Source organism: Haloplanus sp. GDY1 (genome assembly GCF_023703775.1).
GTDB classification, from domain to species: domain Archaea; phylum Halobacteriota; class Halobacteria; order Halobacteriales; family Haloferacaceae; genus Haloplanus; species Haloplanus halophilus.
The window spans coordinates 1-163815 of sequence record NZ_CP098516.1 but is presented as its reverse complement, the minus strand read 5'-3'; the positions used below and the strand labels follow the sequence as shown (position 1 = coordinate 163815).

Sequence of the window (163815 nt, the reverse complement as noted above, 5' to 3'; positions counted from 1 at the left end):
AAGGATATACCCTCGGAGTCCGTATATATTTGAACCAAGACTACGCCACCCGGTCAGGAGCATCTGTGCGGACAGGTGACGAGGTTGAGATTACCCCTACACACGGGGTGACCTCTGCTACCGTCACGCTGACACTTTTAGGAGGGTGTTCCGTGGAATCCCTCGGATGGTACCGGGGGGAGCCACTCCGTTGCAGATGTCCCGGAAAGTGCCGTAGTCTGGGAACCTCTTGTCGAGGATACCGATTGTTGGTCCACGGGACGGGCTGTTCGTCAAATTCTCTTCGACATATCCATCCTCGGTGGCGAGATGGTTCAGTGGGCCACCGCGAGGACAGCCGTTGAGAGGACATACACCGCGGCCGAGAGTACGCGGTTTTGCGGGGGGAGAGAACGTGAGGGCTCGAATCTCTTTTTGTGGACTCGACGCGTAGAGTATCTGAGCGATACGAGATCGCCACAACCCTCCCAAGCCATCCATCATGCCTTACCTCGCGATGCGTCCGAACAGCGACCGGGTTCTTCCCTTGGACGTAGGAGACGATGACACGGTCCTCTGCCCACTCTGCGAAGAGCCACTCGGCGTTCGCCGGTCGCACTACAATCGGGGGCGATTCGTCTCGAAGCATTTCGTCCACCCGCGAGGCTCAAAGTGTCCGGGCGAGTCGAACCTGCACGCCAAACTCAAGACGATCGCGGCGATGAAACTCCGCGAGATCTTTGAGACAGCGTCAGTGGAACACGAGAAACAGATTCCGGGGACGGATCGGATTGCGGACGTCGTCGCGACGTTCACTGCGGAACTATTCCCGTTCGGGAAGGGTCTCATCGTGGAGATCCAGCACAAGCACGATGACAAGGAGATCGGCCCGATTTCCTGGGAGTACCTGAACGCGGGATATTCGGTATTCTGGGCGTACCAGTCCGATTTCGAGGGCCACGACATGACGTTCGCCGAGCACCGCGTCAAGCGCCCGTGGCCCCACGCGGTTCCTCTCGTGGAGGGAGTCGAGGGCTACCCAGCGAGCGTGCAACGATTGCTAGAGCCTGACCCAATCGAGGAGGTGCGCATGGAGGTATCGTTCCCGGCAGAGTATCTCCGCGCTCACGCGCTTGAAGTCATCCCCCCGCTACGCGGCTACTATGATGAGGGGCAGTCTCCGGCGGGATGGGAACGGATCGACACAGTCTCGTTGCACGGGAAGGGCCGCGAGCGAGCCTGGGTGAACGTCCTGCGGTCGCCGTCGAATCATATCTTCCTCGAGTTCTGGAAGCGAGACGCCAAGCGCGGAAACTCGGAGTACCTAATCACGCATATCGGCAGTGAGTTTCCTGAGCGGTTCGAGGCATTCATGGAAGACGCACGGATGTGGTTCAAATCAGAAGACATCGACCAGCAGGTTGCGCATTGGGTGGGGGGCGCGTCGGTGAGTTTTCGAGGAACGACGCTGTGCGAATCCTGGCTCTCGTTGGTGATGGTCCCATTCGGCCCGGTGAAGTTCGTGGTCGCCCGCCGGGACACGAAGGGGAACACGCGGACGTGGGCGGTGAACTATCGAAGGGGCGATCTCGGCCGGTTGGCGGCGTTACGACACCCGATCCGGCGCTTGTTCGGAGAAGAGCTCACAGACACGGGAACGAAAATGGAGACTGGGAAACCGACGACAGACCGTACTCGGACCGCAAGCAATCCACAATAGATGGTGTGGGAGTAGACTGGCTTTGCCTGCTCGTTGAACCTATGGAGAATTGCGGCGGTCGAGTTCTTTGTTCACATCAGCGAGGATATCCTCAAGACGTGTCTGCAGTTGTTCTACTGAGAGTGGCGGCGGTTCAACGCCGTCGGTTTGGAGTTCATCGGCGAACGCGATAATCCCCTCTGTAAGTTCCCGGCGTGACTCTCGTTGCCGGAGCTGTTCCCGAGCATTTCCGTCGATACTGATAGGTTCGCCACATGCCGGGCACTGCCAGTCGAACATCGTCTCAGTGGAGTCGTAGCGATGAGCGTCGACTGTCTCACCACAGTGAGAACACGTCGTTATGGGCATAGAACGGCTTTCTATAGCAAGCCACAAAAACGAGGCGTCGCCGAGGTCTGTACGTGATATTAGAGTTCGGTCCAGGAGGGCGGTGTGGGGGCCTGTTCGATTCCGGCTGGTTCCTGTTCGTGGACGAGCGCGAGAAGACTTGACGAGGGGATCGGTGGTTCCTTCGATGACCCAACCCCGACTGCGGAAGTGGAGCTGGATGTGGCACCTGACTCCGCTTGGCTGTGTGGCGGCGTCTCCCCACGTTCCTCGGAGATGGCGTCGCGGCGCTCGATTAATCGCCGGATGATGCCTCCCCGGTTACGGTTCGCTCGCTCGTACTCGAGGTACTGTTCGACGATTTCGACCGTCTCCATCATCCCGATTGCTGGCCTGATGACCCGGTAGTTCGATGTGTCGAGGAGTTTCTCAGGAGGGAGTTGTTCGAGAATAGCGGCGTCGTGGCTCATCACGATCACACTCGCGTACGCTCACGGCTGACAGGCGTTGCTGTCTTCGGGGCCGTGAACCGTCCCCATGCAGCGAGGTGAGTACAGACCTCGTCGACGACGTACTCGATGGCCTGCCTTGTCGAAATATCCCTGGGCGGGATCTCGACGATGTTGACGAGTTCGAGGGCGTCATCGACCCGGATGTGCGGATGAACCTGATAGAGGGCTTCGACGACGGCCTTCGTGAGCGTCTCTGGATCAGCTGTGTGGCGGTCTCTATCGTTGAGGCGTTCCATCACGATAGCGCTGAGAAGTTGCACACGCCGGGCGGCGGCGATGCTCGCGTCGACGGGGTCTTCGTTCGGGTTCGGGGTGGTCGGCGTCGGCTGGTGATCGCTCGTCGTTCGGCTGGCGGTTGTGGGTGCGCTAGTAGTTTCTGTATCCATGGAGCAGGTCCCTCCACCGACTCGAGGGCAACAAACGGGCGCGAGAGTCGTTTCCTACGCAACTACTAAACCGAATGCTGCGTAAACTGTTGCGTAGGAAAATGCCCACGGACGCGTCTGAAAGCAACGATGAGGAGTTTCCCAACCCTCCAGACGAGCTGGCGAACTGGGTTGTTGATCCACTCCAGTCGCAGAGCATTCCGAAGCTCGAGCGCGTTATCGAATACGCCGAGGAGTTGATCGCGTACAAGTCGAGGCCCGTTTCGTCAGCGGAGACTAGCAGTACTGAGAGTGATGCGGGGGGAGGTGAGACGGTTGAAACCCTACCACAGAAACAGCAGTCAGCTCAGGATCGCCAGCGCCGACAGAAGGAGATCGAGACGATGTCGAAGTCGGAGCGAATCGCGCTCTCGGATGAGGAATTGCGAAGGTACGGGACGGTTGAGATACGCAAGCTCGATTGCGGGCCCGGCTGCAAGCAGTGTCCCCACGGCCCTTACCGCTACTGCGTCTACCGAAACAGCAAGGGGACAGTCACCTCGAAGTATGCGGGGAAAGCGGGTAGTGAGTGATGGCGTCGTCGGCGTTGTTCTGCCGGGGACTGGGTGATTAGTAGTGGACATCGACGGGCGTGACGAACCATTCCCGGTCGCCCTCGTGGGTGTCTCCGGTTGCGATGTTTTCGAGGAGGGTGCGGTATTCTGAAGGAGCGCGAATGGCCGTTCCGTATTCGTCGTACAGGTAGAACACTGGACCACTGTACCCCCCGACGCCGTGCATCGCATACCGGACATCGCCGGTGTAGGTGTCGATATAGTCGTCTTCGTCGGTCGCGAGACCAAGGGGGTTCCACGGTTCGACGGTGGCCTCGACGCTCGGGCCTTCTAGAATCTCCTCGTCGGTGAGCTGCTCGAAGGCGCTACGGATGACTGCGAGTTTCCGCGAGAGTTCGTTCATCGTCGAGTGCCACGCACCTTCGATGAGGTCGTTTCCGGTGTCGCTGTCGGCCCGGACGGAGCCGACGTCACGGATCTCTTCGGGGAGCGAGTCGCTCCATCGACCGCCGTCGGTCATGAGCGTGCCGTAGTCGAATGTGGGATACAGTGGTGCCTCGTAGCCCTCGAAGAGGCCACGGGCGATTCCTGTTGCGTCCTCAGCGCAGTGGGCCTGCGAGACGACGCGTATGAGCATGTGCATGAGTGGGTAGAGAAGAGGGCGATCAGATCTGGTTCTCCAAATCGGGTGAGAGGAAGAACGCCTCGTTGTCGGGATTCATTCCGAACAGCGCGCCGGGGCCGTTGCCTTCGGGATCCATCGAGGGGTACAGGAGGATGCCCGATTCGAGTTCGATGACGGGTGGTGAATCCCCACGTCGGGCGCTCCAGTCTTCGCGTTCGAGTTCTGAATCGGTCATCCCTCGGATAGCGACGATTCGCTGTCCTTCGATCTGGTCGTCGGTGTTGGGTTCCATTTTGGAATGGCCTCCGCTGCGCGGGGCCGGACAAACGGGTGCGAGTTAGCTGTCGCCGGAGGGTGAATTCAGCAAAAGGGCATGATGTGCTATACGTTCAGACTTCGTCTTATTTCCCGGGCGTACCGGCCGCCGACTCAGGTGATTCCAGCGAACCAGAGAACTGCATAGGTCATGGTCAGAACGGACAGTATGATACCGATGATGCCCAGAATACGTCCCTGTTCTTCACTCATACTGGTCACCAGAACCGGCACATCATCACTCTGCTGATTGGGCAGTAGAATGTTGCTTACACCCTCTGTATTGAACGAATCACTTCGGCGAGCTGTCACCCGTCGTTACCGCAGCCCGTGCAGACCACAAGTAGCGACAGGAGAGGGCACACGCCAACGTCTGTCGCGGATTACGGATGAACGAGGAGGAGGGTGTCAGTCGTAGTAACTGACGCGCTCGACAACATCCGCGAAGGCGACGTTTTCTCGCACGTCAGTGATCTCGATGGTGACGCGTTCACCCTGTTCAGTGTCAGGAACAATGACGACGAAGCCTCGCTCGACACGAGTGATACCGTCGCCTTGGTCGCCAATGTCTCCGATTTCGACGGTGCGCAGCTCACCTTCCTCAACAGGCGGGGTCTGTGGCGTTTGCTCGGGGTGCGATTCTGCCTGAGTCTCGTTGGCGTCGTCGGTCACCGGTGATGGGAGAACGGCCACACGATACGTCTCGCCCGCCTGAAGATTGTCGAGTCGAATCTCTTGCTCAGGTATCTCAACGACATACGAGCCGTCTCGCTCTTCAGCAGAGGCGGAGAACAGACAGCGAAGTTGATCGGAAATCTCCATTAGTGGACTCTCAGACAAGTCACGCGAGGGAATACACTTGATTCTGCTGTTGGCCTACTCCGGCGCGACGACCTCGCCACACGCAGGACACTCGGCCCACGTGCCTTCGGTCCCGTCAGCCTTTTCGTAGTCAATGAGCCGCCACGCAGTAGCGATTCGCTCACCGCAATCCGGACAGCGACCGAGTAGCTGCGTGTCGTCGGGCATGGAAGGGGATGGAAGGAGCGTGTGACAGTGTTCCTTCCAATCGTATGTCTGGCGGCCTCGAATCTAAGGCTTCGGCGAGATTTCGCTCTCTGGGCCAAACCGAGATTCGGGTGAAAATACTCACCACAGGCGAATTCCAATCACGATTATCGCCGGTCGGACAAGGTCAGTCACACTCGCTCCTCGGCGACGCTATTCCACAGCCCCTCGTAGTACTCGACGTAGTCGCGCTCGGTCTGAGAGCGATACGCGAGCGTTCGGCCGTCCTCGTAGGTGACGACGATGGCGTGCTCAATGGGATAGGTTTCGTCATCGTCGAAGTCGACGCGTGTCTCCCATTCGTCCGGGCCAGAGAGAGGGTCGGGTTCGCTGATATCTCCGCCTGTGGCTGCCCATACGGCGTCGTCGGGCTCTCTGACAGCGGTGCCGTGACGCTCACGGAGTGTGGGTCTAATGGGCCACACGCCGGGTGCCTCCCAGTAGGATCGCATCTCACGGAGGCTTCTACGAACGGTACTGCGAATCGAGAGATGGTCGGCGCGCTGCCATCCGTCTCGCGACCAGAATTCGCCGTTGTAGGCCACTTTGTGGGCGCCGTTCCAATCGAGTCCGATGATATCAGCGGGTGGATCGCCGGCGAGCGTTGGCTGGGTGAGCTGCTGGATGACGGCCCACTGCTTCGGTGGACTTGCGCCGAGGAGATGCACACGCTGGCCGCGCCAGTCGGCTACCTCGGAGAAATCGTCCGCAAGGATGTCCGAATACCCCATTGAGTAACCGAGTACGAGCGGCGTCCCTGGGATCTCTGCGTCCCCGATGATGTCGATGGCCCCGCGGCATTTCGGGACGATGATGAGTGTCGCGTCTGGGTAGTCTGCTTTGAGGTCGCGTGCGGCGTCGACGAAGCGATAGGCGGCTTCGGGCGTGGGGGCGTCGCCGATCACACCGATTTCGGGTTCGTACGTTCGGAAGGTTTCGAGATACCGCTCGAGGTCGGGTCTGTGGAAGTCGTTATCGAGCATTCCGAGGGGGACGTCGACGTTGCGGAGGTGGTCGATCTGGAGGCGACAGTCTTCGCGGATGCCGGTGACGAACCCGAGTTCGTGTGCGTCGGTCGCGAAGGGATGACGCGAGAGGAAGGCGACGTACTCAGCGCGGCGTGCGGCCTCGATATCGAGGGCTCGTATCGTCGATTCCGATGTCGCGTGCTGTGGTTGGGCGTGTGCCATGGTTCAGGTAAGAGGTGGTAATCGGCTGGCGGCGCACAGAGTCGCCGCTGACAAACGAGCTGGTCACGCCGAAGACGGCGTCTGCGATGGGCTCACCATGCCCGTTCCGACCGAGTCAGTCCCGAAACCGATGGGCGTGGTGAGGCCATCGAGTGCACTGGTCGCGGTGGGGCTCTCGAGGCGAGACTCGACGGTCGCGTATCCGTGGAGCGATGCCCACTCGACGGCGTCGGCGATGAGCGCGCGGAGAGCATTCACTGGATAGGCAAGCACGTCCGGCTCTATCGCCACAGACGACAGCGTGACGGCCGCCGTGTTATTCCGTGGGTTCTGCTCCACGGAGTAGTCACGGACGGCGAGCACGGTCACCAGAGCGTCCTCGGGCGTCCGGTAGCCGAAGCAGGCGACGAGCGGAGCGTGGGTTGTTTCTCGGGGGACGCCCCCGTCTGGACCCCGTTCTTCGAGGAGCGCCTGTGCGTCCGGGGAGAGGCTGGCTCCTCGGCGGTCTGGACTCTCTTCACGGGTCTGGATGAGGTCGTCCTGCACGATGTTTCGGGGTAATGCACATACAGAACTGCGTGCTGTGCCCCGGTCGGTGAGTTGAGACTGTTCGGCGTCAACGCGACCAGCGGGCCGCCGGGCTTCGAGCGGGTGGTCGGACAGGTGACGGGCGTAGCGGCGCTTCCGGTACGTTCCACCACCGACACGCCCGCTGCGGGAGTGCCACTTGCTTCGGTCTGCGGTAGTGGTGTCGAGGTGGTCGAACCCGGCGGCCTGATACATCGTTCCCTCGTTGTCGTTCTGGACGCCGGCGTACGTGAGGAGTCGGTCGTAGCCTTCGAGCGTCGCCCATCGGCAACATCGTGAGAGGAGCCAGGACCCGGTGTTCGCAGGCCGGTCGGGATGAGCGGCGAAGCGGTACAGTTCGAGGGTGCGCCCATCGGCGTTGTGTCGTCCGCTCGGGCGGCCGAGGACTGCCATCGCGACGTCTCTCTCATCGTAGACTGCGGTGAGCGCGATTCGGAACGGCTTGGTGACGGGGTCGTGCCGATATTGGACGGTTGGGTGTTTCAGAAACCCGTTGACCCGCTCGCGAGCGCCGCGTCCACGTTCGGCGCGAAGCTCGAGGTAGCTGGTCGCGGGTGCTCCACCTGGGGAGACAAGTCGGGGGTCGCAATCGCGATAGGTCTGATGGGCCTCGTAGTCGGCGAGGGAGTCGAAGCCAGTTGCGACGATGACGACCTCACCAGAGTCAACCATCGCATCCATATCGTCCGTGTCGGGCGTGGTGATGGCAGAGGGATGCCCGAGACAGAGTGGGCTACCCGGCGGGATGTACCACTCGAACATCGGTGTGGCGTCGTCGCTGAGGTAGCGACCGACGGCGTCGAGATAGGGAAAGGCAACGATGTCGCCGGGGCGAAGCGGCCGTATTACTCTGGACTGGGGGTGATGGAGATGCACAGTTCTGGGTGTGGTGAGAGGTCTGGGGTGGGAGTCAGGCGCTCGCCCAGCCGAAGAAGAGGTACGTGTTGTCGCCGAGGTGGATGCAGCCGGCGGGCCCCCACTTGCTGTCGATACGTGGATCTTGTTCGCGGATGAGCTGGCTGGCGTAGTCGTCGGGGTCGGCATCACCGACTTCTTCGACCGGAATCTCGGTGAACGACGTCTTCTCGGCTATCGTCCCAGTGTAGCCGGCGCGCCCGTGGTGGTATTGGGCATCCTCGACGGCGTTCTGGAAGGCACTCTTGGCGTCTCGACCACTCGCTCGCGTGAAGAACGTATGCGCCCCCATTAGCGGGCCTCCTCGTCGAGGCTGTCCCCGAGGTAGACGCCAGCGGCGTCGTCGGGCGGCCAGTTGTCCCGGCGTGCTTCGTTGGTGGCCCAGACAGCGAACTCGATATCGGAGACGCGTTCGCTCCCGGCGATGTGGTGTTCGTGGCTTCGGCCAATCGTTTCGAGATCGCGACCGAGGTGGAACCAGGCGTACTCGGTGACGACTCGCTCGGGGTTCAGGAGAACTTCCGGTGGGACAGCGAACGCTTCGTGGTCACAGAAGGCCCACATCTCGTCGCCGGAACGCGTCTCCCGATCTCCTGTTGACTGATAGGTGAGTGTGATTTCGTCGGCGGCTTCGTCAACGCGAATGACGCGGACGATGTGGCCGCCGTCCCTTGTGATGAAGACCATTCCGGGGTGAAGTTGCTCGAAAATCGGCTCCTCGCCGTCGAAGACGTGGGTGGGCCTGCTCATCAGTAGAACTCCACGTTGTGGCTCTCGCACTCCTCACACCAGCAGGCGCGCGTCTCGAGTTGTTGATGCTCTATTCCGTCGAGGTATCCGTTCCCGTCAAATATACGCGTCTCTGTTCCGTCGACTTCGTGGACGAACGCGACGGTCTGGCCACAGTCGAGGCACTCAGGCATCATCGCCCCTCCGTGGTGCCTGTGTGGTGAGCCGGAACGAGGTCGTCGTAGGTGCGGTCTTCACCGCAGTCGACGCAGAAGACACCGTTCTCGCCGATGTCCGACCCCGTGATGGGGCCGTCTTTGCTGGCCTCGACGTCTACGTGCCCGTTCTCGAAGCGATGCACACCGCCGAACTGGACCTGGTGGATTATCCACGAGAACCGATCACCGCCACATTCGGGACAGGCGAGGAACCCACTCCAGGTCTCGGTCTCGGCCTCTCGATCGGTGCGCGGGGTCATTGGGGAACTCCCAGGCGAACGTCGCCGAGGTTGTATTGGTCGACGAGGCCGGCTGCGTCGAGAATGGCGCTGACAAGGTTTACCCCGCAGCGGTAGGCTTCGTGGTCGGTTCGGGCGACGACATCCTGTGTAACTTCGATTGTCCCTGAGTCGAGTTCACACACGTCGCGAGCGGCGACGAACTCGTCGGCAATCTCGCGGTCGGTATTCTGGAGTGTTATCACGACGACGATGTCGTATATGCCGGTGGGGGTGGTCGTCTCGCTGGACGTGTCAGTAGTAGGCATTTCAGTTTGGTTCCTCCACCGTTTCGAGGGACACAAACCGGCTGAAAATAGCGGACGTAGTCTATTAGCGAAATTTGGGCTTAGTCGTCCTCGATCTCTTAGGCACGAAATCCCGTGTTAAGATGTAATAGCCGGCCTCACCGTGTATGCGAACGCCGGGACGATCCAGAGTTCCGCTTCTGTACTTCCGTATTCGGGACGTGTGTACTCCTCGGGATCGTCAGGGACGTTGTATCCGTCGATGAGGGCTACGAACTCGCTGGCCGCCGTGATTGGGGCGCCCTCCGCGTCAAGAAGATAGAACCAGGGTGAGGTCGGTATTTCCTCGACCGGGTCGTCGAGCCAGTCCGTCCGATTCCGTGCCTTGTTGAACAGGCGGAGGCCGTCTTCGCTGGCGACGGGCACAGCATCGGGGAGCGAGCCCCATCCGTTGGTGAACGGTCGGATGGTAGACTCGGAGGTCTCGTGGACGAGGATGAACGTCCGGCCGTCGAATCCAGTTGGGAGGTCGGGCTTGGTCTCGCGATCATCCAGAGCGTAGGTGGCCTTGATGATTGCTTCGTAGCGTGAGCAGGCGGGTACGACGACGAACGCGAGGTCATCGATGGTAGTCTCGTAGCCAACAGCGATGTCGTCGAATTCGGGTACGTAGGCCTCGGGACGCGCGTTGGCTTCCGCGAGCTCGCGTTCGCAGTCCGCACAGTAAATCTCGCTTTCGGGAATCGGACGGTCGCAGTTGTCGCACTCGGTGGTGGTGTGGTGCGAATTCGGGTCGTCTGGGCCGTAGTGTTCGTCTTCGTAGTAGGTGTCGCCGAAGTCCTCGGCGCTGTAGTAGGTGCGGTCGTCGGTAGTCATAGGAGGGTGCCTCGAACCCTCTCTAGTTCACTATCCTACTTAAGTGAGACTCGGGCTCACGCTTCGTCGTCGTTATCTTGTTCGTGCTGTCGGCGCTGCTCGACCTCGAACATGAAGCGGGCGTTGGCTTGGTCGCCGTTGAGCGTTCGCTGATCGAGTGCGGTATCGGCGAACAGCGTCCCCTGGAGGCCCGGTGCTGTCTTGAGGGAATCAGGGTTGGATCGCCCAGAGCGGATTGCCGAGAGCGGCCGGTCGTCGATGAACTCGTCGCTGCCCCCGGTCTCGATTCGCGAGGTTCGCTGGCGAGTGTCGACGTCGACACCGTGATGAAAGAGCGTTGTCTCGAAAGGCTCGTCGTCGAGAGCGAGGAGGCCATGTTCGTCGACCGTCTTGGTCTTGCTCTTAGCGTTCGTCTCGGAGCCGGAGTCAGAGTCGATGACGAAGACTGACTGATGGTGGACGGTGAACAAGCGGTTCGGCGTGCTGGCGTTGGCTGTATCGGTACTCATGGTTGTTGTTAGAAGTGGTTGTCTGGTGGCCGCGTCGTCGAGGCCAAGCAGGAGTGACCCGACGGTAGCCGGGGTAGAACGGAACGGACCGGGGCGGAACGGGTTGCGGTGAGACAGTTCCTCGACGGCTGACCCCGCGATTTTGACGGGGGCACAAACAGAGCATGAATGTGACTTCGAGGACTGGGCGTGCTCGTCTAGACGTGGAAGTGCCAGTTCACGACTGAGCTCCACGGGCCGCCCCAGTCCCCACCGGATTCTTCGATTTTGTAGTCATGGACCCCGCTGAGGAAGGTGACGATGAGGTGGTCAGCGTTCATACCCGGGTCGAGTTCTCCGGTGATAGTGATGTCCCCGTATCGTGCGCCGAGTCGTCCTGCATACTCGGGCGTACAGGTCGTCTCGTCGATGGTGTATGCAAGGGCGATGACGGCTTCGCCGTTGGTCACATCGAGATAGTTGATGCCGTAGTAGCCGCACTCGTGGGTGTAATGCAGCGCGCCGGTGATGCTGAAGGTCCCGTCGGATTCGATGACGGGCTTGTCCAAGTAGTCGATATCTAGGTACGCGAGCAGCGGGCTGTTCTTCCGGTCGGCGTGAGGGGCGTTCGTGACTTTGACATCCTGAAGACCGTGGTTCGCGGCGGTAAGCGGGCCGAGATACGCGCGGTAGTCGAGCTCTTGCCACTGTTCATCGCCACCGCGTCCGCGTTCTGGTTCGACATTGGCGGGGAGGACTCCAGGGCCGACGAGCGAGGTTGGTCCACCGGGCGTTGCCGTCTGCTCGTCACCCTTCTTTGGTGTCTCCTCATGGCCGCGATCGGTGTCGTCATTGATTCCACTCGCACTTGATCCAGAGCCAGACGGGGGGGTCGCTGTTCCGGGCGTGGTCATCGGTTGGTCTGCGGCGACGGGGTCTGCTCCGAGAAGACCGAGACAGCCGGAGAGACTACTCGCTGTGAGGAAACCCGCGCCAGCGAGGACTGTTCGGCGGGTTATCTTCTCCATCGTCCCGGTATCTCCCGTCGTCGGGGTTGGCGTCGCGGCGGTTGCTGTCGGTGCGTCGGTGCTTCTGGTACTGGTGGTGGGGGCAGAGTTGGTCATCGGAGGGTGTTCTCGGATTAGGGTTACACGGTGGTGTTGTGCCGTGGAAGCCGAACGGTGGCTACACTGGCCCGGAGTGTCAATCGATATTCGAGCGATTAGCTCGCCTTTCTCGGTTTTCTCTGAGTTGTCGTTCTTCACACTCAGAGAGTGCTTCTTCGGGGATGCTGAGGTACTTGAGCGCCCACTCTTCGATTTCAGGGAGCGTCATTGGGTGGGGGAGCTCGTGATGCCCGACCGGGCGAGCGAGAAAGGTTCCGTCACCGTCGCGCAGATCCTCGTTTAGGTACCCAAGAAAGTACCGTTCAAGTCCATTCACTCCTGGTCCATCCATGATGGTAATCATATCAAATGAGTCAGAAGGCACGTCAGAATTGAGGCTGAGTGTGGGATATTCAGAGGATATGTTCACGTCGGTAGTAGGGCCAGTTCGGGCTTAAGTTCGCGCAGACCACATTCAATGTGGTAATGTAGTGGCTGTTGTGAGATGTTCTATCGTTGCGTAGGACACATGTTATGGCGGCCGGTCCGCCGGCGACCCACCCCTATTTCGAGTTGTAAGCGGTTAGCGACACCCCTATTTCGTCTTGTAAATACCTCTATTTCGAGCATTTGAGGCACTGTACGTGGATTCAGTCGATTTTGGCGTCGTGTTTGCGGTCGCGGTGTTGGGCATACACTCGGCAGAAGCGTTGTCGGCGATTCCGGAGGCTTGATTGAGCACTCCGGGCTTTGCGAGCACGGTCGAACGCGAAGGGATCGCGATACTGGATGTGAGTTGGGATTGTGACTCGGGCGAGGTCACCGCTGATGGAGACGCCGAGTTCGCGGAGATGTCGCTTGAGAATAGCTTCAGTGGCGTCGATCTGCGACCGGAGTGAACGGAGTACCCGTTCCTGGCCTGTGGTGTCTTCATCGCGAGCATCGTAGTCGATGGCGTCCAAGTCGATGTCTTCCCACCGGGGGATGTCTTGGTTGGGCACAGTCACCGCGTGGAGTTGTCGCTGGTCACAGCCTGTTGGCGGAACCAGATTTGTGGATGGAATATGACCCGAGCAGGCGTGGCGTCTGGGGAGTCTGCGAGGACGCCCATGATCAGGCTCCGGCCTCGGCCGTGCCGGTGTTCGTGTCCCTCGGCGGATTGGGAACGGTCACACCGACGCCCGGTGGATCCGGGTCGTGATCCTGGTTGTGGACGGTGTTATGCCGAGGGTTCACCGAATCTCGTTCCATCTCTTCGTCTTCAGTAGGGCACTCAGAGTCGTACTCGTAGTCTTGGTAGTCGCCGGCGACATAGAGAGCGATTCGACCAGAGATTGTGCCGTCGGCGTGGGCGGTGAACAAGACGTGTTCGGTGTCGTATCCGAATTTGTTGACGGCTAGTTCGTGGAGTTGTTCGGCTTCGTCGCGGACACGCTCGGGCGCGCCCTTTTCGATATCGTAGGTCACGTTTCGAGTCCCTCACCGACTCGGGGGCGACAAACTGACGAGGGAATGTTTATCCTACGCTACAAAGTGAAGTCAGTGGTCAGTTCAGTTGTTGCGTAGGACAGGTCGAATCGCCACACGGTCAAAGCTCCTCGAACGTGAGTTGGCTGGTCGATCCGGACGCTTCGGAGGTCTTGGTGTTGGCCGTTGCTCCCTTCGAGGCCCCGGTGGCTGTCCCTCCCGCCATTTCGGCGAGGGATTCCGCACAGATTTCCAGCGGGCAGTGGCCGTAGTGTCCCTCGGCGACAGCGAGGCGGTCACGGGCGGCGTGTGGATGGACGAAATTCCCGCCGTGTCCCGAGGGACGCTTGCACTTCGTGCCGATGTCGGCTCCACAGGAGGGGCAGTGGACTTCGAGGACGGGGTCTCGAAGCCAGGTCCGGTCGCACGCCTGTCGATTGCAGGAAACGGTCATGAGGCGGTCATGCGAACTCGTCGAAGCCGACCTGAGCGGTGTTCTCGCTGTCGAGGGTGACGTCAAGGGCGGGCTCAACGCTTGCAGCGTGTGCCGTGGCCGGTTCCGTCACGTCATCGCCAGGTAACATACCGAAGTAGCGGGCCAACACGCGGTCACGCTCGTCGGCATCGAGGGCTTTCACCGGGTGATTCCCTTTGACGAGCTGGGCGACGCTGACGAACCAGGCTCGGTGCGCTTCGAGCTTCAGGGCATCGCCGAGAAGAACGTACCCGGTGAGATCATTCAGGACGAAGTTCAGGACGGCCATCTTCGCGCAGATGGGGTCTTTGTCGTACCCCAGGTAGACGGCGGGGGTTTCCGGGGAAATTTTACGCAAGTGGTTGGCGCTATCGACGAGGAGTCGGCCACTCCCACACCCAGTGATATCGCCGATGACGAGTGGGCTCTCGGGAGTGGCCTCGCGGAGGTCGTCGCCATCAGGGAGATTCATCGCGGCCATCGCCCGGCTCACCGCGCCGGGCGTGAAGTACTGGCCGAAGTGGTTGCTCGTCAGCCCATAGTGCTCGTAGACGCCGCCGAGGACATCTTCGTTGGTCTGTTCCATCGCGAGAACAAGCCCTCCGAGGGCGTTCGCATGAAGTGTGGCAAGGTTTCGAACGGTATCCTCGTCACGGCCGTCGTTTGCGTATCGAACGAGTGGCCTCTGGTAGGCGTCTTCATCGCCGATGAAACTGGCGAGGGCGAGGTCGATCCAATCGAAAAAGACCTGATACGGCGAGTCGCCGGTCTGCTGACTAATGTCGTCGAGTGGGTCGGTGACGAGCTCTCGGTGTTCACGCTCGAGCAATGTCGTCATCGGTTGTAGTCCTCCGCTCGCGACTGGTGAGAGACGGCGAATTCAGGGCTGACCAATCGGCGGGATCGGTGCGGGACCTCCAGACCTCGGGAGATGGGAAGGAAAATCGAGTCACGGCCGCCACAGACGACGCTCGCTAGGAGTTCGTGTTTGCACATCACTCGCCACGGCGCGGATTGCTTGTATGGACACGCACACGTCAGCGCGTCGCCCCACGGAATGAACGGATACTGACTGCCGCTTCCGTATTCACCGACCAGGAGTGGGGCGGGGAGTTCGATGCCGTAGTCGGCGAGTCGAACGGGATCATCGGTCTGGATATGGGAGAGCGCGGATTCTCGAAGGACGAACGCGGAATCGAGTTCGCGATCACGGGCGAAGGCGTCGGGGTCGGTGTCTTTGTCGACGAGGACCATGCCGACGAAGGCGTTGTGTTCGAGGAGGTTGTCAGCGTCGGGCTCGGGGACGATGCACTTCTCGATGAGTGAGCCGTACGACGAGTCTTTGAGAACTTGGCTGAGGTTTGGGCCGGGGATGAGTTCGCGATACCATTTTTGCCGGCGCTGGCGTTCTTCTTCGAGTGCCTGTTCTGGGTCGGAGTTTTCGCGGGCGGTTCGGAGTCGTGCGGCGAGGAACGCCGGTGCATCGGCGAGGACGGCGTCATCGTCGACGTGGTGGTAGAATCGCACCTCTTCGTTGATTCGTGCGGCACAGGAGGTCTCGGCGTAGGCGAGGCCGAGCGGCTTCTGCTTGACGCCCTGCCAGGGGTGAGTCGCGGGATTCGCCGGGTCGTACTTCCACGGGTTGTAGTTGCCGAGGAGTTGGTCGCGACGGATTGGCCCACCGCGCATGAAGTCAAGGCGAATCTGGTGTTCGATGGGTTCGACGTTGGCCGGGTCGCGTTCGACGTCGTACTCGTATTCGCGGTCGGTGTGGGCGAGAGCCCCCGGTGGCAGTGAGAGTGTGGGCACGTCGCCGTCGGCTGTGTGGAGTGTTCGAGAGGACATAGTTCGGTGACTGGTGTGGGCGTCGGAGGGACGCCCCGCTACCGTTTCGGGGGCGACAAACTGGCCATGAGTAGTGCTCAGAGACCGGCAAGGAGGCTGGCGAACTGATCGAGGCGGTTGTCAAGTCGCTCGGGCCTGTAGACCGTCTCCTGGCGTTCGTAGTAGGTAGCGAGTTCTGAGGCCGACCCCGAGAGCGTGCCGGGCTCGGTGTCGGTCGCGATGGTGAGCGAGCACACCGGGGCGTAGGCCCGCCGAATGACGTCCTTCACGGCGTCGGCCGAGGTCTGGTCGTCGCCGACGCTGATGATGAGGGGGTCGTCGCGTTGGGCTTCGACCAAGTCATTCGCAAGGCTGATCGCATCAGCGAGTGGCGTCCCACCGCCACAGGTGGTATCGAGGAGCGATGCCTGGACGTGTCGCGTCTCGATGCTGAATGGCTTGACGAGACGCGCGGTCCCGTGGATGAAGTCGATGACGGCGACGCGGATGCCGAGGTTTTCGGCAGCGAGTGCGAATCGAGTGAGGGCCTGGGTTGCGACATCAATCTTCGCCGGTGACCCGCCTCGCATCGACCCCGAGCGGTCAAGAATGAGGACGAGGGCGTACTGTTTCTCGTTGCCCATCGTCCGGCTCTTGCACACGCGGGCGTCGCCGATGGCGAGGCGATGGCCGGCGCGAGTGTCGTAGGCCCCGGCGGAGAGACCACGTCGGGTGCTCTCGCGTCGGTCGAGTCGAAGATACATTTCGAGCGTGTCGGCGACTCGGCCAGCGCCGTCTTCGATGGCGGCCCACTCACGGGGCGGGACGAGGTCGTCAGCGACGGAGTGTATTTCGAGGTCGGTGAGGTTCCCAGGCGAGTATCCTCCCCCTCCACTCCGTCCGCTGTTCTCATCGTTTGGAGCATCTGGTGTTTTCTGGCGGTGTTGTCGGTCGAGGTGCTCGGCTAACGAGTCGAGTTCGTCCTCGAGGGCCCGCTCATCGATTCGCTCGCGGTCGGCTTCCGTATGGGCTGCACGCTCGTCTCCTGTGAGTGCCTCCTCGTATGCCGACTGCTCTTCTTGGCGTGACCGCGAGGAACTCTGTGCATGGGCCGGCCCATCGGGGACTTCCTGACTTTCGTCGCGTGCACTACCCGTAGAACCTGTAGAACCTGTGTTATCCAAATCGTCAGGTTCCTCGTCGACGCCTGAAGAGGCACCGTCTCGGGACTCTTGGGTCCCTTGGTGACCGTCACTCTCACTCGATGGCGCCGATGCTTCACTGGAATCCTCCGTGTAGGTATCCGGTTTCTCGTCGAAGGTTCCGAGCGTGAGCTGACTAACCTGCTCATGAGGGTGCTGACCCTCGGGCGACCTACTCGTAGAATGGCCTCCACAACTCGACCGGGCTCCAGAACCGCTCCCGGTCGGGGGGTTTGCGCCTGCCCCTTCGCGTTCCCGAGCCTGCTCGGTGGCTTGGGCAATCGCCTGTGCACGGCTGGTCGGTATTGGGTCGTCACCGGACTGGCGGCCACCGTCACCGTCACCGCTCTGCCTACCTTCACCACTACTCTCCTCACCGCTCTCGGATGGGGACGCTCCGGCGGGACCCCTCTCGGTGTTGGTGTCGCCCGCTGGGTCGCCGGGGCATGAGTCAGAAGATTCAGCATCGATATCGTCGAGATCGGGATCGGGAGTGACCTGCGGTTGCTCGAAGATGTTCTGGTGTGGGTCGTCGGTCGCCTCACGTGAGAGAGATACCTCGCTCGGATCGAAGTCTTCGGGAAGTGCTGGCTCGACGTTGTCACTGGGCGTGGCTGAGACGTCCCCTGTGTCGTTGTGTGGGTGTTCGTTTCTACTGGAGATGCCGCCGTCCTCGTCGGGGTCAGACGCTGACTCGGGGCGGCCTCTGGCGTCTCCGTCGGGCTCCGACCGTTGACGCTGCTCGTCGTCCTGACGCTCCTGGATTTGGCCCCGTCCTTGTGCTTGCTCGTCGGCTTCAAGGACGGGCTGGATGTGGTCGGTCCAGGTCTGGATGACGCGACGGGCGCGACGAACGGACGCAGTCTTATCATGGGCGTGGGTGGTGTCGTCACGGTCGGCACTCCGAATTGCCAGTGCGTCACGCGCGAGGGTGCACAGTTCCTCGTGGATGGCTCGGAACGCGTCGCGGTCGGCCTCGCTCTTGAAGACAACTCGGTCGTCATCCTCGTCGAGGAGGGCGTCTGTGATGCCGGTCGGATAGATGGCTTCGTCGTACAGACAAGAGGTGACAGCATCCCAGAACGAGTAGCGGATCTCCTGTCCGTCGGGGATATCGTCGGGCGTCTGTGAGTGGAGTCGACGGGTGAGTTCAAGACGAATACCGGCGTTATCGCTGAAGTTCTCGCCGTGGATGGCCTCGCTCTCGATCGCGCCATCCTCGATGATGTTGATGAGGTCGTGGACCTGCGCATGATACTGCGCGTCGATTTCAGAGTCCAGCAACTCACCGATCGCGGTAATCGCCGTCTTGAGGATGTGTAGGAGTTCGTGGAAGGCGAGGCCGAACTGGTGGGCGTGGTCGGCGGTGAGCTGGTCGTTGAGTGGAACCCGCGTGAGGTCGGCCTCGGTTCCCGTGACTAGGACGAGATAGTCGGCATCGATGCCGGCGAGGAATTGTCCGGCCTGGGCGCGTTCGATGTCGGTGGCGTCTGAGGAGACGATAGCTTCGATGTCGGCGGGCAGGACGGCTGCGGTCTGGACGCCGGACGTGATGACTACGTCGACAGTCACACCGGCAGGGAGATGGCCGAGGATGAACTCGCGAAGGCGGTCGGCTCGCTTTGTAGAGACACGGACTCTCGTCGTGGCATGCGGGCTGAGGTCGTCGATGACCTGCTGGTGGTCGTTGTGTCGATGGTCGAGTGGCATGGTGAATTGGAGTTCTGGACGCCCTCACCGTGGAGGGGTGTACAAACCGGTCAAAATAAATTACAACCCGTTGTTCGAAGTCTTACTACGGACGTATCCGTAGGCGCCGTCGGACTGGGGGTTATTGATGAGTGGTGGCTGGCTTAATGTTAGATACTTCTGCAAATATAGAGAACCCACCGTCATATCAAGACGGCTGACTACTGCGTTCCGCACTTATGCCACTGCGTTTTGATGATAGGGTCGGCTGGATTACCCCTCCCCCTGATGTCTACGTATCGGGTCTCAATCTTCTAGAAGTAGCGGTTGATTCCCACAAGAACCGATGGCTAATCTATTTCAATATTCTTTGTGTTGAGACCACCGTGTCTCAGTCACCATCGACGCAGTCGTTATTCGAGTGGCTTGACGATGGATACCTCAAGCAGCTCGTCGTCAAGCTCAACGCACTCCCGTCGGGCGACCAATTTCAGCGTGAGGTCGTCGAAGACCTCGAACAGAAACTCGGGATCGTTGGCACCGAGCGGACGTACGCGGAGATCGAGGATGCACACGGGGGACTCGTTGGCTCCGTTGAGGGTGATGCAAACCGGTTGCCGTGGTGGCTGTCGGAATTCGAATGGACGGTCAATAGCGAGCAAACTTCCGCACTTCACCTCGAGTCCAGCACGCTTGATCAATTCGAAGAGTATCCCCGCGAATCGACCTATATTGAATCGATCGAACTGACCGGTGCCACAACGTTTCGAGATACGCTCGATGCACTTGTGAGCCTTGAGAGTAAGCTCACCGAGATCTTAGATGACGATCCGGCCACCTTCGCGGAGGAATCCAACGCCGACCCGGATGCGTACAGTATGCCGGATCAGTTCTTCGAATTACCAGACGCGAGTGTCGCAACGACAAACGCTGCCGGGGAATGGGTACAGCGAGTGATCAGCCTCTGTCCACCGGCAGAACCAACTCTCACCGCACTCCTACGTGTAAATGTCGGTGTTGAGTGGCGCCACGCGCAAGGGGCTTTAGACGATAATGAACAGCAGCGATTAGTGAAACTCGAGATTGTTACAGATGAGCAGGAGGACGAGCAGGTCCTAGACGAGAAGTGCCGCGATAATCTCGTCAAGCTGCTCAACACTGATGCTCCGTTCGACCTCTCGATCGATGCTCCTCAAGATAAAGACAAGCTCTCTCCGCTTCAGTATCTCTTCTATCAGTCATGGGCGGAAGGTAATGAACGAATTCACGGGGGACAGCGCTGGCTCCAGGCAGTAAAGAAGCAAACGAACCTCGATCAGGGAGAACAATTTCGGTTCGCGAGATATGTGTTCCGTATGCCATTATGGATTGAAAACGATCAACCAGTCTTTACTCATCAGAGTAAATACGGGACAGATTCAGCTGCTCGAAATCAGATTCTCCAATTACTCTCGGAGCACGGGCATACTGCGGAGAATGACTGATAGAGACGATCGTCGTGGAGACGTTCCTGAGGACCAGGGGACGGAGGAAGAATATACTCGTGTCACTAGGTCGAATACAGCAGCCGACAGTGGTGAGGGGGACGAGGAATCAAGTCTATCCGACGAAGGGATGGAACTCGCCATCGAACAGATTGAACTCAACAACTCGAACGACCCAGTGGAATCAGTCAGTCCACGACCGGTTTCCAAAGTTAAGGCGGAGGGAAACATCTCGTCGCCTCGGATATCGCTACAGCGAAGCGGTAGCCCTGTCCTAAGATCTCGGACTCCAAAATCCATTTCTAACCTCGCAGATCCGATGCTTACCCCGCAGACGGTCTCGGTCTCCCAGCAGAAAGAGAGGGCGTCAGAACAACCAGTCTCGACCACGATCAAACAGAACCGACGAACGAACCGGGGACAAACCTTGGGCGGGCAGGAAATTACTGTAACCCGGCTACTCGAACGAGTAGGGCGCGAGTCACGGCCGACCACCCAGCTCACTCCACTAGCAGGGAGTCAACAACTACTGGACGAGCTTGAAGAGTTCGACCCGGTCTTCCAGTGGGGTGGCGGTCTACCGTATAGTAGTGATCGACCTGTTTGTATCGTTCATCGTGCGACAGAAGAGGTGCCGTCGTTTGAATTCCTACAGCGGTCCCTTCGCGATGCGTACTCGGAATCCCGGGGTGGAGAGCCGACTGTCAAGCACGCGGAGTTCGTCGCAAACGAACTAAGAGTTCCCGACGTTCCTGGGTCAATCGTCACTATCGACGTCTCGGGAGATGAGTGGTCTCCGTCGCAAACGAACGGACGGCCTGCGATCGAGCATGCTGGCGTCGACATCGTTCCGGATCTCGTCGACCAAGTTGAGACGCTCTACAGTGGCGGGCTCGGATATCTTCTTATCAACGTCCCGCAACGCTGGGAGGAATCAGTTCGATTCTCCGGATTTACTCATCGTCTCGTCGAATATCTCGCTTCTGCGTCGCTCCCCAAGGCCAGTGAGGAGGTGACGGGCGTTCTCGAGCGACTACGGGCGGCTCCAGTTTCGATCGCGACACCAAGAGTTGAGGAGGAGACGTTCGACGATCGGGTTGCGCGCTATTACGCGTTTAATGGCATTCCAGGATCCTGGGAGACGATCGCACAAGCAGACACCGCCTTCCAACGGCTTCTACGGAGTGGTCGTTGGACGCAGGTCGCACTCACTGAACGGCAGACTGAAGGCGGAGAGAGCGACCAACACTACAATTGGAAGGGTATACTCACCGAAGGAATGGCTCGGGAACTCTGGCAGGTGATGGATCCTGAGACGCCATTTAATACGTTCGTCCGGACGACGCTTCTGGAGGAGAATCCTTTAGAGAGCGAACACGACCTTGGGGAGGGTGGACCAGTTGCGGACATCTATTTCAACGCGACACGATTCGACGCAGAGGACGCGCTCACTGCGTTCTTACTCAGTGAAGACGACGAGTCGATTGAGACAGGGTTACCGGCGGTTATCGAGTTCGAGACCGGATTCTCAGAGGGGGCGTTCCAGTATCGGAAGCTATCTGAATCGCTCGAGAAGTATCACGACCACACGAGTTCGATCGACGCGATCTACATAGTCATCCCACCGCGTATCCTCTATCGTGGACGGGAGCAAGCACTACTCGTGCAGGATCTTGTGAAGGCTGAAGCAACGCAGTTCGATGACTTGACCGTCGAACTTTGTGTCCCCGTTCTGGAGAACGGGCGGTGTATTGGGATTCGGCGGGTGGAGCCATTAATCGACACGTTCTATGACAATGACTGATGAGACGTTCGGCACGTGGTTACTCGCACAACTCACTGATTCCTCGCTCGGGGAGGCTCATCTCTCGTTACAGGACGAACGCGGGTGGCTGGCACCGGACCAGCTAAACCACTCTGACGACGACACATACACCTTCACACGCGACGACGGTGGGAACCCAACCGAGCATTACCATCTCGTAACCAACGACACAGGGGACCTGGAACGCGAGTGTTGGAGACGGTATGAATACACGGAGGCTGGTGAGCATTCAGCCGAGCTCCGGACACAACTCATTCTCGAACTGCCACCCGATGATGACATCTTGGACTGGATGACAGATTCAATCAGCCTTACGGCGGGTGAGTTTAGAGAACTCGTCGCGCACGACGCAGTGCAGTCGGTGGCTGCTGGGAGAGTGGCCGGACTCGACAGACAGAAGCACGACCTCCAAGAGTTCCTCCGGATGTCGAACGCCGAATGGGGACTAGCGGATCGGACCGGCATACTCCTCGAGGGGCCGCCAGGGACGGGGAAGACGGAACTCGTCATCGAGACCTGCCAAGAGGAGTATAACGCGATGCCAGTGACGATTTCCGGGCCAGAGATCCTCAGCAAGTGGGTGGGCGAGTCCGAGCGGCTACTCCGGAAGAAGTTCGACGAAGCCCAAAACACCGACTCGAACGTCCTTTACATAGACGAGATCGACGCGATCGCTCGTAGTCGAAGCGAGGCGTCACAGGAACACAGCGCACAGCTTGTCGCTCAACTCTTGGTCCTGCTCGACGGGGTCGACGCGAAGACTGAGGACGCGCCGAAAGTCATCGCATCGACGAACCTCGCAGAGGTTCTCGATCCCGCACTACTTCGCCCTGGTCGGCTCGGAAACCAACCCATCTCGTTCCCACGTCCGGACGACAAACAGCGTCAAGCGATTATTCACCATTACGTCGAACAGATCCGTCGACGAAATCCCGAGCATCTCCAGACGGATCTCCAAGAGGTAGCCAAGCATCCAACCAGGTCTAGGCTGCTCTCGGAACTCAGTGAGTTGACGGATGGATTCACGGGCGCTGATATCGAGGACGTATTCATTGAAGCCGCTGTCAAAGCACAGACTGGCAGTGACGAGGGCCAGCAACTCACCGCTTCATCGATCAGAGCCCTCATCGATGATCGGGACATTCAACACTCGAACTTCTACACCGACCAAGAACTTCCATTCAGTAAGAGTGCCTGGCGAACCGTTCGCTTCGCGTCTGCGGGGGATGTCGCCGTCATCGACGAGGATGATCCGGTCTCACCAGAATCCATCGCCGATGCGTGGGCGCGTGAGAGAGATGAGCCCTCTCAGTCACGATTCCGTGAAGCCACACTCACGGATCTTCTCGTACAGGACCCGACCGACACGCGGGACAGGATAGTCGAGATATTCCAGCGGAACGCAGATAATGGTCTCTGTCTGTATATTGCTGGACTACCCCGTCTCATGCAGATGAAGGAACACACGTCGCTCGCGAATCTCGCTGTGGAGACAATTCACGAACAGCTCCTCCAATGGAATACGGATAATCTCCTATTGCACGACATGGCCACTGAGCAAGAGTCATCGGGAAGATTAGCGGGAGAGTATCGAGAGTATACCCATCAGTAATCCGCTCCGCAGTATAATTCCTGTTTGGTCTCAGAGGTAGTCGTTGAGTGTCTCATAGGCATCCTCAGGATACTGATTTGGTTCGGCGACCGCCCAGAGTTCGTTCTTCGTCGCTGCCTTCGGAGAGGCACCGTCCTCGATGTGCTCACAGAGGATGGTGAGATTCCGCGTCGAGAGCGTCGGCCAGGACTCGTTCTGTCGAGTCTGGTGGGCGAACTGGACGATCTTCCGAAGCGTCGGGCGATCCACGACGACATCCGTACTGTTCACTTGGCGGTCTAGCGTCTCGACTTCTTCCTCGACATCCTGGATGTAGGGCTGCTCGAAGGCGCGGAACCGACCTCGAGTGGCGGAGTTCATTGGTTCGGAGTCGCGATACTCGCGGGTCGGCGGGTTCATCGTGATGACGAGCCGGGACGAGGGGTGTGGTTCGACGAGTTCGCCGTGGGATTTGACGAGAAGCGTCCCCTCGTTCAGCAGGCGGTGGAGTGCGATCGCCGCCCCAGCCTGCATAACGGGGAACTCGTTGATGACGATGGTATCGCCGTTCAGGAGACCCTGTTTGACGGCGCCGTTGCGGGGCACGATGACATCGCCGTCGGGGACGAGCGGTCCGAAGAGGTCCTCGGGTTCAGTGGCTCGGTCGACGTCGATAGACTGGTAGCCACGGTTCGTCTGGTGGCAGAGGTACTTCAGCAGGTAGTTCTTCCCCGATCCACGCGGGCCGACGACGCGAATGGGCACGAGGCCACGGGCGAGCTTCTTCGCGATGAGCTCGTCGAGCGGGAGCTGGAGGCGTGGGTCGATGGGAACTGCGGGCGGGATGACCTTGCCGTGTTCGTCGACGGGGAGGGCGTCGTAGCTCGCGTCGGGATGGGTCGCGGCCTTCGGCACACCTGGATGGTCGGGATTGTCGAGAATGTGAAGGCCGGTCGGGACGGGATTCCCGGCGTTCCGTCCGATGTTGGAGACGTACATCCCGCGTTCGTCATCGGGCTCCCAGCCCTCTGCGAGATATCGAGGTTCGCCGACGGATTCGGTGACGAGCGAGAGGTCGGTGACGCGAGCTTCCCCGAGGCCGGTGTCGGGGTTACTCCGCTGGCTGTAGTAGGCGGCTGCCCGCTGTGCGAGGCGATAGCCGACGGGAACGTGTCGCTGGGCTTCTTTGAGGAGGTTCTCGGCACGACTCTCGGTGAGTGTCCCCGTGAGTCCAGCGATGTCGGCAGTGCTGGCGTTGGCAAGTATGGTGAAGTCGTCGTAGCCGGCGTCGTGGAGTGCGTCGTTGATCGAGTCGGTGACGACGCTAATGACGCGGAAGTCCGTGCCTTCGTCACGTTGGAGTTCGCCGAAGGCGTCGGTAATAACTGGGGGTTCGGGTCCTTGTGGTGAGACGCCGACGATGGTGGAGCTCCCGCTCTGCGAGCGGTCGAGCGTATAGATGCCTGCGTCCGCGCCGTCATCGATGAGGTCGGCGGCGTCTTGGTCGGAGAGGTCGACGTAGTCGGAGACGCGGAGCGTGACGCGTTCGACGGGAATGTTACCGCCTTCGCGCTGGAGAAGTCGGTTCACAAGATGTGAGAGGACGACCTGGCTGTCAGTGCTACTTGCATCGCTACTCCCTGTGGATGTTGCGGTCATGAGTTCGTGGTGGTGGAGCGGACTCGGTCTGCTCCCTCACCTCCTGAGGGAGCGATAAATGAGTCTCAGAATTTCAGAATTGGATGCTGGAATATTCTCGCCGTTGTTTACGCCAGAGAGGACATCGCCTCAATCTCGTCGCGAGAATCAGCGCTGTATTGGTTCCGGTGCTTTTCGGGCGGTGAGGTGACTCTGACACCCTGAAGGATGGGCGGATATCAGCCCTGGAACTGATATCGGGTTTCGACAGACTCCACGAAGTTGAATGCCTTGACGAGTTGAACTGAATCCTCGTGGCCATGCTGGGAGAGAGCGCGCTCGATCCCACGGAATGCCGGGATGTCGTTCGTGTAGATGGCGATCGATTCTGTCTGCCCGTGTTCGAGGAGTGTTGCTGCTGCACCACCTACTTCTGCATCTGCTTGCTCAATCGTGTGTTCGGGCCGGTCAGTGGCGACGGAGATATACTGGCGAACCATATCCATCGTGGCTGAGACGACCGGGTTGGAGTAGTCGACTTCCTCAAGAACCTGCACCCAGCCGGCGTCGATGGCAGCCTCTACGGGGGGAATTCCGTAGGGATACGAGTCCGGTGTGAGTTCTTCGTATACTCGCGTGGGCAAGAGGAGGACGACATCATGTTCTGTGACAGCGCGCTCGAGGAGGTCGACAGTATCGTGGCGCTCGAACCGGATGAAGAGGTTTGCATCGATGATGTGGCTCTCGACGGACGGGAATAGTTGCGCTGACACGGATATTATTCGTCGAGGCGGTCATCGACGGCAGCGTCAAGCTCGTCAATATCGAGACTCGTCGAGATATCGGGCTCTGCGTCCAGAATGATCTCTTGAAGCTCCTGAAGGATGGTCTCTGCTTCGAGAACGGGAATTTCCTGTTCACGAGCCATGATTCGGGCATTCATTTTGGATTGGGCGTACGCCCGAGCGTACTCGATGGCGGTTGCGAGCCCGCTGACACCATGCCGGTCAATGTAGAGGTTGATGTTCTCGTTCGACTGGCGTTCCGCGAGCGCGACCAAGAGAGTCGGAGTGATTTGGAACGTCTCCCCATCGGCCTGAATCGTCATATCGACTCGACTCGCTCGATATCGATGCGGCTGCGTCTCCGTCACACGCTCCAGCAGCCCGATCTCTACGAGGTGCTTCACGTCATCGTAGACGGTCGTCGTCGAACTCTCGAGACCCTCGGCCAGTTCTTCGACAGTCGGAGCATCGAGGTCGAGGACACGAGTGTAGAGTTGTGCGAGCCGGTTATTCTGAATCACATCGGAGACGGCCAGCATCGTATCGAGGGGGTGTGAGTGCGAGACAGCAGATTCGGCCATGCTTTTCAATATACGCGGAATCTTAAAAACACTATCGGTGGATGAGCCAGGTCATATTCACAGGGGGCTACACCCCATTTCCGAGGCGCTGCTGGAGGCGATCATGAACCCGCTGTGCTTGCTGGTCGCTGAGATCGACCTCGGTATCGACGCTGATGCCAGGGATGTCGACGATGTCCGCAAGAGCATCGGAGAGTGTCTGTTGATTCTCGGGGAGCACGCGCTCGGTGTCGTCGTCCGTCTGCTTGTCGTGTTCCTGCATCGCGAGTTGAATCATCATCGCCGGCTTCCTGAACAGTTCTCCGGCGACCTCGAGGTATGCCTGGTAGGAGTTCGACGCCATCGACCCGTCGTATTCCTCGAGGAGCGCAATCAGCAAGGAGAGTTGGATGTTGAACACAGTTGGACGGGTCGAGGGCATGGCGATTGAAGTTGCGCGATCAGCAGCCCGCTCTGCATATTTAAACGCGACTCCCCAATAGGAGTAGCAGTCTTCGAGCGTGAACGGGAGGTCGTCGAAGTCGTAGGCGATGGCCCGCGTCCGGCGGATAGCAGTATCGACCTCGACCATCCGCGTGTCGATGTCGTCGTAGATGTTCCGCCACCACTCGCTAATCGGGACCCGCCCCTGTTTGCGCTCGTGGACATCGTTCGTCGCCTGCCCGTAGTGACGTCGCGTGTAGCGCTCTCCCATATCGGGAAGAACTGTTCCCGAGTCGGGGAAGAAGAGGATCGGGCGCGCCCAGAGTGTCTGTGTGCCTCGGAAGTCGTAGCCAGTCTGGAAGCCACCGTAGACGACGGTCTCTAGAGTGTCGGTTTCTGAGTCTCTACCGTCGCAATCACTCGCATCTGACTGGTCCTGAGCGGCGCTGGCGACGGTCGTGATGCCGTCTTCGTCGACGGCGTCCTCGAGGTCTGCCTGTTCACCAGAGACGACGTGGCGGAGACTGGGACAGATGACGACCATCTTGAGCAGGCCGCCCCAGTCGCGGTAGGACACCCAGCCGAAGGCGTCGGTCTCGCCGCGTTGCTGGAGCGCGCTGATGATGGGGAGATATGCCTCCTGGGGGTTGATGATGCTGTAGGAGTCGCTGGCGATCTGCCATCGGAACTTGACGTCGTAGCCGAGGGCGTTCAGCGCCTTTCGGCGGTCGTCGACGATGTCCTTGTGGTCTATGATCTGGACGACAGCGGAGGCGTCACTCGCGGCGGCGAGGTCCTCGAGTGAGCGACCTGTGGTGGCTTCGAGTGCGTCGACATCGAGACCATGCACATCGCGGATGGCGGTGGTATCGACGCGGCCGCTCGTCTCGACGAAATCGTTGGTCGCCCAGAGTTCGCCCGGGCTAGCCTTCGGCAGCACGCGAATGGCCTGCTTGAACGAGCGGGGCGTATCGGTGAGACACCGGGTTTCCGGTGGGATTTCGTCGGAATACGTCCCGTCGTCGGTCTCGGTGAGGCCGGCGAATCTGATGTCCGTCTCTTGGGTGAGGAGATCGGCGAGGTCGACGGCTGGAGGATCGGTTAGCGCAGCATCGGCGTCAGCGTCGACGTCGCCGTCGGTTCGGTTTGCGTCCTTGTTCTCGTTCTCGGCCGCTGACTGGGCGAGCGATTCGGCGTCGGATGTGGTGGTGGTGGAGTCGGTGGACATGGGAGTCAGGTTGGGTGGGATGGAGCGATTCCTCGTACGGAAAGAGCGACCGCTGAGGGGGGCACAGCGGGCGCTGTGAGACCGGAGAACGAACGTGCAAGTGCAGATGGTAGTCGACTCATGGGGCAGGATCGAGGAAGACGCGACGACGGCGCGGACAGGAGAGACGCAGTCAGGGAGCTGAGGATGCAGATGCAGAGAGAGGGAGCGGGCGGAGATGAGATGGAACTCGAGAGTGGTGCCTCTGACAGGTTGAGAGAGGGACAGCCTCGGTAGGGAGAACCTGGAGAGATCCGTGTTGGAGGACGAGTTGTGGGACGCCCGTACGGAACCTGCGTCGAGCCGTCGATGACGACACAACGTGGTAGAAGGATTCCGCGCGGACGTTCGTCCCCCACCGCATCCGGGGGGAGACAAACGAGTCCTACGCAACGGCTGGACCGCCCGGCGAGTGGAGTCTATTGCGTAGGAACCAGCAGACCGCTGGCCGCGAATCCCGGGTCGGAGAACACGGAGAACACGGAGGACTTGTTCCACCCGTAGAACGCGTAGAACACGGGTTCTATGAGTTCCGACTGAGGGGTGAGGCGGGAATCAGGCATCCTCTGAGGAGCCGTCAGCTAGGGCGCTCCGGAACGTCTGTTGGGCGCTCTCGCCGCCCGTGGCTTCCGAGAGCGTCATCTCCCGGCCTTCGTGGACGGGGATGTACTCCTCCCCGCCGAAGTACTGAATGAAGCCAGGGCGAGCAGCTCGGAGTTTCTTCGCGGTGGCTTCGCTGATGCCGTTCAGTCGGTGGTGGTGGCGACCGAAGCAGACCCACCCGGCGAGGTCGCCCATTGTGTCGAACTCGTGGACGAGCGTACTGCGGGCGTTCGAGGGAATGCTGAGTCCTGAAAGCCGGTAGAGCCTGCTCGAGGAGACCGAGTCGCTGCTCGGGTCTTCGTCGCCGTTCCAGATGTCGAGGAGGCGTCGAAGGTTGTCTCGGCGATTACCGTGGTGCCAGAGGAGGTCGTCGTATTTTTCGGCGAGGGCGATCTCCTCCGCGTAGGTGATGGTGTCGAAGTCGACATCCTCGAGGTCAGGTACATCCTCTGGTCCGGGCGCGGTATTCTCGGGGTAATCTCGACCGTCGATAGCGCGAAGATAGTCTGGATTGCGGAAGTCGCTTCGCTTGAGCTCCCACGAATCCTCGGTTAGCTCACGTCGGACGAAGTTCTCGGCGAACAGATGGTAGTTCTTGACCGCGTAGTCAACGCTCTTGAACGGCGCGAGCAGGGCGATGGCGAGTTGGCCAGCTTTCTCGTCGGAAGCGTCGCATCCCCAGTCGAAGCCGCCAGGGGCGACGCGGTGGACGAAAAGATGCTTGTCGAGCAGGTTTTCGCCGGAGTAGACGAAGTTGCCTCCGATGGAGCGCTCGCCTCTGTATGGTCCGGTCTTCCACTTCGTTTTCCTGGAGTAATCGGTTTTTGATGGCATTAGGGTATGACGGGACGCTATCCGGTGGCGCCCTCGTGGTCGGTCACTGCACTATCGGTCTCGCTGCGTGCTTCAGGCGTAGGCACGTGGTCGTCCCCGAGGCCAAGGTGGTGTTCACCGACGGGTTTCTCGGGTATATCGGGGTGGAAGACGCGGACGGTGATGGCGTCCTTGGGGGCGGTACGGTCGACAGTGACGATGAAGTCGTCGCCGAAGCGAACGTCGGCGTAGGTATCGCCGTCGCTGAGGGTAGTGAATTTCATACGAATGGCTACAGGATCGTGGTTGGTGTTCGGGGGACGGACAGCGGCCGCAGGCGGGAATAGGCTAGTCGCTCTGGATGCGCGGGGCAAGCATCGCGAGGACGTCGCACTCGCCGTCGCTGAACTCGTACTCGAGCATCATGGGGAAGTCGCCGCCGAAGGTGAGCGTGATCTCCGTGCCCTTGGGAAACTGCTTGGAGATGTCCTTGACGTAGTCGAGGCTGTAGAGTGCTTGCCCCTCGGCGGCCGTGAGTGCGACGAGATCGCTCTCTGCGAGTTCGAGACTGACGTCGTCGGTGTCGCCCTCGGCCTCAATGTAGACGGTCGCCTCGGTCTCATCGCAGCGGAAGCGGATGTGGTCTGAGATCATGTCGGCGGCCTTCACGCCTCGGGAGATCTGTCCTTCCTCAAGCGTGAACGAGATGGGGAGGTCCATCTCGGGGATCTCGGGCTCTTTGCGGATGCTGTCGGGGTCGATGAGCGCCATCGTGAACTCGACACCGTCGATGTGAATGATGAGCTTGAACGTCGTCGTATCGAACGAGAGCTGGACGAGGTCGTCTTTCTTGGCGAGTTTCAGAACTTCCTCGAAGCGTTCGAGGTTGACTCCGAGGACGCCATCGGTCGCGCTGTAGGACTCGAAGGCCCCGGCCGTGAGGCTGACATCGTACATCGCGACATTAGCGGGATCGACCGCGCGGGTGTGAAGACCGTCCGGGCCGACGCGAATCTTCGCTTCGTCAACGATGGCCCGAAGCGTACCGACGAACTCCTTGATTGCACCACCTTTGATAGCGGCTTGGAACTGCTGTGGCGGACTCGTGACGACCGTTTTTTCGTCCTCCTCGGCTTCCGCCTCGTTGTCGTCGTCAGCTTCTTCCGGGGCTTCTTCGTCGGTCACGTCGTCGTGATCGGGGTCGACGGGCTCGGTCTCGGCTTCGACATCGGGGCTGGCCTCGGCTCCGACCTCTGGGTCGACCTCGACCTCAGGTTCAATGTCGATGTCGGCTTCGCCCTCTGGGGTGGTTGCTGGCTGTGCGTCGGCGTTGTCGGATTCGGTGTGGGTACTCATCGGTTTCGAGCGTGTTCGAGGATCTGCTAGTCTGAGTCGATACGTGTCGAAGTGGTCTGATCAGGTTCGGCGGGCGGCTGCTCGTCAAGTCGTTTGAGGAGTTCGCGAGCAAGCACCACAGTCACGGCGTGGATGATGCTCATCTTCACCCCCTCACCGCCTTGGGGGGCCAAAACTGAGCGTGGATATCGCACATCGCATCGTTCGGGTGGTCGAAGCCCGATGCCAGATCCAGGCGTTCGTGAGTCTGTCACGGCGAGCGAGTCGTGCTCGGAATCGGGATATGTCGGCGTGTTCATCATAGTCGAGAGGGGAAGTCGATGGCGTCGGGGTCGGTCGCGAGGTTCCGAGCGGCCCGGTCGAGTTCGACTTCGTCGATGGCGATAGCGATGAGCGCCTCGAGTGCGTCTTCGTAGGCTTGCTGGGCCGCGTTCGGGTCTGAAGCGGCGTTGAGGCGCTGTTGTAAAGCGGTCTGGAAGCGATTCGCTGCACGGTGGTGTGTGAGTGATCCCATTATGACGGTGCTCCACCGACTCGGGGGCGACAAACGAGGTGGCAGTTCGCTCCTACGCAACAGAGTGGAATCGGATACCGGTCCAATTGTTGCGTAGGACAGCGAGTCTGCGCAGTGCGGTTCCGACGCGATGCGCTCACCGGGGGTAATCGGCGAGGGTGGCGTCGGGATCGGGAAGGTCGGACGCATCGTTGAGTGCGAGGAGTTTGCGACGGACATTGCGGATGGTCGTGCTCGTGGTGTAGCCTGCGTCGGCAAGTCGCTGCTGTGTGAGCCGGAGATTCTTCATCTCGCTCTCTTTGTGAGCGTGATACAGACAGGCGGCGGCGACGCCGGCGGGCTGTCGGCCGTTAGCGAGGATGCCGACAGCGGGTGCGGTGACGAGCTGATGGGCTCGGCGTTCGACACGTCGGTGAGCGTCGACGGCGTTCGCGAGTCGGGGGAGGAAGTCCTGCGGGAGCGGGGGTGGCGTTGCGAGGTCGAGTTCGCGATTCAGGAGTTTATACGCATTCTTAATGTCGGTTTCTTCGACGCGGGCGACGGTAGCCAGTTCTTCGAGGAAGCGCGGGAGGCGTTCGAGGCGACAGGCCGCGAAGATGCTGGCAGTCGCGATGGCCTCGATGGAGCGTCCGCGTAGGAGGTTTGCGTCCCAAGCGTCGCGGAAGAGTCTCGCAGCGCGGTCGTGGATGGATGTGGGGAGATCGGTGGCACTCACGAGGCGGGCGATTTCACCGAGGCCGGTGCGAAGCGACTGGAGGTGGGTAGAGCTCGCTTTCGCGCGGTCGTCCCATTTCCGCAGGCGATTGAATCGGCGCTGCGTCTTGGAGGAAAGTTGGTTCCCGTAGCCATCTCTGTAGTAGCCGATCTGGGTCGGGAGTCCCTTGTCGTGGCGGCGGATAGTGGTGGGAGTACCGCCTCGGGCGGGTTGTCGGTCACCATCGTCGGTCGTCACCCACGGGAGCTGTCGGTCGAGGATGTCTCGAGCGACGACAAGACCACACGCCTGGCAGTAGGTTTCGGTATCGTCGACAACGAGGTGTTCGTCAGTAGCGCACTCAGGACAGGGGTGTTCACCGGTCGATTGCCTGGGTTCAGATTTGGATTCTGATTCGGACTCTGGTTCGCAGCCGGAGTCAAGTGACCATTGCCGGGTGAGTTCTTCGGTGCCGGAAGGGCTGGACTCGGAGCTGGTGTCGTTGGTCGCAACGTCGAGAGAGTGGTGGGACATGGAGAAGTACCAGGAGAAGGGGACGGGACGGTGCGGCCCCTCTAACGTGGCGGGGGCGACAAACGAGCGCCATCGATGGTCAGTGCAAACCCGGCCTCACCGACTCGTCCACGGGAGTTCGTGGAGGTCGGTGAACAGGCGGATGGATTCAACGAGGGCCTCACTTGAGGTGTCCTGTGCAACGGCGTGGGCTTTCGCAGCGTCCAGGAGTGTCTCGAACGCGGCCCGTCGTTCGTCGTCGATTACGAAGTCGTCGTAGTCGAGGAAGACGCGCTTGCGGAACTGGAGGTCGTCGTAGCGCCAGTCCGACCAGAGATCGGCCAGTTCGACACCATATTCCTGGCCATTGGATTCGTCGCGAAGGCGGACGAGCCCTCGGTCGACGTCGCAACTGACGATACGCCGAACGACGCCCGTCCCGTCTGTGATGAAAATCTTCGATGTAGGGGCGACGGCTGCGACACCGAGATCGTCGGCCATCGTCTGGAAGTCGAGGTCGGCGGCGTCGGTTCGGTCGGCGTCACTCATCAGTCTCACCGTCTTGCGAAGAGTCTGCGAGATGGAGAGGTGGTTCGCCCATTCGCATGATGGCGGGGCCGTCGCTGGTCATCACGACGTCGTCGGCGGGTGTCGGTTCGTCGTAGTCGTAGTACTCGAGCTCGGATTCGAGGAGGACGCGGTGCGTATCTGAGTCGTGGACGCGGCGTTGGCGCTCGTAGCCGTCGTTGGCGTGTGGGCCACCGAGGGCGAGGATGAACCACCCGGAGTCGGGCGACCCTCGCGTGGCATCGAGCACGCGAAAGACGCGGCCAGTCTCTTCGTCGAGGAAGAAGACCGTCGGTGGGTTGTCGGGGTCGATTTCGTGGGCGTCCGAGAGGGCGTGCAGAACGCACTCCTCGTCGAATTGTTCACGATGATCGGCGAACGTGTCTGGAGTCGTAGTTGGTGTCGATGTCATAGTTTGTGGAGTTGCACGGTTTCGGCTGACGGTCACTCGGGTGGTGCGTGTGGGGATTCGAGGATGTCGTGGACATCCGGGTCGTAGCGATTGTGGAAGGCGTTGAGAACGTCACGCTGCCACTGTTCGTGGCCGGGATCGCCGAGGCGCTTGATGCCGAGGCCGATCGAGAGCGCGAGCCGTTCGAGGTCGATACACTGTATCGAGGAGACATCGCCGCCATCCCCGGCGGGAACGTCGGCGGCGTCGGGGAGGGGCGTCTCGACCCAGGCGTCGAAGCAATTGTCGCTCGAGGACGTGACGACAAGGCCTGCGGTCGCCCCGGCGAACAGTTCGGTGGTGATCCGCCCGAGGTTCTGATACACGCCGGGCGGGATGACGAGGAGGTTGCGTTCGTGGTCGATGGTAGAGTCAGCGCGAACCTGTCGCGGATGACCCCGGACGAGCCACTGTTCGTCGTCGTTGAGCCAGGCCCCGCGAGTGAGGTGCTGGATGGCAGCGTCGAGATGATCGTGGGTGCGGTACGTGAGGTAGCCGGAGAGACGGGCGTAGAAGGTCATGAGAGACAGAGTGCTGTTGGAAGCGGAGCAGAGAGAATCCTGGGTGAACGGACCGCGGCAAGCAAGCCGGTCAACCGAGTGAAACGTGTTCGACCTCGCCATCGAGGTCGACTGAGTATTGGTAGCCGACGAGGGGGAATCGACATTTCTCGTAGCCAGCGGTCTGGACGGTGAACGGCTCGGTGAGGAACGCTGCTAGTTCGCGCAGGAAGTCCTCGGTGTGCTCGTGCTGGTAGTCGTAGACCAGATCCTCGGTTTCGGCGTCGATGAGGGCTTCGCGGGCGTCGTCGCTGAGGTCGTCGAGGTCGCCATTGGCATTGAGGTTTTCACGGGCGGCTTCACGGACGGTCGGACGGTGTGCCGGCCCGAACGAAGCGTACCCGTACAGGTTCAGATACGGTGGCGGGGTGTCGCCGGTGTCGGGGTCGGTGGCTGGTTCGACGACGTCGGCGGTGAGCAAGTCGAACGGGCCGCTCCCCAGAAGCCATTCGTCGAGGAAAGAGCGGAGTTCATCGACGCGAGCGGCGTCGACGGTCGGTGCGTTCGAGGCGGTGCTGACTTGGAGTGTTGCCATATCTAGCTTGATTTCGTCCTTTCACTCCGCACGGTCGGCGTTCGCAACAGCTGCAGCAAGGGCTGCTTCGTCGATGGCGTCCTCGTTCTCCCTGTGGTCCTCCTCCTCGCTTTCGCCTTCGTCGACGCCGGGGCCGGAGTCAGGGACGGGGACTGCGTCCATCCCAACGTCTTCACGGGCGTCGTTGAGCACCGCGTGGTAGGTGTCGAGTGAGAGGGTTTCGCCGTACTGTTCGCGGCTCATCGCGATGTAAGGATTGGAGCCGTCGACGTTGTCGGACTCGAATGCCTCAAGTCGTGTAGCCATCCGTTCGACGGTTTCGCGCACCCACTGATTTCGAGTGGCTTCATCGACGTGGGTGATGGTCTCGGGTCGGAGCGAGACGTTCACATCGCCGTCATCGGTTTCGTACGTGCTGGGCTTCGCGGTGAGCGCGACGTACGCGGGCGGTTCGAGCTGGGAGAGGAACGCGGCGGCCTCGGGCTGGTACTGACCGGCGTAGGCGAAGACCGTCCCCGTGGGGTCGACGATTCGGGCCTGCCAATACTCGCTGTCCTTGCCAACGTCGGTGACCTCGGTGATGGTCCCGACGAAGAAATAGCGGTTCGCGGACTCGCCGCTGGGGAGCAGCGCGAAGTTCGGGGCCCGCTCTTCGTCGCTCTCCGTGAAGACGTGGGTTGCGTCGTTGAGTTCGGCGGCGAAGGCACGCTTTGCGACTTGTCGGCCCTGTCGCTGGGTATTGTCGGTGCTGCTGTCGGCTGTGGATACTGAGTCGCTCATGAGGATGTTGGTGTTGGTACTCTGGTGGCTGGTCGGCGTACAGAACAGGGAGCCGCGTCGTTACGGGAGCGGGTCGGCTTCGTCGACGAGAAGATATTTCCCGATGACGCGGCCGGTGACGCGGTAGTAGCGGCCGACGAGCGCGTCGGTGAGGTCGTTCGCGACGACGGTCGTATCGAGGGCGTCCATCGCGTGCTGTTTCGCCTCCTCGATTGTGGTGTCGGCGAGGGCTTCGGTCGCGTCCTGATCGAAGATGGCGTGCTGGACGCTCACGCCGTCGTCAAAGACGGCCTTGATGCGGAGGTCGAACACGCCCTCAACCGTTCCGTGTTCGGCACACCGGCCATCCTGGAGCACGCGCGTACAGTCCTCATGGGGACAGCGCTTGATGAGACCGGAGCCGCTCTGGATCGCGACCATCGGAGCCTCGATGGTCATCTCCTCGGCGTTGTCACCGACTTCGATATCATCATCGACGCGCTCGATTGTCGACCGAGAGTTGAGATTGATGGAGTAGCGGCCTTCGTATTCGCTGGTGACGACGTTGTCTAAACGATAGACGCCACCGTCTTCGAGTTCGGGGAGGTTGGCTTTCGCCCACTTGGTGAACTTGAGGCGGCCAGTCTCGTCGCCGATGAGTCCGACCTGAGCGATGCTGTCGCTGGTGGGCTCCCACAGGTCGACGACTTTGACCGTAATAGTAACCCACTGACCGTCGGTGTCGATGGCGTCGAGCGCTGCGTCACCGGCGTTCTGTGAGCGGAGCGCGAGGTCGTCGTATTCGATACCGAGGGCGTCGAGGTAGTGGTTGCGAGTGGCGCGAGTGGCCTCTCCGAGCGGCACGTTGTAGGAGTTGACCATCTGGTCGAGCCGGGTGACGATGTCATCGACGGTTGGAAGGTCGCTTTCGACATCGTCAGGGAACTGTTCGATGAGGTCGGTCGCGGCCGTTGCGAGGTCGTCGTTAGAGGCGTCGACCGCCGAATTTGGTGGTGTTGCGTTTGTGGACATGGATGTCTGAGGTGTCTGCTGGGTGGCTTTCCACTGGCGAGATGAGGGTACTCGACGTCGACGGGAGAGACGCGGTATCTCGCTTCTGTCCGCCGATTCCCCTCACCCCCTTGGGGAGCAAAAATTGTGGAGGCTGTGCCGGTCGTGACGGCCTGCGAACCGAAGCTAACCTGGTCAGCGGGCGTCTTCCAGGTTGATGGTCTCGTCGGTGCTGATCCACGCGCCGAGGGCGGCGCGCTCGATGATGGCGAAGGAACCGTCCTGGAGCGTGACGAAGCGCGTCCCGACGGTCGGGCCGGGGCCAGGTGGGTCGGGTCGATAACGGTCGTCGGGATCGACCGCCCGGGAGGGGTCTTCGCCGTCGACGATATCGAGGTCGAACAGCTCGTTGTTGGTGGGAGTAGTTTCGGAGGCGTTGCTATCGGGATTGGAGTTGACGTGGGAACACATGATTGTTTGAGGTAGTCGCGAAATCCAGTCGAGTCGGTCTGTATTGATTAGCTGTCCTCGCGCCAGCGCTGGCCGCAACTGGCACAGGAGAGGAGTCTGGTCGGCGGTTCGTCGATGGAACGGAGTTGGACGAGCCGATAGTGCGCTCGGTCGTGAGCACACTCGGGACACCGACACGTCGTTGTGGGGAGGCTGAGGCTCGACTCTGTCGTCGCTGTCGTCTCAGAAGAGTCGGGAGTGGCAACGCCGGTGAGCGCGTTCACCCTGGCGTCCTCAGCGGTCTCTGCTTTGGCCTCGACAGTCCCCGAATTCGAGTCCGCCTCGTCTCCGGTGTCGAGAGCGGTCCCGAAGTGGTCGAGATTACGCACGAGCGCCCAGAGGCGGCGCTTTCCCTGTGGAACGGGATGTTCTGGTGCGGGTGTGGATTCGGGCCAGGAGGTAGAGATGACGGTGTGGACGGCGGCGTTGATGGCGTCTTGGTCGGCGTCGATGTCGACGAGAATAGAGACGACGTTCGCCTGCTCACGCCACCAGGTCGGGAGGGGGATGTCGCCGTCTTCGTCGAATATCTCGGTGGCTTTGAGCCACTCGTGGGCATCCAACTGGCCGCTCTGTTCATCGTCGAGGCGATCAACCGGCGTGTGGAGGGGGCGAGAGACTTCCTGCACACCGGGCGTGCCGAGATCGGGTATCGAGCAGCCGCCGTGCCTCTGAAATGGTTGCTCAATACCGCGTTCGCGGTTGCGCTCGGCGTATTTCGCCCAGTCGACGGTGGGGATGTCACCTCGTGGCGCTGGTCCGTCGCCACGCTCAATAACGGTGATACGGGTCTCGGAGTCGGCGGCGAGCGTCGCCTGCCCCTGGTATTTCCCGACTTTTCCGGCGACGACACGCACCGTGTCGCCTTCGTGGAGAATGGTTCCCTGACTCGATTTCGTCCACACGGTGAATTTGATGCTCCCAGTGTCGTCTTCGATGAGGCCGACCTGCTGTTGTGTCCCGGATTTGGGTTGCCAGAGGGTCGTGACCGTCCCCTGGATGTCGGCTTCTACGTTGTACTTCGAGGGGATGACCGGCACTGACGAGATGGGTTGCACGACGCCGGCTTCCTGGTAGAGTTCGGCAAGGACGTTCGATTGGGCGGTGAAGAGATCCTGCCCGCGGGCGACCTTGCTTCCGAGGCGGTGTTCGAGGATGGCGTGATTCGGGGGCGTGACGAGGCGGTCGCTGATTCGGGCAGCGGCCTCGCGAACGAGCTGGCTGGTGTCCTCGTCGAGTTGCTCGAAGGGGTCGTAGGAGTGGATGCTTTCGCCGATGACGCGGTCGTTGTAGTCGGCGCGGAGCTCACGGTACTCGCTGAGGAGTTCCTCTCGGCGCCGTGTCTCGCGGTCGATACCGATGACGTGAGTGGCGAGCGCTTTTTCGCGCTGACGCTTGCGCTCTTCGCGAAGTCCGTGGAGTCGTTCCTGGGCTTCCAGCGGGAGTCCAGTAAGATCCTCGTCGGCGAGATCCATCGGGTCAACGTCGCGGGCCTGGGTGGTCCGGAGGCTCGCACCCACCCAATAGGCGTCGAGTTCTTGGCCTCCGGTGCCCTCGATCTCGACGCCGAACTCGTCGTATTCGGGTTGGGTACGGGCGGCCATCATGAGTTCGCCGGTGTTCTCAAGACGGACCCCGAGACAGTCGCTCTCGAGGTGAGGTGATTCGTAGAGCCCGCGGAGTCTGAGTTCGTCGAAGCGGTCGTCTTGCTCGACATCGTTGTTCGAGAGGCGGTGCTGTCCGTCGTTGTAATAGGTCATCTGCAGATCACTCCTGAGGAACCCGAGAAGCGACTGGCTCACTGCCATCTCCTCTCGAACCCCCTCAACTCCCTTTGGGAACCAATACTGATGCTAAGGTAGCGGAATTCGGACTGCTTCGGCAGAGTCCGATTTTCAGCAAACCAGACCGGCTAGTCGCTGCAGAGACTCTCGATCTGAGCGGATTTACGTGGAGCCAGAAATGATCGAGAGTTCGCGACGGAATTTGGCCGATTGGGTAACACAGTGACCCATCTCGTGGTCACTCCGACGTGGTGGACTCATGCATGAGGGAACTCTCTTCTCCTCCGACAGAATCCCTTTCCGCCATTTCTGAGTGCCGGATACTGCTACCGACCTCGGCTTAGGGGATGTTTTCGATACATTCGGCGAGTTCGTCCCCGGTGGTCCACCGATAGAGTCGCCCGTGTTCGTCGAGCATCTCGAAAATCGCCGTCTGCATCCCACTGTACGGGTTGTCGAGGTCAACGCCCGTATCGACATCTTCGGGCCCAATACCGTCGTACTCTCGCTTGCACACATGCGTTTTTGAGAAGTACTTCTCAAGGGCAGTGAAGTAGCCCTGTTCGACGAGGAAGCCGCCTTGTGCGTGTTCAGCGACGCCAACGATGTAGTCGGTATAATCCGCGAGCAGGCGGAACTTGAGATATGTGTTGACCCATTCACTGCGGATATCGACCATCAGAAACGCGTAGGCATCGTGCCGTCGATTAAGTCGGTCTTTGACGAGTTGGAGCCGTCGGATCTCTGGCTGGCCGTAACTTCCGAGAACGAAATACGCCCGATCGGCCGAGAAGATCGGGGAGAGTTCGGCGACACTCTGTTTCAGCGCCTCGTACTCCTCAGGAGTGAGCGACGTTTCGTGGAGGTACGCTTCAGCACGTTCGGCGATATCTTCGACAGTAGCCGCCCCCTCACTCATGTGATTCGCTTCTCGTCTAACGGTATCAATGCGTCGACTGAGACGGTTAGCGTATCGCTTTTGACCGATTCGTATTCAGGCGAAATGCTTTAGCCTGGCCGTCACGAAGATGGGGATAATGAGTACCCCCGACGAGACCACAAGCGATCTCGACACCGTTCGCGAGCGGCTCAGCGTCGTCACCCAAGAGACGCGGTTTTCGCTCGTCCAGGATATCCTCGGGCATCCGTCGGGACTGCCGACGCTGAAGGAACTGGACTACGTTAATCCGAGCCGGAGCCAAACAACGATCCGCCAGCATCTCCAACGCCTCGTAGGGGCAGGAATCGTGGAGAAAGTCGAACTCCCCGACGACCGCCGGCAGAACGATCTGCCATACACGTTCTACGGGGTCAGCGAAGAAGGGCATCGATTCCTCAAGGATCACAAGCTCCTTCGCGCCGAGGAGACACTCCGAGAGATCTACGACCGTGTCGAGAAAACCGCCGAGATCGAGCGCTACGAGTCCGCCCCGCGTCCTGAGCGATAAATAATTCGTCGATTGTTCAGCCTGGTGGTGGATACTGCCCACAGACGGTATGGTTATATTCCAGAGAAGAGTAGTTAGAGACGAGCCTTGAACGGCTCAACATAACAAGCTCGGAAAGGCGCACTCGCCTTTCCGCTCAACTTTCGATGAGCGATAGCGCTGTTCTGTGAGTGAGTTCACGTCCCTGACTGCTTCCTTCCAACGTGACCGTTCGGGGAGATCCTCCGCGCCGCGCTGCGGACCGTCCAATGTACGCGGGATTGTGGGGGTATTCAACGAAAAACCGCAGTACAGCGCCGGGGGCCACGATACAGTTATGCGCGCTGTTCGCGTCTCTGAGAGTGGAAAGCGCGGCGCTTTTCGAGCTTGTTATGAGTGGATACACCGACAGGTCCGACCTCATTGAGGACGGATTACAGAACGGCAGTACCGAAATCGAACACGAAACCGAAGATGAGCACCCCACCCACACGATCCGCCTGTTCTCACAGGCGGCTGAACACGGATTCCCGGCGACGGTTCGCCTCTCCAATGCGGAGATCCGCCGTCTCGACGACGGAGTGGAATCCCCGACGATTCGTCGGTGGCTCAACCTCAATGCAGACGCAGTCGCGAGGTCACACTCGCTGTCAGCGAACGCATCTGAGCGTGGGCTCCGTGGCACTGTGGGGTCGCAACGTGTGCGCGAACTCGAATCGGAATCTGATTCCGAACTCGAAGTCGAACTCGAATCCGAGGGCGTCTACGGCTGGTATGATAGCCAACCGATTGTCGCGTCTCGGAGTGATGAGTGGAGGGCTGAGATGAACGCTCGCGGACGACCCGCTGATGCGCTCTCTGAGTCCGATGTTCTCGCACGTGGGCAGTACATCTACATGGGCCACGACCGCCTGACCGACCCGACTGGCGATCAGTTGACGGGCACGGCGTCTGGCTTCGATGAGTACGACCCCGTGAGTTCGACGGACGTTCCCGTGCGCCTTGGACGACAACTCGTCCCTGAAGACCAGCTGGATGCACACACTCGCCGGCTGCGTGCGCTGAAGATCATCCCCGAGGATGAACAGACGCCACGCGAGGCCGAGGGTGTCAGAACGGATGATCTGGAAGTGACGCTTCCCTCTGGGGAGTTAGTCGCGCTCCGGACGCTCGTTGCGAATCCAGCCGAGTACTCTCGGTCGTCGATTCCTGGTATCGAGCGCCGACTGGCGTTGGATGCAGAGCTCAAGAACGTCTCTGCTGGAATCGATGCTGCTGGCCACCTGACCGGGCTGGCCGCGACGTTGGATGCACACACGGATTGGCTCGCTCGCTACCGGAGCGCGTGTGTTCGTGTGGCTCCTGAGCGTCGTGAACAGACCGTCTCCCAGCAGATCTACGACCTCGCCGAGCCCCTTCGGGAGCTCGAAGCTGAGGACCCCGAACTTCGTGATGAGGTCTTGACTGAAGCACGCAGAGTGCTGAGTGCCGAGACCGTCCACGAGATTCGCCGCCGACCCGTCGCGATTGCGTCCGATCTTGCACAGCGTGTGCTGACCGGCCAAGATGTGACATCGGCATTCCTCAAGCTACTCCAGGATGAAGAGACGAACCCGAGGAACGTCCTGCGAATCAACGCGATTCTACGAGCGAACCTCAGATCCTCGAAAGGCTACCTCACCACGCAAGGTGTGGTGAAGAAGGTCTACTACGCTGACGTCCCCGGATTGAAATTCGGGATGATCGTCAAAGATGGTGACCGCCGCGAGGATGAAGTTCGTGTCTCTGTTTGGGAATCAAGCGAGGAGGAGATCACTGCATCAACGGCTGACCCGGATGACGCCGATGGTGAAGTAATCATCTCGAAGAAGATTCTTGCCGAGCCGAACGAAGGTGACGTGGTCCGCCTAGTTGACTTCAAGTTACCGTACAAGAGGTCCAACCAGACGTACCAGGGTCAACCGAAGCTCGACTCGCGCTGGGAATCCGAAATCCAGATTCTCGAGCGTGCGCCGATCACCGCATCGACTCGCTCGACGCCTGCCACGCCCCAGCGTGTTGGTCAGTCGTCGCGCTCGTCTGATGCTGGTGAGGCTGTTCCCCGGAGTCACGCTGCGAAGTTCTCTGGTGACGTCTCGACAACCTGGCCCGCGCCAGCGCTGCTCGAGACGCTCATCAACGAGGAACTCGCCCGTGTCTCTGAACGCGTTCATGCAATCGCCGAACGGCAGCAGCTCGCACAGCAAGAGAACCGGATGAAGCGAAACCGCCGATTCCTCCGGGAACACCCCGAGGCACTCACGTTCTTCAAGGCAAACGCCCTGATGAGATTCGTGAACGGCGACTCGCCCCGTAATCCATCGTCGTGTTGGGTCTGTGGCGTGCGAAACGATGACATGAACTACGATCCTGTCGTAGCGTCTCGCTTCCACGCACTCTGCTTGGCACGCGCTGGTGTCGAGAGTTGTAAAGAGTACACCGAACAGCGCCTTACTGAGTACACCGAGTCACTCGACGCAGGTGCTGCATGAGTACGAGTCCGAGAATGAGTATGAATTGGAGTCACGCTCAGATTCGGCAGACCTCGATAACGATCCCCCCGTTCCGTGGTCGAATCCAGAACTGTAACGAACCCTAGCAACCCCCGAGTTCACTCCGATCGAACTCAGAACTCCAAACAAAATTTCCTTTCAAGACCGGAACCAGACGACGAGCGTGGCGAGCGAATGCGCTGGCGCGGCCCCGAATCGACCGAGAACAGTACTCACTACTCCAAGCCTCTACCTGTGCCCTGGGCGAAATCGTACGACCCGAACCGGGGTCGATGTAGCCGATGTAGCACCACATTCAATGTAGTCCGTGAATGCTCATACCCGCTCGGCGCATACGAATTGACAACAACTCCCTCCACGGCGGGGCTTATCGGGACACGACTCGCCTGAAGCCATCCTCGAGTCGACGAGTGCCTCGTTGTATGCGGGTATGAGACAGACACAGAGAATAAGATGACCTCGATACACCCCTCAACAGCGGCGGCGAGTGCGCGGAGACTGGCGATAAATCTGTGGCGGTCAGCATTAGCGGTGGGTCGATGACGGCGTGGGGAAACGGGGATGGCGGCACGTGGTTTGAGGTACAGATTTCGGTTCCGTGGGTGGTCGCGGGCACGACGGGCGTGCAGGATGTAATCAACATCGCAGTCTCGGAGGTCGGCAAGCGCGTGAATCAATCGTCGGCACGGAACTCCGAGATCGTCGTACAGGATGTGGCGTGTCCGTCCTGCGGGTATGCGTATGAAGCCGCGCTCTCGACGACGGACTTCGCGCTGGTGGTACTGACGGTCATCGCGGAGTTTCCAGCGGAATCAGCCGAAGAGAGTTCGCGCGTTGCAAAGCTCGAGCTGGGCGTACGGATGAAAGACATCCCATTGACCGTGCTAGGAGCACGGCGCGCGACTTCGGAGAGAGACGCGGAGACGGAGACAGACGCAAACCAAGAATCTGAGCCAGAATCCAGGGATACGTCCAAGGAAGCATCCTCGAATTTCGAGGGGGCTGCGGTGGCGGCAGAGAGCGAGGGAGCGGTTGCGACGGCGAGGCGTCGGAGAAATGCACACCCAGTTGGGTCCAGGGACTTGGCGGACACACAGACCGCTCCAGAATCCCCACCGAGCGGGCGGGGCGTGCGACACGTCGACTGACCGTCCGGACGGGGTTCTGCAGTCGAGAGTCCAGTTCCTACGCAACAGAATGGACTTGGAGCTGGCTTAATTCGTTGCGTAGGAATCTGGTTTGACTCCGTCGAGAAAACCGCTGAGCGGCGAAGCGCTAGGGCGGTGTGTCAGAGAATAGCCTCAACGAATTCTACGGAGGTTCACTACACGATACGTATAGATGTTGCAGTATCGTGAACAGTGGAGCCCGATGCGGTTTCTATTCCCCCAAAGGTCTGATAAGGAGGAGTTCCATCAGAGAGATATGACAAACAGGGCGGGACACGACCGTCCGGATTCGACGGCCGTCGGCAGTGGGATATCTCTCGATGTCATTCCGTTGCACTCGACGAACCTGTTGACGGTGCTGGACGCGGACGGCATCATCCAGTACGAGAGCCCCTCGATCGAATGCATCTACGGGTACGCTCAGGACGATCTGGTCGGCGAGCAGGTCGCGGGGTACTTCCATCCCGAGGACCGCCAGCGCGTCGTCTCGACGTTCGAAACAGTGGTCACCAGCGAGGATCATACCGTCGAGGCCGTCGAGTACCGCCACCGACAGGCCGACGGGTCGTACTGTTGGGTCGAATCCGTCGCCTCGACGAATCCCACCCCCGAGGGGTACTACGTCGTCAACACCCGGGATATCTCCGACCGGAAAAAACGCGATCAGGACCTCCAGCAGAAGACTGAACGGCTCGACCGGTTTGCCAGCATTCTCGCTCACGACCTCCGTAATCCGCTGAGCGTCGCCCAAGGCCACCTCGAGCTGGCCCGCGAACGCCACGACGACGACAACCATCTGCAGGCGGTGGCGCAAGCGCAAGACCGGATCGAAGCGTTGACCACGGATCTGCTCACGCTTGCCCGCGAGGGCGATCAGGCACTCAACCAGACGCCGGTCGAACTCGCGGCGATCATCCGGGAGTGTTGGGAATCCATCGACTCGGCACGTGAGACACTGGTGGTGGAGACAGATCTGACGATCCGGGCCGACCAGAGCCACCTCCAGCAACTGCTCGTGAACCTCCTACGGAATGCCGTCGAACACGGCGGCGGCAATGTCACAATTACGATCGGTGACCTGCCTGAAGAGGCGGGGTTCTACGTCGAAGACGATGGGACTGGCCTTCCCGCTGGAGCGGCCGAGCAAGTGTTCGAGTTCGGTTACAGTTCGACCGCGGATGGTACAGGCTATGGCCTCGCCATCGTCGAGTCGGTCGCGGACGCCCACGGGTGGACTGTTCAGGTAGCTGACGCGGAAGCAGGCGGGGCCCGATTCGAAATCGAGAGTGTCGATACAGTCAACCCGTGAGTCGGGGCCCGCAATAGACCGGCTCCCCCCGTCAGAATCGAATCCGAGCTCGTGGTAGATTCGTACAGCAATTTAACGCCGGTTTTCCACTCTCAAACGTTGAAAGCCACCCACGAGAAGTATTCTATGGCGCTCTCAACAGGGAGAGGCAACCGCACCGCTTGAGACCGAGGCGAACCGCCGTCGCACCGGGGCGCTCGGTGGGTCTTCGGTGCACAGGAGCCGCGTGCGTTCACCAGGATGGCCGGGTGATCGCGTGGAAGATGCGGCGGCTCGTCGAGAGGACGACGTAGGCAGTTGAAAGCGCGAAGCCACCGATGCAAACGAGCCAGAGGCCGGTCGTGGTGAACAGTGGGTCGACAGCGAGGAACAGCATCCCGACGTAAGCGGTGACCCACATCAAGAAGACGGCGATGGTTAGGAGCGGTACGTTGACAGGAGTGGCGTATCGGACGGGCATGGTGCAGTGGTCGTGAGTGAGTTGAGGCTGGTCAGTTCGGGCCGGTCGGCGGCGCACGGCCGCGCCGCGGACAAAGCGAGACAAAGCGAATGCCGTCGTCGGGGCTGGCCGCGCTGCTCGACTCCCTCACCTCCCTTTGGGGACCAATACTCGCCGTCGGTGGCGACCCGTCCATCCGGGAGTGTGAGGAGCCACTCGGTAACCGGCCGAGCGAAGCGAGGCCGGGGCGGAGGCGGAACCGGAAGCAAAAGAAGAAGTAGTGGGCCTCGACTCCCGAGGAGTACAAGTTGGCGGGGACGGGTGAGCGAACGCCAAAAGATGCCCTTGAGACGAATGGGCAGCTCGCCCCTTACTGGGCGGGAGCCGGTTCGGGCGCGATGTCCTTGATGGCCGCGTCGACGACCGCTTCGATGTCGGAGACATCCGACTGGTAGACCGACTGGACAGCGTCGGTCGCCTCGGAGTCGCCGCTGGCGAGCGCACCGAGGCGCTTCTGGGTCGCGTCGATGGTTTCGGCCACCCACGAGTCGCGGGCGTCGCGATCGACGACTGTGATGGACTCGGGTTGGATGGACACCTGCACGCCGTACTCCGTCTCGTAGTGGTGGATCTTCCCGACCACCGCGACGTACGACGGCGTCTCGGCCGACCGGAGCACGTCCAGCGCCTCAGCCTGATACTGCCCGGCGTAGAGGTTCACGGCCGCACCAGCAGCCATCACGCGCCCCTTCCAGAACTCGGCGTCACTTCCGACATCTGCCGTCTCGATGAGCGTCCCGACGACGAACACGCGATTGGCGGCTTCGCCACTCGGCAGGAGCGTGAACTTCGGCGCGCGGTCATCGCCCTCGTCCTCGGGACGGGTGAACGAGTGGGTCGCCTGGGTGAGTTCCTCCGCGAACAGGCGCTTGGCAGGCTGGCGCTGCGTGACCGCCGGGGCGATAGCCGGGTCACTGAGGCCAGGATTGTCCGCCGAGTAGCCCGTCTCGACCGCTTCATCCACGAGGAAGTACTCGCCGACGACCGGGCCGCGGACGTCGAAGGTCTTCCCGATGAGAGAGGCACGGAGTTCCGCACCGACGACGCTTGCGTCGAGAGCGTCTGCTGCCTGTTCCTTCGCCGCCTCGAGCGAGATGCCGCTGACGGCTTCGGTCATCTCGGCGTTGAACAGCGCCCGGACAGCGCGCTCACCGTCGTCGAGGATGGCCTTGAGTCGAAGGTCGAACACGCCGTCAACCTCGCCGTGCTCGGAGCACCGGCCGTTCTGGACGACGCGCGTGCAGTCCTCGTGTGGGCAGCGCTTGATCAGGCCACTGCCGTCTTCGAGCGCAACGAGCGTGCCCGTCGCACGCATCTTCCCGTCGGTGGGCTCGACGACGTCTTCGGCGTCGGACTCGGTGACCTCGCTGGCCTTGTTGAGCGAGATGGAGTACTTGCCCTCGTACTCGTTCGTGATCGCCGAGGCGATGTCGTAGGTGACGCCCGCTTCGAGCGTGGGCAGGCTCTCGGTGTTCTTCTGCCAGACGACGAACTTCATCTGCGCCGTCTCATCACCGATGAGGCCGACCTGTCGCATGGAGTCGTGCCTGGGCTCCCAGAGGTCGACGACCTGTGCGCGGACGTCCACCCATTCCTCGGGGCCGAGGTCCGCGATGTCGCCGAGCATGACGCGCTCGAAGGCGTGCGATCCGCTCGCGTTCCCACCGAAGCCGGCGAGAGCCGAGATGTCATCGGACAGATCGCCATCATCGAGGCCGTACTCCGCTGCGAGGTTGCGAACCGTCGTCGTGGTCGCCTCCTCGAGGGGGACGCTGAACTCCTGCATGGCCACGATTCGCTCCTGGACGGTCGACGCGGGCACATCTACGCCCATGCCGCCGAACTTGCCGCTGATATCTGCCGCACGCTGCTCCACGCTGAGGTTGGAGTTTGCACTCATAGTAGTCTCTCTGGGGGGATTCTCACGAGTCAGGACAGAACGAGGACGCGCCTCGCCCCACCCGCTCTCCCTCACCCCCCTTTGGGGGCCAATACTTTCGGGAGACGCGAGCAGGACAACCGCCGTCGCCGTCAGCGGAGTGCCAACGGATCGGCATCGCTCGCACCGATTCGCTCGTGAGGTCGGATATCGAGAGGACGGACATCGTCGTGCCCTCTCTCACTTCCCCTACCCCCCTTTGGGGGCCAATACCCACGTCGGAAGGGAGGAAAGTGGAAACCGCGGATGGTCGAAGGGCTCGCTCTCGGACGTCGTCAGAACGAGTAATCGTCGCGAACGATGGCGTCCGCACAAGATTCACAGAGGATGTCGAACGGCGGCCACCCCGTGAGGCCGTCGGCGTCCTCTAGAAGCGCAGTCGGAACCAGGCCGCTCGTCCCGCACCCACCGTCGCACGACGCGAGGGAATGGCTGACCGCGGCGAAGGTTTCGCCGTGCGGGTCGTAATCGGACTTGCGGAACTCGGGTTCCTCGCCCGTCTTGAACGTCGCGCTGACGGGGGCGCGCTCGGCCGTGCGATCGGTGTCGATGCTCCGCTCGTCGGATTGGATATTGTTCATCTCAAATCCCTCACCCCCTTTGGGGTCCAATTCTCGCCCAGCATCGGGGAGGGGCACACCGTCGGCGGTGCGGGGAAGGAGCGAACACGGAGACGCGTCGCGACTGACCCGACAGCAGGGCGGTTAGCTGAAGAAGCGAGAGAACATCCCACGCTGTTTCCGGCGTTGACGTTCATCGGCCTGGATTTGCTCGTTCGCTTCTTCGTATTCGCGGAGGACGGCGTCCAGGCCGGTGAGCGTCTCTTTGGCCGTCGCGACGTCTTCGCGACGAACCATCGGGCGGAGAATCTGTTTGAGCCGCTTCACGGGGTCGTCGGGGAGGTCGGCATCCGCCTTCGAGAGGAGGCCCGCCTGCTTGAGCTGGCGGCGGTAGCGTTCGCGCTCGCCCATCAGCTCGTCCATCGCCTTGAGATAGGTCTCGGCAGTGAACTTGTAGCGGTCGCGGTCCTCCTCGACGGCCGTGGAATCGCGGAGCCGCTCTTCGAGACGGCTCTGATGACGAGCGAGAACACGGTTGTCCTCGCGAGCGACCTTCATCGCCTGCGCAGTGGGCGTACGGCCCTCGATGGGGCCGACAGTCCAATCGGTGGGGTGCTTCTCGGAATCGTCGAGATGGGGGCTGGTCCGCGACCACTTCCCACCAGCCCTTGTGACGGACTCAGCCATCATCCGCCGGGTACTCTCATCGAGGTCGGGATCGGTGTCCGTCCCGTCGGCGGCGGCGGGCTCAACGCCCTCGGGAAGCACGTCCCCACTAGGAGCGTCGACTTGGCGGTTCGCGACTGCGTCGGCAGCGGCCCCCGGGTCGTCGACGCCGATGTCGCCACGGTCTTTCGCGTTCTCGTTCGCGCCTGCGTTCCCGTCCCCGTTCGCGTACTGGTGGTCGCCGTCGATGTCAAGAAGGACATCGGGGGAACTCTCGGCGGTGGTCGCAGCGTCGTCCGTGTGCAGCGGGCTTGGGGCGCTCGGAGCGGCCTCGACCGATGAGGACGCGTCATCGTTCGCGGAAGATGCTCCGGTCGCACCAGCGGCGTCCTGGGGGCGCTGAGGGGATGCTGACGATGTCACGTCGCTCGCGGGCGCGTCCGGGGCACTGGGGGAGTGGCCGGTAGTCGTGGACGGTGACGTTGGCCCATCGGCCTTCGAGAACGCCACTCCCTCTTCGCTCGGGAGTTCGTAGTAGTCGTCCACACGAAGGAGTGCACGGGCGAGGGCAACGGCGCCGTACGTCGCGCCACTCGAGTAGTGCGGGTCATCCCACTTGGAGCGCATCAACCCGGAGTTGCGAAAGAGCGCATCCATCCGGTCGGGGTCCTTCCCAGTCCAGAAGGCGAGGTTGTGAACGAGCGCCATATCCGCCTCTGACTGGCTGGGATAGTCGGCGTCGTGAGAGCCCCACATCGAGGAGTCGCCCTTGTAGAGTCGCCGTTTGCGGTCGCCGCCGCGCGAGTCATACATCCGGGTCAGAATCTCGCTATCTGATAGTTCGACACCGGGGCCCGCGAGGTCGTCAAATATACTGGGGCACACGGGTGGGAGGTACTTCGTCTGAACCCGCTCAAGGGCTTCCCGAATGGCCGGGTCGCGAATGTTCCTGAAGGCATCACCATAGCGTTCGACGAGGACGCTCTCACTCTGCCGGCCGGCGGCTTCGGTGGGACGCCGACCACCTCGATTATCTCCGCGGTCTGAGGTATCGGTCGCGGCGGTCTCTGCGAGACTCAACTGCCCATCAGAGGTCGTCTCACCACGGATGTACTTCCGGTGGACGGCGTCTAAATCGTCCTGACAGGTCCGAATCTCGGTGGGTGTCCCGTTGAGGTGCGCGCCGGTTACGGTGAAGTAACGGTCGGTGTCATACATCTCGACCCGACCTCGGCGGTTGCCGCCGGCGGTGAGTTCTCCCCCGACGAGGATATGTACACCCGTACCGGAGGGGGAAATCTCGGTGTATGAGTCGAGTCGGTCGATGATATCGAGGGCCCAATCTTCGAGATCCCCCGTATCAGGATCACGACACTTATCGAGGTCAACGCCAGTGATGGAAACGGTGTCGGTGAAGATGAAGCCGAGGCCATCGCCGGTTACCCGGGAGTCGTTGAAGGCGTCCCAGGCGGTGTCGAAGTCGCGCCGGTGTTTGGGGTTGGTAACGTCACAGTTGATGTCACCGCTGGTTCGATATGGTTTCGTCGGGATTTTGGTAGCTTTCCCGTCGCGCGCTCCTTCGCGCCAGAGAATCCAATTCTCGATGGAGCGGATATTGTCGGGGATTGCGTCGGCTGTTACGTCGATTTTCGTCATGAGTTCATCGTGATGTCTGGATGGGTCGTCGCCACTCGACAGCGGGCGAAAGAAACGCGAGTGCTCGATCTCGACCCGGATTCAGGGGAAACCGGTACCCTGCGCGCGATATGCGCAACGGTGGAGACCCCCTCCCACCCAATACTATGATATGTAGCATCGAAGGGGGCGAATGGAGCCACCAAATTGCTCGTTAAGGCCTCTAAAGCGTTCTGCGCACGTGCGCAAAGTTGTAACGGTCGAAGTACCACCCGGAACCCGGATTCTGGGGATAGAAGCCGTTTACCCGCCGTGCGCGGCGTGCGCAGAATTTGCGCGGAGTTGCGCACCCCCGAAGTGGCCTCGAGATGGCGGGTTCCGAATAGAGAACCTACAGAGTCTTTTAGCACCTCTAAGCAGTTTTGCGGCTTTGCGCTAAGTTGTAACGGGAGGGTTGCCTTATTGAACCTTGATTCTGCAGGGAGGAGCGCCGTACTGCCTGCGCACGGCGTGCGCACACTTTGCGCGCATCCCCAATAATGGCTACTGGAGGTCATCGAGGAGATTTGCAACACCAACGAATTGCCAGTCGCTGTCGTCGCCCCAGGTCGCACGGGTAATGTCGTCGTAGGAGCGACTGTTTCGTTCGGCGGGCACTTCGTCGATCAGTCCCGCGTTGTGCAGGGCACGTGTGATATTCTTTGCTTCTGAGAGATTCGGGACGACCCAGATTTTCTTCTCAACGTCGAAGCGGTCGAAGTCCTCGTAGTGCTTAACGATGTGTTCGTGACGGACGTTCCAGATTGCCTCCCCGACCACAGCTGGCTTCTCGTCTGTGAACGCGACGACATCGGGCTTCACGTCGGTTCCGAATATCGGCGTATATCTCTTGACGAAATAGTGATTATTCTCGTCGGTTGCGAGTGTACGAGCGAGAGCCTCAACCATCACCTTGTGGTAGGTCTTCTCGTTCACGTCACCCTGGTCTTCACCGTAGGCGACACGCGCGCCACATGCACGCTGGCCGTCTTCGGTGACGGTGTAGTAGACGCGGAGATTCTCGGTCACCTTCTCGAGGCAGCCGAGGTGAATGAGGCGCTCAACGTCTACATCAGGAAAATGACTATTTATCCGCTCCATCGTCTCGAGGATATCGAACTTGGGGTGACGGCCGTTGACCGTCGTCACGATGGCCGCGAGGAACTGTCGCTCCTGAACTGTCAGATTCTCTCCTTTGTCAGAACCGACGCCCCCGGCCCGGTCATCTCCCCGATCGGCACCCTCGGCGTTCGGGGTGCTGGCGGTGGCAGACCCTGCTCCATCGGCGAGGGTCGATTCTCCCCCCTCACCAACGTGTGCACCGGCGGTATCATCTCCGCCCATGACGGTTGGGTCGGTCCCACTGTAGAGGAAGTTGTTGACCCGATCTTCCAGATTGGTTACCGAATCCGGGCCGCCACTTTCAACCGTAGTTTCCGCCTCTGCGTCGCCATTACCCGCGGTGTCGGATCGCCGTGAACTAAAGTCGTCCGTGAGGTCGTCTTCAGGCGGGGTGAACCGACTCGAATTGCCGGTCTGAGTATCCCCATTCGAGCGGGTTGACGCCCTCGAGCTCGTCCCGACTTGAGTTGCCGTATTCCTCCTGTTCTCCCACACATCAGCTCCATCTTCGGTCTCGGTCACGGAGGCGGTACCCATGCCCGGATCAGCGGAGCCAGCATCGCCGCCCTTCTTGATGGACACTGAGAGCTGTTCGGCGGACGCGTCCGTGTTGCTTCCCGGCTGGAGACAGTAGTCGTCCCTCGTTTGGCGTGTCTTCTTCGCGTCGATCTGGCTGAAGGTGTCGCCATACGGTGAGACTGAATCGGCGCTCACGGGCTCGTCTGAGTCGCTGTGCCCGGCGGGAATGCCGACGGGAAGGAGCGTGACGAGTTCGGGGATGTCGGTCATGAAGCCCGTGTCGGGGAGTTGGGCGACCCATTCCCCACGCGGGAGCGACGTGATTCGGTCGACGAGTTCCTCGTCTTCGATACCCTCGTGGAACAGCGTCATAACGAGTTCGTCGTCGACGGCGAGTTTCCCGATGAGTTTCGTATTGATGTTCCGCAGAATCTCCTTGTAGGAGGAGACGTCGAGCGCGTCGGCTTTCACCTGCTCGGCGAAGTGCACGATTACCTCAAGTGCAAGGCCGAACTCACGGCCGTCGGGAATCATGTCCTCGCGGACCAGCTCAGATTGTAGAAGGGGTGCGGCCTCGTCGATGATGAGGTTGATTACGTAGCCCTCGCTGACAGAGGGCGTCCTCCCGAGGCGGTGCCGGAGACGAGCGCCGGACCAGATGTAATCGAGTAACATGAACGTGAACAGGTTGCTCGAGGCGGGGCGGAGGTCGCCGGTGTCGATGAGGACGACGCGCTTGCTCGCGAGGATATCCTGTATATCGAACATCGGTGACTGGTGGGCGTAGTGGCCGTTCTCCTCGTCCCAGTCGGGAACGAAGTTAAGAATCCGCCAGATGAAGGACCGCTCGGCGAGTTTGGTGATCCGATTCATCACCGCATCGATGGAGGTCATGAACCGCTGACGGTCGGCGTCGACGTGGCGCTGGAGAGTCCGGTGGAGGGTATCGTCGCTCACGTCCGGGAGTTTTCCCTGAGCCTTGGTCTGCTCGTCCATACTCCCGAGTTTCTGCATATCCATCGCAGCCGTGAGGAGGTCGCTGATTGGCCAGGCGTCCTTGCCGTAGACGGGATCGAACTGTGCCTTGATGAGGCTGTTGAGAATTTCTTGGGCGACGAACGCCTGGTCAGCCATCTCCCGGCCAAGGACGTACACGAGCAGTTCGTTGTAGCGGTCGATTTTCTCCTGCACAGCGACCGTCCGACTGACGCCGGCAGCAAGCTGCGGTCGAATATCGAAGTAGGGGAACGCGAGGACCTCGTCGTTTGGTCCCGGGACTGGGATGTGGACGACGTCGTCGAGGTTTCCGAATTTCTTGAAGTGGGCTCGCTTGTATTCCTCGGCCATCGAGCCACCCTTCTTATCGAAGACGAAGATGGGGCCGTCAAAGAACTCGTAGGCACTGAGGGCATCGTTAATCATCGCCGTCGTCTTCCCGCCCCCCGTCGTGGCCGCACGCATCACGTGATGGGTGAGCTGTTCGGCGCTCAGGCTGATCGGGATGTCGGGGCGGTTGTCGACGGCAGTCTCAGCGTAACCGATGTGCATCCCGTGATTGTACTGCGAGAGGAGATCCTCATCGGTCGCGGTGAGCGGCGACCGAGCGTCGGGTGACCCGCCGGATGAACCCCGACTCGCACGGGGTAGTGCGTCCGTGTGCGGCACGACGACGAAGTTCGCGAGTTCATCAGGAGAGACGCACAGGATGGGGTCGCCTTTGCTGAAGCGTCCCGAGAGCCCGCTTGAGGATGCAAGTCGGGCGTGACAGAGCGCGGCGAACTCGGTATCGCTGATTCCCAGAAGCTCGCCTTCGATTCCATAGTACGGGCCTGAGAGCGAGGTGAATGCGTTCGAGATGCTCTGGATGGTCTGTTCGTTGCACGCGGCTCGGAGCGTGAGGTCGAACGTCGTCGTGGGCTGTTTGTGGTCGATCTGCGCCATCCGCGATCCGGTGATTTTGTTGGTGTCGCCAGCGGTCACAGTCCCCCCGACCTGTTCGGAGATATCTCCCCGGTGGATGTTCCGGCGTTCCTGTTCTGAAGTGCCGAACATCTGGCGGGCGAACTCATTCTTGAACGCGCTGAACGTCCCGTGGTTGCCCATTTTGAGGTTTCGCTTGTGGACTTCGGCTTCGCCCGTCCAGTCTGGCCGGGGCTTGAACACGGCCTGGAACATGAACGGGTCGTCGGAGTGCACAGCCTGTTCGAGGAGAACGCTGAGGGGCGACCGATACTGGTCGTCGTTGTCCGTCGCGATGTCGCTGAACGGCCGCAGGAGCGTCATCCAGTCGTTCTTCTTCGAGGAGATCCCTTTCCAGCGAACCAGCGAGGGGCGCTTTTCTTCGGAGACTTCCTCGGGACGGAGCGGGACGCCTTTCTTGATGAGTTGCTGTTCGGCTTCTTCAGGGGAGGGACCGTCGCCACGGCCGATATCGTGGTCCTCGAACACGGTGGGGTCCTCGAACCCGCTGAGGCGTTCGAGGTCGCCAATATCTTCGAGGGTGGCGATGCGTCGGCCGCCAACCTGTGCGTTGCCGTTGTCGCTGGCGAACGCAGCCACAGGGTTGAACGGGACGATCTCGAACTCGAAGGACTCGGGGTACATCGCGGCGACGTTGGCAGCGAGCGTCTTGAACGCGGTCGCGTCATAGGGCGTCACCGAGAGGTAGAAGTCGAAGCGTTTGGTAGCTCGCGGCTTGTGGACGACGAACTCGAAGGTTTTCTTTGTATCTTTGAGGCCGAGGCGACCGGCGAGGTTGAACCGCCCGGTGTCGGTGACGCCGGCCCGATACAGGCCGAAGAGCCCAGCGATGATGTTACCGGGCGTGACCTGCTCGCGGGCAGGCGAGATATGGATGTACGGCCGGGCTTCGATGGGATCCCCGAGTTTCTTTCCGGGGCCCGTGGTGGCGTTGTCGTAGGGGTCGAGTCGGTCCTCGCGCTCGCTGTCTCCAGCGCCGTTGCTGACCGAAGACTTTGCCAGCTCAGTCGGCCCGTCCGATTTCTCGACCGGGACGTCGCTGCGGTCGCCGTCGTCTGTTCCCGTCTCGGTCACCGGCCCCGTGTCGGCTCCGGTCGACGGCTTGGCCATGTTGAGCTCCCAGGCGTCGCGGGGGTTGACGCCTTTCTTGTCGAAGATACTCCCAGCGGGGGTGTCCCGGCCGGGGGGCTTCGTGGTGTTGCGCTCGTTTTCAGCCTGGTCGGTTGGCTTACTCATTGCGGGTCGGCCTCCTCGCAGGTGGGGGTAGATGCACTCCCCACCAATATTCGTGCAACGGACGGTCTATTTCCATCCGGGAGAGCGGTCCGGTATATTTCGAGTCTGGAAGTTTCGGTACTCATGTGGGTGTTCCTGTTATCACGTTCATCTGTGGCTGCCGCTATCGACCTGGGAAAGAATTCGCCCGAGAAGGGCTCGCTGGGAACGTCGAGCACGGGCGGCTGGTGATAGGTGGTTCCGCGTGGTCGCTCTCGGACAAATTACGGGTTAGGGAGCCGCGATCCACTCAAGGAGCGCCACGAAGATGGTCACCCCGAAGTAGAAGACGGTCATGCTGGCTCCGCCAATCATGAGCCACATCCCGTTCTCTGCACGGTCACTGTTCTTGCGTGCGGTGAACCACACGACTGCGCCCAGTGCGAGGCCGACGAGACCCGCGTACTTGAGGACGAGGAGAACGGTGTCGTACAGGTTGGTCATAATGCCTTCCAGTCCACTAGTCCCGTCAGCAGCGGTCTGAGCCGCGACAGGGTTCACGAATACAGTCAGAACAACGAGACCCACGATGAGGCCCGTGCTGTGCTTCTTCAGGAGGTTCTTTACTCGGAGGGTGTTCATGTGATTCCCGGTTTCCGGGTACGCCACGTTTGGAGATAAAGTCGAGTAGTTTACATCTAATGTAGCGGATGTAAGGCGACCGTTTTGAGTACGGATGATTGTGATTTCGGGGTTTTTGTACGATAGATATATATCTGTATATCGCTTGACCGATGGTGAAGAAGAACACCCTCCTAGTGCCCTTCTTCGACTAGGTGATAGAAATGTCTACAACCAACTCGAACGGTTCCTCCAGTCTCGACAGCGAGTGCGACGGGCCCTCGACTAAGATCAACGTCTGTCTCCGTCGAGAGACCCACGCGCGGCTCACGGCGTACAAGAATTTCAACCCCTTCGTCGACAAGACGTTCGACGAGGCGGTGACCGAGCTGCTCGACACCATTGAATTCCCAGAACCCGACGAGTTCGAGAGTGTGTATATCCCCTCGATTACACTCTCGAAAAGCGACGACGAATAAACCGAACAGAACCATTCTTCTGCGATTTCGAAGGGAACTGGATTCCCGGCGGGTCAATTAATTAGAACCTTGCGGAGGTGTGTTCTCGACCACCGTGGCAGCAGCGACGGTAGAGCCACCGCCACGGTATCGCGGCGGTCCCCACCGGATGTCGACGGTAGCGCCGACCTCAATACCATTCTCCATCGTCCATCCGTAGGGAACTTCGAGGACGTACTTCCCGACACCTCGGTATTCTGTGAGGGGTGCTTCTTCGAGTTCGGCGTGGTGAATCGCTGTGACTCGCCCCTCAGCGTCGATGAAGATGATGTCAATCGGGAACGCCATCTCCCGCATCACGTAGGCGCGTTCTTTCTCCTGGTCGTGGAGGAAGAACATCCCCTCTCCTGCCTCTAGTGAATCGGTTTCGGAGAGTCCCGTATAGTGTTCGCGCCAGGTTGCGGCGACGGGGCCTTCGACGGATTCGAGGCGGGCCCCGTTCTCGTCGGAGATAGTCGCTCGAGCGTAATCAGGCGAGGTGAAATCGGAGTACATCGTGTAGCTGACCCAGCCGATCATCGGAGCAAAGACGATGATGAGGACGGCGAGTACGCGCCGGTCGGTGATGCGGTCGTAAATTCGCCTGGCGATAGTGTCCTCGGGGAGAAGCGGGAGATCGGTGGGGTCGGTATCTTCGGGTTTCGGGTCGGTGGTGGAGGTCATGGTTTGAGTGTGGCAGTGTGCGTCGTGTGTCAGGGCAGGTGTGCTCAGTGTGGGTCACAGAAGTATCCAAGCGAGCGTACTGAACACGTTGCCGCCGATGCTCGCTCCGACGAGGGTGAGTCCGATAACGATGCCCCGCCGACCTCGTGCGTCGGCGAGTGAGCCTCGACTACCGAATGCCCACCACGTCACCCCGATGATGAAGATAGCGAGGCCGAGGGCTTCAAGGACGAGACTGAGGGCGGTCCCGAGTTGCGAGAGCGAGGTGGCGTGTGAGCCCGTGATTGCACCGTAGGGCCAGCCGGCGGGGAGAAATTGCGTTCCCAGGATGAACACGAGCACGTCGTAGATGACGTCGAGGGCGATGATGGCAACGTATCCAACCGCGCCACCGACGGCCATCCCTCGGTACCGGGCCATCGAGCGGGCGTCGTTCGAGGCGGAAAACCACCCGATGATGCCGATCACGAGCGCGATGAGCGTGCCATAGCGGCCGATTATCTCTGCGAGTTGGTAGACGCGGAGGATGGGCTCGACGAACGCGCCGACGTTACTCATGCCTTCTTCCCCCCACCGCGCTTGGTCGTCCGGCGGCGCATCCGCACGTACCAGAACGCGAAGATGCCCAGCGCGAGCCACTCGACGAAGATGAGCGTGTTGTTGATCGCCCCGGAGATGTACTCGCCGACCGTGCCGACGGCTGCGAACGCTATCTCTCCCGGCGGGAGGAGATAGAGGATACTGTCTCCCTTGTAGTAGGGATTGTCCGGGCCGGTGTCCCACACGTCACCGTCGTATCGGGCCCGAAGCGACACGCCGTTCCACGTGACAGGGGCACGGCCCTCAGAATCGGTGGTGACGGTCCACTCCGTCCCGTCTCCTTGGATGACGGTGATGACCTTTCCGGCGAGGAAGTTGTCGGTCGTATCGGTCAGGATGAGCGTGCCCTCGTGACCCTCGCCCGTCGGTGACCGATCGATCTCCATCAGTCGAAGGACGGCGGGAGAGTACGGTTTCGTAGAAACCTCAGGCTGGTCGATTTTCGCACCGAAGGGGTTGTTGGCGGTCGCGGACGCTGTCTCACCAGTATCGAGGTCATTCGAGTTAACGGAGACGACGTACTGGGTATAGAGTTCGGTCGGGCCGTCGTTATCGGGAGCGTTGACGCCGGCAGGGAGCGGTGCGCCGCCTGGCCGGGCCGCGACCTGCATATCGACGGGCCTGAGATAGCCCCAACGTTGGTGTTCAGCCCCGTTCTGGGGGAGCGGGAAGCCCATCGTGACGTTGGCGACGCTCGTCTGGTAGTGATAGATGGCCGGCCAGCGGTCATCCTGTGTGTGAGTCACAGCGTGCGTTTGCGACCCGCTCGTAGTCCGGACGACGACTTCGTCGTTCCGTGAGACGCCGTAGAATCGCCACGGTGAGTCAAAATTGACGACCTTCCCGTCAATGTCGACCTGGATTTGTCTCCACGGGTCGTGGGGGAGATCCTGATCGCCGTCCCACGTGACGAGCAGGCGGTCATCCCCTTCACCGTCGATGTGAACGACGGAGATGTTGAGGTTAGGCGAATCGTAGTCGGTAATCGTCACAGGGACGCTGTACTGCGTCGTGTGCGTGTAGGTATCTGTACTGGATCGCGACAATTCGCTGCACTGTGAGCTCGTGATACCCCATCGAGTCTCGATTTCACTGGTAACTTCGAGGGTGGCAGTGAGTGTGTATTCGCCTCGGGGGTATTCGAGAGGCCTGCTGGACGGGTCTTCGATAGCTATCCAAGTGATGTCGCCGAATTTCGCCCACTCAGAGTCGCCGCTGAATCCGGGACGGTCAAGCCGAACAGAGGTCACTTCGGCACTAGAGTTGATGAGATCGTACTCAGCCCACTTTGTCCGGTCGTAGTAGTGCCAGTGGGTACTTGTGTGCGTGTGGGTGGAGTTGTCGTGAGTGTGCGTTCGCCGGTGGATGTGCTTCTTCCGACACTGGTCTTGGTAGCTGTAGTCCGGCGGGGTGACGGCTCGGTGGTCGAATGGGACGTAGGCTCCTCGCGTCGGAACCCCACCCACGACGTAACTATCGCGATACCAGACCCCGCCGAAGACGTGGTTGATGCCGACCCACGAATCTTGAACGGTGTCGAAATTTGACTGCCCCCATTTCCGGGACATACTCGCCCCATCGCTGGTCGGGTAGAGTTCTCGGCCGTTCATCATCGGGATGGCGACTCGGTCGGAGTCCTGGGCGTACTGTGTATACTGGCGGGCAGCGTGGAGGTTTCGGGCGATCGTGTTCGAGTAGTAGGCCTCGTGGACTAGCGCTTCCTCGGGGTTTGCAACGTAGTGTTCTCCTGCGTCGGGGTTCCACCTGACATCAGCATTGTAGACGGGTTGCCACTCGCCGTATTGACTGGTGACGCGGACGAACCATTCCCCATCGGTGCTCGGGGGGCCGTCGTAGGTGTTGTTGCCATGGACTCGGAGGAACTCCGTTTCCTGGTATGAAAGGAGATCAGCATAGGGAGTCCACTTGTCTTGATAGGGGACGGCTTGGAAATCGCTGATGTCCCTGATATAAACATCTTGCGTGGCGGCATATCGAAGTGTCTGTGAGGGCGATTGCGATTTGGCCTGGAGTTCGACCGGGCCGTAAGGGTAGTCGTTCTCGAAGTATCCGTTATACGAGATATCGCCGGGGTCAGCGTCGTCATCGTTGTTCGCGAGAATACGGTAGGTATCGTCGTAGTGCTTCTCGATGCCGGGGTCGGGGGCGGGGATTGCGGTGATGGGTCCTAGCCCAGCGGCAGCGACGACACTGACGGACGCGAGTAGCAGTGATGCCACGAGTGCCAGCGTAATGCACGCGTGGACGCGGTGTGGGAACTGTTCGGTGCATCCGTTCTAGTTTAGTGGCGAGCAAAGCTGAACTCACCCGATTCAACCTGGCTGCGTAGCCGTTTCCTGTGTGGATTTGGATTTCGTGACGCCCACAGCAACAGCTCGTCCAAATCCGGTAGTTCGTAACCCAACTCAACCATGAGATATAGCTGAATCAGATGAGCGTGCCGCTCCACGGCTAGCGAACAGCGACGCCGAGGGAGCCGCGACGCCGACTCGTCGGCGTCTGCGGCGGCTTCGGCCTCACGCTGTCTGGCCTCAACTGACCGCAACTCGTCCACAATTACACGGCTCATCATCAGCGAAATTGCTGCCATAATAACCAGCGCCTCGATAATGTAGGCGTCGGTCGTGTTGATCTCGTCCAAACCGAACCGCGATTTTAACTCCTTGAACAGCAACTCGACTTCCCAGCGCGCCCGATAGAGCTGCGCGATATCGGGCGCGCTATAGCCCTCCTTGCCGAGATTCGTCAGATACAGATGGTACTCGTCGGTCTCCTCGTTGCGCAGACCGATCAGCCGAAACGTCCGGGTCGCGCTTGCGCCCGACCCTCGTTTGCGATCAAACGAGAGCGTGATTCGGATATCAATCTCCTGTCGCTGCAGGTCGTCAAGGACGGCCTGCAGCGACTCCCCTTCCAGCGGGATACTGTTACCCCGCCACGTCCGTAGTTCTTCGACAATCTCGAAGTTCGCGTTGTCCTTGACGCGGGAGACGAACCATCCGCCGTTCTGGTCGATTCGGTCGAACAGCCAGAAGTCGTAGAAGCCTAGATCAAGGAGTATGAGGGCGTCAGCTACCCACTCTCCGGTGGGTAGCTGACTCCGTTCATGCGTTGTTCCGTCGGTTGTGCGGAGCCGTGTTGGGAGACCTGTCGAGAGTGACTCGATGAGGTGGAGCTTCAGTTCAGCTTGGTCCTCGCCAGTTGCTGCGTAGACATCAGCGGCGTCCTGGTACAGTGAAACGATAGTCGCGTCGGCAATCAGGACGTCTCGAAAGCGTTCGAGACGTCCGTTCAAGTCGGTTCGTCCAGTATCGAGATTCTCGATAGCGTCATCGAGAATCTCTCGAAGGAGTGCAACGAAGCCCGGTTCGAACCAGTTGTGGAACGCTGCGTAGGAGAGTTCGTCGCAGTCAGCCATCTCGACGTAGCGTTCGAGAAATGCTTGTAGAGAGCGGTCTGAGCCGGCAGCGAAGCCAAACGAGAGTGTGTAGAATAGTGCAACGATGTCGAACTTGCGCTGACGTTCAACGAGATTCGTTGCGCGAGCGCGCTCGCGCAACTCATCGGAGGGAAACGCTCTTTGAATCCGGTCAACTACGACTGAATCCGGTGGGCTGTAGGTCATACTTTCCACCGGGTTTCTCAACCGGGTAGTTGCGACGATATCAGATCAACAGACGGCGGTCGGTTGTCGCGTTAAACTAGAACGGATGCTGTTCGGTGTTAGGTTCAAGTCCGAATCCGAGTCTGGTCCTCCGTCCGTGTCGGGAGAGACCGAGGCTTCGCTCTCGCCCTGAGAGCTGGGCTCGGAGAGCGCGACCGGCGGACGCGACACGCCCTCCCAGCGTGGTGTCGTCCTGACCCGTTTCCGTCGGGACGCTATCTGTCTCTTTCCGGGGGGAGTCAGCCTGAGAGGACATAATCAATCAGGCCGATGAAGACCGGGAAGGCGAAGCCGATGATCGAGATGACGACCCCGGTGGTCGCCATCGCGAATCCTCGTCGCCGGTTGTTCACGGAGGGGCTAACGAAGTACGCAATGATGCCGATAATCATCGTGATGAGCCCGCTCCATTTGAGGAGGGAGCCGACCCAGCCGGGGAGCTTAATCGCGTCTTTCAAATCTGCGATGAGCGTGCTCAGATCTGAGCCCGACTGGAGTGGAACGAACGAGGCGTGCAGAGTATCCAGGGCCGAGAGGAGGAGCGCGTCGAAGGCGGTACTGGTGATTGAGGGAGATCCAGTGAGGATGAGCCATCGGCTGGCAACCTCGAAGACCTCGGGTTGTAAGACTAACATGGGAGGGTGTTCTCTCCACGCACCGTCTGGTGTGACGACGTTGGTGTGTGGTGCAGGACGGAAAGCCGTCAACGGCTAAATACTCTCTTCGACCACATCGAATGTAGCGTCACATCCGCCACATTTCTACATCAAATGTAGCCGTGAAAACTCCTTAAGGGCGGACGGCTTACGGGTGTCGATGGAAAATCCCGGTTATCACCAGTCGGTCGCTTGCGAACCGAGCGACGACTGGCTCTCTCGAGATGGGTGGGAGACTGCTGGGCGTGTCGAGACGTCCAGCGCGGCCCGCAACGCTCGGGGGAGTGCCACCCGGGACTCTGTCCACAATTCAATCAATGAGAACACCCTCCTATGCCTGAAATCCAAGTTGATTGGCACTCTCAACAGGAGGCCGACCGCCTTCGCAATCTCCGTGACCGACACGGGATGGTGTGGCGCGGTGTCCTGCTAGAGGGGGCCAAGCACGCAGAAAGTATAGACTTGCTCAAGGCGCTCACAGAGCTCCACCCAGCACTCGCTACGACGCTTCCCAGCCCCACGGGGGCGGAACGTGGGGGGCTAAGTCGGCCAGAAATCACCGAGCAGTTGCGCGAGGAAATCCGCGAGCGACAGCGCATCCGAGCGACGACCGAGATCCCCATCTCTGCGTTCGGCGGCGATGGTGACGGTGACAGCGACGACGATACGGATGCTGTTACGCAGCGCCACCGTGCGGACAACAGTGACCACACGGCCGCGCCTGAACGTGGTTCGGGACAGCCGCCACAATTCGATGCCGACCGTGCGCGGGCCTATGAACGATGGGACGTGCGGGAAGCCCGTGCTATCGAAGAGGGTGAACTTCTCCATCCCCACTCAGCACACGAGGACGTTCGCGATGTCCTCCGCCACGAAAGGTGCGAGAGCGACCACCCGGACGAGGACGACCTCGACGAGTGGAGGGTCTACGACGACTACCACTTCGAGTACGGGGGCGAGTACTGATGCCCGGGAGTACGCGCATCAGGATTACCTCCCAAGAGGAGTACGAATGGCTCGATTCCGTCCGTGAGAACTACGGCCTCACGTGGCGTGGGATGTTGCTGAAAGCCGAGCAGCGCCTACTCGCCGCCGAACGCCACTGGCCGGAAGAGTTCCGGACGCCGGAACACCTACGCGCTGGGAACCGCGTCGACGCTGACGGTGACGCAGAACTGGCTGGAGACGCTGCGTCGGAAACTGACGAGGCGGTTGGATGAGCAAGGATGTTCCTATGGCGTCGCATCTGCTTTCCTCGAAGGTATTTGGGGTCTCGGCCCGGAAGCTGGCCGAGTCCGTAGGTCCGCCGCTCATCGTCCCGATCATCCTCTACGCGATCGGGCTTCCGCTCTTAGTCACGGCGCCGTTCGTCATCATCGGGGCCTTCGTCGGCCTCGTAGTTTATAAGCGAACACCGGAGGGCCAACGCCCAATTCGATATGCGGCAGCGATGGCCCGGCACTTCCGAGGGCGGACGGAGTACCTCTGGAAACCGCCGGAAGCTGGCGAGCATGATATCGCGTATCGTGAGCCGTTCGAGGGCTGGATTACGGGGCGCCCCAACGCGGGCGAGAGTGGCGAATCGGATACTGTGGACAGAGAATCGACTGCGGATACGGTTGCAGACGCGGATCCCGGCCCCGCTTCGGATTGGCCGGTTTCGACGATAATCTCCGGAGACACACACAATGACTGATTACGAAGGCGCCGGTTCGACGCTGGATCTCATGGACTTCAAGAACGTCCGCGATGGCGGCGTCGTGGAAACGCCTACGACCTACGCGATGCTCATGCGGGTTCAGCCCCGTGAGTGGCTCATCCTCTCCGAGGAACGCCGAGATAGCCTTTACCTGTCGTTCATGACGTTCCTACGCGGGCTACAGTTCCCGACGCAAATCCTCTCGATGACGACGGCGTACGATCCCGAGCCCTACCTGGAGCGATTCGAGAATCTCAACCGACCACTCATCGGGGCGGGTGAGGGAGATGCCGATGCAGACAGCGGATTGGACGAGTCGCCCCTGATGGATTACGGCCGGCAGTACCACGCTGAGTGGCTCCGGAACGTCGTCGATGTGGCGGAGATTCGTGACCGCGAGTTCTTCGTCGCGGTGTCGGTCGCGAAAGACGAAGAGGCCGACGACGGAGTAATGGCTCAACTTCGGGCGTTCCTCCCCGGTGGGAACAGTATCGAGACGGACAGCGAAACAGAAGCCGCGTGCATCGAGGAAGTGAACGCCCGCGCACAGCGCGTGGCCTCGAAACTCCCGCAGACGCAGGTCAAAACGGAGATTCTCGACACGCGAGCGGCTGTTCTCGAGGTTCTCTATGAAGTGTACCACGGGGAGAAGCCGCCCATCTCGTTCACGCAGGGGACCTACACGCTTGCTGACGATCACGCCCAGGATGTCGCTGACGCCGCCTTTGACGTCACTGCGGCGGCAAAGGCTGAGGCGAATGAGGATGGCGACTTCGAGTTCGACCGAATCTCCGATGAGTACCCCGAAATCGAGATTGAGTCGGATGCCGACCCGCTCTCGCCTGTCGGTGATGGGGGGTACGCCCACCCCGACTTCGTTGAGCGAGTGTCGAACTCGCGTGTCTTGCGGTGGTATGCACGGAACATCGGGCCAGTGGGTCACGGTCCCCGCCCGGTCGTCCCGCAAGCAATCTACGCGGGTGTCTTCGTTGGCCTACTGAGTTTCCTGCTCGGCGCGGGTGCCCTAGGCGCGTTTGTGTGGTCGATGGATGCCGCCGCCCGTGGCTCGGATATCTATTGGCTGGCGCGGACGGCATCGTTCACGACCGGCGCGGTGAGCCTTCCTGTCTTCCTGTTGAGCCTCGTCGTACTCTTCCCTTCGGGGCGGAAGACAAAGGCACTCTCACTGGTCGGTCTCGGCGTTGTGGGCTACGCGATGAGTTTGTTCCTCGAAGCGTACCCCTATGAGTGGGACTCGAACGCCGCTGTGACGACGCTCACGGTTGAGTTGTACGCGGCCGGATTGGCCGCGTTGCTCCTCTGTGTCGTACTTGCAGTGCGATCCCGACAGAAGGTGGACCTCTCGAACCTCGTCACGACGCCCATCGCCGACGGCGGCGAAATGGATGTTGACACCCTCACCGACGGCGGCCTTGCAGCAGTACGCACAGAAGACGCTCCTGTCGTCGACATCGATACCGATGCCGATGTCGAGTCGGACGCAGAGTCTCGATCGGAATCGGACGTCGACGCGACCGAGGCAGAGTGTGAGGAGAGCGCGGAAATGACTGATGACGCGGTTGCTGACGACTCGCTCACGGCGGCAGACTCGGACATGGCGGATGAGCGAAACGAGGCAGACCGATGAACCCCCTACACAGACTCCTCGGCCGGAACGACGTTGAAGAAGAATCGACTGAACGCATCCCGATCGACGATCTGTCGGGCGACGAAACGCAACTCGCGCTTGAGTATCTGGACCTACTCGACCGGGATGCAACCCGGAAGAACATCGAGTGGGCGGCCTACCAACTACAGGCCGAAGAGCTCCCACTGGTCTCGGCTATCGAGTCGCTCGACGAACGCGAGAAACTCGATAAGAAGCTCGTCGCGCCTCGCGCGATGGAGCGCCACCCCGAGTTCCAGATTCGCGACGAGAAAGTGGTTCAGATAATGACCGTGACGGGGTTCCCTCGGAAGGTCAATCTCGGATGGCTCGTGCCGCTGACGATTGCGGACGTCGACCTCCGGCTGTCGTTCCATATCGCGCCGCGAAACGCTGCGAAGACTCGCCAACAACTCCAGCGGCGCTACACGCAGACAACGACTGCACTGGCGCTCAAGAACCGGAAAGGACGAACGGACACCCACCAGGACGAACTCGAGCGCGAGGACCTCCTGCGCATCCTTCAGGACGTGGTCCGGGGGACGACGAAGGTGTACGATATCGCCATCTATCTGGAGTTGATCGCGGATTCCCACGAGGAACTCGAGGAGATGCGCGAGCGCGTCGACACCATCCTCGCCGAACAGGACGTCGAGACGACGGTCCTTCGCCACCAGCAAATCGAGGGGAACGGGACGATTGTCCCACTCGCGACGGACACGATCAAGAACGTCCACCCGATACAGTTGGAGGCACTAGCGACGTTGTTCAATCTCGTCGAGCCACCGATCTACGACGAGGACGGCATCATGATGGGATTCGACGACACGAGTCGTCCGGTCATCATCGACCGCTATGCACACTCCGGGTTCGGGATGGTCATCTCGGGGAAGACCGGGTCCGGGAAGTCCTACGCCCGGAAGCTCGAGATTTACCGGCGCTTGTTGGCCGACCCGACGGTACAGTGTGTGTTGTTCGACCCGGCGGGGGACGACTACCCGTTCTTTGCGGAGAAACTGAGTGGCGAAGTCATCCGCTTCGGTGGCGCTCAGAAGGTCAATCCAATGGATATCGAACCGCCATCAGGTGACCTCGGGGCGGCTGAGGACACCTATCCCCTCACGGTGCGCTCGGTGGTCGAGATGCTGAACACCCACTACGAAGATCGTGGTGGCCTCCCCGCTGCGGAAGAGGGGATGCTGATTCAGGCGGTCCACTACGCGTACCTCTCGAAGGGGATTATTCTCGGAGAGTACGATACGTACGCGAACGAATCACCGATCATCGACGATCTCATCCGGGGCGTTCAGGTCATCACCCACGGTGGCTACCAGGCGGCGCTCAAAGATGGCCTCGTCGACGAGGTGGAGTTCGATCACTTCTGCGAGATGGGCGTCCTTTCGGAGGACGGCGAGCCCATCACCGACGTGGGGATTTCCGTTCCGATGGCAGTGTTCACGCCCTCGGAGAAGCACCAGGAGGTCGCGAAGTCACTCGAACCGAAGTTTGAGTCGTTCAAGCCGGGGGGTATCAACCACAATCTGAACGGGACGACGAACCTCGAGTTGAACTCGCGACTGGTCGTGATGGACATGAGTTCCTTCGCCGACACAGGCGAGATGCCGCTTATCCTCCACGCGATGTTGCAGTGGGCGTATCTCGAGGCAAAGCGGTCGCCGAACCGTTTCGACGTGACGTTCGACGAGGCCCACTACCTCTTGGGCCGGGAGTCGACGCGCGATCTCATCAACCTCTTCATCCGCCACGCGAGGCACTACGACGCCGGGCTGACGCTGATGAGTCAGACGGCCCACGAGTTCCTGCGGACGGAGGAGCGCCGCGAGATTTACGAGAACTGTGACATCAAGATGCTGTTCTATGCACAGTCAGTCTCGGACGCGACGAAGGAGTACTTCGACCTCTCGCCGGCTGAAGTGAAGTACTTGCAGTCGGCCCCGCGTGGGCAAGAATCCGGGTACTCCGGGTGTCTGTTGTCAACGACGAAACACGGTCGTCGCCGGCTCGAGGTTCACTCTGGGGAGTTCGAGCACTTCATGATCGACAACAATCTCGACCCGTGGACGTACATCGAGGAGCGCGAGGGAACCCATCGGCCTGACGATGCCGAGTCTGAGCTGAACCTGACGGATATGCCGGACATCACGAATCGCGAGTTGGACATGGAGCTCTCCAGTGAGTTCGGTCAAGACCGGAGTACCCCGGAGCCATCGTCGGGCCTCCCCGACGGCTCCGTGACGGACGTTCCGGCGTCTGGTGAGCGCTGATGCCCTCCTCGTTCCTGTTGGCGGTCGTTCCGCAGGTCGCACTGCTGCCGCTGCAATTGGGAAGTGACCTTCCTGATTCGATCGCGGAGGCGTTCTGGGGATGGCTCGTTGACACGCTCATCTCCGTGGCGACTGAATTGTCGACGGCGCTCACGGACGAACTCCTCAAGGGCCTGCTGAAGGTTCCGAACCCCTATGATTCGACGGCAGCGGACGGAGCCTGGACCGGGATGTTCGAGATTTCGCTGGTCTTGCTCCCGATAATGATCGCGCTGGCGCTCATCGCGTGGCCGTTTAGTGAGGACCGCGAATCCGGGTTGATGGACCTCGTCGTGCGGACGGTGATGGTTCTGTTGTTCATCGGGATTTCCCAGCCTGCCTGGGGCTTCGGGATAGACGCGACGAACGCTGTCACGATGGCGATTCTGGACCTCGACCCTGACCCAGGGATGGCGAACTACGGGTACGGGAGCGGTCTCGTCGGCGCACCCACGACGTTCAGCGTCTGGGCACTGAAGTTTATCGTCTCGGTAATCGCCGCGATTCTGTCAGTCCTCGCACTGCTGCTGGCGATGTTCTTCCTGCTACTTCGTTGGTTCATGATTTGGATGGCCTACATCGGGACGCCGTTCTTTGCGGTCGTCTGGTTCGTAGGTCGGGGCCCCTTCAAGTCGGTCGGGAGCGTCGGCGCGACGTTCATGCGGATGGGCGTCTTCGCGCTGCTAGGCGGGCCCATCATCGCGATCATCGTCTTGGCCTTCCAGGTCATCGAACACGGTGGTATCCTCCAAGCAACGGGCGGGAGTTCCAATAGCGCAGGGGGAATCGTCCAGAATGTCGCTGGCGAGACTGGGCTCATATTCGCTGAGCTCGCGTTGATGTTGCTCTTCCCGGTCGTGCTCATCGTAGCTGTCTGGAAACTCATCTCGTGGGCGGGCCAGCCCATCGGGGTTGGCGAGGCTGCGGCCGTCGCGACGATGGCTGTGACTGCTGCTGTCGGCGGCGCTGTCGCTGGCGCGGCCGGTGGTGCAGCTGCTGGCGGGTCTGGGAGTGCTGCCGGTGGGTCCGGCGGCGCGGCTGCTGGCGGTGCATCGGGCGGTTCGAGCGCGTCAGCTTCGGGAGCGGGCGCCAGCGCAGGGAGTGCTGGAAGTGCGAACGTCGGGGCTGGCGGGTCTGGCCTCTCGAGTCGTATGACGGCCCGTGCGAAAGGCGCTGTCAACACCGTGAAGCAGGGCGCACATAAGAAGGCGGCGGCCCACCTCGATCACGTCGGGACATCGGAGAAGCTGGACTCGGCGCAGTCTGCGCTGTCTGGGTTCCAAACCGACCACGAAGCGGCATCGTCGCGAGCGAAATTCATCCAAAACGCGATGGCGAACGACGAGATGGATATGGCCGAGGCCAAGGAACATGGCTTCCTCAAGAGCGAGCCGTACGAGAATCAGACGCCGATATTCAAGACAGACCCCGATACGCTCGACCGGAACATGGAGTATATGGGTAGGGATGGAACGGCTCGGAGGGTCAACCTCACCCAAGAGTACCGGCAGGCGAAGGCCGACAAACGCAACGCCAGTGAGCGTATCGCGACCGCTGAGGCCGATGTTGCGAAGAACTCCACACTGAAGCGCCGTGTGGACATTGGCAAGAAGGGTACCAACGTCGGCAAAAAAGGTGTGAACGCCGGCGCAAGAGTAGGCAAGAACGCTAGTGTGTTCACGGCGAGGGCCGGTGCAGCAGCGATGGTCGGCGGAGTAGGTGGCAATTCCTACCTCGCGTACTCAATGGGTCGCCGGGCCGGGCAGCCGATGATCGGCTCGAATGGCTCGAAGGAGAACCTGAATCACCGAGTTTCAGATTTCGGGAAGGCATCGGGCGGCCAGCCTAAGCCGTCCAACCCTGACGACGGAAACGACGGAGGGCTGTAATAATCTGAGTCTTCGGTCGGGTTCTGGGGCGATTGTGCTCCGTACACTGGGGAGCGAGTATAAATACGAACAACGGGCTAAGGGTGGTGAGATATCCACACGCGGCTCGTGACCGTGGTTTCACTGCCCGTGGTCTCCACAGACGCTCGCCCGTCCCCCGACCAAACAAAGGACATCATAGAAACTAACCCATGTCAATCAACATCCTCAATCCCACCGGCGTAGACGTCGCGACCATTCTCGGCGTGCTACTCGTCGTCGACCTCGCATACGCAGTATTCCGCTCCTGGGACCAGTTTCCGACCTACGGCAGGAAGGGCAGGGTCATCGAAGCGGTTCTACTCACGACGCCCATCACCTGGTGGTTCTTTGCTCATGCTTCCCGGACTGGCGATTCACTTGGAAACTATCAGGGGGCGCTCCTATTGGCCTTCATCGCGATATCACTCGTTTTTATTCTATGGAGGATCACCGGCAGAGCGCTCTATCCTCCGATTGCGGCAGGGTGGTTGTTTACGATTCCAGGGCTGCTTATTATCCATATTGTCGGAGGGTCCATCGGAGCGGTTGCCCCGGTGCTGGACGCCAGCATGAGCGATTACCTCGACGCCACCATATGGGAGTTAGCGATGGCGGGCGGAGCGTACATAGCGCTCAGTTTCATCGACAACCAACCCGAGAAAGATCAGTTCGACCTCTTGAATCCTCAGTGGGACGACTCGCTCCCTACGAAATCGGCGTCGGGGGCCGTCTCGACTAGTCGTAGTTCTAACACACCCCCCGCCGGGCAGAACACGTATGGCCACGGGGCTACCGGAGTGCACAACTCGGAATCGAAGAACCACAGGTCACGGCCGTGGCTTTCTGACTTGACGTATGACTGGCGACATTCGGAGACATCGTTCGATGATATCGGCGGATACTACGACCTCAAATACGCCCTCCGCGAGGACGTACTCAAGCCACTGCGAGCGGCACAGACGGGGGGTGACCCTTTCTCACGGTTCGGTGTCGAACCGGAGCGAGGCATCCTCCTGTATGGCCCGCCGGGGACGGGAAAGACGATGTTCGCGAGAGCGCTCGCCGGGGAACTGGACATTCCATTCGTCGAGCTGTCGCCGGCGGACGTGACGAGCATGTGGATCAACGAAAGTAGCGACCAGGTCAAGACACTGTTCAGCGAGGCCGACCAGATCGGGCAGTGTGTCGTCTTCCTCGATGAGGCTGAACATCTCTTCGGCGCTCGCGAGCACACGGCGAAGAGCGCCCATGCCGAGGATCGAAAGGTCACGAGCGAGTTCCTCGCGCAATTCACTCGGGATGACCGCGAAGCGATTGTGGTGTCGGCGACGAATCGGCCGGGCGATATCGACCGGGCGATTCTCCGACCGGGTCGCCTAACGGCGCACTTCGAGGTCGGGCTCCCCGACGAGGAGGCTCGCCACGCGATTCTCAAGACCCATCTCGACGGCATTCCCGCGTCGGTCTCGGGCGATGAGTTCGCGGCGCTTGCCCGCCACACCGACGGATTGACCGGCGCAGATCTCGCAAACCTCGTGGGACAGGCTCGGCGAAGTGCGGCACATCGAAATGCGCGAACAGTTACCCGCGAGGACTTCCCCTCGGAGGACGCCCTCGAGGAGCTGTCGGCGGAGTTGGCGGCGGAGAATGAGACTGACCAACTCCCGGAAACCGACGCCGATTCGGATGTTGATACTGTGGACCCGACGAAAGCGAAAGCGGGCATCCGAGCGGACGACGCGACCGGACAGGGAACCGAAGGCCCAACTCGCGGTTACCAGTAGGGAAGATACCCTCCCCCGTGATCCGGTGGCCCCGGAACGGCCGACGAAGGTTTTCTGCGTGGCGCAGCAGCGCGAGTTGAGTTAGGGCACCGTTCCTACGCAACAATTGAACCGGTTGGTGACTTCACTCTGTTGCGTAGGAATCGCTGACTCGCTATCTCCGACCCGCCGCCTTCGCCCACCAGCTCCGAATTCTCTATCCTCGTATCTCCCACGGCAACCACTGTGCAACTGTCGGTCGCAACACGATACAACGGAACGGTCGCTATCAACCTGGGTCGCTCACTGCGATGTCCCCGATCCCGTCGCTGAGGACACAATATTACACTTCGATGGAGGGGCGTTTTCCACACGTTCGAGAGGGCGTTCGGAGGAGAGGAATTCGCTGCCACAGATACGCGGGATTGCGGGGGATGGCGACGGAAATCGACCGAATACGGTCGATTCCGCTGGCCGAATTTATAGCGAGATAGAGCGTATATTCGGGCGGACATGAACACCCTCCGAGAAGATGCCCAACTCCTTCACGAGCAGGTGGCCCCCCATCTGCCCGACGACCGTGAAAGTGACTACGGCATCGACGCCCTTGAGACGCTTTTCGACTCCTACGTGAACACGTATCGAGTGCCGAGAACCGCGGCCTTCGACAGCGTCCGGAACCACGTCCTCAAAGAAGCCCAAGTAGATGCGGAAGCGTTCTGGGCCTCACTCCGGAGCGGCGACCAGGGAACGACCGATGACCCCCTCCCCCTCGCCGAATGTACCACTGACGGTGCGTGGGTGACTGTGCGAGCGAAAATTGTCGAACACTGGGACCCTCGCGAAGACTCGATCCATCAAGTCGGCCTCATCGGTGACGAATCTGGCCGGCTAAAGTTCGTTGCGTGGGCGAAGTCGAACCCACCCATCCTCAAGGAAGGCACGACGTACACGTTCAAAGACGTCGTCGTCGACGAATACGACGGGAACTACTCGCTGAAGATCAACTCGCGTAGCGAAATCATCGAACACGCCGCAGACAGTCCGGAGGCAGTCGGTTCGGTCGGAACGATGACGACCGTCTATGATGGCGTCTTCGTCGCGATGCAGAGTCAATCCGGGCTCATCAAGCGGTGCACAGACCCGGAATGTACGCGCGTGATCCAGCAGGGAGAGTGCAGCGAACACGGTCCGAACGGGGGTGAGTTCGACCTCCGAATAAAGGGCGTCCTCGACGACGGGGAATCCGTCCAAGAGTGTCTGTTTACCGCCGGGTTGACAGAAGTCGTGACTGGTATCGACCTAGAGGAAGCCAAACAAATAGCGTCGGATGCGCTTGACATCAGCGTGGTCGAACGCCGACTGACTGAGCTGCTCATCGGGCGTCGCTACACGGTCGAGGGGCCGATCCTCGGTCGGTATCTTCTGGTCGATGACGTTTCAGAGTCCCCGAATCGAACGTTCGCTCAAGGGTATCACGACGTGGTCGATGACTTACTTTCTGAGTACGGCTACGATGGGCCGGGCCTGACGGCCGAGAACATCGAGGACCTCCCCGAGACGTACGACGCGCCTGTAGCTGCGGGAGGGAACTGAGAACCATGGCAGCAGCAGACCCTACGCCCCAGCAGACGGATGTACCGACTCGCGAAGTCGCCAAGCGTGTCTTCGCCGCAGAGCTGAACACGGCGACCTACACGTTCAAAACCTCGCAAGATGAGCGAGCGCCGGTTTACGTCGCGCTCCCGACAGGCGAGCGAGCCAACCGGATCTGCATCGCCGGGGCGGTCACGGATATCGAAGACGTCGGTGAGACCGCAGAGTACCTCCGGGCTCGCGTCGTCGATCCGACGGGCACATTCTGGGTGTACGCCGGTGAGTATCAGACGGATGCACGCACCCAACTCAAGAAGATACAGCCGCCGGAGTTCGTCACGATTGTCGGCAAGCCGCGGACCTACAAGACGGACAACGGCTCGGTGAACGTCTCGGTCGTTCCCGAGAACATCGGTGTCATCGACCTCAAGACGCGGAACGCGTGGGTGTACGAAACAGCGGAACGGACACTCGAGCGGGTTCATACTGCACGAGAGACTTCTCCGAAGGTCGCGGCGCTGGCTCGCGAGCAGTACGGCCACGATGGGTCGTCATTCGCGCACGTCGCGGCGTTCGCACTACAGGACCTGCTCGCTGCGAGCGGCCACGAAATGGAGAGTGGTGCCAGCCTCAACGAGGACGCGTTCCACGAGCGCCTGGAGCAAATCGAGTCCGAAACCCCATTGGCGTCCTCGAATGACGACATCGTCGATTCTACGGGCGCTGAAAGCGAATCTCAGCCGGCGGGGGATCTGGGGAAGCAACGCGCCCCTTCTGCGGGTGACGCCGATTTCGACTAGCCATGTTTGGAGGTCGATCTGGAATCAGCGGTCGATATGATGATCCGCGAGCGCACGACGGGAAGTATCCGCCGGACTGGGATGCTCGCAGAAAGGCAGTCTACCAGCGCGATAACTACACGTGCCAGCAGTGTGGGCGGCGGAGTGGCCCCCACGCAGGGGATGGCGGTGTCCCTCTGCACGCACATCACCGCCAGACGCTCCGGGATGGTGGCTGGCACCACCTTGGGAACTTGGTGACAGTCTGCCAGTACTGCCATGACGGAATTCACGGTTATCCCACAGGTAGGGACTACGGCGTTGGTGGGTTCAACGGGCTCCGGGTCTTTCGAGCGGTCGGCCGCGCGGTAATGCGGGCTCTTCGCTGGGTGATGCGATGACGACGTCTCTCGCGACGAAAAGCGAGGTGAGTGATGTAGCCCCGAGCAGTATGCGTATGCTCGCGGGAGTTGTTGTCGTCAAGAATCTGTTGAGGTTCTAGACGCTTTGCGTTTCACTAGGGAGGGGGGCCGTTTTCGGACCGGGTTCGGCCATGACGATATCGTCGTGGGGAGCTGATCGGACGACGAAGGTACAGTCGACGACGGGATCGAGCTCGTCGATAAAGCCGGGTTCGGTCCGGTAGTAAGCGAACGCGAGTTCTGCAATCTGTTGGACTTCAGCACGCAACACGTGCGAGTCGATTCCTGGGAGGAGTCGGTCCTCGTCGAGCGGCGAGAGCGCGAAGTCGAGATCAACGTCGATATCGATGTCGGCGTATCCATAGTCGGGTTCAACTTCGCGTCCGTGATCGCGGTGATCGTCGTCGACGCCGAAGGAGGTGGGCGACGTCGGGCTCGGGTGTCCGGTGGCAGGGCCCTCGAGCTCGGGCATCGAGATTCCAATGGCGTCTGTGAGCATTGTCATCGCGTAGGGACCGCTGAAGAACAGGAGATCATCGAGGCGGGTGCGCCCGGTGACGTGGTCGACATCGAGAACCTCGAACCGTTCGGCTTGTGGCACGAGCTGGTCGAGGAGGAAGTGGCCGTTGTTGGCAGCGGAAATCACGAGTTGGAACTCATCAAGGGCGCGGGCGACGACTGGCACGTACTCGGTCGGATAACCGAGGTCGGTGACGGCGTGGTAGATGTTCATTGCGGTGACGGGAGAGAATAGTGGCATGGTTGAGGAAGCGTCCGGAGCGGTGTCGAACGGGCCGCCGGTCGATGGGTCAGACATGAGCAAGCCGTTTAGCCGCGTATTGGTATTTAAAGCCGAGCTCGAACATCCCACAAGACGTGGATGACACCCCCACCCCTTTTTCGAGTTGTAACAGAACGAGGATGGGGGTGGGGGTGAGAGCCGAAGAAGGCTCGAACAGCCTGAATAGCGGGATTCCAGAGGAATCAATGGTCCTAAAGCCGGTATTTGGCATAGTACCACAATATGAGAATCTTTATGTAGTACGGTAGCGCACCACACCCGTAGTAGACAATATCTACGAACGATACGTAGGTTCCCCTACGTATCCGTGAGTAGTAGGGTCGCCGTGGATCAGCACGGGGAATGTGGTGAGAATCGTGGTTTAAACTCCTCTCCGGCCAGGTTCACGGCGATGCGTCTCTTGCGGCACCTCTGTTGTCCCTCCCGTCGTTTCGCGTTACAACTCGAAAAAGGGGTGGGGGTGTGGGATTCTCTCCTCGAGGACGTCATTTGATCTCATTCGAGTACGCCGTGTGAGATGTCTGGGGGGCAGGCTCTCGACATCTGTGTGGAACTTTCCATATACTCTTTGCATCTGATACGAATGTGAAAGGGGAACATCCCGAACCTGTGTTAGAGGCTCCCAAGCCGTTACAACACGAAATAGGGGTGTCTCGTTGATTTCCATTTGAATTCTGATAAGATGTTACAACTCGAAATAGGGGAGTGGCACCGCGTCGACAATGGTTCGAGACTTTGAATGGAGAGATTGCCGACTGAGTTACTCCACCGGGCGAATACTCGACGTTACAAATCGAAATAGGTTGCCTTCACTTATTTATACTAGGCCTACACAGGATTGTGGTATGGGTGATGGACAGTCGGATACAGATAATCGGACGGAACAGTCTGGTTCTATAGAGGATGTTCCAAACGGTCCTGAGGGCCGCAATTCTGACGAGTCTGACACCAGTCAAACCACGCTCGATAATTCTGGCAGTGGGATTTCGATTATGGACGAACTCCAATCCGAATCTGTCGAGACTGTCTTCGAGAACAAGGATTTGGTTCGCCCGGATACTATAATCGACGAAGATCGGATCGTTGGTCGCGATGAGCAGTTGAAGACCGTCATCACAAATCTGAAACCTGCTCTCCAGGACCACGGCATTCCGGATATGTTGCTGACTGGACCGTCTGGAACCGGGAAATCCCTGATAATTCATGCAGTCTGTAAGAAGATCGTCGAACTGAGCGAGGCTCAGGGAATGCGGTTCGGTGTGTTTTCGATTAACTGCGAGGGTCCAGGTACGACTAGTCGTGCCGTCTATCGTCTCATTCAAGAAGCGACGCTAAACATCGATGCAGAACCTGGGGTCCCCGAGAGCGGTGTCTCGACAGACCAGAAACTCGAGCGGTTGTGGGAAATAATGCGTGAGCACTACGATGGGGTGATCTTTGTCTTAGATGAGGTGGATATGCTTGATGGCCCTTACTCAGAACCGGAATACAATTCGCTTCTCTACCAACTCTCACGGGCCCGTGATCTCGGCCGCTTTGACGGACCCGTCTCCGTCACCGCGATAACCAACTACGTCGATTTCATGTCCGACCTCAATAGTCGAGCGAACAGCTCGTTCAATCCGGACGAGATTTTCTTCGAGGATTACGACGCAACGCAGCTTCGACATATTCTCCGAAACCGCGAAGATGCGTTCAAACAAGAAGCCCTCGCGGATGATGTTGTTCCTCTGGTGGCAGCGTTCGGCTCTCAAACGCACGGTGATGCACGGAAGGCCATCGATTTGCTTCGATGGTCCGGAGAGTTAGCTGATAAGCAAGGTGATGAACGTGTTGTCGAAACCCACGTTCGAACTGCCCAGGAGCGATACGACTCAGACAGAAAGCTACGGCACATCGGTGGGCTTTCGACTCAAAAAAAGCTCTGCATCTTCGCAGTTGCTGCAACGGACTATTATTCAAATGCAGGTGTCGACTGGATTCCGGCTGGTCCTTCCTATTCTCTCTACCAGTACATCTGCGACTCCCTCGACGCCGACTCCTATGGTCGAGAGACCTTCGTCAATCACGTCACTGAACAGGCGACCTACGGCATCCTCGAGTTCGACCGACGTGGTCGAGGCAGGGGGAAAGGAATCCACATGCACTTCGATCTCGCTGAGGACCCCGAGGCGATCATGGAACGAATATTGGAGGATGACCGATTTACTGAGCTGGAGCGTGAAGAAGAAATGATGCGATCAATCGCCAAAGCGCAGATGAGCTCGTTCCTGAACTAGATTCTCGGCTGTGGAGACCGACGCAACCCACCACCATTTACAACTCGAAACAGGGGTGTCTCCCGACGGGGGGCTTCGATATTCATGCGGATTTCCGCGTTACAACTCGAAATAGGGGTGTCGTTCGTCGTATTCGCTGCTCCCGGGGGTTCCGACTTCGCTTACAACGCGAAATAGGGGGGTGGCTTTTTGACGGAACTCGCGAGCGTAGTGCAACTGCGATTCCTTTGACCCCTTCATTTCGAGTCGACATTTTGAGATGGTTGACCCCCTTAGTGATGCCGTGTTCTTCGAATCTTCGACGTAGACACTGTTCGTCGAAGTAGTTCCCTCCGTGGTAGATAATCGGCTCAGAGCCATGATCCTCAAGGTACTCAGACAGCTCCTGAAGAAGTGCTGACTCGTCGTCCGGATCGAAGAATTGTCGGTACGCATCGTTCTGGTAGCTGTAGGTGCCGACCAGCCAAATCCGGTCCTGCTGAAGGTCTGTTTCTATGTCTAAGAGGAGAGGGTTCGTATCGTGAAGGATGTCGAAGGTAGACTCGTTTAGAATCACGACCTCATCGTTTTCGAAAGCCTGTCGATGAGCAATCCACCGGTCCACGTGCCATGACGAGGCTCCAGGGAGGGCTTCGAGCTCAGCACGCCGTTTTTCGGTAATCTCGTCTGGGGTTGTAATCCCTAACTCACTGAACTGTTCCACTCGGTTCCTCCCGACCTGGACGAGATCAGTCAGTCGGCTTCCTAGCAAATTCCGAGTGTCGTAGAACTCGTACTCGATAGACTCATTCGAGGCGTCGATGGAGATGAGTGCGTATCTTCCTGGGTCGTCTAATCCGTCGTGAGACGCAATATTGATCACCGTGCCATATTCGAGGAGTTCAGCTCTGCCTCCGAATTGATGGCAATGACCGCAGACGGTGACTGGTGGCTGGATGTCGTCTAAGAAGCTCCTGACTGCTTTCGATCCGATATGTTGTTGCCCGAATCGCTTACCGATATCGAGGATGCCGAAGGGAGGGGTGTGAGTGACCAGAATAGGGGTTCCGTCTTCACAAGCGGTGCGTTGTTCGGAAAGATGTCGTTGAACCTCGTCTTCGGTATAGGTGATGAGACCAGGACCCTGGGTCGAGCCTTCCTGACCGATGAACACGAGGTCCTCGTGAGTGTATGGTGTTCTGTGGAGGTCGGTGGTAAACTCCGCATCGAATTGAGGGCCGGTTGGCGGGGGGAGGTCGTCGTTTCCTCGGACATAGAGTGATTGTTGGTGCTTCGTGAGACGAGCCAGTTCTGCAAGATGATCCGTGTCACTATCGGCGTTTTTGAAACGTGAGAGGTCGTCGCCGGCATACAGTAGTAGATCTGGAGTTATTTCTACAGTTTCGAGAATAGTGTAGAGATCGTCAATAGGTTGGGAACGCCAGTCAGATACGGCGAGTATGTGGGTCATTTTGTATGAGCGTAGTTAGTGTAGCCTCTTCTATCGTTTGTTTAGGTGTACCGTCTGCCATTAGGAGATTCTCCACCCTCATTTGGCCCACTATTCACCCGTCGGGCACGCAATCGCTGCGACGTCGAGCTTCAATTGTTTTCCAGAATCCGGCTCGACGATCGCTGCCGTGGTTAACCAACAACCTAGGCCCATCGGGACAATATGTTGGTTAAGAAGTGGACACCGGTGAGATTCTTGTGCGACCACGTTGAAGATGCCTCCCTCCGAACTCTCAGATATGTGTGGCCGAAACTCCCTCTTCATCGACCAGGCCGATCTCGAGGCTCGCTTCGACGCCGAGGTCGTCACGGACGGCGGGTACACACCCCGGTACAACATCGCGCCGGGTGATGACCTCCACATCGTCACGAACGAGGCTCCAGACGAGATCGACGCCTACCACTGGGGGCTGATTCCGTTCTGGGCGGACGAGCCTGAGAAGGGCATCATCAACGCTCGCTCCGAGACTGCCGACGAGAAACGCGTCTTCGAGCGGGCATGGGAATCGCGCCCCTGTCTCGTCCCCTCGTCGGGGTTCTACGAATGGAAAGCACCAAACGGCGGGGCGAAACAACCCTACCGAATCTATCGCGAGGACGACCCCGCGTTCGCGATGGCCGGCCTCTGGGACGTCTGGGAGGGCGACGACGAGACGATCCCGTGCGTCACGATTCTCACGACAGAGCCGAACGACCTAATGAACTCCATCCACGACCGGATGCCGGTCGTCCTTCCACAGGACGTTGAGTCCGACTGGCTCGCTGCAGACCCGGACACCCGCAAGGAATTGTGCCAGCCGTATCCGAAGGACGATCTAGACGCTTACGAGATCTCGACGCGGGTCAACAATCCCGGCAACGACGATTCCCAGGTCATCGAGCCGCTGGACCACGAGCAATCGGGCCTCGGCGAGTTCAGTTCGGGGTAGGTGGCGGCGTCACGGTCATTGCACCGGAGACGCCGCTGCCGAATCGACGAGCGAGTACTCTCGATCCCGACTCGTCACCTCCGCTTCGAGGAGGTTGTACTGGGCCATCGTCGAGAGATGCGTTCAGACGGTACGCTTCGTTCGAGGGTTATCGACCTCCTGTGTAGCGGTCGTGAATCTTACTGAGTCCGAGCGGCCCATGGTCGCGAACGATATCGTAGTCAACCCGTTGGTGAGGGCTGAGCGAATTGAGGATCTTCTGGATGGAAATGGGTGGTTGATTTCCTACTGCTCTTCCGAGGCGTTGTCTGAGCCGTCTGAAAGTGGTTGGTCCTGTAACCGACCAGCGGGATAGTATCGACCCTCGTCTTTGCTATAGAGGTAGGTCTGGATCGGTCTGAGTGTGTTTGATTTTCGCCCGAAAAGAAAGGCGAGCCCTATCGGGCCAGCTATGAAGAGATGAATGGTCGATGTTTTTGGCAGTTCTTTGACCGCGTCTCGTACATTGGTCCGGAAAACATCTGCAGCATGGGTTGCCTGTGCCGGGGACAGTTCCACATCAGGCCCATCTTCCGGTGTCAATCTGAGAACGCCGTTGAAATCCGGAAGGTCGTTATGCATCTGGTCTATCTCCGGTTGTACATCGGCAGCGATGTTGACAAGCACCGCAAGCTCCGATCCGTGATTCGGTTGTCTTTGGAGATCTCCTTCTAGCCCGCTTTCCTCTTCGTCGATATCGAGTGTCCATTCTGTCATTCCGGCAGGGCCGGTGGGTTGCATCCACGTTGCTTGGATTCGACGTGTGGTTGGGAGACAGTAACCGGCCGCGAAAGCAGCGGGAAGATGCGTTCGGCCACGGAAGCGGAGGGGGCGGCCCGATGCGTTTTGAATTAGACAGTCCGTTACCCTGGTTAACGCCGGGAGTAGACGCTGGTTCCATACTTCTTGGGATGGTGGACCCTGTTCGAAAGATCTTGACCAGTCGATTGCAATCGCTGGATCGATGTTGTGAGCCGGCGATTCGTAGGTGTCAAGTGAACATTCGAGAGGATCACCGTCCGGCAAATACCCATCTATCCGCTCGATCCGCTCTGATAAGACGGCCTGGACGATATCTGTAGCTTTGTCAGATGTGGTCGCCTCCAGGGGAAGCATTTTCCAGGCAGAAAAGTCGTGGAGTATCGGTGCCTCGTTGAGTATCGATTTGGCTTCTCCAACGCTAATATCGGGACATGGCACAACGACCACGAAAAATTCGTCATCACTGTCCCATCGCTTGTTGAATCCCGGCAACTCGTCGTTGAGAATGATGTCGGAGTCGGCTACGCCCTCACTGACGAGCGCAATCCCACTGGCTGTTTCCGGGTTCTCCAGTTGGTCGATAATCTCATCTCTGAGTGGCTCCGGCTTCAAATCGAAGACGTCCCGCCAAATCGGCACCCCGTGTCGCTCCAGTTCCGTTTGCAGGAAGTTGGCGACGTCCGTCTGTTCGTGTTTATAGCTGAGAAATACACGGCCAGTTGGATCAGTCATGTATCGTCACCGACGTTGAGAGTTGTAGCCGCATCGGCATTGTCAATCCGTTCTAACTGCTCGTATTCCTTACTATCGTGGAATAGATAGGCGTTAATCGTGAACTGACCTTCTTCGTCCTGACCAACGATGAAGAGGAGCGGATGGGGGCAGTCGTAGCCGTCATCGTTGGCGATTTCATTCATCGCAGTCCGATCGTCCCGACTGATATCGGGTGAAGCTCCAGGATGGTAGTGCCATTCACCGAGATAGTCGATGCCGATGCTCTCCCTGGCGTCTTTGAGCCATTCCTCGACTTTGTCGGTTCCGCGGAGGAATCGAGTTGGTTGTTGAATGGAGTCCCGCGGTGGGTCTCGGGCATTAACCACCAGTGCTGGTCCATCGAGACGGTCGGTTCCAGCCAGAATACCGCCCGTTTCACAGGGATGTTCTTTTCGGCAGCGCTCATACATCGCTTCAAGACACGTGGCCGGAATCTGTACGGTGATTGGTGATTCCGGTGCTCGCCATATTGTTCCGTCCTGGAAGGGAGGTGTGGCCTGTGAAATGGTCGGCAGTTCGTCGCCGCTACTTGTCTCGAGTACGGTGAAGTGATTCTCGCGCAGGCTCAATGCCGTCGCCTGATCCAGAAGCCGTGTCACTGTCCCTGCCCACGTCATCACCCGGTCCGTTTGGATAACTGATGCTGGGTGCCAGCAGCCCACTCGTTCGGGGATGGCATCCTCATCTTCGTCCCATTCGATCTGTTCTTGTAACCGCCATGGATCGAACGCTTCGTTATAATCGCTGTACGGGAAGGTATGTGAGTAAGCTGTGAAGCAGAACAACCTGTTCGCTCGCCGACCCATCGCAACGGAGCAAAACACGACCGGGTGATTCCATCTATTCGCATCCAGAGCGCGACGAACTCCCCGTGACGCGGTACAGTCAATTACTGCCTCCGCTTCTCTAATTGGCTCCGGCAACTCACCGCTCGGCGGAAAGGCACTGTCGACATCAAGTACCTGGGCGTACGGTGCAATTGATTCGAGCCGGTCCGCGATTGCTGTCGCCTTGTTTCGTCCCACATCATCGATTGTTAGTGTGTGGCGAGCCACGTTGCCGATCTCATATGTGTCGTTGTCGACGATGGTAAGCTGCTGACAGCCAGCTCGAACGATGTTCTCGGCAACCATACTGCCGAGCGCTCCCGCTCCGATGACCACGATGTTGCGATCCAGGAACCACTCTGTCATATGCCCGCGTCTGGTGAGCTGCTCATGCGACCAGTTGTCCGAGTCCAGCCACCGAATCTGTTCCTCTCCGGCTTCCCGCCGTTCGGCTATCTCAGGCCCTTTTCCAGTATCTCGAAATCCGCCGGAGAGGTCATTCGGATCTTTGAACTCCTGTATCTCGATTGGTTGCCAATAGATGATCTCGGGGTCGCCATCGACCGTTGCTGGGATAGGGAATCCAATTAGAAGGACCTTGACCGGCTCATCGTCCAAGACGGGCTTGATATTCGCCCGTAGTTCGTACGGGTCAGTCTCGGTACCATCGAAAAATACGTCTAACTGTTCCCACGTCTCCGGGGCTTCCCACGGGGTTTCAATCGGTACCTCTTCTAACAATGCCCACGCCCCGGAAATAGAGCCAACAGGGTTCGAATCGACGTATCCGCCCCATTGTGGCCGATAGACGACTTCATCGTCGCTATCTTTGAACGTACCAGTCGCGTATGTTTCTTCAGTAGTTGGCAATGGGCGGAGATTGACCGTCCCCCATTGTCCATACGTTGTCCTCCAGTCTGAGAACGACTCCTGCGTCTCATTGAATGCGATAGTCGTAGCCGAAGCCGAGTTCGTATCGAAGGCCGGGATTTCAAACGGTTCGTCTGGTTTCCGGAGTTCCCCTTTCGCAGCATTCCTTAACCACCGCAATGCTCGGTCCATATGCCAACAGAGTCGATCAGGGCTTGTGCTGGGTTCGCCGGTGGCCCCCGTTTGACTGAGGGTGTGCCCATAGCGGGCAACACAGATATCGCCTCGTCGCCACGGGGTATCGTCGCTCCCGGCCACGTTCAGCTTCTGGTGTGGGAATGTGGCGGTAATGGTATTTTCTTCTTGATCCGCAGGGTAGATCCCAATTGAACCGGCGGGGTACGTATCCCGTAGATGGAGATACCATTCCGTCTCGCGTGGAACGTGCGGATGGGATTCTAAGTCGTCTGGAGAAAGCCTGATCTTGACAATCCACCGTCCGTTGCTATCGTGTCGATATGGGTCTTTGAGGACGGTGACCCCATCCTGTTCGGCAATGGCTGCGACGGCTTCTGTAATTTCGTAGGGGGGCATTTATCTCATCAGCTGTCCGACTCGGCGAACTGGTGATCCGATGGATCCTCTACCTTTGAGGACGACCCTACTGACATGGCTTTCTCCCCTCCCTCGTCAGAATCGTCGTCACTTCCGAACGGAGGGAATTGCTCACCGAAGAGCTGGTACCAGTACTCCCTCGATGTTTCTTTGTCCTCCTCATCCAGTGCTGTCCGCGCGAGTTCTGCGGCACCCTCTGCCTCATCGTAGAACTCCGCGAAATCTTTCCCGTCGATCTGTTTGAGGACGTCATTTTCGGAGGTTATCGGGAGACCGTGAGCAGGCAGGGTAGGGGTTTCCTCAGCCATTGCCTCGGTTTTGAACTGCCGTGTGAGTTCTTCGAGCGTCCTTGTCACGCCCTCGGCGACGCTGTTGATATCGTCAGGACAGCACTGGCCAACGATGTGCTCGAGGGGATAGCTTGTCGGTCCTTCGACCTCGGGTGTCTTCGTTCGCCGCCACCATTTGATGGCCTTGACGACGTTCACGTAGTGACCATCCGTGATATCGTTCTTATTTACAGTGAAGGCGATAGTCGCGAGCGGATGGGTATTCTCCCACTCGTTCTCATCTCGATGTGGGATCTTGAGCGGTTCGTCCTTCCACTCGTCGTCACCATCTGCTGAGATATTGAGGGCCTTAGCCACCGTTGAAAGGTCGTCCGGAGTCAGGGCTGTCCCCACGTCCAGTGAACCCAGTGATTTGATGGCTTCACGTGTTGACTCGCTGGGTGCCGCTGTCAGGACGAGATCGATTTCCACCTTATCTTCCTCGATTTTGTAGGAGTGGGCATTCGGTTCCCACTGCCCCTCATAGTGTTCCTTCAGGAACGGTTCGCATTTCTCCAGCGCTACGTCGGTATCAAGGTCACTACTGAGATCAGAGACAAAGACGACGTCAACGTCAGATTTCTCGTCTTCCTGAGGTCTCAGTGCCGTCCACCGACGGTAGCTCCCCTGTAGAAAGTCTGCAACGTAGAACTCGTCGATGTCCTCGTCAGTCTGCAAGTGATCGCGGAGGGTTTGGTGGCCCTCCTTGTAGGCATCATTGTGCTCGTCCTGCGGGCGGATCTCTGACAGGAAGGTTTCGAACAGTGTGGGAAGCGTGGTCATAGTGTATCGATGTTCTGGAACATTTTAAGTGGTTGTTGCAACAGGCGGTGACTCAATGATCGCGTATTCTCGATCCCGGCTCGCGCCCTTGGCCTTGAGGAGATTGTACTGGGCCATCTTCGAAAGGTAGGACCGGACCGTCCGTTTCGTTCGTGGGTCATCGACTTCTCCGGTGTAGTGCTCGTGGATTTCGCTCGGCCCGACTGGGCCGTGCTCGCGAACGATGTCGTAGACGACCCGCTGGTGGGGAGTGAGTGAATCGAGACTCTTCTGCTTAATCTGAGCACGGGCATCCTCGGCGGCGTTCAGGAGGATGTCGTCGGTGATGCGCTCGTGATTCTCGCGATCGGCCTTGCCAGCGGCCGTTCGGAGGATGCCGATTGCGAGGCGGGCGTCGCCGGCGGCTGCGTCGGCGATCCGGTAGAGCTGGTCGTCGGTGATGACGTTCTCGTCGAGCCCCCACTTCGCCCGAGCACGCAGGATGTCGTACAGCTGCTTGTCGTGGTACTGCTTCATCCGCACGTGTTCGCTGGAGCGCAGCCGACTCACGAGGCGGTCGTCGACGCGGCTGAACAGCTCCTCTTCCTTGTTTGCGATGCAGATGATCGCGAACTGCGGGAGGCTGTGGAGATCGTAGATGACGCTGGGATCTTCCAGCTGGTCGACCTCGTCGAGGATGACGACGGTTCGTGGGCCGTCGTGCTGTTGGAGGCGGTCGACGAGTTCGTCGTGCGGCGTCGACTGCCGATGGATGTCAATCGTCGCGCCGATATCGTCGAGAATCTGGTACAGGGTACGGAACCGAGTGTAGTTGCGCCAACAATTGACGTAGGTGGCCTCGACGTCGAGAACCTCTTCTCGCAGCCGTTCAGTAACGAATTGTGAGATGCATGTCTTTCCGGTTCCGCTGGGGCCGGTGACGATGGCGGTGTCGGCAGGCTCACCGTTCGTGATCGGCTCGAGGACACTAGAGAGATGGTTGACTTCGGCGTCGCGATGCTCAACTTCTCGAGGGACGAACCCGGCGCGGAGAACGCGAGCATCGCGGATCATAGTTGCTTGATCGAAGGGTTCTCTGGCTAATACTAAAAACGTGACCGGGTTGCTTCCGGAAATACTCCATTTAGCCCTCTTGGCGATAACTGAATCCTGGCGCGGTAACGCGATTTCTGTTCGCGAAAATCGAAGGTTTCCGGAATTTCCGGAATCAGGTCACGGGCGGGAACTCGTTACACCGGGATTTTGCCAGTCGTCGGCTTCGTGTTCACTCCAGGCGATGAGATATACTCCGTTATCGGCGCGGCTTTGACAGTCCAGCTCATCCATCAAGTTATTCCAGCGTTCTTCGATCGTATTGCCGGACTGCTCGAGGAGTGACTTATCGAGTTCGTCGATCAGCTGCTCTTGGAGTCTCTGGTGTCGCTCGCTTCCGTACTCACCAAAGACAGCCTCATATCCTTCTCCTCGGAGTAGTCGAACGAGTGTCGTGATACGGAGGGCCCGGTCATCGCTTATGTCAAACTCCTCTTCTAACCGCATACACATCCTGCCAGCCCAATCAGATGCGCCCATAGTTTCCTTCTTGTTGTCAGCATAATAGATGTTCGTGCGCTCAGACTAGAAGCAGTCAGGACATTCCCATACAAATTCTCGACTCTTGCGTCGGTCGCTTTTTGGCATTTGAAAAGACTCACAGATTCCGCAGGTCTTGAATTCGGACTCGGGAATCAGTTCTATGAGATCCTCGTTCCAGATTCGGATTTCAGCCTTCTTGATGCTGTTTCGCTCGTTCTCTATCGTGGAACTGTTCCTGTTGAATTCCCACTCTCGGTTTTCGTTACGGCGCCATTCAGCCAATATGCGGAGAAGCTCGTCTTGTTCCTCTACGCCATCAAGATCTTCCTGGCAGTCCTCCACGACTTCTCGCCGAATTTTCGGTTCCACCTTGTCCCAGACCGCGGGTGTACTTCCATCTCCTTCGTGCCGCTTTTCCTCTCGTTTTTGCTTCTCTTCCAGCTCCTCGATTCTGGCATCAAGAGACTCTCGTATCGGGTCAAGATCGGGGACACTCATACGAAGATACCACGACTGGAACGTCAAATATCCCGGTGCTGTACCGCTTCTTCCCCGATTTAAACAGTGTTGAGGACCGCATGATTCCATCGCGTTCAGCTGTTCAAAATCAGCGGTCCATCCCGGATTGATATTATGCCCTGGGAATCAGGTGTCGTTTGACTTCTCTGGAACAATGATTGCAGAGTGTTGCTGGCATCGGGAGCGTATCTGGGGAGAATTGTCGAGTGTCGCCTGAACGGGCTTCATGACCACAGACGGTCGCCCCAGTTTCATTCCGTACGAGGTGGTACTTTGCCTTCCCAGATTGGCGGAGAGAAAATGCAGACTCATTTTCTGTGGGATAATCGTCGTCTACAATATCTTCGACCGTTGCCGAGGTAATCCAGTATCTGCTGAGATCCATCCACCAGGTGTTCGAGCATCGAATTTGCTGGCGGAAGACCTGCCGGTAATCCACCGTGAACCGTTGCGAATCCTGCTGAATGAGGTCATCGGTATGGAATTCGAGCGTCCGTGGGGAGCGCTCTCCCCTATTTGATTCAGGCTCCAACTCGATGGTCCACTCCGTTTTGACGTACGCTCCACCGGTGTATTCGACAGTGTCTGCGCTTACAGACTTGGTACGGTCACGAAGCCAACGAACGGTCGGTGGACGGAGCTTCTCGGTGAGCTGCTCTGAGAAGATGTCGTGTAGCAGTTCATCCGTGGCGAGTGCGTCTTGAAGGGCAGTTTCGAGCTCTTGAGGTGCCGTCTGGTTCGTATAGTTCTCTGCCTGTGCGATGAGTGTCTCTCGAGCTTCGGCAATCCCATCGACGGTCAACCAGAATCCGTACGGTTCGTGACCATCAGTGAGTACTTCACCATCAGTGAGCCGAACCAGCATCGGCCGGATATGGTCAGGTGCCGGAAACAGATGTAACTGGTATTGGTCGGTGACCGGGACTACTGGATAGGGGAACGCTTCCCTAGAGGGTGGTTCCCCCTCTTTACGGGGGACAGAGAAGTCCCCGAGATCTGCTAATGGGACGTGCCTCGGCATACAATCCGGAATACGACCCCAGTACGTTCCGTATCGGTGGTCGCGAGGACCGCGATTAATCTGCATTGTGAGTAGACCGATTTGCCCCAGTCACTTAGTATTCAGGGGGTGGTGGGGGGAGGTGCCATAGAAGAACTAACATACCCGAATTGGGAACTTAGACTAAGTAAAGGTTATAATATTCCCGTTAGGTGATGTGACTATCCAGATGACTCAGAAGACAATTGGACAGAACACCGGTCAATCGGGTCGGGTGAATTTGTCGGGACCTGAACTCGATAAGTTCAGTGCGGAGGTTGGAGACGCCATCAAGGTTGATGTCGCCGAGTCGAAGGGGATCGCCAAAGCGATTATCGAGAACAGTTCAGAGGATGAGTTCGTGATCGTGTCCAAACCAGACGCTGAATCATCATCGACGGAGAAAACCGATGAGTAGCGGGTACCCCTCTCTGTTCGAGAGTTGTCAGCCCAGGGACGATGTCTTGGACGGCTCACTTCAGGAAGAACAGTTCGCTGCGAAACTTTCGACCGTCGTCCACAACCCTGAGAAGGCAGCACCAGTATATCGGGACCCCGACTCATTCTATGATATGACCTACCCCACGGAGGGGCTCCGTACGTTGCTCTCCAATCTCACGGGGCGTTTCTTGGCGACGACAGAGTACGACCCAGGATCATATACTTCGAGTATTCTCTGTCTCGACACGAGATTTGGTGGTGGGAAAACGCACGACCTCATTGCCTCTTACCATCTTGCTGAGAATCCTTCCAATATTGACAATCTCTCGAACTACCTGCTGGACGGTGATGAGGAACTTGCGACTGACTATCAGAATGCGGTAGCTGAGGGCCTCGATATAGCGACGGGAGTGTTCATCGGAACGAAGGCTGATAGCAAGGATGCCCGCCATTCCGACGATGATCCGAATGCTCCGAACACTCGGACGATGTGGGGGGAGCTCGCGTACCAACTCTACGGCCTCGAGGGCTACGAGTATCTCAAGGACTACGATCAAGACCAGGCCGCACCTGGTGAGGGGACGCTCTCGAAACTTTTCGCTCAGTACGACCAGCCGGCTCTCATTCTGATTGACGAAATCGCCGACTACATGAACAAAGCCGCGGGCACGCCTGTCGGCGACAAGACGCTAGCCGATCAGACGCTTTCGTTCGTGATGGCGCTCCTCGAAGCGGCTGCCGAATCGGAGCACGTTACAGTCGTATACTCCATCGCGGATACGGCGTTTGGCGACCAGGCGGACCGGGTTCGTGATGGCGTCCGTGACCATATTGAGGAGGTCAACGAAATCGGCCGTCGGCAGCACAAGACGGTCACCCCGACTGACGAAAATGAGATTGGACAGGTGCTCCAACATCGCCTGTTTAGTCAGGTCCCGGATGAAACTGCACGGGAAGCCGCTGAATCGTACTTCCAGTTCTATGACCAGGGGGGGCGACAGTATCCGCAGGAAGCTACTGACGCCAGCTACGTGGATGTGCTTGCCCGCGAGTACCCGTTCCACCCCTCGCTGATAAATGCGTTAACAGATAAGATCGATACAATTCCGCGGTTCCAGCGGACTCGCGACGCCCTGCGCCTGCTTGCCCGAGCTGTCTATTACCTGTGGAACCACCAGCCCGACAGCTACGATCGTCATTGGATCCGAATCTATGACCTTACGGTGGCTGATGATGATCCCGGTGGAGGTATTCAGACGATCCTTCGCGAGCGGCTCTTCGACTTCGTGGACCTCGGTCCGGCGGTGACTGCCGACATCTACGACGACGATGGTACGGCACACGCGCAGCTTGAGGATCGGAAGTGGACCGAAAATGGCCTGCCTCCGCTTGGAACGCATCTGACGACAACGGTACTCTGGCACAGCTTGGCGTACGGTGAACAGGCCGCTGGCCTCACTCACGCTGATCTCAACCTCGCAATTGGCCATCCAGATCTGAACTTCGATGATTACGATGCTGCCCTTTCGGCACTCCGAGGGGACGATATGGATGTCGCCTGCTACTATCTCTACGAGGAGGAGCGAATTCGGTTCAAACAGGAACCGAATCTTATTCGCATCATCGACCAGCGGATCGACTCAACGCCCGAAGCCAGTGCTCACTCCCGGTTCGAGAACCGCCTCCTCTCGAAGGAAGTTGGCAGTGGTGGGTTTCAGCCCGTCGAATTCCCCGAATCACCGGCTGATTTGCCGGACACGCCCGACGCGCCCAAATTAGCCGTGATGCACCCAGATACGGCTGCCGTCGAAGATGGTGGCGAGACACCCCCTGGGAAGGTTACTCAGCTCTACGAGCAGAAGGCTGCAAAGCACGACGGCGAGACCGAGACGCGTATCTACAAGAATTACGCCCTGTTCCTCGCCCCGGATGCTGACCGAAAGGAGGCTGCAATCGAAGAGGCTAGGCGTCTCGAGGCTATCGAGGCCCTACTCGATAGCCCCGAACAGAAAGCGGACTTGTCCTCCGAGCAGATTGAGGAGCTTCGGGAACGGAGCGACGAGGCCCAGTTGATGCTGGGTGAACTCGTCCGCAACGTCTACCGACACCTATACTATCCTGATGAGGATGGACTGACCCACCTCACAATAAGCGCCACAGAGTCCAACGGCGGGACCACGTTGGTCGATGCGGTGCAAACGACTCTCGAAGGAAAGGTAATCAAACGAGACGCCGGCGCTCGAGGTGTCCACCACATTAAACAGAAGTTGTGGCAGCAGACGCAGGACTCGATGTCCACCGAAGCGCTGGTCAACCAGTACGCAAAGAAACCTGGCCTGGACTACCTCTTTAGTACGAAGCCGATTCGAGAGACAGTCGAGTCTCTCGTCGAGGATCACGGGTACGCATACTGGGATGGAGAGTCTGGAACGGTCTACTGGACAGGGTCCACAGACCCTGGCTCCTGGCCTCACCCTGAGCAGCTGGCGGATTCGCCTGATGTCGAGACCTCGATTCGTGACAGCGATGTCCAGATTGGCGATGCGTTCCTCGTCTATTTGGATATCGATGCCCTCGTCAAGGATCATCTGGACGAGATCGAACGGCCCGAACGGACTATCCCCACCTGTGCCGAGTGCGGCACGGAGGTTGAAAACCCAGAAGGCAGCGAACCCTACTACTGTGAGGAACACCAGTCCGAGACGACATGCAGTTCGTGCGGGAAGGAAGTCACCAGCGAGCGGTTGCTGGACGCTAGTGGCCGCTGTGAGGACTGCCAACCCGACGAGTCCTGGGAGGCGAGCAAAAAGATGATGTCCGCCTCACGGGCGTTCTCGGAAGTCCGTCGCGATGCTGAGTCGAAGGCTGGGACTGACCGAACACCTCTCCTCGAGGAAGTGACTATCCAGGTCGGCGGTGACGACCCCTTCCAAGCAGCTAAGTTCGTCAGCCAACGCCCCGGATTCAAAGCTCGCGAAGACGCGGTGACAGTCCGAATGGAGTACGAAACCCGGACTGACGACGGGACATACAACGCGGAGTTTACTGGGTCACCGAGTCGATTTCGGGACGTAATCGACCAACCAGGGTCGTTCGGCGATGCTCGCGAGACGATCCAGTTCCGGTTCCAGTTCGACGAGGCCGAGCCGATCACCGATGAGCGCGGAGACCTTCTTGCCGCTCTCGATAACGACCTTGATGCAGGCAACATCGATGTCCGTGTCGAAGGGCGCGGACCGATTCGAGCCAGTTCGGAGGTGACAATCTGATGGCCAGCAGCGGCTCGGGAGTCGAATCCCCGCCACCGAGGACGACAGAGGAGGACAGGTTGGTGCGTTACGGAACGAGTATGTTTGGTGGCCGGCCGACGTTCACTCTCGTCCGTCAGGAGACGGATAGTGGCGGAGAGTGGACCCTCCATGAACTCCTCCCCTGTGAGCAGGCTGAGGCCCGCCGTGACCGTTTAGAACGAGGTGGCCGGTCGTTGAGTATCACTCCGGTCAAGGAGTTGCTCATAGACGTGTCTGGTGATAATCTCCAATCGAAGTCTGAGGGCTGGACGTGGGACGAATGGGCCGGGGCAAAGGTCGCCCGACTTGACCCGACTCGTGTTCGCGCTCTGCAGGATGTTGTCCGCGAAGCAATCGAGGACACACCAGGGAAGACAGATGAGGTGCTTCGAGGGGGGAACGGATTCGTGTTCCTTCCCGAGTCTGCTGGTATACGCCTCGCGGTGGCATTTCGTGGAGTAAAACCCATCCAAAGAATCGACCGGATGCGTTCGCTGGCCCGAGGCGTGGCTCGAATGAGTAGCGAGGAGTGCTACTACTGGTATGCAAAATGTCGCTCACCGTCGAGTCCGAACGGAGAAAAAGCACTTCGAGTGCTGCTGACAAACCATATCGAGTGATCCAATTATGAGTCAAAACCCAGAAAGCAAGGATGGCGATTCGGAGCTGAAACGTGTGGCAATCGAGGGTACGCTACCTCTGAAGGCTGTTGGTATCGAGAATTTGAAGGAGGCTAATCCTCAGCATATGCCCCCTCACCGTTACCTGCATCCATGGTTTGCCCGGCGACCTACGCCAGCTTCGAGACTAGCTGTACTCGCTTCAATACTACCGGAGGGAGTTGAGGCAAACGAACTCCTTCGATGGATTCAGATCGGACCCTCTGATGTGAATGGTAATGTAGATATATCGTCATACGTCGCTGATAGGAAGAGTAGTGAAGATTCGAGAAAAGGTACCCTCGAAGATCACTACGGGTATCCACGTCCATTCACCCGATCTCCTACGGAAAGTCAGCGAGACGAAATCCATGAACTTCTCAGGGATTTTTGGGATGGAGATTTGCCTACAGTGATGGACCCTACAGCGGGAGGGGGCGTAATCCCATTTGAGTCTCTCCGATATGACCTCCCCACTATTGCCAACGAACTGAATCCAATTCCCTCTCTCATGCTTAAGGCAATGAACGAGTACGCTCCCGAAGTAGGATCATTAAATTCTGAACTTAAACAGTGGGGCGATAAGATAGATACTATTGCATCTGACAATTTGTCACAATACTTTCCCAGCGCAAATGATCGCCAACGACCATCTCACTATGCGTGTACCTATACTGTGACTTGCCCTGAGTGTGCCTGCAACATCCCATTAGTCAAGAAATGGTGGCTAAAGAAGTCTTCCTCCTCAAAAGGAATTGCCGCAAAACCTGTTCTCTCCGACGGCTCTGATCGTATTGATTACAAATGTGTTTCCCTCCCCGACGATATTTCTAAATCTGAATTTAATCCCCAGAATGGACCCAAAACTCGGAGTGGGGCAGAGTGCCTGAGATGCGGGGTCGTTCTAGAGGCCGATACAATTCAAAATATGTTCTATGAAGGCGAATATGAAATTGAAATATATGGGGTGAAATATGCTGAGGACGGAGGAAATGGAGGTTGGAGGGCTCCCACCGAGGGAGATCGGCAGGCCCATCAAGAGGCTGTCGAGAGGGTTGAATCAGATTTCGCTCTAAACAGCCTGATTTCCGAAAATCGGTATATTGGAGACGAGGATCGGGCTGGCCCATATGGTGTCAAGGAATGGCGGGAGGCGTTCACTCCAATCCAGCTGATTACTCATTACGAATACCTTCAGGCATTTAATCAGTGCAAAGAACAAATTCACTCTCGATACGATGAACGAAGGGCTGAGGCTCTTCTAACGATTCTTTCATTGGCGGCCAGTAAGGCAGTAGATCGAAATACACGGTTTTCACCTTTAGATACCAGTAAGGGGTATCCTGGTGACGCACTAGGTGGCAAGCACTTCACTCTGCAGTGGGCATTCGTTGAAAATAACCTTTCTACAGGCAACCAGCGCTATCGCACGATTCTGGATCGCGTTGCCAATTCCTATGAGGAGATTGTATCGTATCTTGATGGAGTTGACCCCTCTCGCTCGGAAGTTCTAACTGGAGATGCTGCAGATCTTTCTCTTGATGATAATAGTATACAGGCTGTAGTTATTGATCCCCCGTACTATGATAGCATAATCTATTCTGAATTATCTGATATGTGTTATGTTTGGTTAAAGGAGTACGTTGGGAGCCTCTTTCCTGATATGTTTTCCTCAGACCTAACCAACAAAACAGATGAAGCAGTCGCTAACGTTGCCGAATATGATGAAGTTGCATCAAAATCTAAGTCGAAGTCTGACTTTGCCGCGGAGGATTATGAGGATAAAATGGCTGGAATATTTCAAGAACTCTATCGGATAATTGAACCTGGTGGTGTGATGACCGTCATGTTCACCCATAAGGAATCCAGTGCCTGGGATACACTAACGAAATCCCTTATCAGATCTGGATTTACTGTAACCTCTACTCACCCAATTACTAGCGAGATGCCTCAGAGGACCGACACTCGTGGTGGAGGTTCAGCAGATAGTACGCTCCTTCTCACAGGAAGGAAGCCTGTTGATGCGGATGAGCAAAATGATGAAGCCATACCCACGCTCTGGAGTGATGTTCGCGCTGATACCCGCGAGGTCGCAAAAGAAGCGGCGCGGGATCTTCTTGACGCGGGTCTTTCGTTAACCAAGACTGACGTAATTATCTCAGCCTTCGGCCCAACTCTCAAAGTCTACGCTGATGCATATCCTGTTGTAGACGATCAAGATCAAGAAGTTCCCCCTCGTCGGGCACTCGAAGAAGCACGTGAAGCTGTTACGCGGGTCCTCGTTGAAGAATATCTTGAGGGTGAGCGACTGGACAATTTAGATGATATCACAGAATGGTATATTCTTTCATGGCTGGTGCATGAGTCAGATACCTTCCATTACGACGATGGACGTCAGCTTGGATTGGGCATCGGAGTTGATATAGATGACATCAAGCGTTCCACGAAAATCTGGGGGAAGAAACGAGGCGATATTCAGCTGAAGACTCACGACGATAGGGTCCAAGATATCACGCTTCCCCCCGAAGAGAGGTCTAATCGGACACCTGTTGATCCCGATGCGTTGTCTTATACAATCGCTCTTGATGCCGTTCACGCAGCGATGCACATCTACGAGAAACAGGGTGAGGACGTGGCGATTGACTGGCTCAAGGAGCGGAACTTCGACACGGACGCAGCGTTCAAAGCTACGTTGAAGGCTCTGCTACAGGTTCTTCCCCGGAACACCTCCGAGTGGGAGGCAGCTCGTGATCTTGCCTTGGGTCGAACCCACGACGCGCTTGGTCTCGAGTTCACTCCGACCGACTTCGCGAAAGCCAAAGAGGGCGCGCTTGAACAGAGTGAACTAGGTGACCACACATAATTCGAAATTCCTCAAATTATGACTAATCTACAGGATCGAGAGTGGCAGTCCATCTACGAGAGCAAGCCCGAGAAGGGACGTGCTCACCTAGTCAAGGACTTCTACGAGCCCGCACTGGAGCGGAGTCGACAGTACGATCGGATCGCTGGCTATTTTTCAAGTACAGCGCTTGCAGCTGCTGCGAACGGCATTCATGCCCTTGTCGAAAACGACGGGGAAATGCGGTTGATTGTCGGCACCGAACTCTACGAGTCAGATCGCCCGGTACTTGAGGCGCTTAGCGACCGCCTCGAAGAAAATCTTGAGGACCTTGACGACGAACGCCTGGATGCGAATCTCCGCATTCTCGCTCGCCTCCTCAGAGAGGGTCGTATCCATATCAAGGTCGCATACCCTCGTTCCCCATCCCATGACTGGGAGATCTTCCATCCGAAAGTCGGACTCTTCCACGATAGCGACGGGAACACGATCTCTTTCGAGGGGAGCGTCAACGAGACCGTTGGTGGCTGGGCTCGCAACTACGAACGATTCAAAGTTCACCGTTCGTGGGTGCCCGAGCAGGCGGATTACGTCGACGGCGACGAAGAGACCTTCGAGCGATTGTGGACAGACGAACACCCCTTCGTCGAAGTGTACGATCTCCCCGACGCAATCGAACAGGACATTATCGACTGGAAGGCTCCCGACACCGACAGCGACCTCCAGGAAGCGCTTCAAATCGCGAACGGAACGGCGCCACCGACGGAGCGTGACAAGGCGCATATTATCCGGGATGGACCGCTCACACCGGGTGGGCTCGCACTTGCCGAGGAAGCGAGTACGATTACCCCGTGGCCCCACCAGCGAGTCGTCTCAGACACCCTGGTAAACACGTACCCTCAGAGCTTCCTGCTGTGTGACGAAGTGGGGCTGGGGAAGACAATCGAGGCGGGGCTGACGCTATCTCGACTGGGCCTCACCCAGGAACTCGAGACTGGACTGCTGCTCGTCCCGGCGAGTCTCCAGCGCCAGTGGCAAGAAGAGCTCTGGGAGAAGTTCAATATCAACGCCTATCGCTTCGATCGGGACACGGCAGGTGAACACGTCTTTCGGGATGTCCACGGTCGCGACCACTACCCGCCGTCTGTGTCTACTCTCGACCTCGACGGCGACACAGAGTGGTCGGCCAGCCCAATTTGGCGGTTCCTGTATGAGCGGCAGTCGCCAGGCACGGAGGCATCGTCTCCACTTGATGCTCCAACGGTCGTGATCATGTCCTGGCATACGGCACGCCTCGACGACCGGTGGGACCAGGTCGCGCCATTAGACCGGGCATCAACTCGGACGAGAGATGTGATTCCCGCGAGTTGTCGCGGTCGAGATCACGATGCTGAGGACCGCATGGGGGTATGGGACGCCGTCATCGTTGACGAGGCTCACAATGCGAGGCGCGGGAGTAATTTCTATGCCCTTCTCGAGCAGTTGCGCGACTATACCCAGTCGTACTACCTTCTGACTGCAACGCCGATGCAGCTCCACGCAGGCGAACTCTATGACCTGATGCAGCTGTTGGATCTCCCCGAAGGATGGGATAACCGGGACACCTTCGTCGAGTTTTTCGAAACGAGAGACGGTCTATCCCAGGCGCTAAATGGGCTACTCGACGATCCTGATTCAGAGGATGAAGAAGCGGACTCCTCCTGGCATACTCAGGCCACACTCGATGGATTAGAGCACCAAGACCAGCTTTCGACAGATCGACCGTTCTCCTCGAAGGTGTTCCAGCACCTCGCAGACGGACTGGAGATTAATACAGACGGCCAGGACCGGGCAATCGCTAAAGAACGCGTACTAACCGCCTGTCGGCTCGCACGAGTCTACGGAGATGCCTACGACGACTATGTCGAGTTCGTCGACGATGCAATGGGGGAGTACGATATCGACCGGTTTGAAGCGAGCGAGGATACCAAGCTCAAGCGACTCCTCTATCCAGAGAATGCCGATGAGTGGTTGATGGCATCCCGTAGCGACCGTCAGGATGCGTTAGATGAACTTTCCCCGGGAGGATGGCGAGTCGTTCGAGATGTCCTCTCGGAATCGACTCCGGTAGACGCTCTTATCCACCGGAATACTCGCGATACCCTCCGCAAGTACGAGGCGGTCGGCCTCCTCGATACGACTGTCCCGGATCGGAATCCCGAACAGCGGAAAATAGAGCTCACCGACGAAACTAGGGCGGTCTACGATCAGATCGACGAATACACGCGCGAGTTCTACAAACGGGCCCAACAGACAGACGAGGCGCAAACTCGGGCTATCGGATTCGTGATGACGACGTATCGACAACGTCTCACGTCGAGTGTCTACGCTATCAGTCAGAGCCTGAGACATCGCCTCGAAACCCTCAGAGCACAACGCACGGTGTTGGCAGGTCGTGAGCGTGCCCGAGAGCGCGACTACGGAGAGGCGGAACAGATTGTCCTCGAGACGCTCCAAGATGCAGACCTCGAGGACGGTGATGTCCTAGACGAACTCGACGCAAGCAGCGATGAACTGGACCTCTCCGAACTCATACCGAGCGTGACTGAGGAAGGAAAGCAACTCATCGAGGAAGAAATCGAGGCGCTAGAGGAGTTCGTCGCCGACCTCGACCGAATTGACACTGACCCCAAAATCCAGCAGTTGTATGAGGATCTCGACGAACTCGACCGTGCTGGGCACAACCGAGTAATCGTCTTTACGCAGTACGCAGACACGATGGACTTCATTCGAGAGAGTCTTGTAGACCTTCTCGGCTCAACGATTGCCACCTACTCTGGACGTGGTGGGGAGCTGTACGATACCGAGTCGGAGTCCTGGAAAACTGTCGGGAAGGAGCGTGTAAAGAGAGAGTTTTCGCAGGACGATGGACAGGTGGATATCCTCGTGTGCACCGACTCCGCTAGTGAGGGTCTGAACCTGCAAGAATGTGGAGCTCTCATCAACTACGACTTGCCCTGGAATCCGATGCGGGTAGAGCAGAGAATTGGGCGAATCGACCGTATCGGCCAGCGGTTCGACGAGGTCAGAATTCTTAATTACAGCTACGAGGATACGGTTGAGACCGACATCTACGATCGTCTAGACGACCGAATAGGACTATTCGAGAACGTGGTCGGTGAGATGCAACCGATTCTTTCGGGCGTCAGTAGCCAGATTCGCAATGCCACTTTGAACGCCGATCCAGGTGAAAGTCAGCAAGTGGTCGAAGAAGCTGATAGAGAAATTTCCGAGAAGATGGAGGAACAAGAGCAAGGCGGACGAGTCGATGTCGGCGAGTCGCTTGAGTCGGTTGATTCCCTGGTGGAACAGGATGTCATCGATGAGGCGAAACTCGGCGCTTGGCAATCGTACAATCATCCAGATATCTCGGAAGTCGTCGAAGACGACTACGCGTTTCCGAAGCCGTATCGCACAGAAAGTCTTCAAAACGTACTCGTTGAAAATACTACCCTCCGTGATTCTAACGTCGAATTTACTGCTGTTTCTGCGTTAGATTTAGATTCTATCACCGAGTTCGATGACTTTGAGTTTGAGGAGAGTACATACCGACTTTCGTTCTCCAAGACTGAAATCGACGCACCGGAATCTCTAGGGGAACAGACTCTCGGACAAGTGATTGCCCCCGGTGAGGATGAAGTCGCGGTGACCTTCTCAGGAGAATGTGCGGATTCATATCCGTCAGTTCAGTATCTCGCTCCGGGTAATTCGATTCTCGCTCAACTTGTCGAACGGCTCATTGGAACGAGTGATGAATCCGAACGACTGTACCGTCATACTGAGCACCGTAATAGGAGTACAAATCAGCCGGTGGTCTGTGGATGGGTGACTAATGGTCGGATCACGACTCTGAGTCCGGATGGTACGGCCTCACGTAGTATTGAATCTGAGATACTGGCCTCGTGGTGTGAAACGTACCTTGCTAATCGTGGTAAGACTCCCTCTTCTTGAATAATTAGTATCGAAGTAGATTTTTGAATGGTTGCTGAGAAGCAGAAGAGTATGAAGGCAGTCGTATTTACCGAGGCCGCAGATACCGTTGACGAGGATGCACAGTCTTTGTTAGAGTATTACAAGGGCCAATTTCGACCTGTAGCTTCGCTCGTTCAGGAGCTATCAGACTCCGCGGATACAGATCTCTATATCCTCTCTGACGAGTTTGGTGTTTCTCAGGGAACCCAGTCGGTCTCTGAACTCTCTTCTAGTTCCGAGCGAGCTCAGGTACGTGAATATGCCCAGTCTCTCTTACTCACAGAAACAGAGGAGGCTGACGTCGTAATTCTTCTCTTGACAAAATCAGCATTTCAAGAATTTGTAAAGCCGGTTTGGAGCGATCTCATAGAAAAAGCGATCGAGGATTCGATTTGGGGATTAGGAGTCCCTCAGAGTGTCCTTGATGAACTTGATTTGGATTCGCTCAGAGCAAGGGTGGAACTCTACGTTTATTCTCGGGTTGGAGTTGCCCGAATCGATACTGAAACACGGGCAAGTGTTATTGAAGCTGTGGAAAACAAAGCACAGGAATAGCTGACTCTATCAAGTGAGATTAATGTCAAAACCCGAAATAGACGTTCTTGACGACGGCGACGCATATCCCTATTCTTCGCACATCAGCGTAGACGGCACAGAACTCCAACTTGGTGATCTTCTCCTCGTATTTGACTCTCCCGACGACAATGGTATCACCTTCTTTGAGCGTGTCTACGGGTATACTTGGCCGGGAATTATCACCCACGTCGTCGATGGGCCGGTCCCTGCTGAGTTCCGCAGTTTCGAGGACTTTGCTGCAGATCTCGATAGCGGGAAGTTAGCGGTCGCCAGCAAATGCGAACAAACGAGCTTCTTCGCCGACGATGATACAGTCCGCACGATCACCCTCTATAGATACCAGTACCAGGGTGGGTGGCAGCCGATTCTGATTGATGAGCGACGAGATCCACTTGAGGACACTCCTCTCACTCAATCTGTAGCTCTTTGCGATGACGGTGAGCAAGTAATCGAAGAACTATTACTTGAGAACCCTCCTGAGGGTGAGCAGGAGTATGAGCACATCCAGGAGTTCCTCTCGTCTGCTGGCTATCAGTCTGAATTGATTCCAGCCGTTGAGGAAATTCTTGAAGGCTGATTCAGTCCTGTTGGAATAGAATCCCCGTACTGTGCCTCAGCATGAGTCGGAAATCTCAGGCATCGATATAGGGATAGGGATTCTGAGGTCGCCCGCGATCGAGAAGTTCATCTAACGTCTCGACGAAGGAATCAGCTCCTTGGTCGGCATACTGGTCCCGCATCGACTCGGCTACGTCACGCCACGAAATGCCATGAATCTGGTACCATTCTGCCGGCTGTAGTAGGTCGGCGAACATGTGGCCATAATCCTCGTAGTGATGGTCACAGAGTGGGGCGAGGTTTTTCAGCTCCCGAGAGCCGCCGTACCTCGGCGGCACCATCCGCTTCACATACTCCGCTTCGTTACTACACGCGATACACTGTCCATCGTGTTCTTCGAGTGCTTCTTCCCGCTGATGCTGTGTAACGTTCTTGATATCGTCTTTCGGTGTCGGTTCGTACCCTCGAGCGCGGATGTGTTGATCGCGACCGATGGAGGGGTATTCGTCACACGTGGGGCACTTCTTTCGACCCCCGTTACGCCATGATTTGCAATTCGGCCAGGACGACTTCGACTCATCCCCTTCGTCGAGTACCTCTGCAGTCAATTTTTCACCGCAGTCGCAGGTATATGGCTCCGGCTGGATTCGGGTCAGACCGTGAGACTCGGCGTTTAATAAGACGAATACCAGATGGTTTGACCGATTGTGGTGCTGCTTCCCCGGTTCCGTCAACGCCGCGATATACATACTCACGGTTTTCGAGGGCAGTTATATAATCCGTAGGGAAACTCGTAGCAGCAACCCTTCCTAAGTGAGGGTGCAATAGGGGTATTATTCTATAGATGGAGTGTTAATCTGCGACTCTAGTATGCCGTTCTTGGCCCTCCACGACGGTACCGAGGTCATTCCGAATCAGGTGCAGAAAGGGGATTCCCTCGCGTGCCCGAAGTGCAGCGATCAATTGAAAATTCGAGACTCCCATCGCCGGAAGGGGTCGTTCGTTGCACGGCATTTCTACCACGCTGCTGAAGAGGAGACTGACTGTGGCGGTGAATCTCCACCCCATCTGCGGATGAAGTCGATCGCGTATTCGAAGCTCACGACTGAGTATCCTGACGCCACCATAGGACTAGAACAGCAGCTGGGTGACCGGCGTGCCGATATTCTCGTAGAGTTTCCCCAGCCTCGGTTCCCTGAGGGCCGTGGCATTGGCGTCGAAGTACAGCACAAACACGAGGACAAGGATGTCGACGCAGTAACCGCTGAGTATCTCGCTGCAGAATACAGCGTACTCTGGTTGGGAGAAGAGGATTTCTCCGGATTCAACGTCGATCTCTCTGGCATTCTGTCGACCTGGCCTCACGCGGTCCAACACGATTTCAGCGACGGCTATCACGGTATCGTCTACTGGTTACGACAACCAAAGCCAGCTAATCCCTCGATAGATGTCGTCCTGCCGCGAGAATATTTAGCTGAACACAGCGAGGGTCTTCGTAGAGCATGGGAGTACGGGAAGTTCGATCAGGGAGGCCAATCGGACTGGAACGATCTCGGATTCTGGTGGTTGAGTGCCTCGTATGACCCGTACCAGAAGTGGTTCAAACTCACCGAGACGCCTGATGGGCGGACGATGCTTCAACTCGGGAAGCAGGTTCGCGGCACTGAACACGTTCTCGCCCCGGTTCAGACTGAACACTCCCGAAACCGGGGTAAGGTTCACAGCATGGCCTACGAGGTGGATTCAGCAGATACCTCCGCTGGTGAATGGGCAGATATCGAAAAGGCGTGGCTGGAAACCGGGTTGCAGAGCACTTCGGTTATCTTCAAGCTCGTTGCAACCCCAAGCGGGGAACTCGCTCTTTCGTTGGGTAAGTACAAGGAGAACAGCGACGACGGCGAGTTTATCACCGTCTCAACTGAGTTCAACCGTAATCTCAAAGAAAGCCTCCACGAACTCGCGAACCTTCTGGGTTGACCTCGCTCAGCCCGAAAAGCCGCCCACAACGGTAAATGGAAGGGCTACAAACAGCAGTCAATAATGTCGGACGAGGCTGACGATTTGTATGATAAATACATCGACTACGATGGCAGAGATCTCGATACTCGAAATGTCGGTGACAGCAAAGTAGTTCGTCCGATTACGGCCGAGAACTTCGAGATGGAGAAACGGACTCTGGGGGAGGTTCTCACCGATCAGAAGTTCAACGTCCCGGAGTACCAGCGACTGTACTCCTGGAAGAACATCCACCACGAACAGTTTTGGTCGGATATCGAGCAGTTCGTTAATGCCGACCTGGTCGCTGACCGACGCGAGGTATCTGACGTGTTCTTCAGCTCGATGTACTTCGCGGTCAACGACGACAAACAGGTATACGAGGTCATCGACGGCCAACAGCGGCTAACGACAACACACCTGCTGTTGCGCGTCCTTATGGAGCACCTCGAGGACATCGATACAGATTCTATCGAGGACGATACTCTGGCAGAGTTCCGGGACTACGGGATCGGGCGAATCACCGATATCCTCTATGTCGAGGAGTCGTTCGGGAAACGTGAACCCCGGCTCACCCTGAACAAACACGACGCTGAATTCTTCAAAGCCCTGATAATGGGGCCGTCCGCCCAGGTGGATTACCTCAAGAATGAAGCCGATTTCAGCATTCACGGGAACAACAGCGACGCAGTGCAAGTCTCGGAGTGTCTGGGCCGGTTCGGCACCACGGACGATGAACTCGCGGATTTAGATACTGACTCACTCTCGTCGGGAGCGTTTTTCAAACTATACCGCTCACACCGGCGGCTGTTGAAGGCCTACGAGTTCTACGACCGGAAGATTAGCGATGTCGTCGAAGACGCCGAGACGCCGGACGAGACCGTGCGAGCGCTCGTGAATATCCTCAATTACGTCTATAACTCCTACCACGTCGGGGAGTACCTGATTCGAGAAGCGGAATCGGACTTCCGAATGCAGATCTTCGAGATTTTGAATGACCGTGGCGTCGATCTGACGAAGATCGACCGTATCAGGGCCGCAGTCGTGAACGCCTTCTTCGATACCGACGTGAAAGACGAGTACGTCGACAAGTGGGAAGACATTGTGGTGGCGTTTGCGACCGATGGTGATGCCATCGACGACTACCTCTCGATCTATCTGAGTATCGTTGACGATGGCATCGACAGGATCGGTGACGCGAGCGCCGAACTGACCAACGCCTTCGACACGCGGAACATCGATTCGGATGTCGTCCCGCGCCTCCGGAATCTTGACGAAGCGAAGGCCTTCCTCGACTACGCGCACGACCTCGTCGGCTACTATCAAGATATCACAACCACAGAGCTCGCCGCTGAGGACCTAGACCTGGCCAGTCACCGAGAGCAGTGTCGGGAAATTCTTGTTCGCCTCAATAACCAACAGATGGACCAGTGGCGTCCGTTCGTCCTGGCGCTTTATTATCACACCAATCCTGAATCGGAACGGGATGCAGCACAGTTCTATCGCGTATTAGAGACCATCGAGAAACTCAATCTTCGACGCCTCCTCATTTCCGAACGACCGAATATTTTCAGCGAGGTCTTCATTGAGGCTGTTGAGGAGTTCAACCTCGCACCAACCGCCGACGCCGCCCCAGCTAGTGTGTACGAGGCCTCTCGAGATTACCTCATTACCGAGATGCGTTCCTCTACGCCGACGCTTTTCGGTGACCGGTTCATCGATACGATTGTTCAGACTCAGTCTTGGAGTACTGGAACGGCGCGACTGCTCTTCGGGAAGATCGCCCAGGATCACTTCGACGACGGTAGTCATGCCGTCGAGCGAGACTTGAATATGGGGAACATCCATCTCGAACACGTCCTTCCGCAGACTCCCGTCAGCGACCCAGAAGACCCTACTTGGCTTCGCGAGTTTTTCAAACTCAATTCGGAGCCGGATATCGAGATTGCGTCAGAGATCGAGCGCTATATCGAGCTGGTGCAGCGCTCTGATCTCGACGAAGAGGAGGAGCGACTCAAAGACAACATCTCAGAGTTCATCACGCAGGGGTTCATCGACGATATCGGGAACTTCCTCCTGCTCCGTGATACCGACAATATCGGAGCGAGCAACCGACCACTCGCCGAGAAGATGACGCAGTACTACTCTGAGATCGACGGGTTCGCGAGTATCTACCCCAATCGGTATTTCACGGCCGAATATGGCAACGTCGACCGCGAACTCCTCGACAAACTTCGTGAGCAACACGATGGCGGTGATGTTTCGAATGTGGACGCCGATGTAGTGGCGTATTTCAATTCCTTCTGGACGTATGAGACGCTGCAGGATCGACGAATCGAGCTCCTGCTGGATATTCTGACGACGCTAGGATTCGATTCGTTTGAGGACGAGTTCGGGATTGAATCTGACCAAGAAGAGGTACGTCACGAAATTCGAGAGAAGACGGATCAAGAGTTCGAGAAACGCCTGTCCGTCCGGTCTCTTTGACCTCTTTGGGAAGGCCGGCTTTGTGAGTCCTATCTCAACTCCAAGCTGAAGATTCGAAAGGCGGATCCGGACGAGTTCCAGAAGAACCAGTACTTCTACCCACTACTCGTGCAGTTCGCCGTTGAAGCGTTCTCTGAGGCGGATGCTGAGGACTATGGGGGCTCGGATTTTGAACTAGGCGAGGGGGACTCCACGCAGAATGAAGCGCGAACACAATTCTATGCCTTACTCTGTGTCGGGCGACGAAGGAAGCCTCGCCTCGCTGAACTCATCCTTGATGAATACGATGGTCAATCCGAGTATCGCGTCTATTCGATCCCGGTTGGAGTACATGTGGTTGCTGTCTGTCGTCACCACCCGACTAAGCAGGTCCATTTCACGCATATTGGCGGCATCGCACAGAATCACTTTATCAATACGATCGTCGACGAAGCGGAGTCGCTTCTTCGTGTCCGCCCAATTGTCTTCCCTTTCCGGGGCTCGCTTCACCCGCCGGGCGAGCATTGCCTGCATGTTCCGAGCCTCAGTTTCAATTTCGTCGCACAGGTCATCCATCGCCTCTCGAGCGACCTCTTTCGTGACTTCTCTCCCGTCGATCTTCTTGACGAGGTACTCACTGACGTTGGGTTTGATTCGCTTGTCGATGAGCTCTTCCGGTTTGATTTCGTCCTCCAACCCGGTCTCCTCGATGAACTCATCGGTAAGCGTCTCGAGATCTAACTCGTCGTCTTCGTAACTCTGGAGCTTGATGTCGAGGCTCCGTTGTGCGAGGCGAACTTTCGAGAGGATCTGGCCGAAGCGTCCCTCTTCGGACTCCAAATCAATGTCAGCGGTGTCCAGATCGTTGGATCCATCGTAGTTGCAATACTCGTAGATGGCGGCGTCGCAGGTGTATAACGTGTTGTCCGTGTCGAACAATTGCTCCGATTCGTCTCTCCACAGGTCGTGCAGGAACGTGACACCGAGCATCGGCCCGGTGTCGAGGAAGTATCGTGTCATACGTTTCGTGCCACGGTGAAGTCCAGATGCGGAATTACGAGCGCCTCTGCGGCCTTGAGAGCGGTTTCATCATCTTGGGCATTTTCACGCGCCTTCTTCCGCTCCTTTTTGAGGAACTCGCCTCGAATGCGTTGCTTGGCATTCTCCACGTTCGAGACGCCCTTCAGTTCCCGAGCGATGTCCTCCCGTGACAACCCGTTGTTCTCTCGGCAGGCCAATTCCAAGCAGAACAGCCGCCAGAAGTCCTCGGCCAAATCCTGAGCTCTATCCGGATCGTAGTCCTCGGAGTCCAGGTCGGCGCTCATCAACCGATACCAGATGCTCAGGTCGTCCGAGAATTCCGGGAACTCGTCTTCAGGAAACGCCTCGATGAAGTTGTACAGTGTTTCACGAGTCCGCTTTTCGTTCTTCCCCCCGTCAAGGGTCATCTGCCCTTTGTCTGCCGCAGCTTCCAGCTGCTCGTCCAGGCGGCGGTAGTGCCGCTGCACCTCGTATGGTGCCCCGTCGTACATTTCGTCGGTCAGGCCTTCGATTCCGCCATCGTAGTAGCGGTCGAGGGCCCGATTAACCGCCCTCCGCCCGCGACGAATGACGTTCTCGGAGGCGTCGATATCAGAAGCGGTGATCGAACACTCCACCGTGGTGCCGTCATCTGCGTTATCGAAGGTAGCTGCGGTGTCGGACGTTGCAACCACTGCACCGTACATGTACCAGAAGATGGGCAAGTCGGCGGAGAGGTGTTCGCGCTCCAGCTCCTTGTCAACGAAGTAAAGGATCTTGTGGAAGGCCTTCGGGCGGATATCGTCGTATATGCATTCCTCGAACACCAGCGCAATCACCTCGTCCGGTTCTAGCTCTTCAGCCATCTCGTGTTCCCGTGTGTTTCGTAGTATTGCGTATAGTTTCTATGGGGGGCTCGGCGACCAGCGTTTTTATAGATGACATGAGTAGTGGTAGGTAGTGTCTTGGGAGAATCTCGAAGGGGAACAAGAGTCCAGTCAACATAGCGGAGAGGCCTATCGCCAGCAGGTGAAGGAGTACTTGGAAGCTGGCGAGTACCACGCTATCGGTGACGAGTACGCTGGCACATCGGACATCGTGCTCGACCGGCCAGCACAGAACGAGGAGAAGGTGTTCCGCGTCGAGACGAAACACACCAAGCTTGGACGGACAGAGGAGTCTTTTATCAACGAACTCGCCAGACAGTTCATCGACTTCTACAGTGGTGACACCGAGTTCGAGTTCCACGTCTACGCCGCTGACTACGCTGCTCAACAGAAGTGGAAAGATATCTTCCACGACCGGATTCGGAAGAGGGGGGCGGTACGCGACTATTATGAGCGTTTGTGCGACGACCACAGTCTGAATGAGGATGAAGCGGAGCAGTTAGAGCAGCTGGATTTCGAGGACTTCTGGACGTTCTTGGAAAAGGTTGCCATCAAGAAGGCGGGCTACGAACGCCTCGGCCAGCTGATTGACGACCGTGAGTCCAAAGAGCGTCGACAGAAGAAGTGGGAGTTCTACGTCCGGGAGAACGAGCCCGTCAAGCAGCCCGGCGAAATCATTCCGAACGGTGTCCGGATCGCCGACCCACCCGAACACCTCTGGGAGATACCGAGCGTAGCGAAGAGTCACCACGATGTCCGTGAGGATAACCCCGGGCACCTCCCAATCTGGTTCGACGGGAACGACGCTTACAGTCTGATCGACCCCGATTCTATGCAGGACTCCCTCCAGAAGTACGTGAAAGCCGACGAGGCGTCAAGGCACGTGTTCACGGAGTGGATGGCCGCAGCAAACGATGATGAGCGGCGGTGGGGGATCACACTGTTGAACTACCAGATGTTGTGCCGTGGGGAGGAGCGGCACGATCGGTGCCGTGTCGTCAGGCACGATAGAACTCACAAATTGATCTTCGAGGTGAGCGACCGCTTCAGCATCACGCAGCAGACGCTCGAGGGAGACGAGGCAGACGATCGACGAAAGGAGGAGGTCGATGGGTACGTAGCATTGTTCGATATGGGGCGTGCAGTCGCACATCGGTACGCGGAGCCCCGAGTCAAGCAGTATGGCGACGAGTTCTACGCGTTCTTGCCCACGGGATGGTTGTTCACCAGGCACGGACACGGTGAAGTCGTGATTGAGGGAGACGAGGCCGACGATCTACACAACGACTTGGACAAGAACAACCGAGAGCGGATTACCAACAAGCGGTCGCAATTTCGCCAGTGGCGGAGTCATTTCGGTGTCCCAGAAGGAACACAGTCGAGCGAGCAGTTCGCGGATCTGAACATATCAAGCCAATCGCAGCGAATGCGCCTAGAGGGACTGTCGTTCGAACTTTCAAATCGTCCGCCAAAAAACGCGGACGAGCGAGACACCCTGATGGAGGGCAAACAGGTTGAATAGAACCATGACTGGATTTGAAATAACGCGCATCCCGGAACCGAAGCTTGTCTTTGCTGACGGCGAGGAAAACAAGGATCCGCGCGCCGGACTCTTGGAACACGGCCCGTGTCCCATTTCGGAAAAGGTGGATATCGAGGTCGTCAACGTGGGTATCGTCGGGAGCAGTCGCTCAATCAGCAGGATGGAAGAACTTCTCCGAGGGATGCGGTCGGGAATTCGGAGCAACGAGAACCGAAAGCGATGGAAGCAAAATTTCCCCGGATTCGACTCGAAGACGGGCATCGGGATCGATTACCAGACGCTCGATGAGTGGAAGGGGCGAATCCGACCGAAGGATATGCAGCAGATTGAGGAGTTGCCCAGTAGGGAGGACCGCGTGAACTTCACGCTCAAACTCTTCAACAGCCATATCCAACGCGTCTGCTCGCAAACGCCGAAACCCGACGTTGTCTTCGTCCCCGTCCCGCAGCGTATTGTCGATAGCTGCTCGGATCCGAGTACGGACACGCAGCGGATCAGAACCGAGACAACGAACTTCCACAGCCAGATCAAGATCTCGGGGATGAAGAACCGCACCCCAACCCAGCTCCTTCTCCCGCGTACTCTGTATCAGGAAGGCGAAGACGTGCAGGAGGAGTCAGAGCTAGCGTGGAACCTCGCGGTCGGGATGTTGTACAAAGCTCGTGAGGGGCGACCGTGGAAGCTCGCCAAACTCCGGAGTAGGACATGCTACGCCGGAATCTCTTTCTACAGGGAACGTGGTGAGGGCGGAGAAACACGTGCCGCGCTTGCGCAAGTATTCATCGAGAACGGGCGTAACTTCGTCATTGAAGGCGGTGAAGTCGAGGATATTTCCGGGGATGATCGTCCCGGCGAAACGCACCTCTCCCGCGAGGACGCGCAGCGACTCGCCGAGGACATCCTCGAACAATATGGCCAGTATCGAGATGTGTATCCCGATCGATTCGTGCTTCACAAGTCGTCGAATTTCTTGGACGAAGAGGCGCAGGGATTCAGCGACGGTGCAGCGGATGTGGACGAGAAGGAGTTTGCCGCTGTGCGCGAGAGACATCCCTTCCGACTCTTCCCTGGGACGGGCGACCATCCCGCACTTCGCGGAACGCTTGCTATCCCGCCGGGACGACGTGAGTGCTACCTGTACACACAGGGATACGTCCCAGAGCAGTCAGTCTATAACGGGCCGGGTACGCCGAACCCGATTGTGATCCACCCACATGAGGAGTACTTCTCGCAGGATTACCGTCGGTTCTGCCAAGAGATTCTATCGTTCACGAAGCTGGATTGGAACAGCTCCGACTTCTGTAAGCGCCTACCGGTCACATTAGGAATTGCGCAGAAGGTTGGCGGTATCTTGGCCGAACCGGAGGCTTCGGACGTCAATCTCGATACTCATTATTACTACTACATGTGAGCGGGAACGGAGCGTTCGAACGGGCCTTGTTCGTCACTCCCTCCGAGCGGTTGAACAAGCTGAACGAATTCCCGAGTTCTTCGGCGTTTTGGGCAAGGCCAAAATGTGTGAGGTCGAAGGCACCGTTATGGATAGCATCGTTGAGGCGGCACTCAAACATACCGAGGCAGAGGAAAGTGAGGAGGTTCCGGACGCGGAGACGACCAACTTCGGCCCACCACGGTTCTCTTATGTCGGGTGCGGGGACCGTGGCTGCGGGCGAATCGACGATGGACTCGCCGACCGCTCCTTCGACCTCGAACCGCAAACACCCCTCGACGACCACGTCACCACTGTCCGTGTGGGCGATGGGTTCGAAGTGGATTCCGAGCTAGGTTCGAATCAGTTCGACCTTGCCGACACCGCAATGGCAGTTTCAGGCGAAGATGCCACTCTTCCAACAGACCTCGAGGGTTTGCTGGCCCCGGCGGATATCTGTCTCCTCACCTTGTCCCTCACGGACGCGGACGCTGTGGCTGGCACAGCAGGACTTGTGTCCCTACTGGAGGAGACGCCGACGATGGTGTTCGCCTCGACCGACGGTAACCTCCTGAGCGGAGCGCTCCGGCGACTCACCGAAGCGACGAACACGACCGTTCTACTGGATGAGTCGACGATCAGTGAAGGGCCACTCAGTACCGGGGAGGAGCAATCGGATGTTCTCGCCGACCGGCTCGTCCAGCGCTTCGTGACGAACGTCGTCGAGCTACCCACGGTCCCAGGCCGAGTCGGCATCGACTACGCCAACGTCTGGGAGCAGTGGCGGAACGGTGGACTCGCAGTTCCGTCGGTGGCGCGCCTCGACAGCCAAGAACTCGATGTAGAGACGATCTCTGAGTCGCTCGTTCCGCTCGCGCACACGGACGGGGCTGTTGAGGGGTGGATGGGCTACGCGGTCGCTGGGGGGAAACTCCAGCTTTCGGAGTTCGATCGACTCCAGAAGAACCTTCCACAGGCGCTCGACGGGAGTCTACATGTTCAGGACGGCGTACTCGGTGGACGCATCAGGGAAGAGTTGGGCGACACGGTCGTACTTTCCGCGCTGCAGATGACGGGATGAACTGGTAATGGCACTGAGAACCGTCTGTGATTCGTTCTCATACCGGCAGAACGGTTAAAACACTCCCACGTTCAGCCCCGCTACTGTGAACCCTGCTCGGTTCGCTCAACGACTCCAGGGCCACGATCCAGTGTTGCTCGTCACCCACCGGCACGCCGACCGGGACAGCCTCGGAAGCGCCATCGCACTCGACGAGGCGCTCGCTGCCGATACAACGGTCTGTACGCCCGACGGCATCAAGGCCAGCGCGAAGCCGCTCGTCGAGTCGATTCCGACGGTCACGGATCCGGACGTGTCGTCCTACGACGGGGTCGTCGTGCTCGACTCACCCTCGCTGGATCGAATCGCGCCAGTCGATCCGACCGGTGGGGAATCGGAGCTGTACCTCATCGACCATCACACCAATGGCGACCTCGAATCGGCTGCGACCGCTGCCGTCCTCGACACGGCGGCCGAGTCGACGGCGGAACTCGTCTACCGCATCATCGAGGCTGCCGACTGGGAACTCTCCGCCCCTGGGGCGACCGCGCTCGTCGCTGGCCTCCTATCCGACACTGGGTTTCTCGCCACCGCCGGGGCGCCACAGGTCGAGTACCTGACGGACCTCCTCGATCACCTTCGCGGGGAGGAGCAGCGCCTCGCGTCGCTGTTTCCGGTGCCGGAGTCCCCCGGGAAGCGGATGGCACGGTTCAAGGGTGTGCTTCGCGCGGACGGGTACAAGGCCGGGGACACGGTTGTCGCAGTCACACGAGTCGGCGGTGACGAATCCGCGGCAACCCGAGCACTCCTCACCGTAGAAGCCGACTGTGCGTTCGCCGTCTCCGACCAGGGCGACCACGTCCGGGTCGTCGGGCGCTGCACGGACGCGTTCGCTGAGCGGCTGAGTCTGGGTGACGACCTATTCCCATCGCTGGCCGAACGAGCGGGGCTCGGCGGAGGCCACGATGGCGCGGGAACAGTCCGAATCTCCGGGCGCTCGGTCGCAGCGGTGGAAGCCGAGATCCTCGCGGCAGTTGAGCGACACTTGGGAGTGACCTTTGGGGAGGTGGCGTGATGTTGAACCCTCAGTGATAGCTGGACGGATGCACGTTAGCTGAATCGGCGTGAAACCAGGTGTGCCTGAACGATGAAAACATCTATCCATGAGCCCTGAATCAACTCGTGGCTTCGGGGTGTTGGGACTCATCAACCATCGCCATCTTCATGCAAGGATTCTGCTGGCCGGGAGTCGGGCACGCGTCACTCCTCAAGCTCGTAGACGACCTCGACAGACTGGGAGATCGTGATGGGCGTCGGCTGGAGATCGGGCCCGTCGTGATCACACAGTGCGTCTTCGACGAGTCCGTCCATCCCCGAGCGTTTGTCTGTCATCATCATCTCTCGGACGCGACCGACGGTTGATTCCTCGGCACGCGCCAGCCGCTCGGCTTTCTCTCTGGCCCGAGCGACGGCCGCATTGAGCGCTTCGTCCTGCAACCGTTCACGAACGTCTTTGTGGAACCCGAATTCGACACTCTGGACGGTTCCGCCGGCCTCCAGCGTGTCGACAACCACGGCTTCTGCCGTCTCCGGGACACAGTCGATACGGAGTCGCTCTATACCCTGAAATCGCTTGTCGGTCTCGGGCTCGAATAGCTCCGTAGACTCCTTGACTCGTATCTCCGTTGTCTGAACACGATCAGGATCAACGGTGGTCTGTGCCGACCGAATCGTCGCGGCTAGGTCTTGAGCCGACTTTCGGGCGGCTGATGCCGTGTCTGCTCCTGCAATAGCTCTCGCTTCGACCGTCGCTAGATCGGGGGTTTCGGTTCGCCTTCCCGTCGCTTCGGTGGTGACCGTTCTGTCTGTCATCGGTCTTCATCAGCGGGTACCTGTGCCTCCTACAATACTTTTTGCCAGGTGGTGCCTGGCACCTCAGCGCTGGCCTCCTCGGCCAGATTGGAGGCATCCACGAGCCTGTGAAGCAGTCGTCACGCTATCACCACCTCACGTCGACCGCCTCCACCTGCACCGCGCCATCCTGATGGATTGTCACGCTCGAGATGCCTGCGTCGCCGGGATTGTGCGCATAGGCATGCCCCTCTAATGTGCGTACTGCGGTCGTACCGCGCTTGTGCGTGTGGCCGGATAAGCAGCCAATCGCTTCGGTTATGGCCACGGCTAGCCGGAGGGCGAGTGACCCGGAATGCACTGATCCATCGTGGGAGTGTTGGCCCCGGATATCGAATGGGACGCCGAACGGGGAGACATGGCTCGCGATGAGGCCCAAGTCACGGCGGTCCTCGAGAAGCCCATGGATGGTCTCTAAACGGTTTACGAGCAACTCCAGCGACTCTTTGAACGATTCGTCCGTCTCCGCAGTGCCGAGTCGTCCGGCGAATTCTGACTCACTCAAGAAGCCTCCAATAAACTGGCTAGTCTCGTGGAGTAGCGCGTCTGCGGCTGTGTCCGCAGTCTGGCCTGGCCCGACCGATACTCCGGGGTAGTCTGAGGCAAGGAATGAGGGTTTGAAGTCGAACTGGTCGAATCCCCACCCAGCGATAGTCAACTCCCACGTCCCGTCGACGGCGACCGTGATGTTGTCTCGGTGGAGTGGCGTGATGTTCGCGAGCCCGTCGCTCAGTCGCTGCGTACAGCTAATCGGATCGTGGTTTCCTGGAACCGCCAACACGGGAACGCCCTCATCGTTCAGCGCGTCGAAGAACTCCCGCCCGCGCTCCTCGTATGCCTCTCCCGCTGCATCCGATGGCGCGTGGTCACGGTTGTCGTCAATCACGTCCCCAAGCGAGATGACGAGGTCGTGATTCGTCACGGGCAGTTCATCGATAGGGAACCGGGCGCCTGTCGAACGGAGATGAAGGTCGGTGAAGACCAACGCCTCGATGGTCGCCCCAGCGACCCGAATCGTGTCCGCTTCGGCATCAAAATCCGTTATTGTCCTCGAGCCCCTCCTCTGCTGCTGCCCGGTCGGCGAACCGCTCGCCGCAGGCTAGGTACTCAACCAGCCGGTCGGTCGACAATGGCCGGTAGTCCAGCAGTTCAACGGAGAAGTTGACCCGGCACGTTTCGGGATCAACGAACGGGAATTGATCCGGCCAATTGTTATGATGGTGGCCGTGAAGCAGCCATCCCTTCCAGTTCGAGGGGCCGTCCGCGGGATCGTGGGTGGCGTGGAATGGAACTCCACGGTGCTTGAAGCGAAACTCTTCAGCGAACTGGGCCTGTTCTACACCCTCCAGTACGGTGCCATCGTGGTTGCCCATCAAAAAGATAATTTCGCCGTTGAGTTCGTCGAGCCAGTCCAGCAGGGCCGCAGCTGACGTACGAATAGTCAAATCGCCACCGTACAGCACCTCGTCATTTGGGTCGATGATGGCATTCCAGCGTTCAACCAGCGTCTCGTTCATCTCACCAACTGAGCTGAAGGGTCGGTCACAGTAGTCGATGATGTTGTCGTGATCAAGGTGGAGGTCCGAGATGAGATAGTCCATTGTGTGGTTACTTGTTACATCCCCGAATGACGTCGAATATGGTATGCGTACCCCCAAATAAATGCTAATGTTCCGACTACGGCGAGGTAAACTGCCGTGATGGTATAATCAGTACTCAGTGGAACAAATGGATGGGAGCTTACGATACTGGAAAGCGACTCTATAGCGAGTTCAATATCTCTGGTGGTGACAAGTAATTCAATGAGTCGAGAAAGGACAGGCCCGACAACGACGACGACAACAGCCGCAACTGCATGGGAGAGGCCAGTCCGCTTGGGCATGGTACAACTTTGAAACGGGGACGTGAAAAAGTTTTATTTGCCATAGCAAATTATAGGCCAAGTATGTCACAGCGGGATGCGCTCCTCGCGTTACCAGGGCCCTCAACCACTTCTCTAGTTCTAAACATCCCTCATATTTATCAGACCCAAAACCAGCCGGTGGTGTTGATTGACAAATACGACTACGACAAAATCCGATCTCGAGCAATCTTCGAGGAGAATACGAAATATCACTACCTGACGCTGGCATATGAATCTCTCGCACGGCGAGGGATCATCGATCTTATCGATTACAGCCAGTTCTATCCCCCTCAATTGCGCGAGCGCAACCTCGAGCGAAATGAGAAGCTTCTCCAGAAACTATCGAACGATACCAGTCGGCGCTACGCAACCGTAGCCTGTGAGTTGTGGACTGACTACGCTCGAGGGGAATACCAAGAGGATTTCAGGAGTGGGTTAAGCGAAAATGTCGACGAGTTCGTTTCGATGAGGCGCTCCGAACGGCAACAAGAACGGAAGATGGCCTCTGGGGTGGGGGATACCGATGGATGGCTACGGAAAGTGATTAACAAGGATGTCGCGGCGCTTCACATCCGGCGGAATGCCGACCGTGAGTTGAACCAGTATAACGTGAAGGGGATAATCGCTGGTGGTGAACATCTCATCACAAGCCAGCTCAACGGCATGACGCCTTCTGGGCTATCGGATTTCGACCTTCCCGTTTCGGAAGCGGGAGCCAGTGCTAAGCATCTTGATCGACTTCATGCTGGGAATCGAATCTACGGTCTGATGCCATCTGAACTGACGGAGACGAGGGAGACGTTGAATCTAACTAGCGAACTCGCAAGCGAGATTGCGGAGGTCAACGAAGATGATTGGTTCGTACTGGGTCCTTCTCTTGCTGTTCCGAGTTATGATGATCTCCTTGAAATGGACTCAATCAAGTACCAGTTTCAGGATCGGGAGCTTGCTGATCTCCAACAGCAGGCAGCGAATCTTGTGAAGGAACTCCGCTCGAAAGCTGAGGTACCGACTTCAATCAATAAACTCCAATATAGTGCTGAGTATACTGCTGAGCAACGAGGAAGTGGAGTCTCGACCAGTGGGTTTTCGGTTTCATCACTTACGGCGTCATTAGAGCACGCCGTGCAGCTCTCTACAGCATCAAATCAGATTCGGTCGCTCACACAAGAGGGTGGATATGATGAAGCTGCTGTCTTCGTTGCCCTTTCGCTCATGAACGACCCAGCACATCGATATGAGCAGGAGGATGTCTATCGTAAAGCGACGGAACTCAAACGACGTCTTAACCCCCCGAACCTTGATCAGGCTACGTTGGAATCCTATCGGAAGGAACGCCAAGGGGAAACCTGGTCAGAGAACAAAGACTGGCACGAAGATCCGGAGGCAGATCGTTGAATGATTAGAGATCATATGATGCTCACCCATCCGAATGAGAAAACGGTAGAGAAGTACAAGCGAAAATCCAAATCAGATCTATTCAAATGACTAGTTCCACGATTGCAGCCGATCAGACGGAATCATCACAGCCAGCGGGTGTTGTTTTTCTTGACTTCGATGACGCTCTTATCTTTGGGAGCACATGGAGAATTCTTCATCAACACTTTGGCGTCGTTGAGGATGCAAACGAACACTATGATAAATTCTCTAATGGAGAAATCTCATTTTCGCAGTGGGGGCATCTTGATGCCGGGTTATGGGGAGGTAATCCTGCAAATGCTCTTACTGATGCTGCCGAGAACGTGGATCGAATTTCTGGTATTGACACGATGATTCAACTCCTGAGGTCAGAAGGGTATATTGTTGGAATCGTTAGTGGTGGGGTTCAGCAGCTCATCTCGGAGATTATGGATGGTCACGAACTGGACTTTCTCACCGCTAACAAGTTGAATTTAGATGGTGGGCGAATATCAGGTGATGTTGATATGACTGTCACCCCGTACACGAAACAAGATATATTTGAACAGATCGCGAGCAACCACTCAATTCCTCTCGAACAGACGATTGCGATTGGGAACTCTTCCGATGACTTCCAGCGAAACCTTCGTGGCTTGCAGATCGGCCTGAATCCTTCCGATGAAACCACCCGTGATATGGCAGATCAGATTGTAGAAGGAGAGAGTATAGAACCAGTAATCCCAATTATTCAGGAGTGGGCAGAAGGGACGTAGTTCAGATCGTTAAGCCACTGAGCTAGATGTTTTCGCTCCGGCGTGTCAATTAATTCCTCCCCTGTGTTTCTCAGGCTCTTTCTCAAATTGTCTGCTACTCGCTCGGGATCAATCTCGAATAGTGGGGGGGACAGCGAGACGGTATTCCCAGATAGTGTTCGAGAGATCTTTTTCTTGACCTCTGTCCGAAGCGCTGTGAGTTCTGTTAGGGATCGGAATTCACTCATGAATGTCCGGAGAAAGAGCGCTCGTCGAACAGCTAATAGGTGTCCGTCCCCATCTACAGTTGGGTTTGTATTGAACCACTGGCGTCGGATCTCGAATTCACCTGTATTACTTGTATCAAATGAGATTACCTCGAATGCTGGTCCATAGAGGTGCGCGAAGACCAAATCTATGAAATCATCACGTAGAGCGGATAACTCACTATCTGGCATATTCTTTATCCCCATGTATTGAGCCGGGCTCTGAATGTCCATCTCTTCAAGGAACGACTTTGAGGTGATGTTATCGATAAGACGACCCTGATTCAGCTGTTTGAGCACGTACAATATCCAGATGTCACCGTACTGTTCGGCAGCATCGCAATCGAGAATCGATGTTAGCTGTCCACTGGAGAGGTTATACTGGTTAAAATAATCTAACAATCGTTGTTCGGGCCCACGTTGCTCGGAGACTCTCTTCGTAATGACGGATTCAACTTCTGGGTCCTCTGTTTCAAGTTCCTCAGTAACAAGTGCTGAGAGTTCCGTTAGAAACTGTCGGGGAATCGCGTAGAGGACAGCGATACGCTTCACGATTGACTCATTATTGAGGGCATGTGAAGATGCGGCAATCAACTGAAATTGCCATAGCAACTCGGTTTCTTTCCACATTGCTGTTCTCGGGTCGATCAAGTCTCTGAGGTGCTGGGCTTCGTGGGTTCGGATGTTCTGTGAAAGTAATTCTCTGGCGGACCTCGCCTGCGTTTGCGAGAGATCATCTGACAACAAGGGAGTCACCAGTTGCCTGCGAATTTCCTCCAGAACCGAAGCAGAAACAGTTGGTTCCTGTTCTAAAGTTCGTAATAGAGCGGTTTCGCTCGCCGGCTGATGAACAAACGACCGGGAGAGCGAGTCTACACTCGTTGCGATTGTTCCACCTTGGAGTAGCCTGTCCGATATTACCGTATCTGGTGCGACGGTGCTATTGTTAATGTGATAATCTTCAGGATTCGCAGTAAACCGAACATAGGGGATGTCATTCTGATCAAACTGAACTGGAGACGTGTGGAGTTCAAGAGGAATCGTAAATTCAAATATCGGGGTATACTCCCCTTGTGTCGGAAGAGCACAGCTCCTACCTCGAATCCGTGCGACATCTTCCCCAAATGTCGGTCCGAGTTTGACCTGAAAGATATTACTCACGGGTCATGTTGATCTATCCGACGGAAGGCTTTATTAATCATATGCCATTCTGCGAAGCTGGCAGTTTCAAGAGATTGCCAGTCATCTCCGAGCGGGAAGACCTTGTCATCACGAACAAGACATCTATATATCCCAGCAGACAGCGGGTGACCGCTTGCGTCTTCCATTTCCTCAAGTTCGGATGCAATAGCTCGGAGGTTTTCTGCGAGAGCCTCTGTATCCCGTCCACGTATTGACCCGACTGTCCGGAGCCCATCGCCTGAATCGACACAAACTACAGGCCCGATTTCAGCGGTACCGACGATACCTTGGAGGTTCCCCCCTCGGAATGCATTCGCAGCATCTGGTTCGGCTATCAATTCAGGTTCAGTACCAGCCTTTAGGCCATCTTGAGGAGAAATGGTTTGTGACTGATCTGAAGCCGATACACTACTATTGGTTTGAGACTTTTGCGTTTTGACGGTGTCACGTTCGATAGAGGTGTCAAAGATTACCTTCCTCAGGAGGTTTCCTTGATGTCGACCTTTTTTTGTGAGTTCAATTTCTTCACCGTCTCTACGAATCGTCCCGTGCTGCTCAAGATTATCTAGAATCTGCTCGAAGTGTTGCTTAGATACGGAGTTGATCGTCTCTCTATCGATGTTTTCCATCCGAATGATCAAATCGTCAATCCATATCTCATGTTGCGCTTCAGTCGATAGGTCAACTAATCCAGCTAGGACGAGAAACGGTGTTTCACTTCGGAACCTATAGAGAGGGGAGAGTGCATTCTCAACAAGGGAGATCTCATCAGCTGCCCAATCAACCGATTCGAGGTCGATATCGAATTCAGATAATATCGACTGATAGATTTCAATCAAGCCTTCACCGTGTTCGGTGACCACTACGCTATGCCCCTGTTTATTGATTACAGGGAGAGGTAGGTTCTCGAGAGTGCGAAAATATTTTGAAACCGTCGACCGAGCGCATCCAACTTCGTTGGCAATCTCTTCCTGCGTTTTTCGGTCGGGCCCCTGAATGACTATGAGAGTTGCCAAAACGGGGGGGGTGATTGATCTAATCACCTCGGTAGCAGTCGGGAGTGATTTTTCCTCAACGAGTGGGCCAGACATTACCATACCCTTGGCCCTCGCCCACATTAATGCTTTACAAATTTGTGTAACACTCCCTCTCCACTGATACATCTATGATACAAGATAGAACATTCCTAAATTGAGCAAAACATTTTTAAATTTGCTCTCTCTATTTGGGGGTGAGCGATGAACGATGCACTACTCGCACTCGTGTTCGTAGGTCACGTGCTCCTCGGAGTGCTGGGCACGTTGGCGGTGTACAAGGCGCTTGAACGAAACTGGATGTCCGGTTGGCTCTTCAGCCTGGGTCTGGCCGGGGCAACTGTCTTTGCCGAGTGGAAACTCGGCGAAGCACTGCTCACGGTGACCGCAGAAGAACAAGATTTGCTGGTCGTGGTTGCGGTCATCGGAGCTTTGGTCGGTATCCTGTCGACCGTAGTCATGACCAAGCCAGACATCTCCCACGATCGCCGGGCCCAACTTAACGAACAAGGCATCGAAAACAGCGATACCTCATAATCATGGTCAGTCTCCGAGAACCCGTCCGCGACTGGTTGAAGAAAGTCTTCGGCGCACAGACGCTGAACGAGATGAAAGCAGTGGCTGAACGTGAGGGAGAACGCGTCTTCGGAACGCAATACACGATCCAAGACTACGAAGACGACCTCACGCAACATGAGCAGAAGATGAAGGAGGCTGAGGATAGGTTCGAGCACTTCAACGACCTCCGGAACGACTACCTCGAACAGGCCCGGAGTGCTTCGAATCTGACGCGCAAACGGTACCTCGCCAAGGCGCGGAAGATGCGGAAGCAGGCGTTCAAACACGTCAAACTGTTCGTTGCTCATCTCGAGAAATTCGAACAGAAGCTGGACGAACTCACGGCCTACGAAACTAAAGCCGTCTCCGCAGATGAGAACACGAAGGTCGACCTCGACGAGACGGCCGAGGCTGTCAATGAGCAACTCATCGGAAACACGTCCGAGATGGACAGCGTCGAGCGTGAAGAGGCCGACAAGGCGATAGAGCGGGAGCTGAACAAGCACAGTCTCGATGACAAGGTTCGACGAGAGGAGGATGCACTCCGTCAGATGGAAGAAGAAGGAGTCTCTGCCGAGGAGGTCGGTCTCAACGAGGACGTCGACGGCTTCCTCGAGGAAGAACTCGGGGGGCAGGATCTTGCATCTGATCAGGAAGAGGAAGACCAGGTCGAGCTAGAGTGGTAATCTATGTTCGATAGGCTTAAAAAGCAGTCCGCGAGCGACCTGTCGAAGCAAGAGTTGAAGCACCGGATCCAGGAGCTGAAAGCAGAGGCCAGCCGACTCTCGAATGAGTCGGACCCAAATCAGGAGATGTTGGCAAAGTGTTTCAAAGAGTTGGAACGCTGCTTCCGAGCACTCGCGGATAAGGAGTCTTTCCCTCCGCTGGAAGAGAAACACCGCTCCAAGGCTGCAAACTGGCGGAAAGCTGCTGATCAGAAGCGTGTGGTCGACAGCTCGAGTATCACTCCGGAAGTCGAGCATGAACGAGAAGGACAAGAGGGAGGTCAGGAAGACGAGACCGAAGAATTCGACTGGAGAGACCCCGAAATCGATTTCTCGGATGTGGGGGGACGCGACGAACTGAAGTCGCGTCTCTGGGAACTAGCGATTGGACCCGTCGAGAGCAAGGAACAACACCGAAAGTACGGTGTTCCGGTTCCCAATGGTGTTCTCTTTGCAGGTCCACCAGGCACGGGCAAGAGTCACATGGCGAAGGCGTTGGCTGGTGAACTCGATCGGAAATATCTGGATATTTCCCTGGCTGAGATCCGGGATAGTTTGGCTGGCGAATCCGAGAAGAACGTCAAGAGGCTGTTCGAACAGGCGAAGGAACACCAGCCTTGTCTCATCATTATCGACGAGGTTGACGCTCTCATCCAGCAGCGCGGGAGTAATGATCTGTCTGCGGGTATGCGACAATTAGTGAGCCAGTTCCTCCGCGACATGCCGTCACTGAAGGAAGAAGATGTTCTCATCGTCGGGACGACCAACTTTCAGGGAGATATGGACGACGCAGTCGATCGCCCTGGTCGATTCGGACAGGATTTCACCATCGGTCTCCCGGGCAAGGCTTGTCGGCAGGAAGTCCTCCAGATTCATCTGGAGGATCGGCCAGTTGCTAGTAGTAGCGTGGACCTCCGGGAGATCGCTCGACTGACTCAGGATTATAGCTGTGCCGACCTAGAGGAGGTAACAGTTGAGGCAGCTCGGAAGGCCCTGAAAGAAGATGCCTACATCACTCAGAAACACCTGGAGTGTGGGGTACAACAGGTAGATCCCAGTGTCAATCCTTCAAAGTGGTGAGACACCTTGCCCCAGCTAAAGAACAAACCACCAGATGATGTCATTGTAGATGTTGCGGAGAATCTTAATCCCGGTCCGTTTGGGAAGGTCGTAAAGAAAGCTCGAAGCCACGTTGATGGCGCGGGGGTCGGCGGTGTTAAGATCGCATGCGACCTCCATCGATTAGTCCGGACGAAGGTCGATTACGCGGAATATGCAAATTTTCGACATCCGCCTATAGAATGCCTCGGTAATGAAGGCAACTGCGTGGACACGACTTGTTTGTTCTGCTCGTTACTGATTCGAGTGGGATTCGAGTGCCGGATGGTTTCGGTTTCCCTCCGAGATCGCGGCCATATGTTTACAGAGGTGCTGATACCCGCGTCCCACGACGAAATCCACGACGATATCGTCGATTATTACACCGATCGCCGGTTCCTGGGTGGGATTAACACGGCCTCGGTGGGTTCCAACGAACAAGGATGCAGATGGGTAATCGCTGATCCAGCTACATCGGATTTTCTCGGTGATACGACGGGATTACGAGAACTGGGATACATAAGAAACTCTGGCGAGAGTTGGGATGCACCTCAGTGGAGTGGGGACACAGATCGGTATAGGATTCACTTCGGCTAACCCAAGCTGAACGACACGCTGAATAATTCTTCGAATGCCACTCAATTTCCCGTTTACTCGCTACAACCCACCGGGGACTTCCGGACCAGATCAGATTGGCGTCTACGAATTGGGTTGGCCTGCACCAACCGTCAGCGGCTATGCGGTTGTATATATCGGAAGCGGACGGGTCAGTAGCAGGTTGCGTAATCACTGGCGTAGCGATAAGACTTGGTGCGTGTATCGGTGCGAAATAACCAACTCAACGAGACGAGCACGGGAGCGTGAAAGACGAGAACAGCGACGATTCAATAATATGAATGGTCGATTACCTCGATATAATCACCGGATCGGATAATCCGCTATTTAAAGGTAAGATAAAGCCATGCAGCCTCGTTTACGAAGCGTGGCAATCCTGCCTCTGTCCAAGGTTCGTTTCAGTCCGGACAGATGTGCTAATACCCTCGATTTCACCAGTCTCTCGAAGAATTCCCTCGTTAGGACTTTTAAATCACGGCATTAAACTTGATTACCTCTGAGTATGTTTATAGCGTAATGCCAGCCAATAGGCGTGATCATTATTAATCAAAATAGAGTTCAGAAGTACTTGTTCCCGGAATACGCCGATTTCACTCGTATTACTGACACACGAGCCGTAGTCACTACACCAACGGCAGAGAAGGACGTGACCGGCGGGACTGTTCCGGTGGTAGAGGAGGTTCTGATGATTCTCCGGGGGGGCGGAACCATTGACGAGATCCTCTCCGAGACAGAGTTGAGCGAAACGGTAGCGAAAGAACTGCTTTCGTATTTGGAAGAGGAACGGATCATCTTCCCCGACGAAGACCAGTTTCAGAGCGACATTTTGGATTGGCTCGCTTCGGATCCGGCACGATCCCGAGAACGACTTCAAGAGCAGACTGTCGGAATCATCTCGTCTGAACACATTGAATACCCTAATTCGGTGCTGGAGCAGCTGGAACAGTACGTTACAGTTGAACACTACACGACGCGGGAAGATATAGGAGATAATCTCAATCTACTTCTCTCGGTCGCAAGTAACGAGCGGCCGGACTGGCAAGAATATCTTCTTGCCGACGCGATGGCGAACGACTACCAGTTCTTGCCAGGAAGAATCTGCGGGACGACGCTGCGGATCGGACCGTTGACACGTCCAACTAGCACGCCGTGCTACCACTGTTTCTACACCAGATGGTTAGCGAGTTCCGATGCCCCAACCGAGGTGCGGCGAGCATTGGCTGACCGGAAGATGCCCCATGAATCTGTTAATGCGCCGCTCTTGGCGTATCAGCACCTAGAGAGTCTTCTCCTTCGTGAGACGCTTTTTGCGCTTCTTGAAGGGAGGACCGCTGTCTCGGAGGGCTCGTACATCGAGTACGACATAGAGTCGTGTGAATTGAACAGATCGGACGTGTTGAAGCTTCCAGGGTGTGACTCATGCGGGACGAATTAGCGACCCCGTCAAAAAACGAGTTGGTAGCGGACGAGGCCTTACCCATCGAGATAGCCCTACAGCTGGCCGAAGACCTCGTTGACGAGCATGTCGGTCCGATTGTGGAGTACGCTGCTGGCCACGATTTTTACCACGAATACTCCAACGTATATCAGTACGTCACACGGGTTCAAGACACCACAGTGTTCAGCGACACGGGTCGAAGCGATCCGCAAAATACGACTGGGTCGGGGCTCGACGAAGGTAAAGCGCAGATCAAAGCGCTCGCCGAAGCAATCGAGCGGTACTGTTTCACGCTTACTGATCTGGAAGATTTCGCACACGGCGAAGCTGTTGATGTGTCCTTGGAAGCAGCCGATCCCCTCTGTTTCAACAAGTTTAGCGACCGGCAGCTCGAAGCGAGGGATCTCACGCGCGAGCAGATTCGGGAGGCCGAGTACTACTGGACTGCAGCTACCGAACTGGTATCCGGCCAACGGACGCTGATTCCCGCCCAGACTGTGTATCTCCCATTCCCTGAGTCCCCCCAGATAAGAAATCCGACATCCAACGGGTCGGCCGCACACACCTCACCGCGGAAAGCAGTGCTGGGTGGTATCGGCGAGGTGATCGAGCGTGAGAGTTTCGTCATCCACTTTTTGAATGAGCTCCCCGCTCCGGTTCTGGATCCGACGAGCGTTGATGACGAGCGACTGGCGACGTATCACAGCGTCTGCCGACAGAAGGGCCTCGACGTGACCCTTCTGGACCTCACCCTGGATCAACCGCTATACACCTGCCTCGCTGTCGGCTATACCGACCGGAAAAACCGCATGATCGATCTCGGACTCGGGGCGGCGGCGACCCAGCTTGAGGCGGCTAGAGACGCGATGCGCGAACTCCTGCAGATTAGCAAGTGGGAAACCAGCGATAGCGACGCCGTTCAGGAGCCGGGCGACATCATCTCGCTCAACGAGCGCGCGCACTACTGGACTGGGAGGGACCCCGAGGACGACCTGAGCTTCTGGTTGGACCCCGACCGTGAGCCGCAGCCGATACCGAGCGACGAGGAGCGCCCTAACGATGTCCTGAACGCGGTTTTGCAATGGCTCTCGGACAACGACTTCCGGTGTTTCGTCGTGGACGCGACGACAGATGATATCGCCGACCAGGGTTTCGTTGCCGTGAAAGCCGTCATTCCTGCTCTTCACCCTCTCTATTTAATACGCGACTATCGGTATCTCGGGGGGGATCGCCTGTATACGGTCCCGGTAGATGTCGGACTTCTGGACGCACCGAACGACGAAGCAGAACTCAACGATACGCCACACCCGTTCCTATGACGTCACGAAAATCACTTGACGGCCGGCGGCTCCGCTGGATCTTCCACGAGAGCAGTAAAAACTTCGAGCTGGGTGAGGTCAGGAAGGCCGGCGGCACGCTAGAAAATTGGAGCGAAATCGACTACAAGCAGTACGACGCCGGAACCACGATTCCGCTGTCTTCCGACGTCGACCTTGATGAACCCCTCCGAGCTGCGATCTCGGAGCGTAGGTCCCCGAAGCTAGGCGCCGTAGAGCAACGTCCCGTGTCTATCGAGGACCTGTCAGCGTGTATCGGCGAGGCGGCGGGCATCACACAGTACGGCGAAACAGACGACGATCACTATCGGGCGTACCCATCGGGAGGAGCGCGATACCCGCTGGAGGTGTACGTGACCGTTCTCGCCGGCGATGATCTGGCCGAGGGCGTGTACCATTACGACGTGAAGGAAAATTGCCTCGCGCAACTCCGGACAGACAGTGCGGTCACTGACCTGGATTTCTTCTATAGGGACATCCGAGAGAACGTCTCGGTAGTGGTGTTCGTCACGGCCCGCATGGAACGGACGACACGAAAGTACGGCGAGCGGGGGTATCGTTACGCGAACGTCGAAGCAGGTCACCTGATGCAGAACGTCTGCCTGTTGGCGGAGGCGCGTGGACTCGCCTGTCGTCCGTACGGTGGTTTCATCGAAGACCGGGCAGATTCCTACCTTAGGCTGCAAAACGAGCCGGAGACGACGCTCTACACCGGGTTACTCGGAGGGCGGTCAGTATGACGGACTTCGTCAGCGAATCCACCCTAGAGCGCATCGAAGCCGAGCTTGTCGCGGAATTCCGATCGCTCGTCGACGGTATGATCCTTGACCCCGAGTTCCAATACGAGATCGATTCCTTCGAGGCAGTCGAACGCCGGTCGACGTTCCCGACGGATATCGATGTGTTGTTTCTATTGAACGTGACGACAAACAATCGCGCGCAGTTGCTGGGCCAAGCGACGCCATTTGAGCAAGGGGATTACAAGGGATTCTACAACAACCTCTACGGTGGGTGGTTGGCGAAACACCTGCAGGACGAATTTGCGCTCGACTTCCGGTATTACGTCGACGTGAACGCGGTGCCGGCGGCCGATCACTGCGAGCAGTTCGATCGAGAAATCCCTCTGGAAACTGCCATCCGGGAAAACCTCGTCAGGGAGGACAGCCGACTGGTCGATAAAATGAACGAGTACGGTCTCGATTCGCTCGTTCTCGGGGGTGGGACGCTCGTCGCAGGACCGCAACCGGCGCCGATCGAAACGATCGAGCGCCTGTTCGATGAGCACGACATCGACGCCGTGCTTGATCTCTTCTGTGGGTCGGGGGCGTTCGCGAAAGTATCGCTGCAACGGGGTGCGTCGGCGGTAACGTGCCTAGATCTCGACCTCGCGAGCGCGAGAGAGAACCTCCGAGAGTGCCGCGATCAAGTTCGGTTCGAGGAAGGCGACGCGTTCGACTTCACGCCGGATCGACACTACGACCTAGCACTCGTCGATCCGTATTTCCACCTCCTACCCGAGTTCATTGATGAGCAGTATCGGACGCTAAGTGCTGCCGCGGACATGATCCTTGTTACTGCCGGATTCCGGGGGGATCACTACTGGATTGAGACCGTCCGCGACAACGTCGAACGGTACAGCACGGCCACGGAAGTCATCGATACGGGTCGAACCGTACAAATCCTCTCACACCACGCGGAGTAACGAAAGCCACCACCCAAACGCAACGACACTCATGGTAGAACTACCAGACCGGATTGTTGGACAGGCATATCGGAGCCGTCAGCTCTGGAAGACGCTGATCGAGTTCGCGTCGATCGACGGCCGCGTGGCCGGCCACGAGGGGGAAGCCACCGCGGCATCGGTACTCAAAGATCACTTCTCACGTTACGCCGAGCGTGTCACGACCTCCCAGTTCTCGGTCCCGAAGTGGTCTGAAAACGAAGCATCGCTGACTGTTCCCTCCGCTGCCGACCGAGATGTGCGGACCTCAACCCCGGAACTGGACATACGAGCCTTGTCGGGATCGCCGACCGGAGACGTAACCACGGAACTGGTGTGTGTCGGAAACGCACATCCTGACGAGTATCGCGCGTTCGATCTGGACGGAACGATCGTGATGGCCAGCAGCGAAAATCCACAGTCGTGCGACCGGTGGGTTCACCGGATGGAAAAGTACGCCGCCGCCGTGGACTGCGGAGCGGACGGATTTCTTTTCAGAAACTGCGTTGAGGGGCGGCTCCCGCCGGCCGGCGACATCGGCTACGAGAACCGCCCGGCGCCCATTCCGGGGGCCGGGGTATCTGCCGAACTCGGAATCCGCCTTCGTCGATATTACGGCGACCGGCCGCAGGTACGATTACGGACGGACTGCGAAACGGAACCGGCGACCTCGCGGAACATCGAGGCGGTCGTCGGACCGGAGACACAGGGGGCCGTCGTCGTGACGGCACACCTCGATTCGCACCCCCTCGGCGAGGGAGCGGCAGACAACGCCGCAGGGTGTGCGCTCCTGGTAGAGCTCGCCCGGCTCCTCTCACAGATTCAGGACTCGTTAGATACACAGCTTCGCTTCGTCGGATTCGGCGCCGAAGAGGTTGGACTGTATGGTTCGACGGCGTGGGCGGCCGAGCGGGACCTGTCTGAGATAACCTGTCTCGTCAATCTCGACGGCACGACCGGGTCGGAGACGCTTCACGTCAGCCTTAATTCATTTACGGCGCTCAAGTCCCCATTCGAGCAGACAGCGAAAGCTCTCTATACACCGCTTTCGACGGACTCGTCAATCATCCCGCACGGAGACCAGTGGGCGGTCGTGAAAGAGGGAGTTCCGGGGGTGATGGTCGGCGCGGCGTCCGATCGCACGGGACGCGGGTGGGAACATACGGCGGCCGACACGACGGACAAGATTGACATCCGTAACCTCCGTTCGATTGCGATTCAGGTCGCGGACGTGCTTGTTCGATTGGCGAACCACACTGCCCCTCTCAACCGGAAGTCCCGAACGGAGATCCGCGACCTGCTCGACGAGCACTATAAAACTGAACTGAAAGCTCGCGGTCAGTGGCCGTATGGGGACACGTAGCGGGGCAGACTGGAGCACCGAATCCACCGCAATCCGACAAATATGCACTCTGATTTCCCGAAAGAGCGGGCGGAGACAATCGCTGAACACCTTGCACTCGACTGTGTCGCAGTAACGGAGCTCCGATCGGCGATGCACGACGTGCGGGTTCAGCTAAATCTCAAAGGAGAGCCGGATGCGGAGACGGGGTGCCCGACGGATGTCGAACTCTCCGAGAACGGCGCCATAATCGACGATTTCGGGACGGCGACTACTGACGCGGAAACGGGCGACCTGAACCTGATCGTGAAAGATTGTATCGCGGTCAACGGGACGAAGATGACGGCCGGGAGCCAGTCGTTCTGTCATCAATCGGAGACCGACGCGGCTGTCGTCGGCGCGATACGAGCGGCGCCCGATCTAACGCTCTCCGGAACAGCCAACATGGACGCGTTCGCGTACGGCGTTACCGGTACAAAAAGTGAACTGGGGGCCGTCCGGAACCCTCGTTCACCAAATCTTGTTCCCGGCGGTTCGTCGAGCGGGTGTGCAGCCGCCGTCGCGGCGGGGACGGTGGACGGTGCGATTACGACGGATACCGGCGGCAGCACCCGAATCCCGGCAGCGTGTTGCGGCATCGCGGGCTACAGACCGACGTCGGATGTCCTGCCTACCGACGGGGTCTTCCCGCTCGCTCCGTCTTTCGACACCGTTGGCATTCAAGCACCCACCCCCGACGCAATCAAGCGTCTTCTGGATCGAACCGGATACGTTCTCCCCGATTTGGAGGCTCCGCCGTCGCCCCCGTTCGAGATCGGGGTCCCGGAGGCACACCGACAGTCCGTCGCGGAAGTGCTACGGCACACACCAGAAGCGCCCGACTGGAGGATTCGCACGATCAATCTGGTTCCGGAACACACAACGCTGGAGCGACTCTTAACGGCCTACGCGACTATCGTCGCCGTAGATCTCCTGCAGGTTCTCGCCGGCCGATTCGAGACGATCCCGCGTGCAGCGATCCGGGACTCCGTCGTCGACAGCCTCGCCGAGGCGCGTGCTACGGGCTATCGATCGCAGGTGTTGCAGGACGTGTTCCTCGTCACGACGGGCGTGAACGCCGCGACGGGCGGGCGGGCGTACGCGGCAGCCGACGAAATGCTCGGGGAGTTCCAGCAACATTTCCAGAGGCTCTTGGAGACCGTGGACGGTATTTGTCTGCCAACAATCGGGTGTCCGGTCCCCCGACGGCCAGTCGCCTCTGCTGCCGTCTCGCAATTACTCCGGTACACCTTCCCGGCGAACGTCGTTGACGCGCCGGCGCTCGCGATTCCGGTTGGGGCGGCACACCCTGTGCCAGAGAGTATGCAGCTTATGACGGCCACAGGTAACGATGAGGTACTGTTCCGAATGGCGAAGCACCTGTAGTCGACGCTTCGAAGTGATACGTTCGGCTTAAGTACTCGTTCGACATCGCCCTGCTCGCGCATTTGCGAAGCGCGACGTTTTTTCAAACGCAGGGTCGGCCGATGGCGACAGGCAGGCCGACACGGTCACAGTGGGTATGGGACCTCAACAGCCGCATGGAGCAGGCGATTGGTGTAGTAGATCGACGGGTAGGTCGCTGGGTAAATGATAATAAACGTGTTGAACCCCATGCTAAGTGCGTTGATTGCGTGAAAACCCAATCCGACGACAAGCAGCCCGATTGTGATTTCTCTCGGAGCAACAAGCGCGATCGGGAACAGACACTCGAAGGCGATAATACCCCGGCTGAGTGGCTTCGTCACTGCAGGGAATCGGGCAAGTGCTCTCGAGGCGCCGTCTGCGACCCATATTTCTGCGTCAGCGATGTCACTCAGCATCGTTCCGTTTCGCCAATCTGCAACAGTGAGTTTCAGCCATCCGGCCACCGTGTATGACAGCACCACTTGCACAGTGACGAAGCCGATTGCCAACGTGATTGCGAGCGCCGACGTGGTGATTGACGCCCAGAGTATCCCTAGAAGGACAACCAGACTGACATGGTATGTTCCGTTCAGTCCCGCATGGTGTCGGATTCCAAAGAGAATGGTCGTTAAGAGGAGGACCAGCGGACTCCACGGCGAAAGGTCGTTCACAATCGCCTGTATCTCAAGCAGCCCTCCGGCGAAGACGTGTATGTAAAGTACGTATTTGAATCGCCTATCGCCGAGGAAGAGCCTAAACAGCCGTGCCTGCCACTCCTTCTCGAACTGTAACGTGGCGATACTGGAACTGAGCACGCCGCCGTTGGTATAGCGGTCGAACTCGACAATCGCCTGCAAGCCGGTCACAATGCAGTACAAGGCTACCCCAGCCTGGAGTACGCGTAGTACCGTCCCATCGTCAATCATCTTCGCCACCGTCGTCTCGTAGCTCGTACCACCTGGAGAGCAGCATTTGGCGGTCTTCCTCCTGTGACCGTACAGACTGCTTGACGATGAACTGCGTCAATTCGGCGTCCGGGTGGTGGGGTTGTGATTTCGTGAACTCGATCAGCATCTTATGTGAGAAGTGGGGTATCTCGCCGTCGATTGCGGTCAGATCTCGCATCCCCTCTCCCATATCGTGATGAAAGTTTACGAACGAAAGTAGCCAAAAAACAACGACATCCAGTGCTTTTTGCGTCGTTCGTCTGGGGTTCCAGAGGAACGTATACGGCCGGAACTGGAACGCAATATCGTCAACGTACGTCCATTCGGTGTGAGTCCCATCAGTTAATCTGTCTCGATATGCAAATCTAAACCCCAAGATACGGGCTTCCGGGGCAAAAAAATTGTACTGCGGTATAAATCGAGCGACATGGCCGACGTGCGCGAACAACAGCTTTGGCTTCACCGACTGCAGTACCGCCAGAAGCGTGTACAGGCCGAGGAGGATCGCAATCACAAGATCCAGCGCCGGGAGCGGACTGGGATCGAAATCCGCGAAAGCAGCCAGCATAGTGTTTGGGGTTCTGTTGGAACGTGTACGTCGATGGAAATATTTGTTGCTCTCTTCCCTCCACGCCCCGTTTTTCGGTGCTACGAATCAGATGACGCCGTGATCTTCGAAAAACGCATTGGTCGTCTCATCCTTCAAGAGTGGTTCGCGGAGCTGCAGTATATCCACATCCGGGAACGCGTTCGCTTCGATGACGGCTGGCGGCCCCTCGTCTTGAGGGACAACGTCCCAAGCGAGATACGGGAGTTCCGGAAACGCCGACGCTGCCTCAACAGTCCGCTCACGGATCGATTCCCAGCACGGAATCCGCCGCCCTTTAATTCGTGCGTTCGTATCGGGGTGTTCGCCGAACGCTACCCGTTCACCGTCCCTGAGGCCAACTGCCGCCATCAGTTCGCCAGCGTTGCGGTCGATCTGCGCCGCGAGCCCATTATTCGACCAGTTATCGGTGGGCGAGGTCGTATCCGTTCCAATTCGCTGGACGGCCGCAATGATCCGTGGGGACTCGGCTGTCGACGGCCGAATCGTCACCAGCCGAAGCGTGTTCGTGGCCTCCGGATAGATGGCGTGGAGGTACGCCGCTTGGTCGACGTACTCGGTGACGAGGTATCTGGAGAGCGAGGCGATCAACGATCGCAGGTCGTTCTCCGTCGTCTTCTCTCCGTTGAGGAGATATGTGCCGGGATTGGGTCGCTGAATCACGTAGATGCCCTGGCCGCGATAACCGTAAATCGGTTTGAGTACGACCGCCCCCTTCTGTTTTAGGATGTCAAAGATACTGACGGTCGTCGAACTCCCCCATTGTTCCGGCACGACGGTCTCCGCCTCAACGATGGCAAACACGGTAGGGTGATCGACGTTCGGGACCGATCGAAGCTGTCGGGCAAACAATAATTTGTTCCTGGTGGCAATCCCGTGCCATGTATTTATCTGGTTCGACCGTTCCCGCTCGATATCCGTAACAAACGTTCGGTCGTCCCACGAATCAAGCGGGTAAATCACCGACGATCGGGTGAGAAAACCCTTACGCCAGTAGTTCTGACGCTCAAGCAGGGGGACATCGAACTCGCCCCACCGTTCCAGTTCCCTGTTCGCTAATCGATACCGGATTCGTGCTTCTCGGCATAGTTTGCTCCGGTAGACGTATCTTTTCGTCTGATTGTAAATCGACTCGATCCCCGCGAGTGGATTGGATATCAAGAATACTAGTTGGAGTTGCTGCCGACCGCCCTATACCCTTCCACCTCGGATGCTTCCGAGATGTGACCAAGCCCGCCCGTGGATCGAACCGTTCAGTTGCTGTCGGAGTTACACGAGGGGCCGCCGCAGCCGGGGCCGCCACAACTGGAATTGGCTTGGGCGTTGCACTCGGAGTTACTGTTGGGGGCGAAGTCGGAGTTACACGAGGGGCCGCCGCAGCCGGGGCCGCCACAACTGGAATTCATAGCCGGCGGGGTGGGACCACTGTGGCCGAACTCCGAGATCTCGAGGTCGATGCCGTCCGCGGTCACGTTTTGTCGTGACATATGTGAAGGTTAATTGGGAGCCACTTAATAATTGTGTTACTAGTTGTTTACATATCTCTGCTGAGGTGTGGTTAGTTTTTTATCATCTCTATCTACGAACAGAACCAGAACTATGATGCCCGAAAAAGATCCGGAGCGAGAGAACACCTATTTTGTCACTAACGACGTACCGGCTGAAGACAACCAAAATGAATTCGGCCGTTACACAAAATTTATAAATATTTTCGCTTTTTGATCTTGTTTTCATAATCAGACCGTCTCCTTCGCACGAATACTTACGACTGCTGCAGTGATGTGGATCAGCCATCCTGTCGACCTGCCAGCGATATAGTCACCGCTAGCAGATTGAGAACGAGTACAAGAGCACCAAGAGAGACTTCCTCGCGAAGACCTCCTCGAAAGACTACAGAGTGAGACTGTTCTACTTCGTGTTCGCGGTGTTAATGTACAACATTTGGCGGCTCACCGACTTCCTACTGAAAGAGGGTGTCGATAGCGAGATGGACTATGCACCGGTTCTGACTGCCGGCGAGTGTGTCGAGCTCGTCGCCTCGGCGCTGATTCCACCCGACTGAGCGCCTGGACACTCGAACGCTCACTATGGTTGAGTGGCAACGCTGTCCATCATCGCCGATTTCCGCGCAATTGTTGGTGCACGCTCGGTATTCGAGACCAATCAGTGCTGGTCTCGGGTACTTACCACACGAAATCATACCGAGTAGTCGCTGATTCTCATTGAGACTAGCCCATCTTCCGAAACTGTGGGGGGTCGCCTCGGCTGGGTTTAGTTGCGAACGACACGAAACGTTCACGACTTCTTTTCTACAGCATATTCTAAACAAAATATGCAGTTATAGTGACATATCGTATAAGATCACGACGGCCGATAGCACCTGAGTCGGGGAGATCAGACAGACCGTTGACGAACTGGCCGACTATTATGATGAATTCACGCAACGGATAACCGACCTCGAGGAGGAGGTTGAACAGTTCCAACTCGAGAGAGATCAACCATCAGACTCCTCTGTCTCATCACCTGTGAGTTCACCATCGGATGGCTCCCCCCCCCGGATCACGACCCGGCTACTACAGAACAGCCAAGAGAGGACCAACCACCAGCTAAGGAACAGCGAAATTTCGACGGTTTTAAACGGTGGTTCGATAATAATGAACCACGGAGTGACCACGCTCGCGCTGTTTTGCTGGATGCTGCTCGAGTCTTAGACGACCACGGATCACTCGAAGCAAGCGAACTACGGAAGCAATTGTACGAACGCAATCCTGGTGCGTGCAGCTCCGCCGAGGCGCTCTGGGCGTCCACAGTTGACCGCCTCGACGATGACCTTCCAGGCTTTGACCGCCCGGAGTACGGAACGTATACGTTTTATCGAGAGACAGCGATGGAGTCCTTTTCTCGTTTTTCTGGCTGAGGTTATGAAAACGGGTAGTGGTCCGAGTTAGTTAGCAGTTTCTTGGTGCTATTGAGGTGGTCACAACCAGTTGCCTGGGACGTAGAGAACCGTTTCAGTAAGATCGGTGGTATACATCTCGATTCGTCGAATTGCCGCAGCGATTTCGCCCGCCGAAGCAGTTGTATCGCAGGCCAAAATGCCGGGGTGGTGCTCAACGTTCAGTTCTGGATCAGCCCCACGAAAATCAGTATCCTCACTCAGAATGAGGCGGTCGGTTTCACGTGCGTACTTTAAGAGAACCGTATCCTCAGAGCCCAGATCAACATCACCCCCAACGACAGCTACATCGTGTCCTTCACCACGGAGCGCAGAAACAATAGCTGGTGGGACGTGCTCGTCAGCCAGCAGCCTCATGCTTCGGGCTCTGACTGAGTCTTCGAGTCGAGGTCCTCGGGGCCGCGAACGACAGACAGCTCGTCAGGAACTGATTGGCACTCGGCTTGGATCTGGTGCATCTCGTCAGCGTGGTCGTAATAATACACTAGGGCACGGTAGACATCGGCGATATCGAGATCGTAGTCGGCGGCGACCTGTTCTGGGGAGTCTCCAGCGTCACGTACCCGCTTCGCGATGTGGTGGACGCCGATACGCCTCCCCTCGATTCGGGGCGCACCACCCAGGGTATCGTTCGTCGAGACGATTTCAGCCATTACCAGATACTACGCCCCACGCAATAATAAAGGCTGGCCGGGGGCGACAAGCAGTGTTTCAACTGGTCGTTTCTAGGTCAAACTCCTTGTGTTGTTTAGCGTCTTCCTTTGAAATAGTTGATCTACCGAATCGTGAGCGGAAAACCGTTCCCCGTGAATAGTTCTATGACATCTCCAGTAATAGCTGACAAGACACTACTGCCAATTTTGCTTAGGCGGCCGTCCTTCTCCCCGTCCTGATGTTGAAAGTCCTCATCTTTGGCTATTCTATCGGCGTCCGAAGCTCCCGGAAACTAGATCGGTTGCTTGAACGTGACGTCGTCTTTCGGTACCTTGCCGCCAATCAACAGGTCGTGTCGCACACTACTTCTGGGGTTTATTCGAAGATTAGCGCTTCTGGGTACAATTACGATAAGCTTACAGTAAACCACTGCTTTCGGGCGAATATGCCGCCAAACGGCTACACGACCGTCACGATCAGCAACGAGACCGCAGCCAAGTTGTCCCGAGTCATGATGCGCCATGACCTGGAATCGATGGCGCTCGCCATCGATCACGCCGCTCAATGTGCGTTAGATCAAGAGAAAATGACAAATGCCGACCTCGCACGACTCTTGCACCACCGGCATCAACACGAAGAAAATCAGGAAACCGCATGATGGCGTCGCTTTACAGTATACTCACCGTAAATTACTCATCGAAAGCATAAAACACGCTGTTAAATCCCAGAAGTAGTGTGCGACACAACCAATACTTTGTTCAGCATATCCGGTTGCAACTCCGGGTCAGAGAAGCTCGTTATTAAAGGGGGCCTCAGTCCGGTCATGAGTGGCGATTATTCCTTCATCATCACCTGCCAGTAAGTAGAGAATGATTGCATCGTCATGGGTAGCGAGGATAGTTTCGAGTTCACCATAGGCGGTAATTATTGTTGCCGCAGACATCTCAGCAATTTCGAGGGCGCGAGTTCGGAGCCGTTCAATCCGTGGTAAGAGGTCCTCATTGAGTATCTGTTCATCTATGTACATAATATCAATCGTATCTTGAGTATATCGGAATACAATGCGGAGTGCATCGTTACTGCGGGATCTAATGAGTTTTGTTGCTCCCCGATATATTTCGTTCCGCATATTCCATATACTCCGGAACTCGCCAATAGGTGTTAGGTAAGTAATTATAATGCGACTATATTTAATAAATCCTAGACTGCCCGAATAAATCAGGTTGAGAGGAGGACATCAGCTATACAACTCCCAGCCCCATCCGTTCTAGTTTAGTGGCGAGCAAAGCTGAACTCACCCGATTCAACCTGGCTGCGTAGCCGTTTCCTGTGTGGATTTGGATTTCGTGACGCCCACAGCAACAGCTCGTCCAAATCCGGTAGTTCGTAACCCAACTCAACCATGAGATATAGCTGAATCAGATGAGCGTGCCGCTCCACGGCTAGCGAACAGCGACGCCGAGGGAGCCGCGACGCCGACTCGTCGGCGTCTGCGGCGGCTTCGGCCTCACGCTGTCTGGCCTCAACTGACCGCAACTCGTCCACAATTACACGGCTCATCATCAGCGAAATTGCTGCCATAATAACCAGCGCCTCGATAATGTAGGCGTCGGTCGTGTTGATCTCGTCCAAACCGAACCGCGATTTTAACTCCTTGAACAGCAACTCGACTTCCCAGCGCGCCCGATAGAGCTGCGCGATATCGGGCGCGCTATAGCCCTCCTTGCCGAGATTCGTCAGATACAGATGGTACTCGTCGGTCTCCTCGTTGCGCAGACCGATCAGCCGAAACGTCCGGGTCGCGCTTGCGCCCGACCCTCGTTTGCGATCAAACGAGAGCGTGATTCGGATATCAATCTCCTGTCGCTGCAGGTCGTCAAGGACGGCCTGCAGCGACTCCCCTTCCAGCGGGATACTGTTACCCCGCCACGTCCGTAGTTCTTCGACAATCTCGAAGTTCGCGTTGTCCTTGACGCGGGAGACGAACCATCCGCCGTTCTGGTCGATTCGGTCGAACAGCCAGAAGTCGTAGAAGCCTAGATCAAGGAGTATGAGGGCGTCAGCTACCCACTCTCCGGTGGGTAGCTGACTCCGTTCATGCGTTGTTCCGTCGGTTGTGCGGAGCCGTGTTGGGAGACCTGTCGAGAGTGACTCGATGAGGTGGAGCTTCAGTTCAGCTTGGTCCTCGCCAGTTGCTGCGTAGACATCAGCGGCGTCCTGGTACAGTGAAACGATAGTCGCGTCGGCAATCAGGACGTCTCGAAAGCGTTCGAGACGTCCGTTCAAGTCGGTTCGTCCAGTATCGAGATTCTCGATAGCGTCATCGAGAATCTCTCGAAGGAGTGCAACGAAGCCCGGTTCGAACCAGTTGTGGAACGCTGCGTAGGAGAGTTCGTCGCAGTCAGCCATCTCGACGTAGCGTTCGAGAAATGCTTGTAGAGAGCGGTCTGAGCCGGCAGCGAAGCCAAACGAGAGTGTGTAGAATAGTGCAACGATGTCGAACTTGCGCTGACGTTCAACGAGATTCGTTGCGCGAGCGCGCTCGCGCAACTCATCGGAGGGAAACGCTCTTTGAATCCGGTCAACTACGACTGAATCCGGTGGGCTGTAGGTCATACTTTCCACCGGGTTTCTCAACCGGGTAGTTGCGACGATATCAGATCAACAGACGGCGGTCGGTTGTCGCGTTAAACTAGAACGGATGCTCCCAGCCCAATTTATAAAAGCCGGATGTGTGAATGAGTCGTATAGCGAGCCAGTAATGCTTCCATGCCGACCGATCGAACGCCTGCTCACCAATACGTGGGCAGATTATGGATAATGAAATCTCCCAGAACACGACTCCGGCGGCAGAACAAGATCAATCAATGAGCCCGTCCATGGAGTCTCCCGACCGTGTGTCCACGGGCATCCCTAGCCTCGATACCGTCCTCAACGGCGGCTTGCGCTCCCAGCGGAGCTATCTGGTCCGAGACCCACCCGGAAATGGTAGGACGGCGCTCGGCCTCCAGCTCCTGAGCGACGGCATCGTTCAGTTGAACACACCGTCAACGGAACGCACCGTCGAGATCGTCAAGCTCCGCGGCTCCGATACCGACCCGGGGCGCACGCGCTACAGATCACGACTGGCGGCATCGAGGTGTTTCCACAGCTCGTCGCCGACGGCCAGCCCGCCCCCGGAGGAGACGCTCACGCCGGGCGTGCCGGAGGTGGATGAACTCCCCCGGAGGGGGGGGGGGAGCGCCCGCGGCACGACCACGATGACCACGAGCCCGTCGGGGCGTCGGAAAAACCATGACGGGCGCGTTGTCCATGAAGGAAGCGGCGGCACCCGGCGAGCAGAGTATCATCTACCAGTTCGAGGAGGCCAGAGCGACTTCCTGTTGCGGTGTGAATCGATCAATCCCCTGGTCACGGAACTGGTCGACCAGGGGACGCTCATGGTCAAAGACGCCAAACCGTCGGCGCTCAACCCCCCCCCCCCCTGACGAATTCCTCGGAACGGTCCGACAGGACATCGAAACCAAAGACGCGAGCGTGGTGATGATCGACGCCATTCCCGGCTTCCAGCAACTCGGCGGCGGGCCGTCCGATACGCTCGCCCAGTTGGGAACGCTCGTCGAAGTGCAGCGACCCCGCGATCGCGGTGCTGGACATCAACGAGTTCACCGGCGCGGTCTGGGAGCGGTGCGAGCGCCTGCAGGACCGCAGCGTCCCCGTAATGACACTCACGGGATCGCCCCCCGAGACGCACAGAGCCGCGGCGTTCCGCCATGGCGCCCAGACCGTCATGGACAAATCCGTGCGGAAAGCCGAACTCAGGGCGTCGATTCGCGCGTTACTGGCGGGCGACACGGACGCATAATCGCCAGCACTAGATGCGTGTACCGCCAGATGGATCCCCCAGTCGGTCGTTCCGGAAGTGAGCCGGTCAGTTCTCACCCGTCCTCCGGGATTTGTCTATGACACGGACGCTCCTCGTGATCGAAACCGAAGAGAATCGGGAGGCGTTGACCGAGTGGCTGGCGGCCCAGGACGGGTATGAGCCCGTACACCCCGATGGTGACGCGCCATTCGAGTGCGAGTTCAATCTCTGTATCATCGACAATCCCTCGTTGCGCCGTCACCGCGATGCACTGGCGGCTCGCAAGGAAGACGCCGAGCCGGTCTTCCTGCCCGCACTCTTGGTCCGATCTCGATCCGGCGAGGGAGTCGACGCGATCGGATTGGATGCTGTCGACGAGCAGATTGACTCGCCGATTCAGAAGGACACCTTGGCGTACCGTCTCGAAAACTTGGTCGAACGGCGTGCCCTCTCGCGCCGGCTCGCGACGCAACTCGAAGAGACCACAAACCGTTACCAGAAGATCCTCCAGGCCGCCAACGATGCGATCATCGTCTTCGATCCGGCGGAGAAAACGCTGTTGGAATGTAACTCGACGGCGCTGTCGTTGTTCGGGTATTCGGCCGAGGAACTGGCCTCGATGGATCTGGGTCGCGAGCTGATCATCGCCGATCAGGAACCGTTCGAGACGTTCCTTGAATCGGTGATCGAACAGGGGCACGGCTGGACGGATCGGTTCACCTGCCGAACGGCCGCTGGAGATGAATTGAGGACGGAGATTTCGGCGTCCGTGCTGGAGGTCAACGACCGTCCACACGTTCTACTGAGCATCCGTGACATCACCGAGCGAAAGCGGGAACACGCGCGGCTGACAGCCCTCTTCGAGAACTCGTTGGATGCAATCGTTGCGGTCGAATTCATCGACCGTGAGCCGATGATTCGGGCGGTCAACCCAGCGTTCGAGGAGACGTTCGGCTACGACGCCGACGCGATCGTTGGCGAAGCATTCGTAGATGCGTTAGTCCCGCCGGATTGCGCCGCCGAACTCTCCGATCACGCTGACCGCGTGCTCGCGGGCGACCAAATCACTACCGAGGTGCGGCGGGAGACGAAACATGGGCCGCGCGAACTCCTCCTCCGGGCCGTGCCCATCGAACGCGAGGCGCGGGTGAGCGACGCGTACGCCGTCTACACGGACATCACTAAACGCAAGCAACGCGAACAGCAACTCCAGGTGCTCAACCGGATTCTGCGACACAATCTCCGCAACGACATGAATCTCATTCAGGGCCATGCCTCCAACCTCGTCGACGAGCTAACCGGGAGGGATGCGGCGGCCGACGCCCGCAAGATCGAGGAGACGGCTTCGGGACTCGTCGAAATGAGTCAGAAGGCCGATAAGATAAACAAACTCTCCCAGCGAAGCGGCGTGTCTCACCAGGCCGACGTCGTCAGTATTGTCGAAGACGTCTCCGAAACGGTGCAGGAAACATCCCCTGACGCCGATATCGCAACAGAACTGCCGGAATCGGTGGTAGTACTCGCCCCCACACAGCTCGATGTTGCCATACGTGAACTCTGTGTAAACGCGATCAAACATACCACCGACCGAACCCCGGAGGTAACGATTTGCGTCTCACCAGCCGACGCATCGTCAGGTTCCATCGAAATCGAGATCCTCGACAACGGCCCGGGAATCCTTGAAGATGAGCGGGCTGTGCTTGCGGAAGGAGGCGAGACGCCGTTCAGGCACGGCAGTGGCCTCGGACTGTGGATGGTCAACTGGATCGTCGCCAGCGTGGGCGGCGAGGTCGACATTACGGATAATGAGCCGCACGGCAGTATCGTCACGCTCACCCTCCGGCCCATAACCGATAAGTAACCGGGCCGAGTTCGATTATAAAATATCGCTTCTGATTACCTATGGATGCGACTGAATTTGAGACGGAATCGGTGACTGTTCTCGTCGTCGATGATGAGAAGGGGCTTGCTGATCTCTATGCGGCGTGGATAGACGAAGAGGAGTCCTATAGTACGCGCACCGCCTACGACGGCGAGCAAGCGTTCGACCGGATCGACGAGACCGTGGATCTCGTCTTGCTCGACCGACGGATGCCGGGCCTGTCCGGAGACGAGGTGCTCGAAGCGATCCGTGACCGGGGATACGACTGCCGCGTCGTGATGGTGACAGCCGTCAATCCTGATTTCGACGTACTCGAGTTGCCGTTCGACGAGTACGTCGTAAAACCCCTCGATGAGGAGGCCATTCACGATGTCGTCGAGCGGATGCTCGCGCGGACGAACTACGACGAGCAACTCCAGCGGCTCTACGCGCTCACGTCGAAAACGGCCGCGCTGGAGGCCGAAAAATCCCAGCAGGAACTCGACCAAAGCGACGAGTTTGCCGCTTTGGAATCGGATCTCGAGGACCTCCAGAGCTCGCTCGATGAGACAATTGCCGACCTCGAGGAGGAGGACTTCGATGCCGCGTTACAGGGCCTCCCGGGTGACCGGAATTCTGACGAATGAGGATGAGGATGAGCGGTCGATGGACTGACGTCACAACGGCTGGGTTCCTAGAGCGCATCTTGAGACCGAGACTAAGACAGGCGTTTCCGATGAATCGTTCCCATAATTTATGAGTATGACTCAAGTAGGCACATATGCAGACCGATTTCTCGTCAGCCTTCTCGACGCTCGCGGATGGATTCGACGCTGGAATCCAAGCCGCGGCTGCACCCATCGAGGAGTTGGCGGGGAGTCGGGTCGATTTCTGTCAGGTTTTTTGTGCGGATGCGTACGAGTACGAGGCTTTGCTGCGTGGGATTCGTGACGTGCTCTATGAATTCGGGATCAACCAGGGGCAGCAGTACAAGATGCGGTGGCCGAGCGCGGTTGAGGGGGCGCGTTACACTTGGCGGTGGAAATCCCGGAGAGAACCGTGCTCTGGGTCATGTACGGCTCTCGTGGAGAGCAGATTTCGTCGGCCCGCGAGGCCGCGCGTGAAGCGGTCGACCTCGCCGGCGACATCCCCCCCCCCTTGACTGGCGGGTTCGTCTACGACGTGCCTGCCGGGCGATCATCCTCGAGGACGACTTTGCGGAGGCGGTCGCCGCCATCGACGATGAACTGGGTGTTCCGTTTACGGGCTTCGAGACGTACGGCGAGCAGTGTATGCAGCTCAGGCAGTTGAGTGGCTTTCACAACACCACGACGGTCATCATGCTCCTTCCAGAATGAGGCGCGCCGATCTTGTCGCCCGGTTCAGCCAGGCCGTTGACGTCGAGAAGGCCGAATCACTGGTCGACAAGGGCGCGCGAACGGTCGGCCTCCCGTCCACCGAGACATACACCAGCCAGAACGTCGCGGACATCTGTGAAGCCATCGAGCAGCAAACCGAGGGGTACCTCCGTCTCCTCGCTACCGAGATTCGAGTCTCCGAACGGACCCAAGAGCGGTTCGACGCCCTGCTGGAGCAGGTCACGGACCCGGTCGTGACCGTCCGATTCGAGGACGAGACACCGGTCGTCGCGGCAATGAATCCAGCGTTTCGAGAGACGTTCGGCTACGGGTCCGCAGCTATCGACCAACGCCTCGATGAGCTCATCGTGCCCGAGGACGTTGCCGAGCCGGTCGAGCCGTGGCTCAGCCCGCATACGGGCGATGGCCAGGAGGCCCAACGGCTGACCGACGATGGCGAGCGCCGGACGTTCCTGCTCCGAACGGTCGTCGTCACTCGGGAGACCGGTCGAGTCGAAGGCTACGGTATCTACACGGACATCACCGAGCGCAAGGAGCGTGAGCTCGAACTGGAGCGGTACGAAACGATGCTCAACCGGGCCGGCGACATCGTCTACGCGACCGACCCCGATGGGTATCTGACCGCGGTCAACGACGCGGCGACGGCGTTTCTGAGCTTCTCTCGTGAGGAGCTTGTCGGGGCCCACGTCTCGCTCGTCATGGACGACACCGACGTCGCCACCGGCGAGGCGCTCATCCGGGAGCTGCTCACGGACGAGGACCGCGACCAGGGAGTTTTCGAGATGGATCTCGTCACCAGCGACGGCGAGCGGATTCCGTGCGAAGATCACATTCAACTGTTGGTCTCGGATGGTGAGTTTCAGGGGATCGTCGGCGTCGTCCGGGACATTACGGAACGGAAGGAGTACGAGAACACCCTCGAAGCCCTTCACGAGACGACGCGTGCCCTCTTTCGATGTAAGACCAGAGATGAGGTCGCCCGGCAGACGGCGGCCGCAGCGAAATCCGTCCTCGGGTATCCGACCAACGTGGTTCGATTGCGCTCGGTCGACGGGACATCCCTTCAACCAGTGGCCGTCACCGAGGACGCGAAAGCGGTATACGGTAAACGGCCAACCTATGCCGTCGGCGAAGGGCCCGTGGGTGAAGTGTACGTGTCGGGGCGTACCCGCGTGTGCGAGGATGTCCAGCAGCTCGATGACGGGTTCGACCGCGGCGATGCGCGAGCAGGGCTCTACGTGTCGCTCGGGGAGTACGGTACGCTGAGCATCAACAGTACGGCGGTTGACGCGTTCGACCAGACGGACGTCCAGCTCGCCGAACTGCTGGCCACGAACGTCGAAGCCGCGCTCGATCGTGCCGCCGATGAACGGGAACTTAGCGAGCGCACACAGGAACTCCGCCGGCAAAACGAACGGCTCGACGAGTTCGCGAGCGTGCTCTTACACGACCTCCGGAATCCCCTGAACGTCGCGCAGGGACGCCTTGATCTGGCCCAGCGCGAGTGCGACAGCGAGCATCTCGACTCAGTCGCACAGGCACAGGACCGGATGGAAACGTTGATCCAGGACGTGCTGACGCTCACCCGACAAGGGCGTTCGGTCGGGGAGACGACGACCGTCAGCGTGGCCACGGTCGCGGAAGCGGCCTGGGACCACGTCGAGACCGACGAGGCTACTGTGGAAATAACCGGAAGTCAGGAAATCGAAGCCGACGAGAGTCGGCTCAGACAGCTGTTCGAGAACCTGTTCCGAAACGCGGTTGAACACGCCAGCGACGCCTGCACGGTGCCCGTCGGAACCCTCGATGATCCACCAGGGTTCTACGTTGCGGACGACGGGCCGGGCATCCCGTCCGACGAGCGCGATACCGTGTTCGAATCGGGCTATTCGACGGCGAGCGAGGGGACCGGATTCGGTCTGTCGATCGTGAAACAGATCGCCGAGGCCCACGGATGGGAGGTTAATGTGACGGCTAGCGACCGTGGTGGCGCTCGCTTCGAGATTCGTGGCACGTCGTCTGCCAATCAACAAGACGACTGAGAGGAAATGGTGCGAGAGCGCTACTCGCATATTGAGGCTGGTGAATTGGGAATGTCGCCACCGACGCGCTCACTGAGGTAGATAGATAACGTGTCTCTGCTCGTCGCAGGTGAGTAGCTATATTCTGCACTAACGTATGTAGCACCCCGTTTATGCGTTGAATCAGCGGTTTCGAGGCGGAGCCTCCGGCCTCAAGGAGCGTCGGGCTTCCGACGCCGGTCGGAAGGACGACGCGAGTAGGCTGGAGAGGACAGCGAGGCGCTTCGCGCCTCGGGCCGTGCGAGCGGGCGAAGCCCGCGCGCAGAAGCCGACAACTCCCCCAACAGACCACGGACTGTTGCTGCCTTTTCTCCCCAACGGTAATAAACCATCAGCCATACATCTGACGTATGGAGGTGCGGCGCACTGTTCCGGTCAAACTCGACGTGGACAGTGACGACGCCGCACTTCTCCGCGAGACAGTCGATGAGTTTCTGTGGGCCGCTAACTACGTCGTGGACCACGCTTGGCAGGGCGACTACAAGACGACCAGCAAGGCCCAGTTGCAGGAAGAAACCTATGACGAGGTACGCGACCAGACGCTGTTGCACGCAAACCTCGTCCAGAACGCCCGCAACAAGGCCGCCGACGCCGTACAGGGTGTCGTCGCCCGCTGGAAGCAAGGCGTGTACGCGGGCAAACCACACTTCTCGAAGCCGACTGTCGTCTACGACAAGCGGTGTGCGACCTTCCACGACGAGTACGTATCGTTGGCAACCGTCGATGGGCGTATCGAAGTCCAGTACGTCCTTCCTGACGCCGACCGCGACACACCTCACAGCCGGTATCTCGACAACGACGACTACGAGGTGACGGGCGCAGAACTGCACCACAGAGACGGTGAGTGGTTCCTTCATCTCCGCACAAAGGCGGAAATGGAGTCCGACACGGTGGACGAGGCAACGACCGGGCACAGCACAGTCCTCGGCGTTGACATCAACGTGAACCAACTTGCTGTCACTTCGACGGGCACGTTCTGGAGCGGGAACGAGTTCGACCACTGGCGGCGGGAGTACGAGAACCGGCGTGCATCGCTCCAGCAGTGCGGTTCACGCAACGCCCACGAAAACATCCAGTCTGTCGGTCGGAAAGAGACGGGCCGGTTCACGATGATGCTCCACCGAATTGCGAACGGCATCATCGAAGAAGCCGCCGAGAACGGCTGTACGGTCATCGCGTTTGAGGAGTTGACCGGCATCCGCGACCGACTCTCCGGTGGGTCGTGGGGGCACAAGTGGGCATTTGAGCGGTTGTACGAGTACGTCGAATACAAGGTGCCTTGTTTTGCCGCCGACTGACGGCAGCCACAGCCGCTCTCACAGGGATATTCCGACAAACTAACCGGGAAATGGACGCCGTCTGGCGATATGGCATCGCTCAGACGGCTGGCGTGGTTGTGTCGAGACCTTGCCAAACAGCATGTTGACGATCCGGACGCACCCGCCGCGCCGGATGGCGCGGACGGGTACGCCGAGTGGGTGCAGATCGCGTTGATTCTGTACCGTGTCGAACTGGAGAAGAGTCTCCGTGAGACAGAAGACTACCTCAACGAGATGCCCGGAATTCTCGCTGTGTTTAACCTCAACGAGGCACCGCACTACAGCCCGCTCTGCCGGTGGGAACGAGAGTATCGGATGCGTGAACTCCGCCGCCTGCTCCGCCGAAGCGCGGAGCAGGCAGGCTGGAGTGGTGAAGCTGCGATTGACGCAAGTGGCTTCCAGCGCGATCAGACAAGTTACCACTACCGCGACCGCGCGGACTTCTCATTTCAGAAAATGAAGACAACAATCCTGATCGACGTGAACACACTAGCGATCAAGGACGTTCACTACACGACGCAGAAGGCGTGGGACGGCCACATCGGGATGCAGGTCTTCCGCCGGAACGCGGAAGACCTGCGTGTGTTGTCTGCTGACGCAAACTACTCTTGGAGCGACCTCCGTGAGGAGTGTCGCTCCGAGTCAACGCGACCGTTGATCAAGCACAGGGAGCAGACACCGTTGCAGAAGGCCCACAACGCCCGAATGAGCGATGACTACAACCAGCGCTGGATGAGTGAAACCGGCTTCTCGCAGCTGAAGGAAGACGACGGCGAGAAGCTCCGCTCCCGGAGCTGGCACGGCCAGTTCCGGGAGCTCACACGCAAGTGCATCGTCCATAACCTCACGCAGGCGGCGAGTTAAGGCTCGCCGCCTGCTCCCCTTCTCCGGACGTATCCGGGAGAGGCATCGCCGTCGTCACCAGAACAACGGAGCAAGGTACCATAGCTTTGACTCATCAGCAACCGCTGTGAGTGACAGCTACTGCATCTTCTGAGGTCGAAAAGCCGTCTCTAGCGCCGTGAAATTGCAGATAAACAACCCCACCCCGACGCCGTCCTGCGTTCAACAAGGCAATACAAGGCCGAACCCCACGGCATCGACGTGGAGCAGGTGGACCCGGAGAATACGTCACGCCGTTGCTCACACTGTGGGTTCACCCACCCGGACAACCGCGACGGCGAGAACTTTGAGTGTCTGAAATGTGGTTACGAGAATCACGCCGACTACAACGCCGCGAAGAACATTGGACTGCGGTATCTCCGCCGTAACCAAACTGGGGACGGCGGAGGCGTGCTCAAAAATCAAAGATTTTTGGTATGCCACTGAGCTTCGCTCAGTGAGCACACCCGTAGGCGTGCGCTTGAATCGCGGGATGTTGAACGCGAGCGGAGGATATGAGCCTCCTGCCGGGGAGTCCGGCCAGAGCGGGAGTCCACGCGAAAGCCCCAGTGCAGACTCACAGTCTGCACGTCGTCAGACGCAGTCTGACGGAACCCTCAACGAAGCGAGGTCGTCAGACCGAGCGAAGTAGGGTGGGGTAGTTTACTCGGTCCGTTCGAGGTGAGCGGCGATGGCTTGAAATCGCTCGTCCATGTCCGTCGTTTCCGCGTGACTGAAGACGGAGGTCCCGTTCGTCCACGCACGTTTGATCCCGACCCGGTTCCGGATTCGCCAGAGGGGGAGCGACTCGTACTGCTCGTCGAACCACTCCAGCATCCGGTTGGCCTCGCCGTCGACCTCGATTCGGTTGACGACGATCCCGACCGGGTCGATGTCGACACCGTATCCGTCCTCGAGCGTATTGACGTGCTCGAACAGAATATCCATCGCGTGTCGGGACGCCTCTTCGGGTAATGCCGGGATGAGGACATTTCGACAGGCGAGGAGCGCGTTGTCCGTAAGTAGCCCCAGCGATGGGGGTGCGTCGACGACGATGTAGTCGTAGTCGGCGTGTAGCTCGTCCAGGGCCATCCACAGCCGCTCACGCCCGCGCATCGCCGTCTGCAACTCGGACTCCGCATTGAACATATCGATGTGGGAGGGGAGCACATCGAACTCTTCGTGTGAACGAATCACCGCGTCGATCTGCTGTTGCGCGTCGAGATCCGTGAGTATATCGTACAGGGAGACCCCGTCGTCGGTGTAGGACGCATCGAGACCGAGTCCGACCGTTCCGTTCCCCTGTGCATCGAGGTCGACGAACAGAACGTCGTGCCTGCGGTCGGAGAGGGCTCCGGCGACGTTGATCGCAGTCGTCGTCTTTCCCACGCCGCCTTTCTCGTTCGCTACGGTCAGTCGATGGGCCATATCTATTGCTCGTGCATTTGACGCACCGCTACAGTTCCTCTTTCATGTCGCCCCGACGATAGCGTTCCAGAAGCTCGTAGCTGGTGACGTCCCCCGTCTCGTCAAGCGTGATCTCGTAGCGGCCGATGATGTCTTGCGTATCGGGTACGGCGTTCCGCTCGACGACTTCGATGACGGTCCGCCAGCCTTCGTCGTTCGACTCGGCTTTGATGATTCCCTCGAACTGGTGTTCCAACAGGTCCTGTGCCGCCTCTTGTGCGCGCGTCTGCGCGTCGGCGAGAGTGAATGAATCGGCCGACGGCGAGGACTCCCCGTCGGACGCTGGTGGTGTCTCGTCGTCCTCGTCGCCTTCTTCGCGTTCAGATTGATCGTTTGCTGGATCTGCCATGCTTCTATGTAGAGACCCCGGATCTTAAGAAAGGCTGACTTCCATGTCTTCGATCGCGGATTCTATCTCCTCGCGCAGCTCGCGAACGTCGCTCCGCTGGGCAACCTTCGATGCCAGCACGTCGGTACAGACGTCGGTCAGGACGGCCTGGTCGACGGTGTCGACGGTGGTGGCGCCTTCGGCAGCCATGATTGCGGCCCGGGTGCCCACGGTGATATCGAGCCGCCCGCGGAGTTCACGCAGGACCTGCACGATGTCCTCGACGTTCGTGCCGGTCGACCCGTCGACGTGCGCCCGGACGATCTCGATCTCCGTGTCGAGATCGTAGAAGTCCATGTAGATCCCGATGAGGCGGTCGAGCAGGGCGTCTTGCGGCTCGTGGACGCCGGCGTACTCGACGGAGTTAGAGGTCAGGATGGTTCGGAACTCGGGATGCACGTCCACGTACCGGGATTTACCGCGTTTCCCCGGCAGTTCGAGCACACCCTCCTCGAAGACCGACAACAGCACGTTGTTCGCGACGGGCTTGGTTCGGGAGAACTCGTTGTAGACCAGCGTCGCCCCCTCTTGCACAGCGAGCGTCAGGGGGTTGTCAACCCACCGGTCACGGATGATGTCCTTGCTCTTGACGACGTTGTGGATGAACTGGTCGCGCTCCGAGATACGCTCTTTTTCGGCGTATTCGCCGACGAGATCGCTGGTCGTGAGTTCGGCGTCACCATTGATCCAGACGACCGGCCGATCGCGCTCGCGCGCGACGTGCATCGCCAGCGACGTTTTCCCACAGCCGGTCGGTCCGATCAGGTGAGTGGGTCGTCCGACGTCGAGCCACCGCTCCATCCGCGTTTCGACTCGATTGACCGATTCGGTCTCGACGAAGGACTGTTCCTCCGGGACGAACCCCTCGTCGATATGGGCGGACGACTCCTGACGACGAGCGCCGTTCTGTCTCTCGAGACGCTCGATCTCCTTATCATCACGGCTCTGCGATCGCCCCTGTTTCTTGTCGCCGCGTGAGGAGCGGATCTGCGACCCTCGGACCTTGCGCTTACGGGACTCGTTCGTCATGCTTGATCATCCGGCCGAAGGGGGATGTCCTCACCGTACTCGTCGCGGTACTCCTGAATTGTTATATCGTGGGTCTGGAGATGGGGCTCCGTGATCGCCTGATAGTATTCGCTACAGACCCGGCACTCAACCATGTCTTCCGGCGCTGCTTCCTCTGTCTCCTCCTCTGCGTCCCCCGCTTCCGCCTCGTCTGTCGCGTCCACAGGACTGCTTTCTGCGTCCGGAGCCGTCGTTTCAACTTCGACCGGCTCTGTCTCTTCGTCCTCGGTACCGGCGGATTCTCCGCCAGCTTCGTCTGGAGGGACCTCTGCTTCCGCGTCTACGTCCGCTTCATCCTCCACGGGTTCGGCTTCCGCGTCGGCGGCGACTACCTCGGCCGTGATCTCGTGGCCGTAGAAGTCACGGGCGAAGGCAGCGAAGGCGTCCTCAGTCGTTGCAAACTCCGCTCGAAAGTCGCCGATCTCCTGCTGGAAGTCATCGATCGCCTCGAGCAGTGCTTCTACCTCCTCGCCATGGAACTCCTCTCGGTACGCTGCGAAGGCGTCGGCGGTAGCGTCGAAGCTGTCGCGTTGGTCCGCGGTGGCAGCGTGGAACAGGGAGATCTCGGCATCGAAGTCATCAGCGTAGTCGTCAAATGCGTCGTGCACGGCGATGAATTCCGCTCGCAGGTCGTCGATTGCTGCAACCAACTCGGAGATATCACGGAGCGCAGCGACATCGGCTGCGAAATCGTTTGCGTATGCGTCGAACGTCTCGTGGGTTGTGTTCATCTCCGTGCGGAGCGCCTCAATCGCAGCCAGGAGATCGCCGATATCTTGTTTGTCTGCGACATCTGTCGCGAAGGTGTCAGCATACGCCTCGAACGCGTCCTGGAGTTCACGGTTCACGTCCCGCTGGGCGTCAATATCGGCACGGAGGTGGTCAACCTCAGCGGCGAACTCGTCACCATAGGTGTGAAATGTGTCTGTCGTGCTGGTCATCTCCGCCTGGACGTCGCCGATCGCCTCAACGAGGTCATTGACCTCGTCTTGTTGTGCTGCGACATCAGCTGCAAACTCGTCAGCGTATGATTCGAATTCGTACTGTGCCGCCGCGAATTCCTCGCGGGCCGTACTCATCTCGTCGCGTTTGTCTGTGACACTCATGGGTTTAGTGTGTATCAAAGAAGGGTGTTAATGGTATGGTGTGCAATCTATTCACCTCTCTTACGCCGGGCCGAAGGGGAGGTCTGTGCGTCAGGCCTCGGGTGCCGCCTCGGCGCCGGCGGTAAGTTCGGCTTGTTCGATTTTGGCGATTTCTTCTGCGTAGTGGAGGAAGGTGTCCACCGAGGCGGCGACGACCCGCGCCTCGACGGTCAGGATTTCGATGCCGACAAGCGACACGCGAGCCCACACGTCCACGACGACACCTTTGTCCAGTACGCGATCCAGCACTTCTGCCAAGCCTGAGGAATCTGGCTGCGCCATTGCATTCACAACTGTACTCGCCCGTCACAAAATGGTATGTATAGTTTCAGCAGTCGTTTCATCTCCTGTAATGAGTCGTACTTTTAAGTAAGGGGAGCATAAAACTCCCTGTATAGTCGGTATGCGAAGAAAGCCTCACCTACGAGTCAGGAATGCTCTACCGTCACCGACTGGAGAAAAGTAATGAGTTCATCCAGTCCAGCTCAACCGCCCACAGACCACACCGGGCTCGCGCTGTTCCCGCGCGAAATCAGCCAGTTTTTCACGGGTGATACCGGGCAATCGCTCCTCGTCAACGGCGCACCAGGCACGGGGAAGACCTTGTTCACGATCCGCGGTCTCGATGTGTTGAACCGGGATGGTGATATCTTCTACGTGTCCACGCGCGTTGATCAGGAGACGGTGCACGAGATGTACTTCGACGATCACTCCTCACTTGACACAACCGCGATTCTTGACCTCTCCCAAGACCCATTCGAACTCCCACTGGACGTAGACGTGCCATTCGAGAAACTCGATCTGGATTCGCTCCTCGAATGGATCCAGGAGATCAACGCCGTGACCCCGCAACTCACAATCGCATTCGATAGCTGGGAACTCATCTACGAGTACTTGGCTGCGCGCCACGACGATCCCCCTGACATCGAGACAGTGACGAATCAACTGGTCGTTCTTGCCCGCGAAGAGAACATTCGTCTGATGTTAGTGTCAGAAACAGCGGAGTCCTCATCGCTTGAATACATCGTCGATGGTGTCGTCTCCTTGGAGGTGGAAGAGGACGACCGCGGCCGAACGCGTCGGCATCTTCGCCTGGAAAAGCTTCGAGGTGTTCGGATCGGCAACCGCTTACAGCCGTTTACACTTGCCGACGGCCAGTTCCAGGCAATCACGCCAGTCGAATTACCAACCATCCGAACAGGAACCCTGGAGGGGGAGGGCGCGTGGGATCCACTGGCAAATTCGAAGGCGAAATTCTCGACTGGCATCCGTGATCTTGACCGTATCCTCTCGGGTGGCTACAACCGCGGCAGCGTCGTTCATCTCGACCTCGGACCCGATCTGTCTCGTGACGCGTGGAGCGTATTGACGCTCCCGACAATTCGTAACTTCCTTGCTCAGGAGATGAGCGTTGCGGTTGTCCCACCCCGGGAGGGCAGCCCCGGCTTACTCCACAACGATCTCAATACGGTGCACTCTCCACAGGTCTTCAATACCTACTGCCACGTGTTCGAAACATACGCTGGCCCCTCTGACGATGCAGATCGGTACGACCAACTGGACACCGATGCGTCCGCTGCTGAGATGGCAGCGACAACCACAGCGGACGATGCAGCGACGCCGGCACATGAGACAGATGAGCAGGCCGATGAACCACGTTCGATGGATGCAGTTACAGGAGGTGACCAGTCGCATCCGATTGATGACGACCTTGAGTTACCCATAGAAGGCGAGCAACTCGCGTACGAGCCATACATAGCCTACGTTGAACAGGTGCGAGCAGAAAGTGAAACCCCGTTGTTGCACGTGATCAGCATGGACACGGCGCAGGAGGCGTTCGAAACCCGGCTGGGTGACTTTGCGAATTATGTCGCTCTCCACAACGACCTGACACTGCTCATCACCAAGCCAGATACTGAACTCCGCACGCGAGCGGATTGGGTTGCCGATATGCACTTCCGGCTGGAACGATTGGGTGACGCCATCATCCTGTATGGCGAAAACCCGTTAACGCCCTTGCACGGCATCGGTATCAGCCAGTCAGAGTCGATCCCCGAAATCTCGCTCACGGAGATGGTCTAATAATGGACGACCTGCTGGAGGAACTCACCGCGGACATCAACGCCGACGCCACAATCTCGGTCACAGTATCCGATCTCGAATCGGTGATCGACTCCAACGGTGCATCAGTTCACGACGACCAGCCGCATGATGAGGGAGCGGCGCAACGGTACACGGATACGCCGCTGACTGATGACGCGGTCGCTACGATAGACGGGTGGCTTGACAATGACCAGCTGCACACGATCAGTGATGAGATCGTTACCGAACACATCGACGCGATTCTCCTCCTCCTGATCGCTGTGCGCGATGGCGCCTGCGGCAAAGAACTGTTACAAGATATTCGGCGATTGTTTGGGACAGACCTGAGTCCGGGCACAGTATATCCGCATTTAAGTAACCTTGCAGACGACGGTATTCTTGAAATGCAAAAATTAAGCAAGCGCAAAGTGTATCGCCTCCCCGCTCCCGACGCAGCATTCACCCGAATAGACCACGCGGCCGATCAGTTGCTGCTGTTTTCGTTCGTCCTCAAGGCAGCCCTGACCGATTGCAAAGCCAATCAGTCACAATCCCAATCCCACCGGAGTGAGACCGATGAGTGAGAACCTGTACACCTACGGCATCATCAAACAGCAAGACCTCGAATTAGATGTCGAAGGCGTCGCTGGCGCAGACCGGATTTACACGGTCGATTACAAGACGCTCTCGGCCGTCGTCTCCGAGATCGACACGACCGACCCCGAGCGCACCGACGAGGACGTGGAAGCGCACAACACCGTGCTTCAAGAGGTGCTGGAGTACGACGGGGGGCACACCGTCGTCCCGATGAGTTTCGGGATGGCGTTCAAAAACGAGCGCACGCTCAAAGGCGTATTACGTGGCGCACGACGCGCGTTGCGCAGTACGCTCAACGATATTGAGGGGACCGTTGAACTTGGGGTGAAGATACTCGCGCCTGCTGACGACGCAGTCCCTCAGGACGACGTCCAAGCCACCGTCACAAACCAGCTAGCAGACCTGAGCATCAACGAGACTGAGAACGATCTGTTCACCGACCGCCTGATCGTCAACAAGTCGTACCTCGTGGACCGCGATAAACGCGACGCCTTCGACTCTGCAATCGACGACGTCGAAGCGGAGCACGACGACCTGACGATCCAGTACACGGGGCCGTGGCCTCCCTACAATTTCGTGGACATCCACATCGGTGCGGAACAACAACAAGGAGGGTGACACTGCATGTTCATCGTTGACGACCTCTTCGTGAGTCCGTTCTTCTCGTTGCTGGACATCCTCCAGACGATGGCGCTCAACGAGATGTACGACACCAAATCGATTCGAGACGACATCAAGGAGAACCAACTCCTGTACGAAGTCGGTGAACGGTCCGAGGAGGAACACCAGCAGCGCAAGCAAGAACTCGAATCGCAACTGGAGATGGCCGAGCAGATCCAAGAGCAGATGCGTGACCGCATGGAGGTCAAGAAATAATGGTGCCCGACAAAAACGACGATACGCCCGGCGACGAGTCTGACGACCAGTCTTCCCAGCCCAGCGAACTGCTCGACCAATTGCGTACGCTCGTCGAGGCGCTCGCCGACATCGAAGAGGAGAGCGGTCACCGACACGAGTCAGGCCGTATCGACCGAGGAAACGCCCGAATTGATTACGACTACGATGTTTCCATCGGGCTGGGACGAGCGGACAGGTCGTCCCACGACGAGGAACCATCGTCCGATCGGTCCCGCACCGAACAGCGATCTGGTCAGCAAGGGACGACGGAGGATTCGATTCACGTCGAGACTCGTGAAGGAACGAGCGGCGACGAACTCGTCGTGGTCGCAGATTTGCCCGACGTGACGGACGACGACGTCGACGTCGCACTCGATACCGACGAGCAGGCACTCACGCTACGCGTCGACGCCGACGTGGTCGAGCGAGTCGTACTCGACCGGCCGGACGTGGCGATCAGCGATATGACTCTCAAGAATCAGGTTCTCGAAATTCGGCTATCACGAACATCGGACACCGATGGAGGTGAATCCACATGAGCGACAAACAACAACAAAAACACGAGCAGAAAGCACGACAGGCACGAGTAAAGGCGCAGATCAACCGCGATAAAGCCCGGCGCAAGCTGCTTCGGCAGCGCGAAAAACTCGCCCGGCGTCGGACCCGCAACCGGAAGCAGTCGGAGACCCGGCGTGACGATTCCGACGGCGACGATGCTGACGGTGAAACGGTCGAGAATCCAGCGGCTCACTCGACGATGCCGCCTCAGAAGTCGAACGGGGAGAACGCGGTACGCAACTCCCACTCGACCGTCCCGAAGACTCCGAAGTACTCGGATATGACGGCTCGAGAGCGATTGTACGGCCAACGGCTTCACCAGAAAACAGCCGGTGGAAACTCGGAGGCATCCGCTCCGTCGGATGAGAGCGCGTCCGGGAGTCCCACTGAGGACGAGGTGAACGATGAGTGACCCCAAACCGACGCGCTCGCAGGGCGACCTCGCCGAGATGCTGGAGATGCTCCTAGACAAAGGAGTCGTCGTCAACGCGGATATCGCAGTCAGCGTCGGGGACACGGAACTCCTCGGTATCGAGTTACGGGCCGCGATTGCTTCGTTCGAGACAGCGGCCGAATACGGGCTCGAGTTCCCAACGGGGACGGATATGGAGCGCGTCGAGTCCGCCGCGAATATCTCACCGGACCAGTCCGACCCGGCGTCGGAAACCCAATCGGAGACCGAATCGACGAACCCACTGTCGGACGATTCGACGCCGACGGCGTCCACGTCGACGGAGGAGACCGAGTGAGATGGAACTAGGGCTTGACGGCGACGAGGACGACCTGCAAGGCGGGCTCACGGCGCTGGTCGTGACTGTCGTCGAATTGCTGGTCGAGGCCCTGGAACAAGAAGCCGTACGTCGGATGGAGTCCGGGTCGCTCTCGGAGGAGGAAATCGAACGACTGGGGCGACAATTACAGGCTCTCGAAGAGGAGCTTGAACGACTGAAACAGCAGGAGGACATCGACGCCGAGGTCTCCGAATTCAAGGATGACCTCGACCACGTGATCCGCGACGCTATCGAACAGCTCTCCGAACACGAGACGCAGTCACGTCGCGGCTCGACGGAATCCCAGCGTGATAACGCATGACTGACCACCGTCCCAGCCCGGAAGAAGAGCAGACAGCGACGAACGAGGAACGGACGATCAGCGACGGCCGCTATCTATACTGCGTGGTCGATACCACGTCGGCGGAACCGGCGACCCTGTCCACGACTGGCGTCGACGACAACTCCGTCTACGTCGTTGAGGTCAATGGCGTGGGCGCCGTCGTCCACGATTGCGAGACGGTCTACGAGACGGAAGACCTCGAACAGGTGAAGCGATGGCTGCTCACACATCAGCAGGTCGTCGATGCGGCGGGCGACGCGTTCGGGACGCCGCTGCCGATGCGATTCGACACGGTCCTCGAAGGCGGTGATGCGGGTCTCAAGCGGTGGTTGGAGGGCCACTACGAGGGTATTCGCGACGAGCTAGCGTCGTTCACGGGGGTGTGGGAATATCGTACCAATCTGTTGTGGGATTCCGCTCCGTTCGAGGAGACCATCGCAGACCAGGACGACCGGCTCCGAGAACTACGACAGCGCAAGCAACAATCCGGCGCCGGGAAGCGATTCCTCCTCGAGAAACAATACGATCAGCGGCTCCAAGAGCTGAAACGGGAACGACAGACGGAACTAGCAGAGCAACTGGAAGAGGCTATCACTCCGGTCGTGAATAACCTGACCGAACAGGACACGAATACGCCGCTGCACGACGAACACTCGTCCGTCGAGAAAGAACAAATCGTGCGGTTCGCCGTTCTCGCGGACGAGGACAACGAGACCGCTCTCGGTGATCGATTGGATACGATCGTCGAACACGAGGGAGTAGAGATTCGATTCACGGGGCCGTGGCCACCGTACACGTTCGCGCCAGATATCGGTGAATAATGGAGCCAACGAAAGACGAGACACACGCGATAGTCGAGTTCGTCGACGTGTTACTGCGCGACGGGGCCGTGATTCAAGCGGATGTGATCGTGACGGTCGCCGACATTCCCCTGATCGGCATCAGCCTCCGGGCAGCAATCGCTGGCATGACCACCATGACGGACTACGGCATGTTCGAGGAGTGGGATGCTGCGCATCGACAACGGCAGGGCGAAGCGTTCACGACCTCATCTCGCGCCGATCAGCGAGAGGAGTGATTTGAGGTCGTATGGCGCGAGAATACGACGTGTTGCGAAGATTGGGGAATAATGCACAGGTTCAGCGGAGATTCCTCACCCGTCTGAGGGTTCTCTTGCAGCCCTGCTCACGAGTGAACTCTTGGTTTCTCTCAGAACGCGAAGAAGAATTCAGTCATTACTGTCATCGCAGATGATCTTTCGGAACTCGTCGCCGAGGGTGTCGTGATTCTCGTGAAGGATTCACAATCGAAAAATTGGCCCCTTCTGTCGGCTGAGGCCAGAATGGAAGTGGTTTGGATGACAGACTGGCCTCAACTTCATAGCGTTCAGCGGACTTCAAAGGTCTTCACCAATAGTCAATTACTACCACACTGTTTAATTAGCAGACCTACGTACCGGCTGACTCAAATAGAGCGAGTTGAACCTACCCTCCTGCGAATTATTTTCTGACACGCTCACGCGACTGAAAGACTGGAATCCTTCCAACTGAACGCAATTGGAAGGCTGCTATATCTCATACCGAGCAACCTCACGGCTACCGCACGCCGAACACTGCTCGGACGCTGAAGAAACGCTGGCTCCACACCGGCGACACTCAAAAACCACCACAGACCCACTCGGAGACGAGAAAACCCGCTTCAAAACCCCGAACATACGGTATTATTCTGGGTCGACGACGTCCCGGCAGTCAGGACATTCCGCCCACACACCGGACGTGTACTCGATCAAAACGTGGTACGACAGTATCTCACCACCACAGTGCGGGCACTTACCAAGATGGCGGTTCTGTGTACTCATATGAGTCGACAAGTGGAAACGAGAGGGAGCGTGTGACTGGCGCTCAAGCACCCTCTACAATCCCGTGAGAAGTGAAGACTACATATAACTCAGGGAACCACACTGAACGTGGAACGACTGGTGGTATTCGGCTGTTTGACACTCACGGTCATTGGTGGAAGTAGCACTACGGAGGAGACTCAGCACCCAAGTGGTACGTACAGATAACCCAGAGCACAGAGACAGACCGCTCCCTCCGTCTAGTCCTCACTCTCGTCGTCGGTCTCCTCATCCAGTCCGACGAGGTCGTCTTCGAGCCGTTTTCGGTGGGCTGCTTTCTGGTTACTCTCTGGTGGCGGCTCGAAGCCACCAAGGGCTTCCTCTGGTGGGATGGTGTCTTCAGGAATGGCGGGTGGGTTTCGCTCGTGTTCGTAGCTGATGATCAGCTTGTCGCGATTGAGTCGCCCGATCAACCGTTCGCGGTCGGTCTCACGCTCCCGCTGAAGTCGCTGGAGGTTCCGGACGGTCTTGTCTACGTCGATCTCCTGAATGCGATCGTAGACGCGGGTTCCGACGCGCGTGAGTTCGTATCGTTTCTCCGTGCCGTGATCAGTCGGCCGATGCGTGATTTCGATTAACTCCTTTTCAACGCCGTCTTGGAGTCGTGTTGCGACCGTTGACGAACTGACCAGGACGGCGTCCTCGACATCCTGGAATGACGCACTCCCGCGCCCGATTTCGACGACGATCTCGAGTGCTCCCTTCGTTCGGAGGAACTCCTCGATGAGTCCGTGTTCCATTACTAGCGAAGCACTAGCACTTGATGAGTATAAATCAAACTAATTCGTAACCCGAACCGATTCACCGTCTATACTTATTCTTGAATTTGCCTAATTCGCAACTTATAGCGCGCATACCCATTGATAGGGCCGGCCTGATAACAGGAGGATAGATGCGACGTTTCGCCCTCCAACTGCGCTACGACTTCAATTCACAGTAATATTTGGCGCGCTCACAGATGGATCAGGCACGAACGTCGCTCGTGAAGCAAGCCGACGAGATCATTGATGCGGACACAGATTGGGTCACATTCGCGGAACAGCTAGACGTGCAGACGTACCGGTACAGAGACGCGCACCCGGACTGGCACGATGGCACCCCGTTCCGCCCGATGTTCCTCGCCTACCTCTGGGCGACTGTCGAAGACGACTCCCTCACCGGCATTCCCAGTCGGCTGGCTGCCAATCCCGACCTGGCTGCGGCATTCGGATTCGCCCCCGACAGTCTCCCTTCTGAGAGTACGTGTAAACCAACACGTCTCGAAGACCGGTTCAGCACCCTCGAGTCGACGGTGACACAAGCCGCAAAGAGCATTCGAACCATCGCCGCCGAACAGGGCGCTCCCATCGGCAACGACCTCACACAACTCCACGACACGGACGACGAACCTGACGAGACCGGGCCGTCGGAACGCACGATTGACCGACTGCTCCGCCAGAAAGGCCGGGAGGTCCTCGACGAACTCAAAACGGTCGCCATCCCGTCGATGGACCTGCCACGACCGGACGACGCCGTCTACGACAAAGACGAGTTGCTCGTCCTGGAAGCGATTGCGGCGATCAAAGGCAAGGCCGCCAACGATGCCGGGAAGCGCCTGGGTGACGTGAAAAACCCTGACCCAGACCTGGACGATCCGTTCTACGAGGATGGGCCGTCTGGGGAGACGCTGCTCGAGGCGATGAAAGACATGTCGGTCGATGAGATTGCGACCGTGATGAACTTCGGGTTACGGAAGACGTACACGCGCGCGAAACCCCGCCTCCGCGACCTCGAAAACGACTCCACCGGACGGTTTGGCGTGCGAACGAACGTGGCCATGGACATCACGTACGTCGCGTACCGCGGTGACCGAGATGAAATGGTGTGGGTTCAGGGCGCGCCAGATGGCAAGGAGTACGACTGGTGTCACAAGTTTGGGACGATCACGATTGTCGGGGACAACACCCACTTCGTCGTTGGCGTCTGCCCACTCGGAAGCACTGAATACGCGGCGACTGAGGCGTACGCCGGGGCGGACAACTCCTACTACGTCGGGGATGTCGCCCGCCGCCTGCTCTCCATAGCAAACGACTACGTGAGCATCCGGACGGTGTTCGCCGACCGAGAGTTCCACGCCACCGACGTGGTGGCCACGCTCGAAACGAACGGCCTGAACTATGTCATTCCGGCCAAGAAAGACCCCCGAATCAGACGACTGTGCGACCGGTTCGCCCAGCTAAAACGCGGCTACGACGACCCCGGCGACACGCCCCTCTATGTGGAACAGGACTACGCGATGCATGGCGCAGTGAAACATGGCGTGTCCAACCAGAAGGTGTCCACAACGGTTGTGGTGTTGCCGCCGGACGACGACGATGACACTCGTGGCGACAGTCCACAGCCGTTTCTGACGAATCTGGATGTGGATGATGCGACGCCGTTCGACCGGGAGTGGGCAACGGAGACAGTCGAGGAATACAGCGCTCGCGGAGCGATTGAACGGAGTTATGCGTCGATCAAGGAGTGTGGGGCGTGGACCACCTCGAAGGAATTCGAGGTTCGGTGGTTCCACTTCGGGTTCGCCTGTGTCGTCTACAACATGTGGTTGCTGGTGGACTTCATGGCCCAGGAGCGAATCGGCGTGATAGAGACGCGGACGAAACCGCGACTCACGCTGTCACGATTCCTGGAGTGGCTCGATGAGGTGCTCGACACACTCATGTAGCGGTCGGTCCGGGGCCGCCCGCGGCGAGAGGCATCACTACCCAGCAACCCGATTTTCGCGCGGTAGTGCGGCGATTCGGTTGTATATTCGGAATCTGGTAAGTAAGGCGGTGCGTTTTCGTCGATTTTCGCCGTGAATTCGACAGTACATCGCCAAGTCCGTGCACGTTTTCGGGCCCATTCGCAACTCCAGGGCTGGAAAATTATATAGCAATATACCATTTATGAATGGTGGAAAATCGGGTATCTGGTCTTTTTAGGCTTCCTAACCGTGATTTAGCATCGAACAATCGGACCTTCATGTATTCACGTTTACTCCGATAAACGTAAACAGATTCAAGAAGGTGGCCGCCGTCTGCCACCGCGACCACGATGCAACCGCCGAACACCCAGGGTACAACCCTGCAGGAGGCCCCTGTAGAATCAGGCAACGGCTCGAGGGGCTTCCTGTTCGCGACTGGGGCCCTGAATCGGCACCTCGACTCCCTAGGCGCGACCGCAGAGGACGGTGACGCCCGATGACTCCCGATGAGGAGCACAGGGCAACGGAGTCGGAAGCCGAGACCGTCTCCGTCCTCGACGTCCTGGAGGATTACCTCACGGACAAGGGAAAGGGACGAGACGGTGAGAGCGGACAGTATCGACGACACGCCGACCGCGAGGTGAACCGATTCGTCGAGTTCCTCGCCGGCGACCAACCGACATCTTCGGTGACCTTTGAAGAACTGACCGTGGAGGCGCTTCGTGAGTACGCTCGGTATCTCTCCCGGCAGGGGTGGACGGAAGGGACGGTTCAGAACTACTACGCGCACGTCTCCGGGTTCTGTGGGTGGGCAGCTCGCGAGGGCTACCTCTCAGGGAATCCCGCTCAACGGCGACGTGCGAAAGAACCACTCCCCGAGGATACGGGTCGAAAGAGCGGCGAACAGCAGGCATGGTCTGCCGAGCAGCGTAACCAGCTCCTCTCGCACGTCGACGATCGGGCCCACGACGCAATCGACGATGTCGGGAGCGACCGCCAGACCGCAATCAAGGCGTGCCGTGACAGGGCTCTCGTCTACGTGCTTTGTTTCACCGGGGTTCGAGGGGCGGAGATACTGGCTGACGACGGCGACGATCGTCGCGGACGCGATGGACTTCGATGGGCGGACGTCTCGCTTGAAGATAACAGTATCCAGGTGCTCGGAAAGAGCGGAAAGTGGGACGATCGACCGCTTCCCGAGCCGGCGGTTCCCGCCCTCGAACGATTACGGAGCGTACTCACACCGTCGAGTGAGGAGTGGCCGGTGATTCCAACACTCGATTACCCGACGCTCGTGCAGACATTCGCGAAGGGGATGACTGAGCGGGGCTACGATCCGGGAGAGGTCGAAGCGCTCCGGCAAGAGATGGTCAACGACGGAGAGGCGTCTCTCATCGAACTCCTCGTCGAGTATGACATCAACCCGCCGGCCTTGACGACACACGGCGCTCGGACGGTTCTGAAGCGTCTCACGGACAAAGCTGGCATCGACCTCGACGACAAACACGGGTATCTCGCGCCACACGGGGCACGCCGCGGGGTTGGTGAGGTTCTCGTTCGGGCGTACGGACACGCTGAGGCGGCTCGCTACCTCGACAACTCCGAGGAGATCGTTCGCGAACACTACTCTCATATTGAGGCCGGAGAGTTGGCCGATCGCGCTGAAGCCGCGTTCGCGGAACACGGGGACGACAAACCGCATACCCCTCAGGATGAGTCACGCACGGGGGATGCGCTGGTGGATTCAGACTCAGATGCGGGCTCGAATCCGGGTAGAGAGACGGATACTCGCTGACCCCCCACCAACTGTGTACAACGGTCGGTAGCTGCTTTCTCAACCGTTTTCCCAGCTCCTCGAAAAAATATAGTTCGTCTCAGTAGCGTTCGACCAGTTCTTCGATGTACGCGTCCAGGTCGTCTTGGCTGAGCCCGGCTCTCATGACCGCCTCGAGGAAGTGCTTGTGCTTCTCAATCTCTCCTTTGTCCGCCATAACTCGCTGGGCATTCGCTTTCGTGTACGCTTGATTGAGTTCCTCTTGGAACTCTTCAGTGAGATACACGGCATATTTCGAACGGGTTCGGCGGGTGCTATTCGGGTCGGGATCCGGGCCACGAGTTTTCTCTGTAGAACTTGTCTCACTTTCAGAACTCGCAGAACTTGTAGAATCTGCAGAACCCGTAGTACCTGTGTCACCCGTATCGTTGGGATGTCCTTCGTCCTCGGCCTCAGATTCCTCGGGCCGTTTTCCGACACGGCCACTAAGTGCGTTGCCGAGTCTGTCGTCGAAGTCACCCCCTTCTTGCTGGCCTGGGTCTTCTGATCCCGTCTCGTCTTGAGCTTCGTCGTCGCTCATGAGAAGTACTCCTCCACGGCACGCGCGAGGCCGTCGTAGGTTTCGCGCACTTCCTTAGCTTTCTGTTCTCGATGGCGATTCTCCGGCTCGTAGGTGTAGATACTGTGGTTTTGAGCAAACGCGCCTTCGATGGCAACGGTATCTGGGACGGTGAACGTGTGCTCTTCGCCGATGTTCTTATGGAACCACTCAAGCCGGTCTTCGCTGATATTGTTCCGGGTTACTGCATTCACCACCGCACCCATGATTCCGATATTTGTCTGGAACTCGCGTTCGAGTTGATTGATCTCTTGGGTGAGGAGATTCATCGAGAACGTCGCGATTGGGTCTGCACGTGAGACAAACAATACGTTTTGCGCAGCCAGCAGTGCACCGTCCGCGAGCGGGCCCATATTTGGTGGCGAATCAATGAGCACGTAGTCGTATTGGTGCTCGATTCGGTCGAGTATCATCCCAAGACGTTCTTGTGTTCGGCTGAGCGACCAGAGCTCACGTTCGAGCTGGAAGTTGCTCCCATGCGCGGGCAGTACGTCGAACTCGTCGTGTGAGACGATGAGGTCGTTTACCTCGTCGAACCGGTCGATATCCGTCATTATATCGTAGAGCGACCGATCCTCACTCACGTAGTATTCGCGCAGACCCAGCGTAATGGTGATGAACCCTTGGGGGTCTGCATCGACAACGAGCACATCGTTATCCTCGTCGAGGGCTTCGGAGCCAGCGAGTGCCCCGCCTAGGTTCATCGTTGTCGTACTCTTTCCGACACCGCCTTTCTGCATCGAAATTGAGAGCCGATGTGTCATGTGTATCCTCTTGAACCTGTAGAACCTGTGTGATACAGGTACTGCTTACTCTACAGGTTATACAGGATAGTACTTGTAGAACACGTATAAATCTACGTCAGACACGTTCTTTGGGTGATACGGGTTATACGTGTTATACGGGTTCTATAGAATATATGGGATACAGGGTATGGGTTTGGGGTTCGTATTCCTGCTCCCCTCTGTGATCTAACTTAAGATCGGGTGTCCCAAAGAACACGTGTATTACGGGTTCTACGGGTACAACGATATACTCGAATCACCGTCGCATTCTCATCCTTATGTCTGCGCTCCCCCAGGCCCAAGGCTCCACAGAGAACCCATGTGCTACGGGTTCCATCGCAGCATGATATCCATCTGGAATACCTCGATTGAACACGACCCTTGTAAATGGTGAGTGGGAGAAATCCAGCGCTGGCGCTTGGATTGCCCGTCTGGCGA

The 163815-nt window shown here is 58.1% G+C and carries 152 protein-coding genes and 6 pseudogenes; 70 read left to right on the top strand and 88 right to left on the bottom strand.

Annotated elements, in window-relative coordinates:
• The first annotated feature begins 700 nt into the window (after positions 1–700).
• Positions 701–1699 (top strand): hypothetical protein, encoded by a 999-nt coding sequence (locus NBT67_RS17525; RefSeq protein ID WP_251344601.1) that lies wholly within the window; start codon positions 701–703, stop codon positions 1697–1699.
• Positions 1700–1738: 39 nt separating this feature from the next.
• Here NBT67_RS17525 and NBT67_RS17520 read toward each other — a convergent pair whose 3' ends face one another.
• From NBT67_RS17520 to NBT67_RS17510, 3 genes are read right to left on the bottom strand one after another with little or no spacing between them, the layout of a single operon-like run.
• Complete coding sequence (locus NBT67_RS17520) at positions 1739–2047, bottom strand: hypothetical protein (protein ID WP_251344600.1); 309 nt, start codon at positions 2045–2047, stop codon at positions 1739–1741.
• Between the two features lie 59 nt (positions 2048–2106).
• Positions 2107–2496 carry a DUF8129 domain-containing protein gene (locus NBT67_RS17515; RefSeq protein ID WP_251344599.1) on the bottom strand — a complete coding sequence of 130 codons (390 nt, stop codon included), beginning with the start codon at positions 2494–2496 and terminating at the stop codon, positions 2107–2109.
• 5 nt (positions 2497–2501) lie between these two features.
• Positions 2502–2924 (bottom strand): hypothetical protein, encoded by a 423-nt coding sequence (locus tag NBT67_RS17510; RefSeq protein WP_251344598.1) that lies wholly within the window; start codon positions 2922–2924, stop codon positions 2502–2504.
• 101 nt (positions 2925–3025) lie between these two features.
• Between NBT67_RS17510 and NBT67_RS17505 the strand changes: the two genes are divergently transcribed.
• Positions 3026–3496 (top strand): hypothetical protein, encoded by a 471-nt coding sequence (locus NBT67_RS17505; RefSeq protein WP_251344597.1) that lies wholly within the window; start codon positions 3026–3028, stop codon positions 3494–3496.
• Between the two features lie 37 nt (positions 3497–3533).
• On the opposite strand, the gene NBT67_RS17500 is transcribed toward NBT67_RS17505, so the two are convergent.
• The 20 genes from NBT67_RS17500 to NBT67_RS17405 all read right to left on the bottom strand — a co-directional run bounded on the left by NBT67_RS17500 (position 3534) and on the right by NBT67_RS17405 (position 18800).
• Positions 3534–4115: a DUF7995 family protein gene (locus NBT67_RS17500; RefSeq protein ID WP_251344596.1), complete on the bottom strand. Its 582-nt coding sequence runs from the start codon at positions 4113–4115 to the stop codon at positions 3534–3536.
• Positions 4116–4143: 28 nt separating this feature from the next.
• Positions 4144–4395 carry a hypothetical protein gene (locus tag NBT67_RS17495; protein ID WP_251344595.1) on the bottom strand — a complete coding sequence of 84 codons (252 nt, stop codon included), beginning with the start codon at positions 4393–4395 and terminating at the stop codon, positions 4144–4146.
• 431 nt (positions 4396–4826) lie between these two features.
• Positions 4827–5240: a TRAM domain-containing protein gene (locus NBT67_RS17490; protein ID WP_251344594.1), complete on the bottom strand. Its 414-nt coding sequence runs from the start codon at positions 5238–5240 to the stop codon at positions 4827–4829.
• A gap of 54 nt (positions 5241–5294) precedes the next feature.
• Positions 5295–5447 (bottom strand): DUF7837 family putative zinc-binding protein, encoded by a 153-nt coding sequence (locus NBT67_RS17485; protein WP_128081515.1) that lies wholly within the window; start codon positions 5445–5447, stop codon positions 5295–5297.
• 170 nt (positions 5448–5617) lie between these two features.
• Positions 5618–6676: a DUF6610 family protein gene (locus NBT67_RS17480; protein WP_251344593.1), complete on the bottom strand. Its 1059-nt coding sequence runs from the start codon at positions 6674–6676 to the stop codon at positions 5618–5620.
• Positions 6677–6739: 63 nt separating this feature from the next.
• Positions 6740–8140 carry an XF1762 family protein gene (locus tag NBT67_RS17475; protein ID WP_251344592.1) on the bottom strand — a complete coding sequence of 467 codons (1401 nt, stop codon included), beginning with the start codon at positions 8138–8140 and terminating at the stop codon, positions 6740–6742.
• Positions 8141–8174: 34 nt separating this feature from the next.
• Entirely contained in the window at positions 8175–8471 is a 297-nt protein-coding gene (locus NBT67_RS17470) for a hypothetical protein (protein WP_251344591.1), read from the bottom strand.
• Positions 8471–8929, bottom strand: coding sequence for a hypothetical protein (locus NBT67_RS17465; RefSeq protein WP_251344590.1), 459 nt, complete (start codon positions 8927–8929; stop codon positions 8471–8473). Before NBT67_RS17465 ends, NBT67_RS17470 begins: the two co-directional genes overlap by 1 nt.
• Positions 8929–9102 (bottom strand): hypothetical protein, encoded by a 174-nt coding sequence (locus NBT67_RS17460; RefSeq protein ID WP_251344589.1) that lies wholly within the window; start codon positions 9100–9102, stop codon positions 8929–8931. The genes NBT67_RS17465 and NBT67_RS17460 overlap by 1 nt, the downstream gene beginning before the upstream one ends.
• Positions 9102–9386, bottom strand: coding sequence for a hypothetical protein (locus NBT67_RS17455; RefSeq protein WP_251344588.1), 285 nt, complete (start codon positions 9384–9386; stop codon positions 9102–9104). Before NBT67_RS17455 ends, NBT67_RS17460 begins: the two co-directional genes overlap by 1 nt.
• Positions 9383–9673, bottom strand: coding sequence for a hypothetical protein (locus NBT67_RS17450; RefSeq protein WP_251344587.1), 291 nt, complete (start codon positions 9671–9673; stop codon positions 9383–9385). Before NBT67_RS17450 ends, NBT67_RS17455 begins: the two co-directional genes overlap by 4 nt.
• 117 nt (positions 9674–9790) lie before the next feature.
• Positions 9791–10528 (bottom strand): cytochrome c3 family protein, encoded by a 738-nt coding sequence (locus NBT67_RS17445; protein ID WP_251344586.1) that lies wholly within the window; start codon positions 10526–10528, stop codon positions 9791–9793.
• 56 nt (positions 10529–10584) lie between these two features.
• Complete coding sequence (locus tag NBT67_RS17440) at positions 10585–10998, bottom strand: hypothetical protein (protein WP_251344585.1); 414 nt, start codon at positions 10996–10998, stop codon at positions 10585–10587.
• A 236-nt stretch (positions 10999–11234) separates the two neighbouring features.
• Complete coding sequence (locus NBT67_RS17435) at positions 11235–12140, bottom strand: hypothetical protein (RefSeq protein WP_251344584.1); 906 nt, start codon at positions 12138–12140, stop codon at positions 11235–11237.
• Between the two features lie 79 nt (positions 12141–12219).
• The gene (locus NBT67_RS17430; RefSeq protein ID WP_251344583.1) at positions 12220–12486 is read right to left on the bottom strand and encodes a hypothetical protein; all 267 of its coding nucleotides are present in this window, start codon (positions 12484–12486) and stop codon (positions 12220–12222) included.
• 749 nt (positions 12487–13235) lie between these two features.
• Positions 13236–13589, bottom strand: a complete 354-nt coding sequence (locus NBT67_RS17425) for a hypothetical protein (protein ID WP_251344582.1) — start codon at positions 13587–13589, stop codon at positions 13236–13238.
• A gap of 121 nt (positions 13590–13710) precedes the next feature.
• Positions 13711–14043, bottom strand: coding sequence for a zinc finger domain-containing protein (locus NBT67_RS17420; RefSeq protein ID WP_251344581.1), 333 nt, complete (start codon positions 14041–14043; stop codon positions 13711–13713).
• Positions 14044–14050: 7 nt separating this feature from the next.
• On the bottom strand, positions 14051–14902 hold the full coding sequence (locus NBT67_RS17415; RefSeq protein WP_251344580.1) for an N-6 DNA methylase: 852 nt from the start codon (positions 14900–14902) through the stop codon (positions 14051–14053).
• Complete coding sequence (locus NBT67_RS17410) at positions 14899–15873, bottom strand: hypothetical protein (protein ID WP_251344579.1); 975 nt, start codon at positions 15871–15873, stop codon at positions 14899–14901. Before NBT67_RS17410 ends, NBT67_RS17415 begins: the two co-directional genes overlap by 4 nt.
• A gap of 113 nt (positions 15874–15986) precedes the next feature.
• The gene (locus tag NBT67_RS17405; RefSeq protein ID WP_251344578.1) at positions 15987–18800 is read right to left on the bottom strand and encodes a VWA domain-containing protein; all 2814 of its coding nucleotides are present in this window, start codon (positions 18798–18800) and stop codon (positions 15987–15989) included.
• Between the two features lie 365 nt (positions 18801–19165).
• Here NBT67_RS17405 and NBT67_RS17400 point away from each other — a divergent pair, with 365 nt between their 5' ends.
• Genes NBT67_RS17400 through NBT67_RS17390 form a run of 3 tightly spaced genes read left to right on the top strand, consistent with a single transcriptional unit; the run spans position 19166 to position 23700 of the window.
• The gene (locus tag NBT67_RS17400; protein ID WP_251344577.1) at positions 19166–20263 is read left to right on the top strand and encodes a hypothetical protein; all 1098 of its coding nucleotides are present in this window, start codon (positions 19166–19168) and stop codon (positions 20261–20263) included.
• Positions 20256–22067 carry a hypothetical protein gene (locus tag NBT67_RS17395; protein WP_251344576.1) on the top strand — a complete coding sequence of 604 codons (1812 nt, stop codon included), beginning with the start codon at positions 20256–20258 and terminating at the stop codon, positions 22065–22067. The genes NBT67_RS17400 and NBT67_RS17395 overlap by 8 nt, the downstream gene beginning before the upstream one ends.
• On the top strand, positions 22060–23700 hold the full coding sequence (locus NBT67_RS17390; RefSeq protein WP_251344575.1) for an AAA family ATPase: 1641 nt from the start codon (positions 22060–22062) through the stop codon (positions 23698–23700). Before NBT67_RS17395 ends, NBT67_RS17390 begins: the two co-directional genes overlap by 8 nt.
• A gap of 30 nt (positions 23701–23730) precedes the next feature.
• Here the strand turns inward: NBT67_RS17390 and NBT67_RS17385 are convergent, their stop codons facing one another.
• The 18 genes from NBT67_RS17385 to NBT67_RS17300 all read right to left on the bottom strand — a co-directional run bounded on the left by NBT67_RS17385 (position 23731) and on the right by NBT67_RS17300 (position 39962).
• Entirely contained in the window at positions 23731–25338 is a 1608-nt protein-coding gene (locus tag NBT67_RS17385; protein ID WP_251344574.1) for an AAA family ATPase, read from the bottom strand.
• A 218-nt stretch (positions 25339–25556) separates the two neighbouring features.
• A complete protein-coding gene (locus NBT67_RS17380) occupies positions 25557–26090 on the bottom strand; it encodes a PIN domain-containing protein (protein ID WP_251344573.1) in 534 nt (177 codons plus the stop codon).
• 5 nt (positions 26091–26095) lie between these two features.
• Positions 26096–26683: a DUF7437 domain-containing protein gene (locus tag NBT67_RS17375; RefSeq protein ID WP_251344572.1), complete on the bottom strand. Its 588-nt coding sequence runs from the start codon at positions 26681–26683 to the stop codon at positions 26096–26098.
• A 67-nt stretch (positions 26684–26750) separates the two neighbouring features.
• A complete protein-coding gene (locus NBT67_RS17370; protein ID WP_251344571.1) occupies positions 26751–28334 on the bottom strand; it encodes a hypothetical protein in 1584 nt (527 codons plus the stop codon).
• 594 nt (positions 28335–28928) lie between these two features.
• Positions 28929–29810: a DUF6166 domain-containing protein gene (locus NBT67_RS17365; protein ID WP_251344570.1), complete on the bottom strand. Its 882-nt coding sequence runs from the start codon at positions 29808–29810 to the stop codon at positions 28929–28931.
• A 17-nt stretch (positions 29811–29827) separates the two neighbouring features.
• Positions 29828–30073: a hypothetical protein gene (locus NBT67_RS17360; RefSeq protein ID WP_251344569.1), complete on the bottom strand. Its 246-nt coding sequence runs from the start codon at positions 30071–30073 to the stop codon at positions 29828–29830.
• A 64-nt stretch (positions 30074–30137) separates the two neighbouring features.
• The gene (locus NBT67_RS17355; RefSeq protein WP_251344670.1) at positions 30138–30866 is read right to left on the bottom strand and encodes a DNA polymerase sliding clamp; all 729 of its coding nucleotides are present in this window, start codon (positions 30864–30866) and stop codon (positions 30138–30140) included.
• Between the two features lie 577 nt (positions 30867–31443).
• Positions 31444–31659, bottom strand: coding sequence for a hypothetical protein (locus tag NBT67_RS17350; protein ID WP_251344568.1), 216 nt, complete (start codon positions 31657–31659; stop codon positions 31444–31446).
• Between the two features lie 136 nt (positions 31660–31795).
• Positions 31796–32611 carry a transcription initiation factor IIB gene (locus NBT67_RS17345; protein ID WP_251344567.1) on the bottom strand — a complete coding sequence of 272 codons (816 nt, stop codon included), beginning with the start codon at positions 32609–32611 and terminating at the stop codon, positions 31796–31798.
• Positions 32612–32983: 372 nt separating this feature from the next.
• Complete coding sequence (locus NBT67_RS17340; RefSeq protein ID WP_251344566.1) at positions 32984–33415, bottom strand: hypothetical protein; 432 nt, start codon at positions 33413–33415, stop codon at positions 32984–32986.
• The gene (locus tag NBT67_RS17335) at positions 33408–33845 is read right to left on the bottom strand and encodes a hypothetical protein (protein WP_251344565.1); all 438 of its coding nucleotides are present in this window, start codon (positions 33843–33845) and stop codon (positions 33408–33410) included. The genes NBT67_RS17340 and NBT67_RS17335 overlap by 8 nt, the downstream gene beginning before the upstream one ends.
• Positions 33846–33877: 32 nt before the next feature.
• A complete protein-coding gene (locus tag NBT67_RS17330) occupies positions 33878–34405 on the bottom strand; it encodes a hypothetical protein (protein ID WP_251344564.1) in 528 nt (175 codons plus the stop codon).
• A 70-nt stretch (positions 34406–34475) separates the two neighbouring features.
• Entirely contained in the window at positions 34476–34979 is a 504-nt protein-coding gene (locus NBT67_RS17325; RefSeq protein ID WP_251344563.1) for a hypothetical protein, read from the bottom strand.
• A gap of 21 nt (positions 34980–35000) precedes the next feature.
• A complete protein-coding gene (locus tag NBT67_RS17320) occupies positions 35001–35759 on the bottom strand; it encodes a DNA-binding protein (protein ID WP_251344562.1) in 759 nt (252 codons plus the stop codon).
• A 60-nt stretch (positions 35760–35819) separates the two neighbouring features.
• Positions 35820–36770 carry a replication factor A gene (locus NBT67_RS17315; RefSeq protein WP_251344561.1) on the bottom strand — a complete coding sequence of 317 codons (951 nt, stop codon included), beginning with the start codon at positions 36768–36770 and terminating at the stop codon, positions 35820–35822.
• A 174-nt stretch (positions 36771–36944) separates the two neighbouring features.
• The gene (locus tag NBT67_RS17310; protein WP_251344560.1) at positions 36945–37220 is read right to left on the bottom strand and encodes a hypothetical protein; all 276 of its coding nucleotides are present in this window, start codon (positions 37218–37220) and stop codon (positions 36945–36947) included.
• A gap of 47 nt (positions 37221–37267) precedes the next feature.
• On the bottom strand, positions 37268–39061 hold the full coding sequence (locus NBT67_RS17305; protein ID WP_251344559.1) for a hypothetical protein: 1794 nt from the start codon (positions 39059–39061) through the stop codon (positions 37268–37270).
• A 322-nt stretch (positions 39062–39383) separates the two neighbouring features.
• Positions 39384–39962: a DUF8170 family protein gene (locus tag NBT67_RS17300; protein WP_251344558.1), complete on the bottom strand. Its 579-nt coding sequence runs from the start codon at positions 39960–39962 to the stop codon at positions 39384–39386.
• 118 nt (positions 39963–40080) lie between these two features.
• Between NBT67_RS17300 and NBT67_RS17295 the strand changes: the two genes are divergently transcribed.
• The 4 genes from NBT67_RS17295 to NBT67_RS17280 all read left to right on the top strand — a co-directional run bounded on the left by NBT67_RS17295 (position 40081) and on the right by NBT67_RS17280 (position 45500).
• Positions 40081–40491, top strand: coding sequence for a helix-turn-helix domain-containing protein (locus NBT67_RS17295; RefSeq protein WP_251344557.1), 411 nt, complete (start codon positions 40081–40083; stop codon positions 40489–40491).
• Positions 40492–40739: 248 nt separating this feature from the next.
• Positions 40740–43001 (top strand): hypothetical protein, encoded by a 2262-nt coding sequence (locus NBT67_RS17290; RefSeq protein WP_251344556.1) that lies wholly within the window; start codon positions 40740–40742, stop codon positions 42999–43001.
• 560 nt (positions 43002–43561) lie between these two features.
• Entirely contained in the window at positions 43562–44170 is a 609-nt protein-coding gene (locus NBT67_RS17285; protein WP_251344555.1) for a DUF555 domain-containing protein, read from the top strand.
• Positions 44171–44447: 277 nt separating this feature from the next.
• Positions 44448–45500 (top strand): PAS domain-containing sensor histidine kinase, encoded by a 1053-nt coding sequence (locus tag NBT67_RS17280; protein ID WP_251344554.1) that lies wholly within the window; start codon positions 44448–44450, stop codon positions 45498–45500.
• A 232-nt stretch (positions 45501–45732) separates the two neighbouring features.
• Here the strand turns inward: NBT67_RS17280 and NBT67_RS17275 are convergent, their stop codons facing one another.
• The 6 genes from NBT67_RS17275 to NBT67_RS17250 all read right to left on the bottom strand — a co-directional run bounded on the left by NBT67_RS17275 (position 45733) and on the right by NBT67_RS17250 (position 56316).
• On the bottom strand, positions 45733–45900 hold the full coding sequence (locus NBT67_RS17275; protein WP_251344553.1) for a hypothetical protein: 168 nt from the start codon (positions 45898–45900) through the stop codon (positions 45733–45735).
• Positions 45901–46309: 409 nt separating this feature from the next.
• The gene (locus NBT67_RS17270; protein WP_251344552.1) at positions 46310–47899 is read right to left on the bottom strand and encodes a hypothetical protein; all 1590 of its coding nucleotides are present in this window, start codon (positions 47897–47899) and stop codon (positions 46310–46312) included.
• Positions 47900–48213: 314 nt separating this feature from the next.
• Positions 48214–48519, bottom strand: a complete 306-nt coding sequence (locus tag NBT67_RS17265; RefSeq protein WP_251344551.1) for a hypothetical protein — start codon at positions 48517–48519, stop codon at positions 48214–48216.
• A 123-nt stretch (positions 48520–48642) separates the two neighbouring features.
• Positions 48643–50820 carry a phage NrS-1 polymerase family protein gene (locus tag NBT67_RS17260; RefSeq protein WP_251344550.1) on the bottom strand — a complete coding sequence of 726 codons (2178 nt, stop codon included), beginning with the start codon at positions 50818–50820 and terminating at the stop codon, positions 48643–48645.
• A 522-nt stretch (positions 50821–51342) separates the two neighbouring features.
• Entirely contained in the window at positions 51343–55695 is a 4353-nt protein-coding gene (locus NBT67_RS17255) for an ATP-binding protein (RefSeq protein WP_251344549.1), read from the bottom strand.
• 270 nt (positions 55696–55965) lie between these two features.
• Positions 55966–56316, bottom strand: a complete 351-nt coding sequence (locus tag NBT67_RS17250) for a hypothetical protein (protein ID WP_251344548.1) — start codon at positions 56314–56316, stop codon at positions 55966–55968.
• 203 nt (positions 56317–56519) lie between these two features.
• Here NBT67_RS17250 and NBT67_RS17245 point away from each other — a divergent pair, with 203 nt between their 5' ends.
• Positions 56520–56774, top strand: a complete 255-nt coding sequence (locus tag NBT67_RS17245) for a hypothetical protein (protein ID WP_251344547.1) — start codon at positions 56520–56522, stop codon at positions 56772–56774.
• A 57-nt stretch (positions 56775–56831) separates the two neighbouring features.
• Here the strand turns inward: NBT67_RS17245 and NBT67_RS17240 are convergent, their stop codons facing one another.
• From NBT67_RS17240 to NBT67_RS17220, 5 genes are all read right to left on the bottom strand, one after another.
• The gene (locus NBT67_RS17240) at positions 56832–57476 is read right to left on the bottom strand and encodes a DUF192 domain-containing protein (RefSeq protein ID WP_251344546.1); all 645 of its coding nucleotides are present in this window, start codon (positions 57474–57476) and stop codon (positions 56832–56834) included.
• A 54-nt stretch (positions 57477–57530) separates the two neighbouring features.
• The gene (locus tag NBT67_RS17235) at positions 57531–58034 is read right to left on the bottom strand and encodes a hypothetical protein (RefSeq protein ID WP_251344545.1); all 504 of its coding nucleotides are present in this window, start codon (positions 58032–58034) and stop codon (positions 57531–57533) included.
• Positions 58031–60316: a hypothetical protein gene (locus NBT67_RS17230; protein WP_251344544.1), complete on the bottom strand. Its 2286-nt coding sequence runs from the start codon at positions 60314–60316 to the stop codon at positions 58031–58033. The genes NBT67_RS17235 and NBT67_RS17230 overlap by 4 nt, the downstream gene beginning before the upstream one ends.
• Positions 60317–60378: 62 nt before the next feature.
• Positions 60379–61731 carry an IS4 family transposase gene (locus NBT67_RS17225; protein WP_251344543.1) on the bottom strand — a complete coding sequence of 451 codons (1353 nt, stop codon included), beginning with the start codon at positions 61729–61731 and terminating at the stop codon, positions 60379–60381.
• A gap of 269 nt (positions 61732–62000) precedes the next feature.
• Complete coding sequence (locus NBT67_RS17220) at positions 62001–62396, bottom strand: hypothetical protein (protein ID WP_251344542.1); 396 nt, start codon at positions 62394–62396, stop codon at positions 62001–62003.
• A gap of 354 nt (positions 62397–62750) precedes the next feature.
• Between NBT67_RS17220 and NBT67_RS17215 the strand changes: the two genes are divergently transcribed.
• The 10 genes from NBT67_RS17215 to NBT67_RS17170 all read left to right on the top strand — a co-directional run bounded on the left by NBT67_RS17215 (position 62751) and on the right by NBT67_RS17170 (position 74555).
• Positions 62751–63383 (top strand): hypothetical protein, encoded by a 633-nt coding sequence (locus NBT67_RS17215; RefSeq protein ID WP_251344541.1) that lies wholly within the window; start codon positions 62751–62753, stop codon positions 63381–63383.
• The gene (locus tag NBT67_RS17210; RefSeq protein WP_251344540.1) at positions 63383–63637 is read left to right on the top strand and encodes a hypothetical protein; all 255 of its coding nucleotides are present in this window, start codon (positions 63383–63385) and stop codon (positions 63635–63637) included. Before NBT67_RS17215 ends, NBT67_RS17210 begins: the two co-directional genes overlap by 1 nt.
• A complete protein-coding gene (locus NBT67_RS17205) occupies positions 63634–64113 on the top strand; it encodes a hypothetical protein (RefSeq protein WP_251344539.1) in 480 nt (159 codons plus the stop codon). The genes NBT67_RS17210 and NBT67_RS17205 overlap by 4 nt, the downstream gene beginning before the upstream one ends.
• Positions 64106–65764 (top strand): cell division protein CdpA domain-containing protein, encoded by a 1659-nt coding sequence (locus NBT67_RS17200; RefSeq protein ID WP_251344538.1) that lies wholly within the window; start codon positions 64106–64108, stop codon positions 65762–65764. Before NBT67_RS17205 ends, NBT67_RS17200 begins: the two co-directional genes overlap by 8 nt.
• The gene (locus NBT67_RS17195; protein ID WP_251344537.1) at positions 65761–68067 is read left to right on the top strand and encodes a VirB4 family type IV secretion system protein; all 2307 of its coding nucleotides are present in this window, start codon (positions 65761–65763) and stop codon (positions 68065–68067) included. Before NBT67_RS17200 ends, NBT67_RS17195 begins: the two co-directional genes overlap by 4 nt.
• The gene (locus NBT67_RS17190; RefSeq protein WP_251344536.1) at positions 68067–69995 is read left to right on the top strand and encodes a hypothetical protein; all 1929 of its coding nucleotides are present in this window, start codon (positions 68067–68069) and stop codon (positions 69993–69995) included. The genes NBT67_RS17195 and NBT67_RS17190 overlap by 1 nt, the downstream gene beginning before the upstream one ends.
• Before the next feature lie 191 nt (positions 69996–70186).
• Positions 70187–71800: an ATP-binding protein gene (locus NBT67_RS17185; protein ID WP_251344535.1), complete on the top strand. Its 1614-nt coding sequence runs from the start codon at positions 70187–70189 to the stop codon at positions 71798–71800.
• A gap of 492 nt (positions 71801–72292) precedes the next feature.
• Positions 72293–73375 (top strand): replication factor A, encoded by a 1083-nt coding sequence (locus tag NBT67_RS17180; protein WP_251344534.1) that lies wholly within the window; start codon positions 72293–72295, stop codon positions 73373–73375.
• Between the two features lie 5 nt (positions 73376–73380).
• Positions 73381–74175: a DNA-binding protein gene (locus NBT67_RS17175; RefSeq protein WP_251344533.1), complete on the top strand. Its 795-nt coding sequence runs from the start codon at positions 73381–73383 to the stop codon at positions 74173–74175.
• A 2-nt stretch (positions 74176–74177) separates the two neighbouring features.
• Positions 74178–74555 carry an HNH endonuclease gene (locus tag NBT67_RS17170; protein WP_251344532.1) on the top strand — a complete coding sequence of 126 codons (378 nt, stop codon included), beginning with the start codon at positions 74178–74180 and terminating at the stop codon, positions 74553–74555.
• Between the two features lie 97 nt (positions 74556–74652).
• Here NBT67_RS17170 and NBT67_RS17165 read toward each other — a convergent pair whose 3' ends face one another.
• Positions 74653–75393: a hypothetical protein gene (locus NBT67_RS17165; protein WP_251344531.1), complete on the bottom strand. Its 741-nt coding sequence runs from the start codon at positions 75391–75393 to the stop codon at positions 74653–74655.
• Positions 75394–76223: 830 nt separating this feature from the next.
• Between NBT67_RS17165 and NBT67_RS17160 the strand changes: the two genes are divergently transcribed.
• A complete protein-coding gene (locus tag NBT67_RS17160) occupies positions 76224–77657 on the top strand; it encodes a Cdc6/Cdc18 family protein (protein WP_251344530.1) in 1434 nt (477 codons plus the stop codon).
• An 82-nt stretch (positions 77658–77739) separates the two neighbouring features.
• Here NBT67_RS17160 and NBT67_RS17155 read toward each other — a convergent pair whose 3' ends face one another.
• Positions 77740–79107: a metallophosphoesterase gene (locus NBT67_RS17155; RefSeq protein WP_251344529.1), complete on the bottom strand. Its 1368-nt coding sequence runs from the start codon at positions 79105–79107 to the stop codon at positions 77740–77742.
• 280 nt (positions 79108–79387) lie between these two features.
• Here NBT67_RS17155 and NBT67_RS17150 point away from each other — a divergent pair, with 280 nt between their 5' ends.
• A complete protein-coding gene (locus NBT67_RS17150; RefSeq protein ID WP_251344528.1) occupies positions 79388–80077 on the top strand; it encodes an SOS response-associated peptidase in 690 nt (229 codons plus the stop codon).
• A gap of 15 nt (positions 80078–80092) precedes the next feature.
• Here the strand turns inward: NBT67_RS17150 and NBT67_RS17145 are convergent.
• From NBT67_RS17145 to NBT67_RS17110, 8 genes and pseudogenes are all read right to left on the bottom strand, one after another.
• Positions 80093–80339: pseudogene (locus tag NBT67_RS17145) on the bottom strand (AAA family ATPase); the annotation flags it as partial.
• Between the two features lie 23 nt (positions 80340–80362).
• Entirely contained in the window at positions 80363–81610 is a 1248-nt protein-coding gene (locus NBT67_RS17140; protein WP_251344527.1) for an SAVED domain-containing protein, read from the bottom strand.
• Entirely contained in the window at positions 81607–83943 is a 2337-nt protein-coding gene (locus NBT67_RS17135) for a ThiF family adenylyltransferase (RefSeq protein ID WP_251344669.1), read from the bottom strand. Before NBT67_RS17135 ends, NBT67_RS17140 begins: the two co-directional genes overlap by 4 nt.
• 8 nt (positions 83944–83951) lie before the next feature.
• Positions 83952–85076, bottom strand: a complete 1125-nt coding sequence (locus tag NBT67_RS17130; RefSeq protein WP_251344668.1) for an SMODS domain-containing nucleotidyltransferase — start codon at positions 85074–85076, stop codon at positions 83952–83954.
• 24 nt (positions 85077–85100) lie between these two features.
• Complete coding sequence (locus NBT67_RS17125; RefSeq protein ID WP_251344667.1) at positions 85101–86129, bottom strand: Cdc6/Cdc18 family protein; 1029 nt, start codon at positions 86127–86129, stop codon at positions 85101–85103.
• 159 nt (positions 86130–86288) lie between these two features.
• Positions 86289–86648: a hypothetical protein gene (locus tag NBT67_RS17120; RefSeq protein ID WP_251344666.1), complete on the bottom strand. Its 360-nt coding sequence runs from the start codon at positions 86646–86648 to the stop codon at positions 86289–86291.
• A 45-nt stretch (positions 86649–86693) separates the two neighbouring features.
• Positions 86694–87149, bottom strand: coding sequence for a hypothetical protein (locus tag NBT67_RS17115; protein ID WP_251344665.1), 456 nt, complete (start codon positions 87147–87149; stop codon positions 86694–86696).
• Between the two features lie 133 nt (positions 87150–87282).
• Positions 87283–88191, bottom strand: a complete 909-nt coding sequence (locus NBT67_RS17110; protein WP_251344664.1) for a hypothetical protein — start codon at positions 88189–88191, stop codon at positions 87283–87285.
• A gap of 208 nt (positions 88192–88399) precedes the next feature.
• Between NBT67_RS17110 and NBT67_RS17105 the strand changes: the two genes are divergently transcribed.
• Genes NBT67_RS17105 through NBT67_RS17080 form a run of 7 tightly spaced genes read left to right on the top strand, consistent with a single transcriptional unit; the run spans position 88400 to position 100605 of the window.
• Complete coding sequence (locus NBT67_RS17105; protein ID WP_251344663.1) at positions 88400–88627, top strand: hypothetical protein; 228 nt, start codon at positions 88400–88402, stop codon at positions 88625–88627.
• Positions 88620–91919 carry an ATP-binding protein gene (locus NBT67_RS17100; protein WP_251344662.1) on the top strand — a complete coding sequence of 1100 codons (3300 nt, stop codon included), beginning with the start codon at positions 88620–88622 and terminating at the stop codon, positions 91917–91919. Before NBT67_RS17105 ends, NBT67_RS17100 begins: the two co-directional genes overlap by 8 nt.
• Positions 91919–92560, top strand: a complete 642-nt coding sequence (locus NBT67_RS18230) for a DUF7680 family protein (protein ID WP_425498951.1) — start codon at positions 91919–91921, stop codon at positions 92558–92560. Before NBT67_RS17100 ends, NBT67_RS18230 begins: the two co-directional genes overlap by 1 nt.
• Before the next feature lie 7 nt (positions 92561–92567).
• The gene (locus NBT67_RS17095) at positions 92568–95462 is read left to right on the top strand and encodes a DUF1156 domain-containing protein (RefSeq protein WP_251344661.1); all 2895 of its coding nucleotides are present in this window, start codon (positions 92568–92570) and stop codon (positions 95460–95462) included.
• 18 nt (positions 95463–95480) lie between these two features.
• Positions 95481–99431 carry a helicase-related protein gene (locus NBT67_RS17090; RefSeq protein WP_251344660.1) on the top strand — a complete coding sequence of 1317 codons (3951 nt, stop codon included), beginning with the start codon at positions 95481–95483 and terminating at the stop codon, positions 99429–99431.
• Between the two features lie 51 nt (positions 99432–99482).
• Positions 99483–100007 (top strand): hypothetical protein, encoded by a 525-nt coding sequence (locus NBT67_RS17085; RefSeq protein ID WP_251344659.1) that lies wholly within the window; start codon positions 99483–99485, stop codon positions 100005–100007.
• Between the two features lie 22 nt (positions 100008–100029).
• The gene (locus tag NBT67_RS17080; protein ID WP_251344658.1) at positions 100030–100605 is read left to right on the top strand and encodes a hypothetical protein; all 576 of its coding nucleotides are present in this window, start codon (positions 100030–100032) and stop codon (positions 100603–100605) included.
• 55 nt (positions 100606–100660) lie between these two features.
• Here NBT67_RS17080 and NBT67_RS17075 read toward each other — a convergent pair whose 3' ends face one another.
• Positions 100661–101335 carry a hypothetical protein gene (locus NBT67_RS17075; RefSeq protein ID WP_251344657.1) on the bottom strand — a complete coding sequence of 225 codons (675 nt, stop codon included), beginning with the start codon at positions 101333–101335 and terminating at the stop codon, positions 100661–100663.
• A 121-nt stretch (positions 101336–101456) separates the two neighbouring features.
• On the opposite strand from NBT67_RS17075, the gene NBT67_RS17070 reads away from it, so the two are divergent.
• From NBT67_RS17070 to NBT67_RS18285, 3 genes and pseudogenes are all read left to right on the top strand, one after another.
• Positions 101457–102563 carry a competence protein CoiA family protein gene (locus tag NBT67_RS17070; RefSeq protein ID WP_251344656.1) on the top strand — a complete coding sequence of 369 codons (1107 nt, stop codon included), beginning with the start codon at positions 101457–101459 and terminating at the stop codon, positions 102561–102563.
• Between the two features lie 63 nt (positions 102564–102626).
• Positions 102627–105068 (top strand): DUF262 domain-containing protein, encoded by a 2442-nt coding sequence (locus NBT67_RS17065; protein WP_251344655.1) that lies wholly within the window; start codon positions 102627–102629, stop codon positions 105066–105068.
• A gap of 30 nt (positions 105069–105098) precedes the next feature.
• Positions 105099–105209, top strand: a pseudogene (locus tag NBT67_RS18285) (DUF8160 family protein); the annotation flags it as partial.
• A gap of 84 nt (positions 105210–105293) precedes the next feature.
• Here the strand turns inward: NBT67_RS18285 and NBT67_RS17060 are convergent.
• On the bottom strand, positions 105294–106067 hold the full coding sequence (locus tag NBT67_RS17060) for a TraB/GumN family protein (protein WP_251344654.1): 774 nt from the start codon (positions 106065–106067) through the stop codon (positions 105294–105296).
• A complete protein-coding gene (locus NBT67_RS17055; protein ID WP_251344653.1) occupies positions 106064–106933 on the bottom strand; it encodes a hypothetical protein in 870 nt (289 codons plus the stop codon). The genes NBT67_RS17060 and NBT67_RS17055 overlap by 4 nt, the downstream gene beginning before the upstream one ends.
• A gap of 94 nt (positions 106934–107027) precedes the next feature.
• On the opposite strand from NBT67_RS17055, the gene NBT67_RS17050 reads away from it, so the two are divergent.
• The 4 genes from NBT67_RS17050 (at position 107028) to NBT67_RS17035 (ending at position 112061) form a co-directional block, all read left to right on the top strand.
• The gene (locus tag NBT67_RS17050) at positions 107028–108476 is read left to right on the top strand and encodes a hypothetical protein (RefSeq protein WP_251344652.1); all 1449 of its coding nucleotides are present in this window, start codon (positions 107028–107030) and stop codon (positions 108474–108476) included.
• 4 nt (positions 108477–108480) lie between these two features.
• Positions 108481–109908 carry an argonaute/piwi family protein gene (locus tag NBT67_RS17045; protein ID WP_251344651.1) on the top strand — a complete coding sequence of 476 codons (1428 nt, stop codon included), beginning with the start codon at positions 108481–108483 and terminating at the stop codon, positions 109906–109908.
• A 127-nt stretch (positions 109909–110035) separates the two neighbouring features.
• The gene (locus NBT67_RS17040) at positions 110036–111007 is read left to right on the top strand and encodes an FtsZ/tubulin family protein (protein ID WP_251344650.1); all 972 of its coding nucleotides are present in this window, start codon (positions 110036–110038) and stop codon (positions 111005–111007) included.
• 130 nt (positions 111008–111137) lie between these two features.
• Complete coding sequence (locus NBT67_RS17035; protein WP_251344649.1) at positions 111138–112061, top strand: DHH family phosphoesterase; 924 nt, start codon at positions 111138–111140, stop codon at positions 112059–112061.
• A 185-nt stretch (positions 112062–112246) separates the two neighbouring features.
• On the opposite strand, the gene NBT67_RS17030 is transcribed toward NBT67_RS17035, so the two are convergent.
• The 4 genes from NBT67_RS17030 to NBT67_RS17015 all read right to left on the bottom strand — a co-directional run bounded on the left by NBT67_RS17030 (position 112247) and on the right by NBT67_RS17015 (position 114779).
• Positions 112247–112858 carry an SIMPL domain-containing protein gene (locus NBT67_RS17030; RefSeq protein ID WP_251344648.1) on the bottom strand — a complete coding sequence of 204 codons (612 nt, stop codon included), beginning with the start codon at positions 112856–112858 and terminating at the stop codon, positions 112247–112249.
• 127 nt (positions 112859–112985) lie between these two features.
• Positions 112986–113882, bottom strand: coding sequence for a metallophosphoesterase family protein (locus tag NBT67_RS17025; RefSeq protein WP_251344647.1), 897 nt, complete (start codon positions 113880–113882; stop codon positions 112986–112988).
• Between the two features lie 46 nt (positions 113883–113928).
• On the bottom strand, positions 113929–114498 hold the full coding sequence (locus tag NBT67_RS17020) for a metallophosphoesterase (RefSeq protein ID WP_251344646.1): 570 nt from the start codon (positions 114496–114498) through the stop codon (positions 113929–113931).
• A gap of 14 nt (positions 114499–114512) precedes the next feature.
• Positions 114513–114779, bottom strand: coding sequence for a hypothetical protein (locus tag NBT67_RS17015; RefSeq protein ID WP_251344645.1), 267 nt, complete (start codon positions 114777–114779; stop codon positions 114513–114515).
• 63 nt (positions 114780–114842) lie between these two features.
• Between NBT67_RS17015 and NBT67_RS17010 the strand changes: the two genes are divergently transcribed.
• Positions 114843–116198: a hypothetical protein gene (locus tag NBT67_RS17010; protein ID WP_251344644.1), complete on the top strand. Its 1356-nt coding sequence runs from the start codon at positions 114843–114845 to the stop codon at positions 116196–116198.
• A gap of 86 nt (positions 116199–116284) precedes the next feature.
• Positions 116285–116971 carry an HAD family hydrolase gene (locus NBT67_RS17005; protein ID WP_251344643.1) on the top strand — a complete coding sequence of 229 codons (687 nt, stop codon included), beginning with the start codon at positions 116285–116287 and terminating at the stop codon, positions 116969–116971.
• Here NBT67_RS17005 and NBT67_RS17000 read toward each other — a convergent pair.
• Positions 116947–118377, bottom strand: a complete 1431-nt coding sequence (locus NBT67_RS17000) for a hypothetical protein (protein WP_251344642.1) — start codon at positions 118375–118377, stop codon at positions 116947–116949. The two genes, NBT67_RS17005 and NBT67_RS17000, sit on opposite strands and share 25 nt — an antisense overlap.
• Positions 118374–119489 (bottom strand): helix-turn-helix domain-containing protein, encoded by a 1116-nt coding sequence (locus NBT67_RS16995; protein ID WP_251344641.1) that lies wholly within the window; start codon positions 119487–119489, stop codon positions 118374–118376. Before NBT67_RS16995 ends, NBT67_RS17000 begins: the two co-directional genes overlap by 4 nt.
• A gap of 147 nt (positions 119490–119636) precedes the next feature.
• Here NBT67_RS16995 and NBT67_RS16990 point away from each other — a divergent pair, with 147 nt between their 5' ends.
• From NBT67_RS16990 to NBT67_RS16950, 10 genes are all read left to right on the top strand, one after another.
• Entirely contained in the window at positions 119637–119969 is a 333-nt protein-coding gene (locus tag NBT67_RS16990; protein WP_251344640.1) for a hypothetical protein, read from the top strand.
• Positions 119970–119971: 2 nt separating this feature from the next.
• Positions 119972–120676, top strand: a complete 705-nt coding sequence (locus NBT67_RS16985) for a hypothetical protein (protein ID WP_251344639.1) — start codon at positions 119972–119974, stop codon at positions 120674–120676.
• Positions 120677–120679: 3 nt separating this feature from the next.
• On the top strand, positions 120680–121795 hold the full coding sequence (locus NBT67_RS16980; RefSeq protein WP_251344638.1) for an ATP-binding protein: 1116 nt from the start codon (positions 120680–120682) through the stop codon (positions 121793–121795).
• 6 nt (positions 121796–121801) lie between these two features.
• Complete coding sequence (locus NBT67_RS18225) at positions 121802–122410, top strand: transglutaminase domain-containing protein (protein WP_425498945.1); 609 nt, start codon at positions 121802–121804, stop codon at positions 122408–122410.
• A 586-nt stretch (positions 122411–122996) separates the two neighbouring features.
• On the top strand, positions 122997–123863 hold the full coding sequence (locus tag NBT67_RS16975) for a TOMM precursor leader peptide-binding protein (RefSeq protein ID WP_251344637.1): 867 nt from the start codon (positions 122997–122999) through the stop codon (positions 123861–123863).
• Positions 123848–125185 (top strand): YcaO-like family protein, encoded by a 1338-nt coding sequence (locus NBT67_RS16970; protein ID WP_251344636.1) that lies wholly within the window; start codon positions 123848–123850, stop codon positions 125183–125185. The genes NBT67_RS16975 and NBT67_RS16970 overlap by 16 nt, the downstream gene beginning before the upstream one ends.
• Positions 125182–125943 carry a SagB/ThcOx family dehydrogenase gene (locus NBT67_RS16965; RefSeq protein WP_251344635.1) on the top strand — a complete coding sequence of 254 codons (762 nt, stop codon included), beginning with the start codon at positions 125182–125184 and terminating at the stop codon, positions 125941–125943. Before NBT67_RS16970 ends, NBT67_RS16965 begins: the two co-directional genes overlap by 4 nt.
• Positions 125940–126905 carry a methyltransferase domain-containing protein gene (locus tag NBT67_RS16960; protein WP_251344634.1) on the top strand — a complete coding sequence of 322 codons (966 nt, stop codon included), beginning with the start codon at positions 125940–125942 and terminating at the stop codon, positions 126903–126905. The genes NBT67_RS16965 and NBT67_RS16960 overlap by 4 nt, the downstream gene beginning before the upstream one ends.
• Before the next feature lie 31 nt (positions 126906–126936).
• Positions 126937–128286, top strand: coding sequence for a M28 family metallopeptidase (locus NBT67_RS16955; protein ID WP_251344633.1), 1350 nt, complete (start codon positions 126937–126939; stop codon positions 128284–128286).
• Between the two features lie 132 nt (positions 128287–128418).
• Positions 128419–129690 (top strand): amidase, encoded by a 1272-nt coding sequence (locus NBT67_RS16950; protein ID WP_251344632.1) that lies wholly within the window; start codon positions 128419–128421, stop codon positions 129688–129690.
• A gap of 125 nt (positions 129691–129815) precedes the next feature.
• Here the strand turns inward: NBT67_RS16950 and NBT67_RS16945 are convergent, their stop codons facing one another.
• From NBT67_RS16945 to NBT67_RS16935, 3 genes are all read right to left on the bottom strand, one after another.
• A complete protein-coding gene (locus NBT67_RS16945; protein ID WP_251344631.1) occupies positions 129816–130637 on the bottom strand; it encodes a hypothetical protein in 822 nt (273 codons plus the stop codon).
• Positions 130630–131226 carry a hypothetical protein gene (locus NBT67_RS16940; protein ID WP_251344630.1) on the bottom strand — a complete coding sequence of 199 codons (597 nt, stop codon included), beginning with the start codon at positions 131224–131226 and terminating at the stop codon, positions 130630–130632. The genes NBT67_RS16945 and NBT67_RS16940 overlap by 8 nt, the downstream gene beginning before the upstream one ends.
• A gap of 87 nt (positions 131227–131313) precedes the next feature.
• A complete protein-coding gene (locus NBT67_RS16935; protein ID WP_251344629.1) occupies positions 131314–132426 on the bottom strand; it encodes a sugar-transfer associated ATP-grasp domain-containing protein in 1113 nt (370 codons plus the stop codon).
• 637 nt (positions 132427–133063) lie between these two features.
• Here NBT67_RS16935 and NBT67_RS16930 point away from each other — a divergent pair.
• Positions 133064–133327 (top strand): annotated as a pseudogene (locus NBT67_RS16930) (transposase); the annotation flags it as partial.
• A gap of 915 nt (positions 133328–134242) precedes the next feature.
• On the opposite strand, the gene NBT67_RS16925 reads toward NBT67_RS16930, so the two are convergent.
• Positions 134243–134578 (bottom strand): DUF5615 family PIN-like protein, encoded by a 336-nt coding sequence (locus NBT67_RS16925; RefSeq protein ID WP_251344628.1) that lies wholly within the window; start codon positions 134576–134578, stop codon positions 134243–134245.
• Positions 134575–134874 carry a DUF433 domain-containing protein gene (locus NBT67_RS16920; RefSeq protein ID WP_251344627.1) on the bottom strand — a complete coding sequence of 100 codons (300 nt, stop codon included), beginning with the start codon at positions 134872–134874 and terminating at the stop codon, positions 134575–134577. Before NBT67_RS16920 ends, NBT67_RS16925 begins: the two co-directional genes overlap by 4 nt.
• Positions 134875–135113: 239 nt before the next feature.
• Here NBT67_RS16920 and NBT67_RS16915 point away from each other — a divergent pair, with 239 nt between their 5' ends.
• Complete coding sequence (locus NBT67_RS16915) at positions 135114–135533, top strand: transposase (protein WP_251344626.1); 420 nt, start codon at positions 135114–135116, stop codon at positions 135531–135533.
• Between the two features lie 126 nt (positions 135534–135659).
• Here NBT67_RS16915 and NBT67_RS16910 read toward each other — a convergent pair whose 3' ends face one another.
• Positions 135660–136004 (bottom strand): DUF7522 family protein, encoded by a 345-nt coding sequence (locus NBT67_RS16910; protein WP_251344625.1) that lies wholly within the window; start codon positions 136002–136004, stop codon positions 135660–135662.
• Positions 136005–136147: 143 nt separating this feature from the next.
• Positions 136148–137500, bottom strand: coding sequence for an IS4 family transposase (locus tag NBT67_RS16905; protein WP_251344543.1), 1353 nt, complete (start codon positions 137498–137500; stop codon positions 136148–136150).
• A 188-nt stretch (positions 137501–137688) separates the two neighbouring features.
• Between NBT67_RS16905 and NBT67_RS18220 the strand changes: the two are divergent.
• Positions 137689–137910 (top strand): annotated as a pseudogene (locus NBT67_RS18220) (ATPase domain-containing protein); the annotation flags it as partial.
• 77 nt (positions 137911–137987) lie between these two features.
• Here NBT67_RS18220 and NBT67_RS16900 read toward each other — a convergent pair.
• A complete protein-coding gene (locus NBT67_RS16900) occupies positions 137988–138143 on the bottom strand; it encodes a hypothetical protein (RefSeq protein WP_251344624.1) in 156 nt (51 codons plus the stop codon).
• 378 nt (positions 138144–138521) lie between these two features.
• Between NBT67_RS16900 and NBT67_RS16895 the strand changes: the two genes are divergently transcribed.
• From NBT67_RS16895 to NBT67_RS16860, 7 genes and pseudogenes are all read left to right on the top strand, one after another.
• Entirely contained in the window at positions 138522–138740 is a 219-nt protein-coding gene (locus tag NBT67_RS16895; RefSeq protein ID WP_251344623.1) for a PleD family two-component system response regulator, read from the top strand.
• A 97-nt stretch (positions 138741–138837) separates the two neighbouring features.
• A complete protein-coding gene (locus NBT67_RS16890; RefSeq protein ID WP_251344622.1) occupies positions 138838–140601 on the top strand; it encodes a PAS domain-containing sensor histidine kinase in 1764 nt (587 codons plus the stop codon).
• 41 nt (positions 140602–140642) lie between these two features.
• Positions 140643–141248, top strand: coding sequence for a response regulator (locus NBT67_RS16885; protein WP_251344621.1), 606 nt, complete (start codon positions 140643–140645; stop codon positions 141246–141248).
• 707 nt (positions 141249–141955) lie between these two features.
• Positions 141956–144022 carry a sensor histidine kinase gene (locus tag NBT67_RS16880; RefSeq protein WP_425498942.1) on the top strand — a complete coding sequence of 689 codons (2067 nt, stop codon included), beginning with the start codon at positions 141956–141958 and terminating at the stop codon, positions 144020–144022.
• A gap of 389 nt (positions 144023–144411) precedes the next feature.
• Positions 144412–145335 (top strand): annotated as a pseudogene (locus NBT67_RS16870) (RNA-guided endonuclease InsQ/TnpB family protein); the annotation flags it as partial.
• 93 nt (positions 145336–145428) lie between these two features.
• Positions 145429–146244 carry an IS5 family transposase gene (locus NBT67_RS16865; RefSeq protein WP_251344620.1) on the top strand — a complete coding sequence of 272 codons (816 nt, stop codon included), beginning with the start codon at positions 145429–145431 and terminating at the stop codon, positions 146242–146244.
• Between the two features lie 210 nt (positions 146245–146454).
• Positions 146455–146914: pseudogene (locus NBT67_RS16860) on the top strand (zinc ribbon domain-containing protein); the annotation flags it as partial.
• Positions 146915–146925: 11 nt separating this feature from the next.
• On the opposite strand, the gene NBT67_RS16855 reads toward NBT67_RS16860, so the two are convergent.
• The 5 genes from NBT67_RS16855 to gvpA form a co-directional block, all read right to left on the bottom strand.
• Complete coding sequence (locus NBT67_RS16855) at positions 146926–147690, bottom strand: ParA family protein (RefSeq protein WP_251344619.1); 765 nt, start codon at positions 147688–147690, stop codon at positions 146926–146928.
• A 28-nt stretch (positions 147691–147718) separates the two neighbouring features.
• Positions 147719–148078: a gas vesicle protein GvpO gene (locus NBT67_RS16850; RefSeq protein ID WP_251344618.1), complete on the bottom strand. Its 360-nt coding sequence runs from the start codon at positions 148076–148078 to the stop codon at positions 147719–147721.
• A gap of 24 nt (positions 148079–148102) precedes the next feature.
• Positions 148103–149146, bottom strand: coding sequence for a gas vesicle protein GvpN (gvpN, locus tag NBT67_RS16845; RefSeq protein WP_251344617.1), 1044 nt, complete (start codon positions 149144–149146; stop codon positions 148103–148105).
• Positions 149143–150291, bottom strand: a complete 1149-nt coding sequence (locus NBT67_RS16840) for a gas vesicle protein GvpC (protein WP_251344616.1) — start codon at positions 150289–150291, stop codon at positions 149143–149145. Before NBT67_RS16840 ends, gvpN begins: the two co-directional genes overlap by 4 nt.
• A 90-nt stretch (positions 150292–150381) precedes the next feature.
• On the bottom strand, positions 150382–150612 hold the full coding sequence (gvpA, locus tag NBT67_RS16835; RefSeq protein ID WP_010890519.1) for a gas vesicle protein GvpA: 231 nt from the start codon (positions 150610–150612) through the stop codon (positions 150382–150384).
• Positions 150613–150795: 183 nt separating this feature from the next.
• Here gvpA and NBT67_RS16830 point away from each other — a divergent pair, with 183 nt between their 5' ends.
• Genes NBT67_RS16830 through gvpM form a run of 10 tightly spaced genes read left to right on the top strand, consistent with a single transcriptional unit; the run spans position 150796 to position 156655 of the window.
• Complete coding sequence (locus NBT67_RS16830; RefSeq protein WP_251344615.1) at positions 150796–152412, top strand: gas vesicle protein GvpD basic region 2 domain-containing protein; 1617 nt, start codon at positions 150796–150798, stop codon at positions 152410–152412.
• Positions 152413–152414: 2 nt separating this feature from the next.
• A complete protein-coding gene (locus tag NBT67_RS16825; RefSeq protein WP_251344614.1) occupies positions 152415–152996 on the top strand; it encodes a PadR family transcriptional regulator in 582 nt (193 codons plus the stop codon).
• Positions 152989–153627: a gas vesicle protein GvpF gene (gene gvpF, locus NBT67_RS16820; protein WP_251344613.1), complete on the top strand. Its 639-nt coding sequence runs from the start codon at positions 152989–152991 to the stop codon at positions 153625–153627. The genes NBT67_RS16825 and gvpF overlap by 8 nt, the downstream gene beginning before the upstream one ends.
• Positions 153628–153633: 6 nt before the next feature.
• Entirely contained in the window at positions 153634–153885 is a 252-nt protein-coding gene (gvpG, locus tag NBT67_RS16815; protein WP_092733781.1) for a gas vesicle protein GvpG, read from the top strand.
• The gene (gene gvpH / locus NBT67_RS16810) at positions 153885–154445 is read left to right on the top strand and encodes a gas vesicle protein GvpH (protein ID WP_251344612.1); all 561 of its coding nucleotides are present in this window, start codon (positions 153885–153887) and stop codon (positions 154443–154445) included. The genes gvpG and gvpH overlap by 1 nt, the downstream gene beginning before the upstream one ends.
• Entirely contained in the window at positions 154442–154876 is a 435-nt protein-coding gene (gene gvpI, locus NBT67_RS16805) for a gas vesicle protein GvpI (RefSeq protein ID WP_251344611.1), read from the top strand. The genes gvpH and gvpI overlap by 4 nt, the downstream gene beginning before the upstream one ends.
• Entirely contained in the window at positions 154869–155213 is a 345-nt protein-coding gene (gene gvpJ, locus NBT67_RS16800; protein ID WP_251344610.1) for a gas vesicle protein GvpJ, read from the top strand. The genes gvpI and gvpJ overlap by 8 nt, the downstream gene beginning before the upstream one ends.
• Before the next feature lies 1 nt (position 155214).
• Positions 155215–155556: a gas vesicle protein K gene (locus NBT67_RS16795; RefSeq protein WP_251344609.1), complete on the top strand. Its 342-nt coding sequence runs from the start codon at positions 155215–155217 to the stop codon at positions 155554–155556.
• A complete protein-coding gene (gene gvpL / locus NBT67_RS16790) occupies positions 155553–156398 on the top strand; it encodes a gas vesicle protein GvpL (protein ID WP_251344608.1) in 846 nt (281 codons plus the stop codon). The genes NBT67_RS16795 and gvpL overlap by 4 nt, the downstream gene beginning before the upstream one ends.
• Complete coding sequence (gene gvpM, locus NBT67_RS16785) at positions 156398–156655, top strand: gas vesicle protein GvpM (protein WP_251344607.1); 258 nt, start codon at positions 156398–156400, stop codon at positions 156653–156655. The genes gvpL and gvpM overlap by 1 nt, the downstream gene beginning before the upstream one ends.
• Before the next feature lie 642 nt (positions 156656–157297).
• Here gvpM and NBT67_RS18280 read toward each other — a convergent pair.
• Together NBT67_RS18280 and NBT67_RS16780 are read right to left on the bottom strand one after the other, a co-directional pair.
• Positions 157298–157435: a DUF7837 family putative zinc-binding protein gene (locus NBT67_RS18280; RefSeq protein WP_455429065.1), complete on the bottom strand. Its 138-nt coding sequence runs from the start codon at positions 157433–157435 to the stop codon at positions 157298–157300.
• 239 nt (positions 157436–157674) lie between these two features.
• On the bottom strand, positions 157675–158214 hold the full coding sequence (locus NBT67_RS16780) for a hypothetical protein (protein ID WP_251344606.1): 540 nt from the start codon (positions 158212–158214) through the stop codon (positions 157675–157677).
• A 218-nt stretch (positions 158215–158432) separates the two neighbouring features.
• On the opposite strand from NBT67_RS16780, the gene NBT67_RS16775 reads away from it, so the two are divergent.
• Positions 158433–160178: a transposase gene (locus NBT67_RS16775; protein WP_251344605.1), complete on the top strand. Its 1746-nt coding sequence runs from the start codon at positions 158433–158435 to the stop codon at positions 160176–160178.
• Positions 160179–160695: 517 nt separating this feature from the next.
• A complete protein-coding gene (locus NBT67_RS16770; RefSeq protein ID WP_251344604.1) occupies positions 160696–161994 on the top strand; it encodes a tyrosine-type recombinase/integrase in 1299 nt (432 codons plus the stop codon).
• Positions 161995–162073: 79 nt separating this feature from the next.
• Here NBT67_RS16770 and NBT67_RS16765 read toward each other — a convergent pair whose 3' ends face one another.
• Positions 162074–162553 (bottom strand): DUF8160 family protein, encoded by a 480-nt coding sequence (locus NBT67_RS16765; protein WP_251344603.1) that lies wholly within the window; start codon positions 162551–162553, stop codon positions 162074–162076.
• Complete coding sequence (locus tag NBT67_RS16760; protein ID WP_256474727.1) at positions 162550–163356, bottom strand: ParA family protein; 807 nt, start codon at positions 163354–163356, stop codon at positions 162550–162552. Before NBT67_RS16760 ends, NBT67_RS16765 begins: the two co-directional genes overlap by 4 nt.
• Positions 163357–163815: the final 459 nt, after the last annotated feature.

Coding starts and splice junctions, on each gene's coding strand:
- NBT67_RS17140 (WP_251344527.1), bottom strand. CDS start 81,610: ATGACTGATCCAACTGGCCGTGTATTTCTCAGCTATAAACACGAACAG.
- NBT67_RS17520 (WP_251344600.1), bottom strand. CDS start 2,047: ATGCCCATAACGACGTGTTCTCACTGTGGTGAGACAGTCGACGCTCAT.
- NBT67_RS17125 (WP_251344667.1), bottom strand. CDS start 86,129: ATGATCCGCGATGCTCGCGTTCTCCGCGCCGGGTTCGTCCCTCGAGAA.
- NBT67_RS16775 (WP_251344605.1), top strand. CDS start 158,433: ATGGATCAGGCACGAACGTCGCTCGTGAAGCAAGCCGACGAGATCATT.
- NBT67_RS17115 (WP_251344665.1), bottom strand. CDS start 87,149: ATGAGTGTCCCCGATCTTGACCCGATACGAGAGTCTCTTGATGCCAGA.
- NBT67_RS17295 (WP_251344557.1), top strand. CDS start 40,081: ATGAGTACCCCCGACGAGACCACAAGCGATCTCGACACCGTTCGCGAG.
- NBT67_RS17480 (WP_251344593.1), bottom strand. CDS start 6,676: ATGGCACACGCCCAACCACAGCACGCGACATCGGAATCGACGATACGA.
- gvpF (WP_251344613.1), top strand. CDS start 152,989: ATGAGTGAGAACCTGTACACCTACGGCATCATCAAACAGCAAGACCTC.
- NBT67_RS17370 (WP_251344571.1), bottom strand. CDS start 28,334: ATGTCCACCGACTCCACCACCACCACATCCGACGCCGAATCGCTCGCC.
- NBT67_RS17510 (WP_251344598.1), bottom strand. CDS start 2,924: ATGGATACAGAAACTACTAGCGCACCCACAACCGCCAGCCGAACGACG.
- gvpH (WP_251344612.1), top strand. CDS start 153,885: ATGGTGCCCGACAAAAACGACGATACGCCCGGCGACGAGTCTGACGAC.
- NBT67_RS17315 (WP_251344561.1), bottom strand. CDS start 36,770: ATGTCCACAAACGCAACACCACCAAATTCGGCGGTCGACGCCTCTAAC.
- NBT67_RS17330 (WP_251344564.1), bottom strand. CDS start 34,405: ATGACCTTCTACGCCCGTCTCTCCGGCTACCTCACGTACCGCACCCAC.
- NBT67_RS17260 (WP_251344550.1), bottom strand. CDS start 50,820: ATGACGAAAATCGACGTAACAGCCGACGCAATCCCCGACAATATCCGC.
- NBT67_RS17205 (WP_251344539.1), top strand. CDS start 63,634: ATGAGCAAGGATGTTCCTATGGCGTCGCATCTGCTTTCCTCGAAGGTA.
- NBT67_RS16865 (WP_251344620.1), top strand. CDS start 145,429: ATGGCATCGCTCAGACGGCTGGCGTGGTTGTGTCGAGACCTTGCCAAA.
- NBT67_RS17040 (WP_251344650.1), top strand. CDS start 110,036: ATGGATAGCATCGTTGAGGCGGCACTCAAACATACCGAGGCAGAGGAA.
- NBT67_RS16910 (WP_251344625.1), bottom strand. CDS start 136,004: ATGCGGAACGAAATATATCGGGGAGCAACAAAACTCATTAGATCCCGC.
- NBT67_RS16960 (WP_251344634.1), top strand. CDS start 125,940: ATGACGGACTTCGTCAGCGAATCCACCCTAGAGCGCATCGAAGCCGAG.
- NBT67_RS17235 (WP_251344545.1), bottom strand. CDS start 58,034: ATGAGTAACGTCGGCGCGTTCGTCGAGCCCATCCTCCGCGTCTACCAA.
- NBT67_RS16995 (WP_251344641.1), bottom strand. CDS start 119,489: ATGTCTGGCCCACTCGTTGAGGAAAAATCACTCCCGACTGCTACCGAG.
- NBT67_RS17335 (WP_251344565.1), bottom strand. CDS start 33,845: ATGACATCGACACCAACTACGACTCCAGACACGTTCGCCGATCATCGT.
- NBT67_RS17490 (WP_251344594.1), bottom strand. CDS start 5,240: ATGGAGATTTCCGATCAACTTCGCTGTCTGTTCTCCGCCTCTGCTGAA.
- NBT67_RS16990 (WP_251344640.1), top strand. CDS start 119,637: ATGAACGATGCACTACTCGCACTCGTGTTCGTAGGTCACGTGCTCCTC.
- NBT67_RS17135 (WP_251344669.1), bottom strand. CDS start 83,943: ATGCCCCCCTACGAAATTACAGAAGCCGTCGCAGCCATTGCCGAACAG.
- NBT67_RS17385 (WP_251344574.1), bottom strand. CDS start 25,338: ATGACCGCAACATCCACAGGGAGTAGCGATGCAAGTAGCACTGACAGC.
- gvpN (WP_251344617.1), bottom strand. CDS start 149,146: ATGACGAACGAGTCCCGTAAGCGCAAGGTCCGAGGGTCGCAGATCCGC.
- NBT67_RS16880 (WP_425498942.1), top strand. CDS start 141,956: ATGAGGCGCGCCGATCTTGTCGCCCGGTTCAGCCAGGCCGTTGACGTC.
- NBT67_RS17060 (WP_251344654.1), bottom strand. CDS start 106,067: ATGACACGATACTTCCTCGACACCGGGCCGATGCTCGGTGTCACGTTC.
- NBT67_RS18280 (WP_455429065.1), bottom strand. CDS start 157,435: ATGAGTACACAGAACCGCCATCTTGGTAAGTGCCCGCACTGTGGTGGT.
- NBT67_RS17435 (WP_251344584.1), bottom strand. CDS start 12,140: ATGACCAACTCTGCCCCCACCACCAGTACCAGAAGCACCGACGCACCG.
- gvpI (WP_251344611.1), top strand. CDS start 154,442: ATGAGCGACAAACAACAACAAAAACACGAGCAGAAAGCACGACAGGCA.
- NBT67_RS18230 (WP_425498951.1), top strand. CDS start 91,919: ATGGCCAGCAGCGGCTCGGGAGTCGAATCCCCGCCACCGAGGACGACA.
- NBT67_RS17105 (WP_251344663.1), top strand. CDS start 88,400: ATGACTCAGAAGACAATTGGACAGAACACCGGTCAATCGGGTCGGGTG.
- gvpJ (WP_251344610.1), top strand. CDS start 154,869: ATGAGTGACCCCAAACCGACGCGCTCGCAGGGCGACCTCGCCGAGATG.
- NBT67_RS17250 (WP_251344548.1), bottom strand. CDS start 56,316: ATGAACACCCTCCGAGTAAAGAACCTCCTGAAGAAGCACAGCACGGGC.
- NBT67_RS16780 (WP_251344606.1), bottom strand. CDS start 158,214: ATGGAACACGGACTCATCGAGGAGTTCCTCCGAACGAAGGGAGCACTC.
- NBT67_RS17180 (WP_251344534.1), top strand. CDS start 72,293: ATGAACACCCTCCGAGAAGATGCCCAACTCCTTCACGAGCAGGTGGCC.
- NBT67_RS17220 (WP_251344542.1), bottom strand. CDS start 62,396: ATGTTAGTCTTACAACCCGAGGTCTTCGAGGTTGCCAGCCGATGGCTC.
- NBT67_RS17365 (WP_251344570.1), bottom strand. CDS start 29,810: ATGCCATCAAAAACCGATTACTCCAGGAAAACGAAGTGGAAGACCGGA.
- NBT67_RS16985 (WP_251344639.1), top strand. CDS start 119,972: ATGGTCAGTCTCCGAGAACCCGTCCGCGACTGGTTGAAGAAAGTCTTC.
- NBT67_RS17430 (WP_251344583.1), bottom strand. CDS start 12,486: ATGATTACCATCATGGATGGACCAGGAGTGAATGGACTTGAACGGTAC.
- NBT67_RS17350 (WP_251344568.1), bottom strand. CDS start 31,659: ATGGGATCACTCACACACCACCGTGCAGCGAATCGCTTCCAGACCGCT.
- NBT67_RS17460 (WP_251344589.1), bottom strand. CDS start 9,102: ATGCCTGAGTGCCTCGACTGTGGCCAGACCGTCGCGTTCGTCCACGAA.
- NBT67_RS16885 (WP_251344621.1), top strand. CDS start 140,643: ATGGATGCGACTGAATTTGAGACGGAATCGGTGACTGTTCTCGTCGTC.
- NBT67_RS17340 (WP_251344566.1), bottom strand. CDS start 33,415: ATGAGTGACGCCGACCGAACCGACGCCGCCGACCTCGACTTCCAGACG.
- NBT67_RS17010 (WP_251344644.1), top strand. CDS start 114,843: ATGTCACAGCGGGATGCGCTCCTCGCGTTACCAGGGCCCTCAACCACT.
- NBT67_RS17070 (WP_251344656.1), top strand. CDS start 101,457: ATGCCGTTCTTGGCCCTCCACGACGGTACCGAGGTCATTCCGAATCAG.
- NBT67_RS17085 (WP_251344659.1), top strand. CDS start 99,483: ATGAAGGCAGTCGTATTTACCGAGGCCGCAGATACCGTTGACGAGGAT.
- NBT67_RS17245 (WP_251344547.1), top strand. CDS start 56,520: ATGTCTACAACCAACTCGAACGGTTCCTCCAGTCTCGACAGCGAGTGC.
- NBT67_RS17455 (WP_251344588.1), bottom strand. CDS start 9,386: ATGACCCCGCGCACCGATCGAGAGGCCGAGACCGAGACCTGGAGTGGG.
- NBT67_RS16950 (WP_251344632.1), top strand. CDS start 128,419: ATGCACGACGTGCGGGTTCAGCTAAATCTCAAAGGAGAGCCGGATGCG.
- NBT67_RS17420 (WP_251344581.1), bottom strand. CDS start 14,043: ATGACCGTTTCCTGCAATCGACAGGCGTGCGACCGGACCTGGCTTCGA.
- NBT67_RS17240 (WP_251344546.1), bottom strand. CDS start 57,476: ATGACCTCCACCACCGACCCGAAACCCGAAGATACCGACCCCACCGAT.
- gvpG (WP_092733781.1), top strand. CDS start 153,634: ATGTTCATCGTTGACGACCTCTTCGTGAGTCCGTTCTTCTCGTTGCTG.
- NBT67_RS16795 (WP_251344609.1), top strand. CDS start 155,215: ATGGAACTAGGGCTTGACGGCGACGAGGACGACCTGCAAGGCGGGCTC.
- NBT67_RS17265 (WP_251344551.1), bottom strand. CDS start 48,519: ATGAACAATATCCAATCCGACGAGCGGAGCATCGACACCGATCGCACG.
- NBT67_RS16840 (WP_251344616.1), bottom strand. CDS start 150,291: ATGAGTGTCACAGACAAACGCGACGAGATGAGTACGGCCCGCGAGGAA.
- NBT67_RS17100 (WP_251344662.1), top strand. CDS start 88,620: ATGAGTAGCGGGTACCCCTCTCTGTTCGAGAGTTGTCAGCCCAGGGAC.
- NBT67_RS17465 (WP_251344590.1), bottom strand. CDS start 8,929: ATGAGCAGGCCCACCCACGTCTTCGACGGCGAGGAGCCGATTTTCGAG.
- gvpM (WP_251344607.1), top strand. CDS start 156,398: ATGGAGCCAACGAAAGACGAGACACACGCGATAGTCGAGTTCGTCGAC.
- gvpA (WP_010890519.1), bottom strand. CDS start 150,612: ATGGCGCAGCCAGATTCCTCAGGCTTGGCAGAAGTGCTGGATCGCGTA.
- NBT67_RS17075 (WP_251344657.1), bottom strand. CDS start 101,335: ATGTATATCGCGGCGTTGACGGAACCGGGGAAGCAGCACCACAATCGG.
- NBT67_RS17130 (WP_251344668.1), bottom strand. CDS start 85,076: ATGACCACGCTTCCCACACTGTTCGAAACCTTCCTGTCAGAGATCCGC.
- NBT67_RS17405 (WP_251344578.1), bottom strand. CDS start 18,800: ATGCCACTCGACCATCGACACAACGACCACCAGCAGGTCATCGACGAC.
- NBT67_RS17515 (WP_251344599.1), bottom strand. CDS start 2,496: ATGAGCCACGACGCCGCTATTCTCGAACAACTCCCTCCTGAGAAACTC.
- NBT67_RS17485 (WP_128081515.1), bottom strand. CDS start 5,447: ATGCCCGACGACACGCAGCTACTCGGTCGCTGTCCGGATTGCGGTGAG.
- NBT67_RS17375 (WP_251344572.1), bottom strand. CDS start 26,683: ATGGCCGAATCTGCTGTCTCGCACTCACACCCCCTCGATACGATGCTG.
- NBT67_RS17030 (WP_251344648.1), bottom strand. CDS start 112,858: ATGACAGACAGAACGGTCACCACCGAAGCGACGGGAAGGCGAACCGAA.
- NBT67_RS17495 (WP_251344595.1), bottom strand. CDS start 4,395: ATGGAACCCAACACCGACGACCAGATCGAAGGACAGCGAATCGTCGCT.
- NBT67_RS17275 (WP_251344553.1), bottom strand. CDS start 45,900: ATGTGGGTCACCGCTTACGTCGGGATGCTGTTCCTCGCTGTCGACCCA.
- NBT67_RS17185 (WP_251344535.1), top strand. CDS start 70,187: ATGTCAATCAACATCCTCAATCCCACCGGCGTAGACGTCGCGACCATT.
- NBT67_RS17015 (WP_251344645.1), bottom strand. CDS start 114,779: ATGCCCAAGCGGACTGGCCTCTCCCATGCAGTTGCGGCTGTTGTCGTC.
- NBT67_RS17080 (WP_251344658.1), top strand. CDS start 100,030: ATGTCAAAACCCGAAATAGACGTTCTTGACGACGGCGACGCATATCCC.
- NBT67_RS17200 (WP_251344538.1), top strand. CDS start 64,106: ATGACTGATTACGAAGGCGCCGGTTCGACGCTGGATCTCATGGACTTC.
- NBT67_RS17170 (WP_251344532.1), top strand. CDS start 74,178: ATGTTTGGAGGTCGATCTGGAATCAGCGGTCGATATGATGATCCGCGA.
- NBT67_RS16965 (WP_251344635.1), top strand. CDS start 125,182: ATGACGTCACGAAAATCACTTGACGGCCGGCGGCTCCGCTGGATCTTC.
- NBT67_RS16915 (WP_251344626.1), top strand. CDS start 135,114: ATGTTGAAAGTCCTCATCTTTGGCTATTCTATCGGCGTCCGAAGCTCC.
- NBT67_RS17310 (WP_251344560.1), bottom strand. CDS start 37,220: ATGTGTTCCCACGTCAACTCCAATCCCGATAGCAACGCCTCCGAAACT.
- NBT67_RS17320 (WP_251344562.1), bottom strand. CDS start 35,759: ATGAGCGACTCAGTATCCACAGCCGACAGCAGCACCGACAATACCCAG.
- NBT67_RS17505 (WP_251344597.1), top strand. CDS start 3,026: ATGCCCACGGACGCGTCTGAAAGCAACGATGAGGAGTTTCCCAACCCT.
- NBT67_RS17300 (WP_251344558.1), bottom strand. CDS start 39,962: ATGAGTGAGGGGGCGGCTACTGTCGAAGATATCGCCGAACGTGCTGAA.
- NBT67_RS17280 (WP_251344554.1), top strand. CDS start 44,448: ATGACAAACAGGGCGGGACACGACCGTCCGGATTCGACGGCCGTCGGC.
- NBT67_RS16945 (WP_251344631.1), bottom strand. CDS start 130,637: ATGATTGACGATGGGACGGTACTACGCGTACTCCAGGCTGGGGTAGCC.
- NBT67_RS17120 (WP_251344666.1), bottom strand. CDS start 86,648: ATGGGCGCATCTGATTGGGCTGGCAGGATGTGTATGCGGTTAGAAGAG.
- NBT67_RS16980 (WP_251344638.1), top strand. CDS start 120,680: ATGTTCGATAGGCTTAAAAAGCAGTCCGCGAGCGACCTGTCGAAGCAA.
- NBT67_RS17395 (WP_251344576.1), top strand. CDS start 20,256: ATGACTGATAGAGACGATCGTCGTGGAGACGTTCCTGAGGACCAGGGG.
- NBT67_RS17020 (WP_251344646.1), bottom strand. CDS start 114,498: ATGGACTATCTCATCTCGGACCTCCACCTTGATCACGACAACATCATC.
- gvpL (WP_251344608.1), top strand. CDS start 155,553: ATGACTGACCACCGTCCCAGCCCGGAAGAAGAGCAGACAGCGACGAAC.
- NBT67_RS17450 (WP_251344587.1), bottom strand. CDS start 9,673: ATGCCTACTACTGACACGTCCAGCGAGACGACCACCCCCACCGGCATA.
- NBT67_RS17290 (WP_251344556.1), top strand. CDS start 40,740: ATGTACGCGGGATTGTGGGGGTATTCAACGAAAAACCGCAGTACAGCG.
- NBT67_RS16855 (WP_251344619.1), bottom strand. CDS start 147,690: ATGGCCCATCGACTGACCGTAGCGAACGAGAAAGGCGGCGTGGGAAAG.
- NBT67_RS17255 (WP_251344549.1), bottom strand. CDS start 55,695: ATGAGTAAGCCAACCGACCAGGCTGAAAACGAGCGCAACACCACGAAG.
- NBT67_RS16920 (WP_251344627.1), bottom strand. CDS start 134,874: ATGGCTGAAATCGTCTCGACGAACGATACCCTGGGTGGTGCGCCCCGA.
- NBT67_RS17215 (WP_251344541.1), top strand. CDS start 62,751: ATGCCTGAAATCCAAGTTGATTGGCACTCTCAACAGGAGGCCGACCGC.
- NBT67_RS16825 (WP_251344614.1), top strand. CDS start 152,415: ATGGACGACCTGCTGGAGGAACTCACCGCGGACATCAACGCCGACGCC.
- NBT67_RS17065 (WP_251344655.1), top strand. CDS start 102,627: ATGTCGGACGAGGCTGACGATTTGTATGATAAATACATCGACTACGAT.
- NBT67_RS17500 (WP_251344596.1), bottom strand. CDS start 4,115: ATGCTCATACGCGTCGTCTCGCAGGCCCACTGCGCTGAGGACGCAACA.
- NBT67_RS17470 (WP_251344591.1), bottom strand. CDS start 8,471: ATGGGGGCGCATACGTTCTTCACGCGAGCGAGTGGTCGAGACGCCAAG.
- NBT67_RS16770 (WP_251344604.1), top strand. CDS start 160,696: ATGACTCCCGATGAGGAGCACAGGGCAACGGAGTCGGAAGCCGAGACC.
- NBT67_RS16940 (WP_251344630.1), bottom strand. CDS start 131,226: ATGCTGGCTGCTTTCGCGGATTTCGATCCCAGTCCGCTCCCGGCGCTG.
- NBT67_RS17190 (WP_251344536.1), top strand. CDS start 68,067: ATGCCCTCCTCGTTCCTGTTGGCGGTCGTTCCGCAGGTCGCACTGCTG.
- NBT67_RS17045 (WP_251344651.1), top strand. CDS start 108,481: ATGACTGGATTTGAAATAACGCGCATCCCGGAACCGAAGCTTGTCTTT.
- NBT67_RS17445 (WP_251344586.1), bottom strand. CDS start 10,528: ATGACTACCGACGACCGCACCTACTACAGCGCCGAGGACTTCGGCGAC.
- NBT67_RS16955 (WP_251344633.1), top strand. CDS start 126,937: ATGGTAGAACTACCAGACCGGATTGTTGGACAGGCATATCGGAGCCGT.
- NBT67_RS16970 (WP_251344636.1), top strand. CDS start 123,848: ATGCGGGACGAATTAGCGACCCCGTCAAAAAACGAGTTGGTAGCGGAC.
- NBT67_RS17285 (WP_251344555.1), top strand. CDS start 43,562: ATGACGGCGTGGGGAAACGGGGATGGCGGCACGTGGTTTGAGGTACAG.
- NBT67_RS17055 (WP_251344653.1), bottom strand. CDS start 106,933: ATGGCTGAAGAGCTAGAACCGGACGAGGTGATTGCGCTGGTGTTCGAG.
- NBT67_RS17195 (WP_251344537.1), top strand. CDS start 65,761: ATGAACCCCCTACACAGACTCCTCGGCCGGAACGACGTTGAAGAAGAA.
- NBT67_RS17390 (WP_251344575.1), top strand. CDS start 22,060: ATGACTGATGAGACGTTCGGCACGTGGTTACTCGCACAACTCACTGAT.
- NBT67_RS16925 (WP_251344628.1), bottom strand. CDS start 134,578: ATGAGGCTGCTGGCTGACGAGCACGTCCCACCAGCTATTGTTTCTGCG.
- NBT67_RS17210 (WP_251344540.1), top strand. CDS start 63,383: ATGCCCGGGAGTACGCGCATCAGGATTACCTCCCAAGAGGAGTACGAA.
- NBT67_RS17270 (WP_251344552.1), bottom strand. CDS start 47,899: ATGAGTGCAAACTCCAACCTCAGCGTGGAGCAGCGTGCGGCAGATATC.
- NBT67_RS17095 (WP_251344661.1), top strand. CDS start 92,568: ATGAGTCAAAACCCAGAAAGCAAGGATGGCGATTCGGAGCTGAAACGT.
- NBT67_RS16850 (WP_251344618.1), bottom strand. CDS start 148,078: ATGGCAGATCCAGCAAACGATCAATCTGAACGCGAAGAAGGCGACGAG.
- NBT67_RS16830 (WP_251344615.1), top strand. CDS start 150,796: ATGAGTTCATCCAGTCCAGCTCAACCGCCCACAGACCACACCGGGCTC.
- NBT67_RS16765 (WP_251344603.1), bottom strand. CDS start 162,553: ATGAGCGACGACGAAGCTCAAGACGAGACGGGATCAGAAGACCCAGGC.
- NBT67_RS17175 (WP_251344533.1), top strand. CDS start 73,381: ATGGCAGCAGCAGACCCTACGCCCCAGCAGACGGATGTACCGACTCGC.
- NBT67_RS17525 (WP_251344601.1), top strand. CDS start 701: ATGAAACTCCGCGAGATCTTTGAGACAGCGTCAGTGGAACACGAGAAA.
- NBT67_RS17150 (WP_251344528.1), top strand. CDS start 79,388: ATGTGTGGCCGAAACTCCCTCTTCATCGACCAGGCCGATCTCGAGGCT.
- NBT67_RS17360 (WP_251344569.1), bottom strand. CDS start 30,073: ATGAAATTCACTACCCTCAGCGACGGCGATACCTACGCCGACGTTCGC.
- NBT67_RS17110 (WP_251344664.1), bottom strand. CDS start 88,191: ATGCCGAGGCACGTCCCATTAGCAGATCTCGGGGACTTCTCTGTCCCC.
- NBT67_RS17160 (WP_251344530.1), top strand. CDS start 76,224: ATGGGTGATGGACAGTCGGATACAGATAATCGGACGGAACAGTCTGGT.
- NBT67_RS17415 (WP_251344580.1), bottom strand. CDS start 14,902: ATGACGACATTGCTCGAGCGTGAACACCGAGAGCTCGTCACCGACCCA.
- NBT67_RS17005 (WP_251344643.1), top strand. CDS start 116,285: ATGACTAGTTCCACGATTGCAGCCGATCAGACGGAATCATCACAGCCA.
- NBT67_RS17090 (WP_251344660.1), top strand. CDS start 95,481: ATGACTAATCTACAGGATCGAGAGTGGCAGTCCATCTACGAGAGCAAG.
- NBT67_RS16890 (WP_251344622.1), top strand. CDS start 138,838: ATGACACGGACGCTCCTCGTGATCGAAACCGAAGAGAATCGGGAGGCG.
- NBT67_RS17165 (WP_251344531.1), bottom strand. CDS start 75,393: ATGTCTGACCCATCGACCGGCGGCCCGTTCGACACCGCTCCGGACGCT.
- NBT67_RS17325 (WP_251344563.1), bottom strand. CDS start 34,979: ATGGCAACACTCCAAGTCAGCACCGCCTCGAACGCACCGACCGTCGAC.
- NBT67_RS16760 (WP_256474727.1), bottom strand. CDS start 163,356: ATGACACATCGGCTCTCAATTTCGATGCAGAAAGGCGGTGTCGGAAAG.
- NBT67_RS17155 (WP_251344529.1), bottom strand. CDS start 79,107: ATGACCCACATACTCGCCGTATCTGACTGGCGTTCCCAACCTATTGAC.